The organism is Kribbella sp. NPDC023855, assembly GCF_040639475.1.
Taxonomy (GTDB): Bacteria; Actinomycetota; Actinomycetes; order Propionibacteriales; family Kribbellaceae; genus Kribbella.
Genome location: NZ_JBFAAA010000006.1, coordinates 282,582 through 496,481, shown reverse-complemented (window position 1 = coordinate 496,481; position 213,900 = coordinate 282,582). Strand labels below are relative to the sequence as shown.

The window sequence follows — 213,900 nt, the reverse complement described above, 5'->3', positions numbered from 1 at the left end:
AAGACCGACGAGGAACGGGTCCTGCTGGTCAGCCCAGAACTCGCCAGCGTCCTGGCCAGCATCATCACCCGGCTGCGCACACGCAACGGAGGCGCTTCAGGACATCCGCCGTCGGCCTTCCCTGCTGCCGTGGGCACTGCCCCAGCTCGTACACGGTACCGTCCGTCAACGGGGCGTACTTGAAGGTGACAGTTGGCGGGAGATCCTCCAGCGAGCCCTTCGGAGCCTGATTTCCCTCGTAGATCCGGTGCAGCATGTCGGGCCGGTTCCCGGCCGACGAAATGTCGCCCAGGTGGCGAAAGACGCGCAGATCGACAGGTCCGGACGCCCCCGGCTCCGGACGATCGACCAGCAGTACGTCCTCCTGGCCGTCACCGTCGGCGTCGACCACCCTCGTGCCCTGCTTCTTCAGACTCGTCAGGCTCTGTGGCTTGAAGTTGATCGTGGTCGTCTTCTTCGTGAATGTCATGGAGCCATCGGTGCCGACTCCCGCGGCGACGACATCGAGGCCGTCGAACAGTGGCTCGGAGGTACTGGGCGCCGCGCTCAGTCGTGGAATCAGCAGTTCCTGCCGGCCGTCGCCGTCGCCGTCGCCGTCGACCAGCTCGGCACCTGCGAAGCCGCCCGAGGCAATGTTCATCGGGGCGTCGAGCGTGAAGGTCCCATTGCCCCGGTTGAGCTTGTAGTACAGGGAGGGCTTCTTGACGCCGTACTGACCGTCTGCCACCAGGTCAAGCAGGCCGTCACCGTTCAGATCGACAAATTTCATGTTGAGCTTGAACGGCTCGTCGCCCGGTCCTCCTGCGGCGTTCCAGATACCCGTTGCGAGATCGTGCCAACCGAGCGGGGTGACGACCTCGTCGCGACCATCACCGTCGAGGTCCACCACCAGGACATCCTTGGGCTTGTCCCCCAGACTCACCGGCATCTGCGGTCCGAACGCCTTGTCGTCGTAGGGGTTCGCCGAGTCGATCAACGGGTTGACCGTGCCGCTGCGCCGTCGCCATGCCCACTTGTAGTTGGTCCCGTCAGGACCCAGCCTGTACTCGAGCACATCCTGGTAGCCGTCGCCGTCGAAGTCGCCGGTCATCGCACCAGCGCCGTTGAGAACCTGGTTGAACGCGCTGGCGGAGTTGGTCTTCACCCGCTTGACCGGACCGTCGGCAAGCGTCAGCACCGGTCGCCACAAGACGTTCTGAACCTCTCTCGGCAGCAGGTCGACGCCACCGTTCAGGTCGTAGTCGATGGGATACGCGGTCGCCGTCACGCCGTACCCGTTGACATCGGCGTCCACCGCCTTCTTGAACATGACCGATGAGGAGCCGGGCTCCTCCGCGAACACGTACTTCCACCGATCGGCCTCCGGCCAGGCGAGGTCGGTCCGTCCGTCACCGTTCAGGTCCGCCGTGATCACCTGGCTGTCTCGCGACGACGGAACCACAGATCCGGTCAACGGTACCTGGGTCGCACCAGCCGCGAACCCCTCACCGCCGTTGGTCCACTTGAAGACCGTCGGGCGTTTGCAGCCCTGGTCATCCATCCCGCATTCCTTGAGCCCGGCGAGCCGGCTCCGATTCGTCGCGCCTGTGTTCTCGTAGCTCAACGTATAGCTCCGGGCCTGCTGCCAACTCCCCGTAGCGCCGACGAAGGTTTTGGCCAGCACTGTCTTCAGCCTCCGCAAGCTTTCCCGCTCCTGACCGTAGGCGAAGCCGAATCGCTTGTCCGGACGGCCTTCGTAGTCGAACTCGACCCGCCGGTCGATCTTGCCCGCGCCGCCGTACTCGATCCAATGAACCCATCGCTCGATCTCGACCTCTGACAGAGCCGGATGCGTCCGCTTGCCGTACTTGCAGACGATCGAGTTCTTGGACGGGTCTTCGGCCCGCTCAATGGCCCAGGTGACATTCGCCAGCAGACCGCCTGCCACGACATCGGCCTTGGCTGTTGTGCCGTTCAACCCGTAGTGCTGACGGTGCCGTCCGGCTTCTCGACCGTGAAATGCGTCGGCCCCAGGACCCATGCCGGCGTACCGGCCGTTCGGTACGACTTCACTCGGACATGCGTGTCCCGCTTCGTCCGGTACTCCGTGCTATCGGCCCCATAGACGCCGCCGTTGACCGCAATCAGCTTCTGGCCGTCCAAACAGAACCTGTCGCCAGCGTTCAAGCCCACCCCCGCCGAAACGCCGTCCTCGGCCAAAGTCTTCGCACACCGGCTGATCTGCGATAGTCCGGTGAGTCCGAACCCCACCCCGACCGGCCCGTCCGACGTATCGCTGCTGTAGCTCAACGCCAACTGCGGCTCGAAGCCACCACGCCCCGGAACGATCTTCAACGGAACCGTGTAGCGGGCCGAGCCGCCGTCTCCTACGGAGGCATTTCCGGACGTCCCGCCGAACGCAGGACCACTTACCGGCACCACGGCCTCGCCAGCCGAGGCGTTGGCAGTTGAAGCGGCCAACGGGATGGCCTGAACGACACCGGCGCTGACGACTACGGCCATCGCGGCCGCCAGCGATGCCCGGGACATACTCCGCCACCACGAGGCGACCACAAGAGCGCGCATAGAACTCCCTCTCCAGACAACCAGCACGGGATGAGTCGCCAGGCTTTACGTCGAGACCAACCGGTCCGGATCACGCAGACGACTCAGTCAATCGACCGACTGCCATAGCGCGGCTATCGGGGTGAACCGATGAACGGAACTCGGCGTATTGCTAGACGCGAACGGTTCAGACGGTCACGGTTTACTCTCCCCCACCCGGCCGTTGAAGTTCGCCGCCGTGTCGGCCGCAGCACTGGCCCCCCGTGCGGCCGACACGGCATCTACCGGCGCGTGGTCTGCAAATACAAAGAGTTGACGAGGTCCGGTTGCTACCGCCCGAGCAATGCGGCGCGGCCTCGTGGCCACGAGCGCCAACTGCAGACTCCCCCGGAGAGCGGCAACACCTGTCCGCAGGCGACAGTCACAGCTGGTCACTGACTCAGGTGGCCGGCTACCTCAGGGTCGTGTGTTCCGTGAAGCTTCATCACCACGGCGGCACGTGATCGGACACCGAGCTTCGAGAGTATCGATGTCATATGCCGCTCGATCGTCTTCTCGCTCAAAAACATGGCCGCGGCAATTTCCTTGTTCGTCAGGCCATGGGCCACCAGTTCCGCCACCTCACGCTCGCGGCAGCTGAGCAGTTCCTCGCTACCACCGGCTTGCCTCCCGCTCTCGACGACCGCGGTCCAGACACCCAGCCGTCGGAGCTCGGACGAAACTTCCTCCTGACCGCTTCTTGCGCCGCAGCTGGTGAAAATACGCATGGCCTCACGCAGTTCGACTATCGCCTCATTGCTGCGCGTGCTCGCGAGGGCCCTGCCGAGCACGACATGCGCGCGCGCCAACTCCAGTGGATCAGTAGCCGCGTCGAAACCTTGAACGGCTGTCCGAGCACTCTCGATGGCGACGCCGCAACGCCCAAACCCCAGCCATACCTGACTTTCCGCGAGAGCGGCGAATGCCCGGGCGCGATCTTGTGAGGCAGTAGAGGCCGCGCTGGTTGCACGGTCCGCCCATGTCCGCGCAGACGAAAAGTCGCCGCGCACAAGTTCCGCACGTGTCAGCAGTTCGTACCAGGCTACCCGAGTGCTCGGCGTGGCTCGAACGAGATCAGGTCCTCCGCCCGCGGCCAGAACACGGGCGACACACAGAGTGGGATCCCCCAGCACGAGACTGACCTCCCCGAGCATCCCGCTGGCGAGAATCGATGTCGGCGTCTGGTCGAAGTTCAAAAGTTCGTCGGCGGTTTTCGCGAGGCTGCGCGCTTCGGCAAGTTCTCGCCGCCACACTGATACCCGGGAAAGACCTGCCAGCGCGGACAACAGCAGCGACTCGCTACAACACCCCTCGGCCACCTCGCGTACCTCGGTGAAGCACAATCGCGCGGCCGACAGGATCCCGGACTTCAGCAGCACCGAACCCTCAACAACAAGCAGCTCCGCGAGCAGTCCTAGTTGCCCTGACTGTCGGGCGGTAGTGACCGCCCTGCGCAGGCGGTGCAGAGCATCGGCATAGCGAGATCCCAGCATGTCTACCCGAACGATCCACAGAACCGTTCGGAGATTGGCCGCCAGCTCCGTCTCGCTCCAGGCATCGACGACACGCCCTGCAACATCCGCGTCGACCAGCCCTTGTTCAACTTCGCCGTCCGAGGCAGCCGCGAGAGCCTTCAACGCCAGGACGCCGGCACGCCATGCCGCTTCGTCGTGTCCGTCCTTGCGCACCTCGACCAGCAGCTCGAGGACTGATCGTCCGGCACCGACCTCTCCCCTGTCGATTCGGTCTGCCGCCAGCTCCAACCACAACCAGCGCGCAGGTCCAGGAGTACTTGGGAGGAACCAAGCTGTCTCCTGCTCGATAATCGCAGTGGCTTGCTGGTCACGCTTGATGTACCGGGCCGCCTTGGCGAGACCGGTAATGGCTTTGATACGAGTGGCCGAGCTACGTGACTGAACATCCTCCAGAACCTTGGCGAACATCTGCCAACTACGGCTGAAATCTCCCGCAGCCAGTAAGGCTTCCGCCTCGGCGACAGCCAGTCGCGCTAACCGTCTTCCTCGCTGCTGTTCATCCGAAAGGAGCCTCGCTGCGGCGCGATACCAACGAACTGCGCTTCTAGGGTCTTGCCACCGTGCGGTGGAGGCCGCTCTGAGCAATACCGCGATGGCTTCGACGTCGCCGTTGCCAGCGTAGTTCTCCACATGTTCAGCCCGCGCTGCCGCGGTTGCACCCGCACAACGCAAGACCTCGGCCGACATGGCATGCGCCGTCCTACGCCACCCCGGTCCTGCACTGGCGTAGATAGCCTCCCTGACCAGGGCATGGCGGAAGGACAGCAGCCCTCCAGTCTTCGAGGCACGAATGAGGTCCCGTCGCGCGAGCTCGTCAAGGCTCTCGGATACTTCCCCGGGCTTCAAGCTGACGATGCGCGGTAAGTAGCCAGGATCGAACTCCGCCCCGAGTACTGCGGCAGCTCGAGCGACTGTACGAACTGCCGGCGTTACCGTCTCCAGCTCCGCTGCGAACCTCAGCAGCTCGTTGCTGTCCTCGAAGCTCGATCGGTGGGCGAGAGCCTCGAGGTACTGCGGATTACCCCCGCTCTGGGTCTGCAACGACCGAACGTCTCCAACAGCGAAGTCGGGACCGAGAAATCGCCGTGAGTCGCGCTCGGACAGCGCCTCGAGTTGGAGCTGGCGAACCACAGCGATCCGTGAAAGTTCCGCGATTTCTGTGACGAATCGTTGGGACGACTGCCGCGGTCGATAAGCCAGGCAGATCACGGCTCGACGAGGAAGCGAGGCGCGAGCCAGTTGAAGCAGAAGAGTCGTGGTGTCGTCGTCTGCCCAGTGCACGTCGTCCAGGATCAACACGAAGCCACGGTCCCGCGACGAGCGTTCAAGCAGACGCCGGGCGACCGCGTGAACTCGCGATCTGTCGCCCGCGGATGTCTGAACATCGCTGATTGCTAATCGCAGCGCGGCAACTCCCGCCGCCGGCGAACCGTCGCCATGCATGAATGCGGCCGTCCTACGGCACCTCGGAAAGGACGAGTCGAGCGCACCGCTGAGCGTTGAGAAGGAGCTCGCGCCGTCAGTTTCCAGCGCTCGCATAGTGAGGACAGGGACGCCTGCCCGCCCCGCTCGCCGCCGGAACTCGTCCAGCAGCCGAGTCTTGCCCATACCTGGATCGCCAGCCACCGCAATGACCTGCTGTGGCGGCACCGCACGTCCCAGAACGGCCTCCCAGACGGAGAGCTCCGCGGCGCGGCCCACCAACCGCCCACCCGACGGCCACTGTCCGTTGATGGCGTCCTCCCTCGCAAGGCGGCGCCCGCTCCGTCCGGCGACGCCACAGGATGCTGTACGAGCGACGTCGGCCCACCGGATCGCGGCACGAACCACCACCTCGCTCACAGCGGAACGAGCGCTCTGGAGGAAGGGGCTCCAGGTGCGGCTGACGAACCGGATTCGGTTCCGCCTTCGTACTGCCTTCCACATGCCACTGCGCGTTGATGCAGAGGAGCCAAGGCCTTGCAAAGGTCGACACGAACACGTTCAGGCGAGCGGCGCCGCGGCCATGCGTTGCACAACGGCGCTGGCGAAGGCCCGTACTGGCCCAGCCCGTGCCGCGACAGGGAGCGAGAATCTAGACGGGTGCTGGGTCCCCGAAGTGCTGCACTCCCGCTTGATGATCCAGCGGCGGCGGAGTCCTCAGACAAGACGAGACGCGCATGATCGACTTCGAGCACGCGCAGACTGACGCTAGCCGGCTGCTGCAGCTCCTGACGGGCGCGTGGACGACAAAGGCCGTGCACGCGATGGCTCAGATCGGGCTGGCTGATCACCTATCCGAGAGGCGTCAGTCGGCCCTACGCCTAGCGCAACTCACCGATACCCACCCGGACGCGCTCAATCGGCTGCTGCGCTACCTGACAGGTCTCGGGCTGCTTCATCGCGTGGACGAGAACAGCTATGAACTCACCAGTATGGGCCGCCTGATGCACACCGAGGCCAGCAATTCCATGCGTGCCCTCGCAGATCTCTACGGAGGACCGTTCTACCAGGCTTGGGGTGAGCTGGAGTACTCCCTACGCACTGGCGAAGACGCATTCACCAAGGTCTTCGGTACGTCATGGTTCGACTGCGTCGCCCAACAGCCAGAGCTGCTCGAGACCTTCCAGCTGGCGATGCAAGCCGGATCTGCGGTCTTCAACGCCGTACCGGATGCCTGTTCATTTGCAGATGACGACGTCATCGCCGACATCCTTGGGGGCAACGGCGCCCTTCTCGCAGCGATCCTGAGCACCTACCGCGACGCGCGAGGAGTGCTCCTGGAGGGAGCCAGCGCCTTGCCTGTCGCGCGCCGACACCTTGCGCGACAAGGACTGCTCCACCGGTGTTCATTGCTGGCGGGAGACTGCTTCACCCAAGTCCCAGCTGGGGCTAGCACCTACATCATGTCCCGAGTGTTGCACGACTGGGACGATGCATGGTGCGTAAAGGCGCTGCGGGCTTGCCACGCGGCCATGCCGCCGACAGCCCGTTTGATCATCCTGGAGCGGCTACTGCCAGACGATGATTCGTTCGCTACCGCTCTCGCCTTCGACATGCACATGATGGTGGCCAACCCAGGTGGCCGAGCGCACATTGGCGCAGTACACAGGGCTCACAGCAACTGCCGGCTTCGCCACCGAGTCCGTCGCCGCACTCCAACTGGAGTTCTTCGCCGTGACGATACGGCCCAGCCTGAGCGAAGGAGACCGAATATGACCTCCACCTATCTTCTCGGGTCCAGCCAGAAGGAACACGCTCGACTTCTCCTGCAGTCCGACCTCCATCGAGATGCAGCAGAGAGACTCTTTGCTGCGATCGGTGTGACAGATGGCTGGAGCACCACCGACATCGGCTGCGGGCCCCTTGGTTGTCTGGACACCCTCGACGCCCTCGTGGCCCCGCACGGCACCGCTCTCGGAATCGACCAGGACCATCGGATGGTCGGTTGGGCGCGCCAATCCATCGGTGCCAGACACTTGACCCGAACGTCCGCCGTGTACGGCCGCGGGGACCAGACAAACCAGCCAACCGGCACATTCGACCTCGTCCACGCAAGGCTCCTGGTGGCCAACCTGCCGGCTCCAGAGGCCGTGGTCAGTCACATGGCGGAACTAGCCAAACCGGGCGGGTGGGTCGCGCTGCAAGACATCGACAGCACTGGTTGGGGCTGCGAACCGGCACACCCGTCATGGCAGCCGCTACATGACGGGTTCGCGGACGTCGAGGGAATCGACATCTACGTCGGCCGTCGGCTGCCCGCCTTGCTCCGAAGTGCTGGCCTGGACAGCATCCGCACCATGGCGCAGTCGTACGTGCGGTCCCCCGGCGATGCGTACCACACTCTGTTGATTCAATTTGCTGAGCAGTTCCGTGACAGGATTCTCGCGCGCGGCCGGCTGACGCCGGACCAGTTCGACCACCACCTCTCCAAGCCCGAAACGCTTGTCTTCCACCCGCTACTGATCCAAGCCTGGGGCCGCAAACCACTCCACGGCAGCGCCGTCGAGCCGCGCATGGACGGCTCCGCGGTCGAGATGCCGCAGCGACCTACCGCTTCTTGAAGACCGGTTTCCCGTTGGGCTTGATGGTCGACCAGTTGAAGCCGAGGCCCTCCCCCTTCACGTCCCCCTTGACCTTGTCCTCGACGAAGCGATACAGCGGCCAGCCGTTGTACGTGACCTGGCTGTGCCCGTCGGAGCGGGTCACCGTGCCGACAAGCTTTTGATCGACGCCGGCCAGCGAGGTGATCTTCGCCCCGTCAATAAGCACGGGCGGCCAGATCTCAAGGCAGTCATTGAGGCAGGTGACCCGCGAGGGCTTATCCCCGTCCTCCTCAAACCGGTAGGCAGTCCGACCGTCCACAGTGAGGATGTCAGCCTTGCCGCCGGCAACAGTGACCAGATCACTCTTGATGGGCAGGAAGGTCACGTTGGACACTCCAAGCGACACCGGACCGGCAGTGGGCGTTGGCACCGGACCAGACGGAGCAGGGGTGGTTGTTGTGCTTGTCGGCCTGCCTTCTGGGAGTCCAACGGGGCTGTTACCGACATCTCCGTCGCTGCACGCAACAAGCGCGGATGTGGCCACGAGCACTCCCAGCAACCCCATCGTCAGTCGGCGATCCCTTGTCATCAATGCCCCTCGCTGTTCATAGGTTCGGCGCCGGGTGACGCACGGCCGGTTCTGCACACAGCAATACGTCGGCCGAGCTGGCCGTGGTTCACCAACAAGCGAGGGCTCCTCGTGCCCGGCAACTGTCAGCCCAGGGAACGAGGAGCCCTTGTCAGTCAGCTCTACGCGGGCTTGATGAAGAACTGCTGCCTCGCGCCCCGGGTGTCCTGACTGGATGGTGCGACGAAGTTCTGCTGCGTCGGGCGGTCACCGGCCACAGGAGTGGCGCCGGTGTCGACGTACAGCTTGCTGTTCACGTTCTGCAGGGTCACAGTTGCCGGTCGGAGACTGTCCTTGTTCTTGATGATCCACCGCTGGCTCGACGACTTGTCAAAAGGCTTGATCGCCAACTTTGCCCCCGCAAGCGTGGAGTCACCGACGACGTCGAGGCAGCTGACAACACCGCCTAGAGCGCCCGAGACGCTCTTGCTGCAGATAGCGTAAGCATCGCCTGCAGCGGTGGGTTCCTACCTTGAACACACCGAACCGCATGGTGTCCGGAACCGCAGTACCGAACTGGACCTTTCCAAGGAAAAGGCGCATTGTGATTCAGTGCTGGTCCGGCCTGGAACTGAACGAGTCCCGCGTTCGACCGCACGACGACCTCGCCCGTCGGCACGGTGACTGAGTGGGCGGCGGACGGCATGAGCGCCGTCACAGATCCAGCCACGAGCAGGCCGGCAGCCGCGGTCAGTCGTCGCCGCAACGATGTCTTCATTCTTTGCTCGTTTGAATATTGCTATCTCTGTCAGGGGCTGTTATTGCTGTGATGTCTAGCGATACGGCCACAACAGTGGCTCTGGTTCGCGGGGCTGCCTTCCCTGCCGCCTGCAGGTCGGCTGTAGTCCGGAGATAGGTCGAGGCACCATCTGCCAGGAGCTGGCCCAGGCCAGCGCACTTGCGGGCAACCGCCAACGCGCATCGGCCATCCCTCGCCGCTGATGGTGACGTCGTCGCGATGGTGGGAAGCCAATGATCTACGCGGGATCGGCTCGATCTTGTGGGATCACGAATAGACGCATTCCGACAAGCAGTGGAGGACAGCCGTGTCCAAAGCTCCGTACGGATTTGGACGACTGCCGAGCACAACGCCAAACAGGCAGAGCCGCGACATCGCCGTCCGGCTCGGACAGAGCCAGTTTGGTCCACCGGACGTGGCTTAGCGGCTCTCCTCTAGCAGGATAGTGCGTTCTAGTCTTTAGACATCGCTCAAGCCAAGGTCTCTAAAACCATGGTCGGGTGCACAGCCCAAGGGCCTGGGTCTCTAAAACCCGGGTCCTTTGCTTGTTGTGGCGCCTATCGCGGAGGGAGATGAAGTAGCGGCGGATCTGATCGAGGCCGTCGACCGAGGCGATCTCACCGAGAAGGAACTGGTCTCGACCATCTTCTTGCTCCTGAGTTGCCGGCCATGCCACGAGCATCAACCTGCTCGGCAACGGACTCCACGCGCTCCTACAGAACCCCCATCTGCTGGACAAGCTGCGCGCGGACCCGGATGCACTGCCCAACGCTGTCGAAGAGTTGCTGCGATTCGACTCGCCAGTGGACATCACCGCCTGGCGCTACGCCACCGAGGCGGTACAGGTCGGCGACGTGACCATCTCCTCCGGCGATCCAGTACTGATCTCCCTGTGCGCGGCCAACCGCGATCCAGCTGCATTCGCCGGCCCGGACCGGGTCGACGTCAATCGTCAACCGACAAAGCACCTGGCATTTGGCTTCGGCACTCACTACTGCCTGGGCGCGCCGCTCGCGCGCCTGCAAGGTGAAGTCGCCTTCGCCGCTGTGCTTCCTCGCTTCCACGACATGGGCTTCTCTACCGATCCCGAGGAGCTTCGCTGGCGATCAGGGCTCTTACGCAGAGGGTTGGAGCACCTGCCGGTCTCCTTCCGTCCCACATCCACCGACGGGTCATGTCCTGTAGTCGCCGCTGAGAGGCTGCCTACGTCAGGGGTGTACGAGTAGCCATGCGGTCATCGTGGGCGGCAGCGTCGCGGGACTCGGTTGCGGACTTGTACTCGCGGGACAAGGTCATCAGGTGCACATCCTCGAACGTGATCGGACCGACGACCTGGTGGAGCTGGAGGTGGCAGCCCGCAGTTCAGGCTGGCGCCCGCGCACCCCTCATGGCCTGCACACACCTGTTTCTGCCGTTGATGCATGAGGTACTGCGCGAGTATGCGCCAGATGCCCTGGACGATCTGCGGTTGCTGGGATGCCACGAGGTCCCGGCGACGGCGACGCTCCCGCAAATGTCCGACCCGGGGGTCGCCAACGCCACCGTCCTCCTGGCCCGCCGATCGCTGTTCGAGGCGGTGTTACGGCGCGCCGTCCGACGACGTGCCCGCATCACCTATAGCCCTGGCGTCGAAGTCCACGGCCTGTGGTTTGCGGACAGCGGAATACCGCCTCGTGTCATCGGTATCCGAACCGCCGGTGGTCACTCGATCATGGGTGATGTCGTGATCGCCGCGACAGGTCGGCACCGTGACCTGCTGTCCGTCTGGTTGCGCGCCGCAGGTGTCATCGATATCGAGTGCCGCAATGAGCCGTGCCGATTCACCATGTACACCCGCTTCTACCGGATGTTGCCTGGGGCCGAGCGCGGTCCACTCGACGATCCGTTCAGCCTGGGTGGCTTTCACGATGCGTTCGGGCTGCAAGCTCCTGTTGGCCGACAACGACATCTTCTCGGTGACTTTCGGCGGTCTACCGCAGGACACCGAGTTGAAGCGATTGGCCAAGCCTGACTTCTTGACGGCGGCAGCGGCTGCTGTTCCCGGTATTGCAACCTGGGTGGATCCCTCGCGATGAGCATCGGCGAAGCTCTCGCCGATCATCCTGATGACGCGATCGGTCAAGCCCTCGCAGTCGACGTACCATGGCTGAGACAATCGCGACGTGGTACGACGAGGCTGTGGCTCGCGACCGGCTGCGCGCCGCGGCCTGGGAGAATGCCTGAATGGCGCCGGCGATGGTGGCCCGTCTGGCGAGCCCTTCGACAGGCAGCTGAGTAGGGACGTGCTCCTGAACTCGTGCCGCTGAAGGACCGGGCCTCATCGAAACTCGCCAGGCACGGGCCCCGAGAGCACAACTTGACCGGACGACTGCGGCCCGTTGCCCTCGGACTCGAGCGTGACACTGATCGTCGGGAAGTCGGTCAGATCGACTCCCGACCACAGCACGATCTCCGACGGTCCGCCCCGCAGATGAAAGGTCCCGATGGATACCAATCCACGATTACCCTTGACCCAGCCTTGGTAGTAGCGTCCCGCCGGTGCGGCAGGAAGATCAGTCGTATCGAGAATGATCTCGACACCCGAGGCGGTATCCCGCAACTCGACCCGCCCGCGGGCGCCCTCAGCGAGCGAAGTGCCAGCCAGCGTGGAGCTGTACGTGTCGACTCGATCGCCGACCATCCAGACACCTCCCGCAGTGGCGACCAGCACACCTGCGGCCGCCACGCCGATGAGTCGGCTGCGCGTGAGCCTTCTAGCGCGCCGGCGAATCCATACGACGTTCTCTGTCCTGACGACCCGTTGACTCGGGTCGCTCGGCGCCGCATCGAGCTCACACATCAGTCGTTCCAGGAGTTCCTCCGGTACTCGCGCCCAGACCTCGGGCCACCGCATCAAATCCTCAACGGCTATGCCCGTTGACAACTGGCGGTTCCTGCTACCCATCGCCGGCCTGTCGTCCATCACCGATTTCTACCCATCTGTCTGTCCAATTCGCCATGTCAGACAGCACTACGTCCGTCGTTCAAGGCCGGATCACCGAAGCCTCGCCGCCGTCGTCTACGGGAGTTTGGGCGTACGCCCTGCCGACTTCGGACCTTCCCGGCGGTCGCGTCGACGTGTCGCGGCCGCAGATCCAGGGCTTCACTGCCCCGCAGTGTAAGGAATCGCTCGCGATTCGTTACGGTGTCCAACCGCTGCGGCCAGGAAATCGCCGATGGCGCACAGGCACCACCCGGATGTCCAGGGCATTGGCCTGCCGAGCGAAACCCCTGGCTCCTCGCCCATGCACACCGCCGCCAGCTCACCCGTTACCTCGTGTGGATCCGGGGCTTTCCATTGACCCTGGTTGCGAAACGACCCCGAGTTGAGTTCGCGGTGGCGTTCCGGCGACGGCGGCACGCCACCGGCCGGGCTCGACTGAGCGATCAGCGTCGAGCGGGACATCTGGACTGCGAACAACACCGCTCGATCGGTGCAACGCCTTCATCTGCCGGCAGCGGCGACGCCTCCCACCATTCGTAACTCGTCGAACGCTGTACTCGAGGCCGGCTTCGGCAGGGACGCTCCTGTCTCGTTCAGCTTCTTCAACGGCACGCCATCGGAGCAGTGGGAGCAGCGGCCGAGCGTCACTGCTTCGCCGTGTTTCGGATGTGGTTCAACCGCGGCGCCAACCGCTGCCTAAACATTTTGAAGAAGACCTCCACGAATCTTCACGTTCGCGCAACTCCCGCCCGGGTCCGGCGGCAACGCGCCCCGGATTTCCCATCCGGGGCGCGAGTCCGTGCGGCGCGCTCAGCCCTTACCGTTCTTGATGCCCTTGGCGAACTGGCTCGCCGTGCGCGTTGCGTGGCGTACCTCGCCGGCGTGTTTGGTCACGCGCAAGATCCCCCGATTGACGACGTCGAGCACAGGCGGCAGCGGGCGCAGTACGTCGAGAAAGAGCACCACCCGCGGTCGAGGATCGTCGTTCCACACCTCGTGCTCGTACGTGTCGTCGAACAGCAGGCTTCTGCCTTCCTTCCAACTGCGCACCTCGTTGTCGACCCTGATGGCGCATGACGGCCCTTCCTGCGGCACGATCATGCCGAGGTGGTAGCGCAGCACTCCCTTGTATGGGCCGTGGTGCGGAGGGATCTTCGCGTTGCCGTCGAGGATCGAGAACATCGCGGTCTTCATGCCGGGGATCTTCCGCAACAGCGCGTCGGTCGCGGCGTAGCGGTCGGCGTTCTCGTCGACGCGTTCGCCGTAGATGTAGAGCCAGAGCGCGTTCCACCGCACGCCGGCGAAGGCGGCCTGCCGTCTGGTGAGATCGCCGAAGCGCGGGATCTTCTCGCGCTCCTCGAGCGCCCGGTCGAGATCGTTGCGGATCACCTGCCAATTCGCCTCTAGCTCAGCGACCCACGGGAAGATCATCGGGTCGAAGAAGCGCTGGTGCCCGTCGGGCGCGTACCGCTCGATCGCCACTCGCATCAACTCGAGCGGCACGATCGGATTCCGAATTGCCTTGCGGTCGTTCACCAAGCCTCCATGGTCGGAAAATGACGCCTCGCACCTCAGGTCAGGGCATCGTCGCGCAGATGGGAAAGCAGTTCGGCGAGATGCCGCTGGGCCCGGGAGGTGCGGCTCTTCACTGTTCCCAGCGCGATGCCAAGGCGCGCGGCGATCTCGCTTTGCGTGTGTGCTCCGTGGTACGCGAGCCAGAGAACCTCACGCTCCTCCGGCGGCAACTGGTCAAGCGCCCGGCGCACCTGCCAGGCCCGCCAGGTCTCCTCCATCGACGGGTCGTGCGAGGCCAGCACGCGATCGACCTGCTCAGGCTCCAGGGGCAACATCTCGGACGCGCGACGCTCTCGCCGGTAGACATCGATCGCCGCGCGCCGAGTAATGGCGTACAGCCACGGCTGCAGACCCCGCGAGACGTCGAACCGGTCGGCGGCCTGCCAGGCCTGCACGAAGGCCCGCTGCACTGTGTCCGCGGCGAGATCATGTCGCCCCAACATCTTGAGCGCGATGACGTACATCGGCGCGGAGAATTCCCGGTACAGCTCCCGCATCGCTGACTCATCGCCCTGGCGGAACCTCTCGCCCAAACTTCGCCCTGGCTCAGGAGTCACCACAACCACTCCCGGCCCTTGGTCCGCCGTCTACCGCCGCACCCCGTGGCTACGGATACGGCCGTCGCGCACCGCAGTCGGTGTCTACGCCCAGCCCGCATCGTCCCCGCACCTCACTTCGCCAGACAATCGCTTGCCTGACCAAGGTCGGTCAGATCCCGCGGGGTCACATCGGTAGTGGACTGCCTATTTCGCGACGACCAGTCCTACCTATAGGGCAGAACGCCTGCCTACAGGCGCTGTGAGCTTCAACTACCGCTTGGCCGCGCATCTGTGCCCCGGCTCCGACGGTCGGCGGAGACCCGACGGTCCGCGGACCGAGACGCTCAACCGCTCGGCGAGCGAGAGGAGGCGGTCTAGTCCGCCAGCAGGGAGGTCCGCACCGCGCCGAGATGCCGAGCCGCGTCCGATCGCTTTCGGGTCTGCCCCTCCGACGGAGTCCAGGTTCCAACTCGGCGGCTTGAGAGGTAACCGCTGTTCAGGCCCGTCCGCAATGCGCATCGTCGGACAGTCGCGCGACAACTCGACGAGCAGCGCGGTTGCGCCGTCTCTGAGCCACCAGCTCCCACTCGACGTCCCAGGTCGCCTTCAGTCGGCACGAACGAGACGAGTTCCTTGGGACACAGCACGCGTCAGCCCAACGATCGCCTTGCGGGCGACAGTCGACCGACACTGTCGCGCTCTCGGTCGCATCTCAGGGTCCCGCCGATGGGTAGCTGTGCTGGTCACTGCGGCGCGCTGCACTTCTTCTCCTACGCACTGCCTGGCCAATCGGTTCTCGATTTTCGAGTGATGTTTTCGGGTTCCGGGTCGCAACAAAGCAGTCGATTCGACGGTCGAACAGACCAACTACAGCGAGGGTGCCGCTGGATTTCGATACATGCACCCGGATTGACCCATCAGGGTCTTTCGCTACGTTTCGAGAGGTATGACATGCATTTCACTACGGCCATACGAACTGCCCTCATGACGCTGACCGTCAGCAGCACACTCCTGCTTGCCGCGTGCGGCGGCTCCCCGGAAGCCAAGCCTGCGGCGACTGCTCCTACCGCCGCAACGTCTGCGGCTCCACCCGGGGCAGGCGAAGCCAGCCCGAGTCCGACCGCGAGTGGACCCACTGACTCGACCACTCAGCAGACTGTGGCGCCCACAACCCAGTCAACCGCTGATCCAAGGCCGAAGCCCTCCCTGCCTGCGGGAAGCGGTGCGATGCTGCTGCCGACCGGGTTGCGCGCCAAGGGGGCCCGTCAGAACGATGAGTACCGCTATCTCGACTTCGCCGCCAACGACGATGACCAGGAGATGGCCAGACGCTACGCGGAGCAACTCCGCAAGGCCGGCTGGAAGGTGTCCGGCCAGACAGCCACACTAGGCGGCGTACACGTCGGGTTTGCGTATGAAGACCCCAGCTTCTACGTGACCACCAGGCAGGTCCGGATGCCCGATCTTGAATTCAAGAGCAACCCGCCGAGCGTCGACGGACAATTCCTGACGTTGCACTTCAACACCGCAGGGAACCCAGAAGAACTGGCGACCTACCGGCAGAAGCTCATCAAGGACGGCTACCGGATCACCGATGTCGGCGACTCCGACCAGGCAGTCAAAGGCGGCGTAGTTCTCCAATTCCGGAACGTCGACTCCACGACGCTGGAAGTCGAGATAGAGCGCCTCGGGTGATCACACAGAGGGTGGTACCCGAATCGGGTACCACCCTCTTGGTCTGTGCGCTCCGGCTCGGTCGGCCTGCCCCGACCAGGCCGGCACTCCTGGCGCCTCGCGTACGGCTGGACCAGACCGGGGCAACCTGTTGGCCGGCATGGTGAGCAGAATGGTGAGCAGAAGGTCGCGAGGTCGCCAGCACGGCCTCCAAGCACGGGACAACTCGGTCTGACCACGCATCGTCATTTTGCTGGTGAAAGCTGACTCGGGCCGGCATCTTGGACCCGACCTTCCGGACTCACTGGCGGCGCTCAGTCCGGAGCTTCGATCATCTGACTGACCACGACCGGCGCTCCGCACCAGTTCCAAGACCACCTCGTAGTCACGAACTGAAGGGCCAGCGATGGCCCTCCGAAAGAATTCCTCGCCGAGCCCGGCGAGCGCTAGGCCGCACTGCGGACCCGATGCCGCTCTTTTGACAGTCACCGTGACGAGGGACTTCTCCGACGGTGGAAGTTATCCTCCGCAACGCTCGAAATCGTGACACTCGTCGAAGATTCCGTCTGCGACAATAGTGACCGAGTCCCTCGAAGATTCGGTGAGCAGCGAACTGCTACCGATCAAAGACAGCACCAAGGCTGCCATCGGCACGAGCATTGCGGCGACGAGCTTCGTGTTCCGGCGATGGACCATCATGCACTCCCTTGTGGGGCAGCCCACGGCGTGGGCCGTCTGGCCGCCACAGTAGCGGCCACGCCGCCCTGAACACATAAGGGAATTCCCTCAACTATTCCAGGTTCACGATTCGCACCCGCAGCACTACTGACCCACACGAGATGGCGACGTTAGAGGGCCCGGATTAGGACTCCCGATCACTCTCATGCCGCCAGCAAAGTGGCCTCCAGATAGTGCCCGGAATCGTCGAACTGCTTGCCGCCCACGCCCCGGCAGGTCCCCCTATCCACATGTTTCTGATACGAGCGCCCCCGTCTGATCTAAGGCCCCTGGTCCGATCGCTGCCCAGCACCAGCCATCCTGTCGATAACCGGAACCCGGGGGTCAGCAGTTGCGCCGGCCAGGCGTCCGAGGCTGACAAGACGCATCCACACCCCAAGAAGATGCTGCAGATTTCCGAGCCACAACCTGATATTCCGGCTGGTCATGCCGAAAGAGTGAAGCACCGTCTGGATTTAACCAGACGATGCTGCGACGAAAATACCCTACTGTACTTCTGGTTGACTACTCTCCATCTGGCCGGAACAGGCGATACGGAATGTGGGTCTGATTCGCCGCCTCCGGGTTGTAGGTCGGGCTGCGTGGGTTGTGGACCTGGTGGTGGAACAAGTTCCCCGCCTCGTCCTGGTACTGCCCGTCGATCTGAACCCGGACCGTCCAACCCTGCCCTGAATTTGAGTTAGGGGGCGCGGTCCCATCACGATCGTGCACACGAAGGCTCACCTTCCGGCCATCGGCATCCGTCCACTTGAACTTCAAACCATTCTGCGAACCTCCACCCGAGTGCGGAGTAAGTGCCGCCCCCTTGGCATGTTGCGGGACGATGCTCAGTGCATCCTTGCCACGAAGGTCGTAGCCGGTTGGCTGTTGCCCGGCCGCGACCATACCGACCATCGTCACGACAGTGCCGATGGTTTGCAGGATGATGGCTCGATGTTCGTCCTTCGTAATACCAAAGGGAGAAAGATTGCGTCCATTGCCCTATCAAGGGAATCGCGCCGTCTTGTTCCGATGTCGGTGGTGGTGGTGGTGGTGTTGGCGGGGGTGACGTTGTTGGTTTGGGTGGGGGTGCTGGTGGTGTCTTGGTGGGTCAGCCCACCAACAAGCCGGCCGAAGCCGAAGCCACGCGAACCGGCCGCTCAGAGACGCCGCCCGGCGACGGCTACCAGCGGCACGGACGACATGCTCGATCCACCACTCGGCTGCCGGAGCGGCCGGCTACACCTCGACGCATTCGACGTTTCCGGGAACGCTGGGGGGTCGAGGCGGCAGACGTTCTCCCAACGGTGCGCGCCCCGGGATTCGCAATGTAGGCACGGCCGCTATCAGCGGCGGAAAGATGGCAATGGGCGCGCGGGCATACCTCTGCCGTGACATCGGACGGCGACGCTCTCCACAACTGCCGCTGGGTACCGCGTAGTCTGGTGGTACCTAGCGGTAGCTCGCGCAACTCCGCCAGCATCAGTCCGTTCTCAGCTGTAGCAGAACCTCGTTGTGATTCGTCCCGGTCGTGCCTACAGGGCCTGTCGGCCGCGCCAGGTGGATATGCGCTGTGTCAGGCGAGACTACTGCGGCGGTCGCTCCTCCACTCAGCCCGAGGCTTGCAAGCAACGCTGCGCAGACCCTCCGCCACCCAGTCTTTCGGAGCATCGTCGTCCCTCTCCAATATTTCGAACACCTGATTCGGTACGCCGATCATCCGCATGCGGATGATCGAGACGGATCCGCTGCGCAGGACGGGACGCTGCCAGACTTGCGGCCGTCGTGGACTCGACATTCGTCTGGAAGACATCACCATGATTGCCGGCATTGTTGGGTCCCGGGCAGGTTCGGGACTGCTTGAGATCACCCGGCGCAGCGGGTCGCGCCAGCGAGCTCGGATGGGCTGCGGCCGACTGATCCACGACAAAGTTGCTTACGTCCGGGGGCCGGTGAGTGTGGCTGATGCTCAGTGCACAACGGCTAAGCCGGGCCGGTCAGGCCATGACGGTGACCATGAACTCAGCATCGCGTGGTTGACCGGTAGTTGAGTCCGCACACTTCACCCTGGATACAAGGCCGCTGACCACCACAACACCACAAGCGACGATCCCACTAGCGGGTGAAATCGGTGTCACCTGAACGCTTGCGAAATTGAGCACATCGGCGAGTCCATTCAAGGCGACCAAGTAACTTCCTACCCCGCCGGACAAGTCTTTGACCGCGGTAATAGTGCCTGTCGAACTGAAGGATGCATGCACAGTTCCGTTGGCGAGCACCCTCGCGTAAGCAATGACTCCTACCGATCCAGTGAACGGGGGAAGGTAATAGCCCTGGAGGTCGATGTTTACGTCGACGGCGCCGAACTTGTTGAAGATGGCGAGTTTCCGCCCCACGCCCAGCTTGATCGTCGCGTAGTTGGCGATGATCTGACCGGCATTGAAGCTCACCGTGCTGCTCACCGGCTGCGCCTCCCCGCCGGGAAAAGCCTTCAGGTACCCGGCCGCGGTGCCCTTGATCGCCGTCACACTGATCGCCACAGCGGTCGCGTTGGCCGGGACCTGAGGCACAGTGATAATTCGAGTCTCACCCGCCTTGAGCTTGCCAGCCGACGATTGCTGTGTCGTCAGCACCCGCACCGGAGCGACCGGCTGGAAAGCCCCTGGCCCCGGCGAGGTCGCAGCGGCTCGCGCGCCGGCTCCCTGTGAGTTCGACGGCAGCGCTTCAGCAATCCCTAGCCCTGCCAGGGCGACTGACGCTCCAACTACGCCAGCAAAAAGTGCTGTCGCCCACGCCCTGCCTCGCATAGCATGCGACCTCTCAGTCCGGGGTGTACTAGCTGCCAACCATTACGTACCCTCCGCAGCATTCGGTTCTCGTCCCGGATCGTCCCACGGCCGGCGGTTTCTGGTCCGACCAGAAGACACTGGGGCCGGTCGGCGCTGCAGCTGGTGGAGATCCGAACCAGTCGACAGGCTCACCCCCCTCGGCTTCGTCATACAGCTGGCAGCGGCCGGAGTGCGCGGGGACGTATAGCCCGTCATCGGTCCATTCCCCATTGTTGTTGCGGGTCGACTTCACTTCTGCCATCGCGCTACTCCTCGAGCGGGGCGAACGGTTGCCCGGAACCAGCTCGCCAAGACCGTCGGCGGTGCCGCCGGGGTCGCGGTGAAGGCGCTGCGCAAGCCGACGCTGGCGTGGCTGGCCAACGTCCTCGTGCGGACCGATCCATCGGGTGTCGATGCACTCACCGAACTCGGGAAGGCCTCCGTACTGCGCACCTGTCGGGTGACGGGGCCCGGATGTGCGCGCTGACCGTGAAAGCGGCACGAACTGGTCAAAACGCTGGTGGCCGAGGCCAGGGCACAAGCCCAGCCGCAGGGGCGTCCGGCCACGCCGGCTGTCGTGGAGCGCCTTACCGAGACTCATGACGCGGCCGTCGTCGACCCCGGCGCCGCACAGTTGCTCCGCAGCGGCCAGCTCACCAGCGCACTTCGCCACGTCGGGTTCGGCGTGGTCGACGAGACCGGCTCCCCCGCCAAGTTCGCGCCACTAAAACCCGCGCCGATCGTCGACAGAGATCGGCCGTCAAGGTCGACCGGTGCGCCTGCGGGCAGCTGCCGTGCCTGGTCAGCATCTTGAGGTGTGGCGCCGAACACGAGGCGTGTGCGCACGCGCCGTCGCCCATCCGCCGCCTCCGAGACTGGAGCTCGACCCTGCGCCGCGTTCCTCGAGTTGGCCGGCCTGCGGGTACGTTCCAGTCATGAGAACGGGCAGACTGCATGCCGGCGATAGCTTCGACGTCTTCACGAGGAGAGCCCGAAGCTCCGGAGCGGTGCCTGTGCCGCTGCCGGTCGACAGGGTGATCCGTGTGGTCGACGAAATCTCTCCCACGATTCAGGGGCTGCGGATTGTCAGCTTGTCGCCGACCGGCGCTGAGTTCGATCGCACAATGAATCACAGGACTTGGGGCCTGCGGATCACCCTGAAGTTCGACCCGTTGGCAGCGGCGGAAACCATGATCTCGGCCTGGGCTGAGCCGAAATTCGGCCTGGCTCTGTTCGATTGGGGTCAGGGCGCCAACGACATCAGAACCCTGCTGGAAGCGATCGAACGGCAAGCCTCCTTCCGCTGAACCGTGCGACGGCGCCCACTTCAGCTGAGCTCAAGTGGCTGGAGAAGCCTTGGGTTCGCCGGGGCGATCGCCATCGGCATCCTGTCGTGAATCCGGCCGACCGCATCGGTCGCGGTGGTGGTGATGATGATGGTGTAGGTCGGGACGAGTGCGTTCGGGTCGTCGTCCGGCAGTGACTTGTCCCGCCAGAACTCGTAGAGGCCGGCCAGGGCCAAGGTAGAGCCGTCGGCCGGGCGGAGCGCGAACGGCTGTTTCACCCGGTTGCCTGTCTTCTCGCTGACCTGGTCGGTTGCCAGCCACTCGTAGAAGGCATCGACAGGGATCAGCGCGCGGCGCGACTTGAACGGCGTACGGAACGATGGCTTCTCGTGGACCGTCTCCGCGCGGGGGGTGACCAGCTTCGAGCCGATCTTGAGGTCCTTGGCCCAGAACGGAACCAGCCTGTTGACCGGACTACGCGACGACACGCCGTCGTGTGGGGCGATGGTTCAGTGATGTGCGGGATAGATCTTGGGCCTCTGATTGGGAGGCCAAGTGGCGCAGCGGGATCTGGTCGGCATCGAGCTGCCGATGTGGGGTCGAGTCGTTGCCGGTGACGATTATGTTCCGTGGCTGGTTGTTGACCACGGCTATGCCTATGACCTGTTGAGGTGGTGGAGATGTCTGTACGTGGTGGAGGTTGCCTGGTCCCGCGCGAGTATGGACGAAGTGTAGCTACGGCTGGCACAGTGAATCTGGTCACCGGAGAGCGGTATCTCGACGATCGCTTCAAGCCGCTGCCTCGACCCTGCTGGCGCATCTGCAGCACCATGCATAGACCCGTGGGGCACCTCGCGACGGCCAACTTCTCCGCTACGTAAACGGTAGACCGATCACCAAACGCCGCTACGACTACCTCTGGAGCCGAATCGGCAAGCACCTGCCATGGGTGGCGACCCAGCAGATCAGCACCCACGGGCTGCGGCACACCACGCTCGCCTGGGTCGAGCGAAACTTCGGCTACGCCACAGCCCGCGCCTACGCAGGCCACTCCGACAACGCCAACGCCGGAACCACCGCCACCTACGTTCGTGCCAGTCTTCCCGAAATCGCGGCGGCTCTAGCTGCTCTCACCGGCGAACCGCACCCTCCTGCCGGCAACTAAGCTACGCCCGAGGCAGATCGAACACGTTTCGACAGCCAGCACGCAAGGCCTTCCACAGGGGCGATGCCAGGCCCGCGCAGCCCGAGCAGTTCCTGCTAACCTCGCCGTCATGACTACCTGCATTGAGCAGGTATGCCGCGGAAGCGTGTTGGTGTCCCGCCTCTGGCACCCGAACCGCGCATCCCTGCACCGCAGATTCGATCAGGCGGGGGTGATCTCCAGCCGGTCGATGACGTCGGTCAGGGTGAAGCGGAAGGAGAACGGCAGTGGGCCGCCGGGGAAGTCTCCGTTCGCGTTGGCGGTCAGCGTCGGGCCCGATGGGTCGTAGTGGACGACGGTCAGCGTGATCTTCGGGGCGATCTGGTGGTCCTGGATCCAGTGGGCGATCCGCGTGGCGCCGCGGTACTCGGTGTTGTCGTCGATCACCACCGCTTCCGGTCCGAAGAGGCCGGCCAGCGCCTCGGCTTGGTGGCTGTTGGTCGCCTCGACGAACGAGGTGACCAGGGATTCAGTGACGGTTGCACTCATGAGGTTGCCTTTCCTGGGGAACTTCTTCTCTGATTTTTATGTCTTCCTGGACACGAAAGTTCGGTAGGCTGCGGGGATGGTCGCACCTGTCGATCCGTCGTCGCGGAGGTTGCGCGAGGCGGGTGATTTCCCGTACCGGTCGGAGTTGCTGGCGAGCTTGAGCGCGCTGATCCTGTTGTGGGAGTCACCTGGCCTGCAGAGCGAGATTCTCACCGCGAGCGGCGAGCCGATCGATCAGCCGGCCCACTCGGCCCTTCGGCATCTGGCGGCCGGTCAGCCGATGCGGCCGAGCGATCTCGCCCAGGCGATGGGAACCGGCCCTTCGAACATCAGCAAGATCCTCAAGCGCCTCGAGGCGGCGGGATTTGTCGAGCGTGGCCCCGATCTCGAGGACACCCGCTCGACCTTGATCACGCTGACGCCCGAGGGGCAGGCGGCCGCGCGTCACATCTATGACCTCGGCGACGCCATGATCGCCCAGGTACTCGCTAACTGGTCGCCGCGCGACATCGCCCGGTACACCGAACTGACGAAACGCTTCACCGCCGACGCGATCGCGGCCGCTGAGGTGATGCGACGCGAGGGTCTCGCTCACCGACGCTGACCGGATTCAGCAGGGAAATCGGCACTACGCGAGAGGGCTTCACTGGCGCGAATGTCGGCGAGGTTCGACTCCAGAGTGCTGACCGCGGTATCGAATCCGCCGCTACCGAGCACCAGGCGGCGCGGCGGAGATTCCAGGTCCATCGCCTGAAGCACGACCTGGACGCCACGCTCCGGATCGCCAGGCTGGTGACCGTTCTGGTCGATCATGGCTTTGCGGATGACGTCCAACTGCGGCAGGTAGGCGTCCACGGTCTCCCGCAGTGGTTCGTCGGCAAAATTCGAGTACGCCCGGGTGCGGAAGGCGCCCGGCTCGACGGCCAGCACCTTGATGCCGAACTCGGCAACCTCCGCGCGCAGTACCTCAGTGACTGCTTCAAGTGCGAACTTCGCCGCCGAGTAGTACCCGAAGCCCTCAATCCCCCGCAAGCCCGCGACCGAGGACATGTTCACCACCCAGCCAGAACCCCGGGCTCGCATTCCTGGCAGGACCGCTCGGGTCACCTCCAGTACGGCGAAGAAGTTCAGCTCCATCACTCGCCGCACATCCTCGGGCCGCATCCCCTCGATCGACCCGTACCAGCCCCGGCCGGCGTTGTTCACGACCACATCGATCCCACCGAACTGCTTCTCGGCCGCGGCAACCCCAGCTCGCACCTGACCGGCATCGGTCACATCGACCTCGGCCACAAGGACGCTCTCGCCGTGGGGAGCAGCCCAGTCGGCCAACTCCGCAGGGCGCCTCGACGTGATCGCCACCCGGTCACCCCGTGCCAGCACAGCGTCGGCGAACACCAACCCAAAGCCGCCAGGGGTCCCGCCGGTGATGAACCAAGTCCTCATGTCACTCCTCCTCGGTGTGATGCGATGTCGTCGGATACTGTCCTGTCGGACACAATAACATGTCCTGCAGGACAGTATTTTTCGATCAAGATCCGTCGTGTCAGCGCCCTCGACAGGCTCTTGTACTCGCGTTCTGCATGCAATATATTAGATATCAGAGTCGGCGACCGCCGGATTCGCCAGCATCCGCTCCGGGACTCCCGGCGCGGGAGGAGAGGAACCAGATCATGAGCACCGACCAGCAGATCAGGAACGTCGTACTGGTGCACGGCGCGTTCGCCGACGGCTCGGGATGGCGTGGCGTGTACGAGAATCTGACGGCCCGCGGTTACCGGGTGACGATCGTGCAGAACCCGCTCACCTCACTCGAGGACGACGTCGCAGCCACCACCCGCGTGCTGGACCGGCAGGACGGCCCCGCGATTCTCGTCGGGCACTCGTGGGGCGGCACGGTGATCACCGAGGCTGGGGCCCACCCGAACGTGGCCGGTCTGGTCTACGTCTCCGCCCTGGCACCCGACGCCGGCGAGACCACGAGCCAGCAGTACGAGGGATTCGCCGCGACGCCGGACTTCGTCATCGACGTCGGTGAGGACGGCTACGGATTCCTCAACCACGACAAGTTCAAGGCCGGGTTCGCCCACGACGCGAGCGACGCGGACGCCGCCTTCCTGCGGGACTCGCAGGTCCCGATCAACATGTCGGTCTTCGGTACGGCGGTGAAGAACGCCGCCTGGCGCGACAAGCCCACCTGGGCCGTCATCGCCACGGAGGACAAGGCCTTCGACCAGGCGATGCTGCAGCACATGGCGACCCGCAGCGGCGCCAAGATCACCAACGTGTCCGCCAGCCACGCCCTCTTCACGACACAGGCCGGGGTTGTCGCCGACACCATCGACGACGCCGCGAAGAACGCCGCGAACGCGTAGATCGCGCGCCGGCCCGCTGTCTGTCCGGACGACCGCATGTCGATCACCCCGTTCCAGGTGACTCTGTGGATCGAACTCCTGGCCGCCGGACTCGGCGGCCTCCAAGGGGCACTCTTCGCCGCCGGCGTCCGGTCTCGCCGCATCGACGTACTCGGCGTCATCGTGATCGGACTCGCCGTCTCGCTCGGAGGCAGCCTGGTCCGCGACCTCGTGCTCAACCAGCCCCCGGTCGTGCTCTGGAGCAACTGGTACCTGACGGTGGCCGGCGCCTCCGCGATCCTCGGCATGATGCTGCGACCTGTACTGGCACGAGCGGACTGGCTGATCACCGTGCTCCTCGACGCCGTCGTGATGGGCCTGTTCGGAGCCATCGGCGCCTCGAAGGCGCTGTCCCTCGGCGTCAGCGCTGCCGGCGCACTGGTGGTCGGCGTCATCGGAGCCATCGGCGGCGGGATGCTGCGCGACGTCATCCTGAGCCAGCCGTTCTCCTTCCTGCACGTCGGCACCCTGTACGCCGTCGCGGCCGGCGCCGGCACCGGAGCCCTCATCCTCCTCGCCGAACTCGGCACGCCCATCCCGATCGCAGGATCGGTCTGCGTGGTGCTGACGACACTCATGCGCCTGACCGCCGTCCGCTTCGACTGGACTTTCCCGGAACAGTTCGCGGTACGCCGAACATCGCCGAAGAGGCGTCGAGACTAGGTCAGGCCTCGGCTTCGGGGTCTTCGTCGACCGCGAGGCTGTGCCAGATGTCGAACGCCACCGCGGCTGCGCCTTCCGCGTCGCCGGCCTCGATGAGATCGATCAACTGCTCGTGCCGACCGACCGACACCCGGCCGTCGACGCCGAAGCGCAATCGCTCCGCGCGGCGGATCAGCGGGTCGAAGCGTTCGATCACCGCTTCGAGGGCCTGATTGCCGAGTGCGGCGACCGGGATCCGGTGCAGTTCCTCGTCGGCATCCAGCGCCGCACTCACATCGCCTGACGCCACCGCCGCGGCAAACCGGCGGTTCGCGTCCCGCATCCGGCCGACGTCCTGCGCGCTGAGCCGCCCCGTCACCTGCCGTACCGCCAACTCGTGCATCGCGGCGACGACGTCCTTCGCGTCCCGCACCACCTGGATGTCGATGGCACTGACCGTCGTGGATCGACCCGGCAGCGCCACCACCAGTCCACTCGCCCCGAGGCGCAGCAGCGCTTCGCGCACCGGGGTCCGGCTCACCCCCAGCCATTCGGCGAGCTCACCGTCCTTGAGCTGCTCCCCCGGCCGGAACGTTCCGTCGACGATGGCGTCGCGGAGGCGACGGTAGACGTCATCGCGCAGAAGGGTGCGGTCGACAGCAGGACTGCCCTGGGGAATCGGCATGGCAACATATTGCACACACAGCCCCAGATTTACGAAAGCCTGGGTGTCCGCGAGCGGAACGCGTCGAGCTGGACGTAGGTCGTACGGCGTCGGCGTATCTGGGGTCAGAGGGTGTCGAGGTAGGCCCTGCCTCTTGGGGTTAGTTCGTAGCCGGTTTCCAGGCTGTAGGTGAGGCCTAGGTTTTTGAGTTTGCGGACGTCGAGCTTGAAGTTCGCCGTGTCTCGGCCGGCGGCCGCGGCTAGGTCGGCGGCTCGGGTGCCGGGGTTGGCTTGGATGGCTTGCAGGGTGGCGGTGGTCCAGGCGCCGTGGCGGCTGAGGTCGTCTAGTTTCGTCAGGGCGGTGCGGAGGTCTGCGAGGTCCTCTGGGGTCAGGTGGGCGTTGGCGGCTAGTTCTTCGCGGGGGTCCGGGCCCTCGACCAAGTGGAACTTGATCAGGAAGGTGGGCCAGTCCTCGTTGCCGCGGAGCCGGCGGCGGACGTCGCGGGCGTTCTGGCGGTCGGCGGCGAAGATGTCGTCGTCGTAGTCGGAGATCAGGTCGGGGTTGACCTGCCGGACGCTGTCGATCTCGATCCGGCCGGCGTTGGTCCGGTAGATCCGGCCTTCGACGACGCGCGGCTCGGCCCAGCGCCGGTACGCCGCGGTGATCTTGCCCGCCTCGACGCCGTCACGATCTGCTCCAGCGAACAACATGTCAGGCCTCCAGTGCTTTTGCCACGATCGGCGCCAGCTCGCGCAACGCCTTGCCACGATGGCTGATCGCGTCCTTCTCCTCGACCGTCAGCTCGGCCGTCGTCCGGTCGTACCCTTCGGCGGCGAACAGCACGTCGTACCCGAAGCCGCCGGTGCCGCGCAGTTCGCGGATCACCGAGCCGGGCATCTCACCGCGGACGATCACGTCCTCGGCACCCTCCCGCACGAACGCGACAGCCGCCACGAAGGATGCACCCCGCCGCTCGTCCGGTACGTCCTCCAGCTGTCCGAGCAGCAGCAGGTTGTTCGCGTGGTTGTCCTTGGCCGGGCCCGACCAGCGCGCCGACAGGACGCCGGGCATCCCGTTCAGCGCGTCGACGCAGATGCCGCTGTCGTCCGCGATCGACGGCAACCCGGTCGCCGCCAGCGCGGCGTGGGCCTTCAGCAACGCGTTGCCCTCGAAGGTCGGCTCGGTCTCGGCCGGCTCCTCGTACGCCGGGACGTCCCCCAGCCCGAGCACCTCGATCCCGGGCACGATCGGCGTCAGGATCCGCCGGAGCTCCTCGAGCTTCTTCTTGTTGTTCGAGGCAAGCAAAACCTTGGTCACGCGAGGGCCTCCAACTGCAGCTTGGTGAGCTCGGCGCAGCCCGCAGTACCGAGGTCCAGCAGGCTGTTCAGCTCGTCGCGGTCGAACGGCGCGCCCTCGGCAGTGCCCTGTACTTCGATGAACTTGCCCGCACCGGTGAGCACCAGGTTCATGTCGGTCTCGGCGCGGACGTCCTCCTCGTAGCAGAGGTCGAGCATCGGGGCGCCGTCGATGATGCCGACCGAGACGGCCGAGACCGAGCCGGTCAGCGGTTCGCCCTTGAGCGCCTTGCGGTCGCGCAGGTAGGACACGGCGTCGGCCAGTGCGACGTACGCGCCGGTGATCGCGGCCGTGCGGGTGCCGCCGTCGGCCTGCAGCACGTCGCAGTCGAGCAGGATGGTGTTCTCACCGAGCGCCTTGTAGTCGATCACCGCGCGCAGGGAGCGCCCGATCAGGCGGGAGATCTCGTGCGTCCGGCCGCCGATCCGGCCCTTCACCGACTCCCGGTCCGAGCGGGTGTTGGTGGACCGCGGCAACATCGCGTACTCCGCGCTGACCCAGCCCAGGCCGGAGCCCTTGCGCCAGCGCGGCACACCCTCGGTCACGCTGGCCGCACACAGCACCCGGGTCCGCCCGAACTCCACCAGCACCGACCCCTCGGCGTGGTCGAGCCACTTCCGCGTCAACGTCACCGGTCGAAGCTGGTCAGGAGTCCGTCCATCAATACGCGCCATACCGGAAACCCTATGCCCGGAGGCGCTGCACCTCCGCATCGACCGGCGACCGGGCTGTGGACAAAAGACCCGGACGGAGGTGGGTGAGGGCTAGGCGGGTTGCCCAGGGGGTTAGGTCGTGGGCTCGGCGGGTTAGCCAGGGGACGCCTTCGCGGAGCATCCAGGCGGCGTCTGCCCATTTCGTGGGCGGTTGCCCTGCGCAATCCAGAGCGGGCGGTACTGCGATGTGCAGCCCCTGACGCTGCAGCTCGTCGGCGAAAGCTCGAGCCAGGTGGCGGTGGCCGCGTTCGGCGGGGTGGAGCCGGTCGATGCTCCAGAACTCGCGCCGGTAGACCTCTGGGTAGTCGGCCATGTCGATCCGGATCCCGCCGAAGCGCGCGTGCAGTTCGTCGTACGCCGCGTTGACCCGTTCGATCCGCTGCCACAGTGGCAGGCGCAACCACGACGGCAGGCCGAACACCTGGCCGTGGTCGTGGAACCGCACGGTCAGCAGCAACGCGCCGCGCCCGGTCAACTGCTCCGCGCAGTACCAGAGGCAGTCGCGGATCTGGGCAGCATCGAAACTCGAACGCATGGTGTCGTTGACGCCGACGATGAGGGAGGCCAGGTCGATGGGTCCGGCGCCCGTCGCCGGGAGTTGGTCGGCGGCGACCACCGGTGCGGTGGCGCCGCTGGTCGCGAGGTTGGAGAACGTCACACGGTGGGAGCTGCCCAGGGAGTCGGCGAGCAGCGAGGCCCAGCCCCGCCACCCCTCCCCCGGGCGCGCACCGGCACCGGACAGGTCGGTCGTACTGCCGTTCAGCGGGTCCCCGACACCAACGGTCGTCGAGTCGCCCAGTGCCACGTAGTGGAGGCTCACATTCCGTCATGGTGACGGCGCTGTCCGAGGTCTGGGTGAGACCGAGATGACCAGGGGATGGCTTTCACCGAATCAAAGAGATGTTGAAGATCGGAACTGTTCAGACATAGGGTTTAGCAATCACCTACGTGCAGGAGTTGCTGGCATGAGTACAGAAGACCTTCGGTTCGGTGTGGTGGGGCTCGGCCTCCGGTCCGGCCTGGCCAAGCACGCCCACTTCCCGGGCGAGGGATCCCGGATCGTGGCGGTCTGCGACCCCGTCGAGGCGCAACAGCAGGCGGCGCTCGCGGAGTACCCGGAGGCCGAGGCGTACGCCGATCACACCGAACTGCTCGACCTGAAACTGGACGGCGTCTTCCTGACCACGCCGGACGACCTGCACGAGGACCCGGCCATCGACTTCCTCCGGGCCGGGGTCGCCGTCTTCGTCGAGAAGCCGCTGGCGATCACCACCTCGGGCTGCGACCGGGTGCTGCAGGCGGCGTACGAGACCGGCACCCGCCTGTACGTCGGGCACAACATGCGCCACATGCCCGTCGTGCTGACGATGCGCGAACTCATCCAGGCGGGCGCGATCGGTGAGGTGAAGGCGATCTGGTGCCGGCACTTCGTCGGCCACGGCGGCGACTTCTACTTCAAGGACTGGCACGCCGACCGCCGGCGCAGTACCAGCCTGCTGCTGCAGAAAGGTGCCCATGACATCGATGTGATGCACTGGCTGGCCGGCGGCTACACCACCCGGGCGAACGCGCTCGGCGGCCTGACCGTGTACGGCCGGATCGAGGATCGCCAGGACCGCTCCGGGCAGCGGTTCGCCGACTTCGTGTCGGAGGACAACTGGCCGCCGCTGGCGCAGAAGGGGATGGCGCCGGTGATGGACGTCGAGGACCTCTCGATGGCGAATCTCCAACTGGACAACGGCGTTCTCATGTCCTACCAGCAGTGCCACTACACCCCGGACTACTGGCGCAACTACACGGTGATCGGCACGGCCGGACGGCTGGAGAACTTCGGCGACACCTCGGGCGGGGTCGTGAAGGTCTGGAACAGCAAGCGCTCCGGCTATCGCGAGGACGCCGACCAGGTTGTCGAGATCCCCGAGGCCGAGGGTGGTCACGGCGGTGCCGACCCGCGCCTGGTGGCGGAGTTCGTCCGCTTCGTCCGCGACGGCAGCCCGACCCTCACCTCCCCGATCGCCGCGCGAGCAGCAGTCGCCGCCGGCTACGCGGCAACCACCTCGCTCCGCACCGGAGGCACCCCGATCGACGTCCCCGCACTCGACCCGGCCCTCATCGAGTACTTCGAGAACGGCCAAACCCGCTAGCCGGCGAGAAACTCCTTCAACACTTGACGAAAAGCGTCCGGTCGCTCCCGCCAAGGTGAGTGACCGGCGCCTTCGATCAGGCGGACTTCGTGCTGCGGAATGTGCCGCGCGAGAACCTGTACTGCGCTCGCCGGGCGGGGGTCCCCCGTGCCATGAACAAGCCAGACCGGCATCGGCAGACCGGCCACCAACGCGATCAGGTCCTGGTCGGAGTACGCATTGATCTCGGTGCTGAGTGCCCGGTTGGCGGCGAAGTTGATCGGGTGCGGAACGGCCGCATCCTCCGATGCCCACTGCCAGGCATGCTCCCGATCGGCGTGGTCGGTGAACCACGACAACACCCGGAACTCCGTCTCCTCCTCAGGCGATCGGCTTGTCTGCAAGGCGATCAGGCGCTCCAGCTGCTCAGGGGTCATCCGCCGGTTGCGCTCCTCGTAGTACGGCGTGTGCCAGTCGCCGAGGCCGACTCCGCTGAAGTGGCCGACCTTCACGACGTACTGCGGATGAGCAGCCGCATACGTCAGCGCCAACCGAGCACCGAAAGAGTGGCCGAGGACAATGATCTGCTCGTGATCCCAGTGCTGCCGGAGTTCGTCGATGTCGTCCTGCAGGCGTCGCATCGTCTGCAACTCTGACGGATCCGAGCTGCCACACCCACGCTGGTCGAAGCGATGCACGACGGTCAGGTCGTCGAGCATCGCGGCCACCGGCTCCAGGTAGTCCCACAACCCCGGCCCGCCATGCAACAGGACTACTGGCGGCCTTGCGGTCGGCGTACCGGTGGTCCAGGTGCGCAGGCGGGTGCCGTCGGACAGACGGACCGAGGACATCAGATGTCGAAGGTCGCGTTCGGGGTCGCGACGAGGACCTCACCCGGGTAGGTGCGGCGGGCACCTATCGCCTGGGTTTCGCGGTTGAACCACGGCGGGACGTGCGTGATGACGAGGCGTTTCACGCCGGCTCGTTTGGCGTGTTCACCCGCGTCGGCCGGGGTCATGTGGAGATCCGGCGGGTTGTTCGGGTCGTCGTCGCGCAGGGCGGCCTCGCACAGCAGCAGGTCGCTGCCGCGCGCCAGCTCGACCAGCCCGTCGTTGGGACCGGTGTCGCCGGAGTACACGATCGACTTGTTGCCGTGCTCAACCCGGATCGCGTACGCCGGTACCGGGTGCACCATCGGGACGGTGCTCACCGTGAACGGCCCGATCTGCTGGATCTCCTGCCAGGTATGGAAGTCCAGCTCCTCCTCCATGCCCGGATCCAGCGGCAGGTCGTAGGCAAGCGCCATCCGCTCGGCGGTACCGGGCGGGCCGTAGACCGGGATGCGGGGCAGCGGGGACGACGGCGAGTACTTCGCCGCGACGTACAGGCCGCACAGGTCCATGCAGTGGTCGGGATGCAGGTGGGACAAGGCGATCGCGCCGATCTCCGGCACGGACAGATGGCGTTGCAGCGCACCGAGCGCGCCACTGCCGAGGTCGAGCACCAGGTGGAACCCGTCGGCGGTGACCAGATAGCTCGAGGCAGGCGAGTCCGGCCCGGGGACGGACCCGGAGCAGCCGAGCACGGTGAGCTTCATATCTTGAACATTACCGGCGGGTTGACGTCTTCGCAGGAATCCGTGCGGCGTCGCCGAGCAGCTGATCGAGCTGCCTGGCTATGATTTCGAGCACATCACGCCCGCGTCTGGTGCCATGGACAACATCCAGCCCCAGCCCGGTGACCCCCGCGACCAGCAGGTCGGCGGTCGAGCCGGGGTCGACGCCGGGCCGGAGCAGTCCGGAATCCGCGGCCTGCCGGAGGATCAGGGCAACAAAGTCCTCCAGCGAGCGGTCTCCCGCCAGGAACACGGCGGCCAGTGCGGGATCGGTGAGGCTGCGGGCGTAGTACGCCGCGAGCACCCGCAGGCTGAGCCGGCGCTGCTCGTCCAAGGGCACGAATTCGCTGAGAATCGCCGAAAGCAAGGCCTTCGGGTCGGCGAGGTCCGCCTCGATCCGGTTCCGCGCGTTCTGCTGGTTCGTTTCGTGCAGCAACCTGAGCGCGTCCACGAGCAACTGGTGCTTGCTGCCGAAGTGGTACTGCACGACTCTGACCGAAACGCCTGCCTCGGCCGCTACTGCGCGCAGGGATACCGCTTCCAGCCCTTGCTCGGCCGCGATTCGCCAGACTGCGCGCGCGATCTGCGTACGCCGCTGCGCCGCGACGGTGGTCTGTTCCGCGGGCGGCGCGGGCTGCGTACGGCGGCTGCGGTAGGCCTTCGCCTGACACGCGCGCGAACAGTACCGCGGCCGCCGCCCCCGCTCGGGCACCACCAGCGAACCACCGCACACCTGACATCTTTCGTCACGCACCCTCGCACTGTATTCGATGGAATAGCGTGACGAAACAGCGGAATCCGCGACTAAAGTCGCAACCACCGTTGTTACGTTCGTGTCAACCGAGAGGAGACACGATGGATGAGGGAATGTACCGGCTGGCGATGGTCGGAGTCGCCTTCCTGGGCATCTGGGAAGGCCTGCTGACGATCATCTTCCGGCTCTTCACCAGCAGACCGCCGAACTGGCTGACCGCGGCAAACCACCTCGACAGCCCGTGGTGCTACGTCGTGGCGGGTGGAGTCATTGCCGTCGCGGTGGTGCTGCTGTCAGCGCTCGACACCGCGCGCAAGAAGGTGCTGGCGAAGGCCTAGGGAAGCCTCAGCGGATCCAGGCGAACTGGTCGACGCCGGAGATGACCGGGCCGAGGAAGCGGGCGCCGATCGCGGCGAACTCGGCCGGGTCGCCGGTGGTGACGAAGCGGTGCTGGGGGGCGGGCAGGTCGCCGGGGCGGAGCAGGCCGCTCTTGGTGAGCACGCTGTAGACGTCCTTGGCGCACTCCTCCGCACTGCTGACAAGGGTGACGTTGTCACCCATCACGTACGAGATCACGCCGGTCAGCAACGGGTAGTGGGTGCAGCCGAGGATGAGCGTGTCCACGTCGGCCTCGATCAGCGGATCGAAGTACTCGTGGGCGGCGGCAAGCAACTCGGGTCCCGACGTCACCCCGGCCTCGACGAAGTCCACGAAACTCGGGCAGGCCTGGGTCAGCAGCTGGATCTGCGGAGCGGCGGCGAATGCGTCCTCGTAGGCCAACGAGGTCGCCGTCGCCTTCGTGCAGATCACGCCGACGCGCTGGTTCCGGGTCGCGGCAACGGCCCGCCGGGCAGCCGGAAGGATCACCTCGACCACCGGTACGTCGTACCGCTCGCGGGCGTCTCTGAGCATCGCGGCACTGGCCGAGTTGCAGGCGATGACGAGCATCTTGACGCCGGCCTCGACCAGGTGGTCCAGGCATTCCAGCGCGTACTCGCGCACCTCGGCGATCGGTTTCGGGCCGTACGGCTGGCGGGCCGTGTCGCCGAGGTACAGGATCGGCTCGTGCGGCAGCTGGTCGAGTACCGACCGCGTCACCGTCAGTCCGCCGAACCCTGAGTCGAAGATCCCGATCGGTGCGTCTGCCACAGTCGGAACTCTAGCTCGCGGCGACCCGAAGACCGGTAACGGGCAGAGCTGAAGTAAGGCTTACCTGAGGTCGCGTCGCGACACGCCGGAGTTATCCACATCTTTACTCTCAGGAATTGCCAACGGACGTGACGCGGGCCACTCTTATCGGATGTGTTTCCAACCGCCCCCAGCGATGCCATGAACCTGGTGGTCCAGATCGCGGTGGCTTTCACCTCCACCGGCGCACCGAATCCGCACCCCACCAACGCCGCGGCGGCAGGCAATGCCGCCGGTCAGGCTGTGGAGACGAACACGTCCAGCACCAGCGCCGACATCGCGTCGACGCTCGGCCCGACCGGGATGCTGGTGCTCCTCGTGTTCGCCGCCTTCGCCGCCTACGTCCTCTCGCTCCGACTGCACCCGAACGCGAAGTGCAACCGCTGCAAGGGCGCCGGCCGGCACAAGGGCTCCATCTTCAGCTACGCCCAGCGTCCGTGCAGCAGCTGCAAGGGCCGGGGCGTCCACCCCAGACTAGGCCGCAAAGTGCTCTTCAAGACCTGACCTCCCCGACCGGTTCGCGCCCTCGCCCAGCGCGCTCCGGTGGCAGTGCAATCCCTGACCAGCCGTGCGGGCACCGTTGACTGTCGGTGCTCGTGGGTACGTTGCGGCCCATGGACACGATCCGGATTGTGAGGGCGCGGGAGCACAACCTGCGCGACGTGTCGCTCGAGCTGCCGAAGCACCGGCTGATCGTGGTCACCGGGGTCTCCGGCTCCGGCAAGTCGTCGCTGGTGTTCGACACCCTGGCGGCGGAGGCGCAGCGGCAGCTGAACGAGACGTTCAGTACGTTCATCCGCAACCGGCTGCCGAAGTACGGGCAGCCCGCGGCCGACGCGATCGAGAACCTGTCGCCCGCGATCGTGGTCGCCCAGCGCCGGATCGGCGGCAACGCCCGCTCCACCGTGGGCACGGTGACCGACCTTCATCCGCTGCTGCGGCTGCTCTTCAGCCGCGCCGGAACGCCGTTCGTCGGCTGGTCCAACCGGTTCTCGTTCAACGACCCGGACGGCATGTGCCCGGTCTGCCAGGGCACCGGGATCAGCGCGGTGCTGGACGAGGACGCGTTCCTCGACCGCGACCGCTCACTGGCCCAGGGCCCGTTCCGGCACCCCAGCTTCCAGCCTGGCCGCTGGTACTGGAAGTACTACGCCAACTCCGGCCTGTTCGACCTCGACCTACCGCTGCGCGAGTACGACGAGCCGGCGTGGCAGACCCTGCGTCGCGGGGCCCGGGCCGACGATCCGCTGTCGGCCACCCCGGACGACTTCGAAGGCGTGATCGACCGGTTCCACCGGCTCTTCCTGCGCAAGGACGTCAGCAAGATGTCGGCGAAGAGCCGGGCCGTGCACGAGCGACTGGTCGCCTCAGGCACTTGCCCGCAGTGTCACGGCGGCCGGCTCAACCCCGAAGCTTTGTCCAGCCGGATCGACGGGCGGAACATCGCCGAGCTCGCCGCCATGCAGGCTGACGAACTGCTCGAGGTGCTGGCCAAGATCGACGTCCCGGAAGCCGCGTCGGTGGTCGCCAGCCTGCGCGAGCGTCTCGGCCACCTGGTCACCATCGGCCTGGGATACCTCAGCCTCGACCGGCCCACGACGACGTTGTCAGGCGGCGAGTCGCAGCGGATCAAGATGGTTCGGCACCTCGGCAGCAGCCTCGGCGACATGCTCTACATCTTCGACGAGCCGACGGCCGGGTTGCACCCGAGTGACGTCCTGCGGTTCAACCTGTTGCTGCGCAAGCTGCAGGAGAAGGGCAACACGGTGCTCGTCGTCGAGCACGACCGGGACGTGATCGAGATCGCCGACCACGTCGTCGACGTCGGTCCGGGCGCCGGCCCCGCCGGTGGCCGGATCACCTACCAGGGACCGGTCGCCGGTCTGCGCAAGGCCGACACCCCGACCGGTCAGAGCATGGACCGTCCGCTCGCGCTGAACCGCGCGCCCCGGACGGCGACCGGCGTACTGCGGGTCGAAAACGCCACCGCGCACAACCTGCGCAACGTCACGGTCGAGTTCCCGACCGGCGTGTTCACCGTCGTCAGCGGTGTGGCCGGCTCGGGCAAGAGCAGCCTGGTGAACGACGAGCTCCGCCGCCGATACCCCGAGGTGGTGGCGATCGACCAGAGTCAGCTGTCCGGCAACAGCCGCTCGACGCCGGCGACGTACACCGGACTGATGGACGAGATCCGTGCGCTCTTCGCGGCGGCGAACGGGGTGAGTTCGTCGCTGTTCAGCGCGAACTCCGACGGTGCCTGCCCGAACTGCCGCGGTCTCGGGTTCGTCACCACCGAACTGGCCTTCATGGACGACCTCCGGTCGGTGTGCGAAGTGTGCAACGGGCGGCGGTACACGAGGGAAGTCCTCGAGTACGAGCTCGACGGACGGACGATCGCCGACGTTCTGGAGCTGACGGTCGGCGAGGCCGCCGGGGTGTTCGGCAACGAGCAGATCGAGCGGGTGCTCACCTCACTGCAGGACGTCGGCCTGGGCTACCTCAAGCTCGGGCAGCCGCTGAACACGTTGTCCGGCGGCGAGGCGCAACGGGTCAAGCTGGCCACCGAGCTGCGCACCGCGGCCGGCATCTACCTGATGGACGAGCCGACGACCGGGTTGCACATGTCCGACGTCGACCAGTTGCTGGGCATCATCGGCCGGCTGGTCGACGGCGGCAGCACGGTGATCGCCATCGAGCACAACCTCGACGTGATCGCCGCCGCCGACTGGATCGTGGACGTCGGTCCCGGGCCCGGACACCACGGCGGCCGAATCCTCTTCGAAGGCACCCCGAAAGCAATGCTCGACCACCCAAACTCGGCAACCGCCGACCACCTCCGCGCCGCCGTGAGCCGCTGACAGGTCGAGCGGGGTGCCGTCCTGGTCGCACAGGCGGGCCTGCAACAGCTCGCCCTGCTCGTCGAACGGGTAGACGTTGGTGATCGTCCTGCCGTCCAGCATCAGTCCGTTCGACACGGCGTAGCTGCTGTTACGGCATCGCCAGATCCTGGCGCCGGTGGCCCGCGCGCCCGCGGTTGAACCGCGCGACGCAGGAGCGCAGAACACCGGGTGGGTGGGAGCGCTCGAACGAGCCCGCGACGCAGGAGCGGGCATCGGAGAGCGCGCGGGGGACAACCCCAAACACCCGCCTCAGCACCACATCAGCCACCACCGTGGTCAACCCGCGCGACGCAGGAGCGCAAAACACCGGGTGGGCGGGAGCACTCGAACGAGCCCGCGACGCAGGAGCGGGCGTCGGAGAGCGCGGGGGGGGGGGGGAACCACCTCGGCGCGACGCCCACCCGACCGGACCCTCAGGCCCAGAGTTGGCCTTCGAGGCGTTCTTCGGCTTCTTCGACCGTGCCTTCGTAGGCGCCGGTGGAGAGGTACTTCCAGCCGCCGTCGGCGACGACGAAGGCGATGTCGGCCGACTGACCGTCGCGCACGCACTTGGCCGCCTGCCCGAGTGCGGCGTGCAGGATCGCACCGGTCGAGATGCCGGCGAAGATGCCTTCGTTGTCGAGTAGTTCGCGGACCCGGCGTACCGCATCACGCGGGCCGACCGAGAAACGCGCGTCGATCAGCGTCGCGTCGTACAGCTCGGGGACGAAGCCCTCGTCGAGGTTGCGCAGGCCGTAGACCAGTTCGCCGTACCGCGGCTCGGCGGCGACGATCCGTACTTCGGGTTTGTGCTCGCGGAAGAAGCGGCCGGCCCCCATCAGCGTGCCGGTGGTGCCGAGCCCAGCCACGAAATGCGTCACCGACGGCAGGTCGGTGAGGATCTCGCGGGCCGTGCCGTCGTAGTGCGCGGCCGCGTTCGACGGGTTGCCGTACTGGTAGAGCATCACCCAGTCCGGGTGCTCCTCGGCGACCTGCTTGGCCACCCGGACGGCCTCGTTCGAACCGCCCGCGGCCGGCGAGGAGATGATCTCGACCCCCCACATCCGCAGGATCTGCCGGCGCTCCTCGGAGGTGTTCTCCGGCATCACACAGACCATCCGGTACCCGCGCAGCTTGGCCGCCATCGCCAGCGAGATCCCGGTGTTGCCCGACGTCGGCTCGAGGATGGTGTTGCCCGGCCGGAGCCGGCCGTCCTTCTCGGCGTCCAGCAGCATCCGCAGCGCGGCCCGGTCCTTGATCGACCCGGTCGGGTTGTGGTCCTCCAGCTTGGCCCACAACCGCACGTCACCCGACGGCGAGAGCTTCGGCAGGCCGACCAGCGGCGTACCGCCGACCGAGTCGAGCAGGGAGTCGAAACGCATGATCAGCCGCCGGCCACCGCGGGCAGTACGACGACGACGTCGCCGTCCTTGACCCCGGTCTGCAGGCCGCCGGTGAACCGGACGTCCTCGTCGTTGACGTAGACGTTGACGAACCGGCGCAGCTCCTCCGGCTCCCCCTCCACGATCCGCTCCTTCAGGCCCGGGTGGGTGCCGTTCACGTTGTCGATGAACTCGGCCAGCGTGCTGCCGTCCCCGTTCACCGCCTTCTCGCCCCCGGTGTAGGTGCGCAAGATGGTCGGGACGCGAAGCTCGATCGCCATGTCAGTTGTCTCCTTGATTGCTGTAGTCCGCCACGACCTTGACCTCTTCCTCGGTGACCGCGCCGTCGATGATCCGGTACGACCGGAACTCCACCGGCCCGTCGTACGACGGCGAGTCGGCGCCGTCGCGGGTGGAGACCAGCACGTAGTGCGCGCCGGGCTCGGAGGCCAGGTTGATGTCGGTGCGGGAGGGGTAGGCCTCGGTGGCCGTGTGCGAGTGGTAGATCACCACCGGTTCCTCGTCGCGCTCGTCCATCTCCTTGTAGAGCCGGAACAGGTCGCCCGAGTCGAACTCGTAGAACGTCGGCGACATCGCCGCGTTCAGCATCGGGATGAACCGCTCCGGCCGGTCGGAGCCGGCCGGCCCGGCCACCACGCCACACGCCTCGTCCGGATGGTCCCGCCGGGCATGCGCCACGATCGCGTCGTACGTCTCCGAGTCGATGATGAGCACGCCACCACGATACGGAGGACACCGCCGACCCCCTGCCAACCAGGGAGTCGGTCCAGTATGTGGACTACCAGCGGTCGTGGACCTGGGGGCGGATGAGCTCGTCGTACACGGTCTGGACGACCTTCAGTTCGCCGGTGGTGAGGGGGCGGAGGGTGGCGGCGGCGATGTTGCCGGCTACCTGCTCGGGGTTGCGGGCGCCCGGGATGACAACGGTGACGCCCGGCTGGTCGAGGATCCAGCGGAGGGCGAACTGGGCCATCGTGGCGCCCTCCGGGACCAGCGGGATGAGTCGCTTGACTGCTTCCAGGCCGGTGGCGAAGTCGACGCCGGAGAAGGTCTCGCCGACGTCGAAGGACTCGCCCTTGCGGTTGTAGTTGCGGTGGTCGTCCGCGCCGAAGGTGGTGTTCTCGTCGTACTTGCCGGAGAGCAGGCCGCTGGCCAGCGGGACCCGGGCGATGATTCCGACGCCGGCTCGCTCGGCCGCCGGCAGCACCTCGTCGAGCGGCTTGAGCCGGAACGCGTTCAGGATGATCTGCACGGACGCCACGTTCGGCCGCGCGATCGCGGTGAGCGCCTCGGCGCAGGTCTCCACACTCACCCCGTACGCCGCGATGCGGCCCTCCGCCACCATCGTGTCGAGCCCGTCGAAGACGGCGTCGCTGGAGTAGACCGGGGTCGGCGGACAGTGCAGCTGGACCAGGTCGATCGTGTCGACGCCGAGATTCTGGCGGGAGCGGTCGTTCCAGGCGCGGAAGGCGTCCAGGGTGTAGTTCTCCGGCACCTGCTCGACCCGCCGGCCCATCTTGGTGGCGACGGTCAGCTCCGGGTGCTCCTTGAGCACCTGCCCGACGAGCCGCTCACTCCGCCCATCGCCGTACACGTCCGCGGTGTCGATGAACGTGACACCACCCTCGACGGCAGCCCGCAGTACGCCGATTGCGTCGCTCTCGTCGACCTCACCCCAGTCGGCCCCGAGCTGCCAGGCACCAAGCCCGACCACACCAACATCCCGCCCAGTACGCCCCAACGTCCGCTTTTCCATACAACCCACCCTATGCGCCGTCGCTCGCCCGGCTGCGCCGGGCGAGCGACGGGAAAAGCGAGACACCGCCAGGTCGATCCGAGGGCCGGCCCCGCCGAACTCGTCGCCTCCGGCGACATCGAGCGTGCCGGGGCCGGTCAGGCCTTCGCCAACACGACGGCGAGGGTGGGGCCTTCGGTGAGAGTCAGGTTGGTGGTGAGGGTTTCTGTCAGGAGCGTTTCGTGGTGTTCCTCGATGGCCGTGAGGGTGGTGGGGTCGGCGGTCAGGTGGAGGTGGATTTGGTCGGTGATGTCGAGGCCGGCGTCTCGGCGGGACTGCTGGACCGCGCGGATCACGTCGCGGGCGATGCCCTCGCGCTCCAGTTCCGGGGTGAGCTCGAGGTCCAGTACTACGAAACCGCCGCCGGTCAGCAGCCCACTTGCCCGCGGGCCGGCGTCATCGACCTCCGCCAGCACCGTTTCCAGCGTGTACTCCCCCTCCCGCAACTCGATGCCACCGGCAACAACCGAGCCGTCGGCGGAGACCGACCAGTCGCCGGACTTCGACGCCTTGATCACCGCCTGTACGTCGCGTCCGAGTCGCGGGCCGGCCGCTCGTGCGTTGACGGTCAGTTTCTGCGAGACCGGTGCGTCCACCTCGTCGACCTCGGCCAGCACCACCTCCCGCACGTTGACCTCAGCCCGAAGGATCGGCACCAACTGCTCCAGCGACGACGCGTCGGCCGTCGCGACCGTCATCGTGCGCAGCGGCTGACGCCCGCGGATCCCCTCTGCCTTCCGAACCGCCGAGGCGACCGAACAGATCTCCCGCACGCGCTCCATCCGCGCCACCAACGCATCATCCGCGGGCAGGTCATCCACAGCCGGCCAGTCGGTCAGATGCACCGAACGCCCACCGGTCAACCCACGCCAGATCTCCTCCGCCGTCAACGGCAGCAGCGGTGCGACCGTCCGAGTCACCACCTCGAGCGCGGTGTAGAGCGTGTTCAACGCATCCTGGAAAGTCGCGCCCTTGTCGTCCCAGAACCGTTCCCGCGACCGCCGGATGTACCAGTTCGTCAGCACCTCCAGGTAGCTGACGACGGACTCGCACGCCGACGCAACGTCGTACCGGTCGAGCCGCTCGCCCACCTCACCGACGAAAACCCGCAACCTGGCCAGCAGGTAGCGATCGAGCTCCACCTCGGAGCTGACCGACCAGGTCGCCGAGGCGCCGGCCGCGTTGGCGTAGAGGCCGAAGAAGTACCAGGCGTTCCAGAGCGGGATCATCACCTGCCGCACTCCGTCGCGGATGCCCTGCTCGGTGACGACCAGGTTGCCGCCGCGCAGGATCGGGCTCGACATCAGGAACCAGCGCATCGCGTCCGCGCCGTCGCGGTCGAACACCTCGCGGACATCGGGATAGTTCCGCAGCGACTTGCTCATCTTCTGCCCGTCGCTGCCCAGCACGATCCCGTGCGACAGGCACGACGAGAACGCCGGCCGGTCGAACAACGCCGTCGCCAGCACGTGCATGGTGTAGAACCAGCCACGCGTCTGCCCGATGTACTCGACGATGAAGTCGCCCGGGAAGTGGTGCTCGAACCACTCGCTGTTCTCGAACGGGTAGTGCACCTGCGCGAAACTCATCGATCCCGAGTCGAACCACACGTCCAGCACGTCGGGAACCCGCCGCATCACCGACTTCCCGGTCGGATCGTCCGGGTTCGGCCGGGTCAGCCGGTCGATGAACGGCCGGTGCAGATCCGGTACGGCGATGCCGAAGTCGCGCTCCAGCTCCTCGACCGAGCCATACACGTCGATCCGCGGGTACGCCGGGTCGTCCGAGCGCCAGACCGGGATCGGCGACCCCCAGAACCGGTTCCGGCTGATCGACCAGTCCCGCGCGTTCTCCAGCCACTTGCCGAACTGGCCGTACTTGATGTGCTCCGGCACCCAGGTGATCTGCTCGTTCAGCTCGACCATCCGGTCCCGGATCCGGGTCACCTCGACGAACCAGCTCGACACCGCCTTGTAGATCAGCGGATTGCGGCACCGCCAGCAATGCGGGTAGCTGTGCACATAGCTGTCCTCGCGAACCAGGGCTCCGGCCGCGGCGAGGTCGCGGATGATGGCCCGGTTCGCGTCGAACACGTGCTGCCCGGCGTACGGCGGAACCACACCGGTGAAGCGAGCACCTTCGTCGACGGTCAGCAGGGTCGGGATGCCGACCGCGTCGCAGGCGAGCTGGTCCTCCTCGCCGTACGCCGGAGCCATGTGGACGACTCCGGTGCCGTCGTCGGTGGTCACATGCTCGGCGGCGATGACCTGGAAGGCATTCTCGGTGCCCCACCGGTCGACGTCGGTGAAGAAATCGAAGAGCGGCGTGTACCGCAGCCCGATCAGCTCGGCACCCTTCAACCGCCGGATGACGTCCTCATACCCGTACGCCGCCAGTCGCGCCTCGGCCAGGATCGTCGGCCGGCCCTCTGCGTCGTTGACGACGACGTAATCGATGTCGGGGGCAACGGCCATCGCCAGGTTGCTCGGCAGCGTCCAGGGTGTGGTCGTCCAGGCCAGCAGGCGCTCGCCGGTCTCCAGGGTCACCGCGACGGTGACCGATGGGTCCTGCCGCGGTTGGTAGACGTCGTCGTCCATCCGCAGCTCGTGGTTCGAGAGCGGTGTCTCGTCGTTCCAGCAGTACGGCAGGACGCGCAGGCCTTCGTAGACGAGCCCCTTGTCGTACAAGGTCTTGAACGCCCAGATGACGGATTCCATGTAGTCGCGGTTGAGCGTCTTGTAGTCGTTGCCGAAGTCGACCCAGCGCGCCTGCCGGGTGACGTAGGCCTGCCACTCGTCGGTGTACTTGAGCACCGACGACCGGCACACCTCGTTGAACTTCTCGATGCCCAGCTCGACGATCTCCGCCTTGGTCTTCAGCCCGAGCACCCGCTGAGCCTCCAGCTCGGCCGGCAACCCGTGCGTGTCCCACCCGAACCGCCGCTCGACCCGCCGCCCGCGCATCGTCTGGTACCGCGGCACGACGTCCTTCACGTACCCGGTCAGCAGATGCCCGTAGTGCGGCAACCCGTTGGCAAACGGCGGCCCGTCGTAGAAGACGAACTCGTTCTCCCCGTCCACCCCAGCAGCCCGGCCCTCCACCGAAGCCAGAAACGTCCCGTCCGCCTCCCAGTACTCGAGCACCCGCTTCTCGAGCGCCGGAAACTCGGGACCAGCGCTCAACCGGTCTCCCCCGGTCTTCGGATACGTCATCTGATGTTGTGCAGCAAAGCGGACTGGAGGTAGCCGAGCCAGTCGTAGAGGTCGTAGGTGAGGCGGCGGGGGTCGTCGTCGGGGAGCTTCTCCCAGACCGCGTAGTCGTCCTCTTCCTTGATGTCCAGCCGGGTGCCGATCGCCAGTCGCAGGTCGTTCAGTGCGCGCAGCCAGGCGAGCTGGTCGTCACCCTCGAGCGGGATCCCGTCCTCCGGCGACGCCTCCAGAGCCGCCAGCACCCGCTTGGCGTCCGACGCCTTGCTGTCCCGCAGCCCGCGCTCGGTGAACCGCCGGAACTCGGCAGCCGCCTGGTCGTCGGAGTTGTACGCATCCGGCAGCAGCCGCTGCAGTACTACGTCCTCCGGCGGCGAGGTCGGCCCGTCGTTGTCCAGCAACGCGGCCAGCGGGTCGCTCGACTCGGCGGCGCGTGGCGGCATCCCGTCGTACAGGAGTTCGACCAGGTTGCGGAGCAGGTTCGCCAGGATGTCCGCCTCGTGCGCGGCGAAGCTGACGATCACGGTCTTCTTGCGCTTACGGAACTTCGTCACGACTTCTCACAGGTGGCCCACAGGCCGTAGGAGTGCATGGCTTCGACATCGCGTTCCATCGCCTCGCGGTTACCGTTCGAGACGACCGACTTGCCTTCTTGGTGCACCTGCATCATCAGCTTCTCCGCCTTGGCCTTGGAGTAGCCGAAATAGGTCTGGAAGACGAACGTGACGTAGTCCATCAGGTTCACCGGATCGTTCCAGACGATCGTCACCCACGGTGGGCTCAACTCGATCGCCTCGTCGATTTCGGGGCTGGCGAGTTCGCTCGGTGCGGTGGTCACGTAGCCATTCTCTCCATCATCAGTTCTCGACTCGCAATAGGCTGCTCTTGTGAACGCTACGACAGCGCTGCTGACCGACCACTACGAGCTGACCATGCTGCAGGCCAGTCTGGCCGACGGTACGGCGCATCGGCGCTCGGTTTTCGAGCTGTTCGCCCGGCGGTTGCCCGACGGGCGCCGGTACGGCGTGGTCGCGGGCGTGAACCGGCTCCTGGACGCGCTGGAGCAGTTCCGTTTCGACGAGCAGACGATCGACTTCCTGGCCGAGCGGCGCATCGTCGACGCCGCGACCCGCGACTGGCTCGCGGAGTACCGGTTCAGCGGTGACATCTCCGGGTACGCCGACGGGGAGATCTTCTTCCCGGGCTCGCCGGTCCTGGTGGTGGAGTCGAGCTTCGCCGAGGCGGTGCTGCTGGAAACCGTGTTCCTGTCGATCCTGAACCACGACTCGGCGGTCGCCTCGGCGGCCTCCCGGATGACCTGGTGGGCCGGTGGCCGGCCGTGTATCGAGATGGGCTCGCGGCGGACCCACGAGGAGGCCGCGGTCGCGTCCGCGCTGGCGGCGTACATCGCGGGGTTCGCCACCACCTCCAACCTGGAGGCGGCCCGCCGGTTCGGCATCCCGAGCGCCGGTACGGCGGCCCACTCGTTCACCCTGCTGCACGACACCGAGCGGGACGCGTTCGTCTCCCAGGTGGATGCCTTGGGCAAGGGAACGACGCTGCTGGTGGACACCTACGACCTGACCGAGGCGGTGAAGACGGCGATCGAGGTGGCCGGTACCGACCTGGGCGCGGTCCGGCTCGACTCCGGTGACCTGCCGTCGCTGGCCGGGCAGGTCCGCGAGCAGCTGGACGCGCTGGGCGCCACCAAGACCCGGATCATCGTCACCAGCGACCTCGACGAGTACCAGATCGCCGCGCTCGCGCCGGCCGCCGTCGACGGGTACGGCGTGGGCACCTCGCTGGTGACCGGCAGCGGCTACCCGACCTGCGGTTTCGTCTACAAGCTGGTCGCCCGCGAGGACGACGACGGCAAGCTGGTGCCGGTCGCGAAGAACAGCCCGGACAAGATCTCGATCGGCGGCCGCAAGTACGCGCTGCGGCGTCGTTCGGCGGCCGGTGTCGCCGAGGTGGAGCTGATCGGCGTCGGCGAGAAGGCGGTGGACGACGGTGACGACCGCGAACTGCTGAAGCCGCTGGTAGAGGCAGGCAAGATCGTCGGCCGGACCACGCCGGCCGAGTCGCAGGCGCACCACCTCAAGGTCCGCGACGAACTCCCCCGCAGCGCCAGCCAACTCAGCCGCGGCGAGCCCGCCATCCCCACCGAGTACATCGGCGCCCTGAACACCCGCAACCCCTTCGCCCCCCGGAGCGCAATATGAGCACTCCGGAACCCGACGTGGCCTCGGAGCGCGGCGCGAGTGCGCCGGAGCCCCGGCCGTTGCGGTGGGATCCCGAAGCACCGGCGAGTCCGGCCGACATTTTGATCGCGCTGCGTTTTGCCGATCGGGCGGCGCGGAAGGCGGTGGGTGACGAGCTGGCCGGTACTGGCGTCCACACCGGTCAGGAGCTGGTCCTCGCCAAGCTGCTCCACCTCGGCGCGCTGCCAGTGGCGCAGCTAGCGAAGGTCCTCGACGTAGAGGTCCCCACAGCCACCCGCACCACCCAGCGGATGGAAGCAGCGGGCCTGGTCCGCCGGCTCAAGAACGACACCGACGCCCGCAAGGTCAGCATCGAGCTGACCGAACACGGCACCGAGCTCGCCCGCACCGTCCAGCAACTCCACGCCCAAGCAGGCGAACGCGCCCTCCGAGGCGTCAGCGCCGAAGACCGCCGCCTCCTCCGCAACCTCCTCTGGTCCCTCACCAAGAACATCGAAGATGTTCCCTGCGCGGGCCACTAAGGCAGGCAGGTGTCCAGATAGTCGTTCCGGAACTTGCCGGCAGGGTCGTACTTCGCCGCCAGAGCAATGAATTCCGGCACCTTCGGGTAGCACTCGCGCAGCGTCGCCGCGTCGACGGTGAAGACCTTGCCCCAGTGCGGCCGGGCCCCCAGCGGCAGCAGGACCTCCTCGATCGCCTCGACGACCGGCCGGACCGCTTCCTCGTCCCGGATCCAGGTGAAGTGCAGGGCGACCGTGTCGCGACCTTGGCTCGGGCTCAGCCAGAGGTCGTCGGCGGCAATCGTGCGGACCTCGGAGATCTGGATCACCGGCGCCATCCGGTCGCCGAGCGCCTTGAGCTCCTCGAAGGCCTGCGCCGCGACCGCCCGCGGCACGAAGTACTCCGACTGCAGCTCCTCGCCGTTGCTCGGCGTGAACTCCAGCCGGAAGTGCGGCAGCCGCTCGTTCCACGGCCCCGGAACCCCACCCTGCTGAGTCGCGAAGTCGGCCGGCATCGACTTGATCGGATGCCGGGCACCATCGGCGACGCGCGCACCCAGCCAGGACGGCTCGTACGGCGTACCGGCGCGCAGTTTGCGCCAGATCATCACGTCCGGGTCGACCCAGTCGGTGAACGCGCTCACGCTGTACGCACTCGCGAAGACCTCCTCGAAGTCCGAACCGAGCCGGTCGACCGGCAGTCCGTCGTACACGACCTGGCTGATCTGGAACGACGGCCGGGTGTCGAGCTCGAGGCTGACCGTGACGCCCAGCGCGCCGAGGGAGACGACCGAGCCGGCGAAATCCGGGTCGTCGCGAGTCAGCGTGACGAGTTCGCCGTCGGCGTTGACGAAGGTGATGCCCGAGACCGCGGAGGCGAGCGTGCCGTTGGCGTCGCCCGATCCGTGGGTCCCGGTCGAGCAGGCGCCCGCGACGGAGATGTGCGGCAGCGACCCGAGGTTGTGCAGGGCCCGCCCCTCAGCCTGCAGCGCGGCCGTCACTTCGCCGTACCGCAGCCCGGCGGAGACCGTGACGGTCTCCTCACCGACGGTGACCACGCGAGGCAGGTTGGCGACCGACACCAGCGTCCCGGTCGTGTCCGCGATCCGGTTGAACGAGTGCCCGCTGCCCAGCACCCGAACGTGCTCGGAGGATCGCACCAGCTCCTGCAGCTCCGGCACCGACTCCGGCGTGTGCGGCTCCGCCGAGAAAGTGATGTTCCCCGCCCAGTTCGTTGCCATCTCACGCCTTCCGCTCGGCTGGTAGTCCTGCAGAAGCCTTCCACATCAGTCGGCTACGTTGATGCGCATGTCCACAGACGCTGACCTGATCGCCCATTCCCAGCAGCTGTCCGCCACCGCCGCCGAGGCGGCCCGCCTCGTCGCCGACGATCTGCGGGCCGCGTTCCGGGCCGGTATGGACGTCGAGTTCAAGCGCGACAAGCACGACCCGGTGACGGTCCACGACCGCCGCGCCGAGGAGGCCATCTCCGCGCTGCTGACCAAGAACTTCCCCGGCAGCAGCATCGTCGGTGAGGAGGACGGCGCCCACGAAGGCTCCGGCGAGGTCACCTGGTACGTCGACCCGATCGACGGGACGGCGAACTTCGCCCGCGGACTCGCCTTCTTCTGTACGTCGATCGGCGCGGTACTCGACGGACGGGTCGTCGCCGGCGCTGTTCTCGACCCGATGACCGGCCACCTCTTCACGGCCGACCTGTCCGGTGCCTGGCTCAACGGCGAGCCACTCCGTTCCGGAGGCAGCAAGCAAGAGGCCGAAGCCATGTTGCTCACCAGCTACCCGGCAGCCCGCGACCTGGCCGGCGACCAGGAGGCCGCCTTGGCATCCTTCGCCGGCCTCGTCACGTCGTACGGGACTGTCCGTCGGCCGGGCAGTGCCGCGCTGAGCATCTCGCACGTGGCAGCGGGCTGGTCCGACGCGACGGTCGGTACTTCGATCAGTGCGTGGGACGTGTGCGCCGCCCAGCTGATCGTGCAGCAAGCAGGGGGTCACTACCTGCCGTTCGGCGGCTCGGGCTGGGACCAGCCCCACTTCGCTGCCTACACAGCCGATCTGGAGCCGGCCACGCTCACCCGTTTCGTCGGTGACCTCCAGCAGTAGCTACTGTCGGGCGTTCACCGAACGTCGAGAGGAATGCATCTTGCGCTCCACCACCTTCACCCGTCGCCGCATGGTCACCGCCTTCGGGCTGGCCGGCGTACTGGCCACCGGATCCGCGATCGTTGTCGCGATCAACGGATCGGACAGCTCGCAGGCCGCCACGCAGAGCACGCAGGCCGCGCAGGCGGTCACCGCGGCGCGGGCGATCAGTTGCAGCACCGCGACCGGCAGCAAGCCCTTCTACGACGGGCCGTCCGCGTCGAAGGTGTATGACGCCCGCTTCAGCAGCAGCGCGGCCGTGCCGTACCTCGGCACCCACACGCCGCAGGGCGCCGGCACCTGGTGGAACTGGGACGGCAAGAAGGACCTGATCCTCGTCACCGCCTACCGCAAGGGCGCGAACTCCCTGATCATCGGGATCGACCCGGCGACCAACAAGGCGGTCGGCGCGGTCGCGATCGCCCCCACGCACGCCGGCGGGATCACCACCAGCAACGGCTGGGCGTTCGTGCAGGGTGGCACCAACACCATCCGCAAGTACAAGCTGTCCACGCTGCGGACCGCGATGAAGGCTCCCAAGACGCCGAAGATCAACCCGGTCGGCCCCGACCGCAAGGTCTACGGCGCATCCTTCCTGACCAGCTACGGCGGCTACCTGTGGTCCGGCAAGTTCAACGAGAACGGCCGCGACAAGATGTACCAGTACAAGATCAACAGCAACGGCAGCCTGACCACGATCAACAAGGCGTGGGAGGTCCCGACCAAGACCCAGGGCCTGATGGTCACCGGCAGCCACTTCGTCTTCAGCACGTCGTACGGCCGTGACAAGCGCAGCAACCTGTACGTCGTCCGCCGCGGCCAGCCCGATCTGGACAAGGCGACCCTGCGCTGCTTCCGGGCACCGAGCATGTCCGAGGGCATCACCGAGTACGGCGGCCGCGCGTACCTGCTCTTCGAGTCGGGCTCACACCTCTACCGCAGCGACCCGAAGACCCTGAACGTGATCCCCCGCTTGCACAAGGCAACAATCTCCTCACTCACCAAGCTGGCCTGACCCGCCGAAACTCCAGTGCCCCCACCCGTCCTGGGTGGGGGCACTGTTTTCTGTCAGAACATGGTGATGGCGGCGACGAGGCCGGCCAGGACTACCAGGATTCGGAGCAACGTGGGTGGGAGGATGCGGCCGAGGTGGGAGCCGGTGTAGCCGCCGATGACGGAGCCGGCAGCGAGGAGGCCGACGGCGGTGTAGTCGAGGTCGGCGACGAAGACGAAGATCAGGCCGGCCACGACGTTGGCCGCCAGCAGGGCCAGGGTTTTCAACGCGTTGACGATGCGGAGATCCAGGTCCAGGCCGAGGCTGAGGACGGCCATCATCATCACGCCCGCGCCGGCGCCGAAGTACCCGCCGTAAACGCCGGTCAAGCCGGCGAAGATGGTGGTTGCGGGCGACAACGTAGTACGGGGGTGGGTGTCGTCCGGGTGTCTGCGGGAGCGTAGCCAGCGGGAGATCCACGGCTGGGCGCCGACCAGCAAACAGGTGAAGAGGATCAGCCAGGGCACGATCGACTCGAAGACACTCGACGGCAAGGCCAGGAGCAGTACGGCGCCGCCGACCGAGCCGATCGCGGCCGTCAGGACGAGGACCCAGGTCACGCCCGGTTGCCCGCGCAGCTCGCGCCGGTAGCCGAGCGATCCGCCGAGGCTGGCGGGGATCAGCCCCAGGGTGTTCGACGCGTTGGCGACCACCGGCGGGATGCCGAGCGCGATCAGCACCGGGAAGCTGAGCAGCGAGGCCACTCCGACCGTCGAGGTAAGCAGGCCCGCTCCGAGGCCCGCGGCCACCAGCGCGACCTGCTCCCACCCCGTCACGGATGCCCGTGAGGCGGCGTGGCTTCGCTCCGGTCCATGCCACAGAGCTTATGGACGCAGGCACTGGGTGTACCTTCGGGGGTAACCCCCGGGGACCAGGAGTTCCGCGGCGCACCAGGCTCCGCAGAGCTCAGGCAGCCCACGCGACACCCTCACCCGGGAGCACCTCATGGCGAAGAACAAGGGCGGACGCGAAGTCCGCAAACCCAAGCAACCGAAAACCCCGAAGGCCAACGCCGGCGACAGCACCATCATCCCGCCGACCAAGCAGGGCCGCCGCTAACCCCTCGCGAGGAGTACTAGCGCTGTGGTGGCAGGCAGTCGGTTGCGCCGTTGCGCCACTGGTGGTTGTAGCGGCCCGGCACCTTCGTCACGAAGGCGACGATCGCCGCCTCGTCGAGTGAGTCGAGGCGCTGTGAGCGCTGCCAGCCGCTGAGCGCGATGCCGTGCCCGAGCTTCGGGTACGGCGCCACCACCACGTCGCGCGGATACTGCCGACCGAGCCGCTCGAGTTCGTCGACCACCTCGGCCGGTACGTCGGGGGCGTACTGCAGCAACACGTGTCCGTGTTCGAGCACGTGCACCTGCAACTCCTCCGCGATCGGCTCGCGATACAGCCCCGGGGGCACCACGCGGGCCGAGTGCGGCCCGGAGGTCGGGGGCAGCGAGCGATACGGCTCGTGCGGCGCACCGTCGTACGGGATGTGGCGTTTGCCCTCGAACGGCTGGGGTGTGCCGGGGACCTGGTCGCAGGCCAGCGCCGGCTTGTCGGTGAACGATCCGAGCAGCACTCCGAACGCGAGACCCGACATGGTCAGCACACTCAGCCCGGTGACGATCACGCTCACCAGCACCCCCACCCGCCGCGCGGCCTTCATGCCGCCGCCCGGCGGGCGCGGAGCCGGTTGCGCACAGCAATGATCAGGGGTGCGGTCAGGTTCACGAGCGCGAAGCAGACCAGCAAGATGCCCTCCCACCAGTAGAAGCTGAGCGGCGGGGCGCCGACCATCACGCCCGACGCCCAGCCGAGCGTCACCTTGGCGGCCGGCAGGACGAAGTTGAGGACGAACCAGGCCATCCAGACGATGCCGGCCACATAGAGCAGCCGGTACCAGCGGGCCACCCGCAGATCCTTGGCGTCGGCGTTGCGCAGGATCGCCTGCTCCTGCGGGCTGAGCTTGCGGATCCGCTTCTTCAGGCTCAGCCGGGTCACCTGGTGCAGGTTCTTGCAGCCGGTCGCGGTGGCCATCACCAGATACATGTCGGTGCGCAGGTAGGCCATCGTCTGGAAGGCGAGCTTGCCGACCTGGCTGAGCACCAGCATCGCAAGGAAGCGGACCATGGTCGGGTCGAGGTCGATCCAACCGCGCGACCAGGCGAACCGCGGTGCGACGGCGACGAACAGCACGACCGAATCGAAGGCCATCCCGGCGAGGAACGGGCTGTAGCGCTTGCCGGGCGGCAACGCCCACAGGCCGCTCAGATCGGTCTCCAGCACGGTGAAGATGCCCCGCCGTTCGAGCCGCAGCTGCGACCGGACGCCGGCCGCCGCGCCGGCGAACGCGTGCCAGATCTCGTGCACGACGGCCAGGCCCATCACCACGACGTTGGTGATCAGCAGGCTGAGCACGATGTCGGTCACCACGAAGGCGTCCTCGTAGCTGGGCAGCAGCGAGTGGTCGGCGACGAACATCACCAGCGTGGCGACCAGGCAACCCACGTAGAACGTCCAGGCGGCCTTGCCGAACAGGGGTTTGACCACCCAGGGCGGGATCTTCGACACCACCCAGTACTTGACCTTCTTCTTGCCCCGGCCCGCCTGGTCGTCGGCCTCCTCCGCCGGCTCCCCCGGAGTCTCCCCCGCCGCTTCGCGTTCGTCGAGCAGCCCAGCCTCGACCAGCATCTCGACGAAGTCGACCACGTCGACCGGTTCGCCGAGCTCCTCCTCGAGAATGCTCGCGACCTCCGCGACGGTGTGGCCGGCGGCAAGCAACTCGATCAGCCGCGCACCGGCCTCCGGTACGACGACGAATCGCCCGGTGTCCGGGTTGCCGAGCACGAACTCGTCCTCGTCCTCCTTGCGGACCAGCAGATGCCCGACACTGGGCCGGCTGGTCGCGTCGAGGGAGGCGATCGTCATCGGCCCACCCAGCCGCAGGTCTCGCACTTCTCGCCGGTCTTCGGGGTGACCACGTAGTGGTAGGTCAGGTCGGTCAGGCTCAGGTGGAACATCCGGCCGGCCGTGCTGGTGGGGATCCCGCCCAGGTGGTAGACGGCTTCCATCGCGGCCATGTGCCCGGTGAGGTTCGCGGTCGGCGCGATCACGGCATGCCCGTCGAAGGGGAACAAGTCCTCGGGCTCCTGGCCGTACTGGTCCCGGATGAAGTCGGTCATGCTGACCAGACACGCCTGGCAACAAGTGGTCCCGGGAATGAAGAGGCCGATGACGGCCATCGGACCGGCGTACTGGGCGAGCATCCACGGGGTGCCGGTGCGGAGTGCGGCCTCGTTGGTCCACTGGCGGATGAGCTTCTGCGGCTGGTCGGCGCAGAGGACGAGCAAGTCGTGATCGTGCATCAGATCGGCAACGTCGTCGGTGTTGAAGACGCGCTTCTCCTCGCCGGTGACAGTGCCGTGGGAGTTCATCCGGCTGAGCCGCTCCACGGCGACGGGCACCTTCGGCTTGCCGAGGTCGTCCTCGGTGTAGAGCAGCTGGCGGGTGAGGTTGCCTTCTTCAATGACATCGAAGTCGACGCAGTGCACGGTACCGACGCCGGCTGCGACCAGTGACGAGGCAACGGCGGACCCAGTCCCACCGAGGCCCAGTACTACGACGCTGCTGGCCTTCAAACGAGCCTGTACGTCGTACCGGCTGGCGCGTGGGGTCAGGTCCACCCACGCGTAGTACGTCGTCGCCCGGTCGTAGCGCTCGATCTCGGCCGGGCTCAAGGTGTCCGGGACCGGTCCGGCGGCGTCCTCGACGTATCCCGCGTCGATCAGCGCCTGGATCGACTCGGCCACCTCCACCGCGCTCAACTCGGGCCGGTCGGCGACCAGGGCCGCGACGATCTCGTCCCCGGTCCGGGTGCCGTCCATCAGGCCGAGCAACTGCCAGCGGTCGCCGTCCGGGTCGTCGATCTCGGCGCCGATGCCCAGCTGCCGGCCGCCGATGTTGATCAGCGTCGGCGTCAGCCGGACGGGTTTGTGGATGCCCTTGATCCGTGGCCGCAACATCGCTACCCCTTCCTCCCCTGAAACCGTCGCCGCGAGCCGGTTTCCGGCCGGCGGACCGGGGCGCGGTCACCCGCGCCCCGGCTGAGAACCTGGTCGGCTAGCCGCAGGTGGCGTCCCGGCAGCCGCCACCGCCGCCGCCCGGGTCGGTGATGATCAGGGTGGTCTCGAGGTTCTCCAGCTTGCGAACGAGGAGTTTCCTCGGTTCGCGAGCCACTTCGACCTTCTGCTCCATGACTTCCTCCAGCATCGGATTGTCAGCCGTTGCGGCGGCACCGCAACGCGATCATTAGAGCACCGGGAACTACCAATTCCAATACGCTCGGGACGCTGTCTTTCAGTGTATTTTTCCAGCCTTTTCTCTCTCCGCGACCGAGCCCGGAACCCTGCTCACACAGGGGAAACCGTCAATGGGTAATCACCACCCAGATTCATGCCGACGGCCCCCATGAAAGCTCATCCGTGCGCCCAGAAATGGCCGGAAAACAATCGACCGTCCATTTGAAATCACCGTTTGCGGGCCGGTCGTTCCGGCCCCCTGCCCGCGGACTGACCCCGGGCTCGCGGGATGCTGTTGCGCGCACAAGCCGATCGAACGGGAGCTACGCCGATGACGAACGACTGGGCCGACTACCGCCAGAACCGCGAACTGGCCGAACTGCGCGACCAGATGGCCTCCGTCACGTCCGAAGCGTCGAGCTTGCGGTTCCGGCTGTCGCAGGTCCAGGGCAGCATGGAGACGCGGCTGGGCCAGCTCACCACCGCCTTCAACGCCTTCGTCGAACTGTCCGACATCCGCTTCGACCTGATCGGCTTCGCCGACGCCGCCGAGGTACGCCGCCGCGCCGGGCAGGTGCTGGCCGCGCTGGCGTCCGGCGAGCACCCGCCGGCCGCGGGAAGCGACGTACCGGCGTACTGGTTGTGGCCGGCGGTCGAGGCGATTCGTGGTCTGGCCGCCGATCGCGGCGTGGATGAGGCCATGCTGGCCGAGGCGATGAAGCGCGACGAGCGGCGGTCCTCGATCTTCCTCTGTCTCGCGCTCGCTGCGCTGGGCCGGCGGAACGAGGTTCGCCAGCAGTGGCTGGACACCGCCTTCGGCCAACTGGCTGCCGACGGCACGGTCACCCGGGCGCAGCGGGCGCTGTGGACCACCGCTGCCCGCGGCGGATTCGGGCTCGAGGGGCAGAACTCGATCGTCGCGCGACTGAAGGTGCCGAGCACCGCTGCGACCCAGCTCTGGGCCGGCCACGTCATGACCCGCGCCGACAAGGTCAAGGTCACCGGCCCGGCGTACCGGGAGATCGCCGGGGCCACCAGGGCCCGGGCTGACCTGAGCCAGCTCCGGACCGCGGTCGAGACCATCACGGGCGACACCAGCGTGCTCGAGCCCGACCGCGAGCTCGCCTACGCGGCCAGTGAGAAGCCCGACCCGGACAGCACTTCCGCAGTACTGCGGCTGTTGATCTCCGAAGGCAGTGAGCCCGAGCAGGCCTCGCTCGCCCGGGTCGCCGAGCTCCGGCGCCAGATCGTCGAGGGCGCTCAGACCGACGACGGTGCGATCGACGACTCGGCCGGGACGGTCGACGCGTTACTGCAAGCGGATCTCGCCAACGCCGACGAGCCGCACCTCGCGGCGACCGCGTTGCGCGTGGTCGCGACCGGCGTGGCGGCCGACGCGGAGACACTGGCCCAGGCGGCGAGCATGCCCACCCCGCCGCGGGTGAGCCAGGAGATCGAGTGGCGGACGGTCGATCTCCTGCCGGACGGTCCGGACCGTCAGTCCCTGGCCGCCGCCGAAGGCGCAATCGGGTCGAGTGTGCAGCCACTGTCCGCCGGCGACGTCAAGGGACCGATCGCGGCGGTTGTCGCCGGAGTCCTCGTGGCGGTCGGGCTGGGATTGACGCATCCGTTCTGGATCATCATCGGCATCTTGATCGTCGCCGTCGCCGGCTACAGCTACTGGACGGCCTACAAGAAGCGGGAGACCGAGCTGTCCGACGCGGCCCACCGGATCAGGCGGCTGCGGGACGAGGCCGGCGAGGCCGCCGCCCAGTTCGCGGCGTACAAGTCCGAGGACCGCGACCGGGCCGCCGAGATCGCCACCGACCTCCAGGAAATCAAGAAGCGCCTCGAAGCCTGACCCCAACTGCTGCCCTCACGGTGGCGAAGCAACCGGTTGTGATCGGTAAATTAGTCGGCTAAGTTATTTGCTTAGTCGGCTAACTGAGTCGGCGTGAGCGCGAGGAGAACACGCTGTGGAGCTGGGACTGCAGGGCAAACGAGTACTGGTCACCGGAGCCTCGTCCGGGATCGGGCGGGAGGCCGCGCTGGCGTTCGCCCGGGAGGGCGCGCGGGTGGCGATCACCTACAACTCACGCAAGGACGCCGCCGACCAGGTAGCGGCGGAGATCACGGCGGCGGGCAGCGAGGCGTTCGTCGTACCGATGGATCTGTCGGCGCCGGAGTCGATCGCGGATGCCGTCGGGCAAACGGTCGGGCGGTTCGGTGGACTCGACGTACTGGTCGGCAACGCCGTGTTCTGGGGCGAGGGCTTCCACGACCGGCCGACCCGGATCGAGGACGCCAAGCAGGAGCAGTGGCTGCCGATCCTGCGCGCCAATCTGGAAGGCAACTTCCACCTGGTCCAGCAGGCCGCGCCGGCGCTGCGCAACTCCGACCAGGGCCGCGTCGTGCTGGTTTCCACGGACCTGGCCGAGCGTGGCATGACCGGATCCTGGGCCTACGGGTCAGCCAAAGCGGGGCTGCACGGGCTGACGGCAAGCCTGCAGCACGACCTCGGCCAGGACGGCGTACTGGTCAACATCGTGATGCCGGGCATCACGCTCGAGAACGGCGTCCACCGGATGATCCCGGGCGAGTTGCTGACCCAGCTCAGGGATCGGTTCACCGCCGATTTCCCCGAGGCCGCGGACGTCGCCGCGAGCATCGTCTACCTCTGCTCGGCCCGGACCACCGCCACCCAGGCGGAGATCGTCCGGGTGAACGGCGGCACCGCGCGGGTCGCCTGAAAGCACGCGAACTTCACCGCTGACGACGGCCAGGGCTTGTACCGTGGGGTCAAGGACACCCAGAAGGAGTGTGTGATGACCCGGGCGCTGATCGTGGTCGATGTGCAGAACGACTTCTGCGAAGGGGGCAGCCTGGCCGTCAGCGGTGGGGCCGACGTGGCCTTCCGGATCGGTGAACTGCTGCACCGGTGGCACGAGGCCGAGCCGGCGGACAAGCACTACACGTACGTCGTGGCGACCCGCGACCACCACGTCGACCCCGGTGACCACTTCTCCGACACGCCCGACTTCGTGAACTCCTGGCCGCGGCACTGCGTGGCCGGCACCGACGGCGTCGGCTTCCACCCGAACCTCGACCCGCAACCCTTCGACGCGATCTTCGACAAGGGCGAGTACGCCGCGGCGTACTCCGGGTTCGAGGGCAAGTGCCACGAGAACGGCATGCCACTGGCCGACTGGCTGCGCGAGAAGGGCGTCACCCAGGTCGACGTCTGCGGTATCGCGACCGACTACTGCGTCCGCGCGACCGCCCTCGACGCCCACCGCGAAGGGTTCACCACGACGGTGCTGACCGGGCTCACCGCAGGCGTCGCCCCGACCAGCACTGAGCAAACCCTGGTCGACCTGCGGTCGGCGGGCGTCGCTCTGACCTGATCAGCTCATCCGCTCCTGCACGGCAGGGACGAACGGGCTCCAGAGGAACCACCCCGGCAGCATCCGGAGCAGCCGGGGTGACCCAGCGAGTACGACGGCGCCGTCCCTACGCGCCTGATCCAGGGTGGTGATGCCGGAGAAGACGCGCATCAGGTCCACCGGCTGGGTGGTGACCACGACATCGCAGTCGAAGCCCGGATGCGTGGTGCACACCGAGGCCTCCTCCCGATCCAGGACCAGCCAGATCCGGGTCGGATCGTCGCCCCGGTAGTCGAACTCGAGCGTGACCCGCTCGGCGGGGAGCTCGTCGTGATCGACCCGCCGGGACATCCACCAGGTCAGCGTGATCGGATCGACCTCGCGTGGCTGCGGCTCGGAGAACATCCAGCGCACCGCCCACTCCCCGATCGCCATGATGACGCCTTCGAGGTCCCGACCGGCCGGCGTGAGCTGGTACTCGTGCCCGCGAGCGACCGGGACGCGCTCCAGCACGCCCTTGCGTTCCAGGTGGTGCAGACGCTGCTTGAGCAACGTGCGGGAGATCCCCGGCAGTCCCCGGTCGATGTCGTTGAACCGCCGGCTGCCCAGCACCAGCTCGCGAACGATCAGCGGCGTCCACCGATCGGCCAGCACCTCGCTCGCCAGCGCCACCGGGCAGTACTGGCCGTAGTCTCGCACGCCCTCAGTGTGCGCCCGGTCCAGGATTTGTACCAGCACGGTCCAGAACCTGTACTGGTCGCGGGTCGCCCGCTGGTGGTCCGCTGGAACCCTCATCACACCGAGGGGGAACCCATGACCACCACTTTCGATCCGATCGCGTTCAAGCAGACGACCCGCGCCCAGTGGGAGGAGGCCGCCGAGGCGTGGCACCGCTGGGGTCCCACTATCGAGGACTGGCTGGGCGAGGCGACCGACGCCATGCTCCGCGCGGCCGGGATCGGCAAGGACGACCGCGTGCTCGACGTCGCCGCCGGAGCCGGCGGACAGACCCTCGCCGCCGCGCGACTCGCCGGCCCCGGCGGCAAGGTGCTGGCCACCGACATCTCCCCCGCCATCCTCCGGTACGCCGCCCGCGCCGCGACCGACGCCGGGATCGAGACCGTCGAGACCCTGGAGGCCGACGGCGAGAACCTCTCCGCGCTCCCCGGAGGCGGGTACGACGCAGCGATCTCCCGGGTCGGCCTGATCTACTTCCCCGACCAGCAGGCGGCCCTCACGGGGATCCGCCGGGCCTTGCGGCCGGGCGGGAAGTTCTCCGCGGTCGTCTACTCGACGCCGGAGCGCAACGGCTTCTTCGCCATCCCGGTCGGCATCATCCGCCGCCGGGCGGAACTGCCGCCCCCGCTTCCTGGTCAGCCCGGGCCGTTCAGCCTCGGCGGACCAGGGGTCGCGGAGAAGGCGTTCACAGCTGCGGGCTTCCGCGACGTCACGGTGACGACCGTTCCGTCGCCGGTCCGGCTGCGCAGTGCCGCGGAGTGCGTCCAGTTCGAGCGGGACTCGTTCGGCGCGCTGCACCAGATGCTGTCCAAGCTGGACGACGACGCCAAGGCAGCCGCCTGGCAGGAGATCACCGAGCAACTCGCCCAGTTCGAAGGTCCGGACGGGTTCGCCGGACCGTGCGAGATGTTGGTTGTCACCGGCACCCACTGAACTGCTGAACAAGCTCCCCGCCTGGGCGGCGGGGAGCTTGCCTTTGCTCAGGCCTTGACTACGACCGGGGTGCCGTTGGCGGTCAGGGACCAGTCGGTGGTGTGGAAGGCGTCCGGGTTCACCTCGCCGGTGCTGGTGACGTAGTCGATCATCAGCTGGCGGATCTCGACCTGGCGGTTGTAGACGACCGGCGCGGTCTTGACGTGCGGGAAGTTGCCGCCGCCGGACTGCCGGTAGTTGTTCACGGCAACGACGAACTGCTGGCCGGCGGCCACCGGAGCACCGCCGTACGAGAGGTTTGTGATTCGTGCGCCGGCCGGCTTGGCGATGTCGATCTGGTAGGTCAGCGGCTTGGTGAGGCCGCCCATGATGTCGTAGTTGTAGTCCGGCGTACCGCTCGGCGCGGTCGGCGTCGGAGCGTTGGTGACCTGGTCGGGCGTGAACGGGCCCGGGCCGCTGACCTGCTTGAAGTACACCGCGGAGTACTCGAGGTAGTCCTTCACCTGGGCGCCGGTCATGGTGACCGCGATCAGCGTGTTGTCGAAGATGTAGAGCCCGGCGACGTCGCGCACCGAGACGTCACCGGCCGGGATCGCGGCCGACCGGTTGAAGGGTGCCGCGATCGCGAGCACCGGGAGCGAGGCCTGCGGCGTACCGGCGAGTGCTTTGCTGACCGCGTCGGCCTGGACGAAGTTCACGAAGTCGAGTGCGGCCGTGTCCTCCCAGGGCGCGGTCGCGGCGGACATCGCCTCCGTGCAGGTGCCGATCTTGGAGTTGACGTAGCCGACCACCTTGTCGTGGTCCTGCTGCAGCAGCTTGGTGACCTTGGGGTCGGCGGCGACGGTGTTCGCGTTGAGCACCTGGCTGTGCCGGCCGACGACCTGCCACCGGCCACGGACCTTCTGCAGATCCAGGTCGATCAGCGAGAGCCGCATCCCCCACTTGAGCGGCTCGGTCAGCAGGACCTGCTCGCCGGTGACCTTGTTCGTGACGAGCCGCTCGGGGATCTCCACGTGCGCGTGGCCGACCAGGACGGCGTCGATGCCGGGGACGGTCTCGGCCATCAGGACCGAAGCGTTCTCCGGGACCGGCAGCGCGTCGCCGTACGACGAGGACAGGTCCATGCCGGAGTGGGCGGACACCACCACCACGTCGGCGCCGGCCGCACGGATCCGCGGTACCCAGACCTTGGCGAGCTCGACGATGCCGCCGAACTTGATCTTGTTCTCGACGTTCGCCTTGTCCCAGATCGCGGTGCCCGGGTTGGTCAGGCCGAGGATGCCGACGGTGATCGGCTGGTGGCCGGGCACGTGCACGCGCTTGAGCACGTACGGCGGGAAGACCGGCAGGCCGGTGGTCCAGTCCTGGGCGTTGGCGCCGAGCAGCGGGAAATCGAGCTGCTGCTGGAAGTTGCGCAGGATGTCGAGGCCGTAGTTGAACTCGTGGTTGCCGAGCGCGGCGGCGTCGTACCCGATCGCGTTCATCGCCGCGGCCATCGGGTGCACGTGACCACCCGTGATCGGCTGGATCTTGGCGAAGTAGTAGGCCAGCGGGGTGCCCTGGATGGTGTCGCCGGCGTCGAGCATCAGCGGCGCGGGGGCGTGCCGGTCGGCGGCGATCCGGTCGCGGACCGCGGTGACCAGGGTGGAGATCTTGGCCAGGCCGATGTCGTTGTGCGCGCTGTCGTCGTACTCGGCGTTCTTGAAGTAGTCCCAGTTGAAGACGTTGCCGTGCAGGTCGGTCGTGCCCATCACGCTGAGCCGGACCGTCTTCGAGCCCCCGGCGTACGCCGGAGCCGCCTGGAAACCGGCCGCGGCCAGGGCCGTCGCGGCGGCGCCACCGATCACCGTTCGCCTGCCCATGGTCCGATCCGCCACTCCGTCTGCCGGGCCTGCCGGCGTACCGGCCGTCGTCTGGTCGCTGTCCGTCATCGCTGTCGCCTCACGCGTCGTCTGGTTCTGGCTGGGGGCGGACCGTGGGTGTGGCCTGCCCCGGGGTGCACGATACGTGCGGCGCGCCGGAGGGCTGTGTCGGGATGGCCCTGTCGCCAGGAGAGGATGCCGCCCATGACCTTGCCGCCCGGCAAACTTTTTCTTGTTGCCGCCCTCCTGTTCGGCGCCGCCCTCGCTCAAGCGGCGAACCCTTCCGCACCGTCGACGACCGGCGACCGCACCGTCGCCTCCGGACCGGCTGGGCGGGCTCCGGCCACGGTGCGCCTGCCCTTGGCCGTGAAGCTCACCAAGCACAAACGGTCGACCGCGCGCCGCCCTGGCAGCGCCGCCAAGAGCTCCGGAAGTCAGCGGACCGGTACGCCGGTCCGGGCGGACGACTGGACGCTGGGCAACGACGGCAAGGTGATCTACCTGACGTTCGACGACGGCCCGCAGCCGGAGTTCACCCCGAAGGTGCTGACCGTGCTGGCCCGGCACCGCGCGCAGGCGACCTTCTTCGTGCTGGGGCGCGAGGCCGGGAAGCGCCCGGACCTGATCGCGACGACGCTTTCACAAGGTCACACGATCGGGAACCACACCTGGGATCACCCGCAGCTGACCCAGCTGCCCCCGGAGCGAGTCCGGCAGGAGATCTTCAGCGGCGTGAAGTCGAAGTGCTTCCGGCCGCCGTACCGCGACACGAACGCGGCGGTGGCGGCGGTCGCGGCGGCGAACCACCAGCGCGAGGTGCTCTGGGACGTCGACACCAAGGACTGGGAGAAGCCGGGCGCGGCCAAGATCGAGCGCCAGATCCTCCGCGACGCCTTCCCCGGCGCTGTCATCCTGATGCACGACGGCGGCGGAAACCGCACCCAGACAGTCACCGCCTTGGACCGCGCCCTCACCCAGCTGACCGCCCGCGGCTACACCTTCCGGGCCCTTCCCTGCTGATTCCTAAGTGAGAATCGACGCCTTGCCGGCGGAGAAGTGCTTCAGGGCCTGGTCGATCACGTGGACCGGCTGGTCGAGGGCTTTCACCAGGTAGAGCCCGGTCGGTTTGAGCAGCGGACTCGGCTTGACGACAGCCCTGACCGCCGGCTGGTCCAGCCCCCGTACTCCGGCGGTGGTCGCGCCAATGCCCGGGGCAAGCTTCAGCTCGAGCACGAACTGCCCGAAGCTCTTCACCTGCTTGAACCCGTGCACCGTCCCCCACGGCAGGATCACCGGGTAGGCGGCACCCTCACACGCCAGCTCCAGCCCCTTCGGCGACATCCGCATCGCCACCGGCGGCAGCTCATTGGCCGCCACCCACCGCCGCCGCTCACTGTCGAGCCGCAACGCCTGCGCAGTGCTCAAGACCAGCGGAACCATTGCCGCGATCAACAACAACGCAAACGGCCACAACCCGGCCCCACGAAAGGCCAGCAGCGCATAAACCGCCGCGACGATGCCCAGGGCCCCGATCACCAGGGTCACCCACGCACCCCGGCGCTGCCCCTTGCTGACCACGGCCCGCCGCTGCGCCACAACCTCCCGATCAACGCCCACCACAAACGACTGCACCGGACCCTGATCGCTCATCCCCCCACCTTCTCAGGCGCGGGGTCCGTCCGCCCATCGACACGGATCTACAGCCCAGGCGAAGGAGAATTTAAGACTGCCTGAAGGACGGCGCCCACGATGGCGGCAAAGGCCGTACCAGGGGGGCGACCATTCAACGTGGGGGTTCATGTCATGAGAGCACGGAAGTTACTCGGGCTGCTGGCCGCGGCCGCACTGGCGGTTGGGCTGGGCGGGGTCGCTCCACCGGCCGCCGGCGCGGCGGACGTGGTCAAGGCGACGATCACGATCCACAAGATCTGGGAGGTGGACTGCGACGACAACGAGCGCGACGTCGCCGGGATCCCGTTCGGCTCCTGTCCCAATGACTACTACGCCAAGGCGTTCTTCCCCAGCGGGGAAGTCACCTCGCCCCGCGCGGCGGACGACCAGACCGAGATCTCGCCGCAGTGGCAGTTGTCCGGCACCTTCGACCGGGCCGCCGGTCCGTTCGGCGTCCGGATCCAGGTCTGGGACCACGACAGCACCAGCGGTGACGACCTGATCGACATCGCCTCCGGGGACGACAACCTGGACATCGTGATCGACCCGGCCACCGGTGACTTCTCCGGCGATGTACCGACCGCGAACCTGGGCTACTCCACCGGCAGTGGCGACGACTCGGCGGCGATCTGGTTCTCGGTCACCTTCGGCGACAGCGTGGACTTCGACGGCGACGGCCTGCACGACGGGATCGAGCGCTCGGGCATCGTGTCCGACAAGGCGGGCACTGTCCCGCAGCACGGCAATCTGCGCGCGGTCGAGGCCAACGACGAGGCAGGCACCCGGCCCGCGGTGGCCGCCAGCCCGTGCAGGCCGACCATCCTGACCGAGATCGACTACATGGTCGGCGCGGATCTCCACACTCACCGGCCACAGCAGGCGGCGATCGACGAGGCGACAGCTGCCTTCAACGCGGGTGACGTGCTCGCCAACCCGGGCTGCCCGTACGCCGGCGCCGACCAGTCCAACGGCGTACAGCTGATGATGGTCGTCGACGATCAGCTGAGCGAGACCGACAAGCTCGCCTGGGCCGCGGGACCGACCGTCGCCGGCGCGATGGTGACCGGTCAGACGATCCGCGCGGCGAAGTTCGACCCCGCGCTGCGTCCGTACTACCACTACTCGTTGTGGAACCACCGGCAGCCCGACAACCCGCCCACGACGCCCGGCGGACCTCCGGTGGTGAACGGCAGCTCCGGGCTGTGCTGCTCCGACTCCGGCAAGGACGTGCTGGTGAGCCTGGGTGGCTGGGCCGGCGATGTCGGCAGCGTCCGCGACCAGTCCGGCACCTTCACGCACGAACTCGGCCACGCTCTCGGCCTCGGGCACGGCGGCGGGGACACGATCAACTGCAAGCCGAACTACCACTCGGTGATGAGCTACGTCTACCAGACCGTCGGCGTACCCGACACGTCGCCGACAGCGCTCCCGCCGATCCGGGACATCAACAACGACGGCCTGGTCGACGGCCGCGACCGGACCCGGCTCGACTTCTCCCGGGACAAGCTGAACGACCTCGACGAGGACGCACTCAGCGAGTCCGCCGGCGTCGGCGCGCCGACCTCGGACATCTTCCTCTGGGACGGCGACGGCGCCCGGCCCTGGCGGGTCAGCGTGGGCAACGGCCCGGTGAACTGGGACCGCGACGGTGACGGCACCGACGCGGCCGCCAACATCGACGCCGGCACGGTGTCCACCGACGTGAACTTCATGGGCATCGCCACCTCCCAGGGCTGCCCCAACCTGGTGCCCGCACCCGGTACGCCAGGCCCCGGTACGCCGCCGCCCGGCACCGTGGGAACCACCGAGCTCAACGGCTGGGACGACTGGCAGAACCTGAAGTACAAGGGACCCCTCTCACCACCGAGCAGCGGGCAGTCGTCCGCCAACGAACTCGACAAGGAGACCGCCGACTACATCAAGGCCGCCTTCCGCGAAGCGGTCAGCCGCACCGACCTCGACGTCCATCTGACCGACGCACCCGACCCGGTCGGCGCGGGCACCAAGCTGACCTACCAACTGCAGGCGCACAACCACAGCGCGCCGAACACGGCGTACGCGGCGGTGGCGAAGCAGACCCTGCCCAGTGACGTCACGTTCGCCTCGGCGTCCGCGGGCTGCACCCACGCGGCCGGCGTGGTCACCTGCGAACTCGGAAACCTCGCGCCCAGCGCTTCCGCCTCGGCCACCGTCACGGTCGACGTCCCGGCTGACCTCGTCTACCGCACCGGCGGGCCGAAGGAGATCAGCTCGCAGGTCACGGTCTCGCACGACGGCACCGACTCCGACCCCGGCAACAACACCGCGACCACGACCACCAAGGTCGTCGCGCTCGCCGATGTCCAGGTCACCGGGGCCACCGCCACCGGTCCGCGCGAGGTCCTGATGGGTGAGCCGGCGCCGATCGGCCTGGAGGTCGGCATTGCCAACGCCGGCCCGTCCAGCCCGATCGACACGGTCCTGACCACGACGGCAACCGCCGACTCCGGCGTCACCGTCACCCCGGCCACGTCGAACTCCGACCAGGCGGCACTGGCCGTCGGCACCCCGCGGACCGTGACCTCGAAGGCGTCCGTCAACTGCACCAAACCGGGCCTGAAGACGGTCACGCTGACGGCGTCGCTCACACTGGCCAACCCTGCCGACCTGGACCCCGATCCCAGCAACAACCAGCGAACGGCCTCGTTCCAGATCGACTGCGTCGTCCCGATAGCCGTCAACGTCCGGCCCCAGGGCTACCCGAACGCCGTCAACCTGAACACCGACGCGACGGTCGCTGCCCTGACCACCAAGGCCGGCGAATACGGCCTCCCGCTGGCCTTCGACGCCACCGGAATCGACGTCTCCACCGCCCGGTGGGGTCTGCGATCCAACCTGTTCAACACCACCACACCGACCGGAGCGAAGGAGATCCACGGCATCGCCCACCCGGAACGCTCGTACGAACTGGACGAACGAACCCGGGACGCCGACCTGGACATGATCCTCCACTTCAAACCAGCCGACTCGGGGCTCACCTTGAGCTCAACCCAAGCCTGCCTGAAGGGCCGCTACACGGCTCCGGACGGCAACGCCTACACCTTCCTGGGCTGTGACTCGGTCCGGGTCGTCAACTAGCTCGACGCACACCAGCTGGACAGGGCATGGAAGCCGCCCTGTCCAGCTGGCTCACAGGCGGCGACCCGCCCAAGTCCACGCGTACTTGCCGTCGTCCACCGCAGCGCCGCCTTCGCCGAGTTCCAGCGGGCGGAAGGTGTCGACCATGACCGCCAGTTCCTCGAAGGACTCGGCACCCAGCGAGGCCTCGATCGCCGACGGCTGGGGTCCGTGGGCGTAGCCACCCGGGTGCAGCGAGATCGAGCCCAGCCCGATACCGCTTCCCTTGCGGGCTTCGTAGTCGCCGCCACAGTAGAACATCACCTCGTCGGAGTCGACGTTCGAGTGGTAGTACGGCACCGGCACCGAGAGCGGGTGGTAGTCGACCTTGCGGGGGACGAAGTTGCAGACGACGAAATTGTTCGCCTCGAAGACCTGGTGGACCGGCGGCGGCTGGTGGATGCGGCCGGTGATCGGTTCGAAGTCGCTCACGTTGAAGGTGTACGGGTAGAGACACCCGTCCCAGCCGACCACGTCGAAGGGGTGCGTCGCGTACGTCATCCGGCTGCCGACGATCCCGCCGGCCCCGTTGCCGCGGTGCTTCACCAGCACCTCGACATCATTGCCTTCCACAACGAACACGTCGGCCGGCGCATGCAGGTCACGTTCGCAGTACGGCGCATGTTCGAGGAACTGCCCGAACCGGCTCAGGTACCGCTTGGGCGGCGCGATGTGGCTGTTCGCCTCGATGCAGTACGCCTGTACGCCGTCCGCGCCGGGCAGCCAGCGATGCGTGGTGGCCCGCGGGATGATCACGTAGTCACCCTCGACCGCTTCCAGCACCCCGAAGACCGTCTCCACGGTCGCCGAGCCGCGCTCGATGTAGACGCACTCGTCGCCGATGGCGTTGCGATAGTACGGCGAGACGTCGGCCGCGACGGCGTACGAGATCCGGACGTCGCCGTTGCCCAGGACCAGCCGGCGGTGCTCGACGACGTTGTTGCCCGCACCGGACTCGAACAGGTCGTGCAGCTTCAGGTGCCGGGGCGTCAGCGGGTGGTTCGGCGTGGTGGACAGGTCGGGCAGCTCCCAGATCTGCGAGTCGACGATCGCCGAGGGCACGCCCGAGTGGTACAGCAGCGACGAGTCCGACGAGAACCCCTCCTCGCCCATCAACTCCTCGTAGTACAGCCCGCCGTCCGGTTTGCGGAACTGGGTGTGCCGCTTCGGCGGAATCTGTCCGGCCTGCCGGTAGAACGCCATGACTCCTTCTTCCAGTGTGTATTTTCTTCTACAGTGTACGTTTATCGGACGCTTGTGTCCGCTTACCGAAAGCATCCGTTAGGCTCGGACCCATGTCAACCATCCCTGCCCTGTTCCGGCACCTGGTCGACGACGCGGCGATGTTCCCGCCCGGCGACCTCCCCCTGGTCGATGCCGTTGCCGCGCACCGCGAGCACCGGCGTGCGGCGTACGCCGACCTGGTCGGCCCGCTGATCTGTACCGACGACAACCTGATGAAGGTCGCCGCCGAGGCCGCCAAAGGCGAGTCACCGCTCGAGGTCGCCGTCGTGATCACCGGCGGCGCCGGCGGGATCGAGCCCGCGGTCCGGTACGGCGATCGGTCGGCCGACGTCGTCGTCACGGCGATCGAGGTCCGGCTGCGCGACGAGGACGACCTGTCGCGCAACGCGCTCCGGGTCGTCCGCGTCTGTGACGACTGCCTCGACGAAGAGAACGCTTTTGTCGAGATCGGCCTGGACGGCGCCTGGGAGCGCGCGCTTGACGTCGTCGCCGACGCCGGGTACGCCGCCAAGCTGCGCACCGGCGGCCTCGACCCGACCCTGTTCCCGACGGCCGACCAGGTCGCCGCCTTCATCACCGCGTGTCTCGACCGCGAGGTGGCGTTCAAGTGCACGGCGGGTCTGCACAACGCCCTTCGCCACACCGCCGACGACACCGGGTTCGAGCACCACGGCTTCCTCAACGTCCTGCTCGCCACCCGTGCCTCGCTCGACGGTGCCACGCAGGACGAGATGGCCGCAGTACTGGAGAACCGGGGTGGCGAGAGTCTCGCCGCGGCGGCCGCGGCACTGTCCGAGGAACAGGCCGCCGGCACCCGCCGCTGGTTCACCTCGTTCGGATCCTGCAGCATCGACGAGCCCCGCCACGACCTGACCGCACTGAACCTGTTGGAGTCCCAGTGACCTGGATCGACATCCCCGCGAACTCCCCGTTCGGCCCGGACACCCTGCCGTTGGGGATCTTCCGGCTGACCGGCCAGGAGCCTCGGATGGGCGCGGCGATCGGTGACCTGATCATCGACCTCACCCCGGTCGCGTCGGCGCGGACGGTCGACGGGTCGCAGACGTTCAGCGAGCCCACCCTAAACGCCTTCCTCGCGCTCGGCCGCCCGGCCTGGCACGCGACCCGGGAGTGGCTGCTCGACCTGGTCCGCAACGAGGACAACCGGGAGGCCGTCGAGCCGCACCTGGTCCGGCAGTCCGAGGTGACCATGGAGATGCCGTTCGAGGTGGCCGACTACGTCGACTTCTACGCCTCGGAGCAGCACGCCACGAACCTCGGCCGGCTGTTCCGCCCCGACTCGGAGCCGCTGCTCCCGAACTGGAAACATCTCCCGGTCGGCTACCACGGCCGCGCCGGCACAGTGGTTGCCAGCGGCACCGACATCGTCCGGCCGAGCGGTCAGCGCAAGGCGCCCGCCGAGACGGCACCGACGTACGGGCCGTCGCAGCGGCTCGACATCGAGGTGGAGCTCGGCTTCGTCGTCGGCAGCCCGTCGAAGCTCGGCGAGCCGGTCTCCGTCGAGGCCTTCAAGGATCACGTGTACGGCGTTGTCGTGGTCAACGACTGGTCGGCGAGAGACCTGCAGGCGTGGGAGTACGTGCCCCTCGGGCCGTTCCTGGGCAAGTCGTTCGCCACGTCGATCTCGCCGTGGGTCGTCTCGCTCGAGGCGCTCGACGGCGCCACCGTTCCGCTGCCCACACAGGAGCCGACCGTCCTGCCATACCTGGCGAGCGACTCGCTGGTGAACTACGACATCACCTTCGAGGTGTACTGGAACGGCGAGTTGGTGAGCAGCCCGCCGTACAAGGACATGTACTGGTCGCCGGCCCAGATGCTCGCTCACCTGTCCGTGAACGGCGCTTCCGTGCGGACTGGAGATTTGTTTGCCTCCGGCACCGTTTCCGGTCCGGAGAAGGACCAGCGCGGGTCCTTCATCGAGCTGAGCTGGGGCGGTCGCGAGCCGATCACGGTGAAGGGTGAGGAACGCACCTTCCTGCAGGACGGCGACGAGGTCACCATCACCGCCACCGCGACCACTCGCACCGGCACCAGCCTTGGCCTCGGCTCCGTCACCGGCCGTATCCTCCCCGCACGCTGACGCTGTTGCGTCCGGAGAGCCGCTGGCTCTCCGGACGCAACAGCAATCACTTCAGCCGATAGGCGCGCACGGTCGTCTGGGTCACCGCGTTGCCCTTGGCATCCACCGCGGTGGAACGGACCGCGACGAACCCGCTCGCCGGATTGGTGATCGTTGCCGTCCACCCCGATCGCGCCTTGCGAACAACAGCCGGACGCCAGGTCGCGCCGTCGTCGTACGACGCCTCGACGGTCTTCAACTCACCACCAGGCACGCTGACCGGGATCGTGAACCTTCTCCCAGCAGGGGCGTAGCCCAGCAGATCGACCTTCGGATCCAGCCGGACGGCGAGCAACGGCAACGACTCCGGCGCACTCGTCGTCTTCGACCGGAACGTCCACTCGGCCGAGATCCGGGTCGAGAGCGGCCAGGCAGGATTGTCCCGGCGTACCTCGGTCGCCAGCTTGTACGCCGCTCCGCCGGCTGGCGCCTTGAAGACGCCTTCCCCCGGCTTGTCGGTCCGCGCCAGCAGCTTGCCATCGGAGTACAGGCTGGTCGTGCCCTTGTCGGCGAAGCTGTACTCCTCTGGCCTGGGCAGACCGGTGTGGTTGGCCGAGTCGCTGAACAGCGGGAGCAGGACATCGATCGAGTCACCGTCGCGGTACGCCTGTAGCGGCCGATCGGTCTCTCCCATCTCCAACGCACCGAAGCCGGGCCCGAGCACCGGCTTCGCCCAGTCGATCGCGAGCTTCTCACCCGGCTTGTAGGTGTGCGGCAGGCCCTGATAGCCCTGCTCATGCCCCTCCGACGCCGCCGCTGCACGCAGCGAGGTTTCCCACAGAACGCCGGCCGAGTAGTACTCGGTCCGGGCCGTCGGCATCTTCACCACTCCTGACCACAGCCCACCGCCCATGTCGATGTTCCCAGCCACGGTGTGGAAGTCGAGGTAGCCGATACCGCCCGGACCGAACGCGTGGTACTTCGCCCGGACGGCACCCAGACGCCGGTTCGGAGCACGGTAGGCCAGGTTGGCCGGGATCTTGCCGGGCGAGGGCAACGCGAGCTCGTAGCGGTACGGACTGCCCGCATTCCCGGTGATCGTGACCTGCTGTCCGGCAATGCGACCGGCGGTGGCGTCGTCGACGTACAGCGTCGGGAGCTTGGGTCCATCCGTCCTGAGTCTGGTCGGGTCCTTGAGGTAGAGGAACGCCGCTGCAGCGCCCGCCTCCTGGATCATCCCGACTCGTTCATCGAGTTCGGATCCTTCGTCACCCGAGAGCGTGAACACCGCGAGCTTGCCCTTGACGTCCTTGCCGGCCAGGTCTTCGGCGCTGGCATGACCGACGTCGACGGCCGCCAACTTCCGTTGGCCGACGAGCTGAGCACCATCCGGCACCCAGTCGGCGCCGAGATCCTTGCCCTTCACCGTCGCGCGGACCAGTGGGCGCTCCAACTGTGCCCGGGTGTAGTAGGCGAAGTGCTCCACTGGCTTGGTCGGGACCGCGTAGTGCTCCCGCACCAGGCCGCTGGTCCAGCCGGAGCTGACCTTGTCCGTCTGGATCTGCTGACCGGCCGTCCCCGCAACCAGCTTCGCGTCCTTGGCATCCACCGTGAAGCTGATCCGTCGGCCCTGCCGGGCGTCGAGCGGCAGGACGGTGTCGCGACGCAGGTCGATCTCCGGTACAGCGGCCGACGTCACCGACGGCTCCAACCTGCCGGGAACCGGAGTGCCCAGCGACGACATCAACCCGTACCGTCCGGCCGGCAACCGGAGTTTGTCCCCCGGCAGGACCGGGAAGTACTGCGCGTCCTGGTCGTCGAGACTGACCACCGCGGCCAGGCCATAGCCGGTCTGCGGGTCGATCGGCGCACCCGTCCGGTCCTTCATCGTCACGGTCAGGTCATAGCTCTCACCCTCCAGGTAGACACCGAGCGGCGTCTGCACGACCGTCTTGCCATCGGACGACGAGGCAACAAGCCTTCCGCCGTAGGTGTCCGGAGCAACGTTGCCAGGAGCAACCGAAACCGTGACCGCTGCCTCGCCGTGCGCGGGTACGGTCACACTGCTCACAGAGGTCTTGAACAACCCAGCCGGCGCTTGCGCACCACCTGCGGTCCGTACGTCGAGTCGCAGGTTCAGCGTGACGGCCGCGTTGGCTTCGTTGCGGTAGACAACCTGCTTGCTCTCGTCCTGCGGCCGGTCGTGCGGCCAGCGAACTGGCTTGAAGCTCACGCTCGCGGGCTCAGCCAGCACGCGCTGACCGATGCCCCGAGCAAGGTCCAGCCGCCCTGCGCCTTGGCCGTAGACCCCAGCCTCGACGGGGTGTGCGCTGGCCATCAAGGCCGCCTTCAACTGCGGTGCCTTCCACTCCGGGTGCTGACCAGCCAGGATCGCGGCTGCGCCGGCCACGTGCGGCGTCGCCATCGACGTACCGGACAGGCGGGCGTAGTTCTCGTCGACCGCCTCGTCCGGGAGAGTTCCGGCGGCACGTGCGGCGACGATGTCCGAACCAGGCGCTGCCAGGTCGGGTTTCATCGCGTAGTCGCCGAACCGCGGCCCGACCGAGGAGAACTCGCTCAGCGCGTCCTGTTTGGTGACCGAGGCAACGGCCAGGGCGGCATCTGCACTCGCTGGGTTGGAGACCTGGCCCGTTGGTCCCTGGTTGCCGGCAGCAATCACGAAGAGCGCACCACTGGCGGCCGTCAGCCGATTCACCTCCATCGACAAGGGATCCGTACCGTCGGTCGCTCCCCCGCCGAGACTGAGGTTGACCACCTTGGCACCACTCGCGACGGCCCACTCCATCCCCGCGATGATCGCGTCGTACGGGCAGTCACCGTAGCCGCAGACCTTGCCGATCAGCAGGTCAGCGCCCTTGGCCACGCCGGTGTACTTGCCACCCGAGGCGGTACCCCGGCCGGCAACGGTCGACGCGACGTGCGTCCCGTGACCGTCCACATCCTTCGTCCCGCTGCCATCGCCGACGAAGTCCTTCTCGCCCTTCACCGCGCCCTTGAGATCGGGATGCGCGGCGTCGTACCCACCGTCCAGTACTGCGACCTTCACGCCGGCGCCGGTGTGTCCGGCCTGCCAAGCCACTGGAGCGCCGACCTGTGGGACGCTGACGTCGAGTGATGGCTTCGCCCGGCCGTTCAGCCAGACCTTGGTCTTGCCGGTGAGCTTGGACAGGTCGAACGGCCTCTGCACCGACACCGCCGCGAGCTTGGCCGCCGGCAACTGCCGGGTCACCTTGCCGAAGGTGGCCAGGCTCCGAGTGTTGCCGGCCTGCACCAGCAGCGGCAACTCCTTGCTGTGGGCATCGTCCAGCTTCTGCCGGATCAGACCGGTCACGTCGAACAAGGCCCGATCCAGTACGCCGGACCGCACCAGCGGCAGCGCGCTGGCCGGGATCACGGTGACTCCGGCTGGGCTGATCTGCCGGAAGAAGTCCTCCTGCTTGCCCGGCCTGTGGATGGGTTCGATCTCGACCGCCCAGGACTGACCCTGGGGCGTGACGATCACCTTGTCGCCGGTGATCAGGGTGACGGTCGAGGACGGCTTCGGGGTCGGCGGACCGGCCGGTGGTGGGGCGGCCTGGGCGGGAGTGGCGACCAGTGCGGCGCTCAGCATCGCCCACGCGGCCGTGATCAACCAGTGCTTCCTGCGCACCATAGTTTTCTTCCTCCGGTTGCTCGGTTACTCAAGTGACACCGGAGGGCGACAGAAAGTTGCTCCACTTAATCGTTCACTAAAATTGTTCATTAGTGTTCGTTTCTCTTGACTTCTTGCGGTTGCGTACACAGAATCCGTCAGACAGTGACCCGCCCGTCAGGAGTCGTCCCGTGTCTCGACCCGTAATCCCGCCCTTGGCGGCCGCCGCACTCGCGGCCGGCCTGCTCGTCGCTCTCCCACCCACCGCGGCCACCGCCGGCCCCGCCGCGACGGACCTCACGCTGACCTCACCCGAGCTGACCGTGACCGTCGCCGCCGACTTCCCCCGCGTCATCAGGTACGCCGACAACGCGTCCGGCCGGTCGCTCGGCGGCCAGCCCGACGCGATCTCGACCGTCACCGTCAACGGGGTCGCCCGGGCCGCCCGGCTGACCGGACCGCCGACGGTCACCACCGGCAGAGCGCAGTACCGGCTGGCCTTCGACGCGTTGCCTGGCGTCGAGCTGGACGCCAGCCTCGCGCTGACCGGCCGGGTGACCACCTTCAGCATCGACGCGGTCCGCGACACCGAGGCCTCCCGGGTCCGGACGATCGACATCCCCGACCATGACCTGGTCTCCGTCGCGAGCACCGATCCGGGCGCCACGACGGCCTTCACCACGCTCGACCCGGACTCCACCCGGACGGCGGACAAGATCACCCCGGTCACCTCGGCCACCGCCGCCGAACCGGCCGCCACCGGCGCGACGTACGCGTTCGTGAACACCAGCGGGCTCGCCGCCGGCATCGAGTCGAACTCGGTGTACGACAAGCCGTCGGGTCAGTCCGTCGACGACGGCGCCCGGTTCTGGCACCGGGCCCGCAAAGCCGCCGACGGGACCAGCCGGGTCGGCGTCTGGAGCGGCCAGTGGACCTACCGCGCCGACACCGCGCCGTACACGGAGCCATTGCCGTGGGCGAAGGTCGTGGTGACGCCGGACGCCAATGACGACAAGGTCGTCGACTGGCAGGACGGTGCGATCGCGTTCCGCACGATCATGACCGAGCCGAAAGGCGGCGACGAGGTCAAGAACCGGGTGGTGACCCACATCCCGTTCAACTTCGCCAGCCAGGCGACGCATCCGTTCCTGCGCACGCTCGACGACGTCAAGCGGATCTCGCTGGCGACCGACGGTCTCGGGCAGATGGCCCTGCTGAAGGGATACGGCTCGGAGGGCCACGACTCGGCGCACCCGGACTACGGCGGCAACTACAACCAGCGGGCGGGCGGTCTCACCGACCTCAACACGCTGCTGAGGAAGGGCAAGGACTACAACGCCTCGTTCGGGGTGCATGTGAACGCGACCGAGTCCTACCCGGAGGCCAACGCCTTCAGCGAGGAACTGGTCGACAAGTCCAGCAAGGGCTGGAACTGGCTGAACCAGAGCTACTACATCAAGCAGCGCCCCGACCTTGCCTCGGGCAACATCGTCAAGCGGTTCCAGCAACTGCGCGACGAGACCGACCCGAATCTGAAAGAGCTCTACATCGACGTGTACTACCAGTCCGGCTGGCTGGCGGACGGTCTGACCCGGCAACTGGCCGACCAGGGCTGGCAGATCGGTACCGAGTGGGCCGACCGGCACGAGCGCACCTCGCTGTGGTCGCACTGGGCCAACGACCTGGACTACGGCGGCGCCACCAACAAGGGGCTGAACTCACAGATCATCCGGTTCGTCCGCAACCACGAGAAGGACGTCTGGAACGCCGACCCGATCCTCGGCCAGAGTTCGCTGGTCGAGTTCGAGGGCTGGACCGGTGAGGTCGACTGGAACGCCTTCTACGCCAATATCTGGCAGCGCAACCTGCCGGCCAAGTTCCTCCAGCAGCAGAAGATCCTCGACTGGAACAGCAACGAGATCACCTTCACCGGCGGCGTCCGCGGCACCGTTGCCAATGGCAAGCGAAGCCTCAGCGTCGGCACTGCCAAGGTGCTGGACGGCGACAAGTACCTGCTGCCATGGGATGGCAACAAGAAGCTCTACCACTACAACCCGGCCGGTGGCGCGACCACCTGGCAGGTCCCGGCGGGCTTCAGCACGGACCGTTTCACCGTCTACAAGCTGACCGACACCGGCCGTGTCAGGATCGGTACTGCGCCCGTCCGCAATGGCAACATCACGCTGGCAGCCAACCCCGGCCAGCCCTACGTCCTGTACCCCGAGCAGGCACCGCGTCTCGCGGACCCGCAGTGGGGTGAAGGAAGCCACTTGGAGGACCCCGGCTTCAACGCCGGCAGCCTGAACGCGTGGGACCCGACCGGCAACGCATCGATCGCCACCCTCGCGAACGGTCAGCACGTCGCGGAACTCGGATCGGACCACACCACCCTCCAGCAGCGGATCCGCGGCCTTGTCCCCGGCCGCATCTACAGCGCCTCCGCGTGGATCGAGGTCGAGCCGGGCAAGTCCCGCAAGACCACACTTGATGTCAACGGCACCTCAGTGACCGTCGACCGGTCCACCGCGATGAACCGGGTGGCGGCCGACGACAAGCAAGGCCTGTACTACCAGCGGGCGCGGGTCGTCTTCGAGGCCAAGGGCATCACGGCCGACCTGACCCTCAAGGCCATCAGCGGCGCGGCACGGGTTCGCATCGACGACGTCCGGGTTGTGGAGACCAAGCGTCCGGCCGCCGGTCTCGTGGACGATTTCGAGAACGTCGACCAGGGCTGGGGCCCGTTCGTGAAGGGCGATGCGGGCGGCACGACCGACCCTCGGACCGTGCTGGCGCGCAAGCACGCGCCGTACACCCAGGCGGGCTGGAACGGGAAGCTCGTGGACGACGTACTGGACGGCGAGTGGTCGCTGAAGTCGCACGAGGAGAACCAGGGGCTCGTCTACCGGACGATCCCGGCCACCGTGCCCTTCACGCCGGGACACAAGTACAAGGTCAGCTTCGACTACGAGAACGGCGTCGCCGGGCAGTACAGCTGGGTGCAAGGTGTGGACCGGCCGAAGGCGGTCGAGGTGAAGGCGACGCCGATCGGCGCGCAGCGCACCAAGGCGACGTTCAGCCAGGAGTTCGTGGCCGGCTGTGGCGGCGACTACTGGGTCGGCTTGCGCAAGCACTCGTCAGGCGGCGACCAGGCCGACTTCGTGCTGGACAACTTCGCGGTCACCGATCTGGGCGCCACCAGCGACGCAGCCGACTGTACTTCGCTGAGCCTGACCGGGGCCGGCCTCAACGGCATGGTCTCCGGCGAGCCGAACACGGTCGTCATCACCTTCACCAACAACGATGTGGTTGCCGTCGACAACATCACGCTGGGGCTGACCGCACCGGCGGGCTGGACCGTCGAGGCGACTACTCCGGCGACGTTCGCATTAGTTGCCGCTGGCACCAGTGTGGCGACCACCTGGTGGGTCACTCCGCCCGCCGGGACACCAGCAGGCAAGTACATGCTCTCGGCAACCGGCGGGCAGGCGACCACTTCGGCCGAGGCGACCTTGTTGCCGCCGGGCATCGTGCCGCAGTCCCGGATCAAGGTGACCGACGTCAGCAGCGAGGACCCTGCCACCGACGGGCCCGCGACCGCGGCACTGGACGGGAACCCCAGCACCCTTTGGCATTCCGCCTGGTCCCAGGTGCCGACACCGGCAACCTATCCCCACCACATCACGCTGGACCTCGGTACGACGTACCAGGTGAACGGGTTCAGCTACCTGCCCCGGCAGAGCGGGACGAACGGGATGTTCAAGGGGTACGAGGTCTACGTCAGCGCCGACGGGCAGAACTGGGGTACGCCGGTGAAGACCGGCGAGTTCCCCAACTCCCGCGACACCCAGCGACTGGACCTCACCGCGAAGGCGGGCCGGTACGTCAAGTTCGTCGGCACCAGCTCGCTGAACGGCGCGGTCTTCGGTGCGGCCGCTGAGCTGAACGTTTACGGAACGCGTTAAAAACAAGCACCCCGGACGCAGGGCACTAGGAAAGCGGCGCCACCTCCCCCGAGGGTGGCGCCGCTTTCGCATGATCACTTGACGATGGTGACCGAGACCGCGGGGCTGGCGGCCTTGGCCGTCACGACGCGGAACTTGTTGACGCCGAGGTGGCCGCTCTGCACCCACACCGAGTAGGTGCCCTTGCTGGTCACCTTGGTGGTGGCGGGGAAGTTGACCCACTTGCCGCTCTGCAGGCGCTGGACCTGGACGACCGACTTGGCGGCGATACCGGCGGTCTTGCCGGAGAACGACACCTTGGCCCAGGCCTTCGCGGTGGCCTTGTCCGACTTGATCGTGATCGACGGCTTGGCAGCGACGTCCGCAACCTTCGTGCCGGCGCTGGTGATCCGGGTGGTTTCCGGCGCTGCGTTGGCCTGCAGGGCGCCGGCCACGCCGACCCCACCGGCAGCCAGGGCGATGCCGGCGACCACGGCGAAGGAGCGACGTACGGCCTGAGAGCGAGTGCGCATTGTGGTGATTTCCCCTCGTATGTATGGGGTTCTGGTGAACCCGACATCAGAGGAGACGCCCCGGCCGCGGGAAAGGTTGTGTTACGACTCCGTCTCAGGAGTGTCGGGCAGCACCAGCCGGGCGCATGCACCGCCACCAGGGGACGTGCCGAAGGTCAGCTCAGCGCCGAGCACCTTCGCGTGACCGGCGGCGATGGTCAGACCGAGGCCGTGCCCGACACCGCGCTCGGCCATCCCGGACCGGAACCGACGGGGGCCTTCGGCAATCAATTCCTCGGGATAACCGTTGCCGTGGTCCACTACCTCGATGGTCCGGCCCCGGACCGTGACCTCGATCGGCGGGCGGCCGTGCCGCAGGCCGTTGACGATCAGGTTCGCCAGGATCCGCTCGATCCGGCGCGAGTCGGTGGACACCGTCTCCTCCGGATCACACCGGTGCACCACGACACTGTCCGGCGCCAGCGACTGCTGCATCCGCAACCGGCCGACGGCCGACCCCACGAACGCGCCGAGCCCGACATGCTCCAAGTCAGCCTGCTCGACACCTGAGTCGAACCGGGCGATCTCGAGCAGGTCCTCGACCAGTCGTCGCAGTACCTTGGCCCGGTCGCGCACGAGTTCACTGGGACGGCCAGGCGGCAACAACTCGGCGGCGGTCAGCAGGCCGGTGACCGGCGTACGGAGGTCGTGGGCGACGTCGGCGGTGAATCGTCGCTCCGCTTCCAGCTGGCCGCGCAGCGAACTGGCCATCGTGTCCAGGGCCGTGGCCAGCGCCTGGACCTCGTCCTTGCCCTTGCCCACGGCGCCCGCGGCCGAGGCGTCGAGATCCCCCGCGGCGATTCGGCGCGCAGTACCGGCGACTGCGACGATCCGGCGGGACAGGCTGCCGGCCGCGACCACGCTGCCCAGGGCAACCAGCGCGACCGTGCCGATCCCGCCCAGGATGAGGGCCCGGCGCAGCGCCTTCATCGACGGGTCGTCGACGTCGTAGTCCTGCACGATCGACAGGATCTGGCCGTCCTTGACGCCGACCGCCGCCCACATCTTGGCGTTCGGCGAGCCGGTCTTGAAGGTGGCCCGCTTGCCGCCCATCACGGCTTCCCGCAGCAGCGGCGGCAGGTCCGGATCGTCCAGCCGCGATCCGAACACCGGTACGTCGCTGCGGTCGTAGCTCTCCGCGGCCAACTGGATCCGCTCGTCGGCGAAACTCCGCGTGCGGTCCAGCCGGGCCGACTGAGCCTGGGTGTAGACCGCGACGCAGAGCACCAGGATCGCGAGTGACGACAGCAGGACGAAGATCAGGCCGAGCTTGCTGCGAAGACCCATCAGCGGCCTCCGTGGGGGGCGGAAGGCATCGTGCTAGGCCCGCAGCTTGTATCCGAATCCGCGCACGGTTTCGATCCGGTCCGCGCCGATCTTGGTCCGCAAGCGCTGCAGGTGGACGTCGACCAGCCGGCCGTCGCCGCCCCACTCGTAGTCCCAGACCCGCTGCAGCAGGGTGGACCTGCTCAGCACGACGCCCGGGTTGTTGGCGAACTCGATCAGCAGCTTCAACTCGGTCGGGGTGAGCTGGACGGTGTTGCCGCCGCGGCGTACCTCGAGGGCCTCGCGGTCCAGCTCCAGGTCGCCGAACGACTCCACGCTCGCGCCGGTCGCCGGGGTGGGCCGTTCGGGATCGACCACCGCCCGCCGCATCACCGCACGCAGCCGGGCCACCAGCACCTGGGTGTCGAACGGCTTGGTGACATAGTCGTCCGCGCCGGCCTCCAGCCCGAGGACGACGTCCAGCGCGTCACCGCGGGCCGAGACCATCACGATCGGCACGGTGCTGGACTCCCGGATCCGCCGGCACACGGAGATGCCGTCCAGTCCGGGCAGCATGATGTCGAGCATCACCGCGTCCGGATGGATCTTCTCGAAACGTTCGATCGCCTCCAGGCCGTCCTCGGCCGTCGTGACGTCGTACCCATGGCGTTCGAGGGTCAGCTGGGTCGCCTCACGGATCACCGCGTCGTCCTCGACCATCAGGATGCGCGCTGCCGGTTCTTCCGGTACCACCGAAGTTCAGTCTCCCTCTTGGATCTGCGAGCTCACCTTGGTCATCTGACCGCCGACCCAACGGTAGACCTCGACCGCGCTTCCGGACGGGCAACAAGGCGCGTCGTCCACGGCGAAGATTTGAGATTCGACGACCAGATCGCCTTGCCGGGTGGGACTGATCTTCAACTGATCGGCCTTCAAACTCCAAACCCGGCGTGGCCCCTTCGGCGTGGCGGCCATCAGAGCGGCTCCGACGATGAAGTTGTCGAGTGTGTGGATCAGCACCACCTGCTGCGGCTGGCCGGTCTTCATGGTGTCGACGGCGGGCCCCCGGGTGAGGCAGCGGGCGATCACCGTGCAGCGCGACATCAGCTTGCGGAAGAACGGGTCCAGCTGGGTGTCGTCGCGCAGGCTGTCCCGGATCTCGGTCAGGCTCATCGCCTCCGCGCCGACCCGCGGCGCCAGCGTCGGGGACGGCGTCGTGGACGGAGCGAAGCCGCGGTTGGCCGACGGGCTCGGCGTCGACGAGGTGGCCGGCGCGTCCGCGCCCTCGACCCGCAGGCCGCTGCCGTTCGCGCAGCCGGACAGGGCGACGAGCACGGCCAGGACCAGCGCAGCCGGCTGCAACAGCCTTGCTCGCATGGGTGACCTCCCGCCTTGCCTCACCGTGTTCCCCCCGTTTTCAGTCAACTGCCTTCCATAGTGCGGCCGGCACGTCACATTCGACGGCCGTGAACGTCGAATGGCCCCGGCAGTTCCGTTGCGGTTGGGTCACAGAAGGTAGAAGAACCCTCACGAAACGACCTTGCCCGGATTGAGGATGTTTTTCGGGTCCAGCGCGGCCTTGATCGCGCGGTGCACCGAGACCGCCACCGGACCGATCTCCTGGACCAGCCAGTCGCGCTTCAGCACCCCGATTCCGTGCTCGCCGGTGATCGTGCCGCCCAGCTCCAGACCGACCTCCATGATCTTGTCGAACGCCACCTGGGCCCGGGCCGCCTGGTCCGGATCGGTCGCGTCGAACACCACGGTCGGATGCATGTTGCCGTCGCCGGCATGCCCCAGGACGCCGACCGTGATGTCCAGGTCGAGGGCGATCCGCTCGACCGCGCCGATGAAGTCGGCCAGCCGGGACCGCGGTACGCAGACGTCGTCGATCATCGTCGTCCCGAGCTGCTCCAGCGCGACCAGCGCCGCCCGGCGGGCCTCCAGCAGGAGTTCACCCTCGGCCGGGTCGTCCGCCTCGATGCACTCGATCGCGCCGTACTGGCGGCAGAGCTTGGCCACCATCGCTACATCGGCGGCGCCGGCCTCACCTCCCGCGTCGGACTGGGCGATCAGCATCGCCGCGGCCTCGGTCGGCAGGTCCATCCGGAGGTAGTTGTTGACCGCGGTGATCGTCGTACGGTCCATGATCTCCAGCAGGGACAGCGACACGCCGCTGCGGATGATCTCGACGATCGCCTCGCCGGCCGCGACACCGGAGTCGAACAGCGCCGCCATCGTGCGCGGCCGGGCCGCCTGCGGGCGCAACGCGAGCGTCGCCTCGGTGATGATGCCGAGCGTGCCCTCACTGCCGACGATCAGCTTGGTCAGGTCGTAGCCCGCGACACCCTTGACGGTGCGCCGGCCGGTTCGCAGTACCTGGCCGTCGGCCAGCACCACTTCGAGCCCGAGCACATAGTCGGTGGTCACGCCGTACTTCACGCAGCACAAACCGCCCGAGTTGGTCGACAAGTTGCCGCCGATCGAGCAGAACTCCCAGCTCGACGGGTCGGGCGGGTAGAACAGGCCCTGCTCGGCCACCGCGCGCGACAGGACGGCGTTGAACACCCCGGGTTGCGTCACGACGTACCGGTCGACGGGCTCGATCTCGAGGATCTTGTCCATCTTCTCCAGCGAGATCACCAGGCAGCCGTCGATCGCGTTCGCCGCGCCGGAGAGTCCGGACCGGGCACCTTGGGGCACGACCGGGACGCCCGCCTCGGCGGCGATCCTGACCGCCGCCTGGACGTGCGCCGTCTCCCGCGCGAGCACCACCGCGATCGGCTCACCGGCCGGACAGAACATCGCCCGGTCGTACCGGTAACTCTCGATCCGGTCCGGATCGGTCACCAGCGCCTCCGGCGGCAACACCTGCCGAAGGCGCTCGACTAGATCGTTCATATCGGTGAGCCTAGGCGGTTTTGCGCCCGTTGGCAGGTGCGATCAGCGGGTTCTGCTGGTCGCGTTCTCCGAGATCTCCTGGTAGCCGCCGCCGTAGTTGTGGAACTCGCGGGCGATCGCGATGAACGTGACGCTCTTGTCGGTGGACTTCACCTTCGGCGTCCGGCAGGTTCGCTGCCCGGCCGTCACGGCGCCGTTGCCACCGCTGCTGTCGCAGGACAGCGTTCGCCCCGCGTTGGAGCCGCCGTGCTGGACCAGATAGGCGTTGGCCCGCTGGTTCGCAGTCAGTCGCGGTCTCATGGTGATTTCGGCCCAGTACTGCGAACAGCTGTCCCGGACGAGCCGGACACTGCCCCAGCTGGGCGGTCGGTGGTCGCGCAAGATGCTTGCGGACGAGATGGATGTCGCACCCGAGCAGTTGACGGCTGGTGCCGCCTGAACTGATGTGGCCAAGGCGATCACGCCGACTCCGGCCAGACCCGCGGTGCTGAGCACAATGCCCAGTGTCTTCATCGGAAAACCCTTCCTGAGCGTACGCCCCGACGCACACTCATTGGGCAGAGTACGCGAACCTCCCCTGACCTGACAGTCACTCCGGTAATCGGACGTAACCCCGGTGTGTCGCGACCACATCACGGTAGGTATACACAAAGACCAACAAAACACCCCGCCTTTCACTCAAGACGGGGTGGTTTGGGGTTACAGGTTGCCGCCACCTCCCCGCTCCGAGCGGAGCGAGGAGCGGGTGTTTGTTCTACAGGTTGCCGCGGCGCTCCTGCTCGCGCTCGATCGCCTCGAACAACGCCTTGAAGTTGCCTTTGCCGAAGCCCAGGGAGCCGTGGCGCTCGATCAACTCGTAGAAGACCGTCGGGCGGTCGCCGATCGGCTTGGTGAAGATCTGCAGCAGGTAGCCGTCCTCGTCGCGGTCGACCAGGATCTTGCGCGACTGCAGCTCCTCGATCGGCACCCGCACCTGACCGATCCGCTCGCGCAGCTCCGGGTCCTCGTAGTACGAGTCGGGCGTGTTCAGGAACTCGACACCATTGGCCCGCATGATGTCGACGGTGCGCAGGATGTCGTTGGTGGCCAGCGCGATGTGCTGCGCGCCGGCGCCGTCGTAGAACTCCAAGAACTCGTCAATCTGCGACTTCTTCTTCGCGATGGCCGGCTCGTTCAGCGGGAACTTGACCCGGTGGTTGCCATTGGCCACCACCTTGCTCATCAGCGCGGAGTAGTCGGTGGCGATGTCGTCGCCGATGAACTCCGCCATGTTCACGAAGCCCATCACCTTGTTGTAGAACCCGACCCACTCGTCCATCAGCCCGAGCTCGACGTTGCCGACCACGTGGTCGACCGCCTGGAACAGTCGCTTCGGGTGCCCCTCGGGCCGGGTCACGGCCGTCTGCGCGGGTACGAAACCAGGCAGGTACGGGCCGTCGTACTTCGACCGGTCGATCAGCGAGTGCCGCGTGTCGCCGTACGCCGCGATCGCAGCGCGCCGGACCGTACCGTGCTCGTCCGTCACGTCGTGCGGCTCCTCGAGCACGGTCGCACCCTGGGCCCGGGCGTGCGCGATGCACTTGTCGACGTCCGGCACCTCGAGCGCGATGTCGGAGACGCCGTCACCGTGCTTGCGGTGGTGCTCGTGCAGCGTGCTCGTCGGGGTCACGCCACCGGTGATGACGAACCGCGCCGAGCCGGCCTTGAGCACGAACGCCTTGCTGTCCTTGTTGCCGGTCTCCGGACCGGAGTACGCGACAAGATCCATCCCGAACGCGAGCTGGTAGTACTTCGCGGTCTGGGTCGCGTTGCCGACGATGAACACAACGGCATCCATCGCCGTGACCGGGAACGGGTCGGTGCTCTCGTCGTACGGCACCAGGCCGACGAGCTGCTTCAACTGGTCGAGGTCGAGATCGGCGTCGAGCTCTGCAGGGGTGAGGTCGGTGCTGGTCATCGGTGTCCTCCCGGAAGGTTCGGCTTGGGCATGAGCTTTGCCGCCCCCGGACAGGTTGCGCAACAGATGTATGTTTCACTGGACACTCTGACCAGTATTCTCCGCCTTCTGGTGGACTATTTGGTCACCCTGACTATTGGAGGTGTGTATGGCCGGAGTGGACGCCCTGGACGCCCGCATCCTCGACCTGTTCGCCGCCGAGCCGCGCGTCGGCGTACTGGAGGCATCCCGCCGCCTAGGCGTAGCCCGCGGCACCGTCCAGGCCCGCCTGGACCGCCTCACTCGCGACGGGGTCGTCCGAGGCTGGGGCCCCGACGTCGACACCACCGCCATCGGCTACCCGGTAACAGCCTTCGCCACCCTCCAGATAGAACAGGGCTCCGGCCACACCACAGTCGCCGCCGCCCTGGCCGCCATCCCCGAGGTCCTAGAGGTCCACACCATCACCGGCGCCGAAGACCTCTGGTGCCGAATAGTCGCCCGCTCCAACGCCGACCTCCAACGAGTCATCGACCAGGTAGTCATAGTCCAAGGCATCCAAAGAGCCTCCACCGTGATCGCCCTAGCCGAACAAATCCCCCACAGAGTCCTCCCTCTCCTCCACGCGGCCAGCCGAGGCTGATCTCTCTGGAGTTGGATGCACGAGCAGCCGAGTGCCGGCTCGTGACGCTGCGCGTCACCTCGCGCCAAGTTCGCGCCAGGTGAGCATCCGTCCGCAGGAGAAACCGGCGTGGAGCCGTGAACGCGCGCCCGGCACCTCTCTCCCGGCACAGCGCCGAGGTGACGCGCAGCGTCACGAGGCCGCCGCTGCCGCCACCCCGCCGCGCGGACAGCGTCCACTGCATCCCCGTACCTGACCTCGGCAGACGCCCCCCGCTCTCTTCATGCGAGGTGACGCCCAGCGTCACGAGCAGGCTGTCACCAGCAGCTTGTACTGCGAGCGCCAGCGCCCCCTCTTCGGCGCCGAGGTGACGCGCAGCGTCACGAGCCGTCCGCCAGCTGCTCGTACTGCGGGGCGCCGGCCGCAGCCTCCCGCCTACCTGCAGGCTCCTGGTGCGATGTGACGCGTAGCGGCACGAGCCGGTTGGACAGCTGTTCGTACTCCGAGGGGGTCGGCTAGGCGAGGCGTTTGGCTACTTCTACTGCGGCTCGGGCTACTCGAGGGCCTACGAAGTCTCGGTCGAGTTTGCCGAGGACGACTACGCCGATGGAGGCTTCGACGCCTGGTACGCCGAGGACTGGGGACGAAACGCCTTGGGCGCCGGCCTGGAGTTCGCCTGCGGTGATGACGAAGGGGCGGCCGGCTGGGTCGGGTTTGCGGCGGCCGGCCAGGATCGCCTTGCCGGCCGCGCCCTGGTCGAGGGCGTGGCGGGAACCCATGCGGTAGGAGACGTGGAAGTCGGTCCAGCTCGGTTCGATGACCGCGATCGCGAGTGCCTCGTCCCCGTCGGCCACGGTGAGGTGAGCCGTCGCACCGGTGTCTTCGGCCAGCGAGCGTAGTACCGGCAAAGCGGCGTCGCGGAGGGTTGGCTGGACGCGGCGGGAGTAGTGCAGTACTGCGAGTCCCAGCCGGGCGCGGCCTTCGCTGTCGCGGCGGACCAGGCGGTGCAGTTCCAGCGTGTTGACCAGGCGGTAGACGACGGTCCGGCTGACGCTCAGCGAGGCGGCCAGTTCGGTGATCGACAGGCCGTCCGGGGCGTCCGCCAGCAACTCGAGGACGGTGAGTCCCCGATCGAGCGTCTGGGACGTCTCAGCGGGCACAGCCGAAGCGTAACCTTTTTCGGCCGCGGCCCGATGTCCCCGTATCTTGCTGCCGTGCGAAATTACTGGGCGCTGCTCCCCGCCATCGCGATCTGCGTCGGTCTGATTCTGCTGTACGCCGTCCCGACGCTGGTCAATCCGCAGTGGACGAGCAGCCTGCTGAGCTTGTTCAAGCAGCTGCCCGGCAGCGAGGAGACGGGCGAGCCGGAGCCGCTCACCGCGCAGCAGGTGCAGGCCCGGCGGATGCTGGCCGGCGCGCTGGTGATCGGCGCGCTCGGGCTGTTCGGGTTCAACCTCCAGCTCAACCGGGAGGCGAACGGCTGCTACCAGGCGGCCAAGGCCTGGGGCGCGGTCGACGACCAGAAGAAGGACGCCGATCCGTGCGTCGACAAGATCTTCGGCGCGTTCATCAACGACGGCGGCGGCAAGGCCGACGAGAAGACCCAGCAGCCGGTGCCCAGCTACCAGGTGGTCAAGGGCAAGCGGCCGAAGTACCTGAAGTTCGTGCAGAACCGCCCCAAGTACGACGAGGCGAACCTGCTGATCGGTCTCGGGTTCAACTGCACGTCCGACCTGGTCGTCACCGAGTCCGACGACAAGATCACCGCGGTGATCGACGACACCGAGCCGTGCCCGCCGGACAGCCAGATCGAGCTGATCCCGATCAAGCTGAAGAAGCCGCTCGGCGACCGCCCGATCGTCACTGTCGACGACAAGCCGCTGACCCGGATCAACCCGGACATGGATTCCTGGGGCAAGGTCCTGAAGGAGCTCGTCACCGGCGGCTGACGGTCAGCGCAACGCGCGGATCTCGGAGTCGTACCGGCGAAACGGCCGGTTGAAGGCGAGCAGGATCAGCAGCCCGGTGACGCACACGCCGGCGCCGCCGAGCAGCGCGATCGTCGGGGTGCTGAGCGACGCCGTCGTGCCGGCCACGAAGTCGCCGAGACGCGGACCGCCCGCGACGACCACGATGAAGACGCCTTGGAGCCGGCCGCGCATCGCGTCCGGAGCCGCCGACTGCAGGACGGTGTTCCGGTACGCCGAGCTGACCATGTCCGCGGCACCCGCCAAGGCCAGCAGGGCCACGCCGAGCCAGATCGTGCGCGACAACCCGAACAGGCCGATCGCCACCGCATAGACGGTGATCGCGACGACGATCGCCACGCCTTGCCGCCGGATCCGGGTCACCCAGCCGGAGAAGATCACACCCAGGAGCGCCCCGATCGCGGGCGCGGCCTGCAGCAGCCCGACCGTCCGTACGCCGCCTGCGAAGAACGAGCCCGCCACCGCCGGGAACAGCGCACGCGGTTGCGCAAAGACCATCGCGAGGATGTCGGCGACGAACGTGGCCAGAAGCGCCGGCGCGGCTCGAAGGAAGGTGAAGCCTTCGAGCACCGAGCGCAGACCGGCCCGGCGCACCAGCCCGGTCGGCGGCACCGGGGGCAGCCGGAACAGCGCGTAGAGCGCGGCGGTGAAGGTGATGACGTCGACCAGGTACGCCGCGGCGAACCCCTGCCAGGCGAGCACGACAGCACCCAGTAGCGGTCCTGCGGTGAAGCCTAGGTTGAACGCGGCCTGGCTCAACGTGTTGGCGGCCGGCAGGAGTTCTGGGCGGATGAGTCGCGGGATGATCGCGGACCGTGCCGGGTTGTTCACCGCGAAACAGGCCGACTGCACGGCGACCACGGCGTACAGGACCCAGACCTGGTTCCAGTGCAGGACCGACTGGGCGACCAGGAGCATCGAGAGCAGCCAGAGACCGCTGGACGAGATGAGAGCGAGCGTACGGCGGTCGACGGCGTCGGCCATCGCGCCGCCGTACAGCCCGAAGACGATCAGCGGCACCAGCGAGCAGAGCCCGACCAGGCCGACCGAAAAGGTTGACTGGGTTAAAAAATAGACCTGGATAGAAATTGTCACCGCGGTCATCTGCTGGCCCAGTTGGGAGACCGTGGACCCGATCCACAGCCGGCGGAAGTCGGCCGACTCCTTGAGGGGGCGGAGGTCGGTCAACAGGCGAGCCACGGCTCCGAACTTATGTCACCACTTGCTCAGCAGGTCACCAGGGCAGGCGACCGGTGTCGGCGTGGACCTCGCCGGTCGGACCGTCCGCTCCGAGGGTGGCCAGCTGGACCGCGACGGCCGCGCCCTGGGCCGGCGTACGGGGTGCGTCCCAGCCGCCCATGTCCGTCGCGCAGTTCCCCGGATCGGCGGCGTTGACCAGGATGCCGGTACCGCGCAGTTCGTTGGCGAGCATCACGGTGACCATGTTCACCGCCGCCTTGGACGAGTTGTAGGCCAGGGTCCGGACGGTCGACATCCGGGACTCGGGATCGCCGACCTGGGTGAAGGACGCGAGCGAGGTGGACAGGTTGACGATCCGCGCGGCGTCGGCGTTTCGCAGTACCGGCAGCAGTGCCTGGGTGACGTCGACCAGGCCGATCACGTTGGTCTCGAAACCGGCCCGCAGTGCCTCCGCGGCGATCTCGGTCACGCCGGCGTCGCCCTCGGGGATGATCGCCGCGTTGTTGACCAGTACGTCGAGCCGCCCGTGCTCCGCCTCGATCTTGGCCGCGGCGGCCCGGACCGACGCGGGGTCGGTCACCTCCAGTTGGATCGCGCTCGCCTTGATGCCATCGGCAACCAGTTCCTTGGCGGCGGCCTCACCGCGGGCGAAATCTCGCGAACCGAGCAGGACGGTGTGACCCGCCTCGCCCAGCTGCCGGGCGATCTCCTTGCCGATTCCTTTGTTGGCTCCTGTAACCAGTGCGATTTTGCTCATGGCTCAGAGCTTTGTGTGGTTTCCCGAACCCAGGCAGAGCGGGCTGAGCCTGGGATCGGTGGTCCCTGGTTGGCCTTCGGCGGGCTTGAGATGCTGGGGTCATGGACAGGGCACAGCTGGCGGAGTTCCTGCGCATCCGGCGCGAGCGGTTGCGCCCTGACGACGTGGGACTGCCGGCCGGACTCCGCCGACGTACGCCGGGCCTGCGGCGCGAGGAGGTCGCCGGGCTGGCCACGATGTCGACGGACTACTACACCCGCTTGGAGCAGGGGCGCGGCCCGCGACCATCCAGGCCGGTACTGACCGGGCTGGCCCGTGCGCTGCGGTTGTCCGACGACGAGCGCGCTCACCTGTTCCGGCTGGCCGGGGAGCAGCCTGGGCCTCCGCCGGGACCGCCGACGGACGTGCGTACCGGAGTACTGCGGATGCTGGCGCGGCTCGACGTACCGGGGTTGGTGCTGGACGCGAAGTACGACGTACTGGCGTGGAATCCGTTGGCGGCGGCGTTGCTGGCGGACTTCTCCGGGTTGCCTCCGCGGGAGCGGAACCTGTTGCGTCTGCGGTTCTTGTCCGGGTCTCGGCAGCAGGAGCGGTTTGGGGAGAAGCAGACCGCCGAGTTCGCGCGGGAGGCGGCGGCGGATCTGCGGGCGGCCACCGGGCGTTATCCGGACGATCCCGCAATCGCGGCGCTCGTGCGCGAGCTGAACGAGGGCAGTGAGGAGTTCGCCCGGATCTGGGCGCTGCACGAGGTCGCGACGCAGCAGAGCATGTGCCAGACGATCCACCATCCGACGGTCGGGCAGATCGATGTGGTCTGCGAAGTACTGGTCATTCCGGAGCGTGATCAGCGGGTGGTCCTCTATACGGCCGATCCCGGATCGGCGTCCGACCAGGCCATTCGGTTGCTCGAGGTCGTCGGCACCCAGGCGCTCAGCACCAGTTGACAAACAGCTCCACTCAAGCGAACGTTTGACGTCATTATCTGACGAAAGGCGTTCCCTGATGCGTAAGTTAATTACCGTCGCGGCCGGTACCGCGGTCGCGGCGTTGCTGATGGCCGGCGTCGCATCGGCGGCTTCAGCGGACTCGCCGGGTTCGGTGGTCTTCGCCGACGAGTTCGACGGAAACGCGATCGACCGCGGCAAATGGGCCATCCACTCGAACGCCGAAGCCGACCAATGCCTCGGCAACAAGGGCAACCAGCAACTCGAGTGGCACACCTGGGACGCGCTCGCGGTGGGTGGCGGCGTACTGACCATCACAGCGCGCAAGAACAACCCGCAGCCCGGATATGGCTGGTCGAGCGGCTTGATCACCACCGCGCAAGCTTGCGGTCACGAGCCGTCCGGCTCCTTCACCGTCCTGCCCGGCGACTACGTGGAGACGCGCCTCAAGTTGCCCAAGGCAAAGGGTTTCTGGCCGTCGACGTGGACGTGGAACGGCAATGGTTCCAACGAGCAGGACACGTACGAGTTCTACAGCGACAACCACCGCAACCTGTACCTCACCAACCACCAGTCCGGCGGCAGTTGCACCTACGAATCGCCCGTCGACCTCACCACCGACTGGCACACCATCGGCCAGCAACTCGGCCCCGACAAAACCCGTTGGTACCTGGACGGCGTACAGATCTGCGAACAAGGCCCGTACTCCGGAACCGGCGACGCCCTGATCCTCGACCTGTTCGTCTACAGCGCGATCCCGCCTGAGGTCACCGAGGAATCAATGCAGATCGACTACGTCCGCGTCCACCGTCAGTAGCGCATCAACTGACCGGCGCCCGAAGCTTCCCGTCGACCGCCTTCAGGCCGGCCGCCAAGACCAGTCCGATGACGAGGACAGCCAGCGCGTTGCGCACGGCTATGCCGAGGCCGAGGTCAGTGGCGTCGAGGAAGGGATACGGGTACCACTTCGTGAAGCTGCCCTGCACGAAGATGTAGACCAGCCAGGCAACTGGCCAGATGAAGGCCGCGGCGACGGTCCGCCAGGTCAGCCGCGGCCGAGGCCCGAACAGCAGCCAGGCGAGCAACGTGGCCCACGGCGAGATGTAGTGGAACCCGATGGTCGCGACCAGAGCAGCCCCGGTCAGGTGAACCTGCGGGGCCAGCACGATCGCAAACACCAGGCCCGTGATGACAATCCCGAGCAACGAGTCGAGCCGGACGACATTCCAAACCCGCCCATCCCGCAACGGCCGCCGTACCAGACCCAAACACACCGCCAGCACGATCAAATTGCTCTCAATCGTGAAAAAACTAAACAGCCGCCACAACCGCACCCCCACACCCGCCGCTTCCCCAGTCTCCCCGGAATTAGCGTCAGCCCCACCACTGAAAATCAACACCAACTGAATAACCAACGCCCCCACAATGACCACCGCAATTCCGCCATGCCACCACCGCAGAACCCGCACAACCCCCGCCACCCTGACACCCCGCGTAGTAGCCACACTTAATCGTCACCGATCCCCCACCCCCACCGCCTAGAAGGCACGCCGCTCGAACCCCAACCTCCGCACACCCCAAGCGGAGCGCGCGGTGGGCTACATCAGTCGTCTCCTTCAACAAGCACCCGTGCCAGCGGGCCGTCCGTCTCACCCAGCCGACGCGCAACACCCAGATCTCCAGACGCCCCTCACCGCGGCGACCAACAACCCGCACCCCACCATCTCACCGCCTTTGCGGGCACCTGCTGGCGTTCAGCCCCGGCAACTCCAGCTCAGCGAGGTGACGCGCAGCATCACGAGCCCGCCTGGACGACTTCGCCTGTACGCCTGCTGGCAGCCCCCGGCGGACCCCGTCGGTTGACCTGCGTCCCGTCCGGTACGACTCTTCAACAGGTCGACTGCGGGCACCTGCTGGCGTTCAGCACCCGCGACTCCAGCTCAGCGAGGTGACGCGCAGCGTCACGAGGCGCCGACCGGATCGGCTGCGCGGGTCGGCAGTTTCCGTACTCCGCGACACCTCGGACCCGCTCCACCCGGTAAATCGCTTGGGCCGGCGATTGGAGTGCGCCGTAGATCCTGCTCGCGAGGTGACGCGCAGCGTCACGAGCCCGTCTGCCGGTCACGCTCGCGAGCCCGGCCGGACGACTTCGCCTGTACACCCCGCCGGCATCCCCCGGCCGACCCCATCAGTTGACCGGCGTCCCCTCCCCTACAACTCTTCAAGAGATTGCCTGCGGGCACCTGCTGGCGTTCAGCACCCGCGACTCCAGCTCAGCGAGGTGACGCGCAGCGTCACGAGCTCGGTGGGCTATCCCAGCCCACGGTGGTGTGGGTGCGTAGTACGGGTGGGGTTAGGCGCGGCGTTGGGTTGCCCAGTCTCGGATTAGTTCTATTCGGTCTCGGAGTTGGGCGGAGGAGGCGTGGGCTGCGGCGGGGCCGCCTAGTTTGCGGCGGAGGTCGTTGTGGATGACGCCGTGCGGTTGGCCGGTGCGGTGGTGCCAGGCGGCGACCAGGCCGTTGAGTTCGCGGCGGAGGAGGGCTACCTGTTCGTGGGTGGCCAGTTCGACCGGAGTCGGGTCTTCGCGATCGGAGGCGCCGCGCTGGGACTTCTTCTGCTGGGCCAGCGACTTCGCCTGGCGTTTGCGGAGCAGTTCACGGACCTGGTCTGGCTCCAGCAAACCGGGCAGGCCGAGGAAGTCGAGTTCCTCGTCGGAGCCGATGTCGCCGCCGGTGCCGTAGTCGCCGCCGTCGAAGACGACCCGGTCGAAGGTCGCGTCCGAGCCGAGGGCCTCGAACTTCGCGTCGAGGTCGTCACTGGCACCCTCGGCCTGGTTCGCCTTCTTCAGCAGGTCGTCCTCGAGGGCGAAGATGTCGCCGTCCTCGTTGGAGTTCTTCCGGCCGAGCACGTGATCGCGCTCGACCTCCATCTCGGCCGCGAAGCTCAGCAACCGGGTCACCGACGGCACAAACACCGACGCCGTCTCACCCCGCTTGCGCGCCCGCACGAACCGACCGACGGCCTGCGCGAAGAACAGCGGCGTCGAGGTCGGCGTCGCGTAGACCCCGACCGCCAGCCGCGGCACGTCGACGCCCTCACTGACCATCCGGACCGCGACCATCCACCGCTGGTCACCGTCGGAGAACGTCTGGATCTTCTTGCTCGCCGCCTTCTCGTCGGACAGTACGACGGTCGGCGCCTGGCCGGTCAGTTCGCGCAGCACCTTCGCGTACGCCCGGGCCGTGTTCTGGTCACCCGAGATGACCAGCCCACCCGCGTCGGGCATGTGCCGCCGTACTTCGGTCAACCGCTTGTCGGCCGCAGCCAGTACTGCGGGCATCCACTCGCCGGCCGGGTCGAGCGCGGTACGCAACGCCTGAGCGGTCAGATCCTTGGTCAGCGGCTCACCCAACCGGGCAGCCACCTCGTCACCGGCCTTGGTGCGCCAGCGCATCTCACCGGAGTACGACATGAAGATGACCGGCCGTACGACGTGGTCGCGCAGCGCGTGACCGTAGCCGTAGGTGTAGTCGGCCTGACTGCGCGCGACACCGTCGTGACCGTACTCGTAGGTGACGAACGGGATCGGGTTGTCGTCACTGCGGAACGGCGTACCGGTCAGGGCGAGACGACGGGTGGCGGGCTCGAAAGCCTCCCGGACGCCCTCACCCCAGCTGAGCGCGTCACCGCCGTGGTGCACCTCGTCGAGGATCACCAGCGTGCGGAACTTCTCGGTCCGGACCCGGAACGCGAGCGGGTTCACCGCGACGCCGGCGTACGTGACGGCGACACCCTGGAAGTCCTTGTTCGTCCGGCCCTTGCGGCCCGCGAAGGCAGGATCGATCGCGATCCCGGCCCGGTCGGCCGCGTCGGCCCACTGGACCTTCAGGTGCTCGGTCGGCGTCACCACGGTGATCCGCTCGATCACCCGGCGGTGCAGGAGCTCGGCGGCGACGGTCAGCGCGAACGTCGTCTTGCCCGCGCCCGGCGTCGCGACCGCCAGGAAGTCCTTCGGTTGCTTGTCCAGATAGAGCTGGAGCGCCTCCGCCTGCCAGGCCCGCAGCTTGCTCGCAGTTCCCCAAGCGGCGCGGTCCGGGTAGGCCGGAGGAAGCACGGCTGGTGCTGCAGGCACGTGCGAATCCACGGACGGCATACTCCCCCGATAGTCGACTGTCGGCCGTGCAGGAACGTTACCCGAGATCCCTCACAAGGTCAGATCGGCGGGCACCAGCCTGACCTCGAACGGCGCCGTCAACCGCGCCACTTCGTCCCCGGTAGCCTTCGCCACCTGCGCATATGTCCCGTCGCGCAACTCCCAGGCAATCAGCTCCGGCGTGTCGGGATCGATCACCCAGTACGACGGACAGCCGGCCGCCTCCAGCCGGGAGAACTTCATCATCAGGTCGTAGCGGCGCGTGCTCGGCGAGAACACCTCGACGGCGAGCAGTGGTGCCATCGGCAGATCCCGCTCGGTGAGATCGTCCCGCCGCGCGACCAGCAGATCGGGCTGCATGATCGTGTCCGCACTGATCACGACATCGAACGGCGCTACCAGCACCTTCAGGTCTGGTGGGCAGGCGGCCTTGAGAAGGATGGCCAGGTTGAGAACGACGTCCTGGTGCCGCACCGAAGGCCCTGGCGTCATGATCAGGGTGCCATCGATGAGTTCGTAGCGGTGCCCGTCATCGGGCATCCGGTCGAGATCGTCCCGGGTCAGTGGTCCGCTCCGTCGCCACGGCGGGGGGTACTGCGCCTCGGGTTCCATGACTGCCATGGTGCCTCCTTTTGTGGTCCATACCTACAAAGTGCCGTCGTCTGCCCTGGGGTGGCCCGGTTTTCCACAGGACACTTTCCGCGAGCGGGGGTTGTGGAGAAAGTTCGGGAGTTGCGGGGCGGGGCGACCTACACTCTTGGCTATGAGTACTCAGCTGAGCCCGGGCGCAGAGACGGTCATCGACGAGCGGACCAAGCCGTCGCTGGACGAGGGCGATCATGAGCGGTTCTCGCACTACGTGCCGAAGGACAAGCTCACCGAGGCGATGGTGATGGGCACCCCGGTGGTCGCGCTGTGCGGCAAGGTGTGGGTGCCGAGCCGCGACCCGCAGCGCTTCCCGGTCTGCCCGGAGTGCAAGGAGATCTGGGACTCGCTCAACCCAGGCGACGGAGACGACGGCGACAAGGAGTAGCCACTCCCAAACTCGTCGGCGCGAGCGGCTGACCCCACGGGGTCGCCGCTCGGCAGACGCCCGGCTCGGGGCGGCGGCTGGGAGTCGCACCTCAGGCGGGGGCGGAGCGGGCGACCGGGTGCGGGGGTTAGTTCTGGGTTGGGTCGTCGGGGTAGGTGGCTAGGTAGGCCATTTGGTCGTTTTGGCGGCGGAGGACCTGGCGCCAGAGGCCTTCGGGGCGGAGGCTGAAGACGTCGTCGGGTTCGGACGGTACGACGTACCAGGCGCCCTCGGTGATTTCGCCTTCGAGTTGGCCGCTGGACCAGCCCGCGTAGCCGGCGAAGATGCGCATGCGCTGGATCGCGCCCTCCAGCAGTGCCGGTGGGACGTCCAGGTCGATCAGCCCGATCCGGCCGAAGCACTCGCGCCATCCGGGCGGGTCGGCCGACTCGATGACCTCGGCAACCGCCAGCGCACTGTCCGTGCCCACCGGGCCGCCCATGAAGAGCACGCCCGGTTCGCTCACCGTGGTCGACCAGTCGGACAGGACCCGGTCGACCTCGAGGTCCGCGGCCCGGTTCACCACGACGCCGAGCGCCCCGTCGTCGTCGTGATCCAGCAGCAGGATCACCGACCGCCGAAAGGGCGGCTCGTCGAGCAACGGGGTAGCCACCAGCAGTGAGCCGGTCAGGGTCGTGGCCGTCATGTCCCCATCATGGCGTGCCCGGCGGCTTTTGGGCACGGAGCGCGCGTACGCCGAGCCACGCGCCGAGCGCCATCCCGGCCAGATCGGCCAGCGTGTCCAACGGATCACCGCTGCGGAACGGCAGCCAGTAGTACTGGATCACCTCGCTGACCACGGCATTCGCGGCGATGACCGGCAACAACCACCGAGCCGGTACTCCGCTGCACAGGCCGAGATAAGCGACGGATCCGAACAGGAACAGATGCGCGAACTTGTCCGAGTACGGGAACTGGACGTCGGAGCCGGCCTGGTGTGGCGCGTACACCCCGTAGAGGTGGATCAGGCAGGCCACCACGAAGGCGGCCCGCCACCACCACGGAGTACGGGAGGTCCGGACGTCAGGTTCGCTCAAAGTGGAGTCAATCAAAGCAGACGCCCGAAATCTCAGAGCGACGGCGAGTCGTCCGGGAAGTGCTCCGCGGCCGGTGCCTTGCCGCCCGCCGCGTCGCGGACCGCGTGCGCGACCCGGGTGTGCACCTCCGGGTGGAAGACGCTCGGCACGATGTAGTCGGCGTTGAGCTCGTCGTCGGTGACCACCCCGGCCAGCGCCTTCGCGGCCGCCAGCTCCATCTGGATCGACACCTTCGACGACTGCGCGTCGAGCAGACCGCGGAAGACACCCGGGAAGACCAGCACGTTGTTGATCTGGTTCGGGAAGTCGCTGCGGCCGGTGGCGACCACGGCCGCGTGCTCGTGCGCCGCCGCCGGGTCGACCTCCGGGTCCGGGTTGGCCAGCGCGAACACGATCGAGTCCTTGTTCATCGTCGCGATGTCGGCACCGTTGAGGATGTTCGGCGCCGAGACGCCGATGAACACGTCGGCCCCGGCCAGCGCGCCCTTCAGGTCCCCGCTGTACTGCGCGGCGTTGGTGTTCTCCGCGATCCAGCGCAGCTCCGGCGACAGCCCGTCGCGCTCGGTGTGGATGACGCCGGCGATGTCGGCGACGATCGTGTCCTTGACGCCGGCCTCGATCAGCAGCTTGAGGATCGCCGTACCGGCCGCGCCCGCGCCGGACAGCACGACGCGCACCTCACCGATGTCCTTGCCGACCACGCGCAGCGCGTTGAACAGCGCGGCCAGTACGACGACCGCCGTCCCGTGCTGGTCGTCGTGGAAGACCGGGATGTCCAGTTCCTCGCGCAGCCGGGCCTCGATCTCGAAGCAGCGCGGCGCGGAGATGTCCTCCAGGTTGATCCCGGCGAAGCCCGGCGCGATCGCCTTGACCACGGCGATGATCTCGTCGGGGTCCTGGGTGTCAAGGCACAGCGGCCAGGCGTCGATCCCGGCGAACCGCTTGAACAGCGCGGCCTTGCCCTCCATCACCGGCAGGGCGGCCTTCGGGCCGATGTTGCCCAGGCCGAGCACGGCCGAGCCGTCGGTGACCACCGCGACGCTGTTGCGCTTGATCGTCAGCCGGCGCGCGTCGTCGGGGTTGGCGGCGATCGCCAGGCAGACCCGCGCGACTCCCGGGGTGTAGATCATCGAGAGGTCGTCACGGTTGCGGATCGGGTGCTTGGCCTCCATCGAGATCTTGCCGCCGAGGTGCATCAGGAAGGTCCGGTCGGAGACCCGGCCGATCTCCACGCCCGGTACGGCGCGCATCGCCTCGACCAGCCGGCCGGCGTGCTCGGTGTCGGCGGCGGCGCACGTCACGTCGATGCGCAGGCGCTCGTGGCCGGAGGCGGTCACGTCGAGGGCGGTGACGAGGCCACCGGCCTGCTCGACCGCGGTCGTCAGCTTGCTCACCGTCGAGCCGCCCGCGGGCACCTCGAGGCGAACGGTGATGGAGTAGGAAACGCTCGGCAAGGCAGTCACGCGGGTGATCCTCTCATGTCACTGGTAAGGCCTGGAGGTTCTGTTCTTAAAGTGCACGCCGAGATTCTGGGTAATCCATTACCCGAACGGATAGGGTGCGGGTCAGCGAAGGGAGCAGCGTGCCGACGATCAGCGACGTGGCGGGCCGGGCCGGGGTGTCCACGGCGACCGTGTCGCGCGCCCTGAACGGCAAGTCCACCGTGGATCCGGACCTGGTCGCGCGGGTCCGGCAGGCCGCCGACGAGCTCGGCTACCAGCCCAACGGGCCCGCTAGGAACCTGCGCCGTCAGGAGGCCGCGGTCGTGGCGCTGATCATCTCCGACGTCGAGAACCCGTTCTTCACCGCGATCGCGCGGGGTGTCGAGGACGTCGCGCACGAGGTCGGCTACTCGGTCGTGCTCTGCAACTCCGACGAGAACGCCGCCAAGGAGAGCCGCTACATCGACGTCGCGATCCAGGAACGCGTCGCCGGTGTCATCCTGTCCCCGACCAGTACTACGACCAGCGTCGAGAAGCTGACCAAACGCGGCACAGCCTTCGTCGCGGTGGACCGGCCACTTCCCGGGCAAGCCAGCGACGTCGTCCTCGTCGACACCCGCCTGGCCGCCCGCCAGGCCACCGCGCATCTGATCGACCAGGGCTATCGAAGGATCGGCTGCATCACCGGCCCGTCAGGAGTCCGTACTGCGGACGACCGGCTGGCCGGCTATCGCGATGCGTTGAAGGCGGCGCGACTGCGCAGTACGACGAAGCTGGTGCGACGGACGGAGTACAAGGCGGCCGGAGCACATCGAGCTGCGCAGGAGCTGCTCGATCAGCCCGAGCCGCCGGACGCGTTGCTGGTCGCGAACAGCGCGATGGCGGTGGGGGTCCTTCAAGCGTTGCAGGAGCACGGCATCCGGCCGGGCCGGCAGGTCGGCATCGTGGCTTTCGACGACGCCCCGTGGGCCGAGCTGCTCGATCCCCCGCTGACGGTCGTCGCGCAACCGGCGTACGAGATCGGTACGGTGGCAGCCCGGTTGCTGCTGGCAAGAATCACCGACAACACCCGAGCCACCACCACAACCACCCTCGCCGCCCGCCTGATCGAGCGAGGCAGCTCGCACCGGTGAGGTTCAGCCGGTGGGGTTCTCCTCGGCGTAGATCGTGGCGGCGTTCTCCTTGTCGATCAGCCGGGTCTTGAGGGTCTGGGTCTTCTCGATCGTGCCGCAGTCGACCAGGATCTTCTTGGCGGCGGCGATGGCTTCCTTGCCGTTGGTCGGGTAGGTGAAGGTGGCGCTCAGCCGCCCCTGCTCGACGGCTTTGATGCCACCGGACGGGATCGGCAGCGCGTCGATGCCGATGAACTTCATCTCCTTCTCGCGTCCGACCGACTTCGCCGCCAGGTAAGCACCCTCGGCCATCGGGTCGTTGTGCGCGTAGACCAGGTCGATCTTCGGCTGGGCTTTGAGCAGCGCGTCCATCTGCGCCTGACCCTTCTCCCGCAGCCAGTCGCCACTGGCCGCGGCGACGATCTTGATCTTCGGGTTCGCCTTGATCGCGTCGACGAAGCCCTGGTGCCGCTCGGCCTGCGGTGTCGCGCCTGCCAGCCCTTTGAGCTCGACCACGTTGCCGCCCTGGGGCAGCAGCTTCTCGGCGACGTACTTGCCCGCCTCGGTACCGATCTCGACGTTGTCGCCGCCGATGAACCCGGTGTAGGCGTCACCCTCGACCTTGCGGTCCAGCACCAGTACCGGGATGCCCTTGTCGTAGGCCTTCTTCACCACCGCGGTCAGCGGCTTGGCCTCGTTCGGGCTGATGATCAGCAGGTCGATCTGCTGAGTGATGAAGTTCTCGACGTCCGCAACCTGCTTGGCGTTGTCCTGCGCGGCGTCGGCGAACTTCACCTCGAACTGCGGCACCTCCTTGGCGGCCGCCCTGATGTCGTCGTCCATCCGTTGCCGGTACGGCTCAGCCACGTTCGCCTGGCTCATCCCGATCGTGTACTTGCCGTCGGCACCTTTGCACTCCTTGGAGCTGCCGGCCTGCGGCTGGTCGCTGGTCCGTTCGCTGGTGGTGCCACAGCCGGCGAGTACCAAGGCGGCAACGGCCGCGGCGGCGAGTGGCACTTTCAGGTTTCGCATGACAAAGCCCTTCGGGTCAGGAGGCGGGACGGAGTCGTTGCAGCGCGGCCGCCGCGACGATCACGAGTCCCTTGATCAGCAGTTGGATGTTCGAGTCGATGTTGTTCAGGGCAAGGATGTTGTTCAGTACGCCGAGCAGCAGCGCGCCGGCCACCGTCCCGGCCACCGAACCCCGGCCGCCGGCCAGACTGGTACCGCCGATCACCACCGCGGCGATCGCGTCGAGCTCGTACCCGATGCCGTCGTTCGGGCTGCCCTGGTTGAGCTGGACGGCGTGCACGATGCCGGCCAGCGCGGCGAGCAGGCCGCAGATCGCGAAGACGGCGATCTTCACCCGGATCACCGGTACGCCGGACAGCCGGGCCGCCTTCTCGTTGCCGCCGACGGCGTACAGATGGCGGGAGAACGCGCTGACCCGGAGGAAGACGACGGCGGCGATCGCGACGACCGCGAAGATCAGCACCGGGATCGGGACGAGCCCGCCGAACGTCCGCTCGCCGAGGATCGCGAAGGACTCCGGCGCCTCGTGCGGACCGTTGCCGTAGGCAATCGCCACGCCCTGGCCGTCCGACCAGATCCTCGCCAAGCCGCGCGCTATCTGTAGCCCCGCGAGCGTGACGATGAACGACTGGATGCCGATCATCGCCGTCGCCATCCCCTGCAATGCACCGAAGACGAGCCCGAGCGCCAGCACCAGTACGACGGACGGCAGGAAACCCCAGTCGCTCTCGACCATCAAGACGGCGGAGCCGACCGCGGCGAGACCGAGCACCGCACCGACGGACAAATCGATCCCGCCGATCAGGATCACGAACGTCATCCCGACCGCGATGATGCCGATCTCGGACACCGCCCGGACGACGTTCGCGAGGTTGTCCGCGCTGACGAACAGGATCTCGCCGTCCCGCCGCGGCGAGAAGATGATCGCCGCGACAAACACCGCCAGCAACCCGAAAACACTCTGAAACCGAAACAACGTGGCAACCACGCCACCGGATTTCTCCGCGATAGCGGAGGGTGGGAGGGAAGGCGGGGTGTGCGCAGGCCCGCTCACCGGGCGAGCGGCGGACGGCTTCGCCGTCGCCGACCGCGGAGGCTCTGCCGACGGCGGAGGCTCAGCCGACGGCGGAGGCTCTGCCGACCGCTCAGCTTTTCTGGTCGGTGGCGTGTCCTGGGGCTTGCTCACTGGAGTCCTCCGGCCTCTTCGAACACTGTGCCTTCTCCCATGGCGGCCGCCAGGAGGTCGCTCTCGCTGGAGTCGGTGGTGCTGAAGGACGCCACGTCGCGTCCGTCACGCAGTACGACGACCCGGTCGCAGACGCCGACCAGTTCGGGGAGTTCCGACGACGCCAGCAGTACGCCGATGCCCTGGCCGGCCAGTTCGCCCAGCAGCCGGTAGATCTCCGCCTTGGCGCCGACATCGACCCCGCGGGTCGGCTCGTCCAGCAACAACAGCCGCGGCTCGGTGAGCAGCATCCGTCCGAAGACGACCTTCTGCTGGTTGCCGCCGGACAACGTGCCGACCTCGTCCTGCAGCCGCCCGAACTTCAGCCGCAGCCGGTCCGCCATCCGTACCGACGCGGCCCGCTCCATCCGCCGCGCGACCACCCCCAGCCGCCCGTACGCCGGAAGGCTCGACACCACCGTGTTCGCAAGGATCGAGTGGAAGAGCACCAACCCCGACGTACGCCGGTCCTCGGGCACGAACCCGATGCCGAGTTTCAACGCATGGCGCGGCGCGGTCGGCCGGATCACCTTGCCCTGCAACACGATCCGCCCGGATCGCGTGCCAGCCGGCGCCACGCCGTACAGGGTCTCGAGCAGTTCGGTGCGGCCAGCTCCCAGCAGCCCGGCCAGTCCGACGATCTCGCCGGCCCGGACCGAGAGCGAGATGCCGGCCGGATCCTGTCGACCCGGGCGCGGCCGGCTGGGCGTGAGCTTGAGGTCCTCGACCCGGAGCAACTCGTCACCCGTCGCGCTGTCCGGCGTGGTGAACAGCGTCTGCACCGGCCGTCCGACCATCGCCTCGACGACCTCGGCGGTGCTCAGCTCCCGCGGGTCGAAGCTCGCCACGTTCTCCCCGTTGCGCAGCACGGTCGCGCGGTCGGCGACCTTGGCGATCTCCTCCATCCGGTGCGAGATGTAGACGATGCCGACGCCGCTGCGGCGCAGTTCGCGGATCACCACGAACAGCCGCTCGACCTCCGACGTGGTCAGCGCCGAGGTCGGCTCGTCCATGATCAGCACTCGGGCGTCGAGTGAGATCGCCTTCGCGATCGTGACGAGCTGCTGTTCGCCGACGCGCAGCTCGCCGACCGGGCGGCGCGGGTCGAGGGCGACGCCACTGCGTTCGAGCAGCACGCGGGCCTCGCGTTCCATCCGCCGCCGGTCGACCGTGCGCAGCCGGGTCCGCAGCTCGCGGCCGAGGAAGATGTTGTCGGCGACCGGCAGGCCCGGGACGAGGTCGAGCTCCTGGTGGATCATCGCGATCCCGGCGGCCTGCGCCTCGGTCGGGCCGGCGAACGAGACTCGCCGGCCGTCGATCTCGATCCACCCGTCGTACCCGGTGACGTCGCCGGACAGGATCTTCATCAGCGTGCTCTTGCCGGCCCCGTTCTCGCCCAGCAGCGCGTGCACCTCACCGGCCCCGAGGGTGAAGTCGATGTCCCGGCAGGCCTGGACGCCGCCGTAACGCTTGCCGATCCGCGACATCCGGACCAGGGCAGCGGGCTTCGGCATGACACCTCCGCGTTCGGCTGAGTAATCGATTTCCCGGACGCTAGACCCGCGCTGCGCACACCGTCAACCCCTCGCCGACTTTAGGTCCCCCACAACGCCGAACGACACCCTTTCCACCACTGTGGAAAGGGTGCCGTCGCCAAGGGCTATTCGCCGTACAGCAGCGGGCCCTTCCCGTCCTCGAGCGTCTTGCGGTAGTAGAGCGGCGCGTTGAACGCACCACCGGTGACACGGCCGAGCCCCCGGATCACGGTCGCCGTGCCGTTCGCGTGGCCGACGGCGTACAGGCGTGCGATCTGGACGTCTGTGTCGACGGCGAGCAGCAACGTGCCGGCCCTGCCGCAGGGGGTGGCAACCAACTGGTCGAAGGCTCCCCAGGTGGCGGCCCGGACCTTCTTCACCACCGGCTTCATCGGCGAGGCCAACGGCACCCGGATCGTGTAGAGGGCGCCGCCCCGGGTGGTCGCCAGGAGGGTGTCGTACGTCGCCGTCTGGCTGATCAGCGTCATCGTCTTGACCGACGAGAACCCAGCGGCCGACCGCATGAACATCCAGTAGTGGTGAGGCCCACTGGCGTCCCAGCGGAACAGGACTCCGTCCTTGCGCAGGCCGTAGTACGTCCGCCGGACCCGCGTGCTTCCCGCCGCCGGGGGCATTTCGGAGTTCGCGAGAGCGATGAAGTCACCGAAGCCTGAGCCGATCCCGAACTGCATCACCGAGCGCGGATCGAGCTTGCCATTTGCGTCCAAGATCCAGAGGCTTCTGACCACCTTGGTACCGAGCACCAGGTTGCCCCAGTTCTCGAGGCCACCGGACGCCGTGCGCGTGGTGGTGAAGGTACCAGTCAGCCTCGCCGCTCCCGGGGTGTAGATCCCGGGCACCTCGCCGCCGACCGAGCGGGTCGGCGGGCTCCCCGCGGTGACGCTGAAGCCGGCCACGGCTCCCTTTGCCGTCACCGCCCCGATCGCCTGCTTACAGACGGCGGCCGTGCTCGCCGTACTGGTCTGGGCGGTGGTCTTGGCGTCGGCTGGACCGGCTGGCAGACCACCGGACAGGAGGGCGATGCCTAACAGGACCGCGCCTCCCCGAACTTTGCGTGTGCTCGTCATGGCGAGGACCTCCGGTAGCTGGGCGGATCACTACCAGGCACGATGCGCCGGCCAGGCGAAAAGTTCGCTACTCGTCGAGCCAGGCGCGGACGGTCTCGTTGTGTTCGCCGAGGCGGGGTGGGGGGAGGTTGGTTTCGCGGGCGCCGGCGTACGGGTGGTTGTCGAAGCGGAGTGGTGGGCCGGGGAGTTGAATGCGGCCGAGGGTTGGGTGGTCGACGTCGATCAGGAGGCCCTGGGATCGGGTCTGCTCCCATTCGTAGACCTGCTGGAAGTCGCGCACCTTGCCGGAGGGGATGCCCGCCGTCTCGAGCCGGCGCAGCCACTCGTCGGCCGGCTCGGCACCGAAGGCGCCCTCGATCGCCGCCGTCAGCTCATCGCGATGCGCCACCCGCAACGCGTTCGTGGCAAAGCGTTCGTCGTCAGCGTCCAGCCCGACGATCGGTGCGAACGTCCGCCATTGCCCCTCACTGCCGACCGCGACCTGCACGATGTCGTCCTTGGTGCGATACATCCCGTACGGCGCGATCTGGGCGTGATGGTTGCCCACCCGCTCGGGCAACTCCCCCGCAACCGTCCACTTCGTGCCGTGGAACGCGTGGACGCCGACCACCGACGCCAGCAGACTGGTCCGGACCACGCGGCCCCGACCCGTCACGCTCCGCTCGTGCAACGCGGCCAGCACCCCATAAGCGCCGTACATGCCGGCCAGCAGATCAGCGATCGGTACGCCGGTCTTGGTCGGTTCGACCGCACCCGTGATGCTCATCAGCCCGCCTTCGCCCTGAGCGATCTGGTCGTACCCGGCGCGGCCACCCTCCGGCCCGTCATGCCCGAACCCGGTGATCGACAGGATCACCAGCCCGGGGTTGAGCTCGTGCAACCGCTCGACCGAGAACCCGAGCCGATCCAGTACGCCGGGCCGGAAGTTCTCCAGCAACACATCGGCCTTGCCCACCAGCTTGGTCAGAAACTCCTTGCCCTCCACGGACTTCAGATCAGCCGTGACCGACTCCTTGTTCCGGTTGGCCGACAGGAAGTACGTCGACTCCCCCTCAACAAACGGCGGACCCCACCCACGACTGTCGTCACCACCAGCCGGGCTCTCGACCTTGATCACCCGCGCCCCCAGATCCCCCAGCATCATCGCCGCATGGGGCCCCGCCAGCGCACGGGTCAGATCAACAACAACCAGGTCAGACAGAAGATTCTGCACCCGGCCAGAGTAGTGGCCGGATCACAACCCGGACGCGTCTTTGACTGTGAGGTTGTACGTCGCCTGAACGGTGAAGTCACCACTATGCCCCTTGATGACCAGTTGGTGCCGCCCGGCGGGAAGAGGATCGACAGTGAACCAGAGCCCACATCCGTAGCCCTCGTTCCGGCCTGCGCGAAAGCCCGACGGGTTCCCTTTCTGGGCGGTGAACTCGAACCGCACTGGAGTGACCTCGACGATCTTGGGCGTCCCACCTTTCAGCACCGAGACTTCTCCTCCGGCACGCTCGAGGAAGGACTCGCATCCTGCGGCGTCGGGGCTGACCAGGTTGACCACCGGACCGGCGATCGGCAGCCCAGCCGGGATGACGCAGCGGCGAGCTACTGCCCCACCGAACGAGCCGGCCACAAGCCAGACGTCACCGGGCTGTCCTTGTGCACAATGCTCACCGGTCGTGTCCGTGACCGGGTTGACAGCTTCGGGCGCCGACGCCCAGGTCCACCATTTCGACTGGAACTCGGCCGCGCGCACGTCCACCGCACTCACCGAGGGCGCCGACTCACCGGGCTTCGATGGACTTGCAGCGGCGGAGCTGGTCTCGGCGGGACCCCTGTCCGTGGCCGAGCATCCCGGCAACACTGGCAGCGCGAGCGCCAGGACCAGCGCAGTCATCTTCTTGAGCACAGCGGAGCCTAACCCGGACTGCTAGCGGACCTTTCGTACCAGGGATGCCAGGCGTTGGGTTACGTCGCGTGGGCGTTCTTGCATGAGCATGTGGCCGGCGCCGGGGTACATCCATAGGCGGGCTGATGGCAGCAGTTCGGCCATTCGGTTGCCGTGTCTTGGGGGGATCAGGCGGTCGCGGGTGCCGTGCATGATCTCGACCGGGATGTCGCCGAGTGTCTCGAGTACGTGTCCGAGGTCGTGTCGCGTGATGGCCTCGAAGAACCCACCGAACGACCGTCCCGGCGTCGCGGCCAGGTCTGCCATCAGGATGTCCACCTCAGCCCGATCGGCACCCTTGCCGAAGACCAGTTGCCGTACTGCGGGACGCCGCACCGCAGCCGACGCCCCCTTCAACCAACCAGCCCGTACTGCGCTCGCACGCCGCTCCAGTCGCTGGCCGGCCAGGTTCACCGCGCGAGGCGCCACCACCGCGGCAGCCCCGTCGAGTCGCGCCGGCAATCCGAACGCCCGCGAGGTCAGCTGACCCGACGAGGTGGCCACCAACGCAGCCGCGGCGATCTTCGACCCGATCATGTCCGGCCGTTGATCAGCCAGCGCCATCAAGGTCATCCCGCCCATCGAGTGCCCGGCGTACACGACAGGCCCGTCGCCGACGACCTCGTCGAGCACGGTCGTCAGGTCCTCCGCCAACTGCTCGATCCGCGTCGTGCCCTCGGGTGCCGCGGCGGACCGCCCGTGCCCACGATGGTCGTAGGCAACCACCCGTACGGCGTCGTCGCCCAGCACCTGCGGCAACCCGGACAACTGGTGGTGCCAGCTCCGTGTCGAGCAGGTCCACCCGTGCCCGAGTACTACGGTCACCGGCGCGTCCGGCGAACCCGTCGTCTCGACATGCAGCCGTACTCCGTCGGTGGTGACCACCTCAGCCTGCGTCGTCATAGCTTCCCCAGTATGTCCGTCCACTCGCCCAGCCCACCCTTGCGGCGCTGCTGGTTGGTCCGCAACCTGACCAGCCTGTCGGCCACCGACGGTAGATGTCGCGCGACCGCCACTCCAACCCCGGTCGACCGGGTGGACGCCCGATTCCGCGGCGGCCGTACGGCACCGGCCACGTCGACGATCGTCCCGACCACCTGCTCGACCGTCTCGGCCGGCAGGAACATTCCGAGGTCGACGCCCCGCGCCAGTGAGGCGTCATGGATCGGCGTCGGCACATAGCCCGGATAGATCACGCTCACGTCGATCGCCCGGCCGTTCTCGATCCGCAACGCGTCGGCGTAGGTGTCGATCGCGCGCTTGGACACGAGATACGAGGCAGCCAACGGAAGGGTCACGTAGGCGAGCCCGGAGGACACGAAGATCACCCGCCCGCGTGCGGCCCGTAGTACCGGCAAAGCCGCGGCAGTGACGGCCCAGCCGGCGAACAGGTTCACCTCGATCACCTTGCGCGCAACGGTATCCGGGGCGTCGCCCGCTAGCGCCGGTACGCCGATGCCCGCGTTGTTGATCAGCAGGTCCAGCCCGCCGAGCCGCTCGATCGCTTCAGCAACCGCGGCCGGGATCTGGTCAGGCTTGGTCAGGTCGCACTCGATGATGTCTTCGCTCTTCTGCAGGTCGATCCCGATGACCTCGGCACCGCGGGCGCGCAACTGGTCGACCGTCGCAGTACCGAACGCCCCGGCGGCACCAGTCACCAACGCCTTCTTGTCGCGCAGGTCCCACCGGCGACCCTTGCGCAGCCCCGCCCGGCCCGTCATGCGCTCGCCTCTTCACGCTTCGAGCTCTGTGCCGAGAGGTGGGCCGCACGAAGGCGACCGCCGCGAGCGCCACGACCGACCAGCCAGGCGATCCCGAGAATCTCCAGCGAACCGACCACTGCCAGCAGGGCGTACCCGCTGTTCCACATCCAGCGCGGTACGTCGGCCCGCTCCTCGCGCCGCAGTACTTCCTGCTCGCTGATGAAGTCGACCGTCTGCCCATTGGCGACCTGGACCGCCGGCTTCTCGATCGCCAGATCCTCCGGTGCGTACACCCACATCGCGACCATGTCCCGCGGCCCTTGGTGCAACCGGACCAGCGACTTCCACTTGCCGTGCATCGGCAACGGTTCGGTCGAGCGATAAGTGCCCTCGGCAACCTTCTCCATCGGCCGCGTCAACTGCCCGCCACCCTGCCAAGCAAGCGCCTCGAACCAGCGCGCGCCGTCAGCCGCACCGGCCGGCTGCAGCTTGACCGTCACGTACGCCGTCGGCTGCGCCCCGGTCGCGGCAGGCTCCAGCGACACCGTCCCGGTCACGCCCGGATCGGCCGACCGCGGCACACAGTAGAACAACGCAGCCAGTACTGCGACCAGCCCGACCGCGCCGAGTTGATGCGTCAGGCGCACCGGCGGAGTCTCGCGCACCTCGCCCGCGACCTCGGCGTACCGGGTGGCCAGCCAAGCACCGATCAGGCCCGCACCAAGACCAACGACCAATCCGAAACCCAGTGCCGATGGCAACATCGAGACCGGCCAGCGGATCGGCATCCACACCTGGCTCCAGCCGAACTCCGCGACCACCCCGACGGTCCCGATCAGGGCACCCGAGACGAGGCCCAGCCGGAAACGACTTCTGTTGCCCAAGGCAAGAGCTGTCAGCTCGACCAGCGTGGCCTCGACGATCAGCAACGGGAAGTGGCCGAGGATCTCACCGAGCGGCTGGTCAACTGCCCAGGCGATGCCGCCGCGGATCACCAGGTAGACGGCGAGCGCGCCGAACGTCGTACCGGGACCGCGCCGCGACCGCAGCAGGGTGAAGGCCATCGCCGACCCGAAGACGATCAGGATCGGCTGCAGGATCAACGGAAACTGCGGGACGCCGTAGTTGAACTCGGTGCTGAACAGGTCCCAGGCGATCAACAAGGCGCCGACGGCAACGATCTCCTGGAAACGCCGGCGCAGGTTGATCCCGACGAGTTGCTCGACCTCGGCCGAGGCCAGCAACCGGGCGAAGATCGAGAAGACGACGCCGCCGATCATCAGCAGGTGGGTCGGTCCCCAGAGCGTGACGTCCTCGCCGAACAGCCGGTGCCAGACATCGTCCAGCGGGAAGCCGACCAGCGCGAAGGTGCCGCAGACGGTGACGAGCGCGGCGCTGCACGGGATCCGCCAGCCCTTGGTCAGCTTGATCGTCCGGGCGGGCAACGGCTTGCGGGCCAGCGCGATCGGCAGCACGCCGGACACGATCACGCCCAGGATGCCGAAGAAGATCGGGTAGTGCGCCGGCGTACCGAACGGCCCGGTGTCGCGGCCGCGGTCGATGTGCACCGCGATGTCCCACCAGACGCCGAACGCGCAGGCGAGCAGCGAGGCGGCATGCAGGTACGGCGTCAGCGCGGCCCATCGGGGGACTCCGTCCAGTCTCCCGATGGTGTCCGCGAGGCGTCCTACCAGCGTCACCCGTCCGGTGCGTTCCCGCCACAGGAGTACGGCGAGTGCGACGTACAGAAGTGAGACCAGTCCGGTGACGATCGCGATCTGGTCGAAGGTCGCGGTTCCGGTCGAGGCCGCCAGCGGGACGGTCATTCGGCACTCCTTCGGTTCGGACAGCGCGTCATCGGGGCGCAGGCATGTGCCACGACTGATGTTACATCACATATGTAACGTGGAGTCTGGAAGACTGTCAAGGGTGGGAGGACAGATGCCGGCCGAGTCGGCCCAGGAAGAGCTCACGGTCGACCAGCTCGCCGCGAAGGTGGGCATGACGGTCCGCAACGTCCGCGCGTACGCCGGACGCGGGCTGATCCCGCCGCCCCGGCTGGTCGGCCGGACCGGGTACTACGGCGCCGACCACGTGGCGCGCCTCACGCTGGTCCGCGAGCTGCTCGACAAGGGGTACACCCTGGCGGCGGTCGAGCGGATGATGAGCGAACTCCCCGACGGCGCGCTGGCGCTCGGCGTCTTCGAGACGCTGGTCAGCCCGTGGACGCCGACCGAGCCCGAGGTGATCACCGAGCAGCAACTGGCCGAGCGCGCGGGCATCCCGCACAACCCGGCGACCATCGACAAGCTGGTCGAGCTGGGCATCGCCGAGCGGCAGGACGACGGCCGGCTCCGCATCCCGAACCCGGATCTGCTGCGGACCGGCCTCGAGGTGATCAAGCTCGGCGTCCCGCTGGACGCGATCTTCCAGATGCTGCCGAAGCTGTTGAGCCATGCCGACGCGGTCGCCAAGATCTACGTCGAGCTGTTCCGCAGTACCGTCTGGCGCGAGTTCGCCGACGCGGGCCTGCCGGCCGACCGGTGGCCGGAGATCCAGCGCACGCTGGAAAACATCATCCCGCTGGCAGGCCAGGCGCTGGTCGCCGCCTTCCGCGAAGCAATGGGCCGCGAGATCGAGGTCGTCGCCTACCAAGAACTCGGCGTAGACCCCGACGCCCTCCCCTCAACCGGCTGACAACACGTCCTCGAGGTGCGCCTGAACGCCTCGCAAGAAGTAGGTCAACCCAACCGGAAACAGATCCTCGCCGGTGGCCGGTTCGGCGGCGACGGCTGCCATGGTCCAGCGGGCGGTGGTTTCGAAGACTGACCTGGCGACGGGCTCCGGGATACCCAGCCTCACCAGGGCGGTCAGCTGAGCTCGGACCAGGGCCGCTCTCGAACCCTCGCCCTCATCGCGGTACGGCGTCGCCTTCGCCTGGATCAGCCGGGCCAGCCCGGGATGCCCGGCATAGAACTCCCGCAACCGCAGCGCCCCAGCCGTAGTCACCTCGACCCAGTCCTCGACCGTCTCGACGCGCTCATAGGCAGCCCGATCGGCCTCGAAGGAGTCGAACGCGTTGCGCGCGACCAGCTCCAGCAACTCGTCTTTGTTCCGGACGTGGTGATAGAGCGAAGGCGCCCGAACCTCCAGCCGTTCGGCGACCGACCGCATGGTCAGCCCATCGACACCTGACTCCCGGATCACCGCCAGCGCCGCACCGACGATCGCCCCGACGGAGATCCCCGCAGCCGCATGCGACGACGCATCACGCTTCACGAAATCCCCTCGCTCCCCGCCGGACGTCCACGCTAGGCTACTGTCTAACGCCATTAGACAGGAGCGCACCGGTGTCCCTCCACCCCAGCTACCCGATCCGGACCGAACGTCTCGACCTGCGCCCGCACCGGATGGACGATCTGGACGACCTGCTCGCCTTCCACTCCGACCCCGACGTGGTGCGCTACGTTCCCTGGCCGGTCCGCGACCGGGAGCAGACCCGCGCCGCGCTCGAGGTGAAGCTCACCCAGGACGCCCTCACCGAGCCGGGAGAATGGCTGGTCCTCGCGATCGAACTGCGCGAGACGGGCACCGTGATCGGCGAAGTACTGCTGAAGTGGGCCAGCGATACCAGTCGCCAGGGCGAGCTCGGCTACGCGCTCCACACCCGTTACCACGGCCGAGGCCTGGCCGCCGAAGCCGCCAACGCAGTACTGCGCCTCGGCTTCGAGGAGCTCGACTTGCACCGGATCTGCGCCAACGTGATCAACGGCAACGCCGCCTCGGTCAAGCTGCTGACCCGCCTGGGCATGCGCCAGGAAGGCCACCTGGTCGAAAACGTCTTCTTCAAGGGCGAATGGTGCGACGAACTCGTCTTCGCCCTGCTGGCCCGCGAATGGCGCGATCGGTAGTCCGCCGTAACCTCACGCTCTGCAGACAGTTATCGTTTGACCGCGCACTGTCACGACAGCTGGGCTTTTCTGAGGACGGTCATGAAAAAGGCAGTACTGGTAGTCGTCACCGCTCTGGCCGTGATCGGAGCAGCTCTGATCCCGTCGGGGCGGCCGGTCGAAGCCGCGACGCAGGGCTTCGGCTCGGCGTTGTCCGCGCTCAGGCAGGCGACCTGGCAGACCAATGCCAGCGTCAACGCCCTCGCCGTCGCGGGCAACACCGTGTACGCCGGCGGCCTGTTCACCCGGATCCGGCAGCCCGGTCAACCCGTCGGGCGCGGTGGCGCCGTGCGGAGCTACCTCGCCGCCTTCAACCGCAGCACCGGCGCACCCACCGGGTTCGCGCCGAAGCTCGACGGGGCCGTCTGGGCGATCGCGACGAGCTCGGACGGCAAGTGGGTCGTCATCGGCGGTGACTTCACCACCGTCAACGGCCTGCCCCGCAAGCACCTGGCGATGTTCAGCGTCGCCACCGGCAAGCTCGTGGCCGGCTGGGACCCCGCGGTCGCCTATCGCGTTTCCGCGCTCGCCATCTACGGCAACAGCGTGTACCTCGGGGGCTCGTTCGGGCGGGTCGACAACCAGGAGCGCAACTACCTAGCCGCGGTGACTCTGAAGACCGGTGCCCTGCTGCCGTGGGATCCGGACGCGGACGACGAGGTCTTCGCGATCGACGTGGCCGACAACGGCAGCCGCGTCTTTGTCGGCGGCGGCTTCACGTCGCTCAAGGACGAGGACCACAACGCGCTCGCGATGGTGCACCCGACGACCGGCGTGCCCTTCGCGATGCCGGCCGCCGCCGCGATCCCGGAGCCGTCGCCCGACTGCGTCAGCCGGGTCAAGGACATCGACACCCTCGGCAACAAGGTCTTCGTCGCCAACGCGGGCAGCGGTTCGGGATGTTACGACGGCGTACTGGCTGCTGATGCCCGGACGGGCAAGCTGCTCTGGCAGAACCTTTGTCTGGGGGCCACCGAAGCGATCAAGGCGATCGGCAACTGGCTCTACAAGGGTTCCCACGCCCACGACTGCAGCAAGAACGGCGGCTTCAAGGACGGCAACGGCACCCGCCACCTCCTGGTCGAGAGCGCGACCACCGGCAAGCTAGGGCCCTGGTTCCCCAATACCAACGGCGGCGGTACTACGGAGGTCGGTCCGCTGGCGTTCGCCTCGGGCGGCAGCGACCTGTGGGTCGGCGGCGACTTCACGCTCGTGAACGGTAGGAGGCAGCAGGGCCTCACTCGGTTCTCCAACGCCGTGGGTGGCGCGCAGCCGGCCACGCCCGGCGCTCCGAAGGTCTCGAGCACTCGCGCCGGACGGGCGGTGGTGAGCTTCCCCCGAGTGGCTGACGCGGACAACATCACGCTGACCTACACGCTGTTCCGCGGCAACACCAAGGTCGGCAGCTGGAGACGCGACTCGTACCCGTGGCTGAAGCCGACCGCGGCGACCTTCAACGACAGCGGCCTGAAGCGCGGCCAGACGGTCAGCTATCGCGTCCAGGTGACCGACGGCCGCAACGTCAGAACCGGCCCGGCGACCGCGGTGAAGGTCCGCTGACCTGCCCGCCTTTCGGCGCGGTCGCGTTGCCAGGGTCCAAGTCGCCGAGGTCGGCGTCCCAGTCGTCCTCGTCGGCGGCGGTCGCTTCGTTGCGGCGGGCGATCCGCACGAACGCGACGATCAGCAGGATCGGCCCGAGCACCATCGCCAGCTCAGGAATGCCGCCCAGGTGCAGGGCGATCATGACGCCGTCACCAACGCGATTCCCCCTGCGGTGAAGGCGACCATCGCCGCGAGCATCGGGTACTGCGCCCGGCGCAACTGACGACGGCGGAACAACTGCGTCGCGCGATCGTGCGCGGACACCACCCCGAGTACGTGTCCGAGCACGATCGCGCCGATCTGGACGCCGGCAATCAGCCCGGTCCCGAGGAACGCGTAGTTGATCCGCGCCTCCCCCACCCCGAGCAGATCCCAGCCGCGGCCGAACGGATCGGTTGCCAGCAGCAACCCATCCTGGCCCTGGAACATCGCGAACGAGAAGTAGTGCGCGACGGCGTACCCGATCGCGATCGGCACCAGCGAATGCACGAACGCGCCAGGCAACCCGGCCTCGCCCAGACTGCCGGGCCGGATCCGCGCCGCGCCCGTCGCGCGGGTCGCGAGGAGGACGAGAGCCGCAACCACGGCGACTGCCGCCAGCAGGCCGATGGTGTAGACGACGATGTGCGCGGCCGGCCCGAGATCGCCAGTCACTGTTGTCCAAGCAGACCAACGACTGACGCCATCGAAGGCGGTCGACCCGAGCAACAGGCAAAGCAGAGCGACCATCCCACGCTCTTGTGGGAGCAAGGCGAGGCCCGCGAGCGGGTTGCGGAGTACGAGCTGTCGGTGGGTGTCGCGACCGATCGGGCTGAGCTTGGCGAGCACTTCGGCGTACACCTCGAAGCTGTCCCCGATGCCGAACCAGCGCGGACCGTAGACGATGCCGGCGGCAACATTCACGACGGCGTACGTCGTCACGAAGGTGGCGACGACCAGTGGCGCCGAGCCGTCGGGGTAGACGAGCTCTAGCCAGAGAAAGCCGAGAAGGCCTGCAACCGCCGGCCAGTAAGCGATTCCGGCGGGTAGCGGGCGATAGGACTTGCGTGGCACCAGCGCAGCGAGCGTGCGCACGGGGTTGCCGAGCCGCCAGACCGGGCCGAGCAGCAGAGACAGCGGGATGATGCCGACCCAGATCCAGACATAAAGCCAGGTCGGCGCCGGATTGTGACTCGGCGAGTCACTCCCGAACCACGCTGCCGCAAGCAACAACACGAGAGCCCCCAACCCAAGCGCCTTCAGCAACCATCGAATCGCCCGAGCGTCGACCACCCGCGTCAGCCGGCGCAACGGAGTACCGGCGGCCCGTTCGAAGCGTGGTTGCGACCAGAAGGCGGCTAGGGCGAAGAACGCGACAGCCACCGCGGCAGCGGCCGAGTAGATGGCCAGCCAGAGCGGAACGGGCAGGTCGCCCCGGCCACCGATGCCATGCAGCGAAAGCAGCAGCGTCACGACGGCCCTCCGATCGACCAACTATCTGACCGATTGAATGTAACACGGCTAATGTCACATAGCGAGAAGTGACCGGCGCCTTATCGTGACCGCATGACGACCGAGCTCCGCCTGGCTGAGATCACCCCGGACAACTTCGAGACCGCACTCGCGATCAAGGTCCGCGCCGACCAGGAGCACCTGGTTGAACCGGTGGTGCGGTCCCTGGCGGAGGCGTCCCTGTGGCCCGGCGTGGCGTGGCCGCGGCTGATCCTCGACGGGGACGAGCCGGTCGGGTTCCTGATGGCCTTCCTGGACATCGACTGGCTCGGCGACGGGAGCCGCAGCGACATCCGCTCCGGCCTGTGGCGGCTGAACATCGACGCCGGGGCGCAGGCGAAGGGGTACGGGCGGTTCGCGGTCGAGCAGGTCGCCAAGGAGATCCGCCGGCGCGGCGGCAAGGTCATGACCGTGACCTACCACCCGGGCGCCGACGGCCCGCAGGGCTTCTACCTGCGCCTGGGCTTCAAGGAAACCGGGGAGACCAGCGGCGACCAGACAGTCGCCGAGCTGGCCCTCTAGGTCTCAGCGGGTCAGATACTCGCTGCGGTCGAAGTGTCGAGTCAGCTGCCGGAAACGGAAGGTGAAGGACGGCCACAGCGTGGTGTTGCGGCCCTCGGAGTCCAGATACCAGCTGGTACAGCCACCGCGAGTCCAGACCGTGTTGCGCATCGACGAGCGAACCCCGTCGACGAACTGCCGCTGCACCTCCGGCCGTACTTCGACCTCACGCAGACCCTCGGCGTCCATCGTTCGCAGTACGTCCAAGATGTAGGCGATCTGCGACTCGATCATGAACACCATCGAGCTGTGACCGAGGCCGGTGTTGGGGCCGATCAGGAGAAAGAAGTTGGGGAAGCCGGCGATCGCCGTACCGAGGTGGGCTTCCATCCCGTTCGCCCAGGCCTCGCGCAGCGTCTTGCCGTCGCGGCCGTGCAGCATGTCCATCACCGGCAGATCGGTGACCCGGAAGCCGGTGCCGTAGATGATCGTGTCGATCTCGTGCTTCACACCGTCCTCGGTGACGATGCCGGTCGGGGTGACCTCGAAGACCGGCTCGGTGACGACCTCGACGTTCGGCTGCGCGACGGCCGGGTAGTAGTCGTCCGAGATCAGCACTCGCTTGCAGCCAAGGGTGAAGTCGGGCGTCAGCTTGGCTCGCAGCTCGGGGTCCCGGATCTGCTGCTGAAGATGCCGCTCGGCGATCTTCTGACCCTGCTTCATCATCGCGGGCAGCTTGGCGAAGCCGAGCACCAGCGATTCACGGCTCCAGTAGATGCCCGCCCGAACCGCCTTCTGCACAAGGGGAAACGCGCGGTAGACCCGCTTCTCGGCGACGGTGATCTTGCGGTCCGGCCGCGGCATCACCCACGGGGGCGTGCGCTGGAACAGGTGCAACTCCTCGACATCAGGCTGGATCGCCGGCACGAACTGGATCGCCGACGCGCCGGTGCCGATCACGGCCACCTTGCGGCCGCTCAGGTCGAGGTCGTGGTTCCACTGCGCGGAGTGGAAGACCTCCCCCTCGAACGACTCGATCCCCGGCAGCTCGGGAATGGAAGGCTCAGCCAGCGGACCCATCCCGGACAGCACCAGCTCGGCGGTGAAGTCGCCCTGGTTCGTGTGGATCAGCCAGTGGCCGTCCTGCCAGTGGGCCGACTCGACCGCATGACCGAAGCGGATGTGCGGCCGGACCCGGAAGCCGTCGGTCACCTTCCGCAGGTACTCCTCGATCTCCGGCTGCGGCGAGAACGTGCTCGACCAGTCCGGGTTCGGCGCGAACGAGAAGGAGTACAGGTGCGAGGGGACGTCACACCGGCAGCCGGGGTACGTGTTGTCCCGCCAGGTCCCGCCGACGTCGTCGGCCCGCTCGAGCACGACGAAGTCGTGGTAGCCGGCCTGCTTGAGGCGCACGGCCATCCCGATCCCGGCGAAGCCGGTACCGATCACCACGATCCGGTGCTGTCGCGTTGCCGTCATCGGAGCCTCCCTGGGGCGCGCTGGCAGAACTTACTCCCAGTAAGTTACTCGGAGTCAGTTAGAGTGTGCAAGTGACCTCGACCACGGACGGCGCAGTACCGGTGAAGCGCCGGCGGGATCGGGCGGCGCGCGAGCGGGAGATCCTGGACGCGGCCGAGCGGATCTTCGGCGAGCGCGGCTACCAGGGCACCTCGATGGACGACATCGCCGCCGCGGTCGGCGTCTCCAAACCGCTCGTCTACCAGTACTACGGCTCGAAGGACGGCATGTTCCTCGCCTGCCTGTCCCGCCTCAGAGCCCAGCTCCTGGATGCCGTCGCCGACGCGATTCTCGCCGCACCCGACCCCGAGCAGGCCATGTACGCCGGGTTCGTCGCGTGGTTCACGTTCCTGGACGAGCACCCGCGAGCGTGGTCGGTGCTGGTCGACGAGGGCATGCTCGCCGCCGGCCCGGCCGCCCAGGCCGCCGACGAGGTGCGCGCCGAGTTCGTCGAGCTGATCGCCACCATGGTCCGGCTCAACCTGCCCGCCGATCACCCGCATGACGAGGAAGAGATCCAGATCGTCGCCCAGAGCATCTCCGGCGCCACCGAACGCCTCGCCATCTGGCGCACCCGCAACGCCGGTACCCCCTCACCCCAGAAGCTCGCCACCACCCTCCAAAAACTCCTCTGGAACGGCCTCGACGCACTCCGAGGGTGAGACGACGCTCAGCCCACTCGGGCTCCGTGATCTGATGAAGGTTGTGCGTACTGTGCGGGTGCCGCCGACGGCGATGGTGCTGGGTGGGGTGGTGTCCGTCCAGTTCGGTGGTGCGCTGGCCGCGCTGCTGATCGAGCGGTTGGGTGCCGCCGGCACCGTTTCCCTGCGCCTCGCCCTCGCCGTACCGATTTTGTTGCTGATCGCCCGACCTAGCCTCAGGCAACGAACTCGCCGGGACCTCCTCGCGGTGGTTGCCTTCGGCATCGTGCTGGGCCTGATGAACCTGTCCTTCTACCTCTCCCTCGAACGCCTGCCCCTCGGCGTCGCGGTCACCATCGAGTTCATCGGCCCGCTCGGCCTGGCCGCGGCGATGTCACGCAAGCCGCGGGACCTGATCGCCGTCGCGGGCGCGGCGCTGGGCGTCGTACTGGTGAACGGGCATGAGCTCTCGGAGGTCGACTGGCTCGGCGTCGGGTTCGCCGCGCTGGCCGGCGCCTTGTGGGCCTGCTACATCCTGCTCAGCGCCGAGACCGGCCGGCGGTTCGCCCAGCTCGACGGTCTCGCGCTGGCCATGGTCGTCAGCACCGTCCTCACCGCACCCATCGGCCTCATGACCGCGGGCAGCGAGCTGCTGCACTGGAAGTCCCTCGCCATCGGCCTCGCGATCGCCATCCTCTCGTCCGTCCTCCCCTACTCGCTCGAGACCCTCGCGCTGCGCCGGATGAAGCCGGTCGTCTTCGGGATCCTGATGAGCATCGAGCCCGCTGTCGGCGCCACCGCCGGCTTCCTGATCCTCAGCCAGCGGCTGGCTCCGATCCAGCTCGCCGGCATGGCCTGCGTGGTCGCCGCCTCGGTCGCCATCACCAGAACCTCCCGCTCAGAGGCCCCCGACATCTGATCAGCACGCTGAGAATGCGCATTCTGATCCCTGATGACGCCTTGACGCCGGTCAGTCATCCGGGGTTCACTGAACCCGACTTCGGTCAGATCTCTTCTATATTCACCTTCGCAGTTTCCGCCCCCGAGAAGGTGCCAAGAGAAGGCGACCGTCCGCGCGCTGCCCCCTGCGCCCGGACGGCTTTCGTCATCCCCTGAGCTGGACGGGAGCGGCCGCGAGGGTCCATCCGAAAGGACACCGCCCCCATGAAGTCAGCCAGGATGAAGCTCCGAAGTCGAGTGGCCGTCGCAGCCCTCGCCATGGTCACCGGCACCGCCGGCCTGATAGCAACCTTCGCCGGCGCTCCCAGCGCCGACGCCGCCGCCACGGCACCCGCTGCCGCGCAGGCCGCCACAGCCGCCACTGCCTTGCCGGCCGGATTCAAGAGCGTCGGCTACATGCCGTCATGGTCCGGCAGCGTCAACAGCATCCAGTACAGCAAGCTGACCCACATCAACTACGCCTTCGCGCTGCCGAACTCCAACGGCACCCTGCAGGCGATCCCGGATACGGGCAAGCTCGCCTCCCTGGTCAACCTCGCGCACAGCAGCGGCGTCAAGGTCTCCCTGGCCATCGGCGGCTGGAACGACGGCAACGACTCGGCGTTCGAGGCGCTCGCCGGCAACTCCACGTCCCGGACGACCTTCGTCAACAGCGTGGTCAACGCCGTCACCCAGCACAACCTCGACGGTGTGGACATCGACTGGGAGTACCCCGACCCCGGCGCCTCCGGCAACAACTTCACGGCACTGATGTCGCAGCTGAGCACTGCCATGCACAGCAGGGGCAAGCTCCTCACCGCCGCGGTCGTCTCCGAAGGTACGACGGCCGAGGGCGTCCAGCCGGCCGTCTTCGGTTACGTCGACTGGCTGAACATCATGGCGTACGACGGCGGCAGCCCGCACGCCAACTACAACTGGTCGATCGCGTCGGCCAACTTCTGGAAGGGCCGGGGTCTGCCGGCCGGCAAGACAGTGCTCGGCGTGCCGTTCTACAGCCGGCCGAACTACCTGACGTACTCGCAGATCGTCGGGATGAACGCGGCCAACGCCCAGGTCGACTGCGTCACCGTCAACGGCGCCCAGCAGTGCTACAACGGCATCCCCACGATCAAGCGCAAGACCCAGTGGGCGGTGGCCAACGCCGGCGGCATCATGAACTGGGAGCTGTCCCAGGACACCACCGGCGCCACCTCGCTGGTCAGCGCGATCTTCGACGCCGCGGGCGGTACCGGTAACCCCGGCGGCAAGACCGGCACGATCAAGGGCATCGGCGGCAAGTGCGTCGACGTCGCCGGCGCCAACAGCGCGAACGGCACCGCCGTCCAGCTCTGGACCTGCAACGGCACCAACGCGCAGACCTGGACGGTCGGCACCGACGGCACGATCCGGGCCCTGGGCAAGTGCATGGACGTCACCGCGGCCGGTACTGCGAACGGCACCCTCGTCCAGCTCTACGACTGCAACGGCACCGGCGCCCAGTCGTGGCAGCCGCAGGCGAACGGAACGCTGCGCAATCCGGCATCCGGTCGCTGTCTGGACGCCACGGGCCAGAGCTCGGCCGACGGCACCCGGCTGCAGATCTGGGACTGCGTCAACAGCACCAACCAGCTCTGGACCCTCCCGGCCTGAAGCTGATCAGCCCCCCGGGAAGCCATCAAACGGTGGCTTCCCGGGGCCTGACTTTTGTCATGGGCAGGTCATGACGGCCGCCCCAGGAACGGACCGCAGTACGGCGGCAGTGTTCTGGGTATGACGACGACGAGTGCGGTCACCCTGAGCGGAGTGACCAAGAAGTACGGCGAAGTGCAGGCCGTGGCCGGCGTGGACCTCACGATCCGGTCGGGCGAAGTGGTGGCGATGCTGGGCCCGAACGGCGCCGGCAAGTCGACCACGATCGAGATGCTGCTCGGACTGGTCCGGCCCGACCAGGGCAGCGTCCAGGTGTACGGCGAATCGCCGGCCGAGGCGATCGCGGCGAGCAAGGTCGGCGTGATGCTGCAGAGCGGCGGCATCATCGAGGACGCCAAGGTCGGCGAGCTGCTGAACCTGGTCGCCGGCCTGCACCGCGACCCGCTGCCGATCGCCGAGGCGCTCGACCGGGCCGGTATCGCCGACCTGACCGGCCGGAAGCTCAAAGGCCTGTCCGGCGGGCAGAAGCAGCGGGTGCGGTTCGCGATGGCGATCATCCCGCAGCCCGACCTGATCGTGCTCGACGAGCCCACCACCGGGATGGACGTCGAGTCCCGGCGCGACTTCTGGGCGTCGATGCACGCCGAGACAGCTCGCGGCCGCACCGTCCTGTTCGCGACCCATTACCTGGAAGAAGCCGACGCGTACGCCGACCGCGTGGTGCTGATGCGGTCGGGCAAAGTCGTTGCCGACGGCACCGCCGCGCAGATCAAGGCGAGCGTGTCGGGACGGACCATTCGCGCGACCGTTCCCGGTGCCGACCTGGCCGCGTTGGCGGCGCTGCCCGGCGTACGGAGCGTGGAGACGCGCGGGAACGTAGTACTGCTGCAGTGTGCGGACTCGGACCGGACGCTGCGTTTCCTGCTGGACAACACCACGGCTCACGACATCGAGGTGACCTCGGCCGATCTCGAGGACGCCGTACTGGCGCTCGGCGCCGAGCAGGAGGCCGTGGCATGAACCTCGACTACCTGATGTTCGACATCCGCCGCACGCTGCGGAACCGGCGGGTGCTGATCTTCTCGATCCTGATGCCGGTGATCCTGTTCGCGATCTTCGGCCTGACCATCCCCAAGGACGCCAGCCAGAACGGGATCTCGGCGATCGCCTACGTGATGGTGAGCATGGCGATCTTCGGGTCGATGTCGGCCGCGATGAGCAGTGGCGGCGTGATCGCGGCCGAGCGGGACGGTGGCTGGAACCGCACGCTGCGGCTCACTCCGCTGAAACCGCAGGCCTACGTCACCACGAAGGTGATTCTCTCGCTGTTGCTGGCCGTCCCACCGTTGCTGGTGGTCTTTGCCTTCGGCATGGTGGTCGGCCACGTGCACCTGAGCGCCACGCAGTGGCTGACCGTTGCCCTGGTCTCCTGGTTGGGAGCCCTGCCGTTCGCCGCGATCGGCCTGGTCATCGGGTACGTCGCCAAGCCGGACAGCGTGCAGCCGATCACCGGACTGAGCACGATGCTGATCGCGGCCTTCGGCGGACTCTGGCTGCCGGTCGACCAGATGCCGTCGGTGATGAAGCACATCGCCGAGGTGACCCCGGCGTACTGGACCGGGCTGAGTTCGCGCAGCGCGCTGTCGCAGAGCGGCCTCGACTACCACGCGGTACTGGTCGTGCTGGCCTGGACGGCCGGCCTCGGGATCATCGCGGTACGCCGATTCCGCGCCGACACGGCCCGGGCCTGAGACCGACCGGTTAGCGTAAAACCGTGAGCCACCTTCAGCCGCCGACCCGGCCTCCAGCAACCGGAGCCCGGCCGGGCACCGCCGGGTCCGGCGCAGCGCTGGACGAGCCTCGGCGTGGGCTCGGGCTGGGGTGGTTGCTGGCGGGGGTCTGGCTGTTCTTCCTGAACCAGCCCTTCGAGGACATCCTGCGGCACGACGACCTGGCCGAGCAGATCCTCGGGATGACCGGCCTGTTCCTGTTCGCCATCGCGTACCTGTCCTTCTTCGGCTACGCCCGGTTCCGGAGTCTCGCCCGGGCGAAGTCGCCGCTCTCGCTCCGGATCGGCTTCGTCGTCACCCTGCTCGCGCTGGCCGCGCTGATGGTCCCGGCGGCCGGCGACAGCGCCCTGACCGCACTGGTGTTCGTCGAAGCGCTGGGCATGATGGTGTTCCCGCTGCGCATCGGCGCAGCGCTGGGCGTAGGCCTGCTGCTGCTCGCCGAGGCCTCGCTACGACTCGTTCCCGGCTGGCACGACGACGGCACCTACGGCTTCGCGATTCTGCTCGGTGGGCTCGCGGTCTTCGGCTTCCGGCGGGCCATGCTGCGCAGCATGCAACTGGCGGACACCCGGAAAGAGTTCGCCGAACTGGCCGTCCAGGAGGAACGAAACCGGTTCGCCCGCGATCTGCACGACATCCTCGGCCACTCGCTGACCGTGATCACGGTGAAGGCCGAGCTGGCCGGGCGGCTGATCGAGGCCCATCCGGACCGCGCGGCGACCGAGGTCGCGGATGTCGAGCGGCTGGCGCGCTCGGCGCTGGCCGACGTACGGGCCGCTGTTGCCGGGTACCGCGAGTTGAGTCTGGCCGGTGAGCTGGTGTCGGCGCGGGCCGCTTTGCAGGCAGCCGAGATCAAAGCTGACCTGCCGACGGTGATCGACGAGGTACCGGAGGCGCAGCGCGAGTTGTTCGCCTGGGTCGTCCGGGAGGGCGTGACGAACGTGGTCCGGCACTCCGGGGCGAAGAAGTGCACGATCAAGCTGAGCGCGCGGCAGATCGAAGTACTGGACGACGGCAAGGGTCCGACGCCTGCCGGCGGAGCTTCCGGGCATGGGCTGATCGGGTTGCGGGAGCGCGCGGACGCGGCCGGGGCGGCCCTGCAGATCGGGACCGCGCCGGGTGGTGGCTTCCGGCTGGCTGTCAGAGTTGGCCCGTGACGATACGGCTGCTGATCGCGGACGACCAGGCGCTGGTTCGTGGCGCCCTGGCCGCGCTGCTGGATCTCGAACCCGACCTCGAGGTGGTCGCCGAGGTCGGCCGCGGCGACGAGGTCCTCGAAGCAGTCCGTACTGCGAAACCCGACGTGGCCCTGCTCGATGTCGAGATGCCGGGGCTGGACGGCATCGAGGCGGCGGCCGCGCTGCGCGCAGTACCGGGTGTGCGGGTGCTGATGGTGACGACCTTCGGCCGGCCGGGATACCTCCGCCGCGCGATGGAGGCGGGCGCGGCCGGATTCGTCGTCAAGGACACGCCCGCGGCTCAACTCGCTGACGCCGTACGCCGGGTCCACCAGGGCCTGCGCGTCGTCGACCCATCGCTGGCCGCCGAGACCCTGGTTGCAGGGACGAGTCCGCTGACGGCGCGAGAGTCCGACGTACTGCGTGCCGCCCGCGCGGGAGGCACGGTCGCTGACGTCGCCCGGGAGCTCCATCTGTCGGAGGGCACGGTCCGCAATCACCTCTCGGCCGCGATCGGCAAGACCGGCGCCCGGACCAGGGCCGAGGCAGCCCGAATCGCCCTGGACAACGGCTGGCTCTGATGACTCGGGCTGCGTCGTGACCTAGGCTTACAACCGGGGGAAAGGGGCCAGACGATGTCGATCGAACAGTTCAGCGCCAAGGGGCGGCTGGCGGACACCGGCGAAGGAATCACCGGGGATGAGCTGCAACTGGCTGCGCGTAACCACGGGATCCCGCTGGAGGCGCTGCGGTACGAGCTGACGCCGCCCGGCCTGCACTACGTGCTGGTGCACTACGACATCCCGGCCGCGAATGCCGCGAGCTGGCAACTGTCCGTTGGTGGTTGCGTCGAGCAACCATTGGCGTTCGGGCTGACCGCGCTGCGGGCGATGGGGCGGCAGACGGTCCGGGTGACCTTGGAGTGCGCCGGCAACGGTCGCGCGTCGTTGCAGCCGCGGCCGATCAGCCAACCCTGGTTGATGGAAGCCGTCGGGACGGCGGAGTGGACCGGCGTACCGCTGGCCGCGTTGATCCAAGCGGCGGGTGTTCGTGCGGATGCGGTCGACGTGGTGTTCACCGGCGCCGACCACGGGTTCGAGCGAGGCGTCGAGCAGGACTACCAGCGCGGCCTGACGCTCGCCGAGGCGCTCGACTCCGATGCGATCGTCGCCTGGGAGATGAACGGCGAACCGCTGCCGCCGCAGCACGGCTATCCCCTGCGGCTGGTGGTGCCCGGCTGGTACGGGATGGCGAGCGTGAAGTGGTTGCGCTCGATCGAGCTGATCGACCACGAGTTCACCGGCTACCAGAACGCGGTCGCCTACCGGATCCGGCAGGACGCCGACGATCCCGGGGTCGCAATCACCCGGATCGAGCCGCGCGCGCTGCTGATCCCGCCGGGCTACCCGGACTTCATGAGCCGGCACCGCTTCGTCACCGCCGGGCCGGTCGTCCTGCAGGGCCGCGCGTGGTCCGGCTGGGCCCCGATCGAGCGGGTCGAGGTCAGCGTGGACGCCGGCGTCAGCTGGCAGGACGCGAAACTCGATGCTGAGAGCAACGACCTGTCCTGGCGCGGCTTCTCCTACGACTGGCAGGCAACCAGCGGTGAGCACGTGCTGACGGTCCGCGCCCACGACCGCAGCGGACGGGTCCAGCCCATCGAAGCCCCGTGGAACCGCGGCGGCTTCGCCAACAACTCGGCCCAGCGAATCACTGTCCTCGTGCTCTGACGGCGTGTCGGTCGCCGGATCGGCGCCGGGCAGTTTCACCATGGAAGAGCAAGCGCACGGTTTCTCTACACATGGGGATGCGGGCGATGAGCGACCTTGGGACAGAGATCCACCTGCACGCGCGCGTCTTCCGCGCCGGCGGCGACTGGTACGCCGACATCGACGACCACACGGACCCACAACCGGACGACCCCTTCTGGTACGGCTACTACCCGTCCCAGCAGGAAGCCATGGACGCGGCCTGCGAACGCATAGCCGCCCTCCACCGAGCCCGCTGCCACCGAATCAGCCACCAACTGTTGCTAAGAACAACAACCTCCGCCTGACCCAACTCACACCAACAACTGCGCACTGCACCCGGCGCACAGCAACCCGATCACGACACCCAGCAGATACCAGTACCAGTGCATCTCCCAGTCGACGTCCGCCGCCAGGATGTACTCCGAGTCCTCGGGGTCGACGATGACCCCGATCCGGTCGCCTACTGCCGGTCGCGGGTCAAGATCGTTGCCTCCAATGAGCTCGACAGCCACCCCGTCCCCGGGCCGGGCGATCTTGATGGTCACGTCGTCGTACTTGGACCACTTGACCTCCTCCACGGAGACCACGACGGCCTGTTGCACCGGAACGGCTCGGGCCAGACGCTCGTCATAGCGACCGGCGCTGATCCCGATCGGGATGATCGCCAGAGACGCCAGCACCAAGAGCCCGCCGACGGTCCTCCGCAACACCCGGAAGAGCAGCCCCAAGCGACGTCCGAACCGGCGGTCGTGCTGTTCTCCGTCCATTTCCTGGGTAGACGGCGTCATGCTCCGGATGGTTCCTCAGGGGATCGTCTTGGTGACGACCCAGGCGTGTTTGCCGATCTGGCGGTCGCGTTCGAAACCGGCGCGTTCGAACATGGCGAGGGTGCCGTTGTGGAGGAAGGAGCCGGAGGTCTTGCGGTCGGTGGTGTCCTCGGGGTAGCTCTCGACGACACCACCGCCCGCCTTCTCGATCTGCTCGAGCGCACCCGCCAGCGCCGCGGACGCGATGCCGTGACGCCTACGTTTGTTGGCGACGAAGAAGCACACGATCCGCCAGTCGGGCAGCGTGGCGAGCTCCTTCTCGTACGCCCTCCGGTGCTTGATCCTGGTCAGCTCATCGGTCGGACCGTACTGACACCAACCGACAGCCTCATCCCCGTCGAAGACCAGCGCAGCGTGCGCCTGACCGCTCCGCACCCGCGTCTCCTTCGCACCCCGGTTGTCCGGCCCGAAGCCCTCGGGGTGGAAGCCCATACACCAGCACCCACCCCAGACACCCCTGTGCGCCTCGACGAGCCGGGCGAAGTCCGCCCAGGTGCTCGGGTCGAGTGGCCTGACGCTCAGCGCGCTCATGATCCAGGATCATAGAACGATCCATTTCCTTCGATCAATACCTCACTCCGGCTCGTTCCCGTGCTCACCGCCGACCCGGTACGGCGTACTGACGCCCTCGTAGCCCAGATGCGTCATCAACCCCTCCGAGGCGTGCGGCAGGTTGTGGCAGTGGTCCATCCAGACGCCGGGGTTGTCGGCCACGAAGGCGATCTCGTACGTCTCCTTGTCACCGACCTCGAGCGTGTCGATCCACCACGGCGTCCCGCTCGCCGCGACGCCGTTCCTCGACAGCACTACCGCGTGATGCCCGTGCAGGTGCATCGGGTGCGCCTGACCACTGGAGTTGCTGATCTTCATCACCACCACGTCCCCCTCCACGACCATGAACATCGGCACGTCCGGAAACTTCTTGCCGTTGATCGTCCACCACAGCCCCGGTACGCCGTCGAGAAAGCCCGGCCGCCGCCCGATCCGGTACTCGAACCGCCGATCCGCCTTCGCCGGGTCCAGCCCGAGCGGTGCCGGCGCACCGTAGGTCAGCAGGTCGACGGACTCCGATGACAACTTCCCCGTCGGCGGATCACCTGCGCCGAGGTCCAGAGTCGCGGTGCCCGCATCCAGTCGCAGCGCCCCGGCCGCGGGCATCACCACTTCGAGATCCACTCGCGCCCCGGCCGCCAACGGAAACGCGGCCGTCACCGGCGCCGGCCCGGTCAGGTCCCGACCATCCACCGCGATCACCTTGTACTGCGCGCCGATCAGCCCGGTCCGGATGATCGTGTTGTCCGTGTTGATCACCCGCACGCGAATCTTCTTGCCTGGGGCAACATCTACTCGTGACGACCCGGTCCGCCCGTTGATCGTGCGCTTCCCGTCGTAGGTGTGGATCGCCGCGATCACGTCCTCCTCCTGCGCGCCGCCGATCACGATCGTGCCGAACAGCCCGTCGCGCACTTCCTCACTCGACACCTGGTGCGAGTGGTACCAGTAGGTCCCCGCCACGTCGGCCTGGAACCGGTAGACGTGCTTCCCACCCACCGGTACTGCGTCCTGCGTGACGCCCGCGACTCCGTCCTCCGCGTTCGGTACGTCGATCCCGTGCCAGTGCAGCGTCGCGCCGTCCGGCACCGACTCGTTCACCAGCGTCACCTCGACCAGGTCGCCCTGTTTTGCACGAATCAGCGGGCCGGGTGAGGTGCCGTTCAGGGTGAACCCGTCGATCGACTCGCCACTCGCGAGGGTGAACTTCTGCTTCCGCGCGGTCAGCGTGACGGCGACATCGGGCTTGCCGGTCCGCGGCCCGGTGAGGTCCGCGACGCTCTTACCCCCGTGATGCTGGTGCCCGGACGCCGACGGTCCGCCGCCGTAATCGGCGTACCCCATCTCCATCGCCGAATAGTCGTTGGGGACCAGGCTGGTCGCCCAGAGGTACGCCAGCGGTACGAGGACCGCCAGCGTCACCCCGAGGGCGATCAGCCGCCCCTTCCACTTACGCACTGGTCGCGGGCTGAGCCACCGTCGCAGCCCGGCGGGATGCCGTCCCGGCGACACCGGCGATCGCGAGTCCGTTGATGCCGTGCAGCAGGCCGAGCGCCGGGAGTCCGAAGGACACCACGGCCAGCAGGATCTGCAGGACCACCAGGCCGACCACGATCCCGGCCAGCATGCGCCCGCGCGGTACGTCGGTCAGGAACGAGACGATCAGGAACACCAGCGCGAGCAGGGCGATCGCCATCCCGCCCATGCTGTGGTAGCTCTGCCCGAAGTTGCTGTAGTCGGCCCCGATCGTCGCGCCGTCCTCCGCGTCACCGGCGATGGTGAACCCGGCCATCGCGATCGACGCGACCTGCAACACCACCGCCAGCGCGATCAGCGATGCGACCACCCGGTACGCCGCCCTCATGCCCGCACCCCCTGCCGACGCGACTTCGCGATCATCACACCCGCCACAATCAGCAAGAACGGCACCACCGGCGGATGCCCACCCAGCACCACACAAGCCACCGACGCCAGCACCCCAACAACCCCCAACAAAACCACCAACGACACCGGAACCCGCCCACCACGCATCCAAGCCGCCCCGTACTGCGCCCGCCCACCGCCCGCCGACGCCTGCGCTCCAGCCCTCGCCTGCCCACCCGCGTGCCCAGTCCCGGCTGCCTGCTCGCGCGGGAGGTCTTCGAACAGGGCGGCGAGGTCCAGCTGGGTCTTCGCCTGCAAGGCCTCGCCGACGCGCTCCTGGTGCTCCTCAGCGGTCAGCCGCCCCGCCTCGTAGTGCGCGCCCAGCCGCGCCACCGCCTCTTCCCGCTCCCGATCGCCGATCCGAACCGGCTTCTCCTCGTTCATGACACTCCCTCGGTCATCGCAGTTCTCCGACTGCACCGATCGTGTCGCCCACCCCGCCCCCGCCGCGTCCCCTCCACGGCGACACCTCTCCTACTCCCCGCGGAGTACACGCCCCTGACCGAACCCGCAGTCAGGGGCGTGCCGAGTGGTGGTTCAGGCTGCTAGGAGCTGGCCGAGAGGATCTCGTTCACCTCTTCGTTGGCCTTGGCCAGCGACGAGGGCTCCGCCTGGAAGCCGACGACCGCCTCCATCGCCGGGGTCATCACCGCGGAGACGTCGGCCGCGTTCGGATTCGCCGGGAACGGGAACACGTTGCCCGCCTCCACCGGCTCGAGGAACGGCGTCACGTCCCAGCCCGCCTTGGCGAAGGTGTCCTTCGCGGCCGGCATGCTGGCGGTCACCGCGGGGAAGACGACTCCGGCCTTGGCGACGATGTCCTGCGCCGGTTGCGAGCCGAGGAACTTCACCCACGCCCAGGCCGCCTCCTTCCGGGTCGTGCCCGCCCAGATGCTGTCGGCCAGCCCGTTCATCATCGACATCCGCTTGCCGATCGGCCCTTGCGGCAGCCGGGCCAGCTTCGTCTTCACCTGCTTGAGCTGACCGTAGGTACCGAGCATCCACGAGCCGTTCGGGGTGATCGCGTACCTACCCGCCCCGAACGCCGCCGTCGCCGAACTGTCGATCCCCGACTTCGCCTGGGAGAGGCTGGGCATGTACCCCTTGGTGATCAGCCCACGCCACCACGCGATCGTCTCGACGAACTTCGGGTCGTCGTAGAAGAACTTGGTTCCCCACGGCTCGCCCTCGGAGTACTTCCAGCCGTTGCTCGCGGCGTACCAGCTCCAGCTGGTCTGGCCGTCGGCGCCGCCGGCGTCACCGAAACCGAGGCCGTAGACCTTCACGTTGTTCTTGTCGAAGCCGGGCTGGTCGCCGCGGCGGCCCTTGGCGTCGACGGTGAGCCGGGCGACGATCTGTTCGAAGGTGCCGCCGTCCTTGGGGTTCCAGGTCATCGAGTTCAGCTGCTCGGTACTGATCCCGGCCGCTTCGGTCATCGCGCTGTTGTAGAAGTAGACCTCGGTGTCCCAGTCCTTCGGCAACCCGTACCGCTTGCCGTCGGCACCGACCCAGCGGTCCGCGAGGCCTTTCTGGTAGATGCCGAGGTCAACGTTGTCCTTGGCCACGAACTCGTCGATCGCGAGCAGCTGTCCCTTGTCCGCGAACAGCGGGTACTTCGACGAGTGCGAGGTGAACACGTCGGGCGCAGTACCGGAGATGAAGCCGGTGACGAGTTTGTTCCAGTAGTCGGCCCAGCCGTTCTGCTCGATCCTGACCGAGTACTGCGGGTTCTGCTGCTCGAACAACTTGGCGCACTCGCTGTACATCGGCAGCTGGGCGGAGTCCCACAGCCAGTAGGAGACCTCGCCGGGCGGCCGGTCGGCGGCACCGTTGTTGCAGCCGGCCACCGCCGAGGCGGCGAGGCCCGCGAGTCCGGCCTTCAGGATGGTGCGGCGTGAAATGCTCATCGTGGACACCTCACTTGATCCCGGAGAAACCGATGGAGTTGGTGATCCGCTTGGCGAACACCAGGAAGAGCAGGATCATCGGCAACGCGGCGATCAGCGTCGCGGCCATCAGCCCCGCCCAGTCCGGACCGCCCTGCGGCGTCTGCGACCGGAAGATGCCGAGGGCAACGGTCAGTACACGCACCTTCTCCTGCTGGCCGACCAGCAACGGCCAGAAGTAGTCGTTCCAGGAGTTGATGTAGGTCAGGATGGCCAGCGTGGTGATCGGCGCGGCGCTCATCGGGATGATCAGGCCGAAGAAGATCCGCCGGTGACCGGCACCGTCGATCATCGCCGCCTCCTCCAGCTCCCGGCTGATGCCGAGGAAGAACTGGCGCAGGAAGAAGATCGCGAACGGGGTCATGAACGCGCTCGGCAGGATGATGCCGGCGAAGCTGTTCAGCAGGCCGAGGTTCTTGATCAGCACGAAGTTCGGCAGCGTGGTGAAGATCGGCGGCACCATCAGCGCGGCCAGGAACACCGCGAACACCTTGTCCCGGCCGGGCCAGCGCAGCCGGGCGAACGCGTACGCCGCCATCGCGCTGAAGAACACCTGGCAGACCGTGGTGACGGTTGCCACCACCAACGAGTTGCGCAGGTACAGCCAGAAGTTGACCGAGGCACCGGAACCACCCTGGGCCTGCGCCTCGGCGACCGTGGACAACCCGAGCACCCGCTTGAAGGCGCCCAGTGTCGTCTCCACCGGCAACAACGAGCTGGCGTTGCCGGCGAGCTGGGTGTTGTTCGACAGCGCAGTACGGAGCATCCAGTAGAACGGGAACAGGGTCAGGAGCATCAACACGATCAGGCAGGCCCACGCGACGATGCGGCCAGGATTGAGTCGCAGCCTCATGCCAGATCACTCTCCTTGGCCCGCAGCAACCGCAACTGCAGCAGGGAGATGATCGCGAGGATGGCGAACAGCACCATCGCCATCGCGGACGCGTAGCCGAAGTCGAACCGGGTGAACGCCCGTTCGTAGATGTAGTAGTAGATCACCCGGGTCGCGTTGATCGGCCCGCCCTGGGTGGTCACCGCGACGGTGTCGAAGATCTGGAACGAGCCGATCATGGTGACCACCAGGACCATCACCAGGACCGGACGCAGCAGCGGCAGGGTGATCCGCCAGAACGTCTTCATCTCGGTCGACCCGTCCATCTCGGCCGCCTCGTAGACGTACTTCGGAATCGTCTGCAGCCCGGCGAAGACCAGCAGCGCCGTGTACCCGGCGTGCCGCCAGACGTTGATCCCGGCGATGGTCGGGATCGCCCAGTGCGAGTCACCGAAGAAGGCGACCGGGTCGACCCCGAGCCAGGTCAGGCCACGGTTCACGATGCCGATCTGGTAGTCGAGCATCCAGTACCAGACCAGCGCGACCACGACGTTCGCCACCAGGTACGGCGCCAGGATCACCGCCCGGACCGTGATCGACTGGGTCAACCGGTACATCAGCATCGCGATGCCGACCGCCAGCACGGTCTGCAGCCCGATGTTGATCACGACGTACTCGACGGTGACGACGAGCGCGTTCCAGAAGAAGCTGTCGTGCAGCATCCGGTCGTAGTTGGCCAGCCCGTTGAACTCCGGGGCGGACAACAGGCTGTACTCGGTGAAACTGAGGTAGGCACCCCGCAACGTGGGCCAGATGTAGAAGACCACGAAGCCCAGCGTCGCGGGGGCCAGGAAGATCATCGCGACCTTCAGATCCCCGTACCTTCGTCGTTTGCGTGCTACGCCGCTCGGCGCACTCGTCGTCGTGGTCACGGGGCATCCTCCTCGGTCGGTGGCTCAGATCCCTTGGACGTCCAGCAGGACTGCGCTCTCGGGCCACTGCGCCGGCACGTGGACGCCGACCGACGCCAGCGCGGCGCCGTTCAGTTCCACCGTGCCGCCGTCGCGCCACCACGGCGTCGAGTGGCGGCTCTCCGGGCCGGGCGTGGCGATCTTGCTGACCCGGTAGACCCGGTCCTTGGTGAGACCCGGCAGCCGGACCCGGCCGACGTCGGAGGTCACCGACTGGGCCAGCTGCACCGCGGAGTACACGGCGCGCGATCCGTCCTGCGCGACCACTCCGTGCAGCAGGAAGTCGTCCGAGCCACGATCGGCGCGGACCACCTTGCCGGTGTGCAGCAGCGGCCGCAACTCCTTGTGCAACGCGACCCAGCCTGCCAGTTCCTCGCGCTCCTCGGCGGAAGCCGCGCTGATGTCCCACTCGATGCCGAAGTGGCCGAACAACGCAGTTGCGGCCCGGAATGCGAGGCTCTGCGTCCGGCCGGTCGTGTGCGCCTTCGGCGGGCCGACGTGGCAGCCGATCAGCTCCGGCGGTAGCAGCAGTTGGGTGTAGCGCTGGATCTTCTGCCGCTCCAGTGCGTCGTTGCTGTCACTTCCCCAGACTCGGTCGGTCCGCTCCAGGATCGCGAGGTCGACCCGGGCGCCACCCGACGAGCACGACTCGATCTCCAGGCCAGGGTGGCGGCGCTTGAGCTCGTCCAGCAGCCGGTACACGGCAAGAGTCTGCTCGTGGACCCCCGCAGTACCGGTCTGTTGGTTGCCTGCGTCAACGAAGTCGCGGTTGTGGTCCCACTTGAGGTAGCTGATGTCGTACTCGTTCAGCAGCGAGTCGAGTCGCTCGAGCAAGTAGTCGTACGCCGCCGGAATGCCCAGGTTGAGGCCCTGCTGGTGGCGGGCGGTCGGTGGCATCCGGTTGCCGGTGGCAAGGATCCAGTCAGGGTGCTCGCGGGCCAGGTCGGAGTCCGGGTTGACCATCTCCGGCTCGACCCAGAGGCCGAACTGCAGCCCGAGTCCGGTGACGTGGTCGACGAGCGGGTGCAGCCCTTTCGGCCAGATGCTCTCATCGACGTACCAGTCGCCCAGGCCCGCATGGTCGTCGCGGCGGCCGCGGAACCAGCCGTCGTCGAGTACGAACCGCTCCGCACCCACTTCGGCGGCCGCGTCGGCGAGTGCCTTCAGCTTGTCGAGATCGAGGTCGAAGTACACGGCCTCCCAGGTGTTCAGCACCACCGGGCGGTCGGTCTTGGGGTGCGTCTCGCGCGCCCGCAGGTAGTTGTGGAAACGGGTCGACACCTCGTCGAGGCCGACGCCGTACGAGCCGTAGATCCATGGGGTGCTGTAGGACCCTTGCGGTTCCAGCCGGCCTTCGCCGGGAAGGAGGAGTTCGCCGCCACCGATCACGGCGTACCCGCTCATGCCGCGTTCGGCGTACGAGCGGTGGTTGCCGCTCCAGGCGGTGTGCACGGCCCAGATCTCGCCAGTGCCGAAGTCGAAGCCGCGGGTGCCGGCGATCAGCAGCAGCGTGGCGTCGGCGCCGGTGCGGCCGCGGCGATTGTCGCGGATGTGCGCGCCCTGCGTGAACGCGTGCCGCTGCGGGTGCCGCTCACCGATGTGCCGACCGGTCATGTCGAGCAACTCGGTCGCCTCGGTCGGCACCGGCAACGCGAGCACCAGACCATCGACCGTGTACGCCGAGGCGCCGGTGTTCGTCAGCTCCGCCTTGGCCCGCACCAGCCCCGAGTCGTTCAGCTCGATCGCGAGCGCGAGGCTCAACCCAGCCTGTGGGTCGGTCGCGGTCACCTGGACTTTGTTGCCGGTCTGCGCGACCTCGGTGAGCTGGAACGAGGCGGAGAAGTCCTGCCCGTCGCGATGCCCACTGAGCCCGGGTAGCCCGAACCAGCCCGCGGAGTACTCCGGGATGATCGCCACCGGCAGGTTGTCGTCCAGCCCATTACCGGCCTGTACTGCGCCCGCCCCCTGCCGGAGTCCGGCCAGAGCCGCGTCGTCCAGCGGCCCGAGATCCGCACCCCAGTGCAGCACAGACGGAAGAGCCGGCCCAGAACAATCCAGCACAAGGCTGACCCCCGCCGAGCGGAGCTGCAACACCTCGATGTTCGACACTGTTGATTCACTCTGCTTTCTGATTGTTTTCAGGTCGAAACTATTTCCCCATTCCCGCCGGGTGTCAATAGCTTCACACAGTAAAGTAAGCCCGTGTGTGGTAATCCCCCACGCCGGCGCCGCCGCCCGCTCCTCCGTCGCGTGCGCGCCCGCTAGCTCCCACCCACCCCTGAGGCGCTGGCTCCTCCGTGGCCAGCTTTGAGAACTGCGAGGTGGAAGCCCAGCGCCGCGCGGTCATGTAGTGCGCCAGCGCGGAGCCGCCGCTGCGGGGCTGCCGTCCTGGGCGGCACCCCACGCCGGCGCCGCCGGCCGCTCCTAATGGGGGTTGCCGGGTTGCCGTCGGGCAGACTCGGAATTGGTAAGCCGCTGGCGGGTGAGCACTGGTCGCTCCTGGACGTTGGAGTTCTAGACGTAGAGCGTGCCCCCGCTGGTGACCGGGAGAAGTTGATCGCTGCTGGGATGTCGTGCCCGGCCTGCCGTGTGGTGGGGGCGTGAGCACTGGTCCATTAGGTCGCTGACGGTTCTCCCGACCGGCTTGCTGCTGGTGACTGGCATCGGAGTGTGGGAGAGCGCGTGGTGAAGGTTTTCGTGGGTGATGACTGGGCCGAGGAGCATCACGATGTGGAGGTGATGGACCCTGCCGGGCGGGTGCTGGCCAAGGCGCGGCTGCCCGAGGGAATGGCGGGGATGACCCGGTTCCACGCGATGGTGGCGGCCCAGTTCGGTGATGCCGATCCCGACGAGGTCGAGGTCGTGGTCGGGATCGAGACCGACCGGGGTCCGTGGGTGGCCGCGCTGGTCGCCGCGGGCTACCGGGTGTTGGCGGTCAACCCGTTACAGGCATCGCAGTACCGCAAACGGCATACGGTGTCGGGCGCCAAGAGCGACGCCGGCGACGCGCACATGCTGGCCGACATGGTCCGGACTGATTCCCACCAACTGCGCCCGGTGGCCGGTGATTCCGCCGAGGTCGGGGCGATCAAGGTCGTGACCCGGATGCACAAGACATTGATCTGGGAACGGACCCGCACCGGTCAGCGGTTGCGGCACGCGTTGCGGGAATACTTCCCCGCCGCGCTCGAGGCGTTCGACGATCTGGACGCCGCCGACACGCTCGAGCTGCTGGCCAAGGCACCCGACCCGGTATCAGCGGCCCGGTTGACGACCACACAGATCACCGCCGCGCTCAAACGCGCCCGCCGCCGCGGCATCGACGCGAAGACCGCGCGGATCCAGGCCGTACTGCGCGCCGAACAGCTCGACCAGCCCGCAATCATCACTGCAGCCCATGCCGCCTCGACCCGCGCGCTGGTCGCGGTCCTGGTCGTGCTCAACGAACAGGTCACGACGCTGCAGGGCGAGGTGGAGGCACATTTTGGCCGGCACCCGGCCGCTGAGATCGTGTTGTCCCAGCCCGGTCTGGGACCGATCCTCGGCGCCCGGGTGCTCGCAGAGTTCGGCGACGACCCCGACCGCTACGCCAGCGCGAAAGCCCGCAAGAACTACGCCGCGACCAGCCCGATCACCCGCGCCTCGGGCAAGAAGAAAGTCGCCCTGGCCCGGTTCGTGCACAACGACCGGCTCATCGACGCCCTCCTCAGCCAGGCCTTCACCGCCCTCACCGCCTCACCCGGAGCACGCGCCTACTACGACAAACAACGAGCCCGCGGGATCGACCACAACCCCGCCCTGCGCCAACTCGCCAACCGCCTCGTCGGCATCCTCCACGGCTGCCTCAAAACCCAGACCCTCTACAACGAAACCACCGCCTGGCAACACCAAAACCACCCCGAACAACACGCCGCTTGACACCCCTAACCCCTGGGATGTCTACGTCGCGTCCGCGTCCGCTCGCTCCCACCCACCCCGAGGCGCCGGCTCCTGCGTCGCCGGCTTGAGAAGTGCGAGGTGGAAGTCCGGCGCTGCCCAGTTGCCGTCAAGCGGCGCCGAGCGCGACGCGGAAGCCCAGCGCTAAGGGGCGGGCCCCGTCGGCCCTGCGCGTTGCCGTCAAGGGCGGCCCAGCGCCGGCGCGGAGACCCGACGCTGCGGGGCTGCCGGGTGGGGTGCACCCCGCGCCGCCTCCGGTGTGCCGAGCGACAGGAGGTAGTCCTGTCGTTCGGCACACAGCAACGCGGTCAGTCGGTGCGTAAGCGCGCCCGCACGACGAAGTCATGCAGTGCGGCGTCCGCGGAAGGCCGTTCAGGGAGCTTGGAGTCGGTCTCGGCCTGGTCGAGCGTTGCCTGGAGAGTCGTCACGTCCCGCTCGAGTTGCTCCGCGGATGGCCCGACGAGGGGTGCATGCTCGGCCTCGGCCTTTGCGGTCATCAGCTCCGGTAGGTACGCGGGCGCCTCAGCCAAGGCGATCAGCTCGCGCAGGTCCGCCTGCACCTCGCCGGTTCGCATCAGGTGGATGCCGGTCAGCAGGACCCGGAACGTGTAGAGCAAGGGTTTCAGTTCGCGCTTCTTGCTGAAGAAGTCCCACTGGGTGTTACCGAAGCCGCGGTAGTGATGCGCATGCCACCGGGTCAGACAGCCGGGCGCCAGAGCGACCAGCTCCTCATGCTCCGGGGTAGTCGCCACGACGAGCGGCGACAGCAGTTGCTCGAGCACATATCCGTTGCGGCGAAGCATCAGGCGGACGAATTTCGTCAGGTCGTGCGTCACGAGGTCGACCTCGGCCTCATTCTGGAACCAGGTGCGGTCCAGCGTCTCCGGCCCGGTCGTCAACCCGATCACTTCCTCGACCGGCAGGAGGTGAACGCCCCGCAGATCCACGTCGGAGTCGCGGCTCGGGAAGCCGTACAGGTGCGCCCCGGAGACGGTTGCGAAGAGCAAGCGGTAGGGCTGGTCGGTGATGATGGAGCGGAGTTCGGGGTAGTCGAGCTGGCGCATGTCACGCGTCATGGATGCTCCTCCTCCGGACCGATCTGAGCCAAGCGTCAACCTTAGCCACATCGGGCGTCGCCGGAAGAACTGTTTTTTGCAAGGCATTCTCGAGCTCTGCATGCAGGTTGAGTCGCCAGCGCTCGACCTCCTCCCACGGGATCTCGCCGCGCTTCACAGCCAGCAGTCGCTCGCGATGCGGGCCGACGTCAACGACCAGTACGCCGTCGACCAGCAAGGTGCGGGCCGAGAGCAACAAGCGGATCAGATGCATCACGTGCTTCCACTTCGGCGAACCGTCTCGCCGGAAGTCCGCTTCCAACTTCTTGAACTGGCTCAGCACGTAGCCGGAGTACGTCTGATAGGCGAGCTGCGACAAGAACGATCGCCGCAACGCGACCAGCTCCTCACCGAGCGGCGTCTGCTTGACGACCAGGGGTGAGTGGATCACTTCCAGCAGATTCGGGTTCGCCTTGAGCGCCAACTCGCAGAACCGCTCGACCTCCCACGAGAACCACTCCTCGTCGGGCCCGTCGACATGCATCGGCGGCTTGCCGAGCGACCAGAACGCCTCCGTCGGCGCGACGTACACCCCACGCGTATCCGTATCCGAACCATCCGTATCCAGCCCGAACGCCCGCGACCCCACCACCGCCGCATAGATGGTGTGCTCCCGCACCAGCCGATCCCCATCCGGCTGATCCATCGCAACTACTTCACTCTGGTACGCCGTCCGCAAACTCAACTGATCCCGCTGCGCCGTCGCCTCCCGCCCATCAACCAGCCGCACGACATACCGCCCATCAGCAGTAACCCCGCTGACCCGCCCAGTCGCCCCGCGCTGCGCAGTACCCCCACCCCCATCCGGCCGCTCAACCCGCAACACCACCTGAGTCCCCACCGGCAACCGCGGCCCCTCAAACCCCATGCCGCCATCCTCCCTCACCGGTCGGTCCTCTTATTGACAAATTTTACTGTCAATATCACAGTGGTCGATATGAGGTTGTTGGAGGAGCCGGAGAAGGTGCGGGCGGCGTTGTCGCCGTTGCGGCGGCGGTTGCTGGATTTGTTGCAGGAGCCTGCGTCCGGGACTCAGCTCGCGGCGGCGTTGGAGTTGCCGCGGCAGCGGGTGAACTACCACTTGCGGGAGCTTGAGAAGGCTGGGCTGGTGGAGCTGGTCGAGGAGCGGCAGCGGCGTGGGTGTGTTGAGCGGATTCTGCGCGCCACCTCCGGCTCCTTCGTTGTCGACCCGGCCGTCATGGGTCGTGCCTTCAGCCGGCTGGGGGATCAGTACGCCGCCGAGCATCTGGTGGAAGTTGCCGCTGGCACCGTTCGCGACGTGGCCCGGATGCAGAACAAGGCCGATGCCTCGGGCAAGCGGCTGCTGACCTTCACGCTCGAGACCGAGGTTCGGTTCGCCGAGCCCAGTGACGTCCATCGATTCACTGACGCATTGACCGAGGCGGTCCGGCAGGTGGTCGAGGCCTTCGACGCCGAGGACGGCCGGCCCTACCGGCTGATCGCCGGCGGCCACCCCGCGCCACGTCGTACGGAAGGAGAGAAGTCATGAGCGAGCAGACTCCGCAGATCGTGGTGACTGTGGCTGCGCCGGTCGAGGCGGTCTGGGATGCCCTGCGGGACAAGGAGAAGATCCGGCACTGGCACGGCTGGGAGTTCGACGGGCTGGACGCCGAGGTCGAGCTGATCTACTTCACCGAGGCCACCGCGGACAGCGAGACCCGCACGCTGGAGGTCCAGGGCGGCGACCGGTTCGTGGTCGAGCCGTTCGAGGGTGGTTCGCGGATCACCCTGACCAGGGCACCGCACGCCGACGATTCGGAGTGGGAAGCGTACTACGACGACATCACCGAAGGCTGGATCACCTTCATCCAGCAACTCCGCTTCGCCTTGGAGCGGCACCCGAGCGAGAGCCGGCGGACCCGCTTCTACTCCGGCGCGGGCAAGGTCGGTCCGGCTGAGCAGTTGGGTCTCGACGCAGCCGCCGGTACGCCGTACCAGGCTGACCTGGTCGGTGAATCGGTCACTGGGCACGTGTGGTTCCGGTCCGAGCACCAGGTCGGGCTGACGGTCGACCAGTGGGGCGACGGGTTGCTCGTACTCAGCCACATCGGTCCGTCCGACCAGAAGCCGGACGGCGCCGCAATGGCCGTCCTCACGTTCTACGGCCTCGACGACCCAGCCCGCGAGCAGATCGACAAACGCTGGCAGGACTGGTGGTCGGCTCGCTACCCCAGCAACGAGGAAGCCAGCTGACCGATGTCCCCGGCAACCACAACCGATGCTCTCGGCAACCACAGTGGTTGCCGAGAGCACCTTCAAGCTCAGAGGGCTGACTGAAGCTTCGCGGCGCGCTCGTAGCCCGCTTCCCAGCCATCGGCACCTGGCACCAGGATGACCCGCTCCACGCCCGCTTCCGCGTACGCCGCGAGCTGGTCGACCGCCTTGGCCTGGTCGTCATCGAGCTGCGCACCCACGATGGTGACGGTCGGTCGCGGCCGGCCGTACCCGGCGGCCAGCTCCTCCAGCGCGGCGATCCGCGCGGGCACGTCATCGACAGCGAGCCCGATCGAGATCCAGCCATCACCGAAGCGGGCGGCTCGGTCCAGCGCCTTCTTTCCGTCGCCGCCCACCAGCAGCGGCGGCACGGTGGCACCAGGTGCAATCGCAGCTTCCAGCCCTTCGGCTAGCTGAACCTTCCGGCCGGCAATCAGGTCAGGAAGCACCGCCAGCGCCTCATTCGTCCGCCGCCCCCGGTCCTCGTACGACGTACCAGCCGCTCGCCAGCCGACGTCGCCATGCGCCGGGTTTCCCGTTCCTACGCCGAGTAGAAGCCGGTCGCCTGAGACGTACTGCAACGAGGTGACCTGCTTCGCGGCCCACGCAACCGGCCGGAGCGCCAGCAGCATCACGCCGTACCCGACCTTGATCCGCTCTGTCACCGCTGCGGCCGTCGTCAGCGCCACCGTGCTGTCCAGCATCGGCGCACTCGCGATCAGATGATCTGTGGACCACACCGACTCGACGCCCGCCTCTTCGGCCAGCCGCGCGGCAGCCCGCACATCGCCGAGGATCGGCCGGCTCGGGTCCGGTGTGGACGTCGGAAGAATCAGCCCCAGTTTGATCGTCATGCCAGTGCCAACACGCGCTGACGCCGATCTCTTCCGGAACCGGCCTGCTGCCAGTGGGCCAGCTCCCCGGCAACCTGTCGGAGGCTGCCGGGGAGCTGGTTCAGGCTGTCAGGTCAGCTCAGGTTGAGGCTCGTGTCGTCGACGACGAAGGACGTTTGCAGGGAACTGTCCTCGACGCCGGTGAAGGTGATGGTGGACGTCGTGCCGGCCAGGGCGGACACGTTGAAGGTTCGCAGCTGGTAGCCGGTTGCCTCGTTGAGGTTCGAGTACGTCGCCAGGGTGGTCGCGCCGGCCTTGACGGTCAGTTTGTCGTACTGGGTCGACGTGGTGGTTTCGGATGAATCGATGTGCAGCCAGAACGACAGGGTCGCGGTGCATCCTGCCGGGATGGTGACGGACTGGCTCAGGGTGTCGGTGTGGCTTGAACCGTAGCCGTCGAGCCAGGCCTTCCAGGTGCCGCTGTGGGTTGCCTGGCCGGACTGGTTCGTGACCACGCCGGCTGTTGCCGACCACGGTGCCGGAGTACCGGTCTCGAAGCCCGGGTTACCCAATAGTTGCCCGGAGCAACCTCCGCCGCCACCGGTGATGGTGAAGGTGAAGGACGCGGTACCCGACCCGCCGGCGCTCGCGGTCGCCGTCACGGTGACGTTGTAGGTGCCCGCTGCGGTCGGAGTACCGGAGATCGTGCCGGTCGACGAACCGATGGAAAGACCGGCCGGCAGGCCGGCTGCCGACCAGGTGTACGGCGCGGTGCCGCCCGAGGCCGTCAGCGTGAACGACGCGATCGGGGTCCCGACGGTCCCGGTCTTGTTGCCCGGGTTGGAGACCGTGACGCCACCGGTCGGCGTACAGGTCGGGTCAGCCGTCTGTGCCGGAACGCTGACCGCGTCCCACGCCGCCTTCACGGTGTTGAACTCGGTGCAGCTGCCCGGGAACAGGTTCTTGGCCGCGGTCAGCGTCCAGGTGCGGTACTTCAGGTACGAGCTGGTGCTCGTCTTCATCAGCATCGCGTTGTACATGATCCGCATCGCCTTCTGGATGCCGATGCCGGTCACCGTCGAGTTGTTGCAGGTCGGGCTGGCCGGCGTCGCGTTGCTGCCCTGGGACAGCAGGTAGAACCAGTGGTTGCCCGGTCCGGCGGCCGCGTGCACCTCGGTACCGGGGATCGAGCTCGAGTAGCAGTTCGGGTCGCCGAGCGCCGACGGGTTGTACATGTTGCGGATCGGCCCGCTGCCGACGAGGTTGACCTCTTCACCGATCAGGAAGTCCGGCGGGTCGTACGCCGACGACTGGTTGCTGTAGTACTCCGTGGCCGTGCCGAACGTGTCGGCGACGAACTCCTGCGTACCCGACCGGGAGATACCGCCCGGGGTGTGGTCGTCGATGCCGTGACCCATCTCGTGGGCCACCACGTCGATCGAGCTGATCCACTGACCGGCGGTGTTCTTGCCGATCTGGACCTGGGTGCCGTCGTAGTACGCGTTCTGGTCGTTCAGGCCGACGCGGATCGGCCAGGCGCCGCCGTTGCCGTCCATGCCGTTGCGGCCGAGCCACTCGGTCAGCATCTTCTTCTCGGTCTGCGCGGCGAAGAGCGCGTCGACGCAACCGGTCTCCTTGCTGGTCCCGTTCCCGTTGCCCCAGATGTCGTCCGGGCCGGTGAACGTGGTGTTGTTCGCCGAGTCCTGACAGGCCAGGTTGGTGGTGACCGGGTCCTTCATCGAGAAGGTGCTGCCGGACTGGGTGGTCGCCAGGGTCAACGGGCTCGGCCCGCTGTAGAACGCCGTACCGCTGCCGGCGAGCACGTGCTCCTGAGTGCCGAGCACCTTGCCGGTGGCCGCATCGACGTACACGGACAAGCTTGAAGGTCCTTCGGTACTCCGGCCGCTGACGCGGGACTGCCAGGCCAGTCGCGGGGTGCTGCCGAGGGCGTACACGGCCAGCGTCGGCTGGGTGCTGGAGGTGACCGTCTTGAGTTGCTTGGTCGCGGTCTTCGCGGCGGTCGCGGCGGTGATGCCGGCCTTCGTCGCGAGGTCCGGAATTGGGCTGGTCTGGGCGACTGACGTGGCGCGGACGGCGCCGGTCGCGTCGGTGACGACGACGAAGTCACCGCCGACGACCGGGAGTCCCTTGAACGTGCGCTCGTACGGGACGTACTGCAGGCCGGAGGGTTCGGAGATCACTGGTTTGGCGACGAAGCCGTCGCTCTTGCCCGCGTGCAGTCCGGCCGGCCGGTTCGCCACCAGGGTCGAAGCGGCCCGGGCCGCGAAGACCTTGGACTCCGCCGGTGACGGCCTGGGTGGTGCCGCACTCGGCGCGGCGCTGGAGGCTGGACTGAGTCCGGCGAGGCCGGCCAGAGTGAGGCCGGCGATCGCCACGACGGTGGCGGGTTTGCGGGAACGCTGGAACAAGACCATCTGAGTGGTCCCTTCGCGAAGTGGTGCTGGGCGGGTTGCGCCACGCCGAGCTGGCAGGCGGCTGCACCACCTCCGCCTGGAACGCTCCGGCTCCCCACCCGGCGTCCTGCGCCACACCTCCCCTCCTCCACCGCCGGTGGAGCGCGCGCCCGGACACTATGCCCGCCACATTTCCCCGGCAAGACGCGGAAATGCCGCTGACACCAACACGCCAAGTGACTGCGTTGTCACCGTCCGGACAATCGCTTTCCTGAGGTGCTCTCCCAGAAGAAGAACAGAATTCGAAGCTGCCTGGCCCGGCCCCTGCCCACAGCGAGGCCGCTGTCGATCTCCGACGGAGTGCTGCCGACTCCACCCCGCCTGCAGTAACCCTCCGGCAGAAGGAGCCCCGCACCCGGCACCCACCGCGCGACGCAGGAGCGCGCCCTCCGCGCGACGCAGGAGCGCACCACCACCGCGCGACGCAGGAGCGCATCCCCACCGCGCGACGCAGGAGCGGAGAGACGGGTGGGTGGGAGCGCCCAGAGCGGCGGCGGGGGCGTGGGGGCATACGTAGTACATGACGAAGCCCCGGCAGTAACCCGCCGGGGCTTCGTCCAACTTTTCAGGGGTGGAGGTGGCGGGAATCGAACCCGCGTCCTTCAGTGCCGACTCGAGACTTCTCCGGGCGCAGTCTGTTAGTCGCTTTTCTCAGCTCCAGCACTCCCACAGACAGGGTTGCTGACGAGCTCAGTCACTGTAAATGTCCCGCGTCAACCCCGTGACCGGGCTGACGAAGCAAGCTTCCTAGCTGAGGCCAGGAACCGGGTCGGAAGCAACCCCGGGCTGACCGCTTCTTTTAGCTCAGGCCGTCAGGCGGCGAGAGCGAAGCTACTGCGCACGTTAGTGTTGGCAGTTATTGGTTTCCAGAGATCGTTTACGAGATAACCCTGGATCCTCGGCCCGCTTCTCTCGAAACGTACAGCCAAAGTCGAAACCGTTCACCCCCTGTTGAGTTGTCAAACCCCATGGCCCGAAAGCATCCTGACTGGCCGTGGAACCTCCACACTACCAAGTCCAACAAGCCTGCCGCACGTCAGATTCCCGCTACTTGATCAGGCGGAGCGTGAAGGGGTAGCGGAAGCTGGAGCCGAGCAGCGCGGCGAGGCCGCCGATGCCGGTCAGGACGAACCAGACCAGGCCGACCAGCGGGAACAGGAAGCCGGTGAACCCTTCGGTGACTCCGGTCACGACGCCCAGCAGGGCGAAGATTCCGAAGGCGCTCAGCTGGAAGTTGAGTGCCTCCACCGCGTGCTTGCGGACCACCGGGTTCTGCTTGCCGGCGCTCGCCGCGACCAGGGCGGGGCCGACGAAGAAGGTCGGGAAGCCGAGCCAGTGCGTGACGAGGCCCATCCCGCGGCCTTCCGACTGCCGGACCGCCACCGGGCGGGTGAAGGCGGCCGGGGCGAAGGTGGGGACCGGTCGCGCGACCAGCCCGTCGAAGGTGCCGTTCAGTTCGGCCCGGGTGCGCGCCTTCAGGGCGAGCTCCAGGCGGGTGTCGAACTCGATCCGCTCAAGGCGGCCGTCGGCGTACATTTCTTGCAGGATCTCGACGGCGCGGTCCCGTTGGGCCGGCGTCACCAGCAGGTCTGAAGTGGACATGTCTTCAGCCTGCCTCGCACCGGCCCCGCACCCCATCGGGTGACGCCCGGAACCACCCCTGGGGCGACCCCTACCGCTCCACGCCCCGCCCTAGTCCCTTCGGACGACCCGCAGCACCCCAGCCCACAGCCGGCACTGCGCCCGCGCCCACCCCAACCGCGGCCGCTCCCCTCCGTACGACGACCTGCAGCCAGCGTTCGGAGGGCTACCCCCGGCGGCGGTCGCTCAGGGCTCGTTGGGCCTCGCGGTCGGCCTGGCGCTCGGCCAGGGCGTGCCGCTTGTCGTAGTCCTTCTTACCGCGCCCGGTCGCCAGCTCGACCTTCGCGTAGCCGTCCTTGAAGTACAGCGACAGCGGTATCAGCGACACACCCTGCTGCTCGACCGCCTTGATCAGCTTCTGCATCTCGTCCTTGTGCAGCAGCAGCTTGCGGGTGCGCCGCGGCTCGTGGTTCGTCCAGGTGCCGTGCGTGTACTCCGGGATGTGCATGTTCTGCAGCCACAGCTCGTTGCCCCGCACGGACGCGAACGCGTCGACGAGAGAGGCCCGACCCAGCCGCAGGGACTTCACCTCGGTCCCGGTCAGCACGAGTCCGGCCTCCACCACGTCGTCGATGTGGTAGTCGTGCCGCGCCTTGCGATTCTGCGCGATCGGTTTGTGGCCGGTCTGTTTCACCATCCGGCCAGTATCCCAGATCCCTTACAGCCACTTCATCGGATTAACGACCTGGCCGTCCTGGTAGACCATGAAGTGCAGGTGGCAGCCGGTCGAGTAGCCGGTGGTGCCGACGTACCCGATCACCTCGCCCTTCGAGACCCGCTCGCCGACCCGTGCCTTGTACTTCGACAGGTGGTTGTAGACCGTCGTGATGGACGAGCCGTCGATCACACCGTGTGACACGAACAGCCGGTTGCCGTAGCCACCGTTGTAGTACCGGTCCGTCACCACCCCGCTCGCGGCGGCGCGAATCGGCGTACCGCAGCCGCCACCGAAGTCGGTGCCGTCGTGCAGTTTCCAGTAGTGCAGCACCGGGTGGAACCGCATCCCGAACGGTGACGTGATGTAGCTGTTGATCGGGTAGCTCAGCCCGGACGATTTGTCCGGGGGCGGATCCGGGATGTGCCGCGGCGGCCGGTGCTCCTTGCGCGCCTTCTCCCGCTCGGCCTTCTCGCGTTCGGCCTTGCGTTTGGCGGCCGCGCGCGCTGCCGCCGCCTTCTCCGCCTTCGCCCGGGCGATCAGGATCTGCTGCACCCGGTTCCGCTCCCGGAGCAGCGCGTGGTACTGCGCGAGCTCGGAGTTCTTGTCCCTCTCAGCCGCCTGGTACGTCGTCAGCTTGGCCTGGGCCAGCTTTGCGGCCTCGGCCTTGTCTGCGGCAACCTGCTGGGTCAGCGCGGTGACTTCCTTCACGGTGCGTGCTGCCTCGGCGCGCTGGGCGGACACGATCTTCTCGGCCGCGGCGACCTTGACCCGCTTGTTCGCGAGCTGCGCCTGCGCGTTGTTCAGCTTGGTGATCGTGTTGCTCTGGATCCCGAACACGTTCCGCTGCACCTGGATGCTGTTGGCAACATCCGCCGGCGAGGCGCCCCGCAGCACGATGGACAACCCGACCAGGCTGTTCTGCTGCTGGTACGCCGACTGCGCGGCGCGACCGGTCAGCTGCTTCTGCTTGAGGATCACCCGCTCACCCTCGTCGACGTCGGCCATGGCCTTCCGCAACGCCCGCTCGGCCCGCCGGAGCTTGCCGGCGGCAACCGCGTCGGCAGCCTTCGCGGCAGCGAGCTTGCCCTGCGCAACGGCGTACCGGACCTGGACGGCCTTGTACTGCGCCTCGGCCTGGTTGTACGCGGCAACGGACTTGGCGACCTGGTCGTAGGACTGCTTGACGTCGGCCTGCGACTCGGTGATCTGCGAGTCGAGCTGTTTCTTCTTGGCGGCTGGATCGGGTGGGTCCGCTTGGGCAGCCGGAACCACCGCCAGTGCTCCGGCGGTCAGGGACAGGACAACGCAGCAAGCGGCGATGACCGTCTGCCGATGCGGCGACCCACGCAGGCGCTGCCTGGCGGACCGTCGCTCCGGTACGGCGGTGGCGCCGATGCTGTCGTCTCGCTTGATGCTCCCCCGCTTGCGCGGGTTCGCACCGGGGAAGTGCGGGACCACAGTCGACCCCTTGCTATGGGTGAAAGTGACGTGCTACTGCACGATAAGTCACCCGGGTCAGACTTTGAGGTATTTCCGCGTTGTCAGGAATGTCGGGATGATCGCCAGCACCAGTCCGACCACGACCATGATCAGGGTGGCCCGCAGCGTCTCGGTCGCGCCGACCCACTGCCAGACCCGGAAGGTCTCCTCAGCCTGTTTCTTGACGAACAGGTACACCCCCAGCCACAAGGTGCCGCAGGCAAGGACAGCGCCGATCAGGGCCGCCAGGATCGCCTCCAGCAGGAACGGCAGCTGGATGTAGAAGTTCGAGGCGCCCACCAGACGCATGATCCCGATCTCCCTTCTCCGGGCGTAGGCCGCCAGCCGGATCGTGTTGGAGATCTGCATCAGGGCCGCCACCAGCAGCAGGCCGGCCGCGATCAGGGCGCCCACTCTCAGCTTGTTCAGCGCGCTGAAGAGTGGGTCCAGATACTGTCTGAGGTCCTGCACGGTGTCGACGCCGGGCAGACCCGACACGGCACTGACCAGGTTCTGGTAGCGCTGTGGATCCTTCAGCTTGACCCGGAACGACTCCTGCATCTGGTCCTCGGTCACCGTGCTGACGATCGGTGAGTCCTTGTACAGCTTCTTGAACTGCTCGAACGCTTCCTTCTTGGACTCGCCGAACACGCCCTCCGGCGCGGTGTCCGGGTTCGCCTCGATCACCTGCTTGATCCGGTTCTTCTGCTCCGTGGTCACCTCGGTCCCGGTACAGCCGCGGCCGCCGGAGTCCTTGGTGCAGAGGAAGATCGAGATCTGGATCTTGTCGTACCAGTTCCCCTTCATCAGGTCGACCTGCTCGCGGGCGAGCAGCGCGCTGCCGAACAGCGACAGCGAGACCCAGATGGTGACCACGACCGCGATCGTCATCGAGAGGTTCCGGCGCAGGCCGATGCCCAGGTCGGAGAGGATGTAGTTCAAGCGCATAGGTTCAGTCAGTCCCTGTATCGGCCCGGGGGGTCAGGCAGGCGGTCAGTGCTGGTAGCCGTAGACGCCGCGCGACTCGTCGCGGACGACATGACCGTTCTCCAGCTCGATCACGCGCTTGCGCATCTGGTCGACGATCGAGACGTCGTGGGTGGCCATCACCACGGTCGTCCCGGTCCGGTTGATCCGGTCGAGCAGCTTCATGATGCCGACCGAGGTGCCGGGGTCGAGGTTTCCGGTCGGCTCGTCGGCGATCAGGATCATCGGCCGGTTGACGAACGCCCGGGCGATCGCGACCCGCTGCTGCTCACCGCCGGACAGCTCGTCGGGCAGCCGGTCCTCCTTGCCGTCCAGGCCGACCAGCTCGAGCACCTCGGGCACCGTCTTGCGGATGTGCGAGCGCGGCTTGCCGATCACCTGCAGGGCGAAGGCCACGTTCTCCGCGACGGTCTTGTTCGGCAGCAGGCGGAAGTCCTGGAAGACCGTGCCGATCTGCCGGCGCATCTGCGGGATCCGCCAGCTGGCCAGCCGGTTCAGGTCCTTGCCGGCCACCATGATGTGTCCCTTGGTGGTCCGGTGCTCGCGCAGGACGAGGCGCAGGAACGTCGACTTGCCGGAACCGGAGGTGCCGACCAGGAAGACGAACTCGCCTTTTTCGATCTCGACGTCGACGTTCAGCAGGGCAGCCTTGGACTGGCCCTCGTACGTCTTGGAAACATTCTCGAAGCGGATCACGTGAGATTCCGGCCGTGGTCGGGAACAGGGAGTGGAGCATCGGTCACCACGAAGGCACCGTACGCCACCGAAGCGGCCGTCGATCAGTGTAGGTGCTCCGGTACGCCGCTCCGACTCGACGTGCCGCCCGTCCGATACCCGTGCGTACTACGCACGCCGGCGCGCGCAGTACGGAGTACAGGTCAGGCCGGGGCGGGGGCGCCGGGGGTCTGTTCGGGGCGGGCGGTGGCGATGCGGGCTACGCCCGCGTCCGGTTTGCGGCCGGCCTTGCGGGCGGCCTCGACGTGCAGGCGGGCCAGCTCCACTGCCTGGCGAGAGACCCTGACGGTCTTCTTCTCACTCATCGGCACTGTCTCCCTCGACAACCTCGGCGCCTTGTTCCGCAATATCAGCGTACGCGGCCGAGCCGATCCGGTCGATCGCCACGGCGGCGGTCAGCGCGGCGACCAGGTCGTAGTCCTCGGCCTGTAACAGTTCCGACCGCATCAGTGAACGCAGCGTCACCACGCCGGCGTCCGTGCCGGCCTCGTCGCCGGCCAGGATCTGCTCCACCGCCCAGCGGACCATCCGCATGGTCTCCTCGCGATGCCGCCAGACATCCAGCTCACGATCGGACTTGCGGGTCAGATAGGCACCCAGCGCGACCCCGCCGAGCGCCAGCAGCGGGCTCATCACCGTGGCGATCACGCCGACCACGGCCATCCAGGTCGGGATCACGAACACACCCCAGAACTCATCGCGTTCCTCCCAAATCCGTGGTGATGGCCGGTTGATGATGCTACGAAGGACAGCAGGTCACCAATACCGACAAGTCCCGACAAAGGAGCAGTGGTCATCGAGATGGACGAGCCGGACCGCTACGACGTGTTCGTGCAGGGGACAGTGTTCCTCGACATCGTGCTGACCGGCCTGGAGTCCGCCCCGACCACCGGTACCGAGATCTTCGCCGAAGGCATGGGTTCCTGCCCCGGCGGAGTCGCCAACTTCGCCATCGCCGCCAGCCGGCTCGGCCTGCGCAGCGGGCTGGCCGCCGTCTTCGGCGACGACGTGTACGCCGATTTCTGCTGGCGCACGCTGGCCGACCAGGAAAAGGTCGACCTCTCGCACTCGCGCCGGATCGGGCACTGGCACTCGCCCGTCACGGTGTCGATGTCGATCGACCGGGACCGCGCGATGGTCACCCACGCGCACGAGGCCCCCGGCGATCCGAGCAAGCTGGTCGGACCGGGCCTGAAGACCCGGTCCGCGATCGTGCCGGTCGCCGAGGAGCTGCCGAGCTGGACCTCGGAGGCTCGGGAGTCGGGCGCGCTGCTGTTCGGCGACGTCGGCTGGGACCCGACCGAGTCCTGGTCCCCCGCGGTCCTCGACGTACTCGACGGGTTCCACGCCTTCACCCCGAACGCCGGGGAGGCGATGGCGTACACCCGCACAGACTCCCCCAAGGCCGCGCTGCACAAGCTGGCCGAGCGGGTCCCGCTGGCTGTCGTGACGAACGGCTCGGACGGCGTACTGGCGATCGACTCGCTGACGGGCGAAGAGGAGCACATTCCGGCCCTCCCCGTCCGCCAGTACGACCCGACCGGCGCGGGTGACGTCTTCCTCGCGTCTCTCGTCCTCGGGACCCTGCGTGGCTGGCCGCTGGCGCACCGTCTCGCCTTCGGCAACCTTTGTGCCGGGCTGTCGGTCCAGCACTTCGGCGGCTCGCTGGCGGCACCGGGCTGGGGCGACATCATCGACTGGGTCCGCGACCACAGCCGCCACCGCCCCGGCGGGGTCGACCCCGACGTACTACGCCACTACACCTTCATCGGCGACGTTCTCCCCGCCGGCCCGGTCCCCATCGTCCGCCGAGCCGGCGCCACCATCGCCCGCCTCTCAGACGCCTAACCCGCACGCCTGAGCCGACGCCCGCCCCGTACGCCGAAGCCGCTTGGCAACCAAGGTCCTCGCAGCCGTGAGCTGACCAGCGCCAGTACTGCGAGCAGCACCCCGGCGGCGAGGAACCCGTGGGACGGCGCGGTCTGGTCGATCGCCAGGCCGGCCAAGGACGCGCCGGCCGAGCTGCCGAGGTTGTTGGCGGTGTTGATCCAGGTACTCGCCTCTGTCCGCTGGTGTGCCGGGGTCAGCTCGTCGGCGGCCAGGTAGGACACGACGAACAGGGGCGCCACCGCCAGCCCACCGACGGCCATCACCGCGCCGAGCACGATCAGGTTCGTGGCCAGTGACGCGGCCAGCAGGCCGACTGCCAGCAGCCCGATCAGGCCGGCCAGGTGATGCCAATGGGAGCGAGTGTGGGTACGGCGGGCCCAGGTGAGGCCGCCGACCACGCTGCCCAGCCCGATCGCCGCTTCGACGAAACCGGCAGCGCCGGCGCGGCCCTGGCCCTCCGCGACACCAGCCACGCAGACATAGGCGACGCTGACGCCTCCGGCCACGAAGAAGATGACCAACAGGATGCGCCGCAGACCGGCCGCACGCAGCGGGCCGGGGTCCAGGAACCGGCCCCCAGCCTGTTGTTCAGCGACATGCCGCGCCAACGGCGTCGCCACCATTCCAAACGTGCCGCCGACCATGAGTACGGCGGCACAGCCCAACGCGACCGGCGCGGACCAGAAGCTGATCAGGAGTCCCGCGATGAGGGGGCCGGCCAGATACAGCGACTCCTCGCAGATCGCGTCGAGGGCGTAGGCGCGTTGCTTGAGCTCGGTGTGGTCGGTGACGAGCCGCCAGGTGGCGCGCATCGACGGGCCGAGCGGTGGGGCGAAGAGGCCGGCCACACCGACGAGGGTCACCAGGAGGACGGCGTTCGTAGTACTGGCGAAGGCTACGAGGGCTAGGCCTGATGCGCAGAGCACGGCCAGTGGCGGGAGGACTCGGCGTTGGCTGTACCGGTCGACCAGACGGGCCTTGAGTGGCATCGACAGCGAGGCCAGACCGAAGGCGGCCACCGCAGTACCGGCGACGGCGAACGAGTCGGTTGATTGATGAACTGTGAACAGGGCAGACAGCGGGAGCAGACCGTACGCGAGGCGGCCGAACAGCGCCGGCACGAAGGTGCGCAGCGCGTGTGGCAGCAGCAGGACGTCACGGTAGCTCCCGGCACGCGTGGTGCCAGGCATGGGAAGACGCTCCTAGAGAGCCCCGGCTCCGTCAGCGGAGCGGGGTGCGATGAATGGGCTCGGTAGCGAGCGCTCTCTAGGCACGGGGATCGAACACGACGGGCAGCTTAGCGGAGCCCTTCTTTCCGCGCCGCGAATTGTTGACGCGGCGAAAAGCGGGCGAAGTCAGCCCCCAACGGTCGTAGGGTCGGGAGATCGGTGCGCGGCTGTGGGACCGCGCCGAAGACTTGCGGAGGTACGTCGGGATGTCGGGTGCTGGTGGCAGCGGAATCAATCGGCGGAAGTTCCTGGCCGGCGCAGGTGCGTTGGCCGCGATGGCAGTGACCGGCTGTGGCTCCAACACCGGCCGGTCATCAGGGAGCAGCTCGTCGGGCAGTAAGCCGACGTTGTCGCAGTGGTACCACCAGTACGGCGAGGCAGGCACCCAGCAGGCGGTCGAGCGGTACGCCAAGGAATACCCCGAGGCCACCGTGACCATCCAGTGGTCCCCCGGCGACTACGACAAGAAGACCGCGTCGGCGCTGCTCACCGACGGCGGGCCGGATGTCTTCGAGTACGTCAACGGCCCGAGCATCGACATGATCAAGGGCGGCCAGGCCGTCGACCTCACCGACCTGCTCGGCGACACCAAGTCCGACTTCACCCCGTCACTGATCGCGCGGATGACGTACCAGGACAAGCTGTACGCGATCCCGCAGGTGACGGACATGCAGTTGCTGGTCTACCGCAAGAGCATGCTCTCGGCCGCGGGTATCAAGCCGCCGACGACCGTCGACGAACTGCTCGCCGCGGCGAAGAAACTGACCACCGACAAGGTCAAGGGCCTGTTCGTCGGCAACGACGGCGGGGTCGGCATCCTCGGCGGTCCGGCGCTCTGGTCGGCCGGGCTCGACTACCTCAAGGACGACAACACCTTCGGCTTCGACGACCCGGCCGCGGTCGAGTCGCTGCGCAAGCTGCGCGAGCTGTTCACCTCGAAGACTTTGTTGCTCGGGGCACCGACCGACTGGTCCGACCCGTCGGCGTTCACCCAAGGGCTGACGGCGATGCAGTTCACCGGCCTGTGGACCCTTCCGCAGATCCAGAAGGCGCTCCCGGACGACTTCGGCGTACTCCCCTGGCCCAAGCTGAACAGCTCGACCGGCGCACCCAGCGTGCCGGTCGGCGCCTTCGGCTCGGCGGTCAACGCCAAGTCGAAGAACATCGAGGCGGCGAAGAAGTACATCAAGTGGCTGTGGGTGGACCAGACCGACAAGCAGCTCGACTGGGCCCAGTCGTACGGCTTCCACATCCCGGCCCGCAAGAGCCTGGCCGAGAAGGCGGACAAGCTGAAGTCGGGCCCGGCCGCCGACGCGGTGCGGTTCGTCAACGAGCACGGGCACGCCCAGACACCGTTGCTGTGGACACCCAAGGCCGCCACCGCGTACTCCGACGCGCTCAACCGGATCATCAAGAACGGCACCGACCCGGCCACCGAGATCAAGGCGGTCAAGACGATCGTGGAGGCAGAGCTCAAGCGCGTCGCCGGCTGATGTCTGCTTCCTTGCCCACGAAGTTGCGGGGACGACACGACCGCAATCTCTGGTTCCTGATCTTCGTCGGCCCGTTCGTCCTCGGCTTGGTGGTGTTCGTCTACATCCCCATCCTGTGGTCGGTCTGGCTGAGCTTCTTCGACGCGCGCAACACGGTCACCCCGTCGAACTTTGTTGGCCTGGGCAACTACATCGACATGCTGGGTGACTCGGCGTTCCGGTCCAGCCTGGTCACCTTCGTGGTGTTCGCGCTGTTCATCGTGCCGACCACCTTCGTCGCGTCGCTCGGTCTGGCCCTGCTGGTGAACCGGGCCCGGTTCGCGAAGACCTTCTTCCGTTCGGTCTTCTTCCTGCCGACCGCCTGCTCGTACGTGGTGGCGTCGCTGATCTGGAAGCTGTCGATCTTCTCCGGCGTCCGGTTCGGCCTGATGAACACGGTGCTCGGCTGGTTCGGGATCGAGCCGATCGCTTGGCTCTCGGTGACGCAGCCGCCGTGGTACTGGCTGGTGATCGTCACGGCGCGGATGTGGCTGCAGGCCGGTTTCTACATGATCTTGTTCCTCGCCGGGCTGCAGCGGATCGCGCCGTCGCTCTACGAAGCGGCCGCGATCGACGGCGCAAGAGGCTGGACGGTGCTGCGGTTCATCACCTTGCCGCAACTGCGCGCCACCTCGACCGCAGTACTGCTGCTGCTTCTGATCAACGCGTTCCAGGCCTTCGACGAGTTCTACAACCTGCTGTCGAGCGCCGGGCAGTACCCGCCGTACGCGCGACCACCCCTGGTCTACCTGTACTACGCGGCGCTCGGTCAAGGGCAGGACTTCGGCCATGGCAGCGCGGGAGCCGTCATCCTCACGCTGCTGATTGCCCTGGTCGCCCTTGCCCAGGGACGCTTCCTGGGACTCGGCCGGAGGGAGGATTGAGATGGCGGTGATTCAGCGATCCCGCGCCGACAAGGCCGGCAGCGTGCTCCGGTACGTCGTCCTGGCGATCGGCGCGCTGCTCTTCCTGCTGCCGTTCTACCTGCTGGTCCGCAACGGGTTGTCGACCGAGCAGGACATCACCTCCCCGTCGTGGAAGTTGTTCCCGACCTCGCTGCAGTGGGGCAATGTCGCCGAACTGTTCAACGATCCGGCGGTCCCGATGCTCCGATCGTTGCTCAATTCCCTGGTGATCGCGGTGGTGCAGACAGTCGGCGTCCTGGTGATCTCCGGGCTGGCCGGCTACGGGCTGGCCCGGATCCCGTTCCGGTACGCGAACGCGGTCTTCTACTTCATCGTGGCCACCCTGCTCATCCCGGCCGCGGTGACGTTCGTGCCGAGCTTCGTGCTGGTGTCGTCGCTGGGCTGGGTGAGCTCGTTGCGCGGGCTGATCGTCCCGGGCCTGTTCCAGGCCTTCGCGACGTTCCTGTTCCGTCAGTACTTCCTCAACTTCCCGCGCGAGCTGGAGGAGGCTGCGGCACTCGACGGTACGGCGTACTGGGGGACGTTCTGGCGGATCGTGGTGCCGAACTCGAAGGGGTTCATCGCGGCCATCGCGACCATCACCTTCATCGGTTCGTGGAACGCCTTCCTGTGGCCGCTGGTGATCGCGCCGGACCAGTCCGCCTGGACCGTGCAGATCGCGCTGTCCACCTTCCTCACCGCCCAGACCATCAATCTCCCCCAGTTGTTCATCGCCGCGGCCATTGCGATCCTGCCGCTGGTGGTGATGTTCGTCTTCCTGCAACGCTGGATCGTCGAAGGCGTCGAGCGCTCGGGCATCAGCGAGTAACCCCCTGCACACAAGGAGAGCCATCATCATGTTCGACCAACTCCGCAAGGCCGTCGCCGGTCCCGTCCTGGGCCCCGGTGACGACGACTTCGCCGCGGAGGTGGCGGCCTGGAACACCGCCACCCTGCACACCCCCGACATCGCCGTCGGCCTCACCTCGGAAGAGGACGCCGCAGCCCTCGTCCGCGTCGCGGCAGCAGCCGGTACGCCGGTCCGCGTGCTCGCCACGGGACACGGCTCCGCCCACCCCTGTCACCGGCGGTGTCCTCGCCACCACGTCGCGGCTCTCCGGCGTGACCATCGACCCGGAGCAGCGAATCGCCCACATCAACGCCGGCTGCCGCTGGGCGGACGTCATCGCGGCGGCTGCCGAGCACGGCCTGGCCCCCGTCGCCGGCGCCTCCGCCAACGTTGGCTGTATCGGCTACACACTTGGTGGCGGTCTAGGCCCGCTCGCGCGAACCTACGGCTTCTCCTCCGACTGGGCCCGCGGCTTCCGCGTTGCCACCGCAGCGGGCGAGGTGGTGACGGCCAACGCGACCGAGAACCCGGACCTGTTCTGGGCGCTGCGCGGCGGCAAGGGCGGTTTCGGCATCGTCACCTCGATGGACTTCGAGCTGGTCGAGCTGGCCACCCTGTACGGCGGCTCGGTGTTCTTCGACGCCCCGCAGATCGCCGGCGCGCTGGCCACCTGGGTCGACTGGACCAAGACGCTGCCGGAGACGGCGACCACCTCGATGATCATCCTCCGGCTGCCGCCGATGGAGTTCATCCCCGAGCCGTTGCGCGGCAAGACCGTGCTCAGCGTGCGGTTCGCGTACGTCGGCGACCCGGCCGAGGGCGAGCGCCTCTTCCAGCCGATCCGGGACGCCGGTCCCACCATCATCGACTCGGTCGCGGAGATGCCGGCCGCCCAGATCGCCACCATCCACAACGACCCGACCGCGCCCGGACCGGCGTGGGACCGCGGCATGCTGCTGAACGAGATCGACGCGGACTTCGTCAAGGCCTTCCTCGGCGCCGCCGGCCCGGAGCAGCAGGTTCCCTTCGTCGCCATCGAGATCCGTCATCTCGGCGGAGCGACCCACCGCGACGTACCGGAAGGCAGCGCGGTCGGCGGTCGCGGTGGCGCCTACTCGCTGTTCATGGCCGGGGTCCCCGATCCCAGCCTGTTCACGCGCGTGCTGCCGCCGGCGGCCGATGCTCTCCTTGCACCGCTCCGCCCCTGGATCTCGGCCGAGACGACCATCAACTACGCCGGTGGCCTGACGGTGCCGGGCTCCTACGAGGCGTCCTGGCCGGCGGAAACCTTTGCCCGCCTGGCGGAAGTCCGCGCGACGTACGACCCCGACACGCTGTTCCCTTACGGCCCGGCCTGAAACCGGTGGCAGTCAGTCGTCGCGCCCGGTGGGGGACCAGGGAAACGCCTCTGGCAGCAGCTGGGTTGCGACGACACTGCCGATGCCGTCGCCGGTCGGCAGGATCACCCGCATCTGCGGGTGATAGTCGACGAACACCTGCCGATCCCGCCCGCACGGAGCCCGCACCCCACGACCCTCATTGCCAACCGCAACGATCGTGGTGAGCTCCCGGGCACCTTCGGCCCGGGCCCGGCCGAGCGCGACCAGCTCGGCACACGGGCCACCGGTGAAGTGGTAGACGTTGATCCCGGCAAACATCCGCCCGTCGGCCGCCCGGACCGCGGCGCCCATCGTGTAGACCCCGTCCGGCCCGTCGGTGTTCTCCTCCACCGTCCGCCGGGCCAGCTCGATCAACGCGTGGTCCTCGTCCGTCAACGCCCGCACCTCGATACTCATCCCGGCACGCTTTCACATCGGCGCCGGGGATCTCCACCACATTCGACCGGCTGGGCTCTGGTCGGCACGGGTAGTCCGCCGTACGCTGACCTCGTGGTCCCCCTGGGGGCAGGAGCGGGGCCGGGAAGTCAGTGGGGGAAACACCATGCGTCGCCGTCTTTCCTTGATAGTTGCCGCACTCGCCGTAGTGGCGACCTCGCTCACCGCGATCATCCAGCCCGCCGCAGCGGCCACCAACACCATCGTCAGCCTGACCTTCGACGACGGGCACTCCTCGCACATCAACACGTTGCCGATGCTGCAGTCGCGCGGCTTGCGAGGCACCTTCTACGTCAACTCGGGCTGGGTCGGATCCTCGGACTACTACATGCCGTGGTCGGAGATCCACGCTCTGGCTGATGCCGGCAACGAGATCGGCGGGCACACCGTCCGCCACACCAACCTGACCACGGTCAGCCTCGCCACCGCTCAGCGCGAGGTGTGCGACGACCGCGCGAACATCGCCGCCCAAGGGTTCCCGACACCGGTGTCGTTCGCCTATCCGGAGGCTGAGTTCAACGCGACCGCCAAGCAGGTCGTCGCTGGGTGTGGCTATTCGAGCGCCCGCGCGGTCGGCGGCGTCAGCGAGCCCGGCTGCGACGAGTGCCCGCGTGCCGAATCAGTACCGCCAGTCGACGCTTTCGCCTTGCAGACACCGCCATCCGTTGACCTGCGCACCAGCCTTGCCGAGCTCCAGGCCTACGTGACGAACGCCGAGACGAGCGGTGGTGGCTGGGTGGTTCTCACCTTCCACGGGATCTGCTCGAACAGCTGCACCGGCGACCTCTCGTACAGCACGGCGAACTTCACGGCGTTCCTCGACTGGCTCAAGCTGCGCGAGGCGAACGGCACCGTGGTCCGCACCGTCGGAGAGGTGATGGGTGTCGCCTCACCGCCACCGGCCGGCGCCCCGGTCACGAGCATTACCTGCTCCGGAGCACCGTGCTCCAGCGGTTGGTACCGCAGTACTTCGGTGAACGTCGCGTTGAGTGCCTCCGACCCGGACGGCTCGGCAGTCGCGAGCACGCGGTACACGACCGACGGTAGCGACCCGACAACCAGCGCGACCGCAAGCAACTACGCGGGACCGTTCGCAGTGACCAGTACGACGACAGTGCGGTACTACTCGACGGATGTGGACGGTCACGCGGAGACGGTGAAGTCGCAACTGATCCAGCTCGACGCGACCGCCCCGACCGTCACCATGACGAGTCCGCAACCGAACACGTCGTACCGGCGGCGCACGGCCATTCCCTTGGCGGCAACCGCCGGCGATGCCGGTTCTGGTGTCACCAGAGTCGTCTTCCGCGACGGTGCGACAACTCTCGCCACGGACACGACCGCGCCCTACAGCTATTCCTGGAACTCCGGCAACAGAACGGGCAGCCACACCTTGACCGCGGTCGCCACCGACACGGCCGGCAACACGACCACCTCGGCGCCGGTAACGATCACCGTCACCCGTTAGAACGATCACCGCCACCGCTAGAAGTTCGGGATGATTTCCTTGCCGTAGGCAGCCAATGTCTCCTCTTTCGCGTCGTGCTGGAGGTAGAGCGCGAACTGGTCGACACCGATGGACTTGAGTTCTTCCAACCGGGCCAGGTGGTTCGAGACCGGGCCGAGGATGCAGAAGCGGTCGATCACCTCGTCCGGGACGAAGTCGGCGTGGCTGTTGCCGGCGCGGCCGTGCTCGGCGTAGTCGTAGCCCTTGCGGCCCGCGATGTACTCCGTCAGCGCCTTCGGCACGCCACCTGATTCGCCGTACCGGGCGACGATGTCGGCGACGTGGTTGCCCACCATGCCACCGAACCATCGCGTCTGGTCGCGCTGGTGTTGCAGGTCGTCACCGACGTACGCCGGAGCCGCCACGCAGAAGGTGATCTGCTCCGGATCACGACCGGCCTGCTCGGCGGACCGGCGTACCGCCGAGATCATCCAGGCGGCGATGTCGGGATCGGCGAGTTGCAGGATGTAGCCGTCGCCGACCTCACCGGTCACGGCCAGCGCCTTCGGCCCGTACGCCGCGACCCAGACCTCGAGCTTGCCAGCGTCCACCCAGCTGAACTTGAGTTGCTGGCCGCGGTACTCGACCGTGCGCCCGGCCGCGAGCTCGCGGACCACCTCGACGCACTGCTTCAGCTCGGCGAGGGTGCCTGGCTTGGCCCCGAGTGTGCGCAGCGCCGAGTCGCCCCGGCCGATCCCGCAGACCGTGCGGTTGCCGAACATCTCGTTCAGGGTCGCGAACTGGGACGCGATCACGGTCCAGTCGCGGGTGCCGGGATTGGTCACCATCGGCCCGACGACGACCCGTTCGGTCGCGGCCAGGATCTGGCTGTAGATGACGAACGGCTCCTGCCAGAGCAGGTGCGAGTCGAACGTCCACACGTACCGGAAGCCGGCTTCCTCGGCCTTGCGGGCGAGGTCCACCACCGCGGACGCGGGCGGATCACACTGGAACACCACTCCGAAGTCCACGTGTTCGCTCCTTAGACCAGGTACGACGAGAGTCCGCGCTTGAGGTACTTCCCACGTCCCTTCCGGCCATGGTAGTTGCCGTCAGCCACGATCACCTCACCGCGCGAGATCACCGTGCCCACCCGGCCGGCGATCTCCGTCCCCTCGTACGCCGAGTAGTCCATGTTCATGTGATGCGTCTCGACACTCAGCCGGGTGGTGCCCTTCGGGTCGTAGATCACGATGTCGGCATCGGAGCCGGGAGCGATGATGCCCTTGCGCGGATACAGCCCGAACATCCTGGCCGGCGTGGTCGCGATCGTCTCGACCCAGCGTTCCAGCGACAACTGCCCGTCCACGACACCTTGATAGATCAGATCGACGCGATGCTCGACGCCACCGATGCCGTTCGGGATCTTGGAGAAGTCGCCGAGTCCCAGTTCCTTCTGGTCCTTGAAGCAGAACGGGCAGTGGTCGGTCGACACGACCGCCAGATCGTTGCTCCTGAGCCCTTTCCACAGGTCCTTGGCATGCTGCTCGTGCTTGCTGCGCAACGGCGTCGAGCAAACCCATTTGGCGCCTTCGAAGCCGGGCGCGCCCAGCTGGTCTTCCAAGGTCAGGTACAGGTACTGCGGACAGGTCTCCGCAAACACGTTCCGACCGTCGTTCCGCGCTGCCGCAACGGCTTCCAGGGCTCCACTCGCCGACAGGTGCACGATGTAGAGCGGACAGTCGCGGGCGACCTCTGCGAGCGTGATCGCCCGGCTGGTGGCCTCGGTCTCCAGCGCGGCCGGCCGGGTGATGCCGTGGTAGATCGGGTCGGTCTCCCCGCGGGCCAGCGCCTGCTGCACGAGCACGTCGATCGCGATGCCGTTCTCCGCGTGCATCATGATCATCGCGCCGTTCTCACGCGCGGTCTGCATGGCCCGGAGGATCTGCCCGTCGTCGGAGTAGAAGACGCCCGGGTAGGCCATGAACAGCTTGAAACTGCTGATGCCCTCGTCGTTGACGAGCTGGTCCATCGCCTTGAGCGCGTCGTCGTCGACCCCACCGATGATCATGTGGAACGCGTAGTCGATGTGACAGTTGCCCTCGGCCTTCGCGTGCCAGGCGGCCAGCCCGTCCTGCACCACCTCGCCGGTGCGCTGCACGGCGAAGTCGATGATGGTGGTCGTCCCGCCCCACGCCGCGGCCCGGGTCCCGGTCTCGAAGGTGTCGCTGGCCGCGGTACCGCCGAACGGCAGCTCCATGTGCGTGTGCGCGTCGATCCCGCCCGGGATCACATACTTGCCGCTGGCATCGATCACCTCGTCGGCCTGCACCGACTGGCTGTACTGCGGATCGAACACGCCGGCGATCTTCTCGCCCACCACCAGCACGTCGGCCGGTTGCGCACCGGTCGGCCCGATCACCGTTCCACCCTTGACCAGCAGCGACATCCTCGGTGCTCCTTCGGTTTACGGCTTGGTCAGGTCGCCATACGCGTCCGGCCGGCGATCCCGGTAGAACTGCCAGCGGTCCCTGACCGTGTCGAGCATGCTCAGGTCCAGGTCCCGGACGATCAGCTCGGGGTCGTAGGCATGCCCGACGTCACCGACGAACTTGCCCTCGGGATCGACGAAGTACGACGTACCGTAGAAGTCGTTGTCGCCGTAGTCGGACTCGATGCCGACCCGGTTGATGGCCCCGATGAAGTACTCGTTGGCGACCGCCGACGCGGGCTGCTCCAGCTTCCACAGGTACGACGACAACCCGCGGTGGGTGGCCGAGGGGTTGAAGACGATCTTCGCCCCGTTGAGCCCGAGCGCGCGCCAGCCTTCGGGGAAGTGCCGGTCGTAGCAGATGTAGACGCCGATCCGGCCGACGGCGGTGTCGAACACCGGGTAGCCGAGGTTGCCGGGGCGGAAGTAGAACTTCTCCCAGAACCCCTTCACCTGCGGAATGTGGTTCTTCCGGTACTTGCCCAGGTACTTGCCGTCAGCATCGATCACGGCGGCCGTGTTGTACAGCACACCCGGCTGCTCCTGCTCGTACACCGGCAGCACCATCACCATGCCCAGCTCTTCGGCCAGCGCCTGGAACCGCTCGGTGGTCGGGCCGGGCACGCTCTCGGCGTACTCGTAGAACTTGGGATCCTGCAGCTGACAGAAGTACGGCCCGTAGAACAACTCCTGGAAGCAGATGACCTTGGCTCCCGCGGCTGCCGCCTGGCGCGCGTAGTCCTCGTGCGCCTTCGTCATCGACTCCTGGTCGCCCGTCCAGTTCGTCTGAACCAACGCTGCCCTGACCACGTCCGCCATCACTGACCTCCCTAGTGTCCTGAGCCGGAAGTTCCTGCGCATCTCCGGCGCCCAGGCACGCACCTCGCCGCGTTGGAGAAACGCCCACGATGCTGCGCATCGAGGACGCTCCTCCGCCTTGCGATGCACGCACCTGGACACCGGAGCTGCTGCAGCAACTTCCGGCTCAGGACACTCGCCGAGTCCCCATGCTCCATCCGCCACCACCCCGGCGTCAACGACTATCGGTGATCGGGTGGGAACGCCGAACGGCCGGACCGCCTGGAAGGCGCCGGCTGGGTGTTCGGGGAGTCAGGTCAGAGCACCAGGATCGCGGCGACGATGGCGATCACGACGACAACGACGCCGACGACGGCCAGCGTGCGGCCGCTCACCTTGGGGGCGGTGGTGGGCTCGGCCTGGGCCTCGTTGACGAAGGCGCGGAACATCTGGGTGCTCGCTCCCGGGTCCTGTTCGTTGTCCGTCGCGTTGTGGTCAGCCATGGCGCAGACCCTACCGTGTACCATTTGGTACATGCGCTTCGATCATTCCGTCACCATCGACGCCCCGGCCGAGCGGGTCTGGGCGATTTTCAGCGACGTCGCCCAGTGGCCCACCTGGACGCCGACCATCACTTCGGTAGAGCGGCTCGACGAGGGGCCGCTCCGCGTCGGGGCCCGGACCCGTATCCGGCAGCCCAAACTCCCGGTCGCCGTCTGGGAGGTCACCGAACTGGTCGACGGCCAGTACTTCGAGTGGGTCTCCCGCGCACCCGGTGTGAAGACGACCGGCGGGCACCGGGTCACCGAGACGCCGGAGGGCACCGTCGCGACCGCGACGATCATCCAGGAGGGCCCGCTCGGCTGGCTGTTCGGCCGACTGCTCGCCAAGCTGACCAAGGAGTACATCGCGGTGGAGGGCGAGAGCCTGAAGAAGGTCAGCGAAGGCCGGTGAGCCGGGAGTCTCTGCTCACCGACGCCGTCGAGTACTTCGCGAAGAACGGTATCGGCGACGCCAGCCTGCGGACGATCGCGACCGGCATCGGGTCCAGTCACCGGATGCTGATCTACCACTTCGGCTCACGCGAAGGCCTGTTGGCCGAAGTGGTCCGCACGGTCGAGGCTCAGCAGCGGGACCTGCTCGCCAGCCTCGGCGACCAGAACCTCCCGGTCGCCGAGCTGTCCGAGCGTTTCTGGCGCCGCGTCTCCGAGGCCGCGCTGATCTACGGACCGCTCTTCTTCGAGCTGTCCGCGCACGCCATGCAGGACCTCCCGCACACCGAGGCCCTCAAGGCGGACCTGATCAACGTGTGGCTGCCACCGCTGACCGACCTCTGTATCCGCGCCGGCATCCCCGAAGACCAGGCCCCGGCGTACGCGAGGCTCGGCCTGGCCGCCGCGCGTGGACTGTTGTTCGACCTCCTGCTGACCGGCGATCAGGCAGGCGTCGACGAAGCCTCGGCGCTGCTCAACAAGCTGTTCGCTCTTTAACCCGGCTCGGTCGGCTGGTCGATCCAGCCGGCCACCACCGGCAGCCGGGTCTCCCGATGAACGGCGACGAAGGCGAATGGCCGATCGAACGACACATCGAGCCGCCGGGACTGCGTGGTCGGCATCGACGTCCGCATCAAGCCCATCGCCGTCACCGCGGCCGCCTCGAACCCGGTGGCGAAGAACCGCGCGAGCACGGTCTGCTTCGCCTGGCCGACCACCAACTGCTCCGGACTGATCGCGCTGAAATGCCCCGACCCGCGAGGCGACGACGTCACTGCCGACAGCCCGAAGATCTCCCGCAAGGCCAGCAGGTCATGCTCGACCTGCACGCTGAATGCCGGCACGGAGAGCTTCACCTCCGGCACCGGAGCAGTCGTCTGCCCGATCCTCACGCCGGGCGCCACCTCATCGCCAGGCTCACCCTGCTCAACCAGCTCCGCTCCACCCACACCGCCCCCGGCAGCTGCCAGCAAGCCCGTCAGTACGTCGCCCTGCGCCGCTTCCACCGAGCCGATGCCGAGCAGCACATCCACATCGGCCTCACCCTGCACGGTCACCACCGTCAGACCGTCGTACCGGCTGACGGTGCTCAGGTCGCGATCGCGGCGCTCCAGCCAATGCCAGGTCCCGCCCGCCCAAGGGCCGTCGTTCACCCGCTTGAGCTGCTCGGTGAACGGCCGCGCCCAGGTGGTCCGCAGCGACAACGCCGACGCCAGTACTACGGCGAGGTCCGGCGTGACCTCGAGCGGCATCTCGCGGATCAGGTTGTCGGTGTGCTCGGCAGCCCACGCATCAAGCTTCGCCTTGTCACCGGCCAGATCCCCCGTCAACGTCCCGGTCAACGCAGCCGGTACTACGGAATCGAACGACTCGCTCAGCTTCAGTTGCTCGTGAATCCAGATCCCGAGCGCCGCGTGCAGATCAGCCGCGTCGTCCACAGCACCCAGCAGCTCGACGGCCTTCGCGGCGCCGGTCGCGGCATCGACACCGGCCGCCTCGGCCAGCTCGCTGCGGCCGGGCTCGTCGGCCGCGGTCGCGAGAAGAGCAAGCAGTGGCCAGAGCCCGAGCCCGGACACAACTGTGTTGCCGGGCGGCAACTCCCGGGCCCAGCGCGCGGTGAGGTGGTTGACGGCCTGAACGACGTCGGCATCCATGCCGTCCACCCTGCCACGCTCCGGGTCAGGCTGCCCGCGGCACAGGATTTCCTTCGCGCCGCAGGCTTTTTCTGTCCCCGGGCCGGCCGAGCTGCCGGACCGAGCGAGTGTGACTATTGGCCGGAATTACGCTGATTTTCATTTCGCCGGTGCGGTGTGTGCTCGTCCGGGCGCGTTCCGCTGTGTCAGGATGCCGCCCATGAGCACGCCAGCCGACTCCGCCGCGTCCACGGCAGAGCAGGATTCCGCCGCCGCGACGGCAGATCCCGCCGCGCCGGTCGGGCCGCCGCCACTGCCCTCCACCGAGCCGGAAACGCCAGGGCCCGAGGAGCCGGGCGGGTCGTCGATCGTGTTCACGCTGACCCTGATCGTGCTGGTCGGGCTGGCGCTGTTCGGCCGGAAGATCTTCGCCGGGCTGTTCACCGACGACGGCGTCCGGACCTGGGCCACCATGTTCGTCGGCGTGACCGTCCAGGCGCTGCCCTTCCTCGTCCTCGGTGTGCTCCTCTCGGCCGCACTGACCGCGTTCATCCCGCCGTCGTTCTTCGCGAGGGCACTGCCCAAGCACCCCGCGCTCGCCGTACCGGTCGCCAGCGCGTCCGGCGTGATCCTGCCGGGGTGCGAATGCGCGTCCGTGCCGGTGTCGGCCGCGCTGATGAACCGCGGTGTCACCCCCGCGGCGGCCATCGCGTTCCTGCTCTCTGCGCCGGCGATCAACCCGGTGGTCCTCGCGTCCACCGCGGTCGCGTTCCCCGGGCAGCCGAAGGTGGTGGTCGCGCGAGCGGTCACCTCGCTGGGCGTCTCGATGGTCCTCGGCTGGCTGTGGCTGGCGACCGGCAAGGGCAGCTCCTGGCTGAAGATCCCGAAGAACCGGCACGCCGAGGGCACCGCGAAGCTCGAGGTGTTCCGCTCGTCGATGCTGCACGACTTCCTGCACGCGGGCGGCTTCCTGGTCGTCGGCGCGGCCGCCGCGGCCACCCTGAACGTCGTCGTACCGAGGGAATGGCTCGACCACGTGGCGGCGAACCTGCTGCTCTCGGTCGTCGTCCTCGGCCTGCTCGCCGTCCTGCTCGCGATCTGCTCCGAGGCCGACGCGTTCGTCGCGGCCAGCCTGACCCAGTTCTCGCTGACCGCGCGGCTGGCGTTCATGGTGGTCGGGCCGATCGTCGACGTGAAGCTGATCGCGCTGCAGGCCGGCACGTTCGGGCCCAAGTTCGCGATCAGATTCGCTCCGGCCACCTTCGTGGTCGCGATCCTGTCCAGTCTTCTCGTCGGGTGGTGGCTGCTGTGAGGCGCAATGTCGCGGGTCTGGTCGTCGTCTTCGTCGGCGCCGCGGTGGTGCAACTGGCCACCTCCAACACCTATCTGCGCTACGTGAAGCCCGGGATGCGCTGGATGCTGCTCGCGGCCGGCGTGATCCTGGTCGTGCTCGCTGTCGCCGACGTCCTCGCGGACACCCGCAAGAAGCCCGCCGGTGAGAAGCACGAGCACGCCGACGACGGGCACGGTCACGGCCACCTGCTCCCGCGCGCCGCCTGGCTGCTGGTGATCCCGGTCTTCGCCCTGCTCGTCGTCGACCCGCCCGCCCTCGGCGCGGACGCGGCGCAGCGGCAGTCCCCGGTGGCCGCCAAACCGATCGCACCGAAGAACAACTCCTTCCTCGGCGAAAGCACCAAGGGCAGCGCGCCGGTTCCCCTCGCAGTGCGGGACTACGCCGTCTGGGCGGTGTGGGAGAAGGAGAGCATGAAGGGCCGCAGCTTCCAGCTGACCGGCTTCGTGACGCCGGGCAAGAACGGTGTCTGGTACGTCTCGCGGATCGGCCTGACCTGCTGCGTCGCCGACGGTACGGCGTTCATGGTGGAGGCCCGCGGTCAGGAGGCGCCGCCCAAGAACCAGTGGGTCACCGTGACCGGCGAGTGGGCCGAGCCGACCAAGCGAGCCGATGGCGACGTCGCCGCGCTGACCGTCACCGGAGTACAGACTGTGACTCCGCCCGCCAACCAGTACGAGTGACCTCCGGTACTACGGACTGCCGGTTCCGCCGGCGTACGACGGTGCAGGCCATGCCGCCGATGATCAGGACCGCAGCGATCGCCTGTTGCGGCCCGACCTGCTCACCGCGCAGCAGCCAGGCCGCTCCCATCCCGATCACCGGGACCAGCAGGGAGAAGGGCGCGACGGTGCTGGCGTCGTACTGGCGGAGGAGGAATCCCCAGATGCCGAAGCCGAACAGGGTGGCCGCGAACGAGAGGTAGCCGAGGGCACCTACTCCGGTGAGGCTGATGTTGCGCAGGGCATCGAGATCGTTGCCTACACCCTCGGTCAGCACTGACAGCAGAAGCAAGGGCAGTACGGCGACCGCGCTGACCCAGACCATGAAGCGCAGCGTGTCCTGCGGTTTGGCGCGCCTGGTGATCACATTGGCGACTCCCCAACTTGCTCCGGCCATGATCACCAGCGCCAGCCCGCCAAGCGGCGCCGTGAGCGCGCGGTCGATCAGGATCAGACCCAGACCACAGCAGGCGATCGTGATCCCGGCCAGTTGCGCGGGTCGCGGGCGTTCCCGCAGTACGGCGACCGCGAACAGCAACGTGAAGATCACCTGAGACTGCAGCACCAGCGAAGCCAATCCGGCCGGTACGCCGAGATCCATTGCCAGGAAGAGCAGTCCGAACTTGGCCACTCCGAGGGCCAGCCCCACGCCGATCACGAAGCGCCAGGCGACCCGTGGCCGGCCAAGGATGAAGATGGCCGGCACAGCCGCGAAGAAGAAACGCAGAGCCGAGAACAGCAACGGCGGGAAGTCCTGCAGACCGACCTCGATGACGACGAAGTTGATGCCCCAGACAACCACGGCGGCCAGCGCCAGCAGGACGTGACGAGGATTCATGGTCCCAAGTCTGGGTTCGGCTACAGTTAAGAACCAGCGAAGATTGCTACCCCGTACGTTGTAGGAGATCTACATGATCGATCTGGGCAGGTTGCGCGCGCTGCACGCCGTCGCGACGTACGGATCGGTCGGCGGCGCGGCGGAGGCCCTTGGTTACACCCCGTCGGCGGTCTCGCAGCAGCTCGCCAAGTTGGAGCGCGAGACGCGGACGACGCTGATCGAGAAGCGAGGGCGCGGCATTGTCCTCACCGACGCCGCCCAGCAGCTCGCGGCCACGGCGTCCCACGTCCTGCAACTGGTCGAGAACGCCGAGCTCCAGTTGGAGGAGCAGCGCGGCCAGGCGATCGGCTCGCTGGCGATCGCCGCTTTCCCGACCGCCGCTCGCGGGCTGCTCCCGGCCGTCCTGCCGCAACTGATCGACCAGCATCCGGGCCTCGAGGTGAGCGTGATCGAGACGGACCCGTTCGAGGCGGTTGCCGCGGTCACCCGCGGGGAGATCCAGATCGCCATCGTGCACGACTGGCACAACACTCCGCTCACGATCCCGGAGGAGCTGTCCCGCACGAAGCTCGGCACCGACCCCGCCGACGTCCTGGTGCCGACCTCGCATCGGCTGGCGGGCAAGGAGTTCGTGCGCGCGGACGACCTGGTCGGCGAGCGCTGGATCTGCCAGCCGGCCGGGTCGATCTGCCACGAGTGGCTGGTCCGCACGATGCGCAAGGCCGGCGTGGAGCCAGAGGTCGCCTACTTGATCGCGGAGTACCAGACCCAGCTCGCCTTACTTGCCCGAGGCATCGGCATCGGCCTGCTCCCCCGCCTCGGCCGCGGCCCGCTGCCTTCCGGAGTAGTCGCCATCCCCCTCCAGCCCGCCCCGACCCGCCGCCTGTACGCCGTCTGGCGCACCGCGACAGCCCGCCGGCCCGCAATCGCGGTAACCCTCACCGCCCTGCGAGCCGGCTGGCCGTCCCGCGACACTGCCTAGTTAGCTGACGAATAGCTCTTGTAGAGGTCGTGCAGCTGGGCCGGCGTCGCTTCAGTCCCGGTTCGGTCGGTGTGGCGTTGGACGTGGTGGGCGAACTCGACCTGCTCCTCGGGCGTCAGCTCGATGCCGTACTCCGTTTCGAGCAGGTAGGCGATCCCGCCTTTGCCCGACTGGCTGTTGACCCGGATCACGGCGTCGTACGTCCGGCCCACGTCTGCCGGGTCGATCGGCAGATAGGGGACGGCCCATGGGTGTTCGGAGGAGGGGACCCCCGCTTCGGCCGCCCGACGGTGGTGGTCGGCCAGGCCCTTCTTGATCGCGTCCTGGTGGGTCCCCGAGAAGGCGGTGTAGACGAGATCCCCGACGTACGGGTGCCGGGCGGGTACGTCGAGGCGGGTGCAGTACTCGACGACCCGGCGGATCTCGTCGATGTTGGAGAAGTCGATCATCGGGTCGACCCCCTGAGCGTGCAGGTTGAGCGCGAGGGTGGCGATGTCGACGTTGCCGGTGCGCTCACCGTTGCCGAAGATGCAGCCCTCGACCCGCTGTGCGCCGGCCAGTACGGCGAGCTCGGCACAGGCGATACCGGTCCCGCGGTCGTTGTGCGGGTGCACCGACAGGATCACGCCGTCGCGCCGGGCCAGGTTCCGGTCCATGTACTCGATCTGGTCGGCATAGATGTTGGGGGTGGCGACCTCCACCGTGGCCGGCAGGTTCAGGATGACCGGGCGCTCCGGGGTCGCATCCCAGAGCCGGGTCACACCGTCGCAGAGCTCGAGGATGTAGTCGGGCTCGGTCAGGTTGAAGACCTCGGGCGAGAACTCGAACCGTACGTTCGCCGGTGCGGCCCGCAGGACCTGCTCGGCACCGGCGAAGATCATCGCGGCGAGTTCGGCGCGACTGCGACGCAGTACCAGCTCGCGCCAGGCCGGGGCGGTCGCGGCGTACATGTGCACGACGACCGGGGTGCGGATGCCCTTGATCGATTCCAGCGTGCGGGCGATCAGGTCCGGCCGGGCCGGTGTGAACACCGCGATGGTCACGTCGTCAGGCACCAGGTCCGACTCGGCGAGCAGCCGGACGAAGTCGAAGTCGGTCTGCGAGGCGGACGGGTAGCCGACCTCGATCTCTTTGTAGCCGATGGCAACCATCAGGTCGAAGAACCGGCGCTTGCGGGCCGGATCCATCGGCTCGGGCAGTGCCTGGTTGCCGTCCCGGAGGTCGACCGGCACCCACAGTGGCGCGGAGGTGATCGATCGTTCGGGCCAGCGGCGGTCGGTCAGTGGGATCTCGACCCGGGCGTGCACATCGCGGTAGCGGTGGCTGGGCATGCCGGACGGGCATTGAGGGAACATGTCGCGGATTTCCTTTGCTGCAGCGGGTTTGCGACCGGCGCACGCTCGACTCCACGGCGGGGTGCCAGTCGGATTCAGGCCCCGCCGTGGCACCCGAGAAGCAGGCCGCTGCACGACATGCCGGCCACTCTAGACCGAGACAACTCCTCAGACAAGCTGAGAAGTTAAGATGGCAGTCATGATTCGCCGCCATCCCCTCGCCGAGCAGGCGGCAGAAGAGTTGCTGCGCCGCATCGGCGCGGGCGAATGGACCCCCGGCGACAAGCTGCCCGGCGAGACGACACTGGCGACCCAGTTGGGTGTCGGCCGGTCGACGATCCGGGAGGCCGTCCGCGAGTTGGCGGGTCAGCGGGTCCTGGAGAGCCGTCAGGGCGCAGGGGTGTTCGTGATCGCCACCCAGCCGGCGCAGGAGTGGGAACTGGTCCTGCACCGGGCGGACATCGCCGATGTACTGGAATGTCGACTCGCGATCGAGACGGAGGCCGCGCGTCTGGCCGCGCATCGCCGTACGCCGGCTGATCTGCGGCTACTCCGGCAGGTGCTCGCGGAGCGCGACACGGCAGCCCGCGAGGCGGCGGATGCGGAGTACGTCGAAGCTGACCTCGTGTTCCACCGAGCTGTTGTCACAGCCGCGCACAACCCGGTGCTCGCGGAACTGTTCGACACCTTCGTACCGCGGGTCCGCCGGGCGATGCTCGACATGCTGCGGCTCGACCGCCCGAGTGGTCGGCACCGGGCGACCGCCGACCAGGTGGCACACGAATCGATCGTCGACGCGATCCGCGCCCGGGACCCCGAGCGCGCCACCCTCCGGGTCCGCTCGCACCTTTCCGGAATCCGCGACACCGTCCGCTGAGCTCCGGCTCCCTCGATCCGCCCCCTGGCGCCGGCCACGGGATCCGGCCACTGCGATTCGGCCCGGTGCAATTCGGCCGGTGCAATTCGCCCGCTGGAAGCTCGATCGGCGGCGGTAGTTCCGCCCCACGGGAATTAGGCCGGGCACCGTTGGCGACCAATTGACAGCGTGCTGTATCAGGGCTAAGTTCCGGGAAATCTATTAGGAAAGTTTCCTAATAACAGTCCCTCTCTCGTCCCCGCCCCTGACGCAGTAGGAGGCTCACCCATGATCCGCCCCCGATGGGTCGCCCTGGTTGCGGGTGCCGCGCTTGCCGCGACGGCACTCGTCACAACCGGTGCGGGCCCCAGCTCCGCCGCCGCAGTCAACTACGAGTCCGAAGCAGCCACCATCTCCCAAGGTGTCGTCGAGTCGAACCACGCCGGTTTCACCGGCACCGGCTTCGTCAACTTCGACAACGTCGTCGGCAGCTCGGTGGAGTACACCGTGACCGCACCGACGGCCGGCTCGTACTCCCTCACCTTCCGCTACGCCAACGGCACCACGGCCAACCGCCCGCTCGATGTCACCGTGAACGGAACGCTCGCCGCCGATGACCTCGCATTCCCGGGTACCGGCGCGTGGACGACGTACAAGACCGTCACCGCCACCGCGACACTGGTTGCCGGGACCAACAAGATCAAGACCACCGCGGTCACCGCGAACGGTGGCCCCAACGCGGACTCGCTGACAGTCGACACCGTCCAGGGTCCCGGTCCCGTCGGCACGCCGGTCTCGATCAACGGTCAGCTGCGCGTCTGCGGCACCAAGCTCTGCAACCAGTACGGCAACCCGATCCAGCTGCGCGGGATGAGCACGCACGGCCTGCAGTGGTACGCCAACTGCGTGAAGACGGCCTCCCTGGACGCGCTCGCGACCGACTGGAACGCCGACATCCTGCGGATCTCGATGTACGTCGCCGCGAAGGAAGGCGGCTACGAGACCGACCCGCGCAAGTTCACCGACATGGTCCACGGCTACATCGAGGAAGCCACCAAGCGCGGCATGTACGCGCTGGTCGACTGGCACCAGCTCGACCCGGGTGACCCGAACGTCTACACGGCCAAGGCCAAGACGTTCTTCGCCGAGATCGCCGAGCGGCACAAGAACAAGACCAACATCATCTACGACATCGCCAACGAGCCGAACAACGTCAGCTGGGCCGGGATCAAGAACTACGCCGAGCAGCTGATCCCCGTCATCCGCGCCAAGGACCCCGACAGCGTGGTGTTCGTCGGCACCCACGGCTGGGCCTCGCTGGGCGTGTCCGACGGCCGGACCGAAGCCGACGTGATCAACAACCCGATCAACGCGACGAACTTCATGTACACCTTCCACTTCTACGCCGCGTCGCACCACGACGAGTACTTCAACGCGCTGTCGCGGGCCGCGGACAAGATCCCGCTGTTCGTCACCGAGTTCGGCACCCAGAACTTCGCCGGTGAGGACGCCAACGACTTCGCCTACTCGCAGAAGTACCTGGACTTCCTGGCCAGCAAGAAGATCGGCTGGACCAACTGGAACTTCTCCGACGACTTCCGCTCCGGTGCGGTCTTCAAGGAGGGCACCTGCGCCGGGAACAACTTCACCGGCACCTCGATGCTGAAGCCCGCCGGCGTCTGGGTCCGCGACCGGATCCGTACCCCGGACGACTTCCCGACCACGTCGGCTCCGGAGACCCCGGAGACAACCATCAACGTCAGCACGGCGACGGAGCTCAAAGCCGCGCTGACCAACGCCCGGCCGGGCGACGTCATCAAACTTGCCGACGGCACCTACACCGGAAACTTCAAGACCACGGTCTCCGGCACCTCCTCGGCACCGATCAGGCTCACCGGTACTGCGCGGGCGGTGCTAACCGCCGGCGGTGGGTACGGCCTGCACCTCGACGGTGCGAGCCACTGGCAGGTGTCGGGCATCACCGTCACCGGCGGCCAGAAGGGCATCATGATCGACCGGGCCACCCGTGTCGTGATCGACGGCGTCACCGTGCACGGCCTGGAGATGGAGGGCGTGCACTTCCGTAACAGCAGCACCTACGGCACGATCCGCAACTCGAAGATCTACGACACCGGCAACGACGGCCGCGGGATGGGCGAAGGGGTGTACGTCGGCAGCGCCGGTGGTACCACGGACAACTCCGACAACGTGCAGATCCTCGACAACGTGATCGGTCCGGACGTCGGCGGCGAGGCCATCGACCTGAAGGAGGGCACCAAGAACGGCCGGGTGGCCGGCAACTCCTTCGACGGCCGCGGGCTGACCGGCGCGAACTACGACGACAGCTGGATCGATGTCAAGGGCAACAACTACCTGATCGAGAACAACACCGGCAAGAACACCACCAACAACGGGTTCGAGACCCACACCCAGCAGTCCGGCTGGGGCTGCGGAACGGTCTTCCGCAACAACACCTCGGACCTGACCGGCGCGACCGGCTCGGGGCGGTACGCGTTCAACATCACCAACTACAACGCGTCCACCTGCAAGGTGACCATCGACCGCACCAACACCGTGATCGGCGGGCGGGGTCTGGCCAACCCCGGTATCCCGATCAGCTGAACCGGATCGGCCGGCGGACCCCGCCTCAGGTCCGTCGGCCGGTCTCCGCACGACCGGCCGCTCCGCCCCGTCGCCCGGTCGTGCGTGGGGGTCCCGCTCGCGGGACAAGAGGTTGCCGGGGGCAGCTATTGCCCCCGGCAATCATCCGTCGACGAGCAGCCGCAGCTTGGCCTCGGTCTCCTCGTCCACCGGCGTGTAGACGGTCGACCGCAGCTGACCGAGCTGGCTCAGCCACAGGTTCACCGCCTCCATCCGCAGCAACCCGACCCGCTCGTTGTTCAGCACCTTGACCTTCGAGCTCGGCGCGGCGACGTCGTACCGCTCCCAGAGCTCGGCGAACAGCGGTGAGCTCGCCAGCAGCCGTCCGGTCAGGTCCTGCCAGCTCGGCTCGCCGAGGTGGTCAGCGGACGCGGCCCGGTACGCCGCGACCATGTGCAGCTTGATCGAATCGCTGTCGGCGAAGGCGCAGCGCCACTCCTTCGACGCGAAGGTCAGCCAGAGCAGGTTGCGCTCCTCGATCGGGATCGCGTCGATGTCGATGATCACCTTGCAGTAGGCGTCGTTGAACGCCAGGACGTCGTACCGGGAGTTCAGCACCTGCGCTGGGTACGGCGAGAGCTGGTCGAGCATCTTCTGGACGGAGCCGGGGAGCGAGGCGCAGTCACCCTTGGCCGGGCCGAGCACGAGGCCCGCCAGTGTGTAGAGGTGGTTCCGCTCCAGCCGGTCGAGCCGCAGCGTCCGGGAGATCGCTTCGAGCACCTGGGCGGACACGTTGATGTCGCGCCCCTGCTCCAGCCAGGTGTACCAAGTGACTCCGACCCCGGCGAGCTGGGCGACCTCCTCACGCCGCAGACCCGGCGTACGGCGACGGCCTCCTGGCGCGAAGCCGACTTCTTCAGGCTGGATGCGCTCGCGCCGGCTGCGCAGGAAGGCCGACATGGCCCGGCGGCGCTCGTCCTTGTCGGTGCCGGCTGGCATGCTGCTCACGAGAGTCACCCTTTTATCGTGCAGGCTCGACTGGCCGCGGGAAAGGCTGGTGCCAGGTGCTGCCAATACCAGGATAACCAGGCTCTCACCACCAGCTTGCGGCAGCGCGCATGCTGGGGCTCATGACAGATCAGCTCCAATCCGCCCCGGTGGTCACCCCACCACCGGTCAAGTCACCGCTCGGCCCCGTTGCTCTCACGACTCTGCTCTTCGGCGCCTTCCTGCCGATGCTGTCCTTCTTCATCATCAATGTCGCGCTGCCCGCGATCGGCACGGATCTGCAGGCGAACGCGGGTGAGCTGCAGCTCGTGGTCGGCAGCTACGGCATCGCCAACGCGACGCTGCTCGTGGTCGGCGGCCGGCTCGGCGACGGCTTCGGCCGCAAGCGGCTGTTCCTGGCCGGGCTCATCGGCTTCACGGTGATGTCGCTGATCTGCGCGATCGCACCGACCATCGGCGTACTGCTCGCCGCCCGCGTCGTCCAGGGTGCGGCGGCCGCGGCGATGACGCCCCAGGTGCTCGCTTCGATCAGCAGCCTGCTCACCGGCGAACACCGGGCCCGCGCGATGGCGATGTTCGGCGTCGCGGGTGGGGCGGCGGCCGCGCTGGGCCAGATCCTCGGTGGTGTCCTGGTCGAGGCCAACGTGTTCGACCTCGGCTGGCGGGCTGTGTTCCTGGTCAACGTCCCGGTCGGGCTGGTCGCGGTGGTGGCTGCCGTGAGGCTGTTGCCCGAGACTCGTGCCGACAAGGCGCAGCGGGTCGACCTGGTCGGCGCCGGGCTCCTCGCGCTCGCGCTGGTCCTGCTGCTGCTCCCCCTGACCGAGGGACGCCCGCTCGGCTGGCCGGCCTGGACCTGGGCCTCACTGGCTGCCACGATTCCGGCGGTCGCGCTGCTCGGCGTACACCAGCATCGTGCGGAGAAGGCCGGCTCCGCTCCCCTGATCCCTCCGTCCGTACTACGGCTGCGCCCGATGCGGATCGGCCTGCTGCTGGCCGTCGGGTTCTTCACCACCTTCGGCGGGTTCATGTTCGTCTTCGCGCTGGCCACCCAGGGCGAGGCCGGGATGTCCCCACTGGAAGGCGGTCTGAGCCTGCTGCCGATGGCGGTCGGCTTCCTGATCACGTCGGTCTACGGGCCTCGTCTGCAGCAGCGGTTCGGCGCCGGTCTGCTGTTGCGCGGCTGGATCATCCAGTCCGTCGGGTACGCCGTACTGGCGGTGGTCGCGCTCACCTTGTGGCCGGACGTGACGCCGTGGACGCTGGCGATCCCCATGCTGATCGCAGGGTTCGGCGGCGGTCTGGTGATGGTTCCGCTGATGGGTGTGGTGCTCGGCCAGGTCCCGCCGGCCCAGGCTGGGCTCGGCAGCGGCATCCTGCTCACCAGCCAGCAGACGTGTCTCGCCCTCGGGGCGGCAACCGTCGGTACGGCGTACCTGTCCCTGGCCGGCACTTCCTGGGGCCAGGGCGGCGCACTGGCGGCGGTAGCCCTCGCGATCACCGCCATCTCCCTACTGATGACCCCAGTAACCCACCAACTCCGTTCCAAGTAACCCGGTGGCAGGGCTGGCGGGCTCGGGGTGTGTACGACGCCCACGCGCCCGCCACCTCCGCTCCTACGTCGCTGCGGTTCTGGGACGCTCCCACCCACCCTTGGCTTAGGCGCTCCTGCGTCGCGCGACCTGCGACTACCTCACGCCCGCCGGACCCGCCGGCCGCCCACGCCCGCCACCTCCGCTCATACGTCGCTTCGGTTCTAGCACTGCTTGGCGCTCCTGCGTCGCGCGACTTGCGACTGCCTCACGCCGGGCGCACCCGCTCTCGGGTAGATCCTGCCGGTGCCGTCTTGACTGCACGCCAACAACCCGCGACAGGTGCAGTCGCGTTGTTGCCTCAGATCGCACGGGGTGCGTCTACGGGGTCCAGTGGGGTGGGCGGGTTACTGCGGGTGGGAGCTTGGTCTTGGAGTCGCCTCGGGCTGCGTTGGCTTGGGACTGGGTCAGGAAGAGGGCGCCGGTCAGGTCGGCGCTCTCGACTCTGGTGTCGCGGAGGTCGGCGCCGATCAGGTCTGCTTGCCGCAGGTCTGCACCTCGAAGGTCGGCGGCGATCAGGTAGGCGCCTCGGAGGTTGGCGAATCGTAGGTCCGCGCCGCGGAGTTTGGCTCCGAACAGGTCGGCTCCGCGGCGTTCCTTTGCCTTGCTCTGCTTGCCTCTGACGAGTTTGCTGGTCTGCAGGAGCAGCTCGTTGACCTTGGCCCGTTCGCCCGGCAGGTCGACGCTGGTCAGGTCGGGTTGGAGGGTCAGCTGCTCGATCCGCTCGCTCGCCTGACGGAGCTGCGGATGGAGCGACCGCGCCTCGGCCCGCTCGGTCGCGTCCGCGAGGTACCAAAGCAGTTCGTGGAGCTGTCGCATGATCGGCAGCGCCTCGAACATCTGCTGGCCCGGCTGCTCACGCCAGCTTTTGCCGGCCAGCCGCGAGATCTTCTGGCCCGCACCGAAGCAGTCGTAAACCGTGCACCCCTGAAAGCCTTCCGGCCTCAGCTTCTGGTGGATGCCGCACCGGAAATCCTCTTGCAGGTTCCGGCATGGTTCGCCGGCGTCCTTGTCGATCGGGAAATCGGCCGACCTCGAGAACGTCAGGGCGACGCAGCACAGGCCGAAACAATTGGCGCAGTCGGCTCGGAGAGCTGCTCGGTTCACGGTTGCACTGCGTCGTACGGGGATCTGCTAGTTCTGCTCGGCGGCAGTCTGGCCGGTGCGGCGCCAGCGGATGCCGGCCTCGATGAAGTCGTCGATCTCGCCGTCGAAGACACCGCTGGTGTTGCCAGACTCGTAGAGCGTCCGCAGGTCCTTGACCATCTGGTACGGGTGCAGGACGTAGGAGCGCATCTGGTCGCCCCACGAACCCTGCACGTCACCGCGCAGCGCGTCGATCTCGGCCCGCTCCTCGGCCTTCTTCAGCGCCAGCAGCTTGGCCTTCAGGATCACCATCGCGGAGGCCTTGTTCTGCAGCTGGGACTTCTCGTTCTGGCAGGAGACCACCGTGCCGGTCGGGATGTGGGTGATCCGGACCGCCGAGTCGGTCGTGTTGACGCTCTGCCCACCGGGGCCGGACGACCGGTAGACGTCGATCCGCAGCTCTTCCTCGGGGACGTCGATCTCGTCGGTCTGCTCCAGCACCGGGACCACCTCGACCGCGGCGAACGAGGTCTGCCGGCGGCCCTGGTTGTCGAACGGGGAGATCCGGACCAGCCGGTGCGTGCCCGTCTCGACGCTCAGCGTGCCGTAGGCGTACGGCGCCTTGATGCCGAACGTGGTCGACTTGAGCCCGGCCTCTTCGGCGTACGACGTGTCGTAGACCTCGGTGCCGTACCCGTGCCGCTCGGCCCAGCGCAGGTACATCCGCTGCAGCATCTCGGCGAAGTCGGCCGCGTCGACGCCACCGGCGCCGGAACGGATCGTGACGAGCGCCTCGCGTTCGTCGTACTCGCCGGACAGCAGGGTGCGGACCTCGAGCGACTGGACCGCCTTGGACAGCGAGCCGATCTCCTTCTCCGCCTCGGCCAGGGTGTCCGCGTCGTTCTCCTCGCGGCCCATCTCGACCATGATGCCGAGGTCCTCGATCCGGCCGCGCAAGGTGGTGACCCGGTCGAGGTCGGCCTCCAGCCGGGACAGCTTCGAGGTCACCTTCTGCGCGTTGGCCTGGTCGTTCCACAGATCGGGCGCGGCGACCTGCTCGCCGAGGTCGGCGATGTCGCGGCGCATGCCCTCCAGATCGAGAACTTTCTCGATCGAGGTCAGGGTCGCGTCGAGTTGCTTCAGGTCCGCATCGAAATCAGGTCCAGCCACAACCAAGTAGCGTACCCGCTCCCCGCCACCCGTCAGCAATCCAGCGGCACTCCACCGGGCTCGCTACAGCCGGAGGCCGTGCCTGAGGGCGCCGAACACCGCAGAGACCGCCTGCTCCAGCGCCTCCTCGACGTGCGCCAGCTGAACGCCGTTGGGGCTGTCCGGCAGGAGCCGAGCGAGCTCAGCCTCCAACACCTTCTGCGCCGCCGCGTACTGCGCTGCGAGCAACTGCGCGAGCAACGGACTGACCCGCGGATCCCGCTCCAGCAGCGCCTCGACCATCAACGCCTCCATCTCCTCAGCATTCCTCCGCCGCCGAGCGAGTAGAGCAGGACTCTCCTCGATAGTCCGCGCAAACGCCTTCCAGGTAGCCAACTGCCCCGACCGCAACCGCCCTCGAATCCCCTGCAAATAGTGCTTCTCCAACGCGTCCACCACCTCACCACCGGCTGGCGCTGCGGGGACCGGGGTCTCGCGGATTGCTTGGGCTGGGCCTTGCCACCAGTCCTGGGCGTCGAAGAAGAGGTCTTCCTTGGCCGGGAAGTGGTTGAAGACGGTCTGCACCGCGACATCGGCGGCCTTCGCCACCTCGGCGACCGTGACGTGGTCGAACCCACGCTCCATGAACATCTCGGTCGCAAGGTCCGAAATCAGCTGCCGGGTCCGCAACTTCTTCCGCTCCCGCCGCCCTACCCCGGTCTCCACGTCAGGGGTTCCATGCAGCTCCGGCGTCATCTCCATGGACGAAGCCTAGACCGACATGCTTTACTTCATCCATTGTTGTAGTCACTACATTTTTGGAGTCAGTACATGTCGATCCTCATCACCGGCGGCCGCGGCAAGATCGCCCGCGCGGTGCACGCCGGCCTCGTCGCTCAGGGCCGTGACGTCCGCGTCGCCAGCCGCGAGCCCGGCGACCGCCTCGGTGCCATCGCCCTCAACCCCGCCGACCCCGTCTCCCTCGCGACCGCCCTCGACGGCATCACCCAGGTCTTCCTGTACGCCGACCCGGCCACCGCCGAGCTCTTCGTCGAAGCCGCCGAGACCGCCGGCGTCAAGCAGGTCGTCCTGCTCTCGTCGCTGTCCGCCCAAGCAGACAGCGGCAACGGCAGCGAGGACCTGGCCGGCGACCCGCACATCGGCGCCGAGCGCGTCATCGCCGGCGGCGCCTACGCGACCACCCGGCTGCAGCCCGGCACCTTCATGTCGAACGCGATCTTCTGGTCGTACCAGCTCCGGGCGAGCGGCCAGATCCGGCTGCCCTACCTGGACGCCGAAGAAGCACCGATCCACGAGCAGGACATCGCCGACGTGGCACTCAAGGTGCTGCTGGACGGTCCCGGTGGCGCGCACGACGGCGCCGTCTACCCGATGACCGGCCCCGAATCGATGACCCGCCGCCACCAGCTCGGGCTCATCACCGAAGTCACCGGCGTACCGGTCGAGGTTGTCGAGCTCACTCCCGACCAGGCCTTCGAAGAGATGTCGAGCACCATGCGCGACCCGGCGCGGCTCGCGTTACTCATGGCGTACTGGGCGTCCCGCGTCGGCAGCCCGCATCCGCTGGAGCAGACCGTCGAGCTCGTCACGGGCCACCCGGCCCGCACCTTCACCCAGTGGTTGCACGACAACCCAACCGTCTACAGCAACTGAGTAGCCGCGCACACCGCAGTCGCGCCTACCGCGCTGCCGCGTCCGAGTGCTCCAGCAGCTGACTTCGCAGGAAGGTGAGTATCTCGGCGCGTGCGGGATGGGCTGCGGGGACCACGCCCGACATGCTCAGAAACGCGTGGGTGGCTCGCGGATAGCGGGTGAGCGTCACGTCGACGCCCGCCTGTCGCAGCCGCTCGGCGAAGGCCGGTGCCTGGTCCTCAAGGGTGTCCAGACCCGCGGACTGGATGAGGGCCGGCGGGAGTCCCGCGAGGTTGTCATGCCGCAACGGCGAGATCGTCCGGGGGTCGAAGGACGCGGGAATCGCGATGCGCTTCACCGCACGGCAGTTGGCCGGCGTGGCGGTCGGAGCGTCCGCGTTCTCGGTGAACGAGGGGAACTGGAAGACGCTGTCGGTCCAGTCGAGTTGCGGGTTGATCAGCACCTGGGCGTGCAGTGGCGTGCCCAGCTCGGCCGCCCGGATCGAGGTGAGAGCCGCGAGCGTGGCTCCCGCGCTGGAGCCGAGCACGACGGTCCGCGCCGGATCGGCTCCCCACCGCGCGGCTTCCGCCACGAGGCGATCCGTCGCTTCGTACGCATCGTCGACAGCCGCCGGTACCGGGTGCTCCGGTGCCAGCCGATAGTCGACCGATGCGACCACGGCCGGGCAGTTGGCCGCGACGTGACTGAGCAACCAGTCGTCCTGATCCGGCGTACCGGTGATGAAACCGCCGCCATGGAACGCAATGATCAGCGGCAACCCCGAGCCGCCTTGCTCCGGTTGGTACACGCGGACGTCCAGCCGGCGTCCCGGCAACTCGAGGGCGTGCGTAGTGATCCGCGCTCCGCGATCCGGCCGGCCGGTGACCAGCCCGACCAGGGCCGAACTGCGCTTGCGGTGCAGCGCCTCGCGGTACTCGATGACCTGCGCCGGGGTGATCGAATCCCAGTCCGGCGCCGGGCTGAGCGCCGCCAGAATCCGCATTCGCAGGGGAACTTTGCCTCGCATGATGTGTCCTCCGGGTCGAGCCTCGTGCTCTCGTCGGCCGCTGGTTCCAGGCGGCCTGGCGCTACCCTGGCAGCCGTGACGACCGGTGCGCTTTCGGAAATCTGCGGTGCGCAGCGGACACCCGTGGCCTGGATGCGGCCGGGTCACATCGGTTACATCGGCCCGGATCTCGGCGTGCAGCCACATGCCCCCTCGGTCGCGATGCTCACCGTCGGCCTGGACGCGCCACTTGTCCTCCATACCGGGGCCTACGGGCAGATCCGCACCGGCAGTTCCTTCGCCCCCGCCCGCACGACCCAGCGCGCCGTCGCCACCGAGGGATGGATTCTGACGTTGTTCGTCGATCCGGCGAGTGCACCCGCCACGGTGATCGCCGACGTGATGACGGAGGCCGCGGGCCCTTTCGGCCTTCACCACCGGCGGGAACGGGAACTGATCGAGCTCTGTCGCGCCGAGAGCGTGGAGCCGGAACGCATCTACGCGCGGGCCGTCGCCGCGCCGGTACAGGTCGTCGATCCACGCATCGAGCAGGTGGCCTCCGCTATTCGCAGTGATCCGGCCCGGACCTTCCGCGCCGAGCAGGTTGCCGCGGAACTGGGTCTGTCCACCACCCATTTCCTGCGACTGTTCAGCAGGCAGTGCGGTACTTCGTTCCGCGGGTATCAGCGCTGGAACCGGATGATCTCCACGATCCGCGACACGGTCGCCGGGCACGATCTCACGCGCTCGGCCATGGACGCCGGATTCGCGACCCCGTCCCACTTCAGCGAGACGTTCCGCGACCTGATCGGCCTGTCCGCCACGACGATGCTCCGGGCCGGGATCCGCTTCGACCTCGGACCCGACGTACGGGGATGAACGCCGGTCGCCGACGCAGGCTCAGCCCGCAGTACTACGGCAGGATCGAGTCGATGTAGCCGCCGTCGACGCGGATGGCGCCACCGGTGGTCGCCGAGGCCAGGTCGGAGCTCAGGTAGACGACCATGTTGCCGATCTCCGGCGGCTCGATCAGGCGCTGGATCAGCGAGTACGGCCGGTGCTCCTTCATGAACTGTCGTTGCGCCTCGTCCCACGGCAACTCGTCCCCGACCAGCTCGCCGACGAACTCCTCGACACCCGGCGTGTGGGTCGGACCGGCCATCACCGAGTTCACGGTGACACCGGTGCCGGCGGCCGCCTTCGCGAACCCGCGAGTCACGGCGAGCAGAGCCGTCTTCGTGACGCCGTAGTGGACCATTTCCAGCGGCGTGACCACGGCCGAGTCGCTGGCGATGTTCATCACCCGGCCGAAGCCGCGCTCCATCATCCCGGGCAGGTAGTGCCGGATCAGCCGGACCGCCGACAGGACGTTCACCTCGAAGTACCGGCGCCACTCGTCGTCGTCGATCTCCAGCACCGGCTTCGCGTCGAAGATGCCGAGGTTGTTCACCAGGATGTCGAGTTCGCCGACAGCCGCGAACAGTTCGCCTGCGCCGTCCCCCGAGGCGAGATCGGCTGCCACCGCAGTCACTTCGGCGTCTGGCACTTCGCGCCGTACTGCGGCCGCGGCCTGTTCGGTCTTCTCCTGGCCGCGTCCGTTGACCACCACCGCGGCGCCGGATCGCGCCAGTTCGGTGGCGATCGCCAGCCCGATCCCTTGGCTGGAACCCGAAACCAATGCCCGCCGACCTGCCAGATCGATGTCCATGGCCCCTATCGTGCCATCGGCCGGCTCGACCGGTGGCTGTTCAGCGAATCGGTACTACGGCCGCGGCGTCCGAGGCGATGTCGGTGCTGCCCGGCCAGCCGGGTGGTTCGAACGGCAGGTCGACCGAGGACGACAAGGTGACGGTCACGGTGGTTCCGGTGACGTCGGCGGACCAGTCCAGCCCGGAGAAGCGATTGTCAGCACCGACCGCGTCCAGGTACTCCGCGGTCAACCGTCGCGCCTCCTCGGGGTCGATCGCGGCGTTGCTTCCGGCACCTGGTTGGGCGTAGATCGCAGCCAACCCGTTGGCTGCGGCAAGCACCGCGCCGTCGGCTGTCGCGTCGAGGTCCCGCCGGACCAGGAACACCTTCGAGATGTCGGTCACCACGACGATCATCATCAAGACGATTGCGGCGAAACCGATGATGAGCACCGTCATTTGCCCCTGCTCGCCACGCTTCCTCGTCCGCGCGTTCGGCCGCTCGAGGTTGAATGCCGGCAAGGCGGTTCGTGGGTGGAGTTTCATCCGGTGCCCTTGGCTTCGCGGTAGTCGCCGTACGGCTCGGTGTGTGAGGCGCTGACGTGGATCGCGGGTCGCTCGCCACCGAGTGCGTCGGGGATGAGCGGAAGCGGTACTTCGGCGTCGAGCTCGACGGTGACGGTGGAGCCCGGCTCCAGGCAGGCGGGACTGCAGGTGATCTTCAGTTGGTCGGAGCTGAGGTCCATCCCCTGGTCTTTCATGGCGAGCCGAGCGGCCTCGAAAGCACGCGCCCGTGCGTCGTCCTCCGACAACCCGGCCGGCACGATGATGAAGGCCCGCCCGGCCGCCCGAGTCGCGGCGGTCGCGCCGTACGAGGCTCGCTGCACGTCGAACACCCCAAGCATCACGTAGACCAGCGGCACCAGCATCAACAAGGCGAGCCACAAGAACTCCACCACCGCACTGCCCTGCTCATCACGTCTGCGCGACCACCGGATCATTCGCCGGTCTCCTTGATCGCGTGCCCTTCGACGGTGAACTCGATTCCCGGTCCCCACAACCCGAGCGGCGGCATGTGCGCCTTCACCACCACCAGTACGCCGGGCTGGCCGTCCACGTCGGTCGCCTGCCCCTCGACCGAGTCGATCAACTCACCCCGCACCACCCCGTTCACCAACTCCCGCATCCGCGCCTCACCGTCCCCCGGCTCCCGATTCAGCACCGCCGCATAGTGCGCCCCTTCGGAGGCCGCCGCCGTGATCGTGTTCCGCACATACAAGAACAACCCCACCTGCAAAATCCCCAAAAACAACGGCACCACCACCACAGAAACCATCACAAAATCCACCACAGCAGCCCCCACCTCCCCTCGCCGCCCTCCCAACACCCGAGGCAGACAACGAGAGCGTGCCTCCGGCAGGAGCGGCGCGGCGGCCGAGTGTGTCCGGCCGGGTGCCTGCGGGACGACGCGCATCTGCTCCGCATCCGCCGGGAGAGACGAGGCGTCGCGGTGCACCCCCTCAGGTGCAGGCGGCACGCTGCACGCCTGCTCCGCCCGTGGCGGGAGAAGCACGGCGTCGGAGCGCGCCGCCTCCGGCGAGGCGTGGCGGTGCATCCCCTCACGCACCCGCGGTACGACACGAGCCTGCTCCGCCTCTGGCGGGAGAGGCGAGGCGTCGCGGTGCGCCGCCTCAGGTGCAGGCGGCACGATGCACGCCTGCTCCGCGTCCCGGCGGTGAGCTCGGGGGTGGTGTTCGAAGTGAGGTGGGGTCACTTGTTGGCGACTGAGTCCAGGGCTTTTTGGAGCATTTCTTTGAGTTGTTCGGCGGCGAGGGCCCAGATGGCGACCACCAGGCCGGCGGTCATCACGGTGATCAGCACCCAGCCCGGAACGTCGCCGCGTTCCTTGCCCGCGGGTTTGGGCTTGAACACCAGCGCTACGAACAGTCTGGTCATCAGCATCGACATGGCATCTCCTCAATTCACCCGGCGATCAGCCGGATCCCGACAGCGCCTGGATAGAAGGCGAAGGCAATGGTCACCGGGAGCACGAGAAACACCACCGGAATCATCATGGCGACCTCCCGGCGGGCACCCGACTCGATCAGCTCACGCCGGCTCGCTTCCCGGATGTCGCCCGCCTGGGCGCGCAGTACGTCGGCCAGCGGCGTACCGCGTTCGAGGGCGACCGCGAGGCCGTCGGCGAAGCGGGACAGTGCGACCAGCCCGCTGCGATCCGCCAACGCGTCAAGAGCGCGCACCAACGGATCACCGGCCCGCGTCTCGGACAGCACTCGTTGCAACTCGTCGGCCAGTTCGCCGCGGCACGATCTCGCGACCCGGTCGAGCGCGGCAGCAGGACCTTCACCGGCAGCGACCGACAACGCCAGCAGCTCAGCGACCGTCGGCAACTCAGCCAGCAAACGGCGTTCGCGGCGAGTCACCTGGCTGGTCAGATACGTGTCCCGGGCCAGTACGCCGATAACCGCGAGGAAGCCGCAAAGCACCAGCAGGCCAATCGGGTTACCGACACCCAGCGACAGCGCGATCAAAGCAATCAGCAGACCGGCACCAAAACCCGCGGCACCCCACAGCACCTGCTCGATCCGGAATTCCTCAACAGTACGGTCGATCCCGGCCCGCGCCAGCCGTCGCCGGATCGACGCCGCCCCACCAAGGATCCGCTCGAGCCGCACCGCGCCGACCCGCAGCGAGGGACCGAACAGCCGAACGATCGCATAGAACGGCGACCCCGAGTTCACCACGCCAGCAAAGACGTCCGTGCCGCCACCGAGATCCCGCAAGTACGGCCCGATGCGGTCATCGACAGACGGCTTGCGCAAGAACGGCAGACGTCGCAGTACCAGCAGCAAACCGCCGCCGAGCAGTGCGCCGAGGAATGCGCCCAGAACCATCGGACTCATCGCAGCACCCGCTCCGGCTCAGGCAACCGCCCGATGCGCAGCATCAACCGGTACGCGATGACGCAGACGACTGCGCCGACCCCGATGACCACAGCCCCGACCGGCGAGTTGTACCGCTGGATCACGTCGCCCTGGAACGAAAGCATCGCCAGCACCAGCCATGGCGCGGCCACCGCGACGCGCGCGCCGTTGACCGACCAGGACTGTCGCGCCTCCAACTCGGACCTGGTCCGCGCGTCGTCGCGCAAGAAACTCGACAGCGATCGCAGCAACCGCCCGAGATCCCCGCCACCAACCTCCCGCGCGATCCGCAACGCCTCGATCACCCGATCGCCCACCGGATCGGCCAACCGCGCCTTCAACCGATCCAGCGAATCCGCGAACCGTCCCGTCGACGCGTAGTCCGCACCGAACCGGCGAAACGGCTCCCGCAACGGCAACGGCCCCCGCTCCCCGACCTGCGCCAGCGCCTCGGACAAAGACAACCCGGCCCGTACTGCGGACGCGATGTTGTCGACCACATCCGGCCAGAGCTCGCGGAATTCGGACAGCCGTTTGCGGGCGCGGCTCTTGAGCAAGGCGACCGGCACCCCGCCGGCCATCAGACCGAAGACCAGCCCGATCGGCAACGCGGCCGACACGAGGAACATCAGCACGAACCCGACGAACCCGGTGAGCAGGCAAGCCCCGATGAACGCCGCCGGCGTCACGCCCTCCACCCCGGCCGCGGCGAGCAGCTCGCGGCTGCGCGTGGTGAGCCGGCCGTCAGTGGCAGCCTTGCTCTCGCGCGGCGAGATGAAACTCCAGCAGATCAGCAGCACGCCGATACCGAAGAAGAGGCCGAGCAGGAGTCCCATCAGGCCACCCCTCGCGGTAGTTCGGTGAGCAGCCCGGACGGCGAGTACCCGGCTTGGATGAAGCGGTCGGGATGCGGCAGCTGCCCTTCGGCGCGGCGCAACTGGCCGTCGATCGTGGAGAACAGGCTCTCGGTCTCGATCGCCTGCTCCTCGATCCGGCCGCTCACCGCGACGATCTCGCGCACCCGGCGCTGCCCGTCGTGACCGATGCCGAGATGGACGACGAGGTCGACGCAGCCCGCGACGGTCGGCAGCACGAACCGGGAGCCGATGTTCTCCCCGGCCAGCAGCGGCAGCGTGCACATCTTGGTCAGTGCCTCGCGCGCCGAGTTCGCATGGATCGTGCACATGCCAGGGAGGCCGCTGTTCAAGGCCAGGAGCAGATCCAGGCACTCCTCACCGCGCACCTCCCCGACGATCACCCGAGAAGGACGCATCCGCAGCGATTCCTTGACCAGGTCGCGCAGCCGCACCTCGCCGGTCCCTTCGAGACCGGCCTGCCGGGTCTGCATCGAGACCCAGTCCGGGATCGGCAGCTTGATCTCGAAGACCTCTTCGCAGCTGATCACCCGCTCGCTGCCTGGGATCGACCCGGCCAACGCGTTCAGCATCGTGGTCTTGCCTGCCTGGGTGCCGCCGGAGACCAGGATGTTGAGACCGCAGGCGACGGCCGCGTCGAGCACCGCGGCGGCGTGCGGTGTCAGCGAGCCGAGGGACACCAGATCGGCCAGCCGGGTGGCGCGGACGGTGAACTTGCGGATGTTGATCGCCGCATACCGCTGGGTGATACCGCCGAGCACGATGTGCACCCGGCTGCCGTCGGGCAGCCGCGCGTCGGTGAACGGCTGAGAGACGTCGATCCGCCGGCCGGTGGTCTTCAGCATCCGCTCGACCAGATCGCTGACCTCCTCCTCGGTCAGCACCGTGGTGGTCAGCTCGTGCCGGCCGTCGCGGGCGATGAAGACGCGACTCGGCTCGTTGATCCAAATCTCCTCGACCGCCGGGTCGTCCAGATAGCGCTGTAGCGGGCCGAAGCCGGCCACCCGGTCGTGCACCTCGCGGCTGACCGCCTCCAGGTCGCCGATCGGTGGCACGATCCCGGTCAGGCTGCGTTCGTCGTACTCCTTGACGACGGTCGCCACGATCGCGTTGACGGCGCCGGGATTGCGCAGCGGGTCGATGCCCTCGCGGCGGACCACGTCGCGGACCTGGGCATCGATCAGCTCGACCGCGCCGTTCCAGCCGGACCGGCGCGGGGCAAGTCTGTCGGCTGTCATCGTCTCCCCGTGAGCGTCTCGTCCGGCGACCTGGGTGGTCACCCTGAGCGACACATCCTGTCAATCCGGAGACCACCGGCGCCACCCCGGCCCCGGCCGCCTGTGGATAACCCTGGCACGCGACGGGTTCACCCACCGTGTCCATCCGCTCACCACCCGGTCCACCGCCTTGCAGCTTCCTGCAACCGCCGGCGGGGAGGGCGAGCAGGCGCGGGGTGGACGGGTGGGCAGGGAGACTCAGGCTGTAACGGCAGGGCAGGGGTGGGGCGTCGTAGTGGGTGAGACCACGACGGAGAGGCCGGGATGAGAGCGACGGACGAGGACTTCGAGGAGTTCGCCAGGGCGCGGACCGGACAGCTGTACCGGACGGCCTGGCTGCTGACCGGTGATCGGCACCATGCCGAGGATCTGGTGCAGGAGACGCTGGCGAAGATGTTCCGGGCCTGGCGGGGCGTGCAACGGATCGACAACCCGTCGGCGTACGCGCAGACCGTGCTGGCCAGGACGTTCATCTCGCAACGACGCCGGCGCAGCTGGAGCGAGCAACCGGTCTCGTCGATGCCCGAGCGGGCCGAGCGGCCCGGCGACCCGGCGTTGCGGATCTCGCTGCAGAACGCGCTGGCGGAACTGTCGCCACTCGACCGTGCGGTGCTGGTGCTGCGGTTCTTCGAAGATCGCAGCGTCGAACAGGTCGCGCTGGATCTCGGCAAGAACGCCGGGGCGATCAGAACCAGAACGTCTCGCGCCCTGGACCGGCTGCGCGCCGTGCTGGGCGCGGACGCCGACCACCTGATCGTCCTCTGACCAGAAGGAACCCCCGATGAAAGAACTGAACGACACCCTGCCCGAGCTGATGCGCCGCGCCACCGAGAACCTCGAGCCCGAGTCCAGCGACCTGGTCGAACGCGGTATGCGCCGAGGCGTCACCCTGCGCCGCCGCCGGACCGCCTTGTTCACCGTCAGCGGAGCGACCGCAGTACTGGCCACTGCCGGCGTTGTCGTCGGCGGCAGCCAGCTGTTCGCCAAGGACGTCCAATCGCCAGTCGCCGGTACTACGACCAGCCAGGCCGGCCCGACTGCGACCAGCTCCGCGGCGAAGCCGGTGACTCAGCAAGAGACGCTGGCGACGCTCGTCAAGCTCCTGCCTTCGCACCTGAAGGTCGTCCGAACCTCTGTCTGGGGCGACGCGTGGGGTCACGGAGCAGCCGCATTCGTCGACGACGGCAAGGGGCTGGCCAAGATCTCCCTGGCGACGATGCCCCCGGGGGTCGAAGGAAGCTGTTTCGACGCGCCGAAGGGCAGCTGCGTCCCTCGCCCGGACGGGTCGAAGATCACCGTGCGGGAGAACGAGCCGACGTACGAGAAGGACAACAACCCCGGTGGAGTTCTGAGCAACTCGGTCCTCGTCATCCGTCCCGGGACCGAGGCGCTGTCCCTGATCGCCTTCAACGCTCCGGAAGAGAAGCAGACCACGGCTACCCGGGCGAAGCCGGTGCTGACGGTGGCCGAGATGACCACGATCGTGGACAGCAAGCTCTGGCGCTTCCCGCCGAAGCCGCCGGCGCAGCCGACCGGTCCGGTCAAGGCGGAGCCGAAGAACCCTGGCGCGGGGAAGCCGGGTGTCCCGGCGCAGCAGACACTGCAGACGCTCAAGAAGGTCCTGCCGTCCGGGCTGACCTTCAGCCGGCCGGAGACCTGGGGTGGCGGTACCGAAGGCCACAGCGGCGCGGCCTATGTCATCAACGACGGCAAGGGGCTGTCTCGCGTCGACGTCTTCGTGACCTCCGAGACTCCTGCTGTCACGAAATGCGCGGCGGAACGATCGACGACCTTCTGCGAGGTCCGGGCGGATGGTTCCGTGGTGGGCTGGGAGAAGAACTCGCCCTCTTACAGCGACGCCCGGCAGGCCAAGGACGGGGTGGTCTCGAACCGCGTCGAGATTCACTACCCGGACGGCCGGATGATCGCCATGACGAACTACAACGGTCCGCAGGAGAAGGGCGCCAAGCACACCCGGGTCAAGCCCGTCTTCACCACGGACCAGTTGCTGACGATGGCCGGTAACAAGGCCTGGAAGTTCCCGGGCACCGGGACCAGGTAGGCACTAGCTCTCTCGTCCGCCGCTGGTCCTCTGAGGGGTGGATCAGCGGTGGACGAGAGTGTGCTCGAAGGCGTAGCGGGACGCGCGGAACAGGTGGGAGCCGTACTCCACTGCGCGTCCGTGGTCGTCGTAGGTGATCCGTGTGGTCGCCAGCAATGGTGAGCCCGGCTCCTCTGACAGGAGCCGGGCTTGCTCTGCTGTGGCCGGCTGGGCGGAGATGGTCTGGTGTGCGACCTTCAGCCGCACTCCTTCGGCCCGCAGCAACTCGTAGAGTCCACGCTCGGCCAGGGTGTTCGGGTCGGTGTCGAGCATCTCCGGTGGCAGCCAGTTGCGCATCAGGGCCAGCGGTTCGCCGTCAGCGCGGCGGAGCCGCTCCAAGCGGAGTACGCGATCGCCCTGCTCGCATTGGAGGGCTGCGGCGACGTCTGCGCTCGCGGGGGCGATGCCGAAGCGCAGTACTTCGGTCTCGGGCTTGCGGTGTGCCGCGGCGAGATCGTCGTACAGGCTGGTGAGTTCGAGGCTGCGGCGTACCTGACCCGAGTTGCCGACGACCTGCGTGCCTACGCCGCGTTTGCGGACCAGGAGGCCCTGGTCGACCAGCCGGGCGATCGCCTGCCGCACTGTAGGGCGGCTGAGGCCGTACGCCTCCGCAAGGTCGACCTCGTTGCTGAGCCGGGAACCGACCGGCAGCTCACCGCCCTGGATCGCCGCCTCGAGCTGCTGCGCTAGCTGAACGTGGAGCGGCGTGCGACTGGTGCGATCAACGGTGACCTGGACGGTACTCATGGGCACATCTTGGGGTGTCGGAGGCGCACCGTCGAGTCGGAGCACGGATTTGATCAGATCTCTGCCTTACTGAACACGTCAGCGAACCGCCGCAACGCGAGCTCGCTGTCGCTGTGGGCAAAGGCCTCCAGCCCGACCGGACCCGCACAACCGAGCTCTCGCAGGGCTGCCACCACGGCCGGATAGTTGCAGACGGCCAGCCTCATGCGAACTCGTGGAGTTGGACCGGGCGGTGTTCTTCGTGAGACTTCATTGCGGCCAGGGCGATTCGGAGCGCGTTGCGGGCGTCATGGCCGGTGACCGGTGGGGTTGCGCCAGTCCGGATCGCGTCGGCGAACTGGGCGAGCTCGGCGACGTACGCATCGACGAACATCTCCTCGTCGCTCCTCAGTGTCTGCCGGCTGATGCCGTGCTCGCCGTACAGCTCCATCGGGCTGCTCGCGTGCCGCCCCGCGGTCACCATGCCCTTCGAGCCGAACACCTCGCCGCGGACGTCGTACCCGTAGAGGGCCGAGAAGTTCGCCTCCGCCGTCGCGATCGCCCCGTTGCCGAAGGTGAGCATCACCACGGCCGTGTCGATCAGCCCACTGTCCTTGTACTGCGGGGCGACCAGCGCGTCGGCGCGGGTGTAGACCTCGACCGGTTCGGCGCCCGGGTTGAGCCAGAGCAGCGTGTCGAAGTCGTGAATCAGCGTTTCGCGGAAGATCGTCCAGGGCTTGATGTTCGCCGCGTGGCCCAGTCCGCCCGGCCGGCCGGGATCGCGGGTGACCGAACGCATCAGCTGCGGCGTACCGATCTCGCACCGCACGATCGCGTCGTGGGCGGCCGCGAAGTCGGCGGCGAAGCGGCGGTTGAAGCCGACCTGGAAGGTCACCCCGGCCTTCTCGGTGGCCTCGATCGCGCGGTCCATCTCGGCCAGCTCCAGCGAGGCAGGCTTCTCGCAGAAGACCGCCTTGCCCGCCTCGGCCGCGCGGACGACCAGCTCGCTGTGCACGGCCGCGATCGAGGTGATCGCGACAGCGTCGATGTCGGGATCTTTCAGCACGTCGTCGAGATCGGCCGCTCTGGCGCCGTACTGCGCCGCGAGGCTCTCGGCCGCGTCGGTGCGCGGATCCACCACGGCCGCCAGCTCCATGGCGGGCACCCGGCGGGCGATGTTGCCCGCGTGCATGGTGCCGATCCGGCCCGCGCCGATCAGCGCGATCCGGATGACTTGCAGCCCGTGATCGGTACGCATGGTGGTCGATCCCCTCAGGACGTGGAGCTGAGAACCCCGTTGTGACGAGCAACTATTACTAGAGCGCTCTAGTCACGAGCTAGCGAACACTGGTTTGATGGGCTCGTCAAGAGATGTAAGAAGTAATCGTTGTCGTTCCAGCGGGGGGTAGCAGGTGTCAGGCCGGGATCGTCCCGCGACGATGGAGGACGTAGCCCGGCTGGCGGGGGTGTCCCGCGCGCTCGTCTCGATCGTGTACCGCGACGCGCCGGGCGCGAGTGAGGCGACCAGAGCGCGAGTACTGGCCGCTGGCAACGAACTCGGGTACCGGCCCGATCACCGGGCCCGCCTGCTCGGTCGCACTCGGACACGGTTGCTGGGCGTGACGTTCGACGTACAGGCTCCCTTTCACGGGGATCTCGTCGAGGCGCTGTACCTGGCGGCCGAGACTGCCGGGTATGACCTTGCCCTGAGTGCTGTCGCGCCGTCCCGCGACGAGTCGCGCGCAGTACAGTCGCTGCTCGACTATCGCTGCGAGGCGCTGGTGCTGCTCGGCCCGCAACTCGCCCACTCCGCTCTGACTGTCCTGGCGGACTCACACCCCGTCATCGTGGTTGGCCGCAAGGTCCGGGCGGCCGGCGTCGACGTAGTACGGACGGATGACACGGCCGGCTCGCGACTGGCGGTCGAACACCTACTGTCACTGGGCCATTCGCGCATCCTGCACATCGATGGCGCGAAGTTCCCGGGCGCGGCGGAACGGCGTACCGGCTATCGGGCGGCCATGCGGAAGGCCGGGCTCACGCCCCTCGTCGAGACGGGCGGGCGCACCGAGGCCGACGGAGCCGATGCGGCCAAGAACTTCTTGAACGACTCGCCACCGGTCACGGCCGTGACGATCTTCAACGACCGCGCGGCCACCGGCTTCCTGGACACGATCCGCCAGTCGTCGGTCGAGGTACCGGGCGACCTCTCGGTGGTCGGCTACGACAACACCACCATCGCCGGCCTTTCCCACATCGGCCTCACCACCATCGCCCAGAACACGACCGCTCTGGCCGAGCTGACCACCCAGCGAGCCATCGCCCGGCTGACCACAAACTCCACCCCGACCGAAGAAGTGGTGACGCCGCACCTCGTGTCCCGCGCCACGACCGCTCCCCCAGCAAGGAGTCATCGATGACCTGGCTGAACCCTGCAGACGTGCACCTGGACGACCTGCTGACCGTCCTCGAGGATCGCACCGACCCGGCCGACTACCCGTTCGCGGACGAGGTCGAGCAGCAGGTGCTCCGGTACGACGCCGCGCGGATCCGCAAGGAGGATCCCCGCCAGGTGCAGGCCGAGTTCGCGCGTGCGTTCAGTGACGGTCCCGGCATCGTCGTGCTGAAAGGTGCCTTCGGCAAGGATGTGGTCGACGCCGCCACCGCCGAGTTCACCGCGATGATCGACGACCAGCACCGGGCCGGTACTGCGGCCGGCGACCACTTCGCGAAACCTGGTGCGAACGACCGGGTCTGGAACGCCTTGGAGAAGCTGGCGATCAGAGCACCCGAGGTGTTCGCCGCCTACTACTCCAACGAACTGCTCGCCTGGGCGGCGACGGCGTGGCTCGGTCCGGCGTACCAGATGACCTCCCAGGTGAACGTCGTGAATCCAGGAGGTGAAGGTCAGACGGTGCATCGTGACTATCACCTCGGATTCCAGTCGGCCGAGGTCGCGGCTCACTACCCTGCTCATGTGCACAAGCTGTCCAGCGTGCTGACGCTGCAAGGGGCGGTCGCGCACTGCGACATGCCGGTGGAGAGCGGGCCGACGCTCTACCTGCCGCACTCGCACAAGTACGAGCTCGGCTACCTCGCCTGGCGGCGGCCCGAGTTCGGCGCGCAATTCGTCGCTCATCACGTGCAGTTACCGCTGGCCAAGGGCGACGCGGTGTTCTTCAACCCGGCGCTGTTCCACGCCGCCGGCAGCAACCGCTCGACCGGGATCCTCCGGATGGCGAACCTGCTGCAGGTCTCGTCCGCGTTCGGCCGGGCGATGGAAAGCGTCGACCGGGTCCGGATGGCGGTCACCCTCTATCCCGTACTGCGTACTCTGCGGCACGATGACGCCTTCGATCTGGACAACGTCATCGCCGCGAGCGCCGAGGGATACGCTTTCCCGACCAACCTGGACCGGGACCAGCCGATCGGTGGCCTCGCTCCCCAGACCCAGGCCGACCTGATCCGCCAGGCCCTCGCCGAGGACTGGCCCGACGATCGTCTGCGGCAGGCCCTCGACGAGCACACCGTACGCCGCCGTACGGATGACATCTGAGCAAGGGAGAACGTATGGAACCGCTTCGCCTCGGAATTCTCGGCGCCGCCCGGATCGCGGGTCGCGCGATCGCCGATCCGGCCCGGCTGACCGGTGCCCGGCTGGTCGCGGTCGCGGCCCGGGACCGCGGCCGCGCGGAGGCGTTCGCGGCCGAGCACGGTGTTGAGCGGGTGCTGGCGAGCTACCAGGACGTGATCGACGATCCCGAGGTCGAAGCGATCTACAACCCGCTCGCCAACGGGCTGCACGGTCCGTGGAACCTGCGAGCCATTGCCGCAGGCAAGCATGTGCTGACCGAGAAGCCGTCGGCCAGCAACGCGGCTGAGGCAGCGCAGGTGCGGGACGCAGCGCGCGAGCGGGGTGTCGTGGTGATGGAGGGTTTCCACTACGTCTTCCACCCGGTGACACGGCGGCTGCACGAGCTGCTGGCCAAGGGTGAGCTCGGAGATCTGCAGCACGTCGAGGCGACGATGGTGATGCCGCCACCGGCCGACGACGACCCGCGCTGGTCGCTGCAGCTCGCCGGTGGCGCCGTGATGGACGTCGGTTGTTACGCACTGCACGCGCAGCGGATGCTGGCGCCGTGGGGCGGCGGTGCGCCGACACTGGCCAGTGCGCGGGCCGGGGAACGCAAGCGGCTTCCCGGAGTGGACGAGTGGCACAATGCCGACCTGGTGTTCCCCAACGGCGCGACCGGCGCGGTGCGGACCAGCATGGCCGGCGAGGACGTCGACTTCAGCCTGCGGATCGTCGGCACGCGCGGCGAAGCCTTCGCGCCGAGCTTCGTGCTGCCTCATCTGGACGACAGCGTCACGGTGAAGACCAAGGAGGACACCTGGGTCGAGCGGCTCGGCACCAGGTCGTCGTACACGTACCAGCTGGAGGCTTTCACCGCGCACCTTCGCACCGGTGCTCCGCTGGTCACGGACGCCGACGACGCTGTCGCCACGATGGAACTCATCGACGCCTGCTACCGCGACGCCGGCCTGCTGCCCCGCCCCACCACCACGCTGTAGGAATTTGACTGTATGAAGTTGTCAGCAGTGACATCTTGACGCACAGTTCCGCGCAATGGCTGGATAGGGGGAGCTGCCGCCCAGCCTTTGAGGAGACTCGATGCGTCCCCTTCATTACATCGTTGGTGTACTCACGCTGACTGCCCCGCTAGTCCTCTCCGCCGGCGCCGCCACCGGTACGCCGTACTCCGCTACGGCCCCGGCTGGCGTCGCCGGCCAGGTTTCGCCCGAGCCACAGGAGTTGACCCGCCGAGCCGACGGCTTCCCGATCACCCCCGTAGTCGGTCTGGTCCGCGGCAAGGACTCAGACGCCGACAGCGAGCGCGTGGTCCGGCAAGTGCTCAAGCGGGCCGGTGTGACGTGGGTGAAGACCACCGACGGCACTGATCCCGGTACGCCGACCACTGTCTGGCTCGGCCACTCCGACCCCACGCTGGCCAGCCTCCGCGTCACGGGGAGCGCAGGGCTTCCCGCCGAGGGGTACGTGCTTGCAGCAGGTCAGGACCGCGCTGGCCGCAGCCACGTAGTACTGGATGGCGTGGACACCGACGGCACGTACTACGCCGCGCAGACGCTGGCCCAGCTCGTGCAGCCGCGCCCGGGGACCGACTGGATGCCGGGCGTCGCGATCCGGGACTGGCCGACCATGCGCTATCGCGGCTCGATCGAGGGCTTCTACGGGACACCGTGGTCGCATGCGGACCGGCTGGACCATGTGGACTACCTCGGCGCCCATCGGATGAACACCTACGAGTACGCGCCGAAGGACGACCCGTACCACCGGGAGCAATGGCGCGAGCCGTACCCAGCCGACAAGCTCGCGCAGCTGGGCGAACTGGTCAGCCGGTCCCGGCAGAACAAGGTGGACTTCACCTTCGCGCTCTCCCCCGGGCTGGACATCTGCTACACCTCCGACGCCGACTTCCAGGCTCTGATCGCGAAGTTCGAGGCGCTCTATGCGCTTGGTGGGCGGTCGTTCAACGTGCCGCTCGACGACATCAACTACAACGTCTGGCACTGCGATGCGGACCGGGCGAAGTACGGGACGGGTGGCGCCGCGGCGGGTCGCGCGCAGAGTGAGCTGCTGAACCGGGTGCAGCGCGAGTGGGTCGAGACCAAGCCAGGTCTCGCGCCACTGCAGATGGTGCCGACGGAGTACTACAACGTCTCGGAAACGCCGTACAAGAAGGCTTTGCGCGAGCAGCTGGACTCGGATGTCGTGGTGCACTGGACGGGGGTCGGCGTCGTACCGCGCACGATCACCGCGGCTCAGGCGGCGCAAGCCAAAGCCGTCTTCGGGCACGACATCCTGATCTGGGACAACTACCCGGTCAACGACTACGCGGCCGGACGGTTGCTGCTCGCCGACTACAGCGGTCGCGAGCCGGCCCTCGCCGAGCACGTCGCCGGAGTCATCTCGAACCCGATGAACCAGGCCGCGGTCAGCAAGGTCGCGCTGTACTCGTTCGCCGAGCTGGGCTGGAACCCTGCCACGTACGACGAACGCGCGTCCTGGCTGCGGGCTCTCGCCGAACGCGCCGGCGGCGACCGGCGGACCATCGAGGCGCTGAAGGTCTTCGCCGACCTCAACACGTACGACGGCACGCTGCACCCGGAGAGCGCACCGGAACTCCAGGCCGCGGTCGACGCCTTCTGGCAGACCTGGCGCACCGGCGACCATGCCGGCGCCCTCGCCGTACTGCGGCCCGTCGTGAACTCCGTCGTCGCGGCGCCGGCCACGATCCGTGCCGGGGTGGTCGATCCGGCGTTCGCGGCCGAGGCCGAATCGTGGCTCAAGGCAACGGAATTGTGGGGGCGCGCGATGCAGCGTGGGCTCGATGTGCTCGCGGCGCTGGAACAGAAGAATGGTGCTGGCGCGTGGAATTCGCGGCAGCAGGTGAGCGCGTTGATCGCCGAGGCCAAGGCGATTAGGGACAGTCGCCTGCCGCACAGCTCGACTTATCCGCGCATCGGTGAACGCGTGGTCGACGGGCTACTCGCCGAGATCGGGCGCGTCCACGACAAGTCGCTCGGCGTGGTGCCGCTGCTCACGGCGACCACGTCGCTGGGGACCTATCAGGACTACGTGCCGGCGCGGATGATCGACGGCGATCTGTCGACGTTCTTCTGGAGCAACGGGGCTCCTGGGCCGGGTGCGGAGGTGCGAGTCGACCTGGGTCAGAGCACCGAGATCGGCGACATCGCTCTGCTGATGGGCAAGACGACCAGCCCGAACGACTACATCCACTCGGGCGCCTTGGAGTACTCGGTGGATGGGTCGCAGTGGACTGAGCTGACGCGGGCCACGACTGCCGAAGTACGGGTGAAGGCCCCGGCTGGCACGCAGGCGCGGTATGTGCGGTATCGAGCCTTGACCGACAACGACTTCTGGCTGGTCGTGCGGGAGTTCTCCGTGCAGGCGCTCGGCCCTGGCCGAACTGAGCTAACGGTCACTGGCACGCCAGCACCCGCCACAGGTTCGTCGTACCGACAGGCTGTCGACGGGAACGTCGAGACGGCCTACGTAGCTAGCGCTGCACCAGTCGCCGGCAATGCCCTGGTAGCAACCTTGTCGGCCCCCCGAGCGCTGACTGGACTGACAGTGCTCCAGCGAACAGGTGCGGTGGCTCCTGCAGGAGTAGAGGTCTTGGTCGGCGGCCAGTGGCGCGCTGTTGGCCGAGTCTCTGGTGCGTACGCCGCGGTAGATGCCGGTGGTCAGCAGGTCGAGGCAATCCGGCTCGTGTGGGACGCTGCGACTGCGGCCCCACAGGTAGCTGAGATCGTGCCGCACTGGGCTGACACACCTAGGTGATAGTCGGCAACGGGTTTGGTGCTGTGGGTCAGGCCTCGCGGTGCGGCTGATCGTGGGTGCGCTGGCTCTACGTTGCTGCCAGTTCCTACTTCTTGCCCTCGTGGGCCTTGCCGTCACGCTGCAGGTTGGCTTGCCGGGCAAGAAGCAGGAACTGTCAGCGCGGGGGCGCGGCTGGTTGGGTGGTCGGTCCTAGCTAACCCGGGTGCTGGCGTGGGCGGCGGCTGCTTGGGCGAAGGCTCGGACTATTGGGTGGGGGGTTTTGTCGCCGGCTAGTTCTGGTTGGAAGAGGGTGGCTAGGTAGAAGGGGTGGGTGGGGAGTTCGGCGATTCGGGGGTCGCCGGACTCGTCGAAGGCGCTGAAGATCAGGCCGTGCTCGCGGAGGAGGTCTAGGCGGCCGGTGTCGAGGCCGTACGAGCAGTGGTAGCGCTCGATTGAGTGTTCGGCGCCGATGATGTCTGCGGCGGCAGTACCCGGAACGAACCGGACGGCACCCTCGTGGCCGACCAGTGAGCAAGCGAGCGGCACGATGAGGAGGTCGTCGGCGTCCGGGCTGTTCTCGGCGTGCTGGGTTGTTGTCGCGCCGCAGACGTTGCGGGCGAACTCCAGGAGTGCGTGCTGGAAGCCGGCGCAGGTGCCGAGGAACGGTACGCCGTTCTCCCGCGCCCACCGGACCGCAGCGATCGCGCCGGCCTCGCTCTCGTAGGGGCTGCCAGGCAGCAGCCAGATGCCGTCGAAGCCGTCCAGGTCCTCGACCTTGTCCGTGGGAATCCAGTAGACGTCCAGATCCAGCTGCTCACGGTCGCGCAGCGCATCGAGCAGGCGCGGCACGCGGGCGTGCGAACGGACCTGCGGCGAACGATCGCCGACCAGCGCGATCCGGGCGGTGTAAGCGGTTGGCATGCCCTCATCGTCGCCTCCGATCGCCGATCAGCGCCAACGATCATTTCTGCACTGGCGATAAGCGATACTGATCGACGTGGATCCCCACCTGCTGCGAACCTTCCTCGCGGTCACCGACCTCGGCTCCTTCTCAGCCGCGGCCGACCAGCTCGGCTACACCCAGTCAGCCGTCTCCCAGCACATCGCGGCCCTCGAACACGACCTCGGTACGCCCCTCCTCCACCGGCGACCCGTCACGCCCACCCCGGCCGGCGAGCGGCTACTCGAACACGCGGCCCCGATCCTTCTCCGCCTGGACGCCGCCCGCGCCGACGTACTGCGAACCGTCGGCGACCCACCCGGCACGCTGATCCTCGGGACGACTCCACTGGCCACCTCACCCGCCGCCGCCCTGACTGAACTTCGCAGATCCCGGCCGACCCTCGACATCACCATCACGGTCACCGGCCGGGAAGCCGTCGCCCACGGAGTTGCCGCAGGCGAATTCCACCTCGGCCTGATCGACGGAGTCGCAGCACCCAGCGACCCACTCCGACTCTTCGGCCTCGGCACCCTCCGTACGACGGCGGTCGCGCACGAGCCGCTGGTCGTCACCCTCCCGAACGGTCACCCGCTCGCCCGCCGCAGCCGCGTCAGCCTGCACGACCTGGTCGACGCCCGATGGATCGACTCCCCCGACCTCGGCGCACCCCTTGCCGACTTGCGGGCCGCCACCGAGTCCGACGCACTACGACCCGCCCTCAGCTACCACGGCACCGACACCCTCACCCTGCTCAAACTAGTTGCCGCAGGCCACGGCCTTGCTCTACTCCCCGCCTCGATCACCGCCGCCGCGACCAGCGCAGGACTGGCGATCTCGACCGTCCTAGTCGACACACCCCGCCTAGTCCACCGGACCGAACTACTCCACGGCCACATCGAAGAACCCACCGCAACCACCCTCGCCGCCGCTCTCTCAACCAGCTGACAACCTGCAGCTGACCGCAGGACGCCTGCTGACGTTGCAGCTCCGTCCAGAGTTGATTTCAGCTCACTCTGAGTGGTCGATTCGCGGTTACCGTGGACGTCATGCGGCCTCGTCAACTGATCAGCAAGCTCCGACGAAAGATCGTCGCCAGATCGGCGGCTCTCGCAGTGGTTGCCGCCGGCATCGATACCCCGACGCCGGCGCTCACCAACACCAGCAAGCCCAACGCGGACTCATTCACCATCACCAATTGGCTGGCGATCAACTTCGCGCAGCAGAGCTGGTAGCAGTCGCAGACGAGCCCGCTGCCCAAACCGCGCTGTTACGACGTCATGGTCCGGTACCACGTGTTCGTCCGCGGGATCGACGACACGAAGGACACCGGACAGTTCGCGATCTGCCCGACTCCTGAGTGGTGACTCCACTGGGGTAGCCACCACTCAGGACGACGGGTTCAGTCGTGGGTGGGGAAGCCCAGGTTGAGGCCGCCGTGGGAGGGGTCTAGCCAGCGGGAGGTGATGACCTTGCCGCGGGTGAAGAAGTGCACGCCTTCGGTGCCGTGTGCGTGGGTGTCACCGAACAGCGAGTTCTTCCAGCCGCCGAACGAGTAGTACGCCATCGGGACCGGGATCGGCACGTTGACGCCGACCATGCCGACCTCCACCTCGGTCTGGTAGCGCCGCGCGGCCCCACCGTCGTTGGTGAAGATCGCGGTGCCGTTGCCGTACGGGTTGGAGTTCACCAGTTCCAGCGCGGCGTCGTACGACGGGACGCGGACGACCGAGAGCACTGGGCCGAAGATCTCGTCGGTGTAGATCGACATCTCCGGGGTGACCTTGTCGAACAGCGTCGGGCCGAGCCAGAAGCCGTCGTCGCCGCCGTCGAAGGGACCCTCGCGACCGTCGACGGCCAGCTCCGCGCCGGCCTCGACCCCGGCCTCGACGTACCCGATGACCTTGTCGCGATGCGGTCCGGTGACGAGTGGGCCCATGTCGCAGCCGCGGGTGCCGTCGCCGGTCTTGAGGGTGGCCATCCGCTCGCGGATCTTGGCGATCAGGTCGTCCGCGACCGGCTCGACCGCGACCAGCGCGGAGATCGCCATGCAGCGCTCACCGGCGGAACCGAAGCCCGCGTTGACCGCGGCGTCGGCGGCCAAGTCGAGATCGGCGTCGGGCAGGACGACCATGTGGTTCTTGGCGCCGCCGAGAGCCTGGACGCGCTTGCCGTTGCGGGTGCCGGTCTCGTAGACGTAGCGCGCGATCGGCGTCGAGCCGACGAACGAGACGGCCTTCACGTCCGGGTGCTCGAGCAGCCGGTCGACGGCTTCCTTGTCACCGTGAACGACGTTCATCACGCCGTCAGGCAGCCCGGCCTCCTTCCAGAGCGCGGCGACCGCGTTCACCGCGGACGGGTCCTTCTCGGACGGCTTGATCACCACGCTGTTGCCGCAGGCAACCGCGATCGGCACGAACCAGAGCGGCACCATCGCGGGGAAGTTGAACGGCGAGATCACTGCGACCACGCCGAGCGACTGGCGGATCGAGTACACGTCGACGTTGGTCGACACGTTCTCGCTGAAGCCGCCCTTGAGCAGGTGCGGGATGCCGCAGGCGAACTCGACCACCTCGAGACCGCGGGTCACCTCGCCGAGGGCGTCCGAGAGCACCTTGCCGTGCTCGGCGGTGATCAGCGCGGCGATCTCCTCCTTCCGCTCGTTCAGCAGCTCGCGGAAGGCGAACAGCACCTGCGCGCGCTTGGTGAGCGAGATCCGGCCCCACGCCTTCGAGGCGTCATGGGCGACCTTCACCACCTCGTCGACGGTGGCTGCCGAGGCCAGGTCGAGCTCGCCGGTCACCTCCCCGGTGGCCGGGTTGTAGACCTTGCTGGTGCGTTCGGAGACTCCGGTCCACGGGGTCCCGCCGATCAGGTGGGTGATTCGCTCAATACTCACAGCTGCATCCCTTGCTTCATCAGTCTTGCGTCATCAATAAGGCCGGTGATCTTCTCCCGCATGAACGTGCTCGACTCCCGGGCGCGTTCCTCCCAGGCGAAGACGCAGGCGGTGGTGGTGCCGTCGAAACCGGCTGTGGCCAGGCTCGCGAACAGCTCGTCGAAGTCGACCTCGCCCTGGCCGATGTCCAGGTGCTGGTGCACCCGGACGGTCGACCCGGGCGGGTTGACGATGTAGCGCAACCCGGACGACCCGGTGTGGTCGAACGAGTCGGCGATGTGCACGTTGGTCAGCAGGTCCCCGGCGTGCTCGATGATGCCGGGAGCGTCGTTGCCCATGTGGAAGGTGTGCGGCGCGCAGTACAGGAAGCTGACCAGCGGGCTGTTGATACCGCGGATCAGGTCGATCGCGGCCTTGCCGTCCTCCTCGAAGTCGTCCGGGTGCGGCTCGAGGACCAGCCGGACGCCTTCGCGCTCGAACACCGGCAGTAGGTCCTCGAGCGACCGCCAGAACTGCGCCTCGCTCCGGGACGCCTGCTCGGGGCGGCCGTTGAACTCCGAGTTCATCACGTCCACGCCGAGCTGGGCGGTGATCCGGATCGCGCGCTTCCAGTACCGGACCGCTGCCTGCCGGTCGTCCTCGTCGGGTCCGGACCACTTGTAGAGCGGCAGCACCGACGAGACCCCGACCCCTGCTGCCGCCAACTGCATCCGGAACGCCGCCACTGCCGCGTCGTCGACCCGCGGGTGGTCGAAGAAGGGCAGGAAGTCGCTGCGGGGTGACAGTTCGAGCCACTCGTAGCCGAGGTCGGCGACGAGGCCGGGCAGCTCCAGCAAGGGAACCTCCCGGAACATGTAGGGGTCGAGGCTGAGTTTCACCCGAGCACCTCGCTGCGGCTGACCATGTCGACCTCCACCGGACGGCCTTCCTGGAGCGACTGCACGCCGGCCGTGCAGACCGCGGCGGCGGCGTACCCGTCCCAGGCCGTCGGCCCGTCGATCCCGCCCTTGACCGCGGCGTTCACCCAGCGCTGGACCTCGATGTCGTACGCCGTCCCGAAGCGGACCCGGAAGTCGTCCGGGACCGCCCCACCCCAGTGTCCGGCCTGCCTGGTCAGGACGTCGACCCCGAGACCGATGGTCGCGCTGCCCTTCTCGGCGACCGCCTCGCAACGCACCTCGTAGCCGACCTGGAAGTTCACGAACACCTCGACATCGGCGATCGCGCCACCGTCCATCTCGAACACGGCCAGCTGCGGATCGAGCACCCCTTCGCCGACCAGGCTGGTCGGCTTCGGGGCATGCACGGTGATCCGGGCGATCTCGTCGTCGAACAGCCAACGCGCCACATCGACCTCGTGCACCAGGGAATCGCGCACGATCATCTCGCTGCGGAACGTCTCCGCGACCGTCTTGTTGCGGTGCACGTTGTGCAGCAACAGCGTCCGCCCGAGCTCACCCGAATCCAGCAACTGCTTCAACCGCGCGTACTCCGGGTCGAAGCGGCGCATGAACCCGACCTGGATCAGCGACCGGCCGGTCTTGTGCTCGGCCTCGACCACTCGCAACGACGACTCGGCGTCCATCGTCAGCGGCTTCTCGCAGAGCACCGGTTTGCCGTGCTCGAGACACGCCATCAACTGCTCGGCGTGCGCGAACCCCGGCGAGGCGATGATCACCGCGTCCACCTCAGGATCACTGACCAGCGCCAGCGGATCCCCGATCACCCGCACCCCACCCAGCTCCACGCCCCTGTCCGCCCCAGCAACTCCCGCCCTCCCGGCAGCTCCCGCCGGCCGGGCAACCCCAGCCAGCCCTGCAGCTCCCGCCGGCCCGGCAACCCCAGCCAGTCCTGCAGCTCCCGCCGGCCCGGCAACCCCAGCCAGTCCTGCAGCTCCCGCTGGCCCGGTGACTTCGGCCGGCGCACCGCGACGTCGCCCACCCGGGTGTTCGCTCAGGGACGCGGCCAGTGCCTCCGCTCTGGCGGTGTCCGGGTCGGAGACCGCGACCAGGCGGGCGCCCGAGATCTGCCGGGCGACCCGTTCGGCATGGTCGGCGCCCATCAACCCGACGCCGATGATGCCGATCCTGAGGTCCTGGGTCATGGATTCTCCAGTGGGGATTCGATCTTGACCGGCCCGTCGGCCGGCCGGACGACCACGGTCTCCACGTCGATACCGCGCAACTCGTGGCTGAGCGCCTCCAGCTCGGAGCCGCCGGCCATCTCGTTGGTCAGCTGCTCCAATGTGATGTCGGCCCGGTGCGTGTCGAGCGCGACCCGGCCCAGCTTGAGCACGACGAAGTGGTTGCCGACCAGGTACGCGTGGTGCGGGTTGTGGGTGATGAAGACGACGCCCAGGCCCGCGTCACGCGCCTTGACGATGTACTTCAGCACCACCCCGGACTGCTTGACGCCGAGCGCGGCGGTCGGCTCGTCCAGGATCAGCACCTTGGCACCGAAGTAGATCGCCCGGGCGATCGCGATGCACTGGCGCTGACCGCCGGACAGCATCCCGACCGGCTGCTCCAGGTTGGGGATCGAGATCCCCATCTTGGTCAGCTCCTCGGTGGCGATCCGCTTCATCTTGGTGGCGTCCAGCATGCCGAACCTCTTGGTGATCTCGTTGCCGAGGAAGAAGTTCCGCCAGACCGACATCAGCGGGGCCAGCGCCAGGTCCTGGTAGACCGTCGCGATGCCGCTGTCCAGCGACTCCCGCGGCGAGCCGAACCGGCGTGCCTCGCCGTTCACCGCCAGCACCCCGTCGGTGTGTTCGTGCAGGCCCGCGATGATCTTGATCAGCGTCGACTTACCCGCCCCGTTGTCGCCGAGCACGCAGGTGATCTCACCCTGCCGGACCGACAGGGACACCCCGCGAAGTGCCTGGATGTTGCCGTAGCTCTTGCCGACGTCGTCCAGTTGCACGACCGGCGTGTTCGGGCTGCTGACCGCCTCGTCGGCGAAGTTCGTCGGAGTGGTCATCGCGCATCCGCCTTCTTCTTGACGACGAGGTTGACGATCGTGGCCAGCAGCAACATGACGCCGAGGAACGCCTTGAACCAGTCCGGGTTCCAGCCGGCGTACACGACGCCGAGTTGCACCATGCCGAAGATGAGTGCGCCGACCGCGCCACCGACGACGGACCCGTAGCCACCGGTCAGCAGGCAGCCACCGACCACCGCCGCGATGATGTAGAGGAACTCCTTGCCGACGCCTTCACCGGACTGCACGACCCCGTTCTGTGCGAACAGCAGGTGCATGCCGGTGAACCAGGCGAAGAAGCCGACGGTCATGAACAGACCGATCTTGACCTTCTTGACCGGTACGCCGACTGCCCGGGCCGCCGCGGCGTCGCCACCGACAGCGAAGATCCAGTTGCCGATCCTGGTCCGCAGCAGGAACCAGGCGGCGACCGCGACGAACACGATCCACCAGACGATGATGATCTTGACGGTGATCCCGCCGAGCTTGAACTGCGAGGCGAACACCGCGTGCGCGGAGGAGAACCCGTCCATGTCGCCGACCGAGTTCGACGCGACCGCTCCGGACGTCAACCGAGTCACCGCGATGTTCAAACCCTGCAGGATGAAGAAGGTGCCCAGCGTCACCAGGAAGCTCGGCAGCCCGGTCCGCATCAGCAGCCAGCCGTTGAAGGCGCCGACCGCCAGCGCCACCACCAGCGAGACCACCATTCCGAGCCAGACGTTGACGCTGAACTGGTAGGCGAAGATGCCGGCGGTCAGGCCGGCCGTCGTCACTGCGACGCCGGCCGACAGGTCGAACTCCCCGCCGATCATCAGCAAGGAGACCGGAACGGCCATGACACCGATCAGGGCGGCCCCGTAGAGGATCGTCCCGACGTTGTTGATGTCGCGGAAGGGCGCGGCGGTGGCCGCGAAGAAGAGCAGGATCACCGCCGCGCCGACCAGCGATCCGATCTCGGGGCGGCTCAGCAGACGCACGCCGACCGACCGGGCGGAGACCCGGTCGTCGACGGTGTCCGGGGCCGTGAGTGTCGATGCCATGGCCGTACCTCAGCGCGTTCCGGCCGTGGCGTACTTCTCGACGGCCTCGATGTTCGTCTTGTCGATGAACGCCGGGCCGGTGAGCGTGGCCTCGCCACCGCCGATCGTGTTGCCGTTGGTCTTGTTCAGCCAGATCGCGTCGACCGCCAGGTAGCCCTGGAGGTACGGCTGCTGGTCGACCGCGAAGTCCACCGTCCCGTCCTTGACCGCCTTGGCCATCTCCTTGCTCATGTCGAAGCTGCCGATCTTCGCCGACGAACTAGCGTCCTTGGCAGCCTGCACCGCGGTCAGGGCGACGCCGGCGTTCAGCGCGACGACGTAGTCGGCGGCCTTGTCCTGCTGCAGCTTCGACGTGATCGTCGCCTGCGTCCCGGGCTGGTCGGCGCCATCGACGTTCAGGTTCTCGACCGCGCCGAACTTGTCCTTGATGCCCTGGCAGCGGGCCTCGAGGCTCACGTTGCCCTGCTCGTGGATGACGCAAATGACCTTCTTGGCACCGAGAGCCTTGAGCTTCTCACCGGTCGCCTGTCCGGCGATCTGCTCGTCCTGGCCGAAGTACCCGACCGCACCGGAGGTCTTCCAGGTATCCAGGCCACCGTTGAGGACGGTCACCGGGATCCCTGCCGCGACCGCCTTCTTGACGTTCGGAATCACCGCGTCCGGCTTGTTCAGGGTGACCGCGATGCCGTCGACCTTCGAGTCGATCGCGGTCTGCACCAGGTTGGCCTGCCCGGCGCCGTCCGGGTCGGAGGAGTACTGCAGCTCGATGTTGTCCTTCTGCGCGGCGGCTTCGGCACCGCGGCGGACGATGTCCCAGAAGGTGTCACCCGGCTTGGAGTGCGTGATCAACGCCACCTTCATCCGGGGCGTGGTCGCGACGTTCCCGCCCGAACCGCTCGCCTTCTCTTCCTCCTTCTTACCGCCGGAGGAACTACAGGCACCCAGTGCCGCGACGAGCACGAGCGCCGCTCCCGTGGCCACCGCCTTCTTCTGCCACCGAACCATGACTACCAACCAGCCTTTCAGACGTTCCGCGGTAACGCCGCGGCGTGTGGGTGTGACCAGAGAGCTTTACTCTGCTGGTCGTCAAACGGATACACCACCCCCGTGGGTCTTCAAGTAAGCCAGGGTCCGCTCCGCGATCGGCAGCGGCACGTCGGGCGGACACGGATACATGTCCTGCTCGACGATCGCGAACAGCTCGGCGTCCAGCTCGGAGAGCGCTTGCAGCAGCGGTGGCAGTTCGGGCACGCCCAGCGGCGGCTCGCACATCACCCCGCGCCGGACCGCCTCGTCGAACCCCACGCCGTCTGCCTCGACCTGCGCAAGCACCGCGGGGTCGACCTGCTTCAGGTGCACGTAGCCGATGCGCTCGGGGTACTTGCGGATGAGTTCCAGGTTGTCGCCGCCGCAGTAGCTGATGTGGCCGGTGTCCAGGCAGAGATTGACGTACTCCCCGTCGGTCTCGGCGAGGAAGCGCTCAACGGTCTCCTGGCTTTCCACATGCCCGTCCGCGTGCGGATGGAACTGCGTCCTCAACCCGTACTCCGCGGCGATCCGCCGACCCAGCTCGGTCACCTGCCGGCCGTGCCTCGCCTGCCCCTCGTGGTCCAGCCGTGGCTCGACGATCTCACCGTTCGCACCGCGCCACATCGACGGGATGACGACCAGATGCCGCGCGCCCATCGCCGCGGCCAGCTCGGCGGCAGCAGAGACGTCGCGCCAGGTGGAATCCCATGAGTCCGGCCGGTGCAGGCCTTCGAAGATCGTGCCGGCCGTCACCTCGAGGCCGCGCTTGTCCAACTCCTCTTTCAGGCGGGCAGGGTCGGTCGGCAGGTAGCCGTACGGACCCAGCTCGATTCGCCGGTAACCGGCTGCGGCGACCTCATCGAGGAACCGCTCCCAGGGAGTCTGCTGATCGTCGTTCGCAAACCAGACGCCCCACGAGTCGGGTGCACTTCCGACGGTGACCCTACCCATGGCTGTCTCCTTCGATTGGGGCCAAGTACGGCCGCTGGGCCTTCTTGGATTCCTCGTACTCCGCCGAGGCGGTCCGCGTCGAGTCCAGATCGGACACCTGGCTGACCGGCACGTCCCACCACGACTCACTACTCGGTGCGCCGATCAGCGGGTCTGTTCTCACGTGGATCGCGATCGGGCCGTCGGCGGCCTTCGCAGTACCGATGGCCTTCTCCAGCTCGGCGCGGCTGTTCACGTCGAGCACCTCGACGCCGAGGCTGCGCACGTTGGCGGCCAGGTCGACCGGGAGGTAGTCGCCGTCCAGCCGGCCGTCACCACCGCGCCGCCGGTACGCCGTACCGAACCGTTGTGAGCCAAGGGATTCGGACAGTGCGCCGATCGAGGCGAAGCCGTGGTTCTGCACCAGGACGACGATGATCTTCAGGTTCTCCTGGACGGCGGTGACCAGTTCGCTCGACATCATCAGGTACGACCCGTCGCCGACCAGGACGAAGACGTCGCGCTCGGGTGCGCCGAGGCGAACCCCGAGGCCGCCGGCGATCTCGTAACCCATGCAGGAGTAGCCATATTCGACGTGGTATCCCTTCGGGTCGCGAGTCCGCCAGAGTTTGTGCAGGTCGCCCGGCATCGAACCGGCTGCGCACACCACCACATCAGACGGCGCCGACAATTCGTTGACGGCACCCAGGACCTCGCCTTGGGTGAGCAGCCCCGCGGCCAGTTGCCCTGTCACCTCTGTGGACGGGTTGTACGTGTTGTCCACAATCGCGTCCCACTGGGTTGCGAGCTCGGCGGTCAGCGTTCTGTACTGGTCCTGCACAGACCACTCACCGATCGCGGAAGCCAACGAAACAAGGGCTTCCCGGGCATCGGCAACTACAGGGAGGCCAGCATGTTTGCCACCGTCGAAGCGCGCCACGTTGATGTTGACGAACCGCACATCCGGGTTCTGGAAGGCCGTCCGCGAGGCGGTGGTGAAGTCGGCGTAACGGGTGCCGATACCGATCACCAGGTCGGCCTCGCGGGCCAGCGCGTTCGCGGCCGTCGTCCCCGTGGACCCGACCGCGCCAACCGACTGCGGATGGTCGTAGCGCAGAGATCCCTTGCCTGCTTGGCTTTCCGCCACCGGGATGCCGGTTTGCTCGGCGAACTCACGCAAAGCGTCCTGCGCGCGGGAGTAGGCGACGCCACCGCCTGCGACGATCAGTGGGCGCTGCGAAGACCGGATCAGCTCCGCGGCCTTTTCGACCATAGATGCCTCAGGCAATGGACGCGCGAGGTACCAGGTGCGCTCGGCGAACAGTTCCTCGGGCCAGTCGAACGCCTCCGCCTGCACGTCCTGCGGGAGGGCGATCGTGACCGCGCCGGTCTCCACCGGGTCGGTCAGCACGCGCATCGCGTTCAGGAGCGCCGACGGCAATTGCTCCGGACGCCAAACCCGGTCGAAGTACTTCGAGACCGGGCGGAAGGCGTCGTTGACGGACACGTCGCCCGCCGTGGTGCTCTCGAGTTCCTGCAACACGGGTGTCGCGACCCGGGTGCTGAATACGTCCGACGGAAGGAGGAGGACTGGTAGCCGGTTGACTGTGGCCAATGCCGCGCCGGTGATCATGTTGGTCGAGCCGGGGCCGATGCTCGCCGTACAGGCATAGGTCTGTAGGCGGTCGCGGGTCCGGGCGAACGCGGCGGCGCTGTGCACCATCGCCTGCTCGTTGCGGGCGAGGATGTACGGCAGTGCTTCGGGGTCGTCGAGTTCCGACTGCAGCAACGCCTGACCGAGACCGGCCACGTTGCCGTGCCCGAAGATGCCGAAACAGCCTGCGAACAGCTTCTGCCGCTGGCCGTCGCGCTCCGAGTACTGGACGCCCAGGAATCGCACCAGCGCCTGCGCGACCGTGAGACGCACCGTCATAGTTCTCCTCCGCAACCCGTCGTCATCACTTCACCCATCCCAAACCCAACAGCCGAACCCGAAGCCGTTCCCAGATCGCCAGCCATACCACTCACACCGGCCATACCGCTCACACCGGTCACACCGGCCGTACCGCTCACACCGGTCACACCGGCCATGCCGAGCACCCTGGCCACGCCGGCCACCCCGGCCATGCCGGGCATCCCGGCCATGCCGGCCACGTCGGCCGTGCCGGGCATCCCGGCCATGCTGGCCACCCCGGCCGTCCCGGGCATCCCGGCCACGCTGACCGCCGTCGCGGGTGCGCCGGAGTGCGTCGCGGTCGCCATCAGCGCGCTCCGAAGGGGAGGCGGGGGTCGATCTGCTCGGTCTTCCACAGTTCGCGGACCCAGCCGTGCTGGGGGTCGTCGCTGATCAGCCACTCGCGTTCGGTGCCGGGGCCGGCCATCACGTTCAGGTAGTACATGTCGTAACCAGGAGGCGCCATCGCCGGACCATGCCAACCATGAGGCACCAGCACCAGGTCCCCACCACGCACTTCAGCCAGTACGTCGATGGGGCGGTCTTCGGTGCCGTAGACCCGCTGGTAACCGATCGGGTCGTTGCCCTTGACAACCTCAGGGGCGGCGTCGGAGACCTGGAGCTCGAAGTAGTAGATCTCCTCGAGCTCACTCTCCTTGCCAGGCTTGTGCTCGTCGTGCTTGTGCGGCGGGTACGACGACCAGTTCCCGGCCGGGGTGAGCACCTCGCACGCGATGATCGAGTCAGCCTCGAGCACCGCCGGCGTGCCGAAGTTGCGCACCTGCCGGGAGGCGACACCCGCGCCACGGAGTTCGGTCTCGACCTGCTCGACGCCGATCCGGCGGAACGGATAGTCCGAGGCGGCACGGGCGTGCGGGAAGGCGATCCGGGCACCACCGGCGCTGACAACCGCCATCCTGGTGCCCCGCGGTACGTAGGCGAGGTCAGTCGGACCGGCGAACACGTCGGCACGACCGCCGAGCGGCACGGTCTCACCACTGACGACGACCTCTGCGGATCCGGACAACGGCAGCACGAGCCACTCGCACTCCCCTGTCTCGATCTCAACCGACTGTCCCGCCTGCAACGTCGCGACGTACAACCCGGTGTGCTCCCAGCCCTCCTCCCCCGGACTGACCATCACATCGAACCCATCCCGCGCCGTGGAACCGGCGGGCCTGAACCATTCAGTCATACGGCGCCTCCGTGGACGAGGGTGGCGGCTTGGTCTACTGCGGCGGCTACGTTGCCGTCGGGTGGGAAGAGGAGTGCGCGGCCTACTACCAGGCCTCGGACCGATGGGAGGCTCAGCGCCTTGCCCCAGGAGGCGTAGGTCTCTTCCGGGGCTACGGTCGGGTCGCCGCCGAGCAGCAGAGTGGGCAGAGTCGTTGCCTCCATCACCCGGTCCAGGTCGTCGACGACCGGCAGTTTGAGCCAGGTGTACGCGCTGGTGGCGCCGAGCCCGGAGGCGATGTGCACCGACCTGATCACCGAGTCGGGGTCGAGCAGGTTCGTCACTCGGCCATCGCGGCGGACTGACCAGAACGGTTCGACCATCGCCATCAGTTTGCGTTCGGCGAGTTCCGTCACAGCGCGGGCGCTGCTCTCCAGTGTCGCCGCAGTACCGGCGTCCTCCAGGCAGATCCGGGTCAGCATCTTGCCGCCGTCCAGCCTGCGTGCGGCGATGTCATCCGCCGTACCGTAAGCCGTGAACCGGTCGTCCAGCTCGAACGACGCGCCTTGCAGCCCGCCACGGTTCATCGACCCGATGACGACCTTGCCTTCGAGCGCGCCCAACAGCAGCAGGTCTTCGAGCACGTCGGGAGTCGCCAGCACACCGTCGACGCCGGGCCGACGAAGCGCAGTACAGAGCCGGTCGATCAGCCCCGGCCGGCTCGCCATCGCGAACTGGTCACCTCGCACGCCGAGTGCGCCCCGGGCCGGGTGGTCGGCCGCGACAATCAGCAGCCGCCCATCATCCCCCACCAACTCCCGCCGCCGCCGCTGCTGCCAAGCCTCAGCAATCCGCTCCGGATGCCGCACCCGAATCTCCGTCAAATTCACCCCACTCGCCAGGTCGCCACCGGACCGCAGGTCGCCAAGACGACTCGAGGACGGAGTGGGAGTGCTGGGTTCGCCGCCGTGGTGCGCGGCTGGCACCGCAGCCCCGCCGTCACGTGGTTCGCCGCCGACGGCCTCGCCTTGGCGGGGTGCACCGAAGGGCGCGGGGTGCACGGCGGGATCGCCGTCGCGTTCGCTCGGTCTGCTTGCGGTGGGGGTCATGCGGGATCACCTAGCAAGGTGAGGACCTCGGATTCGGTGGGCATGGCGGTGGAGCATTCGAGGCGGGAGGCGACGATGGCGCCGGCGATGTTTGCGAAGCGGATCACCTTCTCCAATGGCCAGCCTGCCAAGAGGCCGTGGCAGAGTGCGCCGCCGAAGCCGTCGCCGGCGCCGAGGCCGTTGACCACCTCGACCGGGAACGGCGGCACCTCGACGCGCTCGTCGCGTGTCCGGGCCAGCGTCCCCTTCGGCCCTTGCTTCACAACCGCCAGGTCCAGCCCGCGGTCGAGCAGCGCCTGGGCCGCCTTGTCCGGGTCGGTCTCGCCGACCGCCACCTCGCACTCCTCACGGTTGCCTACGGCAACCGTGCAGTGCTGCAGGGCCCGGTTGACTTGCTCGTGCGCCTCACTCGGATCCGCCCAGAACATCGGCCGGTAGTCCAGGTCGAGCACGGTCAACGGCCGCCGCTCGCGCGCCTCCCACGCGGTGAAGTGCGCGGTCCGGCTCGGTTCGGCCGACAACCCGGTCACCGTCGACCAGTAGATCGACGCGTCCTTGATCGCCTGCAGGTCCAGCTCCGACGGGTTGATCACCAGATCAGGCGCCTTCGGGAACCGGTAGAAGTACAGCGGAAAGTTGTCCGGCGGGAAGATCTCGCAGAACGTGATCGGCGTCGGCAGCCCTTCCACCGGCGTGACGAACCGGTCGTCGACGCCCAGCTCCAGCAGCGTCCGGTGGATGAAGGTGCCGAACGGATCGTTGCCGGTCCGGCTGATCACCGCCGACTTCCGCCCGTGCTTCGCGGCCGCGACAGCGACGTTGGTCGCACTACCGCCAAGGAACTTGCCGAAGCTCTCGACATCCTCCAGCTTCGTCCCGGTCTGCAGCGGATACAGGTCGACCCCGATCCGCCCGATGGTGAGTACGTCGTCAGCCATCAGACCGCCTCGGCGATCCGGCGCAGATGCTCGACACTGGCCCGCACGTCGGCCAGCGGCCCGTCGTCCGAGGGACGCTCAGCCAGAATCGTGTCCTGCTCCAGCACATACCACCCGTCGTACCCCGACTTCTCCAGCGCGGACACGATCGCGGTCAGATCGATGTCGCCACCACCCAACGGCCGGTACATCCCAGCCCGTACTGCGTCCGTGTAGCTGACCTCACCCGACTGCACCCGAGCTGCCCACGAAGCGTCGACGTCCTTCAAGTGCGTGTGCAGGATCCGCGACGTGTGCTCCAGCGCCAGCGCGACCGGGTCGACCCCACCGATCAGCAGATGGCCGGTGTCGAGGGTGAGCCCGATCGTGGAGCCACGCAGTACCCGGTCGACGTCCTCCGCGTTCTCGATCATCGTGCCGACGTGCGGGTGCAGCGTCGCCGTGATGCCCTGCTTCGCGGCGAGCGCGGCGAGCGAGTCGAGGTTGGCCAGCAACGTGTTCCAGCCGACCGAGTCGAGCACCGGACGTCCGTCGTACCCGTCCTGTCCCGTCGCCGCGGCAAGCACCAGCGTGCTCGCACCGGCAGCGACAAAGCCCTCCAACGCGCGAGCAACCTCAGCAGAGGGGTCGTGCAACGGATCATGCAGTACTACGGGCACGAACCCGCCGACCGCCCGCAACCCGAGATCCGCGAGCGCCTTCGCCTTCTCGGCCGGGTCGTCCGGCAGGAACCCGTCCGGCCCGAACTCGGTCGCGGCGATCCCCACCTCACGCATCTGCGCCAGCACCGTGGCCGGGTCGTACTGCCACCCCCAGCCCGGGACCTCGCAGACACCCCAGGAGATGGGCGCTCCGGCAATCCTGGCAGCAAGCTCACTCATCGGCCGATCTCCTCCAAGGAAACAACGCGGTTCTCGTGACGGGACAGTTCGCAGGCGTCGGCGATGCGGAAGGCCTGGAGGGCGTCGCGGACCGTACAGGGCACCTCGCGGTTGCCGGCGACGACCTCGGTGAAGGCGGTCAGCTCGGCGACGTAGGCAGGACGGAAACGGTCCATGAACGTGGCGTGCGCCTGACCACCGGGGAAGGTGACGCCGGGCTCGGCCGAGCGCAGGGCGGTGTGTTCGTCCAGCCCGACCGCGATCGAGCCGAGCGAGCCGAGCACCTCCATCCGCACGTCGTGGCCCGCCGCGTTGTAGCGGGTGCCACTGACCGAGACGAAGGTGTTGTCGTCGAGTGTCAGCAGAGCCGCGGCCGCGTCGACATCGCCGTACTCGCCGAAGAAGGGCTCGCCACGGTTCGCGCCGGTGGCGTAGACGCTGACCACCTCGCGACCGGTGACGAACCGGATGATGTCGAAGTCGTGCACCGTGCAGTCGCGGAAGAAGCCGCCACTGGTCGGGATGTACTCCTGCGGCGGCGGGAAGGCATCGTTGGTGTTCGCGCGAATGTGGTGGATGAAGCCGAGCCCGCCACTGGCGACCTGCTCCCGCGCCGTACGGTAACCGGCGTCGAAGCGGCGCTGGAAACCGATGTGCACCGGCACGTCCGACGCCTCGACCAGCTCGACGATCCGCTGGGTGTCGCCGAGATCGGTCGCCACCGGCTTCTCGCAGAAGGTGGTGATCCCGGCAGCGACGGCTTGCTCGATCAACGCGGCGTGTGCGGAGGTGGCCGCGGCGATGACAAAGCCGTCCAGCCCGCTGCTCAGCAAGGCGTCGACATCAGGCGCGAACTCGAGCCCGAGATCCTTGGCGACCAGCTCCGCCCGGCTCGCGTCGACATCCGTCACGACGACCTGCTCCACCGCCGCCAGGCTCTTCAGCGTCGCGGCGTGGAACGCCCCGATCCGCCCGGTCCCGGCCAACCCGATTCGCATCCTGTGTGCCCTCTCGTCAAGGCGCTCGTGAGTACCCGCCGGCCCTGCCACCCGCGGTGCTGGTTCGCGTCGTCAGCTTCGCCGCCCGCGGGAAAGGTGTCAATACTTTGTAAGCACATTTTCACGTTGGGACATACAAACCTCCTTCCTGTAACATCCCAGCATGGCCGCCCTGCCGATCCAGATCGATCGGTCGAGCCCGGTGCCGCTCTATCACCAGCTCGCCGAACAGCTGACCGCTGCCATCAGCGACGGCACCCTGCGGCCGGGTGACGCGTTCGAGAACGAGCTGGCGATGTCCGACCGGCTCAGCCTGTCCCGGCCGACGGTTCGCCGGGCGATCTCCGAACTGGTCAACAAGGGCCTGCTGGTCCGCCGCCGCGGCATCGGCACCACCGTCGCGAACCAGATGGTGCACCGCCGCGCCGAACTGACCAGCCTGTACGACGACCTGATCCGCGAAGGCCGCACCCCGCGCACCGACGTACTGTCGCTGGTCTCTTCGGCGCAGGACGATCGCGCTGCCGAAGCACTCGGGCTGCCGCTCGGCACGCCGCTGGTGTCGATCGTCCGGCTCCGCTACGCCGGCGACCAGCCGCTCGCGATCCTGCGCAACTGGTTGCCCCCGGCAATGGACTACCTGACCGTCGAGCAACTCGAGACCGACGGCCTGTACGCCGTACTCCGGGCGCGCGGCATCCGCCCGACGGTGGCGCGGCAACGCATCGGTGCCCGCAACGCGAGCGCCGAGGAGCGCCGGACGCTGCACATGTCCAAGGCCGAGCCACTCGTCACGATGACCCGCAGCGCGTACGACGCCGACGGCTCACCGGTCGAGTTCGGCGACCACTGCTACCGCGCCGACCAGTACTCCGTCGACGTCATCGTCTCCGAACGCTGAGCCCACCTACCTCGGATGGCCGGTGGGCCTGGGGGTCAGCGGGATCGGAGGATTGCTTGGGTGAAGGTTTCGGTGGCTAGGGGGATGACCACGAGGCCGACCCGGAGTGACGGGTCGAGGCGGTTCCAGAGGAGGTCGGGGAGTGTTTCCCACTCCGCGTCGACCGAGACGACGACCGGGTAGCCGTCGGTGACGACGTCGGCGGCGGTACCGCAGTACGTGGTGACCACGCCGGCCGTCGCCTCCTCGGAACGCCGGAGGAACAGCGACGGGTGCTGCACCTGATCAGCGGAGTACGAGCGAGCCGACCCGACGACGAGGTCGAGCAGTTCAGGCCCCTCAATGACGGCGCCGGCGAAGATGCGCGGCGTACGGATCGGCGGATCGGGTTCGTAGTCCAGATTCCGCAGAGCCACCTGGAGGTCGACGCAGTCGGCATGCGTCCCGGCGAGCTCGCTGACATGCGTGCCGTTGCCGACGATCACCCACTCCTCGTCACGGATCGCGGCCGTGTAATGCCGCAACTCGTCCGTCGCGGCACCCCGGACATCCTGCACAACGATCTCGTACTCCGACACCACGAGCTCACGCTGCTGGGACGTAGCACTCCGCCCGGTCAGCCAGTACGCCGCGAACGGCACCCCGTCGCTGTCCCGCCCGATCGCCACCCCGCGCCCCGGATACTCACAACCACCCACCACATCCACAAGGCTCGCCACGCCCGAAGCCTAACTCCCGCCTGGCCATCGCCCGCTCCACGGCCGGGGAGCCTACGACGGAGGAGCAGGCGCGGGGCTTGCTCCTCCGTCGTACGACATCAGGCCTGAGTGTTGAGCAGGGTGCGGACGAGGCGCAGGCCGACCGAGAGGTGGGCCAGCTCGGGGCCTTCGGTTTCGACGATTTCCTCCATCATCGTGGCAGCGCGGGCCAGGGCCGTTTCGTTCATGTCCTGCCAGCTGATGACGCGGTCCTCCGGCTCGGCGGAGGCGTCGGTCGACGCCAGGACCTGGGCCGTCAGGTGCGCGTGCACGGCGTGCAGGTCGTCGCGAAGGGCCGCCCGGGCCATCGTCTGCCAGCGGTCCGTTCGTGGCAGGCCGATGATGCGCTCCAGGAACTGCCCGAGGTGCAACCGCTCGCCGAGCGCGAAGTGCACCTTGGCGACCTCCAGTACGTCGAGGTCGTCGCGATCCGCCGTCTCCACGATCCCGAGCGCGGCGTACGCCGGCGGCAGGACCGCGATCCGGGTGGCGAAGTCC

The 213,900-nt window shown here is 67.6% G+C and carries 205 protein-coding genes and 1 other RNA gene (1 of these 206 cut by a window edge); 73 read left to right on the top strand and 133 right to left on the bottom strand.

Annotated features, from left to right (window positions below; translation table 11 throughout):
- Positions 1-64: 64 nt before the first annotated feature.
- The 3 genes from AB0F51_RS23990 to AB0F51_RS23980 form a co-directional block, all read right to left on the bottom strand.
- Positions 65-1,957 carry a hypothetical protein gene (locus tag AB0F51_RS23990; RefSeq protein ID WP_360283450.1) on the bottom strand — a complete coding sequence of 631 codons (1,893 nt, stop codon included), beginning with the start codon at positions 1,955-1,957 and terminating at the stop codon, positions 65-67.
- Positions 1,954-2,565, bottom strand: coding sequence for a SpvB/TcaC N-terminal domain-containing protein (locus AB0F51_RS23985; protein ID WP_360283448.1), 612 nt, complete (start codon positions 2,563-2,565; stop codon positions 1,954-1,956). The genes AB0F51_RS23990 and AB0F51_RS23985 overlap by 4 nt, the downstream gene beginning before the upstream one ends.
- A 410-nt stretch (positions 2,566-2,975) precedes the next feature.
- On the bottom strand, positions 2,976-6,044 hold the full coding sequence (locus AB0F51_RS23980) for an AAA family ATPase (RefSeq protein WP_360283446.1): 3,069 nt from the start codon (positions 6,042-6,044) through the stop codon (positions 2,976-2,978).
- 233 nt (positions 6,045-6,277) lie between these two features.
- Here AB0F51_RS23980 and AB0F51_RS23975 point away from each other — a divergent pair, with 233 nt between their 5' ends.
- A complete protein-coding gene (locus AB0F51_RS23975) occupies positions 6,278-8,161 on the top strand; it encodes a methyltransferase (protein ID WP_360283444.1) in 1,884 nt (627 codons plus the stop codon).
- Here the strand turns inward: AB0F51_RS23975 and AB0F51_RS23970 are convergent.
- Positions 8,148-8,528, bottom strand: coding sequence for a hypothetical protein (locus AB0F51_RS23970; RefSeq protein ID WP_360283442.1), 381 nt, complete (start codon positions 8,526-8,528; stop codon positions 8,148-8,150). The two genes, AB0F51_RS23975 and AB0F51_RS23970, sit on opposite strands and share 14 nt — an antisense overlap.
- A gap of 365 nt (positions 8,529-8,893) precedes the next feature.
- Positions 8,894-9,208: an RICIN domain-containing protein gene (locus tag AB0F51_RS23965; protein WP_360283487.1), complete on the bottom strand. Its 315-nt coding sequence runs from the start codon at positions 9,206-9,208 to the stop codon at positions 8,894-8,896.
- A 982-nt stretch (positions 9,209-10,190) separates the two neighbouring features.
- Here AB0F51_RS23965 and AB0F51_RS23960 point away from each other — a divergent pair.
- Positions 10,191-10,736 (top strand): cytochrome P450, encoded by a 546-nt coding sequence (locus AB0F51_RS23960; RefSeq protein ID WP_360283485.1) that lies wholly within the window; start codon positions 10,191-10,193, stop codon positions 10,734-10,736.
- A 353-nt stretch (positions 10,737-11,089) separates the two neighbouring features.
- Here AB0F51_RS23960 and AB0F51_RS23955 read toward each other — a convergent pair whose 3' ends face one another.
- The 4 genes from AB0F51_RS23955 to AB0F51_RS23940 form a co-directional block, all read right to left on the bottom strand.
- Positions 11,090-11,632 (bottom strand): hypothetical protein, encoded by a 543-nt coding sequence (locus tag AB0F51_RS23955; RefSeq protein WP_360283440.1) that lies wholly within the window; start codon positions 11,630-11,632, stop codon positions 11,090-11,092.
- A gap of 195 nt (positions 11,633-11,827) precedes the next feature.
- A complete protein-coding gene (locus tag AB0F51_RS23950) occupies positions 11,828-12,472 on the bottom strand; it encodes an anti-sigma factor (RefSeq protein ID WP_360283438.1) in 645 nt (214 codons plus the stop codon).
- Between the two features lie 831 nt (positions 12,473-13,303).
- Positions 13,304-14,029 carry an aspartyl/asparaginyl beta-hydroxylase domain-containing protein gene (locus tag AB0F51_RS23945; RefSeq protein ID WP_360283436.1) on the bottom strand — a complete coding sequence of 242 codons (726 nt, stop codon included), beginning with the start codon at positions 14,027-14,029 and terminating at the stop codon, positions 13,304-13,306.
- Between the two features lie 35 nt (positions 14,030-14,064).
- Positions 14,065-14,625: a sigma-70 family RNA polymerase sigma factor gene (locus tag AB0F51_RS23940; protein ID WP_360283483.1), complete on the bottom strand. Its 561-nt coding sequence runs from the start codon at positions 14,623-14,625 to the stop codon at positions 14,065-14,067.
- Positions 14,626-15,834: 1,209 nt separating this feature from the next.
- Between AB0F51_RS23940 and AB0F51_RS23935 the strand changes: the two genes are divergently transcribed.
- A complete protein-coding gene (locus tag AB0F51_RS23935; RefSeq protein ID WP_360283434.1) occupies positions 15,835-16,302 on the top strand; it encodes a hypothetical protein in 468 nt (155 codons plus the stop codon).
- 1,221 nt (positions 16,303-17,523) lie between these two features.
- Here AB0F51_RS23935 and AB0F51_RS23930 read toward each other — a convergent pair.
- Both AB0F51_RS23930 and AB0F51_RS23925 read right to left on the bottom strand, forming a co-directional pair.
- Entirely contained in the window at positions 17,524-17,913 is a 390-nt protein-coding gene (locus tag AB0F51_RS23930; RefSeq protein WP_360283432.1) for a polymorphic toxin type 30 domain-containing protein, read from the bottom strand.
- A gap of 1,082 nt (positions 17,914-18,995) precedes the next feature.
- On the bottom strand, positions 18,996-19,637 hold the full coding sequence (locus tag AB0F51_RS23925) for a hypothetical protein (RefSeq protein ID WP_360283430.1): 642 nt from the start codon (positions 19,635-19,637) through the stop codon (positions 18,996-18,998).
- Positions 19,638-20,761: 1,124 nt separating this feature from the next.
- Here AB0F51_RS23925 and AB0F51_RS23920 point away from each other — a divergent pair.
- Complete coding sequence (locus AB0F51_RS23920; RefSeq protein WP_360283428.1) at positions 20,762-21,133, top strand: hypothetical protein; 372 nt, start codon at positions 20,762-20,764, stop codon at positions 21,131-21,133.
- 20 nt (positions 21,134-21,153) lie between these two features.
- Here AB0F51_RS23920 and AB0F51_RS23915 read toward each other — a convergent pair whose 3' ends face one another.
- Positions 21,154-21,600, bottom strand: a complete 447-nt coding sequence (locus AB0F51_RS23915; protein ID WP_360283426.1) for an SOS response-associated peptidase family protein — start codon at positions 21,598-21,600, stop codon at positions 21,154-21,156.
- A gap of 67 nt (positions 21,601-21,667) precedes the next feature.
- Here AB0F51_RS23915 and AB0F51_RS23910 point away from each other — a divergent pair, with 67 nt between their 5' ends.
- Positions 21,668-21,847, top strand: a complete 180-nt coding sequence (locus AB0F51_RS23910; protein ID WP_360283424.1) for a hypothetical protein — start codon at positions 21,668-21,670, stop codon at positions 21,845-21,847.
- 214 nt (positions 21,848-22,061) lie between these two features.
- Positions 22,062-22,277, top strand: a complete 216-nt coding sequence (locus AB0F51_RS23905) for a hypothetical protein (protein ID WP_360283422.1) — start codon at positions 22,062-22,064, stop codon at positions 22,275-22,277.
- 201 nt (positions 22,278-22,478) lie between these two features.
- Here AB0F51_RS23905 and AB0F51_RS23900 read toward each other — a convergent pair whose 3' ends face one another.
- Positions 22,479-22,805, bottom strand: a complete 327-nt coding sequence (locus AB0F51_RS23900; protein ID WP_360283420.1) for a nuclear transport factor 2 family protein — start codon at positions 22,803-22,805, stop codon at positions 22,479-22,481.
- A 76-nt stretch (positions 22,806-22,881) separates the two neighbouring features.
- Here AB0F51_RS23900 and AB0F51_RS23895 point away from each other — a divergent pair, with 76 nt between their 5' ends.
- Complete coding sequence (locus AB0F51_RS23895) at positions 22,882-23,409, top strand: MarR family transcriptional regulator (RefSeq protein ID WP_360283418.1); 528 nt, start codon at positions 22,882-22,884, stop codon at positions 23,407-23,409.
- Here the strand turns inward: AB0F51_RS23895 and AB0F51_RS23890 are convergent.
- Positions 23,397-24,251 carry an SDR family NAD(P)-dependent oxidoreductase gene (locus AB0F51_RS23890; RefSeq protein ID WP_360283416.1) on the bottom strand — a complete coding sequence of 285 codons (855 nt, stop codon included), beginning with the start codon at positions 24,249-24,251 and terminating at the stop codon, positions 23,397-23,399. The two genes, AB0F51_RS23895 and AB0F51_RS23890, sit on opposite strands and share 13 nt — an antisense overlap.
- A gap of 227 nt (positions 24,252-24,478) precedes the next feature.
- On the opposite strand from AB0F51_RS23890, the gene AB0F51_RS23885 reads away from it, so the two are divergent.
- The gene (locus AB0F51_RS23885; RefSeq protein WP_360283414.1) at positions 24,479-25,180 is read left to right on the top strand and encodes an alpha/beta hydrolase; all 702 of its coding nucleotides are present in this window, start codon (positions 24,479-24,481) and stop codon (positions 25,178-25,180) included.
- A 36-nt stretch (positions 25,181-25,216) separates the two neighbouring features.
- Positions 25,217-25,882, top strand: a complete 666-nt coding sequence (locus AB0F51_RS23880) for a TRIC cation channel family protein (RefSeq protein WP_360283412.1) — start codon at positions 25,217-25,219, stop codon at positions 25,880-25,882.
- 1 nt (position 25,883) lies between these two features.
- Here AB0F51_RS23880 and AB0F51_RS23875 read toward each other — a convergent pair whose 3' ends face one another.
- The 5 genes from AB0F51_RS23875 to AB0F51_RS23855 form a co-directional block, all read right to left on the bottom strand.
- Entirely contained in the window at positions 25,884-26,546 is a 663-nt protein-coding gene (locus AB0F51_RS23875) for a GntR family transcriptional regulator (RefSeq protein WP_360283410.1), read from the bottom strand.
- A 104-nt stretch (positions 26,547-26,650) separates the two neighbouring features.
- The gene (locus AB0F51_RS23870) at positions 26,651-27,235 is read right to left on the bottom strand and encodes a hypothetical protein (protein WP_360283408.1); all 585 of its coding nucleotides are present in this window, start codon (positions 27,233-27,235) and stop codon (positions 26,651-26,653) included.
- 1 nt (position 27,236) lies between these two features.
- A complete protein-coding gene (rdgB, locus tag AB0F51_RS23865) occupies positions 27,237-27,842 on the bottom strand; it encodes an RdgB/HAM1 family non-canonical purine NTP pyrophosphatase (protein ID WP_360283406.1) in 606 nt (201 codons plus the stop codon).
- The gene (rph, locus tag AB0F51_RS23860; protein ID WP_360283404.1) at positions 27,839-28,555 is read right to left on the bottom strand and encodes a ribonuclease PH; all 717 of its coding nucleotides are present in this window, start codon (positions 28,553-28,555) and stop codon (positions 27,839-27,841) included. The genes rdgB and rph overlap by 4 nt, the downstream gene beginning before the upstream one ends.
- 10 nt (positions 28,556-28,565) lie before the next feature.
- Positions 28,566-29,414 (bottom strand): SGNH/GDSL hydrolase family protein, encoded by an 849-nt coding sequence (locus AB0F51_RS23855; RefSeq protein WP_360283402.1) that lies wholly within the window; start codon positions 29,412-29,414, stop codon positions 28,566-28,568.
- A 145-nt stretch (positions 29,415-29,559) separates the two neighbouring features.
- Between AB0F51_RS23855 and AB0F51_RS23850 the strand changes: the two genes are divergently transcribed.
- Positions 29,560-30,738, top strand: coding sequence for a Gfo/Idh/MocA family oxidoreductase (locus tag AB0F51_RS23850; RefSeq protein ID WP_360283400.1), 1,179 nt, complete (start codon positions 29,560-29,562; stop codon positions 30,736-30,738).
- Here the strand turns inward: AB0F51_RS23850 and AB0F51_RS23845 are convergent.
- The 3 genes from AB0F51_RS23845 to AB0F51_RS23835 are packed head-to-tail and all read right to left on the bottom strand — an operon-like array spanning position 30,735 to position 33,086.
- On the bottom strand, positions 30,735-31,568 hold the full coding sequence (locus tag AB0F51_RS23845; RefSeq protein WP_360283398.1) for an alpha/beta hydrolase: 834 nt from the start codon (positions 31,566-31,568) through the stop codon (positions 30,735-30,737). The genes AB0F51_RS23850 and AB0F51_RS23845 overlap by 4 nt on opposite strands.
- Positions 31,568-32,314 (bottom strand): MBL fold metallo-hydrolase, encoded by a 747-nt coding sequence (locus tag AB0F51_RS23840; RefSeq protein WP_360283396.1) that lies wholly within the window; start codon positions 32,312-32,314, stop codon positions 31,568-31,570. The genes AB0F51_RS23845 and AB0F51_RS23840 overlap by 1 nt, the downstream gene beginning before the upstream one ends.
- 10 nt (positions 32,315-32,324) lie before the next feature.
- Positions 32,325-33,086: a TetR/AcrR family transcriptional regulator gene (locus tag AB0F51_RS23835; protein ID WP_360283394.1), complete on the bottom strand. Its 762-nt coding sequence runs from the start codon at positions 33,084-33,086 to the stop codon at positions 32,325-32,327.
- 101 nt (positions 33,087-33,187) lie between these two features.
- On the opposite strand from AB0F51_RS23835, the gene AB0F51_RS23830 reads away from it, so the two are divergent.
- Positions 33,188-33,424 (top strand): hypothetical protein, encoded by a 237-nt coding sequence (locus AB0F51_RS23830; protein WP_360283392.1) that lies wholly within the window; start codon positions 33,188-33,190, stop codon positions 33,422-33,424.
- 7 nt (positions 33,425-33,431) lie between these two features.
- On the opposite strand, the gene murI is transcribed toward AB0F51_RS23830, so the two are convergent.
- Positions 33,432-34,235, bottom strand: coding sequence for a glutamate racemase (gene murI, locus AB0F51_RS23825; protein ID WP_360283390.1), 804 nt, complete (start codon positions 34,233-34,235; stop codon positions 33,432-33,434).
- 153 nt (positions 34,236-34,388) lie between these two features.
- On the opposite strand from murI, the gene AB0F51_RS23820 reads away from it, so the two are divergent.
- Both AB0F51_RS23820 and AB0F51_RS23815 read left to right on the top strand, forming a co-directional pair.
- Positions 34,389-34,778: a hypothetical protein gene (locus AB0F51_RS23820; protein ID WP_360283388.1), complete on the top strand. Its 390-nt coding sequence runs from the start codon at positions 34,389-34,391 to the stop codon at positions 34,776-34,778.
- A 110-nt stretch (positions 34,779-34,888) separates the two neighbouring features.
- Positions 34,889-37,132, top strand: a complete 2,244-nt coding sequence (locus AB0F51_RS23815; RefSeq protein WP_360283386.1) for an excinuclease ABC subunit UvrA — start codon at positions 34,889-34,891, stop codon at positions 37,130-37,132.
- Positions 37,133-37,587: 455 nt separating this feature from the next.
- Here the strand turns inward: AB0F51_RS23815 and AB0F51_RS23810 are convergent, their stop codons facing one another.
- The 7 genes from AB0F51_RS23810 to clpS all read right to left on the bottom strand — a co-directional run bounded on the left by AB0F51_RS23810 (position 37,588) and on the right by clpS (position 44,395).
- On the bottom strand, positions 37,588-38,538 hold the full coding sequence (locus AB0F51_RS23810) for a cysteine synthase family protein (RefSeq protein ID WP_360283481.1): 951 nt from the start codon (positions 38,536-38,538) through the stop codon (positions 37,588-37,590).
- The gene (locus AB0F51_RS23805; protein WP_270132520.1) at positions 38,538-38,816 is read right to left on the bottom strand and encodes a MoaD/ThiS family protein; all 279 of its coding nucleotides are present in this window, start codon (positions 38,814-38,816) and stop codon (positions 38,538-38,540) included. The genes AB0F51_RS23810 and AB0F51_RS23805 overlap by 1 nt, the downstream gene beginning before the upstream one ends.
- Before the next feature lies 1 nt (position 38,817).
- Positions 38,818-39,270, bottom strand: a complete 453-nt coding sequence (locus AB0F51_RS23800) for a M67 family metallopeptidase (RefSeq protein ID WP_360283384.1) — start codon at positions 39,268-39,270, stop codon at positions 38,818-38,820.
- A 64-nt stretch (positions 39,271-39,334) separates the two neighbouring features.
- Positions 39,335-40,312, bottom strand: a complete 978-nt coding sequence (locus tag AB0F51_RS23795; RefSeq protein ID WP_360283382.1) for an aldo/keto reductase — start codon at positions 40,310-40,312, stop codon at positions 39,335-39,337.
- A gap of 137 nt (positions 40,313-40,449) precedes the next feature.
- Positions 40,450-43,563, bottom strand: a complete 3,114-nt coding sequence (gene ileS / locus AB0F51_RS23790) for an isoleucine--tRNA ligase (protein ID WP_360283380.1) — start codon at positions 43,561-43,563, stop codon at positions 40,450-40,452.
- Positions 43,560-44,111 carry a DUF2017 domain-containing protein gene (locus tag AB0F51_RS23785; protein WP_360283378.1) on the bottom strand — a complete coding sequence of 184 codons (552 nt, stop codon included), beginning with the start codon at positions 44,109-44,111 and terminating at the stop codon, positions 43,560-43,562. The genes ileS and AB0F51_RS23785 overlap by 4 nt, the downstream gene beginning before the upstream one ends.
- Complete coding sequence (clpS, locus tag AB0F51_RS23780; RefSeq protein WP_360283376.1) at positions 44,108-44,395, bottom strand: ATP-dependent Clp protease adapter ClpS; 288 nt, start codon at positions 44,393-44,395, stop codon at positions 44,108-44,110. The genes AB0F51_RS23785 and clpS overlap by 4 nt, the downstream gene beginning before the upstream one ends.
- Before the next feature lie 49 nt (positions 44,396-44,444).
- Between clpS and AB0F51_RS23775 the strand changes: the two genes are divergently transcribed.
- Entirely contained in the window at positions 44,445-45,779 is a 1,335-nt protein-coding gene (locus tag AB0F51_RS23775) for a nicotinate phosphoribosyltransferase (protein ID WP_360283374.1), read from the top strand.
- A complete protein-coding gene (locus tag AB0F51_RS23770) occupies positions 45,776-46,300 on the top strand; it encodes a MarR family transcriptional regulator (RefSeq protein WP_360283372.1) in 525 nt (174 codons plus the stop codon). Before AB0F51_RS23775 ends, AB0F51_RS23770 begins: the two co-directional genes overlap by 4 nt.
- Here the strand turns inward: AB0F51_RS23770 and AB0F51_RS23765 are convergent.
- Complete coding sequence (locus tag AB0F51_RS23765; RefSeq protein WP_360283370.1) at positions 46,297-47,520, bottom strand: D-arabinono-1,4-lactone oxidase; 1,224 nt, start codon at positions 47,518-47,520, stop codon at positions 46,297-46,299. The genes AB0F51_RS23770 and AB0F51_RS23765 overlap by 4 nt on opposite strands.
- A 67-nt stretch (positions 47,521-47,587) precedes the next feature.
- Between AB0F51_RS23765 and AB0F51_RS23760 the strand changes: the two genes are divergently transcribed.
- On the top strand, positions 47,588-48,400 hold the full coding sequence (locus tag AB0F51_RS23760; RefSeq protein WP_360283368.1) for an inositol monophosphatase family protein: 813 nt from the start codon (positions 47,588-47,590) through the stop codon (positions 48,398-48,400).
- Positions 48,401-48,440: 40 nt separating this feature from the next.
- The gene (locus AB0F51_RS23755; RefSeq protein WP_360283366.1) at positions 48,441-49,454 is read left to right on the top strand and encodes a hypothetical protein; all 1,014 of its coding nucleotides are present in this window, start codon (positions 48,441-48,443) and stop codon (positions 49,452-49,454) included.
- Between the two features lie 53 nt (positions 49,455-49,507).
- On the opposite strand, the gene AB0F51_RS23750 is transcribed toward AB0F51_RS23755, so the two are convergent.
- From AB0F51_RS23750 to AB0F51_RS23730, 5 genes are all read right to left on the bottom strand, one after another.
- Positions 49,508-50,269 (bottom strand): sulfite exporter TauE/SafE family protein, encoded by a 762-nt coding sequence (locus tag AB0F51_RS23750; RefSeq protein ID WP_360283364.1) that lies wholly within the window; start codon positions 50,267-50,269, stop codon positions 49,508-49,510.
- Positions 50,270-50,568: 299 nt separating this feature from the next.
- Positions 50,569-51,147 (bottom strand): DUF3105 domain-containing protein, encoded by a 579-nt coding sequence (locus tag AB0F51_RS23745; RefSeq protein WP_360283362.1) that lies wholly within the window; start codon positions 51,145-51,147, stop codon positions 50,569-50,571.
- Positions 51,144-52,409 carry a PqqD family protein gene (locus tag AB0F51_RS23740; RefSeq protein WP_360283360.1) on the bottom strand — a complete coding sequence of 422 codons (1,266 nt, stop codon included), beginning with the start codon at positions 52,407-52,409 and terminating at the stop codon, positions 51,144-51,146. The genes AB0F51_RS23745 and AB0F51_RS23740 overlap by 4 nt, the downstream gene beginning before the upstream one ends.
- On the bottom strand, positions 52,406-53,503 hold the full coding sequence (locus AB0F51_RS23735; RefSeq protein WP_360283358.1) for a ThiF family adenylyltransferase: 1,098 nt from the start codon (positions 53,501-53,503) through the stop codon (positions 52,406-52,408). Before AB0F51_RS23735 ends, AB0F51_RS23740 begins: the two co-directional genes overlap by 4 nt.
- A 97-nt stretch (positions 53,504-53,600) precedes the next feature.
- Complete coding sequence (locus tag AB0F51_RS23730) at positions 53,601-53,750, bottom strand: hypothetical protein (RefSeq protein WP_360283356.1); 150 nt, start codon at positions 53,748-53,750, stop codon at positions 53,601-53,603.
- Between the two features lie 360 nt (positions 53,751-54,110).
- On the opposite strand from AB0F51_RS23730, the gene AB0F51_RS23725 reads away from it, so the two are divergent.
- The 3 genes from AB0F51_RS23725 (at position 54,111) to AB0F51_RS23715 (ending at position 57,183) form a co-directional block, all read left to right on the top strand.
- Positions 54,111-55,640 carry a hypothetical protein gene (locus tag AB0F51_RS23725; RefSeq protein WP_360283354.1) on the top strand — a complete coding sequence of 510 codons (1,530 nt, stop codon included), beginning with the start codon at positions 54,111-54,113 and terminating at the stop codon, positions 55,638-55,640.
- Positions 55,641-55,755: 115 nt separating this feature from the next.
- Positions 55,756-56,529, top strand: a complete 774-nt coding sequence (locus AB0F51_RS23720) for an SDR family oxidoreductase (protein WP_360283352.1) — start codon at positions 55,756-55,758, stop codon at positions 56,527-56,529.
- A gap of 75 nt (positions 56,530-56,604) precedes the next feature.
- Positions 56,605-57,183, top strand: coding sequence for a nicotinamidase (locus AB0F51_RS23715; protein WP_360283350.1), 579 nt, complete (start codon positions 56,605-56,607; stop codon positions 57,181-57,183).
- On the opposite strand, the gene AB0F51_RS23710 is transcribed toward AB0F51_RS23715, so the two are convergent.
- Positions 57,184-57,861 (bottom strand): helix-turn-helix domain-containing protein, encoded by a 678-nt coding sequence (locus AB0F51_RS23710; RefSeq protein ID WP_360283348.1) that lies wholly within the window; start codon positions 57,859-57,861, stop codon positions 57,184-57,186.
- Between the two features lie 114 nt (positions 57,862-57,975).
- Here AB0F51_RS23710 and AB0F51_RS23705 point away from each other — a divergent pair, with 114 nt between their 5' ends.
- Positions 57,976-58,833, top strand: coding sequence for a methyltransferase domain-containing protein (locus AB0F51_RS23705; RefSeq protein WP_360283346.1), 858 nt, complete (start codon positions 57,976-57,978; stop codon positions 58,831-58,833).
- A gap of 47 nt (positions 58,834-58,880) precedes the next feature.
- Here AB0F51_RS23705 and AB0F51_RS23700 read toward each other — a convergent pair whose 3' ends face one another.
- A complete protein-coding gene (locus AB0F51_RS23700; RefSeq protein ID WP_360283344.1) occupies positions 58,881-60,764 on the bottom strand; it encodes a 5'-nucleotidase C-terminal domain-containing protein in 1,884 nt (627 codons plus the stop codon).
- 135 nt (positions 60,765-60,899) lie between these two features.
- Between AB0F51_RS23700 and AB0F51_RS23695 the strand changes: the two genes are divergently transcribed.
- Positions 60,900-61,715 carry a polysaccharide deacetylase family protein gene (locus AB0F51_RS23695; protein WP_360283342.1) on the top strand — a complete coding sequence of 272 codons (816 nt, stop codon included), beginning with the start codon at positions 60,900-60,902 and terminating at the stop codon, positions 61,713-61,715.
- A gap of 3 nt (positions 61,716-61,718) precedes the next feature.
- Here AB0F51_RS23695 and AB0F51_RS23690 read toward each other — a convergent pair whose 3' ends face one another.
- Positions 61,719-62,345: a hypothetical protein gene (locus tag AB0F51_RS23690; RefSeq protein WP_360283340.1), complete on the bottom strand. Its 627-nt coding sequence runs from the start codon at positions 62,343-62,345 to the stop codon at positions 61,719-61,721.
- Positions 62,346-62,498: 153 nt separating this feature from the next.
- Between AB0F51_RS23690 and AB0F51_RS23685 the strand changes: the two genes are divergently transcribed.
- The gene (locus AB0F51_RS23685; protein WP_360283338.1) at positions 62,499-65,483 is read left to right on the top strand and encodes a hypothetical protein; all 2,985 of its coding nucleotides are present in this window, start codon (positions 62,499-62,501) and stop codon (positions 65,481-65,483) included.
- Between the two features lie 51 nt (positions 65,484-65,534).
- Here AB0F51_RS23685 and AB0F51_RS23680 read toward each other — a convergent pair whose 3' ends face one another.
- The gene (locus tag AB0F51_RS23680) at positions 65,535-66,725 is read right to left on the bottom strand and encodes a homogentisate 1,2-dioxygenase (protein WP_360283336.1); all 1,191 of its coding nucleotides are present in this window, start codon (positions 66,723-66,725) and stop codon (positions 65,535-65,537) included.
- 92 nt (positions 66,726-66,817) lie between these two features.
- Here AB0F51_RS23680 and AB0F51_RS23675 point away from each other — a divergent pair, with 92 nt between their 5' ends.
- Positions 66,818-67,669, top strand: a complete 852-nt coding sequence (locus AB0F51_RS23675) for a hypothetical protein (protein WP_360283334.1) — start codon at positions 66,818-66,820, stop codon at positions 67,667-67,669.
- Positions 67,666-68,868: a fumarylacetoacetase gene (gene fahA, locus AB0F51_RS23670; protein ID WP_360283332.1), complete on the top strand. Its 1,203-nt coding sequence runs from the start codon at positions 67,666-67,668 to the stop codon at positions 68,866-68,868. Before AB0F51_RS23675 ends, fahA begins: the two co-directional genes overlap by 4 nt.
- 46 nt (positions 68,869-68,914) lie before the next feature.
- Here the strand turns inward: fahA and AB0F51_RS23665 are convergent, their stop codons facing one another.
- Positions 68,915-72,520 (bottom strand): S8 family serine peptidase, encoded by a 3,606-nt coding sequence (locus AB0F51_RS23665; protein WP_360283330.1) that lies wholly within the window; start codon positions 72,518-72,520, stop codon positions 68,915-68,917.
- A 170-nt stretch (positions 72,521-72,690) separates the two neighbouring features.
- On the opposite strand from AB0F51_RS23665, the gene AB0F51_RS23660 reads away from it, so the two are divergent.
- Positions 72,691-76,461, top strand: a complete 3,771-nt coding sequence (locus tag AB0F51_RS23660) for an endo-alpha-N-acetylgalactosaminidase family protein (RefSeq protein ID WP_360283328.1) — start codon at positions 72,691-72,693, stop codon at positions 76,459-76,461.
- Between the two features lie 74 nt (positions 76,462-76,535).
- On the opposite strand, the gene AB0F51_RS23655 is transcribed toward AB0F51_RS23660, so the two are convergent.
- The 7 genes from AB0F51_RS23655 to hppD all read right to left on the bottom strand — a co-directional run bounded on the left by AB0F51_RS23655 (position 76,536) and on the right by hppD (position 83,136).
- The gene (locus tag AB0F51_RS23655) at positions 76,536-76,973 is read right to left on the bottom strand and encodes a hypothetical protein (protein WP_360283326.1); all 438 of its coding nucleotides are present in this window, start codon (positions 76,971-76,973) and stop codon (positions 76,536-76,538) included.
- A gap of 81 nt (positions 76,974-77,054) precedes the next feature.
- Positions 77,055-78,299 (bottom strand): HAMP domain-containing sensor histidine kinase, encoded by a 1,245-nt coding sequence (locus AB0F51_RS23650; protein WP_360283324.1) that lies wholly within the window; start codon positions 78,297-78,299, stop codon positions 77,055-77,057.
- A 33-nt stretch (positions 78,300-78,332) separates the two neighbouring features.
- On the bottom strand, positions 78,333-79,031 hold the full coding sequence (gene cseB / locus AB0F51_RS23645) for a two-component system response regulator CseB (RefSeq protein WP_360283322.1): 699 nt from the start codon (positions 79,029-79,031) through the stop codon (positions 78,333-78,335).
- Positions 79,032-79,037: 6 nt separating this feature from the next.
- Positions 79,038-79,655, bottom strand: coding sequence for a hypothetical protein (locus tag AB0F51_RS23640; RefSeq protein WP_360283320.1), 618 nt, complete (start codon positions 79,653-79,655; stop codon positions 79,038-79,040).
- Between the two features lie 150 nt (positions 79,656-79,805).
- The gene (locus tag AB0F51_RS23635) at positions 79,806-81,179 is read right to left on the bottom strand and encodes an FAD-linked oxidase C-terminal domain-containing protein (protein ID WP_360283318.1); all 1,374 of its coding nucleotides are present in this window, start codon (positions 81,177-81,179) and stop codon (positions 79,806-79,808) included.
- Between the two features lie 42 nt (positions 81,180-81,221).
- Entirely contained in the window at positions 81,222-81,692 is a 471-nt protein-coding gene (locus AB0F51_RS23630) for a hypothetical protein (RefSeq protein ID WP_360283316.1), read from the bottom strand.
- Between the two features lie 241 nt (positions 81,693-81,933).
- On the bottom strand, positions 81,934-83,136 hold the full coding sequence (hppD, locus tag AB0F51_RS23625) for a 4-hydroxyphenylpyruvate dioxygenase (RefSeq protein ID WP_360283314.1): 1,203 nt from the start codon (positions 83,134-83,136) through the stop codon (positions 81,934-81,936).
- 148 nt (positions 83,137-83,284) lie between these two features.
- On the opposite strand from hppD, the gene AB0F51_RS23620 reads away from it, so the two are divergent.
- Positions 83,285-83,758 carry an Lrp/AsnC family transcriptional regulator gene (locus AB0F51_RS23620; protein ID WP_360283312.1) on the top strand — a complete coding sequence of 158 codons (474 nt, stop codon included), beginning with the start codon at positions 83,285-83,287 and terminating at the stop codon, positions 83,756-83,758.
- Positions 83,759-84,252: 494 nt separating this feature from the next.
- On the opposite strand, the gene AB0F51_RS23615 is transcribed toward AB0F51_RS23620, so the two are convergent.
- The gene (locus tag AB0F51_RS23615; RefSeq protein WP_020387098.1) at positions 84,253-84,897 is read right to left on the bottom strand and encodes a helix-turn-helix domain-containing protein; all 645 of its coding nucleotides are present in this window, start codon (positions 84,895-84,897) and stop codon (positions 84,253-84,255) included.
- A gap of 54 nt (positions 84,898-84,951) precedes the next feature.
- On the opposite strand from AB0F51_RS23615, the gene AB0F51_RS23610 reads away from it, so the two are divergent.
- Positions 84,952-85,686 (top strand): hypothetical protein, encoded by a 735-nt coding sequence (locus AB0F51_RS23610; RefSeq protein ID WP_360283310.1) that lies wholly within the window; start codon positions 84,952-84,954, stop codon positions 85,684-85,686.
- Between the two features lie 3 nt (positions 85,687-85,689).
- Here AB0F51_RS23610 and AB0F51_RS23605 read toward each other — a convergent pair whose 3' ends face one another.
- On the bottom strand, positions 85,690-86,925 hold the full coding sequence (locus AB0F51_RS23605) for an MFS transporter (protein ID WP_360283308.1): 1,236 nt from the start codon (positions 86,923-86,925) through the stop codon (positions 85,690-85,692).
- A gap of 34 nt (positions 86,926-86,959) precedes the next feature.
- Positions 86,960-87,682 (bottom strand): SDR family oxidoreductase, encoded by a 723-nt coding sequence (locus tag AB0F51_RS23600; protein WP_360283306.1) that lies wholly within the window; start codon positions 87,680-87,682, stop codon positions 86,960-86,962.
- A gap of 101 nt (positions 87,683-87,783) precedes the next feature.
- Here AB0F51_RS23600 and AB0F51_RS23595 point away from each other — a divergent pair, with 101 nt between their 5' ends.
- On the top strand, positions 87,784-88,626 hold the full coding sequence (locus AB0F51_RS23595; protein ID WP_360283304.1) for a helix-turn-helix transcriptional regulator: 843 nt from the start codon (positions 87,784-87,786) through the stop codon (positions 88,624-88,626).
- Between the two features lie 58 nt (positions 88,627-88,684).
- Positions 88,685-89,443, top strand: coding sequence for a glycoside hydrolase family 16 protein (locus tag AB0F51_RS23590; RefSeq protein ID WP_360283302.1), 759 nt, complete (start codon positions 88,685-88,687; stop codon positions 89,441-89,443).
- A gap of 4 nt (positions 89,444-89,447) precedes the next feature.
- Here AB0F51_RS23590 and AB0F51_RS23585 read toward each other — a convergent pair whose 3' ends face one another.
- The 3 genes from AB0F51_RS23585 to AB0F51_RS23575 form a co-directional block, all read right to left on the bottom strand.
- The gene (locus AB0F51_RS23585; RefSeq protein ID WP_360283479.1) at positions 89,448-89,960 is read right to left on the bottom strand and encodes a Pr6Pr family membrane protein; all 513 of its coding nucleotides are present in this window, start codon (positions 89,958-89,960) and stop codon (positions 89,448-89,450) included.
- 1,019 nt (positions 89,961-90,979) lie between these two features.
- Positions 90,980-92,779, bottom strand: coding sequence for a DEAD/DEAH box helicase (locus tag AB0F51_RS23580; protein ID WP_360283300.1), 1,800 nt, complete (start codon positions 92,777-92,779; stop codon positions 90,980-90,982).
- Between the two features lie 51 nt (positions 92,780-92,830).
- On the bottom strand, positions 92,831-93,400 hold the full coding sequence (locus AB0F51_RS23575) for a Uma2 family endonuclease (protein WP_360283298.1): 570 nt from the start codon (positions 93,398-93,400) through the stop codon (positions 92,831-92,833).
- 142 nt (positions 93,401-93,542) lie between these two features.
- On the opposite strand from AB0F51_RS23575, the gene AB0F51_RS23570 reads away from it, so the two are divergent.
- Positions 93,543-93,812, top strand: a complete 270-nt coding sequence (locus tag AB0F51_RS23570; RefSeq protein ID WP_360283296.1) for a DUF3039 domain-containing protein — start codon at positions 93,543-93,545, stop codon at positions 93,810-93,812.
- A 127-nt stretch (positions 93,813-93,939) separates the two neighbouring features.
- On the opposite strand, the gene AB0F51_RS23565 is transcribed toward AB0F51_RS23570, so the two are convergent.
- From AB0F51_RS23565 to AB0F51_RS23555, 3 genes are read right to left on the bottom strand one after another with little or no spacing between them, the layout of a single operon-like run.
- The gene (locus AB0F51_RS23565; RefSeq protein ID WP_360283294.1) at positions 93,940-94,497 is read right to left on the bottom strand and encodes a YqgE/AlgH family protein; all 558 of its coding nucleotides are present in this window, start codon (positions 94,495-94,497) and stop codon (positions 93,940-93,942) included.
- Between the two features lie 7 nt (positions 94,498-94,504).
- Entirely contained in the window at positions 94,505-94,888 is a 384-nt protein-coding gene (locus tag AB0F51_RS23560) for a VanZ family protein (protein WP_360283292.1), read from the bottom strand.
- Positions 94,889-94,920: 32 nt separating this feature from the next.
- Positions 94,921-96,351, bottom strand: a complete 1,431-nt coding sequence (locus AB0F51_RS23555; protein WP_360283290.1) for an NAD-dependent malic enzyme — start codon at positions 96,349-96,351, stop codon at positions 94,921-94,923.
- A gap of 119 nt (positions 96,352-96,470) precedes the next feature.
- Here AB0F51_RS23555 and AB0F51_RS23550 point away from each other — a divergent pair, with 119 nt between their 5' ends.
- Complete coding sequence (locus tag AB0F51_RS23550) at positions 96,471-97,463, top strand: LacI family DNA-binding transcriptional regulator (protein ID WP_360283288.1); 993 nt, start codon at positions 96,471-96,473, stop codon at positions 97,461-97,463.
- Positions 97,464-97,466: 3 nt separating this feature from the next.
- On the opposite strand, the gene AB0F51_RS23545 is transcribed toward AB0F51_RS23550, so the two are convergent.
- The 9 genes from AB0F51_RS23545 to AB0F51_RS23505 all read right to left on the bottom strand — a co-directional run bounded on the left by AB0F51_RS23545 (position 97,467) and on the right by AB0F51_RS23505 (position 107,787).
- Positions 97,467-98,474, bottom strand: coding sequence for a substrate-binding domain-containing protein (locus AB0F51_RS23545; RefSeq protein ID WP_360283286.1), 1,008 nt, complete (start codon positions 98,472-98,474; stop codon positions 97,467-97,469).
- A gap of 16 nt (positions 98,475-98,490) precedes the next feature.
- The gene (locus AB0F51_RS23540; protein WP_360283284.1) at positions 98,491-99,450 is read right to left on the bottom strand and encodes an ABC transporter permease; all 960 of its coding nucleotides are present in this window, start codon (positions 99,448-99,450) and stop codon (positions 98,491-98,493) included.
- A gap of 206 nt (positions 99,451-99,656) precedes the next feature.
- A complete protein-coding gene (locus AB0F51_RS23535) occupies positions 99,657-101,213 on the bottom strand; it encodes a sugar ABC transporter ATP-binding protein (protein ID WP_360283282.1) in 1,557 nt (518 codons plus the stop codon).
- 146 nt (positions 101,214-101,359) lie between these two features.
- Complete coding sequence (locus AB0F51_RS23530; protein WP_360283280.1) at positions 101,360-102,322, bottom strand: hypothetical protein; 963 nt, start codon at positions 102,320-102,322, stop codon at positions 101,360-101,362.
- 67 nt (positions 102,323-102,389) lie between these two features.
- Positions 102,390-103,535 carry a CoA transferase gene (locus tag AB0F51_RS23525; protein ID WP_360283278.1) on the bottom strand — a complete coding sequence of 382 codons (1,146 nt, stop codon included), beginning with the start codon at positions 103,533-103,535 and terminating at the stop codon, positions 102,390-102,392.
- A gap of 21 nt (positions 103,536-103,556) precedes the next feature.
- Positions 103,557-104,207 carry a hypothetical protein gene (locus AB0F51_RS23520; RefSeq protein ID WP_360283276.1) on the bottom strand — a complete coding sequence of 217 codons (651 nt, stop codon included), beginning with the start codon at positions 104,205-104,207 and terminating at the stop codon, positions 103,557-103,559.
- 33 nt (positions 104,208-104,240) lie between these two features.
- A complete protein-coding gene (locus tag AB0F51_RS23515) occupies positions 104,241-105,161 on the bottom strand; it encodes an alpha/beta hydrolase (protein ID WP_360283274.1) in 921 nt (306 codons plus the stop codon).
- Positions 105,158-105,979, bottom strand: a complete 822-nt coding sequence (locus AB0F51_RS23510; protein ID WP_360283272.1) for an SDR family NAD(P)-dependent oxidoreductase — start codon at positions 105,977-105,979, stop codon at positions 105,158-105,160. Before AB0F51_RS23510 ends, AB0F51_RS23515 begins: the two co-directional genes overlap by 4 nt.
- Positions 105,976-107,787: a hypothetical protein gene (locus AB0F51_RS23505; RefSeq protein ID WP_360283270.1), complete on the bottom strand. Its 1,812-nt coding sequence runs from the start codon at positions 107,785-107,787 to the stop codon at positions 105,976-105,978. Before AB0F51_RS23505 ends, AB0F51_RS23510 begins: the two co-directional genes overlap by 4 nt.
- Before the next feature lie 115 nt (positions 107,788-107,902).
- Here AB0F51_RS23505 and AB0F51_RS23500 point away from each other — a divergent pair, with 115 nt between their 5' ends.
- Entirely contained in the window at positions 107,903-108,658 is a 756-nt protein-coding gene (locus AB0F51_RS23500) for a MerR family transcriptional regulator (protein WP_360283268.1), read from the top strand.
- Here the strand turns inward: AB0F51_RS23500 and AB0F51_RS23495 are convergent.
- Positions 108,647-109,240 carry a TetR/AcrR family transcriptional regulator gene (locus AB0F51_RS23495; protein WP_360283266.1) on the bottom strand — a complete coding sequence of 198 codons (594 nt, stop codon included), beginning with the start codon at positions 109,238-109,240 and terminating at the stop codon, positions 108,647-108,649. The two genes, AB0F51_RS23500 and AB0F51_RS23495, sit on opposite strands and share 12 nt — an antisense overlap.
- A 71-nt stretch (positions 109,241-109,311) precedes the next feature.
- Here AB0F51_RS23495 and AB0F51_RS23490 point away from each other — a divergent pair, with 71 nt between their 5' ends.
- Both AB0F51_RS23490 and AB0F51_RS23485 read left to right on the top strand, forming a co-directional pair.
- Positions 109,312-109,872 carry a GNAT family N-acetyltransferase gene (locus tag AB0F51_RS23490; RefSeq protein WP_360283264.1) on the top strand — a complete coding sequence of 187 codons (561 nt, stop codon included), beginning with the start codon at positions 109,312-109,314 and terminating at the stop codon, positions 109,870-109,872.
- Between the two features lie 81 nt (positions 109,873-109,953).
- Entirely contained in the window at positions 109,954-111,471 is a 1,518-nt protein-coding gene (locus AB0F51_RS23485) for a fibronectin type III domain-containing protein (RefSeq protein WP_360283262.1), read from the top strand.
- On the opposite strand, the gene AB0F51_RS23480 is transcribed toward AB0F51_RS23485, so the two are convergent.
- Both AB0F51_RS23480 and AB0F51_RS23475 read right to left on the bottom strand, forming a co-directional pair.
- Positions 111,434-111,655: a hypothetical protein gene (locus AB0F51_RS23480; protein ID WP_360283260.1), complete on the bottom strand. Its 222-nt coding sequence runs from the start codon at positions 111,653-111,655 to the stop codon at positions 111,434-111,436. The genes AB0F51_RS23485 and AB0F51_RS23480 overlap by 38 nt on opposite strands.
- Positions 111,652-112,965 carry a hypothetical protein gene (locus tag AB0F51_RS23475; RefSeq protein WP_360283258.1) on the bottom strand — a complete coding sequence of 438 codons (1,314 nt, stop codon included), beginning with the start codon at positions 112,963-112,965 and terminating at the stop codon, positions 111,652-111,654. The genes AB0F51_RS23480 and AB0F51_RS23475 overlap by 4 nt, the downstream gene beginning before the upstream one ends.
- 93 nt (positions 112,966-113,058) lie before the next feature.
- Between AB0F51_RS23475 and AB0F51_RS23470 the strand changes: the two genes are divergently transcribed.
- Positions 113,059-113,526: a GNAT family N-acetyltransferase gene (locus tag AB0F51_RS23470; protein ID WP_360283256.1), complete on the top strand. Its 468-nt coding sequence runs from the start codon at positions 113,059-113,061 to the stop codon at positions 113,524-113,526.
- A 3-nt stretch (positions 113,527-113,529) separates the two neighbouring features.
- On the opposite strand, the gene AB0F51_RS23465 is transcribed toward AB0F51_RS23470, so the two are convergent.
- A complete protein-coding gene (locus AB0F51_RS23465; RefSeq protein WP_360283254.1) occupies positions 113,530-114,984 on the bottom strand; it encodes an NAD(P)/FAD-dependent oxidoreductase in 1,455 nt (484 codons plus the stop codon).
- Positions 114,985-115,055: 71 nt separating this feature from the next.
- On the opposite strand from AB0F51_RS23465, the gene AB0F51_RS23460 reads away from it, so the two are divergent.
- The 9 genes from AB0F51_RS23460 to AB0F51_RS23420 all read left to right on the top strand — a co-directional run bounded on the left by AB0F51_RS23460 (position 115,056) and on the right by AB0F51_RS23420 (position 123,277).
- Positions 115,056-115,685: a TetR/AcrR family transcriptional regulator gene (locus tag AB0F51_RS23460; protein ID WP_360283252.1), complete on the top strand. Its 630-nt coding sequence runs from the start codon at positions 115,056-115,058 to the stop codon at positions 115,683-115,685.
- Positions 115,686-115,719: 34 nt separating this feature from the next.
- On the top strand, positions 115,720-116,583 hold the full coding sequence (locus tag AB0F51_RS23455; protein WP_360283250.1) for an EamA family transporter: 864 nt from the start codon (positions 115,720-115,722) through the stop codon (positions 116,581-116,583).
- Positions 116,584-116,828: 245 nt separating this feature from the next.
- Positions 116,829-118,253, top strand: coding sequence for a glycosyl hydrolase family 18 protein (locus AB0F51_RS23450; RefSeq protein WP_360283248.1), 1,425 nt, complete (start codon positions 116,829-116,831; stop codon positions 118,251-118,253).
- A 120-nt stretch (positions 118,254-118,373) separates the two neighbouring features.
- Positions 118,374-119,273, top strand: coding sequence for an ABC transporter ATP-binding protein (locus AB0F51_RS23445; RefSeq protein WP_360283246.1), 900 nt, complete (start codon positions 118,374-118,376; stop codon positions 119,271-119,273).
- Positions 119,270-120,004 (top strand): ABC transporter permease, encoded by a 735-nt coding sequence (locus AB0F51_RS23440; protein WP_360283244.1) that lies wholly within the window; start codon positions 119,270-119,272, stop codon positions 120,002-120,004. The genes AB0F51_RS23445 and AB0F51_RS23440 overlap by 4 nt, the downstream gene beginning before the upstream one ends.
- A gap of 23 nt (positions 120,005-120,027) precedes the next feature.
- Positions 120,028-121,200, top strand: a complete 1,173-nt coding sequence (locus AB0F51_RS23435; protein WP_360283242.1) for a sensor histidine kinase — start codon at positions 120,028-120,030, stop codon at positions 121,198-121,200.
- Positions 121,197-121,802, top strand: a complete 606-nt coding sequence (locus AB0F51_RS23430) for a response regulator transcription factor (protein ID WP_360283240.1) — start codon at positions 121,197-121,199, stop codon at positions 121,800-121,802. The genes AB0F51_RS23435 and AB0F51_RS23430 overlap by 4 nt, the downstream gene beginning before the upstream one ends.
- 54 nt (positions 121,803-121,856) lie before the next feature.
- Positions 121,857-122,951 (top strand): sulfite oxidase, encoded by a 1,095-nt coding sequence (locus AB0F51_RS23425; protein WP_360283238.1) that lies wholly within the window; start codon positions 121,857-121,859, stop codon positions 122,949-122,951.
- 86 nt (positions 122,952-123,037) lie between these two features.
- Complete coding sequence (locus tag AB0F51_RS23420) at positions 123,038-123,277, top strand: hypothetical protein (protein ID WP_360283236.1); 240 nt, start codon at positions 123,038-123,040, stop codon at positions 123,275-123,277.
- A gap of 6 nt (positions 123,278-123,283) precedes the next feature.
- Here AB0F51_RS23420 and AB0F51_RS23415 read toward each other — a convergent pair whose 3' ends face one another.
- From AB0F51_RS23415 to AB0F51_RS23375, 9 genes are all read right to left on the bottom strand, one after another.
- Positions 123,284-123,760 carry a hypothetical protein gene (locus tag AB0F51_RS23415; RefSeq protein WP_360283234.1) on the bottom strand — a complete coding sequence of 159 codons (477 nt, stop codon included), beginning with the start codon at positions 123,758-123,760 and terminating at the stop codon, positions 123,284-123,286.
- Between the two features lie 15 nt (positions 123,761-123,775).
- On the bottom strand, positions 123,776-124,330 hold the full coding sequence (locus tag AB0F51_RS23410; protein ID WP_360283232.1) for a GNAT family N-acetyltransferase: 555 nt from the start codon (positions 124,328-124,330) through the stop codon (positions 123,776-123,778).
- 42 nt (positions 124,331-124,372) lie between these two features.
- Complete coding sequence (locus AB0F51_RS23405) at positions 124,373-125,809, bottom strand: multicopper oxidase family protein (protein ID WP_360283230.1); 1,437 nt, start codon at positions 125,807-125,809, stop codon at positions 124,373-124,375.
- Positions 125,802-126,215: a hypothetical protein gene (locus AB0F51_RS23400; RefSeq protein ID WP_360283228.1), complete on the bottom strand. Its 414-nt coding sequence runs from the start codon at positions 126,213-126,215 to the stop codon at positions 125,802-125,804. Before AB0F51_RS23400 ends, AB0F51_RS23405 begins: the two co-directional genes overlap by 8 nt.
- Positions 126,212-126,658, bottom strand: a complete 447-nt coding sequence (locus tag AB0F51_RS23395; RefSeq protein WP_360283227.1) for a DUF1707 domain-containing protein — start codon at positions 126,656-126,658, stop codon at positions 126,212-126,214. Before AB0F51_RS23395 ends, AB0F51_RS23400 begins: the two co-directional genes overlap by 4 nt.
- Before the next feature lie 161 nt (positions 126,659-126,819).
- Entirely contained in the window at positions 126,820-128,181 is a 1,362-nt protein-coding gene (locus AB0F51_RS23390; RefSeq protein WP_360283225.1) for a sugar ABC transporter substrate-binding protein, read from the bottom strand.
- A gap of 10 nt (positions 128,182-128,191) precedes the next feature.
- On the bottom strand, positions 128,192-129,073 hold the full coding sequence (locus tag AB0F51_RS23385; protein ID WP_360283223.1) for a carbohydrate ABC transporter permease: 882 nt from the start codon (positions 129,071-129,073) through the stop codon (positions 128,192-128,194).
- A complete protein-coding gene (locus AB0F51_RS23380; protein WP_360283221.1) occupies positions 129,070-129,984 on the bottom strand; it encodes a sugar ABC transporter permease in 915 nt (304 codons plus the stop codon). The genes AB0F51_RS23385 and AB0F51_RS23380 overlap by 4 nt, the downstream gene beginning before the upstream one ends.
- A gap of 24 nt (positions 129,985-130,008) precedes the next feature.
- Entirely contained in the window at positions 130,009-132,132 is a 2,124-nt protein-coding gene (locus tag AB0F51_RS23375) for an alpha-galactosidase (RefSeq protein ID WP_360283219.1), read from the bottom strand.
- Between the two features lie 576 nt (positions 132,133-132,708).
- Here AB0F51_RS23375 and AB0F51_RS23370 point away from each other — a divergent pair.
- The gene (locus AB0F51_RS23370; RefSeq protein WP_360283217.1) at positions 132,709-133,941 is read left to right on the top strand and encodes an IS110 family transposase; all 1,233 of its coding nucleotides are present in this window, start codon (positions 132,709-132,711) and stop codon (positions 133,939-133,941) included.
- A gap of 326 nt (positions 133,942-134,267) precedes the next feature.
- Here the strand turns inward: AB0F51_RS23370 and AB0F51_RS23365 are convergent, their stop codons facing one another.
- Together AB0F51_RS23365 and AB0F51_RS23360 are read right to left on the bottom strand one after the other, a co-directional pair.
- On the bottom strand, positions 134,268-135,035 hold the full coding sequence (locus tag AB0F51_RS23365; protein ID WP_360283215.1) for a nucleotidyltransferase domain-containing protein: 768 nt from the start codon (positions 135,033-135,035) through the stop codon (positions 134,268-134,270).
- The gene (locus tag AB0F51_RS23360; protein ID WP_360283213.1) at positions 135,025-135,942 is read right to left on the bottom strand and encodes a nucleotidyltransferase domain-containing protein; all 918 of its coding nucleotides are present in this window, start codon (positions 135,940-135,942) and stop codon (positions 135,025-135,027) included. Before AB0F51_RS23360 ends, AB0F51_RS23365 begins: the two co-directional genes overlap by 11 nt.
- A 69-nt stretch (positions 135,943-136,011) precedes the next feature.
- On the opposite strand from AB0F51_RS23360, the gene AB0F51_RS23355 reads away from it, so the two are divergent.
- The gene (locus AB0F51_RS23355; protein ID WP_360283211.1) at positions 136,012-136,584 is read left to right on the top strand and encodes a helix-turn-helix domain-containing protein; all 573 of its coding nucleotides are present in this window, start codon (positions 136,012-136,014) and stop codon (positions 136,582-136,584) included.
- Positions 136,581-137,288, top strand: a complete 708-nt coding sequence (locus AB0F51_RS23350) for a hypothetical protein (protein ID WP_360283209.1) — start codon at positions 136,581-136,583, stop codon at positions 137,286-137,288. The genes AB0F51_RS23355 and AB0F51_RS23350 overlap by 4 nt, the downstream gene beginning before the upstream one ends.
- 68 nt (positions 137,289-137,356) lie before the next feature.
- On the opposite strand, the gene AB0F51_RS23345 is transcribed toward AB0F51_RS23350, so the two are convergent.
- The 10 genes from AB0F51_RS23345 to AB0F51_RS23300 all read right to left on the bottom strand — a co-directional run bounded on the left by AB0F51_RS23345 (position 137,357) and on the right by AB0F51_RS23300 (position 146,794).
- On the bottom strand, positions 137,357-138,163 hold the full coding sequence (locus AB0F51_RS23345) for an LLM class flavin-dependent oxidoreductase (protein ID WP_360283207.1): 807 nt from the start codon (positions 138,161-138,163) through the stop codon (positions 137,357-137,359).
- A gap of 113 nt (positions 138,164-138,276) precedes the next feature.
- Positions 138,277-140,577, bottom strand: a complete 2,301-nt coding sequence (locus AB0F51_RS23340; protein ID WP_360283205.1) for a M4 family metallopeptidase — start codon at positions 140,575-140,577, stop codon at positions 138,277-138,279.
- 608 nt (positions 140,578-141,185) lie between these two features.
- Positions 141,186-141,565, bottom strand: a transfer-messenger RNA (tmRNA) gene (ssrA, locus tag AB0F51_RS23335).
- Positions 141,566-141,663: 98 nt separating this feature from the next.
- Positions 141,664-142,218, bottom strand: coding sequence for a DUF1707 and DUF4870 domain-containing protein (locus AB0F51_RS23330; protein WP_360283203.1), 555 nt, complete (start codon positions 142,216-142,218; stop codon positions 141,664-141,666).
- Positions 142,219-142,423: 205 nt separating this feature from the next.
- Positions 142,424-142,894, bottom strand: a complete 471-nt coding sequence (gene smpB, locus AB0F51_RS23325) for an SsrA-binding protein SmpB (RefSeq protein ID WP_360283201.1) — start codon at positions 142,892-142,894, stop codon at positions 142,424-142,426.
- Between the two features lie 21 nt (positions 142,895-142,915).
- A complete protein-coding gene (locus tag AB0F51_RS23320; RefSeq protein WP_360283199.1) occupies positions 142,916-144,373 on the bottom strand; it encodes a peptidoglycan DD-metalloendopeptidase family protein in 1,458 nt (485 codons plus the stop codon).
- A gap of 57 nt (positions 144,374-144,430) precedes the next feature.
- A complete protein-coding gene (gene ftsX, locus AB0F51_RS23315; protein ID WP_360283197.1) occupies positions 144,431-145,342 on the bottom strand; it encodes a permease-like cell division protein FtsX in 912 nt (303 codons plus the stop codon).
- 45 nt (positions 145,343-145,387) lie between these two features.
- Entirely contained in the window at positions 145,388-146,077 is a 690-nt protein-coding gene (gene ftsE, locus AB0F51_RS23310) for a cell division ATP-binding protein FtsE (RefSeq protein ID WP_360283195.1), read from the bottom strand.
- A 182-nt stretch (positions 146,078-146,259) separates the two neighbouring features.
- Positions 146,260-146,421: a hypothetical protein gene (locus AB0F51_RS23305; RefSeq protein ID WP_360283193.1), complete on the bottom strand. Its 162-nt coding sequence runs from the start codon at positions 146,419-146,421 to the stop codon at positions 146,260-146,262.
- Positions 146,414-146,794: a hypothetical protein gene (locus tag AB0F51_RS23300; RefSeq protein ID WP_360283191.1), complete on the bottom strand. Its 381-nt coding sequence runs from the start codon at positions 146,792-146,794 to the stop codon at positions 146,414-146,416. The genes AB0F51_RS23305 and AB0F51_RS23300 overlap by 8 nt, the downstream gene beginning before the upstream one ends.
- A 111-nt stretch (positions 146,795-146,905) precedes the next feature.
- Here AB0F51_RS23300 and AB0F51_RS23295 point away from each other — a divergent pair, with 111 nt between their 5' ends.
- Positions 146,906-147,964, top strand: a complete 1,059-nt coding sequence (locus AB0F51_RS23295; RefSeq protein ID WP_360283189.1) for a PfkB family carbohydrate kinase — start codon at positions 146,906-146,908, stop codon at positions 147,962-147,964.
- Here the strand turns inward: AB0F51_RS23295 and AB0F51_RS23290 are convergent.
- Positions 147,961-149,196 (bottom strand): MFS transporter, encoded by a 1,236-nt coding sequence (locus AB0F51_RS23290; protein WP_360283187.1) that lies wholly within the window; start codon positions 149,194-149,196, stop codon positions 147,961-147,963. The two genes, AB0F51_RS23295 and AB0F51_RS23290, sit on opposite strands and share 4 nt — an antisense overlap.
- 245 nt (positions 149,197-149,441) lie before the next feature.
- On the opposite strand from AB0F51_RS23290, the gene AB0F51_RS23285 reads away from it, so the two are divergent.
- The 4 genes from AB0F51_RS23285 (at position 149,442) to AB0F51_RS23270 (ending at position 153,880) form a co-directional block, all read left to right on the top strand.
- The gene (locus tag AB0F51_RS23285; protein ID WP_360283185.1) at positions 149,442-150,728 is read left to right on the top strand and encodes a sugar ABC transporter substrate-binding protein; all 1,287 of its coding nucleotides are present in this window, start codon (positions 149,442-149,444) and stop codon (positions 150,726-150,728) included.
- Entirely contained in the window at positions 150,728-151,651 is a 924-nt protein-coding gene (locus AB0F51_RS23280; protein WP_360283183.1) for a sugar ABC transporter permease, read from the top strand. The genes AB0F51_RS23285 and AB0F51_RS23280 overlap by 1 nt, the downstream gene beginning before the upstream one ends.
- Before the next feature lies 1 nt (position 151,652).
- Entirely contained in the window at positions 151,653-152,501 is an 849-nt protein-coding gene (locus AB0F51_RS23275; RefSeq protein WP_360283181.1) for a carbohydrate ABC transporter permease, read from the top strand.
- Positions 152,502-152,794: 293 nt separating this feature from the next.
- Positions 152,795-153,880, top strand: a complete 1,086-nt coding sequence (locus tag AB0F51_RS23270) for an FAD-binding protein (RefSeq protein WP_360283179.1) — start codon at positions 152,795-152,797, stop codon at positions 153,878-153,880.
- Positions 153,881-153,892: 12 nt separating this feature from the next.
- Here AB0F51_RS23270 and AB0F51_RS23265 read toward each other — a convergent pair whose 3' ends face one another.
- Complete coding sequence (locus tag AB0F51_RS23265) at positions 153,893-154,318, bottom strand: cytidine deaminase (RefSeq protein ID WP_360283177.1); 426 nt, start codon at positions 154,316-154,318, stop codon at positions 153,893-153,895.
- Positions 154,319-154,463: 145 nt separating this feature from the next.
- Here AB0F51_RS23265 and AB0F51_RS23260 point away from each other — a divergent pair, with 145 nt between their 5' ends.
- Positions 154,464-155,825 carry a polysaccharide deacetylase family protein gene (locus AB0F51_RS23260; protein WP_360283175.1) on the top strand — a complete coding sequence of 454 codons (1,362 nt, stop codon included), beginning with the start codon at positions 154,464-154,466 and terminating at the stop codon, positions 155,823-155,825.
- 17 nt (positions 155,826-155,842) lie between these two features.
- Here AB0F51_RS23260 and AB0F51_RS23255 read toward each other — a convergent pair whose 3' ends face one another.
- From AB0F51_RS23255 to AB0F51_RS23240, 4 genes are all read right to left on the bottom strand, one after another.
- A complete protein-coding gene (locus AB0F51_RS23255) occupies positions 155,843-156,835 on the bottom strand; it encodes a TIGR03842 family LLM class F420-dependent oxidoreductase (RefSeq protein WP_360283173.1) in 993 nt (330 codons plus the stop codon).
- 11 nt (positions 156,836-156,846) lie between these two features.
- Positions 156,847-158,253, bottom strand: coding sequence for a dihydropyrimidinase (hydA, locus tag AB0F51_RS23250; protein ID WP_360283171.1), 1,407 nt, complete (start codon positions 158,251-158,253; stop codon positions 156,847-156,849).
- Between the two features lie 18 nt (positions 158,254-158,271).
- Positions 158,272-159,114, bottom strand: coding sequence for a nitrilase-related carbon-nitrogen hydrolase (locus AB0F51_RS23245; protein WP_360283169.1), 843 nt, complete (start codon positions 159,112-159,114; stop codon positions 158,272-158,274).
- 296 nt (positions 159,115-159,410) lie between these two features.
- Positions 159,411-159,596, bottom strand: coding sequence for a hypothetical protein (locus tag AB0F51_RS23240; protein ID WP_360283167.1), 186 nt, complete (start codon positions 159,594-159,596; stop codon positions 159,411-159,413).
- Positions 159,597-159,627: 31 nt separating this feature from the next.
- Between AB0F51_RS23240 and AB0F51_RS23235 the strand changes: the two genes are divergently transcribed.
- Positions 159,628-160,047, top strand: a complete 420-nt coding sequence (locus AB0F51_RS23235; RefSeq protein WP_360283165.1) for an SRPBCC family protein — start codon at positions 159,628-159,630, stop codon at positions 160,045-160,047.
- The gene (locus AB0F51_RS23230) at positions 160,044-160,583 is read left to right on the top strand and encodes a TetR family transcriptional regulator (RefSeq protein ID WP_360283163.1); all 540 of its coding nucleotides are present in this window, start codon (positions 160,044-160,046) and stop codon (positions 160,581-160,583) included. The genes AB0F51_RS23235 and AB0F51_RS23230 overlap by 4 nt, the downstream gene beginning before the upstream one ends.
- Here the strand turns inward: AB0F51_RS23230 and AB0F51_RS23225 are convergent.
- Entirely contained in the window at positions 160,580-161,740 is a 1,161-nt protein-coding gene (locus AB0F51_RS23225) for a serpin family protein (protein WP_360283161.1), read from the bottom strand. The genes AB0F51_RS23230 and AB0F51_RS23225 overlap by 4 nt on opposite strands.
- A 199-nt stretch (positions 161,741-161,939) precedes the next feature.
- Between AB0F51_RS23225 and AB0F51_RS23220 the strand changes: the two genes are divergently transcribed.
- Together AB0F51_RS23220 and AB0F51_RS23215 are read left to right on the top strand one after the other, a co-directional pair.
- Positions 161,940-163,031, top strand: coding sequence for a permease (locus tag AB0F51_RS23220; protein WP_360283159.1), 1,092 nt, complete (start codon positions 161,940-161,942; stop codon positions 163,029-163,031).
- Complete coding sequence (locus tag AB0F51_RS23215; RefSeq protein ID WP_360283157.1) at positions 163,028-163,753, top strand: TIGR03943 family protein; 726 nt, start codon at positions 163,028-163,030, stop codon at positions 163,751-163,753. The genes AB0F51_RS23220 and AB0F51_RS23215 overlap by 4 nt, the downstream gene beginning before the upstream one ends.
- Here the strand turns inward: AB0F51_RS23215 and AB0F51_RS23210 are convergent.
- A complete protein-coding gene (locus AB0F51_RS23210) occupies positions 163,707-164,630 on the bottom strand; it encodes an EamA family transporter (protein WP_360283155.1) in 924 nt (307 codons plus the stop codon). The genes AB0F51_RS23215 and AB0F51_RS23210 overlap by 47 nt on opposite strands.
- Before the next feature lie 73 nt (positions 164,631-164,703).
- On the opposite strand from AB0F51_RS23210, the gene AB0F51_RS23205 reads away from it, so the two are divergent.
- Complete coding sequence (locus AB0F51_RS23205; RefSeq protein ID WP_360283153.1) at positions 164,704-165,612, top strand: LysR family transcriptional regulator; 909 nt, start codon at positions 164,704-164,706, stop codon at positions 165,610-165,612.
- Here AB0F51_RS23205 and AB0F51_RS23200 read toward each other — a convergent pair.
- On the bottom strand, positions 165,609-166,967 hold the full coding sequence (locus AB0F51_RS23200) for a 2-isopropylmalate synthase (protein ID WP_360283151.1): 1,359 nt from the start codon (positions 166,965-166,967) through the stop codon (positions 165,609-165,611). The genes AB0F51_RS23205 and AB0F51_RS23200 overlap by 4 nt on opposite strands.
- 169 nt (positions 166,968-167,136) lie before the next feature.
- Here AB0F51_RS23200 and AB0F51_RS23195 point away from each other — a divergent pair, with 169 nt between their 5' ends.
- Both AB0F51_RS23195 and AB0F51_RS23190 read left to right on the top strand, forming a co-directional pair.
- Positions 167,137-167,823: a FadR/GntR family transcriptional regulator gene (locus tag AB0F51_RS23195; protein ID WP_360283149.1), complete on the top strand. Its 687-nt coding sequence runs from the start codon at positions 167,137-167,139 to the stop codon at positions 167,821-167,823.
- Between the two features lie 267 nt (positions 167,824-168,090).
- On the top strand, positions 168,091-170,424 hold the full coding sequence (locus AB0F51_RS23190; RefSeq protein ID WP_360283147.1) for a cellulase family glycosylhydrolase: 2,334 nt from the start codon (positions 168,091-168,093) through the stop codon (positions 170,422-170,424).
- Positions 170,425-170,565: 141 nt separating this feature from the next.
- Here AB0F51_RS23190 and AB0F51_RS23185 read toward each other — a convergent pair whose 3' ends face one another.
- Positions 170,566-171,402 carry a helix-turn-helix transcriptional regulator gene (locus AB0F51_RS23185; RefSeq protein WP_360283477.1) on the bottom strand — a complete coding sequence of 279 codons (837 nt, stop codon included), beginning with the start codon at positions 171,400-171,402 and terminating at the stop codon, positions 170,566-170,568.
- Between the two features lie 131 nt (positions 171,403-171,533).
- Here AB0F51_RS23185 and AB0F51_RS23180 point away from each other — a divergent pair, with 131 nt between their 5' ends.
- On the top strand, positions 171,534-172,961 hold the full coding sequence (locus AB0F51_RS23180) for an MFS transporter (protein WP_360283145.1): 1,428 nt from the start codon (positions 171,534-171,536) through the stop codon (positions 172,959-172,961).
- Positions 172,962-173,321: 360 nt separating this feature from the next.
- On the opposite strand, the gene AB0F51_RS23175 is transcribed toward AB0F51_RS23180, so the two are convergent.
- From AB0F51_RS23175 to AB0F51_RS23165, 3 genes are all read right to left on the bottom strand, one after another.
- Positions 173,322-174,107, bottom strand: a complete 786-nt coding sequence (locus AB0F51_RS23175; protein WP_360283143.1) for a pentapeptide repeat-containing protein — start codon at positions 174,105-174,107, stop codon at positions 173,322-173,324.
- Positions 174,108-174,134: 27 nt separating this feature from the next.
- Positions 174,135-175,256, bottom strand: coding sequence for a peptide chain release factor 2 (gene prfB / locus AB0F51_RS23170; RefSeq protein ID WP_360283141.1), 1,122 nt, complete (start codon positions 175,254-175,256; stop codon positions 174,135-174,137).
- 63 nt (positions 175,257-175,319) lie between these two features.
- Entirely contained in the window at positions 175,320-175,997 is a 678-nt protein-coding gene (locus AB0F51_RS23165) for a TetR/AcrR family transcriptional regulator (protein WP_360283139.1), read from the bottom strand.
- 69 nt (positions 175,998-176,066) lie between these two features.
- Between AB0F51_RS23165 and AB0F51_RS23160 the strand changes: the two genes are divergently transcribed.
- Positions 176,067-176,909 (top strand): NAD(P)H-binding protein, encoded by an 843-nt coding sequence (locus AB0F51_RS23160; protein WP_360283137.1) that lies wholly within the window; start codon positions 176,067-176,069, stop codon positions 176,907-176,909.
- A gap of 25 nt (positions 176,910-176,934) precedes the next feature.
- On the opposite strand, the gene AB0F51_RS23155 is transcribed toward AB0F51_RS23160, so the two are convergent.
- Entirely contained in the window at positions 176,935-177,915 is a 981-nt protein-coding gene (locus AB0F51_RS23155; RefSeq protein ID WP_360283135.1) for an alpha/beta hydrolase, read from the bottom strand.
- A gap of 75 nt (positions 177,916-177,990) precedes the next feature.
- On the opposite strand from AB0F51_RS23155, the gene AB0F51_RS23150 reads away from it, so the two are divergent.
- Complete coding sequence (locus tag AB0F51_RS23150) at positions 177,991-178,773, top strand: AraC family transcriptional regulator (protein ID WP_360283133.1); 783 nt, start codon at positions 177,991-177,993, stop codon at positions 178,771-178,773.
- Positions 178,774-178,807: 34 nt separating this feature from the next.
- On the opposite strand, the gene AB0F51_RS23145 is transcribed toward AB0F51_RS23150, so the two are convergent.
- From AB0F51_RS23145 to AB0F51_RS23110, 8 genes are all read right to left on the bottom strand, one after another.
- Positions 178,808-179,602 (bottom strand): SDR family oxidoreductase, encoded by a 795-nt coding sequence (locus AB0F51_RS23145; protein WP_360283131.1) that lies wholly within the window; start codon positions 179,600-179,602, stop codon positions 178,808-178,810.
- Positions 179,603-179,642: 40 nt separating this feature from the next.
- Complete coding sequence (locus tag AB0F51_RS23140) at positions 179,643-180,041, bottom strand: Tad domain-containing protein (RefSeq protein ID WP_360283129.1); 399 nt, start codon at positions 180,039-180,041, stop codon at positions 179,643-179,645.
- A gap of 83 nt (positions 180,042-180,124) precedes the next feature.
- Complete coding sequence (locus tag AB0F51_RS23135; protein ID WP_360283127.1) at positions 180,125-180,583, bottom strand: hypothetical protein; 459 nt, start codon at positions 180,581-180,583, stop codon at positions 180,125-180,127.
- A complete protein-coding gene (locus AB0F51_RS23130; protein WP_360283475.1) occupies positions 180,580-180,930 on the bottom strand; it encodes a TadE family protein in 351 nt (116 codons plus the stop codon). The genes AB0F51_RS23135 and AB0F51_RS23130 overlap by 4 nt, the downstream gene beginning before the upstream one ends.
- A 422-nt stretch (positions 180,931-181,352) precedes the next feature.
- On the bottom strand, positions 181,353-181,544 hold the full coding sequence (locus AB0F51_RS23125; protein ID WP_360283473.1) for a hypothetical protein: 192 nt from the start codon (positions 181,542-181,544) through the stop codon (positions 181,353-181,355).
- 20 nt (positions 181,545-181,564) lie between these two features.
- On the bottom strand, positions 181,565-182,506 hold the full coding sequence (locus AB0F51_RS23120) for a type II secretion system F family protein (protein WP_360283125.1): 942 nt from the start codon (positions 182,504-182,506) through the stop codon (positions 181,565-181,567).
- Positions 182,503-183,363 (bottom strand): type II secretion system F family protein, encoded by an 861-nt coding sequence (locus AB0F51_RS23115; RefSeq protein WP_360283123.1) that lies wholly within the window; start codon positions 183,361-183,363, stop codon positions 182,503-182,505. Before AB0F51_RS23115 ends, AB0F51_RS23120 begins: the two co-directional genes overlap by 4 nt.
- Complete coding sequence (locus tag AB0F51_RS23110; protein WP_360283121.1) at positions 183,363-184,640, bottom strand: ATPase, T2SS/T4P/T4SS family; 1,278 nt, start codon at positions 184,638-184,640, stop codon at positions 183,363-183,365. Before AB0F51_RS23110 ends, AB0F51_RS23115 begins: the two co-directional genes overlap by 1 nt.
- Positions 184,641-184,943: 303 nt before the next feature.
- On the opposite strand from AB0F51_RS23110, the gene AB0F51_RS23105 reads away from it, so the two are divergent.
- Positions 184,944-185,444: a SigE family RNA polymerase sigma factor gene (locus tag AB0F51_RS23105; protein ID WP_360283119.1), complete on the top strand. Its 501-nt coding sequence runs from the start codon at positions 184,944-184,946 to the stop codon at positions 185,442-185,444.
- Positions 185,445-185,460: 16 nt separating this feature from the next.
- The gene (locus AB0F51_RS23100; RefSeq protein WP_360283117.1) at positions 185,461-186,741 is read left to right on the top strand and encodes a hypothetical protein; all 1,281 of its coding nucleotides are present in this window, start codon (positions 185,461-185,463) and stop codon (positions 186,739-186,741) included.
- A 42-nt stretch (positions 186,742-186,783) separates the two neighbouring features.
- On the opposite strand, the gene AB0F51_RS23095 is transcribed toward AB0F51_RS23100, so the two are convergent.
- From AB0F51_RS23095 to AB0F51_RS23085, 3 genes are read right to left on the bottom strand one after another with little or no spacing between them, the layout of a single operon-like run.
- Positions 186,784-187,527: a GntR family transcriptional regulator gene (locus tag AB0F51_RS23095; RefSeq protein ID WP_360283115.1), complete on the bottom strand. Its 744-nt coding sequence runs from the start codon at positions 187,525-187,527 to the stop codon at positions 186,784-186,786.
- Between the two features lie 53 nt (positions 187,528-187,580).
- On the bottom strand, positions 187,581-187,733 hold the full coding sequence (locus AB0F51_RS23090) for a hypothetical protein (protein WP_360283113.1): 153 nt from the start codon (positions 187,731-187,733) through the stop codon (positions 187,581-187,583).
- Positions 187,730-188,764 carry a Gfo/Idh/MocA family oxidoreductase gene (locus AB0F51_RS23085; protein WP_360283111.1) on the bottom strand — a complete coding sequence of 345 codons (1,035 nt, stop codon included), beginning with the start codon at positions 188,762-188,764 and terminating at the stop codon, positions 187,730-187,732. The genes AB0F51_RS23090 and AB0F51_RS23085 overlap by 4 nt, the downstream gene beginning before the upstream one ends.
- A gap of 181 nt (positions 188,765-188,945) precedes the next feature.
- Between AB0F51_RS23085 and AB0F51_RS23080 the strand changes: the two genes are divergently transcribed.
- The 4 genes from AB0F51_RS23080 to AB0F51_RS23065 all read left to right on the top strand — a co-directional run bounded on the left by AB0F51_RS23080 (position 188,946) and on the right by AB0F51_RS23065 (position 194,890).
- Positions 188,946-189,926, top strand: coding sequence for a LacI family DNA-binding transcriptional regulator (locus AB0F51_RS23080; RefSeq protein ID WP_360283109.1), 981 nt, complete (start codon positions 188,946-188,948; stop codon positions 189,924-189,926).
- Positions 189,923-191,062 carry a phytanoyl-CoA dioxygenase family protein gene (locus AB0F51_RS23075; protein ID WP_360283107.1) on the top strand — a complete coding sequence of 380 codons (1,140 nt, stop codon included), beginning with the start codon at positions 189,923-189,925 and terminating at the stop codon, positions 191,060-191,062. The genes AB0F51_RS23080 and AB0F51_RS23075 overlap by 4 nt, the downstream gene beginning before the upstream one ends.
- Before the next feature lie 14 nt (positions 191,063-191,076).
- Positions 191,077-192,078 (top strand): Gfo/Idh/MocA family oxidoreductase, encoded by a 1,002-nt coding sequence (locus tag AB0F51_RS23070; RefSeq protein ID WP_360283105.1) that lies wholly within the window; start codon positions 191,077-191,079, stop codon positions 192,076-192,078.
- 100 nt (positions 192,079-192,178) lie between these two features.
- On the top strand, positions 192,179-194,890 hold the full coding sequence (locus tag AB0F51_RS23065) for a beta-N-acetylglucosaminidase domain-containing protein (RefSeq protein ID WP_360283103.1): 2,712 nt from the start codon (positions 192,179-192,181) through the stop codon (positions 194,888-194,890).
- Positions 194,891-195,079: 189 nt separating this feature from the next.
- Here AB0F51_RS23065 and AB0F51_RS23060 read toward each other — a convergent pair whose 3' ends face one another.
- Positions 195,080-195,790: a hypothetical protein gene (locus AB0F51_RS23060; protein WP_360283101.1), complete on the bottom strand. Its 711-nt coding sequence runs from the start codon at positions 195,788-195,790 to the stop codon at positions 195,080-195,082.
- A 76-nt stretch (positions 195,791-195,866) separates the two neighbouring features.
- On the opposite strand from AB0F51_RS23060, the gene AB0F51_RS23055 reads away from it, so the two are divergent.
- Positions 195,867-196,757 carry a LysR family transcriptional regulator gene (locus AB0F51_RS23055; RefSeq protein ID WP_360283100.1) on the top strand — a complete coding sequence of 297 codons (891 nt, stop codon included), beginning with the start codon at positions 195,867-195,869 and terminating at the stop codon, positions 196,755-196,757.
- Between the two features lie 101 nt (positions 196,758-196,858).
- Entirely contained in the window at positions 196,859-197,044 is a 186-nt protein-coding gene (locus AB0F51_RS23050) for a hypothetical protein (RefSeq protein WP_360283098.1), read from the top strand.
- A 167-nt stretch (positions 197,045-197,211) separates the two neighbouring features.
- Here the strand turns inward: AB0F51_RS23050 and AB0F51_RS23045 are convergent, their stop codons facing one another.
- From AB0F51_RS23045 to AB0F51_RS22980, 14 genes are all read right to left on the bottom strand, one after another.
- Positions 197,212-198,708, bottom strand: coding sequence for a CoA-acylating methylmalonate-semialdehyde dehydrogenase (locus AB0F51_RS23045; RefSeq protein WP_360283096.1), 1,497 nt, complete (start codon positions 198,706-198,708; stop codon positions 197,212-197,214).
- Positions 198,705-199,586: a sugar phosphate isomerase/epimerase gene (locus AB0F51_RS23040; RefSeq protein ID WP_360283094.1), complete on the bottom strand. Its 882-nt coding sequence runs from the start codon at positions 199,584-199,586 to the stop codon at positions 198,705-198,707. Before AB0F51_RS23040 ends, AB0F51_RS23045 begins: the two co-directional genes overlap by 4 nt.
- A complete protein-coding gene (locus tag AB0F51_RS23035) occupies positions 199,583-200,812 on the bottom strand; it encodes a Gfo/Idh/MocA family oxidoreductase (protein ID WP_360283092.1) in 1,230 nt (409 codons plus the stop codon). The genes AB0F51_RS23040 and AB0F51_RS23035 overlap by 4 nt, the downstream gene beginning before the upstream one ends.
- Positions 200,809-201,687 carry an ATP-binding cassette domain-containing protein gene (locus AB0F51_RS23030; protein ID WP_360283090.1) on the bottom strand — a complete coding sequence of 293 codons (879 nt, stop codon included), beginning with the start codon at positions 201,685-201,687 and terminating at the stop codon, positions 200,809-200,811. The genes AB0F51_RS23035 and AB0F51_RS23030 overlap by 4 nt, the downstream gene beginning before the upstream one ends.
- Positions 201,684-202,730 (bottom strand): ABC transporter permease, encoded by a 1,047-nt coding sequence (locus AB0F51_RS23025; RefSeq protein WP_360283088.1) that lies wholly within the window; start codon positions 202,728-202,730, stop codon positions 201,684-201,686. Before AB0F51_RS23025 ends, AB0F51_RS23030 begins: the two co-directional genes overlap by 4 nt.
- A gap of 9 nt (positions 202,731-202,739) precedes the next feature.
- The gene (locus AB0F51_RS23020) at positions 202,740-203,735 is read right to left on the bottom strand and encodes a substrate-binding domain-containing protein (protein ID WP_360283086.1); all 996 of its coding nucleotides are present in this window, start codon (positions 203,733-203,735) and stop codon (positions 202,740-202,742) included.
- A gap of 81 nt (positions 203,736-203,816) precedes the next feature.
- The gene (locus tag AB0F51_RS23015; protein WP_360283084.1) at positions 203,817-204,710 is read right to left on the bottom strand and encodes a TIM barrel protein; all 894 of its coding nucleotides are present in this window, start codon (positions 204,708-204,710) and stop codon (positions 203,817-203,819) included.
- Positions 204,703-206,622, bottom strand: coding sequence for a 3D-(3,5/4)-trihydroxycyclohexane-1,2-dione acylhydrolase (decyclizing) (iolD, locus tag AB0F51_RS23010; protein WP_360283082.1), 1,920 nt, complete (start codon positions 206,620-206,622; stop codon positions 204,703-204,705). The genes AB0F51_RS23015 and iolD overlap by 8 nt, the downstream gene beginning before the upstream one ends.
- The gene (locus tag AB0F51_RS23005; RefSeq protein WP_360283080.1) at positions 206,619-206,951 is read right to left on the bottom strand and encodes a hypothetical protein; all 333 of its coding nucleotides are present in this window, start codon (positions 206,949-206,951) and stop codon (positions 206,619-206,621) included. Before AB0F51_RS23005 ends, iolD begins: the two co-directional genes overlap by 4 nt.
- Positions 206,951-207,838 (bottom strand): 5-deoxy-glucuronate isomerase, encoded by an 888-nt coding sequence (gene iolB / locus AB0F51_RS23000; RefSeq protein WP_360283078.1) that lies wholly within the window; start codon positions 207,836-207,838, stop codon positions 206,951-206,953. The genes AB0F51_RS23005 and iolB overlap by 1 nt, the downstream gene beginning before the upstream one ends.
- A complete protein-coding gene (locus AB0F51_RS22995) occupies positions 207,835-208,707 on the bottom strand; it encodes a deoxyribose-phosphate aldolase (protein ID WP_360283471.1) in 873 nt (290 codons plus the stop codon). Before AB0F51_RS22995 ends, iolB begins: the two co-directional genes overlap by 4 nt.
- A 215-nt stretch (positions 208,708-208,922) precedes the next feature.
- The gene (iolC, locus tag AB0F51_RS22990; RefSeq protein WP_360283076.1) at positions 208,923-209,864 is read right to left on the bottom strand and encodes a 5-dehydro-2-deoxygluconokinase; all 942 of its coding nucleotides are present in this window, start codon (positions 209,862-209,864) and stop codon (positions 208,923-208,925) included.
- Complete coding sequence (locus tag AB0F51_RS22985) at positions 209,864-210,745, bottom strand: sugar phosphate isomerase/epimerase (RefSeq protein WP_360283074.1); 882 nt, start codon at positions 210,743-210,745, stop codon at positions 209,864-209,866. The genes iolC and AB0F51_RS22985 overlap by 1 nt, the downstream gene beginning before the upstream one ends.
- Positions 210,742-211,743 (bottom strand): Gfo/Idh/MocA family oxidoreductase, encoded by a 1,002-nt coding sequence (locus AB0F51_RS22980; protein WP_360283072.1) that lies wholly within the window; start codon positions 211,741-211,743, stop codon positions 210,742-210,744. Before AB0F51_RS22980 ends, AB0F51_RS22985 begins: the two co-directional genes overlap by 4 nt.
- A gap of 163 nt (positions 211,744-211,906) precedes the next feature.
- On the opposite strand from AB0F51_RS22980, the gene AB0F51_RS22975 reads away from it, so the two are divergent.
- Positions 211,907-212,644 (top strand): GntR family transcriptional regulator, encoded by a 738-nt coding sequence (locus AB0F51_RS22975; protein WP_360283070.1) that lies wholly within the window; start codon positions 211,907-211,909, stop codon positions 212,642-212,644.
- Positions 212,645-212,679: 35 nt separating this feature from the next.
- On the opposite strand, the gene AB0F51_RS22970 is transcribed toward AB0F51_RS22975, so the two are convergent.
- Both AB0F51_RS22970 and AB0F51_RS22965 read right to left on the bottom strand, forming a co-directional pair.
- Positions 212,680-213,363 carry an IMP cyclohydrolase gene (locus AB0F51_RS22970; RefSeq protein WP_360283068.1) on the bottom strand — a complete coding sequence of 228 codons (684 nt, stop codon included), beginning with the start codon at positions 213,361-213,363 and terminating at the stop codon, positions 212,680-212,682.
- A gap of 98 nt (positions 213,364-213,461) precedes the next feature.
- Positions 213,462-213,900: the 3' end of an NAD-glutamate dehydrogenase gene (locus tag AB0F51_RS22965; protein ID WP_360283066.1), read on the bottom strand. Its footprint extends 4,427 nt past the window's final position; the window shows 439 of its 4,866 coding nt (coding positions 4,428-4,866); the start codon falls outside the window, past its right edge; the stop codon is at positions 213,462-213,464.

What these genes read in the sequence shown, in the direction of transcription:
- AB0F51_RS23985 (WP_360283448.1), bottom strand. Translation starts at nt 2,565, where the DNA reads ATGCGCGCTCTTGTGGTCGCCTCGTGGTGGCGGAGTATGTCCCGGGCA.
- AB0F51_RS23980 (WP_360283446.1), bottom strand. Translation starts at nt 6,044, where the DNA reads ATGTGGAAGGCAGTACGAAGGCGGAACCGAATCCGGTTCGTCAGCCGC.
- AB0F51_RS23975 (WP_360283444.1), top strand. Translation starts at nt 6,278, where the DNA reads ATGATCGACTTCGAGCACGCGCAGACTGACGCTAGCCGGCTGCTGCAG.
- AB0F51_RS23950 (WP_360283438.1), bottom strand. Translation starts at nt 12,472, where the DNA reads ATGGACGACAGGCCGGCGATGGGTAGCAGGAACCGCCAGTTGTCAACG.
- AB0F51_RS23935 (WP_360283434.1), top strand. Translation starts at nt 15,835, where the DNA reads ATGCTGCTGCCGACCGGGTTGCGCGCCAAGGGGGCCCGTCAGAACGAT.
- AB0F51_RS23930 (WP_360283432.1), bottom strand. Translation starts at nt 17,913, where the DNA reads ATGGTCGGTATGGTCGCGGCCGGGCAACAGCCAACCGGCTACGACCTT.
- AB0F51_RS23920 (WP_360283428.1), top strand. Translation starts at nt 20,762, where the DNA reads ATGAGAACGGGCAGACTGCATGCCGGCGATAGCTTCGACGTCTTCACG.
- AB0F51_RS23900 (WP_360283420.1), bottom strand. Translation starts at nt 22,805, where the DNA reads ATGAGTGCAACCGTCACTGAATCCCTGGTCACCTCGTTCGTCGAGGCG.
- AB0F51_RS23895 (WP_360283418.1), top strand. Translation starts at nt 22,882, where the DNA reads ATGGTCGCACCTGTCGATCCGTCGTCGCGGAGGTTGCGCGAGGCGGGT.
- AB0F51_RS23890 (WP_360283416.1), bottom strand. Translation starts at nt 24,251, where the DNA reads ATGAGGACTTGGTTCATCACCGGCGGGACCCCTGGCGGCTTTGGGTTG.
- AB0F51_RS23885 (WP_360283414.1), top strand. Translation starts at nt 24,479, where the DNA reads ATGAGCACCGACCAGCAGATCAGGAACGTCGTACTGGTGCACGGCGCG.
- AB0F51_RS23880 (WP_360283412.1), top strand. Translation starts at nt 25,217, where the DNA reads ATGTCGATCACCCCGTTCCAGGTGACTCTGTGGATCGAACTCCTGGCC.
- AB0F51_RS23875 (WP_360283410.1), bottom strand. Translation starts at nt 26,546, where the DNA reads ATGCCGATTCCCCAGGGCAGTCCTGCTGTCGACCGCACCCTTCTGCGC.
- AB0F51_RS23870 (WP_360283408.1), bottom strand. Translation starts at nt 27,235, where the DNA reads ATGTTGTTCGCTGGAGCAGATCGTGACGGCGTCGAGGCGGGCAAGATC.
- rph (WP_360283404.1), bottom strand. Translation starts at nt 28,555, where the DNA reads ATGGCGCGTATTGATGGACGGACTCCTGACCAGCTTCGACCGGTGACG.
- AB0F51_RS23850 (WP_360283400.1), top strand. Translation starts at nt 29,560, where the DNA reads ATGAGTACAGAAGACCTTCGGTTCGGTGTGGTGGGGCTCGGCCTCCGG.
- AB0F51_RS23845 (WP_360283398.1), bottom strand. Translation starts at nt 31,568, where the DNA reads ATGTCCTCGGTCCGTCTGTCCGACGGCACCCGCCTGCGCACCTGGACC.
- AB0F51_RS23840 (WP_360283396.1), bottom strand. Translation starts at nt 32,314, where the DNA reads ATGAAGCTCACCGTGCTCGGCTGCTCCGGGTCCGTCCCCGGGCCGGAC.
- AB0F51_RS23830 (WP_360283392.1), top strand. Translation starts at nt 33,188, where the DNA reads ATGGATGAGGGAATGTACCGGCTGGCGATGGTCGGAGTCGCCTTCCTG.
- AB0F51_RS23815 (WP_360283386.1), top strand. Translation starts at nt 34,889, where the DNA reads ATGGACACGATCCGGATTGTGAGGGCGCGGGAGCACAACCTGCGCGAC.
- AB0F51_RS23805 (WP_270132520.1), bottom strand. Translation starts at nt 38,816, where the DNA reads ATGGCGATCGAGCTTCGCGTCCCGACCATCTTGCGCACCTACACCGGG.
- AB0F51_RS23795 (WP_360283382.1), bottom strand. Translation starts at nt 40,312, where the DNA reads ATGGAAAAGCGGACGTTGGGGCGTACTGGGCGGGATGTTGGTGTGGTC.
- ileS (WP_360283380.1), bottom strand. Translation starts at nt 43,563, where the DNA reads ATGACGTATCCGAAGACCGGGGGAGACCGGTTGAGCGCTGGTCCCGAG.
- AB0F51_RS23770 (WP_360283372.1), top strand. Translation starts at nt 45,776, where the DNA reads ATGAGCACTCCGGAACCCGACGTGGCCTCGGAGCGCGGCGCGAGTGCG.
- AB0F51_RS23765 (WP_360283370.1), bottom strand. Translation starts at nt 47,520, where the DNA reads ATGGCAACGAACTGGGCGGGGAACATCACTTTCTCGGCGGAGCCGCAC.
- AB0F51_RS23760 (WP_360283368.1), top strand. Translation starts at nt 47,588, where the DNA reads ATGTCCACAGACGCTGACCTGATCGCCCATTCCCAGCAGCTGTCCGCC.
- AB0F51_RS23745 (WP_360283362.1), bottom strand. Translation starts at nt 51,147, where the DNA reads ATGAAGGCCGCGCGGCGGGTGGGGGTGCTGGTGAGCGTGATCGTCACC.
- AB0F51_RS23740 (WP_360283360.1), bottom strand. Translation starts at nt 52,409, where the DNA reads ATGACGATCGCCTCCCTCGACGCGACCAGCCGGCCCAGTGTCGGGCAT.
- AB0F51_RS23735 (WP_360283358.1), bottom strand. Translation starts at nt 53,503, where the DNA reads ATGTTGCGGCCACGGATCAAGGGCATCCACAAACCCGTCCGGCTGACG.
- AB0F51_RS23730 (WP_360283356.1), bottom strand. Translation starts at nt 53,750, where the DNA reads ATGCTGGAGGAAGTCATGGAGCAGAAGGTCGAAGTGGCTCGCGAACCG.
- AB0F51_RS23725 (WP_360283354.1), top strand. Translation starts at nt 54,111, where the DNA reads ATGACGAACGACTGGGCCGACTACCGCCAGAACCGCGAACTGGCCGAA.
- AB0F51_RS23715 (WP_360283350.1), top strand. Translation starts at nt 56,605, where the DNA reads ATGACCCGGGCGCTGATCGTGGTCGATGTGCAGAACGACTTCTGCGAA.
- AB0F51_RS23705 (WP_360283346.1), top strand. Translation starts at nt 57,976, where the DNA reads ATGACCACCACTTTCGATCCGATCGCGTTCAAGCAGACGACCCGCGCC.
- AB0F51_RS23700 (WP_360283344.1), bottom strand. Translation starts at nt 60,764, where the DNA reads ATGACGGACAGCGACCAGACGACGGCCGGTACGCCGGCAGGCCCGGCA.
- AB0F51_RS23695 (WP_360283342.1), top strand. Translation starts at nt 60,900, where the DNA reads ATGACCTTGCCGCCCGGCAAACTTTTTCTTGTTGCCGCCCTCCTGTTC.
- AB0F51_RS23690 (WP_360283340.1), bottom strand. Translation starts at nt 62,345, where the DNA reads ATGAGCGATCAGGGTCCGGTGCAGTCGTTTGTGGTGGGCGTTGATCGG.
- AB0F51_RS23685 (WP_360283338.1), top strand. Translation starts at nt 62,499, where the DNA reads ATGAGAGCACGGAAGTTACTCGGGCTGCTGGCCGCGGCCGCACTGGCG.
- AB0F51_RS23680 (WP_360283336.1), bottom strand. Translation starts at nt 66,725, where the DNA reads ATGGCGTTCTACCGGCAGGCCGGACAGATTCCGCCGAAGCGGCACACC.
- AB0F51_RS23675 (WP_360283334.1), top strand. Translation starts at nt 66,818, where the DNA reads ATGTCAACCATCCCTGCCCTGTTCCGGCACCTGGTCGACGACGCGGCG.
- AB0F51_RS23665 (WP_360283330.1), bottom strand. Translation starts at nt 72,520, where the DNA reads ATGGTGCGCAGGAAGCACTGGTTGATCACGGCCGCGTGGGCGATGCTG.
- AB0F51_RS23655 (WP_360283326.1), bottom strand. Translation starts at nt 76,973, where the DNA reads ATGCGCACTCGCTCTCAGGCCGTACGTCGCTCCTTCGCCGTGGTCGCC.
- AB0F51_RS23650 (WP_360283324.1), bottom strand. Translation starts at nt 78,299, where the DNA reads ATGGGTCTTCGCAGCAAGCTCGGCCTGATCTTCGTCCTGCTGTCGTCA.
- AB0F51_RS23640 (WP_360283320.1), bottom strand. Translation starts at nt 79,655, where the DNA reads ATGCGAGCAAGGCTGTTGCAGCCGGCTGCGCTGGTCCTGGCCGTGCTC.
- AB0F51_RS23635 (WP_360283318.1), bottom strand. Translation starts at nt 81,179, where the DNA reads ATGAACGATCTAGTCGAGCGCCTTCGGCAGGTGTTGCCGCCGGAGGCG.
- AB0F51_RS23630 (WP_360283316.1), bottom strand. Translation starts at nt 81,692, where the DNA reads ATGAAGACACTGGGCATTGTGCTCAGCACCGCGGGTCTGGCCGGAGTC.
- hppD (WP_360283314.1), bottom strand. Translation starts at nt 83,136, where the DNA reads ATGACCAGCACCGACCTCACCCCTGCAGAGCTCGACGCCGATCTCGAC.
- AB0F51_RS23620 (WP_360283312.1), top strand. Translation starts at nt 83,285, where the DNA reads ATGGCCGGAGTGGACGCCCTGGACGCCCGCATCCTCGACCTGTTCGCC.
- AB0F51_RS23600 (WP_360283306.1), bottom strand. Translation starts at nt 87,682, where the DNA reads ATGAGCAAAATCGCACTGGTTACAGGAGCCAACAAAGGAATCGGCAAG.
- AB0F51_RS23595 (WP_360283304.1), top strand. Translation starts at nt 87,784, where the DNA reads ATGGACAGGGCACAGCTGGCGGAGTTCCTGCGCATCCGGCGCGAGCGG.
- AB0F51_RS23590 (WP_360283302.1), top strand. Translation starts at nt 88,685, where the DNA reads ATGCGTAAGTTAATTACCGTCGCGGCCGGTACCGCGGTCGCGGCGTTG.
- AB0F51_RS23580 (WP_360283300.1), bottom strand. Translation starts at nt 92,779, where the DNA reads ATGCCGTCCGTGGATTCGCACGTGCCTGCAGCACCAGCCGTGCTTCCT.
- AB0F51_RS23575 (WP_360283298.1), bottom strand. Translation starts at nt 93,400, where the DNA reads ATGGCAGTCATGGAACCCGAGGCGCAGTACCCCCCGCCGTGGCGACGG.
- AB0F51_RS23570 (WP_360283296.1), top strand. Translation starts at nt 93,543, where the DNA reads ATGAGTACTCAGCTGAGCCCGGGCGCAGAGACGGTCATCGACGAGCGG.
- AB0F51_RS23565 (WP_360283294.1), bottom strand. Translation starts at nt 94,497, where the DNA reads ATGACGGCCACGACCCTGACCGGCTCACTGCTGGTGGCTACCCCGTTG.
- AB0F51_RS23545 (WP_360283286.1), bottom strand. Translation starts at nt 98,474, where the DNA reads ATGCGAAACCTGAAAGTGCCACTCGCCGCCGCGGCCGTTGCCGCCTTG.
- AB0F51_RS23535 (WP_360283282.1), bottom strand. Translation starts at nt 101,213, where the DNA reads ATGCCGAAGCCCGCTGCCCTGGTCCGGATGTCGCGGATCGGCAAGCGT.
- AB0F51_RS23530 (WP_360283280.1), bottom strand. Translation starts at nt 102,322, where the DNA reads ATGACGAGCACACGCAAAGTTCGGGGAGGCGCGGTCCTGTTAGGCATC.
- AB0F51_RS23520 (WP_360283276.1), bottom strand. Translation starts at nt 104,207, where the DNA reads ATGACTGCGCTGGTCCTGGCGCTCGCGCTGCCAGTGTTGCCGGGATGC.
- AB0F51_RS23515 (WP_360283274.1), bottom strand. Translation starts at nt 105,161, where the DNA reads ATGACGACGCAGGCTGAGGTGGTCACCACCGACGGAGTACGGCTGCAT.
- AB0F51_RS23510 (WP_360283272.1), bottom strand. Translation starts at nt 105,979, where the DNA reads ATGACGGGCCGGGCGGGGCTGCGCAAGGGTCGCCGGTGGGACCTGCGC.
- AB0F51_RS23505 (WP_360283270.1), bottom strand. Translation starts at nt 107,787, where the DNA reads ATGACCGTCCCGCTGGCGGCCTCGACCGGAACCGCGACCTTCGACCAG.
- AB0F51_RS23500 (WP_360283268.1), top strand. Translation starts at nt 107,903, where the DNA reads ATGCCGGCCGAGTCGGCCCAGGAAGAGCTCACGGTCGACCAGCTCGCC.
- AB0F51_RS23485 (WP_360283262.1), top strand. Translation starts at nt 109,954, where the DNA reads ATGAAAAAGGCAGTACTGGTAGTCGTCACCGCTCTGGCCGTGATCGGA.
- AB0F51_RS23480 (WP_360283260.1), bottom strand. Translation starts at nt 111,655, where the DNA reads ATGATCGCCCTGCACCTGGGCGGCATTCCTGAGCTGGCGATGGTGCTC.
- AB0F51_RS23470 (WP_360283256.1), top strand. Translation starts at nt 113,059, where the DNA reads ATGACGACCGAGCTCCGCCTGGCTGAGATCACCCCGGACAACTTCGAG.
- AB0F51_RS23465 (WP_360283254.1), bottom strand. Translation starts at nt 114,984, where the DNA reads ATGACGGCAACGCGACAGCACCGGATCGTGGTGATCGGTACCGGCTTC.
- AB0F51_RS23455 (WP_360283250.1), top strand. Translation starts at nt 115,720, where the DNA reads ATGAAGGTTGTGCGTACTGTGCGGGTGCCGCCGACGGCGATGGTGCTG.
- AB0F51_RS23450 (WP_360283248.1), top strand. Translation starts at nt 116,829, where the DNA reads ATGAAGTCAGCCAGGATGAAGCTCCGAAGTCGAGTGGCCGTCGCAGCC.
- AB0F51_RS23445 (WP_360283246.1), top strand. Translation starts at nt 118,374, where the DNA reads ATGACGACGACGAGTGCGGTCACCCTGAGCGGAGTGACCAAGAAGTAC.
- AB0F51_RS23440 (WP_360283244.1), top strand. Translation starts at nt 119,270, where the DNA reads ATGAACCTCGACTACCTGATGTTCGACATCCGCCGCACGCTGCGGAAC.
- AB0F51_RS23425 (WP_360283238.1), top strand. Translation starts at nt 121,857, where the DNA reads ATGTCGATCGAACAGTTCAGCGCCAAGGGGCGGCTGGCGGACACCGGC.
- AB0F51_RS23420 (WP_360283236.1), top strand. Translation starts at nt 123,038, where the DNA reads ATGAGCGACCTTGGGACAGAGATCCACCTGCACGCGCGCGTCTTCCGC.
- AB0F51_RS23415 (WP_360283234.1), bottom strand. Translation starts at nt 123,760, where the DNA reads ATGACGCCGTCTACCCAGGAAATGGACGGAGAACAGCACGACCGCCGG.
- AB0F51_RS23410 (WP_360283232.1), bottom strand. Translation starts at nt 124,330, where the DNA reads ATGAGCGCGCTGAGCGTCAGGCCACTCGACCCGAGCACCTGGGCGGAC.
- AB0F51_RS23400 (WP_360283228.1), bottom strand. Translation starts at nt 126,215, where the DNA reads ATGAGGGCGGCGTACCGGGTGGTCGCATCGCTGATCGCGCTGGCGGTG.
- AB0F51_RS23395 (WP_360283227.1), bottom strand. Translation starts at nt 126,658, where the DNA reads ATGAACGAGGAGAAGCCGGTTCGGATCGGCGATCGGGAGCGGGAAGAG.
- AB0F51_RS23390 (WP_360283225.1), bottom strand. Translation starts at nt 128,181, where the DNA reads ATGAGCATTTCACGCCGCACCATCCTGAAGGCCGGACTCGCGGGCCTC.
- AB0F51_RS23385 (WP_360283223.1), bottom strand. Translation starts at nt 129,073, where the DNA reads ATGAGGCTGCGACTCAATCCTGGCCGCATCGTCGCGTGGGCCTGCCTG.
- AB0F51_RS23365 (WP_360283215.1), bottom strand. Translation starts at nt 135,035, where the DNA reads ATGACGCGTGACATGCGCCAGCTCGACTACCCCGAACTCCGCTCCATC.
- AB0F51_RS23360 (WP_360283213.1), bottom strand. Translation starts at nt 135,942, where the DNA reads ATGGGGTTTGAGGGGCCGCGGTTGCCGGTGGGGACTCAGGTGGTGTTG.
- AB0F51_RS23355 (WP_360283211.1), top strand. Translation starts at nt 136,012, where the DNA reads ATGAGGTTGTTGGAGGAGCCGGAGAAGGTGCGGGCGGCGTTGTCGCCG.
- AB0F51_RS23350 (WP_360283209.1), top strand. Translation starts at nt 136,581, where the DNA reads ATGAGCGAGCAGACTCCGCAGATCGTGGTGACTGTGGCTGCGCCGGTC.
- AB0F51_RS23345 (WP_360283207.1), bottom strand. Translation starts at nt 138,163, where the DNA reads ATGACGATCAAACTGGGGCTGATTCTTCCGACGTCCACACCGGACCCG.
- AB0F51_RS23340 (WP_360283205.1), bottom strand. Translation starts at nt 140,577, where the DNA reads ATGGTCTTGTTCCAGCGTTCCCGCAAACCCGCCACCGTCGTGGCGATC.
- AB0F51_RS23330 (WP_360283203.1), bottom strand. Translation starts at nt 142,218, where the DNA reads ATGTCCACTTCAGACCTGCTGGTGACGCCGGCCCAACGGGACCGCGCC.
- smpB (WP_360283201.1), bottom strand. Translation starts at nt 142,894, where the DNA reads ATGGTGAAACAGACCGGCCACAAACCGATCGCGCAGAATCGCAAGGCG.
- ftsX (WP_360283197.1), bottom strand. Translation starts at nt 145,342, where the DNA reads ATGCGCTTGAACTACATCCTCTCCGACCTGGGCATCGGCCTGCGCCGG.
- AB0F51_RS23305 (WP_360283193.1), bottom strand. Translation starts at nt 146,421, where the DNA reads ATGAGTGAGAAGAAGACCGTCAGGGTCTCTCGCCAGGCAGTGGAGCTG.
- AB0F51_RS23290 (WP_360283187.1), bottom strand. Translation starts at nt 149,196, where the DNA reads ATGCCTGGCACCACGCGTGCCGGGAGCTACCGTGACGTCCTGCTGCTG.
- AB0F51_RS23285 (WP_360283185.1), top strand. Translation starts at nt 149,442, where the DNA reads ATGTCGGGTGCTGGTGGCAGCGGAATCAATCGGCGGAAGTTCCTGGCC.
- AB0F51_RS23280 (WP_360283183.1), top strand. Translation starts at nt 150,728, where the DNA reads ATGTCTGCTTCCTTGCCCACGAAGTTGCGGGGACGACACGACCGCAAT.
- AB0F51_RS23275 (WP_360283181.1), top strand. Translation starts at nt 151,653, where the DNA reads ATGGCGGTGATTCAGCGATCCCGCGCCGACAAGGCCGGCAGCGTGCTC.
- AB0F51_RS23265 (WP_360283177.1), bottom strand. Translation starts at nt 154,318, where the DNA reads ATGAGTATCGAGGTGCGGGCGTTGACGGACGAGGACCACGCGTTGATC.
- AB0F51_RS23260 (WP_360283175.1), top strand. Translation starts at nt 154,464, where the DNA reads ATGCGTCGCCGTCTTTCCTTGATAGTTGCCGCACTCGCCGTAGTGGCG.
- hydA (WP_360283171.1), bottom strand. Translation starts at nt 158,253, where the DNA reads ATGTCGCTGCTGGTCAAGGGTGGAACGGTGATCGGGCCGACCGGTGCG.
- AB0F51_RS23245 (WP_360283169.1), bottom strand. Translation starts at nt 159,114, where the DNA reads ATGGCGGACGTGGTCAGGGCAGCGTTGGTTCAGACGAACTGGACGGGC.
- AB0F51_RS23240 (WP_360283167.1), bottom strand. Translation starts at nt 159,596, where the DNA reads ATGGCTGACCACAACGCGACGGACAACGAACAGGACCCGGGAGCGAGC.
- AB0F51_RS23235 (WP_360283165.1), top strand. Translation starts at nt 159,628, where the DNA reads ATGCGCTTCGATCATTCCGTCACCATCGACGCCCCGGCCGAGCGGGTC.
- AB0F51_RS23225 (WP_360283161.1), bottom strand. Translation starts at nt 161,740, where the DNA reads ATGGATGCCGACGTCGTTCAGGCCGTCAACCACCTCACCGCGCGCTGG.
- AB0F51_RS23220 (WP_360283159.1), top strand. Translation starts at nt 161,940, where the DNA reads ATGAGCACGCCAGCCGACTCCGCCGCGTCCACGGCAGAGCAGGATTCC.
- AB0F51_RS23210 (WP_360283155.1), bottom strand. Translation starts at nt 164,630, where the DNA reads ATGAATCCTCGTCACGTCCTGCTGGCGCTGGCCGCCGTGGTTGTCTGG.
- AB0F51_RS23205 (WP_360283153.1), top strand. Translation starts at nt 164,704, where the DNA reads ATGATCGATCTGGGCAGGTTGCGCGCGCTGCACGCCGTCGCGACGTAC.
- AB0F51_RS23200 (WP_360283151.1), bottom strand. Translation starts at nt 166,967, where the DNA reads ATGTTCCCTCAATGCCCGTCCGGCATGCCCAGCCACCGCTACCGCGAT.
- AB0F51_RS23195 (WP_360283149.1), top strand. Translation starts at nt 167,137, where the DNA reads ATGGCAGTCATGATTCGCCGCCATCCCCTCGCCGAGCAGGCGGCAGAA.
- AB0F51_RS23190 (WP_360283147.1), top strand. Translation starts at nt 168,091, where the DNA reads ATGATCCGCCCCCGATGGGTCGCCCTGGTTGCGGGTGCCGCGCTTGCC.
- AB0F51_RS23185 (WP_360283477.1), bottom strand. Translation starts at nt 171,402, where the DNA reads ATGCCAGCCGGCACCGACAAGGACGAGCGCCGCCGGGCCATGTCGGCC.
- AB0F51_RS23180 (WP_360283145.1), top strand. Translation starts at nt 171,534, where the DNA reads ATGACAGATCAGCTCCAATCCGCCCCGGTGGTCACCCCACCACCGGTC.
- AB0F51_RS23165 (WP_360283139.1), bottom strand. Translation starts at nt 175,997, where the DNA reads ATGGAGATGACGCCGGAGCTGCATGGAACCCCTGACGTGGAGACCGGG.
- AB0F51_RS23160 (WP_360283137.1), top strand. Translation starts at nt 176,067, where the DNA reads ATGTCGATCCTCATCACCGGCGGCCGCGGCAAGATCGCCCGCGCGGTG.
- AB0F51_RS23155 (WP_360283135.1), bottom strand. Translation starts at nt 177,915, where the DNA reads ATGCGAGGCAAAGTTCCCCTGCGAATGCGGATTCTGGCGGCGCTCAGC.
- AB0F51_RS23145 (WP_360283131.1), bottom strand. Translation starts at nt 179,602, where the DNA reads ATGGACATCGATCTGGCAGGTCGGCGGGCATTGGTTTCGGGTTCCAGC.
- AB0F51_RS23140 (WP_360283129.1), bottom strand. Translation starts at nt 180,041, where the DNA reads ATGACGGTGCTCATCATCGGTTTCGCCGCAATCGTCTTGATGATGATC.
- AB0F51_RS23135 (WP_360283127.1), bottom strand. Translation starts at nt 180,583, where the DNA reads ATGATCCGGTGGTCGCGCAGACGTGATGAGCAGGGCAGTGCGGTGGTG.
- AB0F51_RS23125 (WP_360283473.1), bottom strand. Translation starts at nt 181,544, where the DNA reads ATGCTGATGACCAGACTGTTCGTAGCGCTGGTGTTCAAGCCCAAACCC.
- AB0F51_RS23120 (WP_360283125.1), bottom strand. Translation starts at nt 182,506, where the DNA reads ATGAGTCCGATGGTTCTGGGCGCATTCCTCGGCGCACTGCTCGGCGGC.
- AB0F51_RS23115 (WP_360283123.1), bottom strand. Translation starts at nt 183,363, where the DNA reads ATGGGACTCCTGCTCGGCCTCTTCTTCGGTATCGGCGTGCTGCTGATC.
- AB0F51_RS23110 (WP_360283121.1), bottom strand. Translation starts at nt 184,640, where the DNA reads ATGACAGCCGACAGACTTGCCCCGCGCCGGTCCGGCTGGAACGGCGCG.
- AB0F51_RS23105 (WP_360283119.1), top strand. Translation starts at nt 184,944, where the DNA reads ATGAGAGCGACGGACGAGGACTTCGAGGAGTTCGCCAGGGCGCGGACC.
- AB0F51_RS23100 (WP_360283117.1), top strand. Translation starts at nt 185,461, where the DNA reads ATGAAAGAACTGAACGACACCCTGCCCGAGCTGATGCGCCGCGCCACC.
- AB0F51_RS23095 (WP_360283115.1), bottom strand. Translation starts at nt 187,527, where the DNA reads ATGAGTACCGTCCAGGTCACCGTTGATCGCACCAGTCGCACGCCGCTC.
- AB0F51_RS23090 (WP_360283113.1), bottom strand. Translation starts at nt 187,733, where the DNA reads ATGAGGCTGGCCGTCTGCAACTATCCGGCCGTGGTGGCAGCCCTGCGA.
- AB0F51_RS23085 (WP_360283111.1), bottom strand. Translation starts at nt 188,764, where the DNA reads ATGCGTACCGATCACGGGCTGCAAGTCATCCGGATCGCGCTGATCGGC.
- AB0F51_RS23080 (WP_360283109.1), top strand. Translation starts at nt 188,946, where the DNA reads ATGGAGGACGTAGCCCGGCTGGCGGGGGTGTCCCGCGCGCTCGTCTCG.
- AB0F51_RS23075 (WP_360283107.1), top strand. Translation starts at nt 189,923, where the DNA reads ATGACCTGGCTGAACCCTGCAGACGTGCACCTGGACGACCTGCTGACC.
- AB0F51_RS23070 (WP_360283105.1), top strand. Translation starts at nt 191,077, where the DNA reads ATGGAACCGCTTCGCCTCGGAATTCTCGGCGCCGCCCGGATCGCGGGT.
- AB0F51_RS23065 (WP_360283103.1), top strand. Translation starts at nt 192,179, where the DNA reads ATGCGTCCCCTTCATTACATCGTTGGTGTACTCACGCTGACTGCCCCG.
- AB0F51_RS23060 (WP_360283101.1), bottom strand. Translation starts at nt 195,790, where the DNA reads ATGCCAACCGCTTACACCGCCCGGATCGCGCTGGTCGGCGATCGTTCG.
- AB0F51_RS23050 (WP_360283098.1), top strand. Translation starts at nt 196,859, where the DNA reads ATGCGGCCTCGTCAACTGATCAGCAAGCTCCGACGAAAGATCGTCGCC.
- AB0F51_RS23035 (WP_360283092.1), bottom strand. Translation starts at nt 200,812, where the DNA reads ATGACCCAGGACCTCAGGATCGGCATCATCGGCGTCGGGTTGATGGGC.
- AB0F51_RS23030 (WP_360283090.1), bottom strand. Translation starts at nt 201,687, where the DNA reads ATGACCACTCCGACGAACTTCGCCGACGAGGCGGTCAGCAGCCCGAAC.
- AB0F51_RS23025 (WP_360283088.1), bottom strand. Translation starts at nt 202,730, where the DNA reads ATGGCATCGACACTCACGGCCCCGGACACCGTCGACGACCGGGTCTCC.
- AB0F51_RS23020 (WP_360283086.1), bottom strand. Translation starts at nt 203,735, where the DNA reads ATGGTTCGGTGGCAGAAGAAGGCGGTGGCCACGGGAGCGGCGCTCGTG.
- AB0F51_RS23015 (WP_360283084.1), bottom strand. Translation starts at nt 204,710, where the DNA reads ATGGGTAGGGTCACCGTCGGAAGTGCACCCGACTCGTGGGGCGTCTGG.
- iolD (WP_360283082.1), bottom strand. Translation starts at nt 206,622, where the DNA reads ATGACGGTGCGTCTCACGGTCGCGCAGGCGCTGGTGCGATTCCTGGGC.
- AB0F51_RS23005 (WP_360283080.1), bottom strand. Translation starts at nt 206,951, where the DNA reads ATGGCGACCGCGACGCACTCCGGCGCACCCGCGACGGCGGTCAGCGTG.
- iolB (WP_360283078.1), bottom strand. Translation starts at nt 207,838, where the DNA reads ATGACTGAATGGTTCAGGCCCGCCGGTTCCACGGCGCGGGATGGGTTC.
- iolC (WP_360283076.1), bottom strand. Translation starts at nt 209,864, where the DNA reads ATGGCTGACGACGTACTCACCATCGGGCGGATCGGGGTCGACCTGTAT.
- AB0F51_RS22985 (WP_360283074.1), bottom strand. Translation starts at nt 210,745, where the DNA reads ATGAGTGAGCTTGCTGCCAGGATTGCCGGAGCGCCCATCTCCTGGGGT.
- AB0F51_RS22980 (WP_360283072.1), bottom strand. Translation starts at nt 211,743, where the DNA reads ATGCGAATCGGGTTGGCCGGGACCGGGCGGATCGGGGCGTTCCACGCC.
- AB0F51_RS22975 (WP_360283070.1), top strand. Translation starts at nt 211,907, where the DNA reads ATGGCCGCCCTGCCGATCCAGATCGATCGGTCGAGCCCGGTGCCGCTC.